The organism is Staphylococcus gallinarum, assembly GCF_000875895.1.
GTDB classification, from domain to species: Bacteria; Bacillota; Bacilli; order Staphylococcales; family Staphylococcaceae; genus Staphylococcus; species Staphylococcus gallinarum.
Genome location: NZ_JXCF01000007.1, coordinates 228,599 through 459,284 on the forward strand (window position 1 = coordinate 228,599; position 230,686 = coordinate 459,284).

Consider the following 230,686-nt stretch of genomic DNA (forward strand, 5'->3'; position numbering starts at 1 on the left):
GTGTAGAAAAAGCAAAACAGATTTCAGAATTACTTAATGCAGGTTCTTTACCTGTTGATTTAAAAGAAATTTATTCTAATTCTGTTGGTGCCCAATTCGGCCAAGATGCACTAGATAAAACTGTACTTGCGGCATTTGTTGGTGTCGGTATTATTTATCTATTTATGTTAGGCTTCTATCGTTTGCCAGGTCTAGTAGCGGTTATCGCATTAACTGCTTATATCTATTTAACGCTTGTTGCGTTTAACTTTATTTCTGGTGTGTTAACACTACCAGGTTTAGCCGCACTAGTATTAGGTGTAGGTATGGCAGTCGATGCTAATATCATTATGTATGAACGGATAAAAGATGAGTTGAAGATAGGAAGGACGCTTAAACAGGCTTATAAACGAGCGAATAAAAGCTCATTCCTTACAATTGTCGATGCTCAGCTAACGACAGTAATTGCAGCGGCAGTGTTATTCTTCTTTGGTGAAAGTTCAGTTAAAGGTTTCGCAACAATGTTGCTATTAGGTATACTAATGATCTTTGTAACAGCTGTGTTCCTTTCTAGAGCACTCTTATCATTATTAGTATCATCTAACTTCTTTAAGAAATCTTATTGGTTATTTGGTGTTAAAAGGAAAGAAAGATATGATATTAACGACAGTAAAGATGTCCATGATTTAAAAACACCTTATGAAAAAATAGACTTTGTTAAATTAGCCAAACCATTAATATCTTTAAGTATATTAATATTAATTGTTGGGGCAATCATTCTATTTATCTTCCGATTAAATCTAGGAATTGATTTCACAAGTGGTACACGTGTTGACTTTGAATCTGATCATAAAGTATCAGACACGAAAATTGAAAAGACACTGGCAGCTAAGGATTTCAAACCTGATCAAGTTTCATTGGGAGAAAATGGTAAAAATGCTACTGTCCAATATAAGAAAGACTTATCTAAGGAAGATGTTTCAAAAATTAAAAACATCATACACAGTAACTATGGTCATGACCCAACTGTAAATACGGTTTCACCGGTTATCGGTCAAGAGTTGGCTAAAAATGCAATGTTAGCATTGCTATACGCTTCTATTGGTATAATTATTTATATTTCATTCCGATTTGAATGGAGAATGGGACTATCTTCAATCTTAGCATTGTTACATGATGCGTTTATGATAGTCGCAGTATTTAGTTTATTCCGTCTCGAAGTTGATATCACATTCATTGCTGCAGTGTTGACAATCGTTGGTTATTCTATAAACGACACTATTGTTACGTTTGACAGGGTACGTGAGAACTTACACAAAATAAAAGTAATCACAAAAACATCGCAGATTGATGATATTGTAAATAGATCGATTAGACAGACGATGACTCGCTCAATCAACACTGTATTAACAGTAGTTATTGTAGTGGTTGCATTATTATTATTTGGAGCACCAAGCATCTTCAACTTCTCATTAGCGTTACTTGTTGGTTTGATTATGGGTGTATTCTCATCTGTATTTATTGCAGTACCGTTATGGGGCATTATGAAGAAACGACAACTTAAGAAAACAGATAATCATAAATTAGTTGTATATAAAGAAAAGAAATCTAATGATGAAAAAATCTTAGTATAAAAGAATAAGTCAAAGTTTTTGAATATAGATTTTTAAGCTTGAAATGAAGAATCTTATTTGAATACGATATACTCCCTTCATAGTTGACACTTACAAATGTTGACTATGAAGGGAGTTTTTTTATCACTAAGTGAAATTGTATGTTACATAAAATGCAGTCGTTGAATTTTACCTAATATTAATATGTGAAATCAGAACTTTTACGAAGTGTGTAAATAAAGTGCATATCTCAATAATGTCATTCAATGGTCTATTGTTGAGCTGGTATTTCTATAGTTTGTCTTCAAAATGAAGTTCTATAAATATAATAAGTGTTAAAAACTGTTAAATATATTAACAAGTGAATTATCTAAGATTTATCTCTTATGGGCTTTTCTTTAATGATTTTATAATTGACAAGCTTCATTAAATGTAAGTACTTTTTATTTTGTTATTTCTTTTGTATAATTGCTTGTGGAAATGAGGGATAATCTTATGATTAAATCGAAGTATGCTTGGGATATTAAACATCCCGAATCAAAGATTACGGATGATATAGCATCAAAATATAAACTAACTCCAATTGTAAAAAAGATATTAGAAAGTAAAGGCCTTACAGATGCTAATACGATAGAATCACTTTTAAGTGATGATGGTGTGCTACATAATCCGATGGCAATGAGTGATATGCAAAAAGCAGTTGAACGTATCAATTTAGCTATCGATCAAAATCAAAAAATACTTGTATATGGGGACTATGATGCGGACGGTGTAACATCGACGACCATTTTAGTTACGGCATTAAGAGAGTTAGGTGCCCATGTAGGTTGGTATATACCTAATCGCTTTACAGAAGGTTACGGTCCTAATGAGATGGCCTTTAAAAATGCATACGACGAAGGTGTATCATTAATTATTACTGTAGATAATGGTATCCAAGGACATAAAGAAATTGAAATGATACAGGAATTAGGTGTTGATGTGATTGTAACAGATCACCATGAAATAGGTGAAACACTACCTAACGCTTTTGCAATTGTACATCCAATGCATCCTGATTTTGACTATCCATTTAAGTATTTATGTGGCGCGGGTGTAGCGTATAAATTAACTCAATCATTACTTGAACAACCTCCAGTGTCATTTTTAGGATTAGTGGCAATTGGTACAATCGCAGATTTAGTTTCATTAACCGATGAAAATAGAACTCTAGTTAAACAAGGTTTAAATGTATTAAATGATCATTGTCCACCTGCTATTAAGGCGCTTTTAAAGCAAGCTGACTATAACGATGAAATTAATGAAGAAACGATTGGATTTATTATTGGGCCTAGGTTGAATGCTGTAGGAAGATTGGAAGATGCAACTTTAGCTGCAGAATTATTAATGTGTGATAATGAAGAAGAAGCTGAATTTTATGCTGATCAGGTTGAATTTTTCAATCAAGAGCGAAAGGATATCGTAGCGCAAATTACAGAAGAAGCATTACAGGTTGCCGAAGAACAAGTGCAAAATGGCAATAAATTCTTAGTATTAGCACAAGCTGATTGGCATGAAGGTGTACTAGGTATTGTTGCTTCAAAAATAGTGGAAACCTATGCATTGCCAACTTTAATTCTAAATATTGATGAGGCACAACAACATGCTAAAGGATCTGCAAGAAGTATTGAACAAGTATCAATGTTTGAAATTTTGACTGAGCATGCATCGTTAATTGATAAATTTGGTGGACACCATATGGCTGCTGGAATGACGTTAGCAATCGAGAATGTAGAACCATTACGTCAAGCTCTTAATGCCTCTATGGCAGAAATTGAGCAAACGACATCATTAGAGCCACGAAAGCATGTAGATACAACTATTGAGGAATCTGAAATTACATTGAAAAACATTCAAGATATACAAAGGTTGAGACCGTTTGGTTCGGATTTTACCAGTCCGTGTTTTGAATTAGAAGATGTAATAGTGCAACAAGCAAAAGCGATTGGGCAAGATAAGAAACATTTGAAATTGACAATGGGTGAAGAGAAATTACAAGCTATATTTTGGCAAAATGGCCATTTAGTTCAAGAGCTTGGTGACGGGCAACCAATTAATGTGATTGGAACATTGCAAATTAATGAATGGAATGGCTTTCAATCACCACAATTTATGATTCAAGATTTGGCTAATAATAGTTTGCAAATTTTAGATTATAGAAGTAAAAGCAAAGTGAATCAATTTCAAGGTGATGAAGCAGATATTGCATATTTAGTCCATCAATCAAGTGACAAAGTTGCTGACAACTATTATGTTTATGGTGAAACGATAGAACAAGATTATAATAAATATGTCTTAAGAGATTTGCCGAAATCAATAAATCATTTAAAAAATACACTAAAAAGTATCAATGTTTCACAAATTTATCTTGTGTTAAATCATGAGCGTTCGGTATACTTTGAAGGTATGCCTAAAATGGAAACTTTTAAAAATTGCTTCAAAGCAATTGCATCGAAAGGGCAAATTAATTTAGCAAAAGATGGCATGCATCTATGTCAGTTTCTAAATGTTGAGCCAACAATGCTCAAGTTTATCTTGAAAGTTTTTATGGACTTGGACTTTATAAAAGATGAAAATGGTATAATATCTATGAATCAAACTTCAACTAAAAGGGAAATTGAATCAAGTAAATATTATCAAGGTAGACTCGATAGAATAGCAGTTGAAAAACTCATGCTTTATGAAGATTTTAGTAATCTTAAACAGTGGATTAAGGCAGAATTGAAAGATAATTAGGAGGAACTATGTATGGATTTAAAACAATATGTCTCTGAGGTTAAGGATTGGCCAAAACCAGGTGTAGACTTTAAAGATATTACAACGATTATGGATAATGGTGAGGCATATGGTTATGCTACCGATCAAATCGTAAACTATGCGAAAGAACGCAATGTTGATGTGGTAGTCGGTCCAGAAGCTCGTGGATTTATTATTGGATGTCCAGTAGCATATTCGATGGGGATTGGATTTGCTCCTGTACGTAAAGAAGGCAAATTACCAAGAGAAGTTATACGTTATGAATACGATTTAGAATATGGTTCGAATATTTTAACGATGCATAAAGATGCGATTAAACCAGGACAGCGTGTCTTAATAACAGATGATTTATTGGCAACTGGCGGCACAATTGAAGCAGCGATTAAACTTGTTGAACAATTAGGTGGTATCGTAGTAGGTATTGCATTTATCATCGAATTAAAATATTTAAATGGTATTGAAAAAATTAAGGATTACGATGTAATGAGCTTAATTTCATACGAAGACTAAATCATTTAAATAAAAGTCAGATGAAGACATTTAAGTATGTAAGTGTAGTCATTTGGCTTTTATTTTATAGCATTAAAACCTAAGTCATTTATTAGAATTTGACAGAATTTTTTGTGTTCTTGTTACACAGTAATTGTAATCGAGTTAAATTTTTAATACATTTTATTATTAGTAGTGGGAACTCATTTATTTATTTTAAAACATGTAGTATCATATAACTATTATTCGAATTTTGTATAAAATGAGTTAAAATACGATTGAATTAAACAGTTGCTATTAATAGCTCACAATGATAAATAAATTGACGTTAATTTAAAAAATAATCAAACGTGTGGGGGTGTCTAATGTGAATAATGAATATCCATATAGTGCTGACGAGGTATTATCCAAAGCAAAATCATATCTTTCAAAGGAAGACTATCAGTATGTATTAAAGAGTTATCATCTTGCTTATGAAGCACATGAAGGTCAATTTCGTAAAAATGGACTACCCTATATTATGCATCCTATTCAAGTGGCTGGTATCTTAACAGAAATGCATTTAGACGGACCTACGATTGTTGCAGGTTTTTTACATGACGTAATTGAAGATACGCCATATACATTTGATGATGTAAAAGGTATGTTTAATGAGGAAATTGCGGTTATCGTTGAGGGTGTAACCAAGTTAAAAAAAGTAAAATATCGTTCAAAAGAAGAACAACAGGCTGAAAACCATAGAAAACTGTTTATCGCTATTGCAAAAGATGTTCGTGTTATTTTAGTAAAATTAGCCGACAGATTACATAATATGAGAACACTTAAGGCAATGAAAAGAGAAAAACAAATCAGAATTTCTAAAGAAACTTTAGAAATTTATGCACCTTTAGCGCATCGTTTAGGTATCAATACGATTAAATGGGAATTAGAAGATACATCTTTAAGATATATTGATAGTGTGCAATATTTTAGAATCGTTAACCTCATGAAAAAGAAACGTAGTGAGCGTGAAGAATACATTCAAAATGCCATTGAAAACATTCAACAAGATATGTCATCTATGAATATACAAGGTGATATCAGTGGTAGACCAAAGCATATTTATAGCATATATCGAAAAATGGTTAAACAGAAAAAGCAATTTGATCAAATCTTTGATTTATTGGCAATAAGAGTGATTGTTAATTCTATCAATGATTGTTATGCCATTTTAGGTTTAGTACATACATTATGGAAACCCATGCCAGGCAGATTCAAGGATTATATTGCCATGCCAAAACAAAATATGTATCAATCATTACATACGACGGTAGTTGGTCCAAATGGAGACCCATTAGAAATTCAAATTCGTACATTTGAAATGCATGAAATTGCAGAACACGGGGTTGCAGCACATTGGGCTTATAAAGAAGGTAAAAAGGTTAATGAAAAGACACAAAGCTTTAATAAAAAATTAAATTGGTTAAAGGAATTAGCCGAGACTGATAATACAACTTCTGATGCTGAAGAGTTTATGGAAACGTTGAAATTTGATTTGCAAAGCGATAAAGTTTATGCCTTTACGCCTGAAAGTGATGTTATTGAGTTGCCATATGGTGCGGTGCCAATTGATTTTGCTTATGCAATTCATAGTGAAGTTGGAAACAAGATGATAGGTGCGAAAGTTAACGGAAAAATTGAACCAATTGATTATGTCTTACAAACCGGTGATATTGTTGAAATACGTACGAGTAAACATTCATATGGTCCAAGTCGTGACTGGTTGAAGATTGTTAAGTCATCTAGTGCCAAAAGTAAAATTCGAAGCTTCTTTAAAAAACAAGACCGTTCATCAAATATTGAAAAAGGTAAATTTATGATTGAGGCTGAAATCAAAGATCATGGATTTAGAGTAGATGATGTGTTGACTGATGACAATATCGAAATTGTTAATGATAAATATAACTTTGCTAATGAAGAGGACTTATTTGCAGCCGTAGGATTCGGAGGCGTAACTGCATTGCAAATTGTCAACAAATTGACAGAAAAGCAAAGAATATTAGAAAAGCAAAAAGCTTTAAATGAAGCACAAGAAATCACAAAGTCAGTTCCAATAAAGGATGATATAACTACTGATAGTGGTGTATATGTTGAAGGTATCGAAAATGTCTTGATCAAACTGTCAAAATGTTGTAATCCAATACCTGGAGATGATATTGTAGGTTATATCACTAAAGGACACGGTATCAAAGTACATAGAACAGATTGCCCGAATATAAAAAATGAACATGATCGTCTTATTCATGTTGAATGGGTACGTTCAAAGGATTCTACACAAAGATATCAAGTAGATTTAGAAGTTTCTGCATATGATCGCAACGGGCTTTTAAACGAAGTATTACAAGCTGTAAATTCAACGCAGAGTAATTTAGTTAAAGTTTCCGGACGTTCAGATGTAGATAAAAATGCCGTAATTAATATTAGTGTTATGGTTAAAAATGTGAACGAAGTATATCAAGTAGTTGAAAAAATAAAACAACTTGGTGATGTTTACACGGTTACAAGAGTTTGGAATTAGAGGTGCAACATACATGAAAATAGTGGTTCAAAGAGTAAAAGAAGCTTCAGTTTCTAATGGAACAATAGATAATCAGATTAAACAAGGTTATTGTTTATTAGTTGGTATTGGTAGCGAATCCACAGAAGCGGATATTGAAGCATTAGCTAAAAAAATCGTTAATGCAAGACTGTTTGAAGATGAGCAAGGTAAGCTGAATCTCAATATTCAGCAAATAGAAGGTGAGATCTTATCTATTTCTCAATTTACATTATATGCAGATGTGAGAAAGGGAAATAGACCAGGATTCTCACGTTCTATGCCACCAGAACAAGCAAATGAATTTTATGAAAAGTTTAATGACGCATTGCGTTCTTATGGAGTCAATGTATTGACGGGAGAATTTGGTACAGACATGCTCGTTAATATTGCCAATGATGGCCCTGTAACAATTATATATGAAAGTCAGGATGGCAAAATCATATGAAAAAATTCAATACTTGGTTAGAAAATAATAATCTCAGAAACATTCCCACACTAATTGTCGTAGTAGCATTTATTATCTTTATTTTTATGATCATTTCTTTCTTAAATCATAATAGTGAAGATGGCAGTACAATTTATGTTACAGAAGATGCGGAATTAAGAACTGGACCGAGCGCAATTTATCCAGTGATTGATCCAATTTACAAAGGACAAAACTTCCATAAAATTAATAAGTCAGGTAAGTGGATTCAGGTAGAATCCAGTAATGGTAAAGAGAAAGGTTGGGTAGCAGGTTGGCATACGAATTTAGATATTCAAGCAGATGCCAATCCGAATGCTAAACCTTTAAAAGATAAAACAATAGTACTTGACCCTGGTCACGGCGGTAGTGATCAGGGAGCTTCAAGTAATACAAAAAAGCATAGTAAGGAAAAAGTGTATACTTTAAAAACTGCAAAGGAATTAAAGGCCTTGTTAGAAAAGGAAGGCGCAGTAGTAAATATGACACGTGAATCCGATGTTTATGTAAGTCTTGACGATAGAAATATTAAAGGTGACGCATATATAAGCATACATAATGATTCTTTAAAATCATCAAAGGCTAATGGTAGTACCGTATATTGGTACAAAGATAACCAAGAAGCTTTAGCAGAAACAATCAGTGCAAGCTTGCAGAAGAGAGCTTTATTAACTAATAAAGGTGCAAGACAAGAGAATTTCCAAGTATTGAGACAAACCAATGTACCTGCCGTATTACTAGAATTAGGCTATATCAGCAACCCAACAGACGAAGATATGATTCAAGATCAACTTCATCGTCATATTGTGGAAAAAGCAGTCGTAGATGGACTGAAATCTTATTTCTCTCAATAAAAAAGGTTGCATATTGATAATAAAGTCGTTATTATTGAATATGAATTCTATATTAAAACCGTTATGATTCTTGAAATTACTAAATGAAAGAGGTAGCATTTTAACAAATGTGTAGAGACATAATTCGTGGCTGAAAGATTATGCTGAGTAACTTAGTAATATAACACAAGAAGAGGTGCTTTATTTTATAAAGTCGTGTAACGAACGTTATTTCGTTTTAAAGTGGGTCATAAGAAATTTATGGCCAATTAGGGTGGCAACACGGAGAACATCGTCCCTTGTATGACTATAATGTCATGCAAGGGACTTTTTTATTGTTAAAAAGGAGAGATTCTATGATAAATATACCTAGAGGTACTCAAGATATACTGCCAGAAGAAACAAAAAAATGGCGTTACATTGAAACTAAATTGGATGAATTGATGGAATTTTACAATTATCAAGAAATTAGAACACCAATTTTTGAAAGTACAGAATTATTTGCACGCGGTGTCGGTGGTTCTACAGATGTCGTTCAAAAGGAAATGTATACCTTTATTGATAAAGGTGATAGAAGTATGACACTTAGACCAGAAGGTACTGCCGCCGTGGTACGTTCATACATTGAAAATAAAATGCAAGGATTGCCAAACCAACCTGTAAAGTTATATTACAATGGGCCAATGTTCCGTTATGAAAGAAAGCAAAAGGGACGTTATCGCCAATTCACACAATTCGGGGTTGAAGCAATTGGTGCTGAAAATCCTGCAATGGATGCTGAAGTGTTGGCAATGGTGATGCACATTTATGAATCATTTGGTTTAAAACATTTAAAATTAGTCATCAATAGTATTGGTGATATCGATTCACGTAAAGAATACAATGAAGCTTTAGTTAAACACTTTGAGCCAGTCATCGACACTTTCTGTAGTGATTGTCAATCTAGATTGCATACAAATCCTATGAGAATTTTGGATTGTAAGGTAGATAGAGATAAAGAAGCGGTCAAATCAGCGCCAAGAATTACTGAATATTTAAATGAAACATCAAAAAATTACTTTGCTGAAGTGAAACAACATTTAGATGACTTAGAAATTCCTTACGTTGAAGATCCAAATCTTGTTAGAGGTCTTGATTATTATACGCACACAGCATTTGAGTTAATGATAGATAATCCAAATTTTGACGGAGCAATAACTACGTTATGTGGTGGTGGACGTTATAATGGATTGCTTGAATTGTTAGATGGTCCGAATCAAACTGGCATTGGATTTGCCTTGAGTATTGAGCGTTTATTAATGGCACTTGAAGAAGAAGGCATTGAATTAGACGTAGACAAAGACTTTGATTTGTTTATTGTAACTATGGGTGAACAAGCTGATCGATATGCGGTTAAATTATTAAATGATTTACGTAAGCAAGGTGTCCGTGCTGATAAAGATTATTTAAGTAGAAAAATTAAAGGTCAAATGAAACAAGCGGATCGTTTGAATGCAAATTATACTATTGTGGTTGGAGACCAAGAATTAGAAAACGACAAAATTAATGTAAAGAATATGCAAACAGGTGAATCTGAAGAAATTACATTATCTGAAATTGTTAATTATTTCAAAAAATAAGGAGAAGATGAAATGACTAAGCGTACAACATATTGCGGACTGATTACTGAAGCGCATTTAGAAGAAGAAGTAGTACTTAAAGGTTGGATACACAACCGTAGAGACTTAGGTGGCTTAATATTCGTAGACTTACGTGATAGAGAAGGATATGTACAAATTGTATTCAATCCGGATTTTTCAGAAGAAGCATTACATGTAGCGGAAACTGTAAGATCTGAGTACATTGTTGAAGTAAGAGGGGTAGTTAAAAAACGTGATCCTGAAACAGTAAACCCTAAAATTGCAACTGGACAAGTTGAGGTACAAGTATCTGATATTCAAATTATAAACAAATCAGAAACACCTCCATTTGCTTTAAATGAGGAAAATCAAAATGTTGATGAAAATATCCGTTTAAAATATAGATATTTAGATTTAAGAAGACAAGAATTAGCTCAAACATTTAAAATGCGTCACCAAACAACACGTTCAATTAGACAATATTTAGATCAGGCAGGATTTTATGATATTGAAACACCAGTCTTAACAAAATCTACGCCAGAAGGTGCGCGTGACTATTTAGTACCTTCACGTGTACACGAAGGTGAATTTTATGCTTTACCGCAATCACCACAAATATTTAAACAATTGTTAATGATTAGTGGATTTGATAAATACTATCAAATCGTTAAATGTTTCCGTGATGAGGATTTACGTGCAGATAGACAACCTGAATTTACACAAGTTGATATTGAAATGAGTTTCGTAGATCAAGAAGACGTAATGGATATGGGCGAAGAAATGTTACAGAATGTCGTAAAGGATGTTAAAAACATTGAAGTTCCACGACCATTCCCTAGAATGACTTATCATGAAGCAATGGAACGTTACGGTTCGGATAAACCAGACACGCGTTTTGATATGGAGTTAATCAATGTATCAGAATTAGGCGAAATCATGGATTTCAAAGTATTTAAAGATACAGTTAACAACAATGGTCAAGTTAAAGCAATAGTGGCTAAAGGTGCCTCTGACCATTATACAAGAAAAGATATTGACGCATTAACTGAATTTGTTGGAATTTATGGTGCTAAAGGATTGGCATGGGTTAAAGTTGTTGAAGACGGCTTGAACGGACCGATTGCTAAATTCTTTGAACAAGATCATGTTGCAAAATTACAAGAATTAACTGAAGCTGAAGCAGGAGATTTAGTATTATTTGTTGCTGATAAACCAAGTGTAGTAGCGCAAAGTTTAGGTGCTTTAAGACTTAAACTAGCAAAAGAATTAGAATTAATCGATGAAACTAAATTAAACTTCTTATGGGTAACAGATTGGCCATTATTAGAATATGATGAAGATACTAAGCGTTATGCAGCAGCACACCATCCATTTACTGCACCGAAACAAGAAGACATTGCAAAATTAGATACTGAACCAGAAAATGCACAAGCCAATGCTTATGACATTGTCTTAAATGGATATGAATTAGGTGGTGGTTCAATCAGAATTCACAATGGTGAATTACAAGAAAAAATGTTTGAAGTACTAGGATTCACACCAGAACAAGCTAGAGAACAATTTGGATTCTTAATTGATGCATTTAATTACGGAGCACCACCACATGGCGGAATCGCGCTTGGTTTAGACCGATTAGTTATGTTATTAACAGGTCGTACAAATTTACGTGACACAATTGCATTCCCTAAAACAGCATCCGCATCATGTTTATTAACAGATGCTCCAAGTGAAGTATCTGATAATCAACTTGAAGAATTATCACTACGTATCCGCCATTAATTAATAAGTTATTTATAAAAGTCTTTATTCTTGCTTATTTCGAATTATGTGGTATGATATGTCCATAAGATAGTCATCTGTAGTGTTCGTATGTTTGCTTTTTATTTGGGCCTAACACTCTTTGATCAGGGAGCCCAATAGGTTTTCTTGCAGCGCACACGCCTCTAAAGGAGGACTTGCAACACAAGAAACAGGGCACCCACCTGTTTAGAACAGGCCGAATGATCAAGCACTTTACAACTACGGCACAGACGGACTCTATCGGTACGCAAGACTTCGGTCTTGCGTATTTTTTTGTATTTTAATATTAATCTAAATTATAAATTGGGATGTTACTATTTTTGTAAATTGAAAAAAGTGGTAGCATGATATAATAAAAGTGAAGTAAAAGTTAAATTTTTAATGAGGAGTATGACAATGAAACATCAATTTTCACGTAATGAATTGGCCTATGGACAAGAAGGCCTAGATTTATTAAAGGATAAAACGGTCGTAGTATTAGGTGTAGGTGGCGTTGGTTCATTTGCAGCTGAAGCCTTAGCAAGAACAAATATAGGTCATATTATATTAATTGATAAAGATGATGTGGATATTACCAATGTAAATCGTCAACTACATGCTTTAACATCTACAATTGGTCAAAGTAAAGTGACGTTAATGGAAGAGCGTATCAAATTAATTAATCCAGAATGTAAAGTCACGCCACTTCACATGTTCTATACTGAGGAAACATATGAAGATTTATTTAATAATTATGATATCGATTATTTTGTTGATGCAAGTGATACAATTATTTATAAAGTTCACTTAATGAAAGAATGTCTAGCAAGAGGCATCAAAGTAATTTCAAGCATGGGAGCTGCCAATAAAACTGATCCGACGCGTTTCCAAATTGCTGACATTTCAAAAACACACATGGATCCAATGGCAAAAATTATCAGACAAAAATTGAAAAAAGCTGGTATTAAAAAGGGGATACCAGTAGTTTTCTCCGATGAAAGTCCTATCGTTATTAGAGAAGACGTCAAGGAAACTGTTGGTGATGCGAATGCCCCTACGAGAAAGGGACAAATGCCACCATCCTCTAACGCCTTCGTCCCTAGTGTCGTAGGGTTGATATGTGCAAGCTACGTTGTCAATGATATTTTAAAAGATATATCAGTTACGCGAATTAAAGATAGAAAGCAATAGTATAATTTATGTACAGTTAAAAAATACAGCAGATTAGAACAAAGTGGATTAGATTGTTCTTGTCTGCTGTTATTTTTATAAATATGTTATTTTAGTTTTTGTTGAGAGTCTAAAATATTGTCGTATATTGTTTTAAATTGTTGCTCGGTTTTAGAAGTAGTTTTAGGTTGATAATAGATACTATGCTTTAATTTGCTTGGCAAATACTGTTGAGGTACAAATCCGTTTTCATAACTATGTGGGTATTTATAGCCAATAGCTCGGCCTAATTCTTTTGCACCTGCGTAGTGACCATCCTTTAAATGGTCAGGTATTTGTCCTATTTTGCCTTTACGAATATCAGATAATGCCGCATCAATGGCTGTTATGCCAGAGTTAGATTTTGGAGAGAGACAGAGTTCAATAACAGCTTGGCTTAAGGGAATGCGTGCTTCTGGAAAGCCTAGCCTTTCTGCTGATTCAATGGCAGCTAAAGTACGTTGACCTGCACTTGGTGATGCCAACCCAATATCTTCATAAGCAATAACGAGTAATCTTCGAACTATTGTTGGTAAGTCTCCAGCTTCAATCAATCTAGCTAAATAATGTAAAGCAGCATTCACATCACTTCCACGAATTGATTTTTGAAAGGCGCTCATCACATCATAGTGCATATCTCCATCTTTATCACTAACAAATGCACCTTTTTGTAAACAATCCTTAGCATCTTGTAATGTAATAATGCGTTGCTTATTTTCGCTAACCTCAGAACTTAATACTGCCAATTCTAGCGCGTTAAGTGCACTTCTTACATCACCTTGACTTTGTGTAGAAAAATAAGTCATTGCCTCTGAATCTACTACTGGATGATATTGTGCTAAACCACGTTCACTATCTTCTAGTGCACGTGTTAATGAAAGTTTAATATCATCGTCATTTAATGGATATAATTCAAAAATTTGTGCTCTCGAACGAATGGCAGGATTGATGGCATGATATGGATTTGAAGTTGTGGCGCCAATGAGCACAATCTTTCCATTTTCTAAATGTGGCAATAAAAAATCTTGTTTCGCTTTGTCTAATCTATGAATTTCGTCTAATAACAGAATCACTTGACCTGACATTTTTGCTTCTTCCACAATAAGTTGCATATCTTTTTTAGTATTTGTAACAGCATTAAGCTGTCTAAATTTAAATTGTGTACTTCCTGAAATGGCTTTAGCGATACTTGTTTTGCCGATTCCAGGTGGACCATAAAATATCATAGAAGATAATCGTTTTGTTTCAACCATCCTTCTAATAATGCCTTTTGGACCAACTAAATGTTGTTGAGAAATTATTTCGTCAATATTATTAGGTCTCATTCTTGAAGCGAGGGGTTCGTTTGTCACAATCTTTCACACCTTTCTAATTCTATATTAACGTAAAAAATGATAGAATGTTAATATATAGTATTCGAATTAAGTGAGGTTATATAATGAAAATTTCAACAAAAGGAAGATATGGATTAACACTAATGATATCCTTAGCTAAAAAGCAAGGCCAAGGGTGTGTTTCTTTAAAATCTATCGCGGAAGAGAATAATTTAAGTGATTTGTATCTTGAACAATTGGTGGGTCCATTGAGAAACGCTGGATTAATTCGAAGTGTTCGTGGTGCTAAGGGTGGTTACCAACTTAGAGTATCAGCCGAAGAAATTACAGCGGGCGATATTATTCGTTTATTAGAAGGGCCAATTACATTTGTAGAAAGTATTGAATCTGAACCACCAGCACAAAAACAACTTTGGATTCGTATGAGAGATGCAGTAAGAGAAGTATTAGATAATACAACACTAAAATATTTAGCTGATTATAAAGAGACAAATAATTTAGATGGATATATGTTCTATATTTAATTAATATAATGATTTGATAACATTGTTGTCTTTTAATCGATTATAAAGTAGATGGTTTCTATAAATTCAGCCTTATAAATTATTTAGCGTCTTTAAAGATTTAATTATTATGTTTAATCAAATTTTAAAAGTGGTATATAACAAACATATACATCGCTAAGGAGGTTTTTTAAATGGCTGATGAAAGCAAAATTGAACAAGCCAAAGGTAATGTAAAAGAAACTGTCGGTAATGTTACTGACAATAAAGATTTAGAAAATGAAGGAAAAGACGACAAAAAATCTGGCAAAGCCAAAGAAGTCGTTGAAAATGCAAAACAAAAAGCAAACGAAGCTATTGATAAATTTAAAAAATAAAATTTATATAACTTTAGTTTAAATCCGAAAGGGGAACATTACCATGGCTGAGAATTTCTTAGATAAAGCGAAAGAAGCTGCAAAAACAGTTTCTGACAAATTAAAGGATTCAGATAATGAAAAGGCGAAACAAGCGTCTGAACAAATTGACAAATTCACTGGTGGCAGTGATGATAATAAAGATAAAGACAACGAAAAATAAAATAGCTATTATATTTTAAAACTGTCGACAATATTGTTTTGTCGACAGTTTTTTTGCCTTATATAGCTTAGTTTATACAAGTTAATAAATAAACCAGCACATTATATTTTTAGCAATGTGATGGTTGGTCATAGTTCTTATTTATTATCAGTGAAATGCGTGTCGATGATATTTTTAAGTTTTTTGTATGACTCTAATTGCGCATTTTGATCGTATACATAACTTATTGCCATTAGTTCATCTATTTCTCCATAAACCTCAATAAATGCTTCTAATTTTTGCTTTACTGTCTCTTCAGAACCAATTAAGGATTGATTTAATCTTTGTTGTGCCATTTCAAATTCTCTTGGTGTTAATAATCCTTTCAAATCATCAGTTGGTGGTTGTACAGGTTGCATTTTACCTCTAGTAATACTAACCATTACTTGTGCTTGAGTGGAAGCAAGGTAGTATGCTTGTTCATCTGTATCTGCAACTATTGCATTTAAACAAACAATCATATAAGGTTCTTGCAATACTTCTGATGGTTCGAATAATTCTTTATAAATTGACATTGCTTCTTTCATTTGTTGAGGGGCAAAATGTCCTGCAAATACATAGGGTAATCCTTTTCTTGCAGCTAAATGTGCAGAATCAGTAGAAGAACCTAAAATATAAAGAGGAACATTTTTATTCACTGCTGGGTATGCACGGACATATGACTGTTGGTTACTTGGTCCGAAATAAGTGGCTAACTGTTCTACCTCATCTGGAAATTCGTAAACGCCATTGTGTTGATCTCTTCTTAATGCACTTGCTGTCATCATATCAGTACCAGGTGCACGTCCCAATCCTAAATCAACACGGTTGGGAAAAACTGTTTCCATAGTACCAAATTGTTCAGCTACGATTAATGGCGCATGGTTTGGTAGCATGATACCTCCAGAACCAACTCTTATCTTAGATGTATGTTCTAAAGTGTGTTGTATTAATAATGCAGTTGCTGAGCTCACTAAATTAGGAGCATTATGGTGCTCAGCTATCCAGTATCGATCATAATCTAATGCTTCAAGGTTTTGCGCTAGTTTAACCATATCTTTAATAGCATCTTTGTCATCTTGACCTTCACGAATAGGCACTAAGTTTAGTGCAGAGAGTCTTACATCTTTCATTTTATTATTTCCTCCTCGGTGTTTCTAATATAAAGAAGTATAACAGTCGTTTTAAAACTTGCGTAAAATATTGCTCACTGTTATACTATATCCAAATTAAAACGTTAGGTGGCTTAAATTAGGACAATGGATAAAACTCATAAGATAAACAAATTAGAAACTAAAGCAAATATAAAATTATGGGATATGTCTATGTCTTAAACAGGCTCGTTATTATTAATAACAGAATAAGTAATGTAATTTTACTGTTGACATGTCATATCCATGAAAGTGGGGAATTGGTATGTCTTTTTATTTTACAGAAAAGCCATTTGAAAGGTTCGGCAAGACATTAATAGAAGAGGTTAATTTAAGTGTTGAACCAGGTGAACATATAGCAATTGTTGGTGATAACGGGGTAGGTAAATCAACATTACTCAATGCAATTTACAATAAATATAATGATTCAACGTATTTGATGGATCAAGAATTATCGAAGTATAAAAATGAAACGGCAATAAATTATATTATGTCGTGGTATCCAGAATTATTAGATATTAAACTTGCTATGCAAACTGATTATGAAAAAATTGGTGACTATATAGAACTTAATGGATATGAAATAGAAGAACAAATCATTTTACAAGCAAAGCAATTAAATTTAGAAGAGTCAGATTTAGATAAACAAATGGGGCAGTTAAGCGGCGGACAACAAACCAAAGTAGCATTAGTTCGAGCAATGATTTCAGAAAAAAATTTAATCTTGTTGGATGAACCAACAAATCACTTAGATAAACAAATGATTCATATTGTCGTGGATTATATAAAGCAAGCAAAGCAAAGTATATTATACGTGTCACATCATAGAGGATTTATCGACGAAACTGCAACGCACATTATTGAAATTACACCACAAGCTACAAGAAAATTTACTGGTAATTATAGTCAATATAAATCCATTATAGATGTTGAAAGAGAAACTCAAAAAAAGGTATACGAGAAAAAGCAAAAAGAAATAAAAGCTTTGGAAGCAACCGTAGATAGAGTTAAAAATTGGCATAAAACTGCGAATCAATCTGCAAGTGTTCGTAATCCGTTAGAGCAAAAGCGTTTGAGTAAATTAGCTCAAAAGGCAAAGGTTAAAGAATCACAAATAAATCAAAAACTTGAAAAGATTAAAGTCCAACAGCCTAAGTCGGATGATCGTCACTTCCATTTTGAGAATCAAGATGCGCTAAATAAAAAATATTTAATGCAATTATATGATTTTAGCATCACTATTGATGGTAAGAATATTTATCAAAATGCAAATTTCGAAATTAAAGATAATGAAAACATTATACTTACTGGCCCGAATGGTAGTGGCAAATCATTATTAATCTCAATTATCAAGCAGTCAATAATACCAGATGAGGGTGATATTTATATAACGCCTTCTCTAAAAATAGCTTATTTTGACCAAAAAAATGACAATTTAAATTATGACAGCACAGCATTAACAATGTTATTAAACATGGAGGGTATGGAACGTAGTCAAGCACAAACGATATTAGCGTCATTTGGATTTGATAACCAAAAAATAAACCTTCCAATTTCTCAATTATCTATGGGAGAGAAAAGTAGATTACAGTTTGTATTATTATATTTCTCAAATCCACATTTATTAATTCTCGACGAACCAACCAATTACTTCGATATTGCTACGCAAGATTTAATATTACAGATGCTAAAGCAATTTGCAGGACAAGTAATGATTGTGACGCATGATGAATACTTGAAATCTCAAATTACAGCGACACATTGGACAATTAAAGATAAAAAGTTAATGAATTTAACATTATCAGAGAAGCATTCACCCAATATGGTGGATGATACATTAAAATTATTAGATGATTATAAGTCGATAGATGAATTCGGACATTTTGAAACAGACAACTAGAAAATTTAATTAGATGGTGCTATCATTGGAACATTGATAAAAATTTAAGGAGTGTCAAACATGGAAGTATATGCAGACTACGCTGCAACAACCCCTGTAAAGCAGGAAGTAATCGATAAAATGATGGATATTTATACAGGTCATTATGGAAATCCTTCATCTATTCATAGTTTGGGACGAGATGCACGAAAGTATTTAGATGAATCACGTAGAAATGTAGCCAAGATACTTGGCGCTAAACCGAGTGAAGTTATATTTACAAGTGGTGCAACAGAATCTAATAATACTGCTATAAAGGGTATTGCATATCAGTTACGTGAGCAAGGGAATCATATTATTACGACAAAAATTGAACACCATTCTGTACTCCATGTATTTGAACAACTTGAGCACGAGGGATTTGATGTAACATATCTAGATGTGAATAAAGAGGGAATAGTACAATTAGATCAATTAAAGGAAGCATTGACGCCATCAACTATTCTCGTTTCTATAATGTTTGTAAATAATGAAGTGGGTACTGTTCAACCAATGTATGATATTGATGCAATTGTTGCAGAGTCTAATGCACTCCTCCATGTTGATACAGTTCAAGCAATTGGTCATCTAGATATCAAGTTTAATGAGTTTGATATTGCGGCTATGAGTATTACAGCACATAAATTCGGTGGTCCAAAGGGTGTGGGTGCATTATTACTAAAAGAAAACACACCAATTCAATATACACAATTAGGCGGTGACCAAGAAGCGAAAAGACGTGCTGGTACAGAAAATTTACCACAGATTGTAGGTTTTTCAGAGGCCTTAACATTAGCTGATACACAACGTGATACAAATAATGTGCATTTGTTGAATTTGAAAAACTTATTTTTAGTATCATTGCAAGAGCGGTCAATACCATTTGAATTTAATGGATCAATGACTGACTCGACAGGTCATATTATTAATTTATACTTCCCTTTTATTGATGTAGAAACATTACTTACATTATTAGATTTATCGAATATATATGTATCTTCTGGTTCCGCATGTACTGCTGGAACTACTACGCCATCGCATGTACTAGTAGCGATGTTTGATACAGATGAACGAGCGAAACATTCAGTGAGATTTAGTTTTAATGAATTGACTACAGAGCAAGAAGTTAAATATATAGCTACAGAAATCCATAAAATATACCATAAATTCAAGGAGGAAATTTAGTTGTCAAATAAAGATACACGAGTTGTAGTCGGCATGTCAGGTGGCGTGGATAGTTCCGTTACTGCTCACATATTAAAAGAACAAGGTTATGATGTCATCGGCATTTTTATGAAGAATTGGGACGATACAGACGAAAATGGTTATTGTACTGCTACAGAAGATTATAATGATGTTATAGCTGTATGTAATCAAATTGGTATACCGTATTACGCGGTGAATTTTGAACAGGAATATTGGGATAAAGTATTCACATACTTTTTAGATGAATATAAAAAAGGACGTACACCCAATCCAGATGTTATGTGTAATAAAGAAATCAAATTCAAAGCATTTTTAGAACATGCATTGAAATTAGGTGCCGATTATGTAGCTACAGGTCATTATGCTAGAATTCGCCGTCACGAAGATGGACATGTAGAAATGCTTCGCGGTGTTGATAACAACAAAGATCAAACTTACTTCTTAAATCAATTATCTCAAGAACAATTGTCTCATGTCATGTTCCCTATTGGAGATATTGATAAAAAAGAAGTACGTAAAATTGCTGAAGAAGCGGGGCTTGCAACAGCTAAGAAAAAAGATTCTACTGGAATTTGTTTTATTGGTGAACGTAATTTCAAAGAATTTTTATCGCAATATTTACCTGCACAAGCTGGCGAAATGCGTACGCTATCAGGTGAAAAGGTTGGTATGCATGCTGGATTAATGTATTATACGATTGGTCAACGTCATGGCTTAGGTATTGGTGGAGATGGAGATCCATGGTTTGTTGTGGGCAAAAATTTAGACGACAATATTTTATATGTTGAACAAGGATTCCATCATGATGCATTATACAGTGATTATCTTATTGCTTCAGATGCATCATTTATCAATGCGGTTGATTTAGAAAAAGGATTTGCTTGTACTGCAAAATTCAGATATCGTCAAAAGGATACACAGGTCTTTGTAAGAAAAGAAAGTGAAAATGCTATTCGTGTGACCTTTGATGAACCAGTAAGAGCCATTACACCTGGACAAGCCGTTGTCTTTTATGATGGTGATGTATGTTTAGGCGGCGCTACTATTGATGATGTATTTAAAGAATCAGGTCAGTTAAGTTATGTAGTTTAATATATCGAATAGATTGGCAATGATTTAATATCGCTAGTATACTATGTAGAAGATAGTTTCTAGCGATTTCTTTTTGGCAATGTAAATATATTTATGATGCCGCAATGTTATAATAAAATCTCAGAAATGAGGGTTACAATGGAGCAAGAACAAATTTATGAATTAATTAAAGAAGGAAAAATTGAAGAGGCCTTAGCTGCGTTATTTAACAATATTGAGCAAGATCCACAACAAGTTGAAAATTATATTAACGCAGGCATATTAATTGCTGAAGCAGGGGAAGTTGAAAAAGCAGAAAAATTCTTCCAAAAGGCGATTACAATTGATCCTGAAAATGGAGCTATCTACTACAATTTAGGTAATGTATACTACAATGAAAGTAGATTTAAAGAAGCAATCAAGCTTTATCAGCAAGCGTTAAAATATAACATCGATAAGGTAGATACAAATTATATGATTGGCATGTCTTTCAATCATTTAGAAGCTTTTAAAGAAGCAATGCCATTCTTAATGACAGCTGCAGAATTAGATGAACGTCAAGATGTTGAGGTTCAATTTCAGTATGGGTTAGTGTTGTGCCATTTAGAAATGTTTGATGCTGCAATCAAACAATTAGAGCATGTTGTTTCTGTAGAACCTACACATACGGATGCGTTATACAATTTAGGTTTGGCGACATATATGCAAACGGAAGATACATCAAAGGCTATTGCTTATTTTGAACAAGCAGTTGCCGTAAATCCAGAACATTTAATGAGTCAACATGCAATAAAGACATTTAAAGCTATTGCAGAGGAGGAGTAATTATGGAGGACCCTACATTATTTAATCAATCAATGATTAAAGGCACAGTAGATGCTATACTTTTTCAAAATAAAGAAAATTTCTACACCGTCTTAAAGGTCGATACGATTGAAACAAATGAAAATTTTGATTCGATGCCTACAATTGTAGGGTTCTTTCCAGATATTGCTGAAGGAGACGTATATACCTTTAAAGGTCAAATAGTGACGCACGCAAAGTATGGTAAGCAATTAAAAGCAGAAACATTTGAAAAGGAATTACCACAAACGAAAGAAGCGATAATTAGTTACTTGTCGAGTGATTTATTTAAAGGTATCGGAAAAAAAACAGCGCAAAGTATTGTTAATAAACTAGGCGAAAATGCAATCAATGATATATTGAATGATCCAACTATTCTAGAAAATGTGCCTGGTTTACCAAAAAAGAAACAAAAGCAAATAGCTGAACAAATTGCAAGTAATCAGGAAACAGAGCAAATCATTATCAGACTACATGATTTAGGCTTTGGTCCCAAATTAGCGATGTCTATTTATCAAGCTTATCTTGGTGAAACATTGACGATAGTTGAGCAAAAACCTTATCAACTCGTTTACGATGTTAAAGGAATAGGTTTTAATAAGGCGGATACTTTAGCAAGAAACGTTGGAATACAATTTAATGATCCTGAACGATTGAAAGCTGGTGTGCTTTATGTTCTAGAGGAAGAATGTATCAAACAAGGACATACATACTTGCCAACACAAACTGTGTTAGATATGACCAGTGACATGTTGTCGAATCAACCACAAGAAATAATTAACCACGAACAATTAGAAGAAGTCATGCAACAACTTGTAGATGCAGATAAGTTAATACGTCAAGACACTGAAGTTGCAATACCAAGTTTGTATTATTCTGAATTAAAAAGTGTCCAAAACTTGTATCGTAATTTTACTTATACTAACAAATTAAAGGAAATTGAACAGTCAGATCTATTGTTAGAGATAGGTGAAATTGAAACGAGAAATGATGTTAATTATGCTGAGTCACAACGAGAAGCGTTACAAACTGCAATTAATTCAAAGGTAATGCTGTTAACAGGTGGTCCAGGTACAGGTAAGACTACAGTAATTAAAGGTATTGTAGAATTATATGCTGAAATACATGGGTTATCTCTAGATTATGACGACTATAAAAATGATGATTATCCAGTTGTATTAGGTGCGCCAACTGGAAGGGCATCGAAACGTCTAGCAGATGCAACAGGACTTGAAGCTATGACGATTCATCGTTTGATAGGTTGGAATCAAGATACCCAACCTGAAGATATCTTGGATAACGAGATATCAGCCAAATTAATCATTATAGATGAAATGTCAATGGTTGATACGTGGCTATTTCACCAATTTATGAATGCTGTACCAATAGATGCACAAATTGTACTCGTAGGCGATGAAGACCAATTGCCATCAGTAGGACCAGGACAAGTATTTAAGGATTTAATTGACTCAAAAGTGGTGCCACGTGTGAATTTAACTGAAGTTTATCGCCAGCAAGATGGTTCAAGTATCATTGAATTAGCACATCGTATGAAATTAAACGAACCTATTGATATAAGCCAACGTTATCACGATCGTAACTTTATTAATTGTAGTACTGAACAAATTCCCACTGTAGTCGAAAAGGTTGTGGGCAGTGCAGTGAAGAAAGGCTATGACATGAGTGATATTCAAGTATTAGCGCCTATGTATAAAGGGTCAGCCGGTATTAAAAAGCTCAATACAGTGTTGCAATCTATACTTAATCCTAAACAAAAAGATTCTAGAGAAATAGAATTTGGTGATGTGATATTTCGTAAAGGAGATAAAGTATTGCAACTTGTGAATAGACCTAGCGATAATATTTTTAATGGTGATATTGGTGTTGTTGTAGGTATATTTTGGGCAAAGGAAAATGCCTTGAATAAAGACGTCTTAGTCGTTGATTTTGAAGGAAATGAAATTACATTTTCAAGACAAGATTTAATGGAGTTAACACATGCTTATTGTACTTCTATTCATAAGTCACAAGGGTCTGAATTTCCAATCGTCATTATGCCTATGGTCAAACAATACTTTAGAATGTTACAAAAGCCTATATTATATACTGGATTAACAAGAGCTAAACAGTCTCTTGTATTTTTAGGAGATCCACAAGCCTTTGAAATAGGATTGAACACACATGGACAAGTGCGTTTGACTCAACTTTGTTCATTTTTAAAGGATTATTTCAATAATGAAGAAGCGGATACAGAAGCACAACAAATAAATGAATATGTAGATGCCGATACGATTTTAACTGAAACAACAATGTTTAAAATTGACCCAATGATTAATATGGGCCAAATTTCGCCTTATGATTTTATAGAAGATTGACAATAAGGCGGAAAATAAATACAATATAACTAACGTTGCATAAAGATGAGTAAATTATGTTAAACCCTATAGAGATGTACTGGTTGCTGAGAAGTACAGTTAACATAATTGAACGCTACTTTATGTCAGTAAACATAAGAACTAATTGAGTGATAAGTGAGAATTGGTGGATTTTGATGATGTGATGCCATGTAGTCCGATTGATAACATGACTAAATATTATTAATTTACTAATTACTTATAACTAGGGTGGTACCGCGAAACGTTCGTCCCTTTTATGAGGATGGGCGTTTTTTATTTGCTGATTTATAGTATTACTGGAATTGTGCAGAACATGAGATGAGATGGAGGATATTTAAGGATGAAAAATCTAAAAGCAAGTGAAATTAGACAAAGTTTTATAGATTATTTTGTTGAAAAAGGACATATGGTTGAACCATCAGCACCTTTAGTACCAATTGATGATGATTCGCTATTATGGATTAATTCAGGAGTAGCGACTTTAAAAAAATATTTCGATGGCCGTGAAACACCTAAAAAACCAAGGATTGTAAATTCTCAAAAAGCAATTCGAACAAATGATATTGAAAATGTAGGTTTCACTGCAAGACACCATACATTCTTTGAAATGCTTGGTAATTTTTCAATTGGGGACTACTTTAAACGTGAAGCAATTACATTTGCTTGGGAATTTTTAACAAGTGATAAATGGATGGCAATGGAGCCAGAAAAACTATATGTCACGATTCATCCTGAAGATACGGAAGCTTATGAAATTTGGAATGAAGAGATTGGTTTAGAGGAAAGTCGAATCATTCGTATTGAAGGAAATTTCTGGGATATTGGTGAAGGTCCTTCAGGTCCTAATACTGAGATTTTTTATGATAGAGGAGAGCAATTTGGTGCTAATGACCCAGCAGAGGAAATGTATCCAGGTGGAGAAAATGAGCGTTATCTTGAAGTATGGAATTTAGTATTTAGTGAGTTCAATCATAACAAAGATCACTCATATACGCCGTTACCAAATAAAAATATTGATACGGGTATGGGATTAGAACGTATGGCATCAATAGCTCAAAATGTTCGCACGAATTATGAAACAGATTTGTTTATGCCAATTATTAATGAAGTTGAACAGATTTCAGGAAAAAAATATTTAGAAGTTGAAGCCAACGATGTAGCATTTAAAGTTATCGCTGACCATATTAGAACGATTGCCTTTGCCATTGCAGATGGTGCTTTGCCAGCAAATGAAGGTCGTGGATATGTATTACGACGTCTATTACGTCGTGCAGTGAGATTCAGTCAAACTTTAGATATCAATGAACCATTCATGTATCGTTTAGTGGATATTGTGGCTGAAATTATGGAACCGTATTATCCAAATGTTCTTGAAAAAGCTGATTTTATTAAACGTGTAATTAAATCTGAGGAAGAGCGTTTCCATGAAACATTAGAAGAAGGTTTAGCAATTTTAAATAATTTAGTTGCAAATGCAAAAGAAGGCAACCATCAGATAAGCGGTAAAGATGCATTTAAATTATATGATACTTATGGTTTCCCTATTGAACTAACTGAAGAAATTGCACTACAAGAACAATTGTCAGTAGATATGGAAACATTTGATGCAGAAATGCAACAACAAAGAGATAGAGCAAGACAAGCACGTCAAAACACGCAATCTATGCAAGTACAAAGTGAAGTATTGAAAAATATTACAACACAAAGTAACTTTGTCGGTTATGATGTAATGGAGCAAGCTACAACAATAACTGATATACTATTTGACGGTGCATTAGTTGAATCTGTAGAAGCAGGTCAAAGCATTCACTTTATTTTAGAGGAAACACCGTTTTATGCGGTAAGTGGTGGTCAAGTTGCTGATAAAGGTACAGTTGGCAACGAACACTTTGAAATAGCTGTAAACGAAGTAACAAAAACGCCAAATGGTCAAAATCTCCACAAAGGTGAAGTTCAATTTGGTCAAGTTACAAAAGGTAGTCCTGTAGAAGCTAAAGTAAATCAAAAAGCACGTTTAGCTATTGAGAAAAACCATAGCGCAACGCATTTATTACATGCTGCCTTGAAAGAAGTATTGGGAGATCATGTTAACCAAGCAGGTTCGTTAGTAGAAAGTGATCGACTACGCTTTGACTTTTCACATTTTGGACCAATGAATGATAATGAAATTGCTGAAGTTGAACGTCGAGTTAACGAAGAAATTTGGAATAGCATCAATGTAAACATTAAAGAAATGTCAATTTCAGATGCAAAAGCAATGGGTGCAATGGCTTTATTCGGAGAAAAATATGGAGACGTTGTTCGTGTAGTCGATATGTCACCGTATTCTATCGAATTATGTGGAGGAACACATGTTAACAATACATCAGAAATTGGGTTGTTTAAAATTGTTAGTGAGTCAGGTACTGGTGCTGGAGTTAGACGTATTGAAGCGTTGACTGGTAAAGGTGCGTTCCAATATTTAGAAGCAGTTCAAGAAAAATTCAATGCTGTTAAAGATCTTGTGAAAGTGAAATCTGACGATCAAGTGGTTGATAAAGTGCAGCAAATGCAAGTAGACGAAAAAGAACTAACGAAGCAATTAGAACAACGTAATAAAGAAATTACGTCACTAAAAATGGGTGATATCACAGATCAAGTTGAAGAAATTAATGGACTTAAGGTATTAGCTACAGAAGTTGAAGTTGCAAATGCAAAAGCTATTCGTGAAACGATGGATGATTTCAAATCGAAGTTACAAGATACGGTAATTATCTTAATTAGTAACGTTGATGGAAAGGTTTCTCTTATCGCCACTGTACCTAAAGAACTTACAGGAAAAATCAAAGCTGGTGATATTATTAAGAATATGGCTCCACAAGTTGGTGGTAAAGGTGGCGGTCGTCCAGATATGGCTCAAGGTGGCGGAACTGAACCTGAAAACATCACAGAATCATTACGTTTCATTAAAAATTATATTAAATCACTATAACTTAAAACCATTGTCATGTAGAATGTAACTAAAGTATAGAAATTATTTGCGCGATTTAAGGAGTGTTTAACAATGGAAAACTTTGATAAAACAATGAAATTCAATTATGATGAAATTCCTAAAGAAGATGTCAAAACAGTATTGCAAAATGTCTACAAAACGTTAGAAGAAAAAAACTATAATCCTGTAAATCAAATTGTAGGTTATCTCTTATCTGGAGATCCTGCCTATATTCCGCGTCACAATGAAGCTAGAAATCAAATCCGTCGTATAGATCGTGATGATATTATGGAAGAATTAGTTTCAAATTATTTAGCTGAGAATGATAAGTAAGCAATGCTAAAGCATAAAATAATAGGATTAGATGTAGGAAGTAAAACTGTTGGTATAGCAATAAGTGATTTAATGGGTTGGACAGCCCAAGGGTTAGATACACTCCAAATAGATGAAGCAAATGGCGATTTAGGTATAGCAGCATTAGTGAAAATAATAGAAAAAGAAAAAGTAGGCTCTGTTGTAATTGGATTGCCAAAGAATATGAATAATTCTATTGGATTTCGAGGTGAGGCTTCGTTACAATACAAGGAGCAACTACAAGAAGCATTGCCATCATTAGAGATTATTATGTGGGATGAACGATTGAGTACGATGGCCGCTGAACGTTCTTTACTAGAGGCAGATGTTTCAAGACAGAAAAGAAAAAAAGTAATAGACAAAATGGCAGCAGTATTCATCTTGCAAGGTTATTTAGATTCTATTCAATAATAAAGGAGCGTTATACAATGACAGAACATAATCATGATGCAGAATTACAAATTAACAACGAAGAGGAATTATTAACTTTATACGATGAAGAAGGTAATGAAGTCTTATACCGTAAAGTTTTAGAATTCTATCATCCAGAATTTAAGAAAGAGTATGTGATTCTTGCAGAAGAAGGCGCAGAATCTGATGACGATGATTTAGTAGAATTAATCCCAATGATTAATGAAGCTGATGAAAATGGTGACGGTGGTAAATTCTTACCAGTAGAAACAGATGAAGAATGGGATATGATTGAAGAAATCGTCAATACAGAAATGGATGATCATGACCACGATCATGAACACTAAATGATAATCTGATTTATTTTAGTCTGAACGATGATAATTAAATTAGTATGAGATTGGAAATCATCTTCCTACTCTCGAAAGCAAGCGAGTCAATCCTTAATTGGGTTGACTCTCTTTTTAATTGTAGAAACATAATGTGTTATACATTTTCCTATAACTGGTTGTTAAGTGTAACATTGGGGGGGAAGCATTTAGATTAAGGCGGTTATGTTATGTCAAAATATAACTAATATAGTTTAATTGTTTATTTTTCAAGAACTTTAAAACGCAAGATGAAAAACAAGGTTTGCATTAACTCAAAGTGGTAACACAAATAATCTATTAAAAGTCAGTTAATCAACATTCATTCAAACAATTTACACTTATAATATTCGTTACTTTATGGTAAAATATATAAAGTTAAATTTAAGTGGGAAATGATATATGCATGATTGTAATTGAATATTAAATGATGAAAATCAGTTTAATTGTTATTAAAAACAAACATGTTAATTTTGATGTCTTAAAGTAATCAATCAGTTTATAGGACTGATTTATTTTATTGAGAATTAAAGGGAATCATTTTGCCATAAAGGAAGTTATTACAATGGATAAAAATCAGTTGTATTTATTAGAATTACACAAACAAACTGATTCAAGAATAGAATCATTAAGATCTTATGCTGAACAGAATAATGTTCCAATCGTTGATCGTTTAACATTAGATATGATCAAACAATTAATTAGAATACATCAACCACAACAGATATTGGAAATTGGCACAGCAATTGGTTATAGCTCAATGCAATTTGCATCAGTCTCATCTGATATTCATGTTACAACAATAGAACGAGATGAAGCTATGTTGACACAAGCAAAGAACAACAGAACGACATTTGGTTTTAATACGCAAATAAGACAAATTGTGGGTAATGCATTGGAACAATTTGAACAGGTAAATGATAGAGTTTACGATATGATTTTTATCGATGCAGCTAAAGCTCAATCACAAAAATTCTTCGAACTTTATACACCATTACTAAAAGAAGGCGGTATGGTGATAACAGATAATGTGTTATATCATGGTTTCGTTGCAGATATTGACATAGTTAGAAATCGCAATGTACGTCAAATGGTTAAGAAAGTCCAGTCTTACAATGAATGGTTGATGAATAATGAAAATTACACTACAAACTTTTTAAATATCGATGATGGTTTAGCAATATCAATTAAAGGAGCTTCAAAATGACTGAATTATTAGTTACTCCAAAATCTGTAACACATATAAGTACGCTAATTGATAAGGGTGCAGATGCCTTTGTTATTGGTGAACAGAAATTTGGATTAAGACTTGCAGGTGAATTTAATAGAGCAGATATGGAAGAAGCTGTAAAGTTAATCCATAAACATGGAAAAAAAGCATATGCCGCAGTAAATGGTATCTTTCACAATTACCACTTAAACGCATTAGAATCATACATAGCATTTTTACATGAAATTCAAGTTGATAGAATTATCTTTGGTGATCCAGCAGTAGTTATGTATGTTAAAGCGCAACAGAATCCGATTCCGCTAAACTGGGACGCAGAAGCACTTGTAACGAACCATTTCCAATGTAATTATTGGGGACAAAAGGGTGCTAAACGTGCACAGCTTGCGAGAGAATTAAGCTTAGAAGAAATTTTAAATATTAAAGCAAATACTAACGTTGAGGTTGAAGTACAAGTTCATGGTATGACGTGTATGTTCCAATCTAAACGTATGTTATTAGGCAATTATTATACATTTCAAGAGCGTCAAATGAAAATTCAGAGAAATAAAGAGGCGAATGAACTCTTATTATATGATGAAGAACGAGATAACAAATATCCTGTATATGAAGATTACAATGGTACACATATTATGTCGCCAAATGATATTTGCTTGATTGAAGAATTAGATTCACTGTTAGCAGCAGGAATAGACTCGTTGAAAATTGATGGTGTTTTACAAACTGAAGCATATATTAACGTGTGTACTGAACAATATAGAGAAGCAATCGATTTATATCATGAAGATCCTGAGGCATATGAAGATGAGAAGTTTATGCTAGTTGATCCTATTGAGGCAATTCAACCGGAACATCGTCCATTTGACGAAGGATTCTTATTTAAACAAACGGTTTACTAAGGAGGGCTTAAGAATGAAAGTTTTAGAAAAAGAAAATGCACAACAACTACCTAAAATAAAAAAGCCTGAACTTCTTGCCCCGGCTGGAAATTTAGAAAAGTTAAAAATTGCGGTTCATTATGGTGCGGATGCGGTGTTTCTTGGTGGACAAGAATATGGCTTGAGATCAAATGCTGATAACTTTACGATGGAAGAAATCAAAGAGGGTGTTGAATTCGCGAATCGTTATGGAGCAAAAATCTATGTTACAACAAATATCATTGCACATGATGAAAATATTGAGGGGTTAGATGAATACCTCAGAGCACTTGAAAAAACAGGTGCAACTGGTATTATCGTGGCAGATCCATTAATTATTGAAACGTGTAAACGCGTTGCTCCAAAATTAGAAATTCATTTATCGACACAACAATCACTTTCGAACTATAAAGCGGTTGAATTTTGGAAAGAAGAAGGATTGGACCGTGTTGTGTTGGCTCGTGAAACAGGTGCCATGGAAATGCAAGAAATGAAAGACAAAGTTGACATTGAAATTGAGTCATTTATACATGGTGCAATGTGTATAGCTTATTCAGGTCGTTGTACATTAAGTAACCATATGACAGCACGTGATTCGAACCGTGGTGGTTGTTGTCAAAGTTGTCGTTGGGATTATGACTTGTTAGAGGTCGATGAAGATGGAGAATTAGATCTTTACTATGACGGTGAGGGTGAAGTTACACCATTTGCTATGAGTCCTAAAGATTTAAAGTTAATTGAATCTATACCTAATATGATGGATATTGGTGTTGACTCTTTAAAAATTGAAGGTAGAATGAAATCAATTCATTATATTGCGACAGTTGTGTCAGTATATAGAAAGGTTATTGACGCATATGCCGCAGATCCACAAAACTTTAAAATTAAACCTGAATGGTTAATTGAATTAGATAAATGTGCAAATAGAGACACTGCTTCAGCCTTTATTGAAGGGACACCTGGCTTTGAAGAACAAATGTTTGGTGAACAAGGTTCAAAGAAATCGCCATTTGATTTTTGTGGTTTAGTATTAGATTATGATGAAACAACACATATTGCTACGGTTCAACAACGCAATAATTTTAAACCGGGCCAAGAAATTGAATTCTTTGGTCCAGAAATCGAAACATTTAGACAAGTTGTTGATAAGATATACGATGAAGAGGGTAATGAACTTGATGCTGCACGTCATCCATTGCAAATCGTGCAAATTAAAGTAGATCATCCAATTTATCCGAACAACATGATGAGAAAGGAAATTGGATAATGAAAAGTACGACAATTATTGGTATTGCTGGTGGCTCAGGTTCAGGTAAAACATCTGTAACAAATGAAATTATGAAAAATTTAGAAGGTCATAGTGTTGCATTATTAGCGCAAGACTATTACTATAAAGACCAATCGCATTTAACATTTGAAGAACGTTTGGAAACAAATTACGACCATCCATTTGCTTTCGATAACGATTTGCTAATAGAAAATTTAAATGACTTGCGTAATGGTAAACAAATTGAAGTACCTACGTATGATTACACAAATCATACGAGAAGTGATGAAACGATTGCATTTGAGCCAAAAGATGTTATTATCGTAGAAGGTATCTTTGCATTGGAAAATAAAACATTAAGAGACTTAATGGATGTTAAGATTTATGTCGATACAGATGCAGACTTACGTATTTTAAGAAGACTTTTACGTGATACAGAAGAAAGAGGTCGTACGATGGAGTCTGTAATTAATCAATATTTAAATGTGGTTCGACCAATGCATAATCAATTTATTGAACCGACAAAGAGATATGCAGATATTATTATTCCAGAAGGTGGAAGTAATAAAGTAGCTATCGATATAATGACAACAAAGATTCAAACATTAGTAAGTAAACAATAGTATGTATATGTAAAGGAAGATGACACTATGGAAAATCAAAAACAATATCCAATGACTCAAGAAGGATTTGAGAAATTAGAACGTGAACTTGAAGAATTAAAAACAGTAAAACGTCCTGAAGTCGTTGAAAAAATTAAAGTAGCGCGTTCTTTCGGTGATTTATCTGAGAACTCTGAGTATGATGCTGCGAAAGACGAGCAAGGATTTATCGAACAAGATATCCAACGTGTTGAACATATGTTAAGAAATGCGTTAATCATCGAAGATACTGGTGACAATAATCAAGTACAACTTGGTAAAACAGTTACATTTATTGAATTACCAGGTGATGAAGAAGAAAGTTATCAAATCGTTGGATCTGCAGAGGCAGATGCATTTAAAGGTAAAATCTCTAATGAATCACCAATGGCTAAAAGTTTAATTGGTAAAAAATTAGAAGACGAAGTACGTGTACCATTACCAAATGGTGGAGAAATTAACGTTAAGATTGTCAATATCAAATAATTATAATCAAAATACTGTCTAAACTATTACTTATGTTGATAAAAGTATGAGCATAACCGGTCACTATTTGATTGTATAACATATAGTTTCAGAACAAGAACGACTCTAACATGTTTATAATGAATCTGGAACTTAAATACGTAGCATTAAGCCCATCAAAGGTCTAAAATCTTTGATGGGCTTATTATTTATTTCAATAATCTGTAATTTTATTGCTCACTTACCAAGGTGCTCGATCGAAATTGGTCTCGACACGTATACTACGCTCACAGTCATTCGCAAACAATATGAAGTTCTAAAATGTTATTACTAAAAAAGTAAGACATATACTTATAATTAAATACATTCCACTAAACTAAATTGACGAGGTGTCTTATGTATAAAAATTAGAATATGTCTCAATTCTCTCACCTATGGAAACAGAAAGGCTTATCATTAAAAACGATAGCGCACACATTGTAAAGAGCATTTAGTAGAAATTATTTCAGACAGTGAAGTCGACGAAGTGAACTATTCCTATGGTGTTTTTTCTTATTATCCTAAAATGATGTTAAAAATCATCTCTTTTACATATATATAAATCCAAGCGATTTTCTCCAGATGCAAAATCGAAAGTGCTTTAACTGATCGCATTCGAATGATAATGGTTAGCACAAAAACAAACTCCTGTTTATAGAACAATTAATCCTTTTAAAGTGAACTCAATTGAGCATGATGACATGACTAAAAAACAATTATATTTTTAGTTACATATTGAAGTATTCTCATATGACTAAAGTGCTATAAATTACAAAATTGAATTTTAGTAAATATGAATAGGTTATTTAAGGTGGGATTTTACACTTTGGCAAGAAATATCTATACGACAGCTGTGCGATTTGGTAAATTATTACTAATAATAAACTTTATTTTCTAAATTTTCTAAAAGTAAAGATTATTACAGGTTTAAGTTATATGATTAGGATAGGTTATTAACAATTATAATTTTTTGTAATTAAACATATAACTTAAATTGATGATATAATTAAAATGTTAAGCGTACAATTAAATATTTTACAAAAACGAATTGTTAATAACATAAAGGGGAGAATGTTTTTGGAATTTAAATTAATTAACGAGCAAACAATTATGATTTACTTTGAAAATCAAATTGATCCTAAAACGTTCGCAAAGGTACAACATGTGTCTCAATATATTAAGGATAAACAACTTCAGTCGATAACTGAGATAATACCTTCTTATAGAGCAATTATGTTATATGTTGATACTAATATTTCAACGTTGAACGAAGTATTAAATGACTTGGATTTGGAACAATTGGATATAAGTTCAATAAATGAGAAACAATTAAGAAATAAGACGATTCATTTACCTGTACTATATGGAGGGGAATATGGTCAGGATATTGAAGAAGTTGCAACTTACAATGATTTAACAACAGAAGAGGTTGTCAAAATACATAGCAGCAATAAATATTTAATTTATATGCTAGGTTTCATGCCAGGGTTCCCATTTTTAGGAGGCTTAGATGCTAAATTGCATACACCTAGACGCAAAGAGCCAAGGACAAAGATAGAAGCTGGTTCGGTAGGTATCGCAAATAATCAGACTGGATTATATCCGAAGCAATCACCTGGAGGTTGGCAAATTATTGGTCGAACACCTATCAATGTATTTGATATTAATCGTGAACCGATGTGTTTGTATGAAGCAGGAGATTCGATTCAATTTTATTCAATTGATAAAGACACTTATCAACAAATTGAACAGGAACAAACACAAGATGATTTTAATATTGAAAAGTGGGTGAAGTTTGATTATGAGCATTAAAATATTAAAACCAGGATTATTTAGTACCGTCCAAGATAAAGGTCGAGTAGGTTATCAGGATCAAGGATTTTCGTCTGCGGGTGCATTAGATGATAATGCACTTCGATTAGGTCAAGCGTTATTGAACCATGAAGGACCAGCAATTGAATATACAGTAATTGGACCTACCATAGAATTTTTAGCAGATAATGCTATTGTTATGACGGGAGCCCGTTTTAACGTTACCTTAAATAGCGACAATATTGATCAGAATACAGTCATTAACGTGAAAAAAGGTGATGTTTTAGAAATCGGTCAAGTAACGAAAGGTGCTCGAGGCTATTTAAATTTTGCTAATCCATTACAATTACCTAAAATCGCAGGTAGCTATTCGACACACACAAGAAGTCAAATTGGTGGTTATCAAGGTAGAACGTTAAAAAAAGATGACGTATTAACAACAGAAAAAGTGAAGAATTATACAACGCGCATTGGTCTAAGTGCAAATTACAATGAAGAGATATTCGACCAACAGATTATCCATATCGTTGAAGGGCCTCAGATCGATGCATTTTCAGAAACATCAATAAATGCGCTTACATCATCTGTATTTAAAATATCAGAGCAATCAGATCGTATGGGTTATAGACTACAAGGTGATAGTATTCCACCAATAGCGTCGGCCGATATTATTTCTGAACCTGTAGCACTGGGAAGTATCCAAGTGCCAAATGATGGTAATCCAATTATTTTACTTAATGATAAACAAACAGTAGGTGGATATACAAAAATTGCAACAGTTTGTGCCATGGATTTACAAGTTCTTGCACAAAAACAACCTGGATCTGAAATTCAATTTGAATGGATATCTGTTGAACAAGCAACTGAACAATTAAAAGAGAAAGAACATAAATTTCTTCAAGAGTTAACAAACATAGAGCAAAAACCAATATATGATTTGAAGCAATTAAGACCTACAGCTTCAAGAATTAAAAATTTATTAAAAGGGGAATAATGATGAATTTTGAAAAAATAGAGCAATTAATAAAACTTGTTAAAGATAATGACATGAAGAAATTTAAATATAAAGATTATGAGCAAGAAATTGAATTTGATTTTACAGACAATCAGATTAATCAAAGTGTGGGAAATGCGGCCACTCAACCGCAGAATTCAGATTCACAACAAAGTACAAATCAACAGCAAGCAGCATCAGATGAAAGCGTTGACTATGTGAAAGCACCGATGGTCGGTACATTTTTCTTACAAGATGAAAAAGAACTTACAAACCCTTTAGTCAATGTAGGAGATAAAATCAAGAAAGGCGATACAATTGGTTATATTGAAGCAATGAAAGTCCTAAATGAAGTGACTAGCGATGTAGAAGGTGTGGTTGATGAAATTCTAGTATCACACGGAACTAATGTCGAATATGATCAAGCCATTATCAAAGTAAAATAAATTTCTGAAAGGGGCGTTTGCATTGTATCGTTGTTTAATTGCAAACAGAGGTGAAATTGCTGTACGCATCATCCGTGCATGTAGAGAATTAGGAATCGAGACAGTTGCTATTTATGCCAAAGGGGATGAATCCAGTCTACATGTCAGCTTAGCTGATCAAGCAATTTGTATTGGAGAAGCAAATCCGTTAGATAGTTATTTAAATCAAGATCGAATTATTAGCGCTGCAGAAATAACCGGCGCAAATGCAATTCATCCAGGTTATGGATTTTTATCAGAAAGTCCGTCTTTCGCTAAAAAAGTTGAAGAAAATGATATCTATTTTATCGGACCAACATATAAAACAATGGAATTAATGGGTGATAAAATCACCGCAAGACAAACCGTTGATCAAGCTGGAGTACCTATCATTCCTGGTTCAACAGATGATGTGAAAACTGTTGAAGAAGTAAAACATATAGCTGAAGAAATTGGTTATCCACTTGTGCTTAAGGCAGCGAGTGGTGGTGGTGGTAAAGGTATTCGCATAGTAAAAGAAGCATCTGAACTACCAAAACTGTTTAAAGAAGCTAAAAGTGAAGGAAAAAAATACTTTGATGACGATCGTATCTATGTAGAGGCATTTATACCTGTTGCGAAACATGTTGAAGTACAAGTGCTAGGTGATGGTCAATTTAACTATATACATCTAGGAGAACGCGATTGTTCTGTTCAGCGAAAAAATCAAAAGTTAATTGAAGAATCGCCTTGTGCAGCATTAACTGAAGAAAAAAGAACTGCAATCTGTAACGATGCAGTAAAAGTTGCCAAAGCATCAAACTATCGTAGTGCGGGAACAATAGAATTTTTAGTGACCGAAGATAGTTATTATTTCATTGAAATGAACGCACGTATTCAAGTAGAACATACCGTTACAGAAATGCGTGCAAATAGAGACTTGTTGCAAGCACAACTTTACCTGATGCAACATAATGAGTTGCCATTTAATCAGTCTGAAGTGCAATTTGATGGGCACGTTATTGAAGCGCGTATTAATGCAGAGAACCCAGAAAAGCAATTCCAACCTTCACCAGGTAAAGTAAATGCATTACATTTACCACAAGGGTTTAACGTAAGAGTAGATAGTCTGTTATACCCAGGCTATACTGTGTCACCAAATTATGATTCATTGGTCGCGAAGGTAATTGTAAAGGCTGACAATCGTGACTTAGCAATTCATAAATTGAAAGTAACATTAGATGAAATGGTTATTGATGGATTTACAACTACAGCTGACTTTTTATATGGAGTTCTTTCATATCCGTTATATGCTGAAGGTGATGCAAGAGATGTTGATATAAAATTCTTAGATAGACATCAAATTATCAAGGGGGAATCATAATGCAAATCGACTTAAATTGTGATTTAGGAGAGGCATTTGGTAATTACTCATTCGGTGGAGATACAGATATTATACCGTTAATTACTTCTGCTAACATCGCTTGTGGATTTCATGCAGGTGATCAACACGTAATGAATGAAACGATTAAACTAGCTAAAGCAAATCATATTGGTATAGGTGCTCATCCAGGTTTACCTGACTTACAAGGCTTTGGCAGAAGAAATATGGATTTAACACCAGATGAAGTTTATGACGTCGTAGTGTATCAACTTGGTGCATTAAATGGGTTCTGTAAAATTCATGATGTGCAATTAAATCATGTTAAACCACATGGCGCATTATATCAAATGGGTGCTAGAAACAAAGAAATTGCTAATGCGATTGCCCAAGCAGTGTATGACTTTGATAAAACATTGATTTATGTAGGTTTGTCCAATACTTTATTGATTTCAGAAGCACAAGCAGTTGGATTGAAAACGGCTTCTGAAGTATTTGCTGACAGACGTTATGAAGATGATGGTCAGTTAGTAAGTAGGAAAGATAATGACGCATTGATAACAGATACTGAAGAGGCTATCAATCAAGTATTGAGAATGGTAACTGAGCAAAAAGTAATTACAAAGAACAAAAATGAAATAGACATACAAGCAGATACAATTTGTGTCCATGGGGATGGCGCACATGCATTGGAATTCGTATCTCAAATCAGAGAGCGTTTAACGAAAGAAGGTATTTCTATTACCAAAATAGGGGGATAAACAAAATGGGAGATAAATTAAAGCCGAAAGCAACAGAGGAAAGTTTCACAAAAAATCATAAAAGGTTACTGTTAGGATCCGTATTTTTAATGGCGACATCTGCAATAGGGCCCGCTTTCTTAACTCAAACTGCAGTTTTTACAGCACAATTCACTGCAAGTTTTGCATTCGCCATTTTATTATCAATACTAATTGATATTGGTGCTCAAATTAATATTTGGAGAATATTAGTTGTTACTGGAAAACGTGGTCAAGAAGTTGCCAACGAAATTTTAGGAGGCCTTGGCACTTTCATTTCAATATTAATTGGTATTGGAGGACTTGCCTTTAATATTGGGAATATTGCTGGAGCTGGTTTAGGATTAAATGCAATTTTTGGAATAGACGTTAAAATTGGTGCGGCAATCACAGCAGTACTATCAATTGCGATTTTCATTAGTAAAAGTGGACAAAAAATAATGGATGTTGTAACAATGTTCTTAGGTGTATTAATGATTGCTGTAGTAGCGTTTGTTATGTTTAAAGCAAACCCACCATATTTAGAAGCAGCAACACATATGGTAATGCCAGAGCAACCACTTGCATTAGTGTTACCAATTATTACCTTAGTTGGTGGTACTGTAGGTGGATACATTACCTTTGCTGGTGCACACAGAATCTTAGATTCAGGTGTAGAAGGAAAATCATTTTTGCCGTTTGTTAATAAAGCTGCAGTAGCAGGGATTTTAACAACTGGTGTATTAAGAACACTATTATTCTTAGCGGTATTAGGTGTTGTGGTAACAGGTGTAACTTTAAACTCTGAGAACCCACCAGCATCAGTATTTGAACATGTGTTAGGTCCGATTGGTAGAAACATATTCGGTATTGTATTATTTGCTGCCGCTATGTCATCAGTGATTGGCTCTGCTTATACAAGTGCAACATTCTTGAAAACTTTACACAAATCTGTAAATAATAAAACAAATATTATTGTTATCACGTTTATAGTTGTATCTACACTCGTATTCTTGTTCTTAGGTAAGCCCGTTACATTATTAATTGTAGCAGGTGCGTTAAATGGTTTAATCTTACCAATAACATTAGGAACAATCCTAATCGCAAGTAAACGTAAATCTATCGTTGGTGACTATAAACACCCAACTTGGATGCTCGTATTTGGTATTATTGCAGTCATTGTTACGATTGTAACAGGGGTGTTCTCACTGCAAGGTTTAACAGAATTATGGGGATCTTAAGATTTCTATAGTGCATTAGTTAATGTTGTTCAAAAATGTCCCCGTGATACACTCGTGATACTATTATTTTGAAATAAGATTTAAATTTAGAACTTATAGACTGTCGACATAAAACCTATGTTGACAGTTTTTTTATTATTGAAAATTTAGATTGTGCAAAAAATCGACTGTTTAATTACATTTATAATTAGCTCAAACATTTAACTATTTTATTTAATGTAGTATATTATAAAATGTATTGCTAAAATAGAATGTATTATATTTTATAGCTATGTTTTCAATAGTAAGGGATGTTTGAGATGGAAAGAATTATAGATTTTGTAATTGTACTTATTATTGGTATTGTACTCATATCATTAGTTTGTATGGCAATGGCAAGTGTGATGCCATTATTACGAATGACATGGCACAGTGTATATGAAACACCGAGAATGTCTTATGAGTTTCCTCGAAGATACTACTAATGTTAGGGAACTTTTAATGTTAAGTAATGTAATTTGAATGAATATTTGACCAGTTTGCAAAGATGGTCTATACTTTTTAAATTAATAAATTTTTCGAGGCAGATAAAAAATTGTTTTTATCTGTTTTTTACTGTAAAAAATAAATTCGATTATATTAATACTGTATGGAGATGAATGTGACTGAAATTGCATGAAATCAGCGGAAATATTGTATCTAAGATCGAGCTATGAATATAAATATGGTAGAATAGCAAAGGCTAGGATTTTAAGATGAGGTGAATTATAATGATAGGTATCATAGGTGCTATGGAAGAGGAAGTAGCAATCTTAAAAAATAAAATTAATGCATTAGAAGAAATAAAAATAGCGCATGTTATTTTTTATAAAGGACAATTAGAAGGTAAAGATATCGTTTTAACGCAAAGTGGAATTGGTAAAGTTAATGTTGCGATTTCTACAACGTTATTAATCGAACAGTTTAAACCCGATTTAATCATTAATACTGGTTCTGCAGGTGCATTAGACAAAGCGTTAAATGTTGGAGATGTCGTTGTAAGTGATCGTGTAATGTATCATGATGCAGATGCTAGAGCATTTGGATATGAATTGGGACAAATTCCACAAATGCCAGCAAGTTTCGATAGTGATAGTAATTTATTACAGAAGGCAACTGAGGCTATTAAAGAACAGCAATTAACTGCCAAGATTGGACTTATTGTCAGTGGTGATAGTTTTATTGGTACATTTGAACAACGTGCGACTATTAAGGAGAACTTTAAAGATGCATTGGCTGCAGAAATGGAAGCGACTGCAATAGCACAAACATGTTACCAGTTTAATTTACCATTTATTATCACGCGAGCGATTTCTGATTTAGCTGATGGAGATGCAGGTATTACTTTTGATGCATTTTTAGAAAAAGCAGCAATTTCATCAAGTGAAATTGTCGAACGTTTAATTAAATCTATATAAAAAGGTGAAAAGAAAATGGGTATGATAAAAAAATATTTTATGCCGAATGAATATGTACAATCAATATTCCAAATAGATATACAAAAACTTGCTGACTCAGGTATGAAAGGTATCATTACTGATTTAGATAACACACTTGTTGGTTGGGATGAAGCTGAACCAACAGATGCAGTTAAAAAATGGTTTAAAGATGTTAATGAAGCTGGTATGACGATTACAATAGTATCAAATAATAACGAACGTAGAGTAGCAAGCTTTTCAAAATCATTAGAAGTTGATTATATCTTTAAAGCTAGAAAACCTAGAGGTCGTGCTTTTAACCAAGCGGCACAATCAATGCAACTTGATCCTGCTGAAATTGTTGTTATTGGAGATCAAATGATGACTGATGTCTTTGGAGGAAATCGTCGAGGATTATTTACTATTATGGTAGTTCCGGTAAAACATACAGATGGTTTTATTACTAAATTCAACAGACTTGTCGAACGTCGTTTATTACAACATTTTAGAAAAAAAGGCTATATCACATGGGAGGAAAATTGATTGACTGAGACTGAATTATTAAAATGTATCGGTTGTGGTGCACCATTACAATCAGAAGATCCTGACGCACCTGGCTATGTACCAGAACATAATCTATTTCGCGAGGATGTTATATGTAAACGTTGCTTTAGATTGAAAAATTACAATGAAGTACAAGACGTGGGTTTAGACAGTGAGGACTTTTTAAATTTATTAAATGGTTTAGCTGATAAAAATGGCATAATTGTCAATGTGGTAGATGTATTTGACTTTGAAGGATCATTTATCAATGCTTTGAAAAGAATCGTAGGCAATAAGAAGATTATTTTAGCAGCTAATAAATTAGATTTATTACCAAAGCAAATTAATAAGCGTCGTGTTAAAGAATGGTTGAAAAAAACCGCAAGAAAATACGGCTTGGAAGCTGATGATGTTGTCCTTATTTCAGCGATGAAGAATGAAGGGATTGAAGAATTGTTAGAATCAATCAATAGTGTTCGTAAAAATGATGACGTTTATATCGTTGGAACGACAAATGTTGGGAAATCAACTTTGATTAATAAATTAATTGAACGTAGTGTAGGAGAAAAAGATGTCGTAACAACATCACGTTTCCCTGGTACAACTTTAGATATGATAGATATTCCATTAGATGAAACATCGTTCATGTTTGATACACCTGGTATTATTCAAGCGCATCAAATGACACACTTTGTGAGTGACAAAGAGCTTAAAACGATTATGCCGAAAAATGAAATTAAGCAGCGTGTTTATCAACTAAATGAAGATCAAACGTTATTCTTTGGTGGTTTAGCACGTATTGACTATGTAAGTGGTGGCAAACGTCCGTTAGTTTGTTATTTTTCAAATGAGTTAAATATACACAGAACCAAGACTGAAAAAGCAAATGAGCTATGGAAAAATCAAATTGGTTCATTATTAGCACCGCCGAATGATCCAAAGCAGTTTGATTTACAAAATATTAAAGCTGTACGTCTCGAAACGGGTAAAGAAAAGCGTGATGTGATGATTTCTGGACTTGGCTTTATCACAATTGATAAAGGTGCAAAGGTTATTGTCCGTGTACCTAAGAATGTTGATGTTATTTTAAGAAATTCAATTATGTAAGGGGGTAAATTATGAAATACGCGGTTATCGGAAATCCAATAGATCATTCATTATCACCTGCTATGCATAATGCGAATTTTGAAGCACTACATGATGAAGATGCATCTTATGAAGCAATTGATATACCCCAAGAAAAATTTCATTTAATTAAAGAAATAATAACTGAAAAGGGTATAGAAGCATTTAATGTTACAATTCCACATAAAGAAAATATCATTCCATATCTTGATGAAATTGATAGTCAATCTGAAACTGTAGGTGCAGTTAATACAGTCAAAATAGTGAATGATAAATGGATTGGTTATAACACTGATGGAATTGGGTATGTAACTGGATTAAAGCAAGTGTATCCCGATTTAGAGCATGCTTATATATTAATGCTTGGTGCTGGTGGTGCGAGTAAAGGAATTGCAAATGAACTAACTAAATATGTTCAACCAAAACTAACGGTTGCTAATAGAACGATGTCTCGATTTGATAATTGGAATTTAGATATAAATAAAATTTCACTGACTGATGCGGAATCTGCATTATCTGAATTTGACATTATTATAAATACGACCCCAGCGGGTATGAAAAGTAACAAAGAAATTCCAATAAATCTTGATAATTTAGCAGAACACACATTAGTAAGTGATATTGTTTATATTCCATTTAAAACACCGATATTAGAAAAAGCAGAAGAAAATGGCAATCCAATCCATAATGGTTTAGATATGTTTGTTTACCAAGGTGCTGAAAGTTTCAAGATTTGGACAGGAAAAATGCCTAATATTAAAGTTATGAAAGAAGCAGTATTAAAAAGGTTATAGAGGAGAATTTACAATGTTAACAGGTAAACAAAAAAGATTTTTAAGAAGTAAAGCTCATAATGTGGATCCAACTTTCCAAATAGGAAAATCTGGAATTAGTGACAATATGGTAACTCAAATAAAGGATACACTTGAAAATAGAGAATTGATTAAAATACATGTGTTACAAAATAATTTTGAAGATAAAAATGATTTGGCGCAGAGTTTAAGTGATGCAACTAAAAGTGAAATTGTACAAGTAATCGGGTCAATGATTGTATTATACAAAGAATCAACGGACAATAAACAAATTCAATTACCATAATGACAAAATCTATTGTAATCTACGGTGGGCAATTTAACCCGATTCATATAGCTCACATGGTTGTAGCTAGCGAAGTTAATCATGCGATAAAGCCAGATAAATTTATATTTTTACCAAGTTATATGTCGCCATTAAAAGTACAAGATGAATATTTAGATGCGAAATTTCGAGTTGAAATGATTAAGCGTACAATCGATGAACTCGGTTTCGGTGAAATATGTTTAGATGAAATAGAACGTAAAGGTCAAAGCTATACATTCGATACGATTTTGCAAATGTTGGAACGATATCCAACAGCAAAATTATATTTTGTAATAGGCACGGATCAGTATGATCAACTTGATAAATGGTATAGGATTGATGAACTAAAAGCCAAAATCACTTTTGTAATTGTTAATAGAGGCCAATCAACACAGGATGTTGAAGATGGTATGGTAGCAATTAATATTCCACGCATAGATATAAGTTCAACATTAATTAGGGAGAATGTGAAACGCAAGTACAATATTCAAGTACTTGTACCCTCAAGTGTAGAACATTATATACGAGAGGAAGGGTTATATGAAAATTGATCAAGCAATAGACATAGTAAAGGAAAAATTGCCGCAAAAGCGATTTGAGCATTCACTGAGAGTTGCAGAAACTGCTGTGAAACTAGCGGATATATATGACGGAGATAAAGATAAAGCAGAATTAGCAGGTATTTTACATGATTATTCAAAATATGATGATTTAGGTGAAATGTATCAAATCGTTACAAAATACAATCTAGATAGTAAATTATTAAGCTACGGTTCGGAAATTTTACACGGACCAGTATGCGCTGTTATTATGAAGGAAAAATATGGTGTATACGATGATGAAGTATTAAGTGCGATTGAATATCATACGACGGGTAGAGCACAAATGACAAAAACGGAAAAGCTTGTTTTTGTTGCTGATTACATTGAACCTGGACGTAAGACCCCAGGCGTTGAAGAAATTCGTGATTTAGCATACAATCAAGGTAGCTTAGATAAAACAATTTATGAAATATCTAAGCGCACTGTTATGTATTTGATTGGTAAAGATATCAATGTATTTGACGCGACGATTGCATGCTTGAATTATTACAATTATAGTGACGAAAGAGTAAAGGATGATTAAATGAATTCAGATCAATTATTAAACATTGCTGTCGAAGCAACTGAGAGTAAAAAAGCAGAAGATATAATTTCGTTGAAAATGCAAGGTATTAGTGATATGACGGATTACTTTGTAATATGCCATGGTAATAATGAACGACAAGTTCAATCAATTGCACGTGCTGTCAAAGAAGCGGCAAACGAGGCAGACATTGAAGTGAAACGTATGGAAGGTTTTAATGAAGCGAGATGGATTCTGATTGATTTAGCTGATGTTGTAATCCATGTATTCCATAAAGATGAAAGAGACTATTACAATATTGAGAAATTATATCAAGATGCACCGTTAGAAACATATGGACAGGCTGTTTATTAATTATGGTTCAATATGAAGAAATGAGTTTGTTCTATGATCAACTTACATTAGATCAACCCTATGATGCATGGTTAGATATTGTTCAAACGTATGCTAAAGATAACGCATCTATATTAGATATTGGTTGTGGAACAGGCAGTTTTACATCACTATTATCAACTTATAATGATGTCACGGGCATGGATTTAAGCGTTGATATGTTAGCGATGGCTTCACAAAAATCAACACATGTGAATTGGCTTGAAGGAGATATGACAGATTTTGATTTCAACAGACAATTTGACGTGATTACTATTTTTTGTGATTCATTAAATTATTTACAAGACCAAGATGATGTTATTGCTACATTTCAACATGTGAATAAGCATTTAATGGCTGATGGCGTGTTAATGTTTGATGTTCATACGACTCACAAAATGGATACACTTTTTAATAATCAGAGTTACATTGATGAGTCAGAAGATATTTATTTAGGATGGGAAGCTGTACAAGGTGAGGAAAAACATAGCGTATGGCATGATATGTCATTCTTTATTAAAAAAGAGAATGGACAATACGAACGCTTTAATGAATCACATTATCAAAGAACCTATTCTAAAAATGAATACATTGATATGCTAAAGCAAACTGGATTTACTAAGATAAAAACATTTGTAGACTTTGATATAAATAATAAAGATGATGAAAATGGGCACCGCTTGTTTTTTATTGTAAAAAAATAAAGTAAAAACACTCCTTGATACGTGTAATGTATTGAGGAGTGATTTTTTATGCTACCAATAATAGAACACATTAAATCGTTTGTATTAAAAAACCGCTATTTCTTAATTTGTATTTGTGTATTGTGCGTAATCATTATATTTTTATTATTGAGTAACTTTAATAATCAACAAGATATTGTTCAACATAAAGGAGATAACATTGAACATTTTGCAACAAATGATCTTCATAGCAATCAAACTAAAAGTTCAAATAAAGACAAATCAACTGATGCTAAACAAACTACGACTGTTTTTGTAGATTTAAAGGGTGCTGTTAAAAGACCGGATTTATATGAAATGAAAAGCACGGATCGGGTTAAGCAACTATTAGAAAAAGCAGGTGTTCAACGTGATGCTGATTTAAGTCAAATTAACCTTTCAGAAAAATTAGTAGATCAAAAGTTGATTTATATTCCCAAAAAAGGTGAAGTCTCACAACCTAATTTATCGAAATCACAAAATGAAAATAAAGTAAATAAGTCAACAAAAACTGACAATACAAAGATAAACTTAAATCTTGCTACGGAATCAGAATTACAAAACGTCCCTGGAATCGGTTCAAGTAAAGCTAAGGCTATTATTGAGTATAGAAATGAAAATGGTGCTTTTACTACAGTTGAAGATTTAAAGAAAGTAAATGGGATTGGCGTAAAAACATTTGAAAAGTTACGAGAATATTTTATCGTATAGATTTTTGTTGAAATCTGTCATAATAGAAATAAATCTATAATAAAATCGACATTGGAGGAAACATCATGGATCGCATAAAATGGGAAGAATATTTTATGGCACAAAGTCATTTATTAGCATTAAGGTCAACATGTGAACGTTTATCGGTTGGGGCAACAATTGTAAAGGATAATCGTATAATAGCAGGTGGGTATAATGGATCAGTGTCAGGAGAAGTACATTGTATAGATGAAGGTTGTCTTATTCAAGACGGACATTGTATTAGAACAATACATGCAGAAATGAACGCTTTACTTCAATGTGCGAAGCAGGGCGTTTCTACTGAAGATGCAACAATATATGTTACCCATTTCCCTTGTTTGAATTGCACAAAATCAATAATCCAAGCAGGAATTAAGACTATTTACTATGCGGAAGACTATCACAACCATGAATATGCATTAAAGCTATTAGATCAATCTGGTATTATTTATAAAAAAATTCCGTTTAATCAGCATCATGTAGCTCAATATTTAGTCAATAAATCATAATTTGATATATTATGCTATAGCGTATTTAGTTGGCGTATTATGGCTACATGTTAAGTTGATCTCGGTATTTCTATTTTTAATTTTATTGTTTATTGCTATTAATAAGAAGTTCAGCATTTTTAAAATAGTTATACTTATATTGATACCATTTGCTAGCTTTATTTTATTTTACAATCATTATGTACATAGCAAAGCCGAACATTACCAAATGTCCAATAAAAAACTAGAACATGACCAAGTCACTTTTCTTGGACATTTGTCACTTGATAATAAAAAAGTGACTGGTAAGTTACGCTATGACAACAAAGAATTTAAATTTTCATATTTTAATAACAGTGAAATAAATCCGATAAAATCAAATAGCATTGTGAACAAGACTTGTCGTATTAATGCAGAAATAAAGCCATTCAAGTATCACTTTTATAATAAAGCGCATATGCTTATTAAAAAAATCGACTTAGCAAGTTGTTATACTTCAAAGAACAATGTTGTGACCAGTTTGCTAGATAACCATAAATTATTTTTAGAACAGAGGTTATCTACATTACACTTTAAAAATACAGATCGTATTTTAGCATTAATTACTGGTGATACTACCATTATTAATGAACATTATTTAGAGAAATTGAAGGAAACTGGTATTTATCATTTATCTGCTGTTAGTGGTACACATATTGCTATTTTGATATTTGTCATAAGTTTTATGTTAAATCGATTGAAAATACCAATAATATTAATTAAAGTTACATTGATTGTTGTCTTGACTGGCTATTTATTTTATACAAATTTTATTCCAAGTGCGACGAGAGCAATACTGACAGCAATCATTGTAATTAGCCTTCCTAAGCGTGTTATTGACAACTCAATGGACATATTAGGGCTTGCTTTTATCGTATTATCAACGGTCAATCCTTCTTATATTTATAATATTGGCTTTCAGTTTTCATTTTTTATCTCATTTTTAATTTTATTTTCACTCCCTCTTTTAAAAAAATTATCTTTTTTAACTTCACTATTCACCTTGACCACCATTGCCCAACTTGGTGGGATGATCATCAGTATATTTAACTTTAACCAAATTCAATGGATTGGTTTAATTTCGAACTTAATTTTTGTTCCTTTCTATAGTTTTATTTTCTTTCCCTTTATAATACTCATATTTATAACACTTCATTTGCCTTTCCAATTTAATTTTATCTCCACTGTATTCAATGCAATAGTTATAGTCCATGATGTTATTTTAGACATATTTTATAAGTTAAATCGATTCAAATGGTATGTAGCTGATTTAAATGAAATTACTAAATTAATAGTTATTATACTAGTTTTGATGACTATAATACTGTTGGTCAATAAACGGTTTAAATATATTATCATTACACTAACTTTACTTTGTTTTATATTATCGACTATTCCATTCCAAAAAACAGACCAATTAACTATGTTAGATGTTGGTCAAGGTGATGCGATCCTTTTTGAAACATCTAAGAATAAAAATATATTAATTGATACAGGGGGGAATATTAATCAAGATCATTCAGAATATAATTATCAAATATCAAAATATAAAGTACTTCCAATATTTAAAAAAAGAGGAATATCCCAATTGGATTATGTTATTATTACACACCCACATTTAGACCATATGGGCGAGTTACCTTATTTGATAGAGACAATTAAAATAAAGCATATAATTATAGATAAAAAAAGTTTTACGCGTCAGCAGCTCTCGAAGTTGGAAATACAATGTCATCAGTATAAAATTCAGCTTTTAGATTTTCGTCAACACCCACAATTATTTTTTGGAGATGTATCTATTAATCTGATAGATACAATTATAGAAAATTCAGTTGATTTAAATGAGCACTCAATTATTACTTACATACGCGTTAATGGACATAGTATATTGCTAATGGGTGATGCAACGTCAAATAACGAAAGTATATTTTTGCAAAACTATAATATTTCAAATGTCGATATTTTGAAGATAGGTCATCATGGAAGTAAGACAAGTTCGACCACTGCTTTTATTGACAAGATACATCCTAAAGTGAGCTTGATTTCAGCAGGTAAAAATAATATGTATCATTTACCTAACAAAGAGGTGGTTGATAGATTGAATGCCATACATACAAATTTATTTCAGACCAGTGAATCAGGTAATGTCACAATAACGTTACATGATGAATTGAAAATTTATACTGATGTAATCAAATAAATATCACTAGTTAGTAGAAAATTGACATGATATAATATTGAAATGTGTAATGGATAAGAAAGGAAGCTATAAATGAGTGAAAATATCGTAACGATATATGGTGAAGTATCAGAATTAATAGAAAAGAAATCTGCCGAGTTAATTGACCAGTATTTACAGCAACCTAAAGATGATTTTAATTTCGTGAAATTCAACTTATATGAGACTGATTTATCAGCCATTATTGAAGAATCATTAACAATGCCTTTCTTTTCAGATAAAAAAGTAGTTCTTGTACAAAATGCTTACGTTTTTACTGGTGAAAAACCACCTAAAGATATGAGTCCGAATATTGAGCAATTAATCGAATTTATTGAAAAATATGACGGTGAAACATTAATCATTTTTGAGGTATATCAAGGGAAATTAGATGAACGAAAAAAATTAGTGAAAACGTTAAAGAAAAGTGCACAAATAAAAAAGATAGAGCAAATGTCAGAAGATGAAATTAAGCAATGGATAAAAAATGAATTGCATGAAAATTATAAAGACATAAAGCAAGATGCTTTAGATTTATTTATCGAGCTAACAGGTATTCAATTTAATATTGTTAAACAAGAAATTGGAAAATTAGTGCTGTTTTTAGAAGATAGGCCGACAATTAATAAACAAGATGTAGATCAAATAGTAAATAGAAGTTTGGAACAAAATGTATTTTTATTAACTGAATATATACAGAAGAATAATAAAGCCAAAGCGATACAATTAGTAAAAGATTTAATCGCTATGAAAGAAGAACCAATAAAGTTGTTAGCATTAATTACTAGCAATTATAGGTTGTTTTACCAAAGTAAGATTTTAAGTCAAAAAGGCTATAGTGGACAGCAAATTGCTAAAACGATATCTGTGCATCCATATAGAGTGAAACTTGCATTGAATCAAGCTAGACATTATCAGCTTGAAAGTTTATTAAATATTATGGATAGTTGTGCTGAAACAGATTACAAATTAAAGTCATCTTATATGGATAAACAACTAATATTAGAATTATTTATCTTATCTTTGTAGTGACGATTAAATCAGTAATCATTTAAATACGAAAATAATCTTGTTTAAAATAGAATATAAAAAAAGTTCAAGCCGAGGCTTGAACTTTTTATTATTTACCAGCTGTCATTAATGATGATTTGATACGAGCAGCTTTGTTTTTGTGGATTAAGTTGCTTTGTGCAGCTTTATCTACTTTTTTCAAAGCGAAACTTACTAAGTCAGCTTTGTTATCAGCGTTAGCTTCTGTAGCTGATTTAGCTCTCTTAACTGCTGTACGCATTTCATTTTTTTGAGAAATGTTACGCTCCTCAGCAGTGTGAGTTGTTTTAACACGTTTAATTGCAGATTTAATGTTTGGCATGTGTGTCACCTCCTAAAAGTGATCTTCGCTATCAAATTTAATTTGATTACAACAAGAAATATTTTATCAAAATGACGCAGTTTCTGCAATCATTTATTTAGCAAAGTGGATAAAATCCCTGTTTATAAATAAGTTAGCTACAAATATATACTTTGTAAGTCATATAATATATGCTATAAGTAAGTGACGCAAGACGTATTACAAATTAAAGAATAAGCTCTATACCTATATGAAGTTTGCAATTGTAAGCTAAAAACGTTATTATATCAAAGAATGTCATACATATTTACGGGCTAGAATTATGAAAGTGAGAAGGATAATACATGGATAAACAAGAACGTTTAGATAGACGTAAAAATATAAGAAACTTTTCTATTATCGCACATATCGACCATGGTAAATCTACGTTAGCTGATAGGATTTTAGAAAATACTAAATCGGTTGAAACAAGAGAAATGCAAGATCAATTGCTTGATTCAATGGATTTAGAAAGAGAACGTGGAATCACAATAAAATTAAATGCAGTTAGGTTAAAGTATGAGGCTAAAGATGGCGAAACTTATACCTTTCATCTGATTGACACACCAGGACACGTCGATTTCACATATGAAGTGTCAAGGTCATTAGCTGCTTGTGAAGGGGCTATTTTAGTAGTTGATTCGGCACAAGGTATCGAAGCTCAAACACTTGCTAACGTGTATTTAGCATTAGATAATGATTTGGAATTACTACCTGTAATCAATAAAATTGATTTGCCTGCAGCTGAGCCTGAAAGAGTTAAACAAGAATTAGAAGATGTCATTGGTATTGATAAAGATGAAGTCGTACTAGCTAGTGCAAAATCAAATATTGGCATTGAGGATATTTTAGAAAAAATTGTCGAGGTCATTCCACCGCCTGAAGGTGACCCTGAAGCGCCGTTGAAAGCATTGATTTTTGATTCGGAATATGACCCATATAGAGGCGTGATATCTTCTATCCGAGTTATGGAGGGTGTTGTAAAAGCTGGTGACCGCATTAAGATGATGGCTACTGGTAAAGAGTTTGAAGTAACAGAAGTAGGTATTAACACACCTAAACAACTGCCGGTTGAAGAATTGACAGTTGGAGATGTTGGTTATATTATTGCAAGCATTAAAAATGTGGACGATTCTCGTGTTGGTGATACGATTACACATGCAGAAAGACCAGCCGCTAATGCCTTACAAGGTTATAAAAAAATGAATCCAATGGTATTCTGCGGACTATTCCCAATCGATAACAAAGATTACAATGATTTACGTGAAGCTTTAGAAAAATTACAGCTTAATGATGCTTCATTAGAATTCGAACCTGAATCTTCACAAGCATTAGGTTTTGGTTATCGAACAGGATTTTTAGGTATGTTACACATGGAAATTATCCAAGAACGAATAGAACGTGAATTTGGAATTGAGTTAATTGCGACAGCACCATCTGTTATTTATCAATGTATAATGAAATCTGGTGAAGAGGTTGCAGTTGATAATCCTGCGCATATGCCTGAAAGAGATAAAATAGATAAAATTTATGAACCATTTGTTAGAGCTACAATGATGGTTCCAAATGATTATGTTGGTGCTGTTATGGAATTATGCCAACGTAAACGAGGACAATTTGTAAATATGGAATATATGGATGATATTCGTGTGAATATTATTTATGAAATCCCATTATCTGAAGTGGTATTTGATTTCTTTGACCAACTTAAATCTAATACAAAAGGGTATGCTTCTTTTGATTATGAATTTATTGATAACAAAGAGAGCAATTTAGTGAAAATGGATATTTTATTAAACGGTGATAAAGTTGATGCTTTAAGCTTTATTGTTCACAAAGACTTTGCCTATGAAAGAGGTAAGGCATTAGTTGAAAAATTAAAAACACTAATTCCACGACAACAGTTTGAAGTTCCTGTTCAAGCTGCAGTAGGTCAAAAAATTGTTGCACGAACTAATATTAAATCAATGGGTAAAAATGTACTCTCAAAATGTTACGGCGGCGACATCAGTCGTAAGAGAAAATTATTAGAAAAGCAAAAAGCCGGTAAAGCAAAAATGAAAGCAGTAGGTAACGTAGAAATACCTCAAGATGCATTTTTAGCTGTTCTTAAGATGGACGAAGATTAATAATAGATAGATTGGGGCCTTAAATCCAAACGATTTATGCCCCAGTTTTTTGTGTTCTTCACATAAGCTTGATAAATGAAAGAAGGTGAGCGCGTTATGGACGTTAAAAGTGCATATATTCACATTCCTTTTTGTGTGAGAATATGTACATATTGTGATTTCAATAAGTATTATATTCAAAATCAACCCGTTGATACGTATATTGATTGTTTAATCAAAGAAATGGAAAACAGTGAAGTGCGGGAATTAGAAACTGTTTTTGTTGGTGGTGGAACGCCAACGGCACTAAATATGCAACAATTAGATAGATTGTTAAAAGCAATAACTTCTATTTTTACAATAAAAGGGGAATTTAGCTTTGAAGCAAATCCGGATGAACTAACATTAGAAAAGGTGCAATTGCTAAAAGATTACGGCGTTAATAGGTTGTCGATGGGGGTTCAAACGTTCAAGCCAGAACTGCTAGACATTTTAGGTCGTACTCATAAGACAGAGGATATCTATCAATCTGTAGAAAATGCAAGGTCAGTTGGTATTGAATCAATAAGTTTAGATTTAATGTATCATCTACCAAAGCAAACTTTAGAAGATTTTAAAGATAGCTTAGAACGTGCACTTGCTATGGATATTGATCATATTTCTAGTTATGGATTGATTTTAGAGCCGAAAACTCAGTTTTATAACATGTATCGAAAAGGTCAATTACAGGTTCCGAATGAAGATATAGGTGAAGAAATGTATGAGTATCTATTAGAAAGAATGTCGAAATCAGAGATGCATCAATATGAGATTTCTAACTTTGGGAAACGTAATCATGAATCTGAACACAATAAAGTTTATTGGAAAAACGAGGGATACTATGGATTTGGTGCAGGGGCAAGTGGTTATGTCAATGGCGAACGCTATAACAATGTGAATCCTGTGAATCATTATATAAAAAAAATAGAAAATAATGAGCGTCCTTTATTAGATTCTACTTTTCCAACTCAAACTGAACAGATGGAAGAGGAAATGTTTTTAGGTTTAAGAATGAATAAAGGTGTTAGCAAACAAAGATTTAATGAAAAATTTGACCAACCTATAGAACAAGTCTATGGTCAAACGATTAAAGATTTAATTTCAAAAGATTTACTTTTTGAAAAGGATGGATATATAGCCATGACAGAGCGAGGTAAGGTCATTGGCAATACCGTTTTTGAGTCTTTTTTATTAAATGTATAAAAAATAATGCTTTAACATTGACTTACTTTGACCAATTTGATAAATTATAATTAGCACTTGAAACAAAAGAGTGCTAATGAGGTGAAAGCATGATTAGTGATAGACAATTAAGCATTCTTAATGCAATTGTTGAAGATTATGTTGATTTAGGACATCCAATTGGTTCAAAGACTTTGATAGAACGACACAAATTAAATGTAAGTCCTGCTACGATTAGAAATGAGATGAAATATCTAGAAGACTTACAGTTAATAGAAAAGACGCACAGTTCGTCTGGTCGTTCACCATCTGAGGTTGGGATAAGGTATTATGTGAATCAATTATTGCAACAAACATCTCATCAACAACAAACAAAAATCCAACGTTTAAACGAATTATTAGTTAGCAATCATTATGATATTTCATCAGCGTTAAGCGCATTTGCAGATGAATTGTCAGTTGCATCACAATATACAACGTTGGTAATGCGTCCAAATCATAAAAAAGATATTATTAATAATATTCACTTGATTCGTGCCAATGACTATTTGATTATTATGGTTGTTGTGTTTACATCAGGCCATGTTGAACATCTACATTTAGCATCTCAAGTTCCATTAACAAATGATGAGTTAACTAAAATTTCTAATTTTGTGAGTGAGAAGTATCAAGAATGGAACAAGACTGAATTTGAAAATGAATTAAATAGTTTTGTTAAGACAACGCTAGAAAAAGAATTTATTAAGGATATGCTAAATACAATAGAAGTTCATTTTGATGATCAAAGTAATGGCATTTTTATGGGTGGAAAGGTTAAACTAATTGATGCATTAAATGAATCAAATGTTTCGTCAATTCAACCTATCTTACAATATATCGAATCAAATAAAATCGCTCAATTACTTGATGATATGACCAATGCTTCAATAAATGTTAGAATCGGTCATGAAATTGAATCATCTTTGAGTGATATATCTATTGTCACAAGTGAATATCACATTGATGATAGATTGAAAGGGAAGATAGCAGTAATTGGACCGACAGCGATGAATTACCAAAATGTTATCAGATTGCTTAACACAATTTGGTGATTTTTTAAATATGTATTGGAGGGCAGACAATGACAGAAAAAAATGAATCAGTCTTTGATCAAACTGAGGAAAAAGACCAAACGACTAATGATGAACAGTCAGTGGAAAATGAATCAGTTAATCAAACTGATGAGTCAACAGAACAGGCACAAGAAAATCTGCAGGATGACAATACAGAAGATACGAATACAGATGTAGATCCTAAAGATGAAGAAATTCAACAATTGAAAAAAGATGTGCAAGAAAATGAAGAAAAATATTTAAGATTATATGCAGAATTCGAAAATTATAAACGTAGAATTCAAAAAGAAAATCAAACAATGAGAACTTATAAATCTCAAGATGTGCTAAACGATATTTTACCTACGTTGGATAATATCGAACGAGCATTACAAATAGATGGTGAAGATGAACAATTCAAAGCGCTGAAAAAAGGTGTAGAAATGGTTCATGAAAGTTTATTAAATGCTTTAAATAATAATGGTTTAGAAAAAATTGAAACAGAAGGTCAAGCATTTGATCCAAATGTACACCAAGCAGTAGTTCAAGATGATAATCCTGATTTTGAATCAGGGCAAATCACTCAAGAATTACAAAGTGGTTATAAATTGAAAGATAGAGTGTTAAGACCTTCAATGGTTAAAGTAAATCAATAATATTTGATGAAAATACCCAATTTTATAAACAAACAGGAGGAAATTTATTATGAGTAAAGTAATAGGTATCGACTTAGGTACAACAAATTCATGTGTTTCTATTTTAGAGGGTGACGAACCTAAAGTAATCCAAAATCCAGAAGGTGCTAGAACAACTCCATCAGTTGTAGCATTTAAAAATGGTGAGACACAAGTAGGTGAAGTTGCTAAGCGTCAAGCAATCACAAACCCTAACACTATTCAATCTATCAAACGTCATATGGGTACTGATTATAAAGTAGACGTAGAAGGTAAATCATATACACCACAAGAAATATCAGCTATGGTATTACAAAACCTTAAAAGTACAGCTGAAGATTATTTAGGTGAAAAAGTTGAAAAAGCAGTAATTACAGTTCCTGCATACTTTAATGATGGTGAACGTCAAGCGACTAAAGACGCTGGTAAAATTGCAGGTCTAGAAGTTGAGCGTATTATCAATGAACCAACAGCTGCAGCATTAGCTTATGGTTTAGATAAAACTGAAACTGATCAAAAAGTATTAGTATTTGACTTAGGTGGCGGTACTTTTGACGTATCTATCCTAGAATTAGGCGATGGCGTATTTGAAGTACTTTCAACTGCTGGTGACAATAAACTAGGTGGAGATGACTTTGACCAAGTTATCATTGATTATTTAGTATCTGAATTCAAAAAAGAAAATGGCGTAGATTTATCACAAGATAAAATGGCGTTACAACGTTTGAAAGACGCAGCTGAAAAAGCTAAAAAAGACTTATCAGGTGTATCTCAAACTCAAATTTCATTACCATTTATTTCAGCTGGTGAAAGTGGTCCATTACACTTAGAAATCAACTTAACTCGTTCTAAATTCGAAGAGTTAGCTGATTCATTAATTAAGCGTACAATGGAACCGACACGTCAAGCAATGAAAGATGCTGGCTTATCAAGCTCAGATATTGATGAAGTAATCTTAGTTGGTGGTTCTACAAGAATCCCAGCAGTACAAGAAGCAGTTAAAAAAGAAGTCGGAAAAGATCCGCACAAAGGTGTTAACCCAGACGAAGTAGTAGCAATGGGTGCTGCAATACAAGGTGGCGTTATCACTGGTGACGTTAAAGATGTTGTATTATTAGACGTTACACCATTATCATTAGGTATTGAAATTATGGGTGGACGTATGAATACACTTATCGAAAGAAATACAACAATACCAACATCTAAATCACAAGTTTACTCAACAGCTGCAGATAACCAACCAGCCGTTGATATCCACGTGCTACAAGGTGAAAGACCGATGGCATCAGATAATAAAACATTAGGTAGATTCCAATTAACGGACATTCCACCAGCTCCACGTGGCGTACCTCAAATCGAAGTTACATTTGATATCGATAAGAACGGTATCGTAAATGTTACTGCAAAAGATTTAGGTACAAATAAAGAACAAAATATTACAATTCAATCAAGTTCTTCACTTTCTGATGATGAAATCGATCGTATGGTTAAAGATGCTGAAGACAATGCAGAAGCAGACAAAAAACGTCGTGAAGAAAGTGATTTAAGAAACGAAGCAGATAGCTTAGTATTCCAAGTTGAAAAAACAATCACTGATTTAGGTGAAAATATCAGCGAAGAAGATAAAACAAATGCTGAAGAGAAAAAAGACGCATTGAAAACTGCTTTAGAAGGCGAAGATATTGAAGATATCAAAGCTAAAAAAGAAGAATTAGAAAAAGTAGTTCAAGAATTATCAGCAAAAGTTTATGAACAAGCTGCTCAAGCACAACAACAAGCTCAAGGTGAAAGCGCAAATGCTTCTAATGACAGTGATGTTGAAGATGCAGAATTCAAAGAAGTTAAAGATGACGAAGATAACAAAAAATAATATTAATCTTTAACACATTCTAGTGCATCATATTAACTAAATATGAGACAATTGCTTAGCCAAAATAAGTCAAAGTCAATTGAACATTGGCTTTGACTTTTTCTTTTTTGCTATAAGTGATTTAACTATAAAGTAAAAGGAGAGAGCATAGTGGCCAAAAGAGATTATTATGAAGTCTTAGGTGTTAGTAAAAGTGCTTCAAAAGATGAAATAAAAAAGGCTTATCGTAAACTATCTAAAAAATATCATCCTGATATTAATAAAGAAGAAGGTTCAGATGAGAAATTCAAAGAAATTTCTGAAGCTTATGAAGTCTTAAGTGATGAAAATAAACGTGCAAATTATGATCAATTTGGTCATGATGGTCCACAAGGTGGCTTTGGTGGCCAAGGATTTGGCGGTCAAGACTTCAGTGGCTTTGGTGGCGGCGGATTCGAAGATATCTTTAGTTCATTCTTCGGAGGCGGACGTCAACGTGATCCAAATGCACCTCGTAAAGGTGATGACCTTCAATATACAATGACTGTTACATTTGATGAAGCTGTCTTTGGTGCTGAAAAGGAAATCTCAATCCGCAAAGATGTAACATGTCACACATGTGACGGTGAAGGTGCGAAACCAGGTACAAATAAAAAAACATGTTCTTACTGTAATGGTGCTGGTCATGTATCAGTTGAACAAAACACAATCCTTGGTAGAGTGAGAACTGAAAAGGTTTGTCCAGTATGTAGTGGTTCAGGTCAAGAATTTGAAGAGCCTTGTCCAACATGTAATGGTAAAGGAACTGAAAATAAAAACGTGAAAATAAGCGTGAAAATTCCTGAAGGTGTAGACAATGAGCAACAAATTAGATTAGCAGGCGAAGGTGCACCGGGAGAAAATGGTGGACCACACGGTGATTTATATGTTGTGTTCAGAGTGAAACCATCAGAAATATTTGAACGTGACGGTGATGATATCTATCACTCTCTAAATGTTAGCTTTGCGCAAGCAGCATTAGGTGATGAAGTAAAAGTACCTACGTTAAATGGTCATGTTATGCTGACAATCCCTGCTGGTACTCAAACTGCAAAACAATTTAGATTAAAAGATAAAGGTGTTAAAAATGTGCACGGATATGGTCACGGGGATCTATTCGTAAATATCAATGTGGTGACACCTACAAAAATTAGTGAAAGACAAAAAGAATTGTTAAGAGAATTTGCAGAAATTAGTGGAGAAGAAATTGAAGAACAACCTTCTAATTTTAGAGATAAAGCTAAGAGATTCTTTAAAGGAGAATAATATATGAATTGGACCGAAATATCAATTACTGCAAATCATGAAGTGTCGCCTATAATAACAAATATTTTAGAAAATGCTGGATCTAACGGGGTAGTGATTGAAGATTCTAAAGATTTAAATCATGATTTTGAAGATAAATTTGGTGAAATCTATAATTTGAAAGCTGACGATTATCCTGAAAAGGGTGTTAGATTAAAAGCTTATTTTAATGATATTAAATTCACTGAAGCATTTAGAGAACAATTAATTGAAAAAATTACAGCGATAGAATCTTTAGATAAAGAACTCTTCAAATTTGAGGAACAATCACTACAAGAACAAGACTGGGAAAATGAATGGAAAAACTACTTCCACCCATTTCGTGCGTCTGAAAAGTTCACGATTGTTCCAAGCTGGGAGCAATATGATAAGGAAGACACTAACGAATTATGTATCGAGCTTGATCCAGGTATGGCGTTCGGTACGGGAGACCACCCAACGACAAGTATGTGTTTGAAAGCAATCGAACAATATGTATCTCCTGCGAATTCAGTAATTGATGTCGGTACTGGTTCTGGTATTCTCAGTATTGCAGCACATTTAATAGGTGCTAAGCGTATTAAGGCACTCGATGTCGATGATTTAGCAGTAAAAGTTGCTAAAGAAAATTTTGCAAAGAACAACTGTGAAAATTATATCGAAGCAATGCCTGGAAATTTATTGCATGATGAAACAGAAAAATTTGATATTGTAATCGCAAATATTTTAGCTCATATTATTGAAGAAATGATTGAAGATGCTTATAATACATTAAATGAAGATGGTTATTTCATTACTTCTGGTATAATTGAAGAAAAACATGAAGCTATCCTTGAACAAATGGAGCGTGTAGGTTTTAAAATTATTTCTATTGATCATGATAACAGTTGGGTATGTATCGTTGGTCAGAAAGTGAGCGAGTAATAATGCAGAGATACTTTATTAACCAAAACGCTGATGAAAATCAGCGTTTTTTTATTGAAGATAAAGGTGATATTCATCATATTGCAAATGTAATGCGTCATCAAGAAGGCAATCATATAATTGTGACATTTAATAATCAAAGTGCATATACTTGTAAGATTATTGCAATTAATATAGATTCTATTGAAGTTGAGAGAGTGGAAAAATTAAATATTGATACTGAGCTACCTCAAAAAATAACTATCTGTAGTGGGCTTATCAAAGCTGATAAATATGAATGGATGTTACAGAAAGCAACTGAATTAGGTGCCAATGACTTTATAGCTGTGGGTATGCAACGGTCAGTTGTCAAATTGACTGATAATAAAGTGGATAAGAAACTTGAACGTTGGCAAAAGATCATTAAAGAAGCAGCAGAGCAAAGCTATCGTCTAGTTATACCAGAAATACAGTATAAGTCGAATTTAAAACTAATATATGATATTATTAATGAATATGATTATGTACTGATTGCCTATGAAGATGCAGCAAAAGATGGGGAAGTTAGCAATTTTAAAAAGCTAGTGCAAAATTTCGAGTCTGGTGATCGTGTATTAGTCATTTTTGGACCAGAGGGCGGCCTTTCTACAGAAGAAGTACAATTGTTTGATACAAATGCTTCACAGATTGGGCTTGGTCCTAGAATTTTAAGAGCTGAAACAGCACCATTATATGTATTAAGTGCTGTAAGCTATCAAAAAGATTTGTTGGGGTGATATTTATGGCAACAGTTGCATTTCACACACTTGGTTGTAAAGTGAATCATTATGAAACTGAAGCGATTTGGCAATTATTTAAAGAAGCAAATTATGATAGAGTTGATTTCGAAACGAATGCGGATGTATTCGTTATCAATACTTGTACGGTTACCAATACAGGAGATAAGAAGAGTAGGCAGGTAATCAGACGTGCAATTAGACAAAATCCGGAAGCAGTGGTTTGTGTAACAGGTTGTTATGCACAAACATCACCTGCAGAAATCATGGATATTCCTGGTGTTGATATTGTTGTGGGGACACAGGATAGAACGAAATTAATCGGCTATATAGATGAATTTAAACAAGAGCGCCAACCAATTAATGGTGTTGGTAATATTATGAAAAATAGAACTTACGAAGAGTTAGAAGTACCATACTTTACTGATCGTACGCGTGCTTCACTTAAAATACAGGAAGGCTGTAATAATTTCTGTACGTTTTGTATTATTCCATGGGCAAGAGGATTAATGCGTTCTCGAGAACCTGAAAAAGTTATTGCTCAAGCAACACAACTTGTTGAATCTGGATATAAAGAAATTGTATTAACAGGTATTCATACTGGTGGATATGGACAAGACTTAAAGAATTATAATTTAGCACAACTATTACGCGATTTAGAAACAGTCGATGGTTTAGAAAGAATTAGAATTTCTTCAATAGAGGCAAGTCAATTGACTGATGAAGTCATTGAAGTTATTGCTAATTCAAATAAAGTGGTTAGACATTTACACATCCCTCTGCAATCTGGATCTGATACTGTTCTTAAACGTATGAGAAGAAAGTATACAATGGCACATTTTTCAGAGCGTTTAACACGCTTGCATGAAGTGTTACCCGGTTTAGCAGTCACTAGTGATGTCATTGTTGGTTTCCCTGGTGAAACAGAAGAAGAATTCCAAGAAACTTATGATTTCATAGTAGATCATCATTTTTCTGAGTTACATGTATTTCCATATTCACCAAGAATCGGAACACCTGCAGCAAGAATGGATGATCAAATTGATGAAGAAGTAAAAAATGAACGTGTACATCGTCTTATCAACTTAAGTGATCAACTTGCTAAAACTTATGCTTCTAAATTCGATCAGGATGTCTTGGAAGTAATACCTGAAGAGGTAGGAGACGAACCAAACACATTGGTAGGTTATGCTGATAATTACATGAAAATTCAATTTGCTGGTGATGAAACATTAATTGGTCAATTGGTTAAAGTAAAAGTAACAAAACCTGATTATCCAATAAATACAGGTGAATTATTACGTGTCGTTGAGCATGCTACAAATAAATCTGATCAAACAGTATTAGTCTAAGGTCTTTGAACAGCTTAAACTAAACAAAATATAGAATATAATTAATAAATGGCCGGCGTATCATTGTATGAAACGTTCGTGCCATTTTTAAAATGTTAAATAAATTTATGCAAGATTGAATGAGAGTGTTAACTATTCATTGAAAATAAATAAGCTTTATTTGATAGAACGCTGTTATAAAAGCCTTTATCATTATATTTTTGCTAATAATAGTTTATTTTTAATATGAAATCACAGATTGTGAAAAGTTGTTAAAAGCTTGATTTGACGCGGTTTTATTGTATATTTAGATTTAAAGTCTATAAAGGAGAAAATTTCCTAATTGACCACATTAATCAGATATATTATACTAACTTATACATGGTTTAATACCATGTAAATGATAATAAAGTTTCGTTGATATTTGGAGGGAGGGAAATACACATGTCTAAAACAGTAGTCAAAAATAACGAATCACTTGAAGATGCTTTACGTCGTTTCAAACGCTCAGTTTCTAAAAGCGGTACGATTCAAGAAGTACGTAAACGTGAATTTTACGAAAAACCAAGCGTAAAACGTAAAAAGAAATCAGAAGCTGCACGTAAACGTAAATTCAAATAATTAATTGTTTCGTTGACTCCCTCAACACCAACATTAATTATAAACAAAGCCTTAGCTGATAATTCAGCTAAGGCTTTTTAATTTGTAGAAATAAATATGCCATGCAATATAAAACGATTGTTTTAATTTGTAAAAAATGATAGAAATACTAGCAATGTAATCAATTTTCAAAATAAATAGGCAATTTTATAATTCTAATATCACTTAAATATTAGAGAAAATAAAATAAAACTAAATATTATGATACTATCCCTATAATCACATAATAATTTCATGTATAATTAAGAGGAGAGCGAGGTGATAGAGTGTTGTCTTCGAGTAGTTTACATACTAACTTTTTAACAGCTTTTGCTGGAAATGGTAATTGGATGAATCATTTGGCAGATTGGATAGTTAATCCAGTGATTGCACTTATTTTGACGTGTATCATTTTTATGGGTTTTCTATATCAACTGTATTCTAAACGGATTAACTTAATAGGTATATTAGCTACTTTAGCTTTACTTATCTTCTTTTTAGGTTTTTTCATAAAAGGAGATGTGAATTTCTATTCCGTTATATTGTTTGGAATTGGCGTACTATTTGTAATCATTGAGTTGTTCGTTGTAGGTGCAATTATAGGTATTATTGGTATAACGCTTATTGTCTTAAGTATTGTCACATTAGGTGATAATTTAATTTTTATGATTGCAAATGTTGTTGTTGCACTTATATTATCAATCATTGAATGGGTGGTACTTGTGAAAATATTCAAACGAAATATTCCATTTTTAGAAAAAGTTGTATTGAAAGATTCTACAAATGCAGAGGCTGGGTACACTTCACACGAAGATCGCTCTTATTTAGTTGGCCAAACTGCGACTACGTCAACTGATTTAAGACCAGCAGGTATTATTACATACAATAATGAACGTATTGATGCAGTTTCTGACGGATCATTTATTTTACGAAATAAGCAGGTCAAGATATTGGAAGTTGAAGGTACGCGTGTTGTTGTAAGAGAAATTGAATCATAAAGGAGAGAAACCATGATCGGATTATTAATTATTGCAGTCATAGTTATAATTGCTTTACTGTTATTATTCTCATTTGTTCCGGTTGGACTATGGATTTCAGCTATAGCCGCAGGAGTTAAAGTAGGAATCGGCACACTTGTCGGTATGAGATTACGAAGAGTATCACCAAGAAAGGTTATTGCACCATTAATTAAGGCGCATAAAGCTGGATTACAATTAACTACGAATCAACTTGAATCACACTATTTAGCTGGTGGTAATGTTGATAGAGTAGTAGATGCAAACATAGCAGCACAAAGAGCAGATATCAATTTACCATTTGAACGTGGTGCGGCAATCGATTTAGCTGGTAGAGATGTGCTTGAAGCAGTACAAATGTCAGTAAATCCAAAGGTAATTGAAACTCCATTTATTGCCGGTGTTGCTATGAATGGTATCGAAGTTAAGGCCAAAGCACGTATTACAGTTCGCGCTAACATTGCACGACTTGTCGGTGGTGCTGGTGAAGAAACAATTATTGCCCGTGTTGGTGAAGGTATAGTGTCGACTATTGGTTCAAGTGAACACCATACACAAGTGCTTGAAAATCCTGATAACATTTCTAAAACTGTATTAAGTAAAGGTTTGGATTCTGGTACAGCATTTGAAATCTTATCTATCGATATTGCAGATGTAGATATCAGTAAGAACATTGGTGCAGATTTACAAACAGAACAAGCATTAGCAGATAAAAATATTGCTCAAGCTAAAGCAGAAGAACGTCGTGCCATGGCGGTTGCACAAGAGCAAGAAATGAAAGCTAAAGTACAAGAAATGCGTTCTAAAGTTGTTGAAGCTGAAGCTGAGGTACCACTAGCAATGGCAGAAGCCTTACGTGAAGGTAATTTAGGTGTCAGAGATTACTATAATCTAAAAAATATTGAAGCAGATACTGGCATGAGAAATTCAATTAATAAACGAACAAATCAAGAAGATGACGAATCACCGGATAAATAATTTAGGGGTGGTTAAATGAGTATAGGTATTATCATTTTTGTTATTTCCGTTATTGTTACGATTATTAGTGCTATTAATGACAATAGTCATAAGGAAAGACAAAAGCAACAAAGACCAACCCATGGCCAACCACAAACCAAAAATGGACAACCGCAAAAGCGTGGTTTCCTTGAAGAGGTTGGAAAGGCCTTTAAAGAAATTGAAAAACAATTGAATGAAGAGCCGACGACAACAGGGCCTAGACCTCAACCTTCAAAACCATCGGAACCAAGTTCGGAAAAAATGGAAACACCACAACCAACAAGACCAACTACAGTATCATCTAATGAACAAAGTGAAACGGAAGCCGAGAAAGAGAAACGTACACAAAATCAAAAAGATGAACAGTTAAGAAAAGAATTAGAACAAACACTAATGGGTGATTTACAAGATGTTAAATCTGAATTAGATCGTGAGAATGAAAAGAAATTGCAGCGAACAGAACGTAAAGCACGCGCTATTATTGCTGATAAAAATTTATCTGAGCGAACAAAACGTTATCGCTTGAAGCAGTTGATTTACTCTCATAAAATGCAAAGTTCTAATGTAAATGGTCAATTTCGATTTGATAACGATGAAGTGGTAAATGGAATTATATGGTCAGAAATATTAGAAAAACCTAAACAATTATAAGTAAGTATAAGCTAGGAAATCAATCTTAAATTATATAGCCCTTAAATGTAGTTTTAGACTTCATTTGAGGGCTTCTTTATCTTTAAATTCAAGGTGAATTAGTATAAAAAATCAATAAATAAACTAACTAACGATAATCAGGCGAGATTTAAGCGAATTATGTTATTAAGAAATTATACTTGTAGTGAAAATATTGGTCTACATTAATACGTTTAAATAGATTAGTAAAAAACAACCTAAAGTACATTTGAAATGGCTAGCTGGTACTTAACAACAAGTGTTATTGACCTATGTTTACAAGTCGTTAAATTAATTATTGTTAAGTGATACAATGCATTTTATTAATGCTAATTATTAAAGCAAAATAAGTTGTTTTATATTTTATGATACCGTTGATACTGTAATATTAAATTAAATTTGTTAATATAACGTAAAGTTTCATACAAAGGTAAGCAATTTAAATCGCTTTGAAATGATATAAAGATAATTCATGATATAATTGAAATGTAATAATTAGGTTGAATAGATAGCTATATTACAATAGTTAAGATGATTTTTTGAAAAATTATTTTTGTATCTTAAAATCTAATAAGATAAAATAAGTGTAAACGACAATGTTTGAAAAGGAGCAACTATATGCCTGGAATTATTCAAATTGATGACATCAATGAAGCACAAGCACTCATTGGTAATAATGATGAACACCTTAAAGCAATTGAGGAAGGATTTGATGTCATTGTACATGCTCGAGGACAAGAAATTGCTGTGAGAGGTACACAAATTGAGCATGTAGAACAAGCTGAATCAGTACTAATTAATTTATTGAAAGTCATACAACAAGGTGTTTCAATTTCTTTGAAAGATGTCGAAGCAGCAATTAAAATGGCTAAAAAGGGTACGATTCAATACTTACTTGATTTATATGATGATGAAATTACTAAAGATGCATTCGGCAAGACAATTAGAGCCAAAACGATGGGGCAACGTCTATATGTTAATGCAATGCATCATAATGATTTAGTATTCGGTGTAGGACCAGCCGGAACAGGTAAAACATTTTTAGCAGTAGTTTATGCTGCTAAACAGTTAAGAAAAGGTAATGTGAAACGTATTGTTTTAACTAGACCTGCAGTTGAAGCAGGTGAATCTCTAGGTTTCTTACCAGGAGATTTAAAGGAGAAAGTCGATCCATACTTAAGACCATTATACGATGGCTTGAATACAGTACTTGGTAGAGAACAAACTGCAAGATTTATTGATAGAGGAATAATTGAAATTGCACCATTAGCATATATGCGAGGTCGTACATTGGATGATGCTTTCGTTATTTTAGATGAAGCACAAAACACGACACACGCACAGATGAAAATGTTTTTAACACGATTAGGATTCGGTTCGAAGATGGTAGTTACGGGAGATCATACACAAATCGACTTACCAAAAGGTGTTAAAAGTGGCTTGAAAGAAGCGATTAATAAGTTAAAAGATGTTAAAGGTTTAAGTATTCATCATTTAGATCAAAGTGATGTTGTACGTCACCCACTTGTCAGTAAAATTATTGATAAATACGAAGGAGATGAATAAATGTTTACGATTGATTTTAATGATCATACAGACTTAGTTAAAGATGAATGGTATGAGCAAATTGATAAATTGCTTACATTTGCAAAAGAGCAGGAACAAATTGAAGGTGAAGCTGAATTATCAGTTACATTTGTAGATAAAGATGAAATACAAGAAATTAATAAAACATATCGAGATAAAGATAAAGTTACAGATGTAATTTCATTTGCTTTAGAAGAAGATGAACCAGAAATAACGGGTCTTGATATGCCACGTGTATTAGGAGATATTATTATCTGTACTGATGTTGCAAATGAACAAGCGGAAAGCTATGGTCACTCATTCGAAAGAGAACTAGGCTTTTTAGCATTACATGGATTCTTACATTTATTAGGATATGATCATATGAATGAAACAGATGAGCAAGAGATGTTCGGAAGACAAGATCAAATACTTAATGCCTATGGATTAACAAGAGATTAATTGTATGAAAAGGTTTAAATACGCTTTTCAAGGTATGATGATACTATTCAAAAAAGATTCCAAGTTCTTAATGCATGTGTTAGTAGGTATTGTCACAATTATTTGTGGATGGTTCTTTCAGATATCTACACTAGATTGGCTGATGATTGTTATTGCAATTGGACTGGTACTTGCTTTTGAAGCAATCAATACAGCAGTTGAATATGTTGTAGATTTAGTAACTACTGAATATGATCCGTTAGCTAAACATGCAAAGGATGTCGCTGCATTTAGTGTGATGTTAGCATCCATTGTAGCATTAGTAATAGGTTTAGTTGTTTTTCTACCTTATTTGTTCTGAAAGTAGTGCAATTCTATAAAAATTGTTTATACTTAGAGAGCATACGTTTTATCTATCAAAACAATTGTAGTTGAATAGGGGAGAACATAAAATGGCATATCAACCACATTATTTTACAGAAGTTAGAGAAGCACAATCGAGAGCTTATGTACCATATAGTAAGTTTAAGGTAGGCGCATTTTTAAAAACCAAAGACGGACAGTCTTTTTACGGAGCCAATGTAGAAAATGCAGCGTATCCTATGACAATTTGTGCAGAAAGATCAAGTTTAGTATCAGCAATTTCACAAGGATATCGACCTGGTGATTTTGAGTCGATAACAATTACAGTAGATGCAGATGAACCATCCTCGCCATGTGGTGCTTGTCGACAAGTGTTGAAGGAACTATGTGATGATGACATGCCAGTGTATATGACGAATCAAACTGGTAAAGTGATAGAATCAACTGTGGAACAATTATTACCCTTAGGGTTTTCTGGAAAGGATTTAAATTAATGGCAGAACATAAATCAGGTTTTATATCAATAATTGGGAGACCAAATGTAGGCAAATCTACCTTTGTAAACCGTGTAATCGGACACAAAATTGCAATTATGTCTGACAAAGCACAAACGACAAGAAATAAAATTCAAGGTGTTATGACTCAAGATGACGCGCAAATCATCTTCTTAGATACGCCAGGGATTCATAAACCAAAGCATAAATTAGGAGATTATATGATGAGTGTAGCCAAAAACACACTATCTGAAATTGATGCAATTATGTTTATGGTTAACGTTAATGAGGATATTGGTCGCGGTGATGAGTATATCATGGATATGCTAAAATCTATCAAAACGCCAGTGTTTTTAGTGTTAAATAAGATTGATTTAGTACATCCAGATCAATTAATGCCAAGAATTGAACAATATAAACAATATATGGATTTTACTGAAATTGTCCCGATTTCAGCTTTAGAAGGTCTAAATGTTGAGCACTTCTTAGACGTATTGAAGTCTTATTTGCCAGCTGGACCAAAATATTATCCAGATGATCAAATTTCGGATCATCCTGAACAATTCGTAGTCGGAGAATTAATTCGTGAGAAGATTTTACATTTAACTAGTGAAGAAATTCCTCATGCAATCGGGGTGAATGTTGATCGAATGATAAAAGAAGATGAGGATCGAGTTAGAATCGAAGCGACTATTTATGTGGAACGTGATTCTCAAAAAGGTATTGTAATTGGTAAAGGCGGTAAGAAATTAAAAGAAGTAGGTAAACGTGCGCGACAAGATATTGAAAGATTACTCGGATCTAAAGTTTATTTAGAATTATGGGTTAAGGTCCAAAAAGATTGGCGCAATAAGGTGAACTTTATACGACAAATGGGCTATCTAGAAGATCAAGATTAAATTTGAGAGTCGGTGAGCTGCGATGTTACTCAAACAAAAAGGCATAATAATAAAGGCAGTGGATTATGGCGAATCCGATAAAATTATAACCATTTTAAATGAGCACGGTGCCAAGGTTCCATTGATGGTTAGAAAAGCAAAAAAGAGTAGAAGTGGACTACAAGCTAATACACAATTATTTGTGTACGGCTTGTTTATTTATTCTAAATGGAAAGGTATGGGTACATTAAGTACGGTTGACGTTATAGAACAAAACTATCATTTGAGGTTAGATATTTATGAAAGTAGCTTTGCTAGTTTATGTACCGAAGTCATCGATCGTTCCTTTGAATATGAAGAAGTTTCACAATATAGTTATGATTTGTTGCACTTTGTTTTAGAAAAGATTAAAGCAGGTGTATCTGCGCAATTAATGTCAGTTATTGTTTTATTAAAATACATGAGAAAGTTTGGATTTAATGCGATTTTTGACCGATGTGTAGTAACGAATGACCCAGACCAATCTAAATTAGTTGCATATAGTTTCAAATTTGATGGCGCGATATCAAATACTGTTATTGATCGTGATCCTCATGCTTTACAGGTATCTAATAAAACATTGTATTTATTGGATATTTTACAGAAATTACCATTTAAACAAATGAGTTCGTTAAGTATTCATGCTGAGGTAGTTGATGAAATGTCGACACTTGTCATACTACTGTATAAAGAATATGCAGGAATGTATTTTAAAAGTCAAAAATTAATCAACCAATTACATAGATTAGATCATCTATCATAATATACGGGTATTAATTACATTTGTAGCTACAGAATATGATTAAACTTTTTAAAATAAATAGTAATATAAAAACCGGTTAGTTACTGATAAGTTCAGCAACCAGCCGGTTATTTATTATATTAAATTAACTAAAATTTTGTTTTTTCAGCTAAGAAAGCTTCTAATTCAGAAATTGGCATACGTACTTGTTCCATTGTATCACGGTCACGTACTGTAACTTGTTGATCTTCTAAAGAATCGAAATCAAATGTTATACAATATGGTGTACCGATTTCATCTTGTCTACGGTAACGTTTACCGATAGATTGAGATTCATCAAAGTCAATTGAGAAAGTAGCACTTAAATTCTCGAATACTTTAATTGCTTCGCCTGATAATTTTTTACTTAATGGTAAAACTGCAGCTTTATAAGGTGCTAAAGCAGGGTGGAAACGTAATACTGTTCTTGCATCTTTACTTCCTTCTACACCTTCTTCTTCATATGCATCACATAAGAAAGCAAGTGTAACACGGTCAGCACCTAATGAAGGCTCGATACAGTATGGAATATATTTTTCGCCAGTTTCTTGATCGTGATATTGGAAATCTTCACCAGAATGTTCGCTATGTTTTTTCAAGTCGAAATCTGTACGGCTAGCGATACCCCATAGTTCACCCCAACCAAATGGGAAGCGATATTCGATATCTGTTGTTGCATTTGAATAGTGTGATAACTCATCTTCATCATGGTCACGTAAACGTGTATTTGCTTCACTTAATTTTAAATCTTTTAACCATTGGCTTGCGAATGTCTTCCAATAATTTTGCCATTCAATTTCTTCACCTGGTTTACAGAAGAATTCTAATTCCATTTGTTCGAATTCACGAGTTCTGAAGATGAAGTTACCTGGAGTGATTTCATTTCTAAATGATTTACCAATTTGTCCGATACCGAATGGTAGTTTTTTACGCATCGTACGTTGCACATTCTTATAGTTAACAAAGATACCTTGTGCTGTTTCAGGACGTAAAAATATTTCATTAGTTGAATCTTCAGTAACACCTTGGAAAGTCTTGAACATTAAATTGAATTGACGGATATCAGTCCAGTTTGCAGTACCACTGACTGGACAAACAATACCTTCTTCATCAATTATACGTTTCATTTCATCGAAGCTTAAACCATCAGCAACAAAGTTTTCGTCACCTTTTTCATTAGCCATATAATCTTCGATGATTTTATCTGCACGGTAACGGATTTTACTGTCTTTGTTATCAATCATTGGGTCATTAAAGTTACCCAAGTGACCTGAAGCTTCCCATGTTTTTGGATTCATAAGAATAGCAGCATCAATACCAACATTATATGGTGATTGAGTAATAAACTTTTGCCACCATGCTTTTTTCACATTATTTTTTAATTCGACACCTAGTGGACCGTAATCCCATGTGTTTGATAATCCACCATAAATGTCACTACCTGGAAAAACGAAACCTCTATGCTTCGCTAGTTGTACAATTGTTTCCATATCTTTTGCCATTTACAAAATACACTCCTTTTTTACATAAAAACGCCCCAAGACAAAGAAATAAGCCTACAGCTTAAATCCTTATCTTGGGACGAGTTAATCACTTTTAATCACATTAAAATAAATGTGTTCTTATACTAGATAATTGTTAACCCGCGGTTCCACCCAAATTAGTGTGTACACTCGCTTTTAACTATAATTTAATTGTAGCCATTAATCATTGTTAAGCTCTCACTATCCTTAACTCGCTTTAAATATAATTTTAATGTATTGCATGTTTATAAGCAAGTAAATAGATGTATTTGTAGCAATTAATAATAGTATGTATAATTAAGGAGAATGAATAAAGGGGTGAAGACCTATAGAACTGAGTAAGAGACAACAACAAATTGTTGAAATAGTGAAAAGTAACGGTCCAATTACAGGGGAGCATATCGCAGAGAGATTAAATTTAACAAGGGCAACTTTAAGACCTGACTTAGCTATATTAACAATGTCAGGAATCTTGGAAGCTAGACCAAGAGTAGGTTATTATTATTCTGGTAAACCAAAAAATAAATTAATTGCTGACGAATTAAAGCAATATATTGTAAAAGATTATGCATCTCATCCAGTAGTAGTGAAAAATGAGATGTCTATATATGATGCCATTTGTACTCTTTTTCTAGAAGATGTGAGTACATTATTTGTTATTAATAAAAATGGAGATTTCATAGGTGTATGTTCAAGAAAGGATCTACTTAGAGCATCTATGATAGGTGAAGATATTCATACTATGCCTGTAGATATTATCATGACACGTATGCCGAACCTTCATTTTGTATTAGAAGATGAACGTGTCATCCATGCAGCTAACTTAATGATTGAGAAGGAAATTGATTCTTTACCAATCGTAATGAAAAAAGATAACGGTAAATATGAAGTAAAAGGTAGAATTTCAAAAACAACTATAAATAAAATATTTGTATCATTATTTAATGAATAGGTGGTAGTAATCATGGAAAATATAAAGATAATTGTTGCATCTGATTCAGTAGGTGAAACAGCTGAACTCGTTGCTAGAGCATGTATTTCGCAATTTAATCCAAATCAATGCGACAGTGAAATACATAGGTATCCATATATAGAAGCATTGGAAAATGTTGATGAAGTTATTCAAGTTGCTCGAGATACAGAAGCAATAGTAGTATATACGTTAGTTAAACCAGAAATTAGAAAGTATATGGAAGCTAAATTAAAAGAATATGCAATTAAATCAGTTGATATTATGGGACCTTTGATGAATATCTTATTGGATAAAATCGATGAACAACCTTATTTTGAACCTGGTTTAGTACACAGATTAGATGAAGCATACTTTAAGAAAATTGATGCGATTGAATTCGCAGTTAAATATGACGATGGCAAGGATCCAAAAGGCTTACCAAAAGCAGATATAGTATTGTTAGGAATTTCGCGTACTTCAAAGACGCCTTTATCACAATATTTAGCACATAAGAGTTATAAAGTAATGAATATACCAATAGTCCCTGAAGTTACGCCACCAGATGACCTATTTCAAATAGATCCAGCTAAATGTATTGCTTTAAAGATAAGTGAAGAAAAGCTCAATAAAATACGTAAAGAGCGATTAAAGCAACTCGGATTAGGAGATAGTGCAAGATACGCAACAGAACAACGTATAGCAGAAGAATTGAATTATTTTCATGAATTAGTTGAGAGGATAGGCTGTCCAGTACTTGATGTTTCAGATAAAGCAATAGAAGAAACAGCAAATAATATAATCAGCATTATTGAGCAAAATAGTTTCAAAAATAATTAAAAACATTTATACTATTATAATTAATGTTTAATAGGTGATATATTTGCGAATTGATCAAGCAACAATAAATGAAATTAAAGATAAAACTGACATACTAGATTTAGTAAGTGAATATGTGAAATTAGAAAAGAGAGGACGCAATTACATTGGTTTGTGTCCTTTTCATGATGAAAAAACACCTTCCTTTACCGTTTCCGAAGATAAACAAATATGCCATTGTTTTGGTTGTAAAAAAGGTGGTAATGTCTTTCAATTCACACAAGAGATTAAAGGTCTTTCTTTTACCGAAGCTGTTAAAGAATTAGGCGAAAGGGTAAATATAAAGGTAGACACAGGTAGTTCAACCTATGAGGCTGCAGAAGGTCATCAAGTTGCGTCAGATGATTTGAAGATGATTGAAATGCACGAATTAATGCAAGAATATTATCATTATGCATTGAAGAAAACAGTCGAAGGTGAAGCGGCGCTTAATTATTTAAAGGAACGCGGGTTTACAGAGGATTTAATAGATAGTAGAAAAATAGGTTATGCACCGAACAATTCTCATTTTTGTCATGACTTTTTACAGAAGAAAGGTTACGATATACAACTTGCATATGAGGCTGGTTTATTATCAAGAAATGAAGAGAACTTCAGTTATTATGATAGATTTAGAGATAGAATTATGTTCCCGCTAACAAATGCTCAAGGGCGTACTGTTGGTTATTCAGGTAGAACATATACAAATCAAGAACCTAAATATTTAAACAGTCCAGAAACACCTATTTTCCAAAAGCGTAAATTGCTATATAACGTGGATAAGGCACGAAGAGCGATCAGAAAGATTGATGAGATTATATTATTAGAAGGATTTATGGATGTTATTAAATCTGATCAAGCTGGATTGAAACACGTTGTGGCAAGTATGGGTACTCAGATTTCTCAAGAGCATATCACATTTATCAAAAAACTAACGTCGAATGTAACTTTAATGTTTGATGGTGACTTTGCTGGTAGTGAAGCAACATTAAAAACAGGTCAAATGCTCTTACAACAAGGATTGAATGTCTTTGTAGTTCAATTACCTAAAGATATGGATCCTGATGAATACATTGGTAAACATGGGGCTGAAGCTTTTAATTATTATGTAGAGCATGAGAAGAAAGCATTTGTTCTGTACAAAGTTAATTTGCATCAAGCAGAAATCAACAATAATGACCTTGCATACGAACGATATTTAAAAGAAGTGACAATGGATATTTCTTATGTTAAATCAGTAATTCAACGTAAAAAGATATTGCAAGAAGTGTCAGAATTGTTTAAAGTTAGCATGGATAGTCTAATTAATGAAGTAGGACATCAACAAGACAATAGTCAGCCCCAATTTCACCAAGTACCGTCATTACCTCAATTTAATAATTTAACTAAACAGGAAAAGGCGGAACGGGCACTATTAAGACATTTTATGAACGATAAAGATGTTTTTCTTAATTATCATCAATCACTTCAAACTGAAGACTTTACAAATCAATTTTTTAAGCGTATATTTAATGTTTTACGTGAGTTTTACTCAGAAAATGATACGTTCAATATTAGTGATGTGTTACAATACGTCGATTCCAATGAAATTAAAGAAGCATTGATATCATTAGATAACTATATGATCAATGAAGAACCGTATGAGCATGAAATTGATGATTATTTAAACACTATAATATCTAATAGAAATGAAGAAACAATTGAATCACTTAATCATAAGCTCCGGGAGGCTTCTAAATTAGGTGATATGGAATTACAAAAATACTATTTAGAAAAGATTGTAAATTTCAATAAAAATAGAATGAGTTAAATCAAAAATGAATATATTTGTATATTAATGCTATTGACAACATGTATATTGAAGTATTATTCTAAATTAGTTTCATTAATTTTTGTCTTTATAATATTTTAATATCTAGTTGATATTATATTCGGGAGGCCATTTCATGTCTGGAAATAGAGTTAAAATAAAAAAACAAACCATTGATCCATCTTTAACAATAGAAGATGTAAAAAAACAATTAATTGAAAAAGGTAAAAAAGAAGGACATTTAAGTCATGAAGAAATTGCTGAAAAAATGCAAAACTTCGAAATGGATTCAGACCAAATGGATGAATTCTTTGATCAATTAACTGACAATGATATTAGTTTAGTTAATGAAAAAGACAGTTCTGATACTGATGAAAAGTTAAATCCAAATGATTTAAGTGCCCCTCCAGGAGTTAAAATAAATGACCCAGTCCGTATGTATTTAAAAGAAATTGGACGTGTGAATCTTTTAAGTGCACAAGAAGAGATTGAATTGGCTAAAAAAATCGAACAAGGCGATGAAATTGCAAAATCTCGTTTAGCAGAAGCTAACTTACGTCTTGTAGTAAGTATTGCTAAAAGATATGTAGGCCGTGGTATGTTATTCCTTGATTTGATTCAAGAAGGAAACATGGGCTTAATTAAAGCAGTAGAAAAGTTCGACTTCAGCAAAGGGTTTAAATTCTCGACATATGCAACTTGGTGGATTCGTCAAGCGATTACACGTGCTATCGCCGACCAGGCAAGAACGATTCGTATTCCTGTGCACATGGTTGAGACAATCAACAAATTAATTCGCGTACAAAGACAATTATTACAAGATTTAGGCCGTGATCCAGCTCCTGAAGAAATTGGTGAAGAAATGGATTTACCACCTGAAAAAGTAAGAGAAATCCTTAAAATTGCTCAAGAACCAGTCTCTTTAGAAACGCCAATAGGTGAAGAAGATGACAGTCATTTAGGTGACTTCATTGAAGACCAAGAGGCGCAAAGTCCTTCTGATCATGCTGCTTATGAATTATTAAAAGAACAATTAGAAGATGTGTTAGATACATTGACTGACCGAGAAGAAAATGTATTACGACTACGTTTTGGTTTAGATGATGGTAGAACGCGTACATTAGAAGAAGTAGGTAAAGTCTTCGGTGTTACTCGAGAACGTATTCGTCAAATCGAGGCTAAAGCGCTTAGAAAATTAAGACATCCAAGTAGAAGTAAACGTTTGAAAGACTTTATGGACTAATTTTTCAGCTCTTTTGTACAAAGTACAAAAGAGCTTTTTACATATTATGTGAGGAGAAACAAGATGATTCCATTAAATCAAAGACTTAAGAATGTAAGTAAGTATATTATTGGAGATTTATTAGCAGATATTGGTTCTGATCATGCATATTTACCAATTTTTGCTATTGAAAATAACTTAACAAAACAGGCTATAGCTGGAGAGGTAATTAAAGGACCGTTTGAAGCTTCTCAAAGAAGTGTTGCTGAGCATCAACTTGGGAAAGTAATTGATATAAGATTAGGTGATGGTTTATCTGTATTAGAGGACTCAAATAACGTCACGACAGTGACAATCTGTGGCATGGGCGGACCTCTAATTGCTAAAATTTTAAATGAAGGTCAGTTCAAACTTAATAATAAACCACGTTTGGTGTTACAGAGTAATGTGCAATCTAGTGCAATCAGAAAGTTATTACCTAATTTAGGATATACAATTACCAATGAAGAAATTTTTGAAGAAAAAGGACATATATATGAAATAATTGTTGCAGATTTTAGTGAGCATCCAGGTACAATGACTGAGCAAGCATTAAAATTTGGCCCGGTATTATTGTTGAATAAAAATGAATACTTTTATAAAAAATGGCAACACGAAAAGGATGCATTATTAAAAATTAAAAGTAATTTGAATGAGCAACAACATGCAACTCGATTGGATGAGATTAATAAAGAAATTAATTTGATTAATGAGGTGTTATAAATGAAAATAAGTGATTTATTAAAGGTAATTAATAATCATGTACCATTTACAACAGCAGAGTCGTGGGACAATGTTGGTTTACTTATTGGTGATGAAAACGCTGAAATAACAAGTATTCTCACTGGACTGGATTGTACTGTTGATGTAGTTAATGAGGCTATTGAATTAGGCGCAAATACAATTATTTGTCATCATCCATTAATATTCAAAGGTTTAAAACAAATCAATGAACAAGATGGTTATGGAGCAATTATTCGTAAAATCATTCAAAATAACATTAATTTAATTGCTATGCATACAAATTTAGATGTTTATCCAAAAGGCGTAAATGCTATGTTAGGAGAAAAGTTAGGTTTACAAAATATGCGAATTTTAAACCCTGAAGTGATAACCTATTATAAGGTACAAGTTTTTATTCCTGAAGCAAATCTAACAGATTTTAAAAGTAAATTGAGTAAGTATGGTCTTGCTCAAGAAGGTGACTATGAATATTGTTTCTTTCAAAGTCAAGGAACTGGACAATTCAAACCAGTTAATGGTGCGAATCCTTATTTAGGTACGATGAATGAAATTGAATCAGTTAATGAAATGAAATTAGAATTTATGATTACAGAGCAGCAGCAACAGTTAGCAATAGATTTAATTAACCAATATCATCCATATGAAACCCCAGTATATGACTTAATTCAACTTACAAGAGAAGCTGATTATGGATTGGGCATGATTGGTAAACTTACTCAATCTTACAACGTGCCAGACTTTGTACAATATGTAAAAGAACAATTAAATATGCCGAGTGTACGCTTTATAGGCAATAACCACTCACATATTGAAACTGTAGCAATTATTGGTGGTTCAGGTATTGGATATGAATATTTAGCTGCTAGTAAAGGGGCAGATCTATTTATTACAGGAGATATTAAACATCACGATGCATTAGATGCGAAAATTGATGGCGTGAATTTACTTGATATTAACCATTATAGTGAATATGTTATGAAAGAGGGATTAAAAGCATTACTAATAAATTGGCTTGCAGAACAAGATCAAACAGTGAAAGTAAATGTATCCCAAATTAATACAGATCCGTTTACTTATTATTAAATAATGTCGATTTAATAAATAAGTTTAACTATAATTAGCTTGACGGTTATGGTATTTTCAATATTTATTTAATTTTGTTCAAAATTACTAACGAATGCTTTATAATAGAAAAGATGAAGATTTAAGGAGGCCAAGACATGGCGAATCACCCATTTGAAAATTTTAAGTTAGAACCAAGTCTGATTGATGCTGTGAAGGATTTGAATTTTGATCAACCAACTGAAATTCAAACAAGAGTAATTCCGAAGATAATAAAACAATCAAACTTGATAGGTCAATCGCAGACAGGTACTGGTAAATCACATGCCTTTTTACTACCTCTGTTGAATAATATAGACATTAATATAAATGAACCACAAGCGATTGTAGTAGCACCTACAAGAGAATTAGCTCAGCAACTATTTGACGTAGCGAGTCACTTAGCAAAGTTTAAAGATCAAGTGTCTGTTAAATTGTTTATTGGTGGTACTGATATCGAGAAAGATAAACAACGTGCTAAGAATCAACCACAATTAGTTATTGGGACACCTACACGTATTAATGATTTAGCAAAGCATGGTGACTTACATGTACATTTAGCGTCATATTTAGTTATCGATGAAGCAGATTTAATGATAGATTTAGGATTAATTGAAGAAGTAGATCATATTGCTACAAGATTAGACGAATCTGCACATATTGCAGTGTTTAGTGCGACGATTCCTAAATCATTACATCCATTTTTAAATAAATATTTAGAAAATCCTGAATTTGTTGAGATTGAACATACACAGAAAAATAAAAAGAATATTGAATTTTATCTAATTCCAACAAAAGGTGAAGATAAGGTAGAAAAAACATTACGTTTAATTGATATACTTAATCCATATTTAAGTATCGTCTTTTGTAATAGTAGAGAAAGTGCGGATGAGTTAGCTGCACAGTTAAATGCTTCTGGAATAAAAGTGGGTATGATTCACGGTGGTTTGACACCGAGAGAACGTAAACAACAAATGAAACGTATTCGTAATTTAGAATTTCAATATGTTATCGCGAGTGATTTGGCTTCGAGAGGTATTGATATTGAAGGCGTAAGCCATGTTATTAACTTCGATGTTCCAAATGATATTGATTTCTTTACACATAGAGTGGGTAGAACGGGTCGAGGTAATTATAAAGGTGTTGCCATAACACTATATAGTCCAAATGAAGAAGATAATATTAGTTTAATTGAACAGCAAGGTTATCATTTTGAAAATGTAGACATTAAAGATGGCGAACTTAAACCAATTAAGGCACATAATACACGTCAAACACGTAAGAATAAAGATGATCATTTAACAAATGAATTAAAGCATAAAGTTAAAAGAAATAAGAAAAAGGTTAAACCTGGTTATAAAAAGAAATTCAAACGTGATTTAGATCAATTAAAACAAAAAGAACGTAGACAACACAGTAAACAACAAAGAAGACAAGAAAGAAAAAATAGAAAGGGGTAATTCAACTTATGTTATTAGGCTCACATGTTTCTATGAATGGTAAAAAAATGTTACAAGGTTCAGCAGAAGAAGCGACTAAATTAGGTGAATCTACTTTCATGATTTATACAGGGGCTCCTCAGAATACACGTAGAAAGCCGATTGAAGAATTAAATATCGAAAAAGGCCATGAAGTGATGCGTGAAAATGGGTTGTCAAATATTGTAGTGCACGCACCTTATATAATCAACATTGCAAATACATTAAAACCTCATGTATTTGAGCTTGGAGTAGAGTTTTTACAAAGCGAGATCGAACGTACACAAGCTTTAGGTGCTAAGGATATTGTATTGCATCCAGGATCACATGTTGGCGAGGGAGCAGATGTTGGTATTAAGAAGATTATCGAAGGGTTAAATGAAGTACTTACCAATGATAATGATGTTCGAATCGCATTAGAAACGATGGCTGGGAAAGGTTCGGAAATTGGTCGTAGTTTTGAAGAAATCGCACGAATTATTGATGGTGTAAACCATAATGAAAGACTATCTGTATGCTTTGATACTTGTCATACCCATGATGCTGGCTATAATGTCAGAGAAGATTTCGATGGCGTTTTAAATGAATTTGATAAGATTATTGGTGTTGACCGCATTAAAGTTGTCCATGTGAATGACAGTAAAAATGATATTGGCGCACATAAAGATAGACATGAAAATATCGGTTTTGGTTATATTGGTTTCGATGCATTAAATTATGTAGTACATCATGAAACATTTAAAGATATTCCAAAAATTTTAGAAACACCATTTGTCGGTGAAGATAAAAAGAATAAACGACCACCATACAAACATGAAATTGAAATGTTGAAAAAACAACAATTTGATGCTGATTTAAAAAATAAAATAATGAGCGAATAAACAGATGAACTACTTTTAATTCTATTGTGTAGCGATTAGAAATATATATTTTTGACGCAATTACAACTGATTAAAGGTAGTTTATTTTAATTCGTAAACATTACTATTTACATAATGTTTTTCACGTTGTATAGTATAGAACGAGGTGAAAACATGTCTACTCCTGTATTTGAATTGAATAATATTGATTACTATTTTGACAATAAACATGTATTAGAAAACATTAATATAAAAATAAATCGCGGTGAATTTTTAGCCATTGTAGGTCCAAATGGTGCAGGAAAGTCAACTTTATTAAAGATTATCCTAGGCCTTTTACCTATTCAAAAAGGTAAAATTTATGTTGATGGTATAGATTATAATGGTAAACAATCTATGTTAAAAATTAGTTATGTATCGCAGAAAGCACAAGCATTTAAGTCTGGCTTTCCAGCAAGTGTTAAAGAGGTGGTCCTAAGCGGATTAACCAAAAGAAAAAAATTATTTCAGCGCTTTAACAAAGAAGATGAAAAAAAGGTTGCAACTGTATTACAGCGTTTGAATATATCAAACTTAATTGATAAAAATATTGCTGAATTATCTGGTGGACAACAACAGCGTGTATTAATTGCTCGTGCATTAATCAGTGAGCCATCAGTACTAATATTAGACGAACCAACAAATGGTATCGATGCTAAACATGTAAGTGAATTTTATGAAACATTACAACGATTAAAGCAAGAAGGCGTTACAATTATCTTGGTAACACATGATATTGGTGTTGTTGCTGATACCGCAACTGAGGTTGCTTGTTTAAACAAACACCTTCACTTCCATGGTTCAACTGAAGAGTTTAAATCTTTAGATGAGGTAGAAATTTCAAAAATTTATGGTCATCCTATACAATTCGTAGATCACCAACATAATAGGGAGTGTTGTTCATCATGATAGAAGCGTTATTAAACTTCGATTTTATGCGCTATTCACTATTAAGCGGATTGCTAATAGGGTTTATTGCACCATTAATCGGTGCATTCATTGTTGTGAAGCGTTTATCACTTATTGCAGACGCATTGAGTCATGTGACTTTAGGTGGTATATCCTTTGGTATGTTTATCATTACAATCGCTCCGGTGTTAACGTTTATAAATCCAATTTGGTTTGGTATATTATTTGCTGTTATTGGCGCTATACTAATCGAGAAACTTCGTACGTCTTATAGTAATTATCAGGAAATTGCTATTCCTATTATTATGAGTACTGGTATTGCCTTAAGTGCGATTTTTATATCTTTAGCAGACGGGTTTAATCAAGAGGTCGTTGGACTATTATTTGGTTCTATAAGTGCCGTTACGAAAAGCGATGTACTTACGATTGTTGCAATTGTAGTCATTGTACTAGTGTTCATCATCTCTTTTTATAAGGAAATGTTTATACTCGTTTTCGATGAAGAATATAGTAAAGTGATAGGGATTCCAAAATGGATACAGTTGATGTTTATTGTCATTGTAGCAATGGTTATCTCTGCATCGATGCGTGTCGTAGGTATATTATTAGTTAGTGCATTAATAACATTACCTGTAGCTATCTCTATACGCATCACAAAAGGATTTAAACAATTAATTATACTAAGTATTATCATTGGTGAATTATCAGTTGTAGGTGGGTTAATACTTGCATTTTATATTAATATCTCGCCGGGTGGAGTCATTGTTGTCTTACTTGTATTAATGCTTGCTTTAACAATGCTTATTCAAAAATTAAGAATAAATTCTATGAAAGGATCTGTTGAAAATGAAAACTGATGACGCAATTAGTATTTTAAAAAAGAATGGACATAAATATACAGATAAAAGAAGAGAAATGTTAGATATTTTTGTCAAAGAAGATAAATATATAAATGCTAAGCATATTCAACAAAAAATGGATTACACATATCCAGGTATTTCTTTTGATACAGTGTATAGAAACCTGCATTTATTTAAAGAATTAGGCATCGTTGAAAACACAGAATTAGACGGAGAAATGAAATTTAGAATTGCCTGTACAAATCATCATCACCATCATTTTATTTGTGAAGTATGTGGGGACACTAAAGTAATAGATTTTTGTCCAATAGATGAAGTTAAATCATTCTTACCAAACGTAGAAATTCATACACATAAATTGGAAGTGTATGGAATTTGTGAAGCTTGTAAGCAAGCGTAATAATTATAATTGGTGTAATTTGACATTTATTTCTTAGATATACAATCAAATGAACAATAAAACATAGGTCATTAGTATGAATTAGTTTGAATTTTGAAAATAGTTGGTTTATGATGTTTAAATATTCTCATTTTGAGATATACTTATATTGTAACTAAAGATGACAAACATCATGCTATGACATTTATATTTTACTTTTAAAAGCAAATTAATTGTTGTCATTTGTATAAGTTGTTATGCTTTATTTAAAGATTAATTAGGAGGATGATTATTTATGGCTTTTGAATTACCAAATTTACCTTATGGTTTCGACGCGTTGGAACCTAATATTGACAAAGAAACTATGGAAATCCACCATGGTAAACACCACAACACTTATGTAACTAAATTAAATGCTGCAGTTGAAGGTACTGATTTAGAATCTAAATCAATCGAAGAAATTGTTGCAAACTTAGACAGTGTACCAGAAAATATTCAAACAGCTGTTAGAAATAATGGTGGTGGACACTTAAACCACTCATTATTCTGGGAATTATTAACTCCTAACTCTGAAGAAAAAGGTACTGTAGTTGATAAAATTAAAGAACAATGGGGTTCTTTAGATGCATTTAAAGAAGAATTTGCAGATAAAGCTGCAGCACGCTTTGGTTCAGGTTGGGCATGGCTAGTTGTAAATAACGGTAACTTAGAAATCGTTACTACACCTAACCAAGACAACCCTATTACTGAAGGTAAAACACCTATCTTAGGTTTAGATGTATGGGAACATGCATATTACCTTAAATATCAAAACAAACGTCCAGATTATATCAGTGCTTTCTGGAATGTTGTTAACTGGGAAAAAGTTGACGAGTTATATAACGCTGCAAAATAATTTATGTATGCGCTAATGACGGCCTTTATAAAGGTCGTCATTTTTTTTAGTAAAATAATAGAAATAATCTTAAATTTCATATATCATTTATTATGAGAACTTTTGAATAGAGGTATGTTATTGTGTTAAAAAGATTAAAAGAAAAATCGAACGATGAAAAGATCATGAATGTCATGAACAAAAGAATTGGCTTTATATTTGGAGTTATTGTATTCATCTTCGCAATAATCGTATTAAGGTTGGGTTACTTGCAAATAGCACAAGGTTCTCATTATAAGCAACTCATTAAAAATAGTGAAAATTTAACTATTAATGAGGCTGTACCCAGAGGACGCATATTAGACAGAAACGGTAAAGTACTAGTAGATAATGCGTCGAAAAAAGCTATTACATATACGCGTGGCAGAAAGACTACACAAGCTGAGGTGTTAAAAACTGCTAAGTCTTTATCCGACTTAATCAAGATGGATACGGATAAGATTACCGACCGCGATAAGCAAGACTATTGGATACAAATCCATCCGAACAAAGCTAAGGATTTAATGAAGAACGAACAGCAAATGCTTGATGATGGTAGTATTTCTCAAGATGATTATGATGAAACTTTGTATAAAAAGATAGGAAAAAAACAAATGGATTCATTATCTAAAAAGGATTTACAAGTATTAGCAATTTATCGTCAAATGATGTCAGGGTCTGCACTTGATCCACAAACAATTAAAAATGATGATGTATCAAACAAAGAATACGCAGCAGTTTCACAAAAATTATCTGATTTACCTGGTGTGAATACTACGACTGATTGGGATCGTACATATCCATATAAAAACACGTTAAGAGGTGTGTTTGGAGATGTTTCTACAACTGAAGAAGGGATTCCTAAAGAATTAACCGAAAAATATTTAGCTAAAGGTTACTCTCGTAATGATCGCGTCGGAAAATCATACCTAGAATATCAATATGATGATATTTTAAGAGGCAAAAAGAAAGAAATGAAGTACACTACTGATAAGTCAGGGGATGTCATTGATTCTAAAGTGGTTAATCCTGGGTCACGTGGTGACGATTTAGTATTAAGTATCGATATTGATTTACAACGTAAAACTGAAAAGTATTTGGAGGAACAAATCCAAAAATTACGTAGTGAAGGTGCCAAAGATATGGACAATGCACTAATGGTTGTTCAAAATCCTAATAATGGTGATATCTTAGCTATGGCAGGTAAGCAAATTGATAAAAATGGTGATTTGACAGATTATGACATAGGAACATTTACATCACAATATGCTGTTGGTTCATCCGTTAAAGGTGGAACATTATTAGCAGGTTATCAGAATAATGCAATCAATGTTGGTGAAGAAATGGTCGATGAACCATTAAAATTTGCTGGCGGTCTATCTAAACATTCTTACTTCAACCAAGATGGTAAGGTAACGATTAATGATAAAGAAGCACTGATGCATTCATCTAACGTATACATGTTTAAAACAGCATTGAAGATGGCTGGTGCCCCTTATACACCTAATATGACACTACCTTCAGATATAACAACTGCAGGACAAAAATTACGTAAAGGTCTTAATCAGGTTGGACTAGGAGTTAAAACCGGAATTGATTTGCCAAATGAGACGAGTGGTCAAACCGAGCCTTTAACAAATAATCCTGGTAACTATCTTGATTTAGCAATTGGACAATATGATACGTACACACCATTACAGTTATCACAATACGTTTCTACAATTGGTAATAATGGCTATCGTATACAACCGCATATTGGTTTAGAAGTTAGAAAGGCAACAAACAAAGATTCATTAGGTCCAGTTAAATCTAAAATAAAAGGTACTGTGTTAAATAAAGTGAATAATAGCCAGAATGAACTTGACGAAGTAAAAGATGGTTTTTATATGGCATTTAACAAGCAAGAGGGTACTGGTTATCAAAGTTTCAAAAATACTGACGTACCATCAGCTGGTAAAACAGGTACTGCTGAAGTATTCCAAGACGGCAAACCTAGAGTAAATTCAACATATATTGGATACGCACCAGCTAATAACCCTAAACTTGCATTTTCTATCGTCTATACAAATCAACCTGTACCAGAGCCTTGGTTAAACGGTGGTGATTTAGGTAGAGATGTTATAAACTATTACTTCAAGAATAAGGATAAAGATTAAATTTATTACGATAAAATATATCTTAGACACTGTTATAATCGTCTTTAATAAAAAATAATACTTTTCAATTTTATAACTAAATGGTATGATAAATAGGTCGTATTTTGAAAAGGTAAGGAGGAATTAGCATGCGCGTAAACGTAACACTTGCTTGCACAGAATGTGGAGAAAGAAACTACATTACTAAAAAAAATAAACGTACTAATCCTGAACGTATTGAAATGAAAAAACACTGTGCTCGTGATAACAAACATACATTGCACCGTGAAACAAAATAATAATTATTTTAGACCAGATTCTATCTTTAGAATCTGGTATTTTTTTGTAAAATATGAATTTTATTCTTTTTAATAATTCACTTTAATGACATTATAATTCATTAACGTTATAATATTAACAGTATGTATTAGGGGAAGGTGTTCTAGTGAGTAAGAAAATATTACGCCATAGCAAATTAAGTACAATGAATGATTTCAAAACTAATGAAAACAAACCATCAATTGATAAAGAATTAGCCAAACGTTTATATGATACTGAGGAATATAAACAGGCCAAACGAGTTGGTATTGTTTTATCTATGGAACATGAAGTTGATACATATAATATAATTACAGATATGTTAAGAGATAATAAACACGTATTCGTACCCGAAACAGATTATATAAATAAAACAATGCATTTTAAGGCGCTATTAAATCTAGATAATATTGGTCCAGATGATAAAGGGATAAATCATGTCAAAGATGACACTGAAATTACTGATAATTTAGATTTACTTATCGTTCCAGGCGTAGTATTCAATCAGATGGGGTACCGAATCGGTTATGGCGGCGGTTATTTCGATAAATTTTTAAGTCGCAATAAGCAACAGACTATAAGTTTAATATATGATTTTCAACTGAGTAACTTTGAACCTGAAAACCATGACCAACCAGTTGAGAAATTAATAATTGCTACAACTAAATAACGGAGGCAAAAATGATTACTGAAAAGTATTTTTGGAAATGTATATATACTTGGGTGAAATATCTCGACTATCAAGTGATACATCAAAATACTGATGATAGCGAAATTTGGTTAGTCAATGAGAAAAAGTCATCAATTGTCGTTTTTAAATATGGAGCGAATTCTGCTCAAGAAGTACGATTCGATAAAAGTAGAATCCAAGATCATAAAGCAGATATTACTTCATTTTTAGGCTTTACACCAAATAAATATGAATTATATATTTTTACAGAAAAAACCTTTACCGATGAAAATCTAGATGAATATGAAGATACAAAATTTAGAGTTAAAATCATCAGAGATAATAAAGAAATTGATAAATTATTGCCAAATATAGCAATAAAAACAGTTTTTAATAGACAGAATAAACAAACTAAAACATTTTATAAAAATAGAGCTTTAAATACCAATCCAGTCGAAAAGCACATGGTTAAATTTTCACCTGTCACATACGCATTAATAGCGATTAATGTCATTATTTGGTTATTGATGTTTTTAATATTAAATCGATTTTCAGATTTTAAATTACTTGATGTTGGTGGATTAGTACACTTTAATGTGGTACATGGTGAATGGTATAGGTTGATTACCTCGATATTTTTACATTTTAATTTTGAACATATATTAATGAACATGTTGAGCTTATTTATATTTGGGAAAATTGTTGAGTCAATCGTCGGTCATTGGCGCATGCTTGCTATTTATATCATATCAGGTTTGTTTGGTAACTTTGCTTCTTTATCCTTTAATACAGATACTGTGTCCGTAGGTGCCAGTGGTGCAATTTTCGGTTTGATTGGTGCAATTTTCGCATTTATGTATATTAGCCAACGATTCGATCGTAAGGTAATAGGACAACTTCTGATAGTCCTAGTTATTTTAATTGGCTTGTCACTATTTATGCATAACGTCAATATTGTTGCACATATTGGAGGTTTTGTTGGGGGCGTATTAATCACATTAATAGGTTATTATTTCAAGGAAAATAGAACCCGTTTCTGGATATTATTAATTATAATATTAATTTTATTTATAGCTGCACAAATCAGAATATTTACTATAAAAGAAGATAATATTTATAACACAATTATCAAAAATGAAATGAAAGATAATAATTATAAAGAGGCAAAAGAAATGGTTCAACAAACAATCGAAAAGAAATATGCTGACGATGAAACATATTATTTAAAGGGACTCATTATTGCAACAATTGATTCTAAAGCAGAGGGTGTGGCAACATGGGAAAGAGGATTGAGTTATTTCCCTAACTCAGGTATTTTAAATTATGAATTAGCTATTGCTAATAGATCACTCGACGATAATGAAAAAGCATTGAAATACATTAAAAAAGCGCTTAAAATTGACCCATCAAATGATGATTACGTCAACTTACATAAAGAATTGAGTGATCAAGATGATGAATCATAATTTATCAACTTTTTATGATGTACAACAGCTATTGAAAAAATTTGGCTTCATTATTTACTTTAAAGATAAAAATGATATGTATGAAATGATGGAGCAGGAAATTCACTCTCTATTTCAATATAAATTAATATCTAAGGATGAATATTTGAAGTCTAGATTAATTATAAATCAGAGAAGGAATGAATAAATAGATGAAGAAGATTATATTAGCAGCAGATATTGGTGGAACTACTTGTAAACTAGGTATTTTTGACGAAAATTTAGATCGTATTTCTAAATGGTCAATTGATACGGATACAACTGATACTACAGGATATTTATTGTTGAAAAACATTTATGATTCATTCGTAGATGCAGTTGCAAAAACTGAATACAATTTTTCAGATGTGTTAGGTGTAGGAATAGGTGTCCCAGGACCTGTTAATTTTGAAACTGGAATTGTACATGGGGCAGTTAATCTCTATTGGCACGGTGATGTTAATGTGAGAGAAATTTTCCAACAATTTGTTGATTGTCCAGTGTATGTAGATAATGATGCAAATGTGGCTGCACTTGGTGAGAAACATAAAGGGGCTGGCCAGGGCGCCGACGATGTTGTGGCAATTACTTTAGGAACTGGATTAGGTGGAGGTATTATTTCAAATGGTGAAATCGTACATGGTCATAATGGTTCAGGTGCTGAAATTGGTCACTTTAGAGTAGATCATGATCAACGTTTCAAGTGTAATTGTGGCAAATCGGGTTGTATAGAAACTGTAGCATCTGCTACTGGTGTTGTTAATTTAGTTAACTTTTATTATCCTAAACTCACTTTCAAATCCTCAATCTTACAATTGATTAAAGACAATAAAGTTACAGCTAAAGCTGTGTTTGATGCTGCAAAAGCAGGTGACCAATTCTGTATATTCATTACTGAACGTGTTGCGAATTATATTGCTTATTTATGCAGTATTGTAAGTGTTACGAGTAATCCTAAATATATTGTTTTAGGTGGCGGTATGTCTACAGCCGGCTTGATATTGATTGAAAATATTAAGACTGAATATCATAATTTAACATTTTCTCCAGCTCAAGAAGGTACTGAAATTGTTCAAGCACAATTAGGAAATGATGCAGGCATCACAGGCGCTGCTGGATTGATTTATACTTATATTATTGAAAAGGAAGGTGTTAAATAATGGCTATTGTTGATGTTGTAGTAATCCCAGTAGGAACAGAAGGTCCAAGTGTAAGTAAATATATAGCTGAGATTCAATCTAAATTAAAAGAATATAAAGCAGCAGGTAAAATTGACTATCAATTAACACCAATGAATACTTTAATAGAGGGAGATTTAAAGGATTTATTAGAAGTTGTACAAGTCATCCATGAACTACCTTTTAACAAAGGCTTAGACCGAGTATGTACGAATATTAGAATTGATGACCGTCGTGATAAATCTAGAAAAATGGGTGACAAGGTAACCGCTGTTCAAAAGCATTTAAATGATGGAGGCAAATAAAATGAGAATTTCAAGTTTGACTTTAGGTCAAGTATCAACAAATTGTTATTTTATCGAAAGTGACCAACATACATTAATTGTTGATCCAGCAAGTGACAGTGATTTAATTTTTAAAAAACTTAATCAAATTAACAAACCTGTTAAAGCAATTTTATTAACACATGCACACTTTGATCATATAGCAGCATTAGACGATGTCCTTGCTAAATATGATGTTCCTGTATACATGCATAAGTCAGAATTTGATTTTCTAACAGATGTTAATAAAAATGGATCTGCAGCATTTAAACAATACGGTTTACCTTCAATAACAAGCAATGCACAACCCAAGTCACTTGAGGAAGGTGAATTCAATATTGATGATTTTAAATTTAATATATTGCATACACCTGGTCATTCTCCTGGTAGTTTGACATATGTTTTCGATGAGTTTGCAGTCGTAGGTGATACTTTATTTAATCAAGGTATTGGACGTACCGACTTATACAAAGGAGATTACGAAACACTCGTTGACTCTATTTTAGATAAGATTTTTGAATTAGATGATGACTTACCATTATTCCCAGGACATGGCGAATATACTACAGTTGCAGATGAACAATTAAACCCGTTTTTACACGGCTAAAAAATTAAATTAAATAAAGTAAAAAAGACACCTTCTACGTGTATATATGTAGGAGGTGTCTTTTTAATTGCAATTATTATTTAATAATATTTTAGGTAAAGCCCTAACAAGAAAAGCTTCAGATATTCATTTTATTCCTAGTGACAAAGAGGTGATATTGAAGTTCAGAATTAATGACCAATTTATATTTATTGAAACGATACATCAGACGTTATATCAAAAGTTACTGACTTTCATGAAATATCAAGCTGGTCTTGATGTAGCAAACCATAATACAGCTCAAAGTGGTAGATATCTATATAAATTTAAACAATTATATTATTTGAGGATTTCTACGCTCCCATTATCTTTAGGAAATGAAAGTTGTGTTATTCGTATTATTCCACAATTTTTTAGTGAACCTAAACGATCAAGTGAATTATTAGATTTATATGCTTCGGTAAAGAAAGGTTTTGGTTGTTCCGAAATCTTTGCAATTTTAAAATTTCCCAAATCTATTATAATGCTTGTTTATTTTTCGGAAATTTTTGGAGATTTAACACTCTATTTAAATAATGTTGAAGATTTTCTATTACGAAATTATAAAATCAAACTAAATTTCTATAAGACGGTACAATATCCATTAGTACTTTTAAGTTTTTTTATTATCATGATTATGATTTTAAATTACACGATAATTCCAGAATTTAAATCACTATATTTAAATATGGGTGTCGAACTTTCTGTCTTACAAATCATACTTACTTCAATTATCTTTAATTTACCTTTAATTTTATTGTTAATTGTAATAATAATTTCTCTGATTGTAATATTGTCTATTTGTTATTATCGATCGTGTTCAGTTGCGAAGAAAATACAATTTATAAGGAAACTACCAATTCTGAGAAAACTATTTATCAGGTATAAAACATATAGATTAGCTACAGAGTTTTCGTTGTTTTATAAAAATGGTATTTCTTTACAAAGTATTGTCGAAATTTATGCTAATCAAGAGAGTGATCCGTACCTTAATTACCTGTCAAATATCATTAATTTAGGTTTGCAAAAGGGGTTAAATTTGAGTGATGTTTTAAAAGAGACCGGCTGCTTCGAACCTGGATTAATTAAGTTTATAAAAGCTGGGGAAAAGGAGGGGAAATTAGAAATAGAATTAAAACTATACAGTGAAATCATTATTTCGAAAATAGAAAAGCAATTACAAACAATTATTAAGTTTATCCAGCCAATAATATTTATTATTCTAGCAGGATTGATTGTCATACTGTACTTGGTAATTATGTTACCTATGTTTGAACTAATGCAAACTATAAAATAGTTTAGGAGAGCGATAACCAATGTATAAACAACCGAAATTTAACTATAAAGATGCTTTCACTTTAATTGAAATGCTTTTAGTTTTATTAATCATAAGTTTATTACTTATATTAATCATTCCAAATATATCAAAACAATCTAAATCCATACAGGAAACAGGATGTGAAGCGCAATTAAAAATGGTAGATAGTCAAATTGAAGCTTTCGCATTAAAATATAATAAAAATCCAGACTCTATTGACGATTTAATTCAAAAAGGATATTTAAAAGAAAATCAAAAATATTGTAAATCTGGTGCAACAATTACTATAAATAATGGTGAAGCTATTGCCAACTAGCAGAGCTTTCACATTGTTAGAAATGCTACTTGTACTAAGTATTATAACTACTTTAATTATGATTCAATTTAAATTTATACCAATGGAACGATTAGATAGCATTAATGACGAAAACAAAATCAAAAACTTTATTATGAACTTAAATTATATTAAATCCATAGCAATTAAAGATAATCAACCCATAACTCTTCTTATAACACCAAACTCAACAGATATTGTTATTTTAGAGCAATATCATGAGACACGAAAACTTCAATTACCTCAAAATGGCTATATATATTATAGAACCAACCTCAAAACAATTACTTTTGAAAAAAACGGAAACACCAATAAGTTTGGAAGTATATTTATCAATTTAAATGAAACGGTTTATAGAATTATATTTCATTTAGAAAAGGGTAGAATTCGTTATGAAAAAGTATAATCTTCATTCATCACTCTTAATTGATGCACTTCTTTCATTATCAATAATCACTAGCTTATGTTTGTTTTATTTCCCGATGTTAAATCATATGTTACATCAACTAAATCACCAACAAAATCGAATCGAAATGAAGCGCATCCTTATGTCAACTTTAGTAAAGAATCCCAAAACGAATGGAAACAGTACATTTAATATTTATCGATATCAAATCACAGGCCTAAATGGTAAATATTGCATTATTGACAAGGAGAGTCATGATGAAATCTGTATATCTCAAAAAAATAAATAGTTTTACATATCTTGAGTTACTCTTTGTATTACTTGTTATTAGTATCATATGTGCACTGATACCTATTTTAATTAAATCCGTTTCAACATTTAATAAAATTGCTGATTTTGATGATGCGGAATTAATTTATCTAGCGAAGGATCTTACAGATGATCAAGTCGTACATAATGCAAAATATGTTTCAATAAATGATGTAGGAAATACTTTGACTTTAAAGCAAGGAAATCAGATTATTACGTATCGTTTTAGAAATAACAAATTAATTAAGACCGTTAACCATTCAGGTAATATAACGATGATAAACAATATTCGCAGTGTATATTTTCAAAAAGTTAACAACGATTTTATCAAGTTAAAACTTAAACTTTATATTAAGGGGGAATTGATTGAAAGACAAATTTATTTTTAGATTAAATGGTTATTTGTATCCTTTTGTAATGTGGATTTTTGTGCTATATTTAACTCTAATTAGCGCGTATTCAGCGCGGTTTATCATTCAGCTGAAAACGTTAAATAATATAGAAAGCTATTATGATAGACAATTAAATAGTTTTGACAAAAAGGGCGATACAATTGAAAACAAATAAAAAAGCACCACTTATCTTTATTGGCTTTATGGGTACAGGTAAAACTACATTAGGGGAGTATATCGCTTCAAACGATGGCTTGAATTATATTGACTTAGATGAGTATATTGTAAGCCAAGAGCAACGTTCTATCCCAGAAATTTTTGATAAAATAGGAGAAACAGGTTTTAGGAATTTGGAGTTTCTTTATTTACAACAATGTATAGAACAATATGATGTAATTTCAACTGGTGGGGGTATAGTCGAAGGACCTGATGCATTTAATCTATTGAAATCAAGACATAATGTAATTTGGCTAGATTGCGACTTAAATATTGTTTATGAAAGAATCAAAAATGATAGTAATCGGCCTAATGCAAATAATAAAAGTTTTTTTGAATTAAAAAGCTTGTATTCCTCAAGGGTTTCAAGATATAATGAAATCGCATTCACCAAATTGAATAGTAATCAGCCACTTCGAGAGTTATATCATATAATTCAAGAAATGGTTTTATGCGAATGACCAGTATTAGAGAGAATGAATTGTGAAAAATACAATTCATCGCCGAAGGTGCAAGTTTAACGAAACTCTCAGGCAAAAGGATAATATTGTGACGCATTCCTGGAGTGTTTTAACAGGGTAGACTTAATGTCTATCCTGTTTTTTTAATATAAAATTAGGGGGTTTCTTCATGTCAAACGAATTAAAGCAGACACCGTTATATCAGACTTTTGTAGATAGTGGTGCAAAAATTGTAGAATTTGGCGGATGGGCTATGCCTGTACAATTCTCAAGTATCAAAGAAGAACATAATGCAGTAAGGCATTCAGTAGGTTTATTTGATGTAAGTCATATGGGAGAAATTTTAATAAAAGGTTCTGATTCAAAGCAATTTGTACAATACCTACTTTCTAATGATATGGATACGTTAACTTCATCTAAAGCTTTGTACACAGCGTTGTGCAATGAAAATGGTGGAATTATTGACGATCTTATTATTTATCAACTTGCAGATCAAACTTATTTATTAGTCGTAAATGCAGGTAATACTGATAAAGATTTTGACTGGATTAATGCTCAAGCAACAGAATTTGATGTTTATGTAGAAAATGTTTCAAGTGAATATAGTCAGTTGGCTGTTCAAGGGCCTAAAGCACGTGAAATAGTTCAAGCTAACACAAATGTCGACATTTCTGAGATGAAGCCATTTGAATTTAAACAAAATGTAGAATTTTTCGAAAAATCAGTCATTCTTTCACAATCAGGATATACAGGTGAAGATGGTTTCGAAATATATTGTAAAGCAGAAGATGCCAAATATTTATGGGATAAACTTATCGGTTTAGATGTTGTTCCATGTGGTTTAGGAGCTCGTGATACATTAAGACTGGAAGCTGGATTACCGTTACATGGACAGGATTTAAGTGAGACTATTTCACCTTATGAAGCTGGAATCGCATTTGCTGCAAAACCGTTAATAGAGGCTGACTTTATTGGTAAATCAGTATTGAAAGATCAAAAAGAAAATGGTTCTGAACGTCGTGCAATTGGTTTGGAAATGATTGATAAAGGAATTCCAAGAACAGGTTATGTCATTTTTGATTTAGACGATAATGAAATTGGGGAAGTCACTTCTGGAACGCAATCACCTTCATCAGGTAAGTCTATAGGCTTAGGCTTAATTAAAAGAGAGCAATTTGAAATGGGTAAAGAAATACAAATTCAAGTACGAAAACGCAAAGTGAAAGCTAAAATTGTGAAAAAGAATCATATAACAAAATAATAAAGAGGTGTTAACGTGAGTCATCGATATATTCCTTTAACTGAACAAGACAAAAATGAAATGCTAAAAACGATTGGAGCAAGCTCAATTAAAGAATTATTTGGAGATGTTCCAGAAGATATTTTATTAAATAGAGAATTAGATATTGCTGACGGTGAAGATGAAACGATACTGTCAAAGCGTTTGAATCGAATTGCTAAGAAAAATATCACCAAAGAAACACATACATCATTCCTTGGCGCAGGTGTATACGATCATTATGCACCATCTGTAGTTGATGCGATGATATCAAGATCAGAATTTTATACTGCGTATACGCCTTATCAACCAGAAATTTCTCAAGGCGAATTACAAGCTATTTTTGAATTTCAAACACTTATCTGTGAATTGACAGATATGGATATTGCTAATTCATCTATGTATGATGGAATAACAAGTTTTGCTGAAGCATGCATTCTTGCTTTCAACCAAACAAAAAAGAATAAAATTGTTGTATCTAAAGGGATGCATTATCAAGCGTTACAAGTGTTAAAAACTTATGTAAAAACGCGTGAATCATTCGAAATAATAGAAGTTGATTTAGATGGTACGATTACCGACTTAACTAAATTAGAACAAGCAATTGATGATGATACAGCTGCCGTTGCAGTACAATATCCTAATTTTTATGGTTCAATCGAGGATTTAGAGCAAATTAAATCATTTATTAGTGATAAAAAAGCTTTATTTATAGTGTATGCGAATCCATTAGCATTAGGATTACTGACACCTCCAGGTACATTCGGTGCCGATATCGTAGTAGGTGATACACAGCCATTCGGAATCCCTGCACAATTTGGTGGACCTCATTGTGGTTTCTTTGCTACAACTAAAAAGTTAATGCGTAAAGTTCCTGGAAGATTAGTAGGTCAAACCGAAGATGCCAATGGTAATCGCGGATTTGTGTTAACGTTACAAGCACGAGAGCAACATATTCGACGTGATAAAGCGACTTCAAATATTTGTTCAAACCAAGCGCTTAATGCGTTAGCATCATCTATAAGTATGTCAGCATTAGGAAAGCAAGGTATATATGATATAGCAGTGCAAAATTTTGAAAATGCCAACTATGCCAAAGAACAATTTAAACAAGCTGGTTTTGAAGTATCTGAAGACACTTCATTTAATGAATTTACTGTGACCTTTGATAAACCAGTTAAAGATATTAATGATGCATTAGTTCAAGAAGGTATTATTGGTGGGTTTGATATGAGCGAAGTATCAAAAACATTAAGCAATGTAATGTTAGTTGCAGTTACAGAGCTTAGAACTAAAGCAGAAATCGATTTATTTGTTGAGAAAGCAGGTGAAATAAATGGTAGTAAGTAAATCAAGTCCATTAATTTTTGAACGTTCTAAAAAGGGACGTTATGCGTATTCATTACCTAAAAAAGAAATAAATACGGATGCAGTCAATCAATTATTAGATGATAAATTCATTCGTAAGAATAAAGCCGAGTTACCTGAAGTTTCTGAGCTTGATTTGGTAAGACATTATACTGAGCTTTCTAATAAAAATTTTGGTGTAGATTCAGGTTTCTATCCACTAGGATCATGTACAATGAAATATAATCCTAAAATTAATGAAAAGATTGCTAGAATTCCTGGTTTCGCTGAATCTCATCCATTACAAGATGAGTCACAAATTCAAGGTTCTTTGGAAATAATTCATAGTTTACAAGAAGAGCTTAAAGAAATTACTGGAATGGATGAAGTTACTTTACAACCTGCTGCAGGCGCACATGGTGAGTGGACAGCATTGATGATATTTAAAGCATATCATCAAAAAAATGGAGAATCTCATCGTGATGAAGTAATTGTTCCTGATTCTGCACATGGTACAAATCCTGCATCTGCTGCATTCGCAGGTTTTAAATCGGTAACGGTTAAATCAAATGAACGTGGCGAAGTTGATATTGAGGACTTGAAGCGAGTTGTAAATGAAAATACTGCAGCGATTATGCTGACTAACCCTAACACGTTAGGTATATTTGAAAAAAATATTATGGAAATTAGAAATATTGTACACGAAGCAGGCGGCTTATTATATTATGATGGTGCAAATTTAAATGCCATAATGGATAAAGTACGTCCAGGTGATATGGGCTTTGATGCAGTACACTTAAATTTACACAAAACCTTTACTGGTCCACACGGTGGTGGCGGTCCAGGATCTGGCCCTGTTGGTGTAAAAAAAGAATTGGCAAACTTTTTACCAAAGCCTATGGTGGTTAAGGAAAATGGCGTATATAAATATGATAATGATATTGAAGATTCAATTGGTAGAGTAAAACCATTTTACGGAAACTTTGGTATTTATTTACGTGCTTATACGTACATTCGATCTATGGGTAATAAAGGCTTAGAAGAGGTATCAGAAGCAGCAGTATTAAATGCCAACTATATTAAAGCTAGATTAAAAGAGCATTTTGAAATTCCATATCCACAATATTGTAAACATGAATTTGTGTTAAGTGGTTCAAAACAAAAAGAATTTGGTGTACGTACCTTAGATATGGCTAAAAGACTGTTAGACTTTGGTGTGCATCCTCCTACTATTTATTTCCCACTTAACGTAGATGAAGGTATGATGATTGAACCTACTGAAACAGAATCTAAAGAAACGTTAGATTATTTCTGTGATACGATGATTAAAATTGCTACAGAAGCAAAAGAAGATCCAGACAAAGTATTAGAAGCACCACATACAACAATTATAGATCGATTAGATGAAACAAAGGCAGCACGACAACCAATTTTAAAGTTCGAAGGATTACGAGCTGAGAAAGAATAAATATAGCCTAATTAAATATTAAGTCAAAAATTTATTATTAAATATGAGGACTAATTCATCACAGTGACTTGTTCTCATCAAGTATACATCTGACCAATGTCAACTTGATGGTGCATAGTTTAGCTGATGGATTAGTCTTTTTGGTTGTCCTGTGTAAAATTAGATAAATTATGTTTCTTTAGTTAATCTTATATTTTTATAGCGCACCGTCTATTTGCAACGTCTGGCAACACAAGTATATAAACATATGAGGTAAAATAAAAGGTTTGAAAAATTTTACAGTGATAAAAATATATAAATAAAAAACTGTCGACAAAACCAATGATTTCGTCGACAGTTTATAAAGCAACACTGTTATTTGTTAGCTATTTGATTATTTCTTAGATTTGATTTTTCCAGTCCATTTTTTGTAACCGCCTTTTAGCATATAAATGTCTTTATAACCATTTTTCTTTAAAGTTCTAGCGGCACGGTAACTCGAAATACCATTTGCATCACAAAGATAAATTGGTTGATCTACTCTTAAACCTTGATATCTCTGTTTAAACATAGTAATTGGTATGTTTCTCGCTCCGTTGATATGGCCATAATCATAATCTACTTTTTCCCTTACATCAATAACTTGAGCTTTGCGTAAACCTTTATGGAATTCATTTTGGTTTAATTCTGTGACTGCTCTTTTATTAAGAAGATAATTAATTAGCATATATGCTATTATAATAATTAAAACTGCTAACGCTATAAACCAAAAACTACTCATCTTGCATCCTCCCTAATTAACCGATATTATATATTATAAGACTGTTAGCACAATTTATCAAAATATTTTTACTAAGTTTTAGAAGGTGTTGCAAACATACTTATAAAATCATTGAAAACGATACCATACATGTATAATAATAACAATTTTTGATAGGAGTTTTTTAGAGTGACTGAAACATGGAATTTTATCAATACGGGAAGTAATGATCCATTTTATAATATGGCTTTAGATGAGGCGTTACTTAATTTTGTTTCAAGAGGAGAAATTGATCCAGTAATTCGTTTTTATACTTGGAATCCTGCAACGTTATCGGTGGGTTATTTTCAACGATTAACTAAAGAAATAGACATAGACAAAGTAAAAGAAAAAGGTTACGGCATGGTTCGCCGTCAAACTGGTGGTAGAGGTGTATTACATGATAAAGAGTTAACTTATAGTGTAATAGTTCCTGAATCGCATCCTGAAATGCCTTCAACAATAACTGAAGCTTACCGAGTTATTTCTGAAGGTTTATTACAAGGGTATAAAGAATTAGGTTTAGATGCTTATTTTGCTATCCCTCGTTCAAAAGAAGAGCGAGATAAATTAAAGCAACCTAGAAGTGCAGTTTGCTTTGATGCACCGAGTTGGTATGAACTTGTAGTAGAAGGACGGAAAATTGCTGGAAGCGCACAAGTTAGACAAAAAGGGGTTATTCTCCAACACGGTTCATTGCTTCAAGATGTTGATGTGGATGACTTGTTTGATATGTTTATATTTAAAAACGAGCGTTTAAAAGAAAAAATGAAGAAAGCTTTTCTAGATAAAGCTGTTGCTCTAAATGATATTTCTGATAAGAAAATCACTATAGCAGAAATGGAAGTAGCCTTTGAAAAAGGATTTAAAAAAGGTTTAAATGTTGATTTCAAACCTTTAACACTAACTGAAGCTCAACAAGCAGAAGTGAATGAATTAATAGAAAAATATAAATCAGACGATTGGAATTATCGAAAATAATAAAAGTAGTTAATACAAACTGCTTATGAAAATAGGGCTAATCTACTTTTGTAGATTAGCCCTGATTCTATTTGTAGAATTTAATTCGTTTAGAACAACAATTAATGATTATCCTATTTCTCAGTAAGTATTGTCTATTGTTATATTCTATATAGTTATGTTTCGTATACATACAAATAAATCGTTTACTTAGAAATTGCCATTGTTATAAAAATAAGGTGCCTCGTATAAAATAATTGTTACATCACTTTACACGGGGCACCTTTTAATTAATGTTACATGATATTATCAAATAAACCTTTAATTTTAATATACTATATTTCTAGTTTAGGAATTAACTCGATTATTTCTTTCTATTACGCTTTTTATATTTTCTTTGCGCTCGTTTATATTTCCTTTGATCCTCTGTTAAGAAAAAGAAATAATAAATAAGATATGCTATTCCAGCAAAAATTGCAATGCTAACCAACATTTTAACAAAGCTGAATATAAATGCGTCTAAATTCAGTACTAAACCAATGATTGCAATTGCAATTACTATATAAAATAATGCTTGTTTCAAATTGAACACTCCCAATAAATTCACTGCTTAACTACTTGTAATAGAAACAGAAGAAAGTAAATTTTGGCCTTTTACAATTTTCTTCTTGTCTTTAGTAGTATAACCTTCTCTAATTTCTGTCATCGCCTTACTTAAATCTTTATTTAAACGTTTAATATCTTTGTCTTTTGATTTATCTGAATCGCTCATGCTTTCCTTATCAATCTGTGTTGTATAATCACTATACGCACTATCAATTTGGTTATTTATATCCGTTAATTTAGATTCAATGTTCTTATTGCCTTTATTCTTTGTAACATCATCGTCAATTTGATTGTAATCATCGATACGTTTGGCAACATTTTTATAATATGTAGATGAGGCCTTTAAATTTGTTGCTTTTTTCTTATTTTCTTTAGCTTGTTTCATATTTTTCTTGTCTTTATTTAATGAAGCAATTTTTTGATTTTCTTTACTTATATTTTGCTTTAGCTCTTGAATATTGCTCTTCAATTTATGGTTATCATCTCTTAGTTTGGTTGTTTTTTCTTCTAACGGTCCTAAGTTTTGACTGCCACAACCAGCCAATAAACATGTTGCACTTATGATTGCCACAATTTTTTTCTTCATTCGTCTACTCCTAATTTAAAAACTATAAATTTGTATATTAATTATGCTATCATTTTAATGTATATAACGAAAATGTACAAATCAATTGATGAGGGGGATTTTAAATGTCAAGATTAACAAAACTTAATCAGTCACTTAAAGAAAAACATTTAGAAGCCGTAGTGATACTATCAGATTACAATAGACGCTATTTATCAGGCTTTACAGGGACAAGTGGTGCATTAATCATAACTGAATCCAAACAATTACTAATAACAGATTTTAGATATATTGAACAAGCTACTTCACAAGCACCTGATTTCACAATCATTAAGCAACAAGGTGCATTAATTGACGAAGTGAAGCAACAATTAGAACAATTAAATGTTCAAAACGTTGGATTCGAAGGGGATTTAGTAAGCTATGATACATATTTACAATTAAGTAAATCATATATCAGCTTAATAAGTATTTCAGGATTAGTTGAGCAAATTCGTGAAGTTAAAGACGAATCAGAAATTGCTATTATTCAAAAAGCTGCTGAAATAGTAGACCAGACATATGAATATGTTCTAGAAATAGCAAAAGCAGGTATGACCGAGCAAGAACTTAAAGCTAAGTTAGAAAGTAAAATGTTATCATTGGGAGCAGAAGGTCCTTCCTTCGATACAATCGTAGCTTCTGGTTATAGAGGCGCATTACCTCATGGTGTAGCAAGTGAAAAAGTCATTGAACAAGGAGAATTAATCACTTTAGATTTTGGTGCATATTATCAAGGATATGCTTCTGATATTACTCGTACATTTGCGATTGGTGAACCTGATCCAAAATTAAAGGAAATATATCAAATCGTGCTAGACGCTAACTTAAAAGCAGTAGCAGCAGCGAAACCTGGAATGAGTGGTAAAGCACTTGATGCGATTGCACGTGACTATATTACTGAACACGGTTATGGTGATGCCTTCGGTCATTCATTAGGTCATGGTATTGGTTTAGATGTTCATGAAGGCCCTAATTTATCAAGAAAATCTGAAAATGAATTAGTGCCTAATAACTGTGTTACAATAGAGCCAGGTATTTATATCGATGGATTAGGTGGCGTACGTATTGAAGATGACATTTTAATTACAGAAAATGGCTGTGAATACTTTACTAAATCCACAAAAAACCTTATTATTTTATAGAAGACCTTATAATTTAGGAGGAAACTGAATGATTTCGGTGAATGATTTTAAAACAGGCTTAACAATTTCAGTAGATAATGGTATTTGGAAAGTTATTGACTTCCAACATGTAAAACCAGGAAAAGGATCAGCATTCGTACGTTCTAAATTAAGAAATTTAAGAACTGGCGCAATTCAAGAGAAAACATTCAGAGCTGGTGAAAAAGTTGAACAAGCTATGATTGAAAACCGCCGCATGCAATACTTGTATGCTGATGGAGATTCACATGTATTTATGGATAACCAAACATTTGATCAAACTGAATTATCAGCAGATTACTTAGAATATGAATTGAAATTCTTAAAAGCTAACATGGAAGTTCAAATTCAAAGTTATGAAGGCGAAACAATTGGTGTTGAATTACCAAAAACTGTTGAGCTGTTAGTAACAGAAACTGAACCAGGTATTAAAGGTGATACTGCAACAGGTGCTACTAAATCTGCTACTGTTGAAACAGGTTATACTTTAAACGTTCCTTTATTCGTTAATGAAGGAGATACACTTGTGATTAATACAGGTGATGGTAGTTATATCTCAAGAGCGTAATACGCCTTGCTAAATAGTTACACATTTGATTTCATAACGAATGTATTCAAACCTTTCCAATACATAATGTTTTGGAAAGGTTTTTGATGTTTAGATTAAATTAAAATCATCACTTCTATTCTTTTAAATTAGCTAGGCTATAATTTTATTTTTTAACCATCATACATAATTAACGTTAACGCTTACTTAATATAAACCCATAATGTTATAAATAGTGCGCTATGAATAATATTCTGTTTATTATAGAAAGTATGTATATGCTTGAATTGAAGAAATCACTAAAGTAAAATAAAATAGGTAAATGATAACAATCTAAAGGAGTCAGTATTTATGAATTTTAAAGAAATAAAAGAATTGATTGAAATACTTGATCAATCAAGTTTGACTGAAATTAATATCGAAGACAAAGGTAATGTCGTAAATTTAAAAAAAGAAAAAGAAACTGAAATTATAACTCCTCAAATAGGTCAACAACCTGTACAACAAGTGGCACCTCAACAAAGTGTGGCTGCTGCACCGACAGCAAATACTAATACTGAAGATGCAAGTGCAACATCATCAGATGACAATTTAAAAACAATTAATGCACCAATGGTTGGTACATTCTATAAATCTCCTTCACCAGAAGAAAGTGCATATGTCCAAGTAGGTGATTCAGTTTCAAACGAAACTACTGTATGCATATTAGAAGCTATGAAATTATTCAATGAAATTCAAGCGGAAGTTTCTGGAGAAATTGCTGAAATACTAGTCGAAGACGGTCAAATGGTAGAGTATGGCCAACCGTTATTTAAGGTGAAATAATGAATAAGATTTTAATAGCAAATAGAGGAGAAATTGCAGTAAGAATCATTCGTGCTTGTCATGACTTAGGATTACAAACTGTGGCTATATATTCTGAAGGAGATAAAGACGCATTACATACTCAAATTGCTGATGAAGCATATTGCGTTGGGCCAACACAATCTAAAGATTCTTATTTAAATATTCCTAACATACTATCAATTGCAACATCTACAGGTTGTGATGCAATACATCCTGGTTATGGCTTTTTAGCTGAAAATGGTGACTTTGCTGAATTATGTGAAGCTTGTCAATTGAAATTTATTGGACCAAGCTATGAGTCTATTCAAAAAATGGGTATAAAAGACGTGGCGAAAGAAGAAATGAAACGTGCTGATGTACCGGTTGTTCCTGGTAGTGAAGGTTTAGTAGAAAATATTAAAGACGCTAAATCAATTGCAAACAAAATTGGATACCCTGTAATCATTAAAGCGACTGCCGGTGGTGGCGGTAAAGGCATTCGAGTTGCTCGTGATGAAAAAGAGTTAGAAACTGGCTTCAAAATGACTCAACAAGAGGCAGAGACTGCATTTGGTAACGGCGGACTATATTTAGAAAAGTTCATTGAAAACTTTAGACATATTGAGATTCAAGTCGTAGGTGATAGCTTTGGTAATGTCGTTCATCTTGGTGAAAGAGACTGTACAATCCAACGTAGAATGCAAAAATTAGTAGAAGAAGCACCATCTCCAATCTTATCCGATGAACAGAGAAAAGAAATGGGTAACGCAGCTGTAAGAGCTGCTAAGGCAGTTAAATATGAAAATGCCGGTACAATAGAATTTATCTATGATTTAAATACAAATGATTTCTATTTTATGGAAATGAACACACGTATTCAAGTTGAACACCCTGTTACTGAGATGGTTACAGGTGTAGATTTAGTTAAACTCCAACTTAAAATAGCGATGGGCGAACCATTACCGTTTAAACAAAAAGATATTAAGATAAATGGGCACGCTATAGAATTTAGAATCAATGCAGAAAACCCTTATAAAAACTTTATGCCATCACCAGGGAAAATCACTCAATATTTAGCACCAGGTGGATTCGGAGTAAGAATTGAATCTGCATGTTATACTAATTATACAATTCCTCCATATTATGATTCGATGGTCGCTAAGCTTATTGTGCACGAACCCACTAGAGATGAAGCAATTATGGCAGGTTTACGTTCATTAGGAGAATTCCTAGTATTAGGGATAGATACAACAATTCCATTCCATATACGCCTATTAAATAATGATATCTTTAGAAGTGGAGAATTTAATACTAAGTTTTTAGAAACTTATAATATTATGGATGAAGAAATTGAATAATTAGGAGGTATGTGACATGGTAAAGGTAACAGAAACATCACATTCCAACTTGGGTAGAATAGAAATTGCGCCAGAAGTATTAACTGTTATAGCAAGTATCGCTACATCCGAAGTGAAAGGGATTCGTGGACACTTTAAAGAATTGAAACAAACTAATATTGAACAAGTGAGTAAAAAGCAACTGCATAAAGGGATAAAAGTAGATGCTAGAGAAGACGGTATATTTATTGATGTATACTGTGCCTTAAGTTATGGAGTGAATATTTCAGAAACAGCTCGCCATATCCAACAAGCGATCTTCAACTCATTAACAACGATGACAACGATTGAACCAAGTCAAATCAATGTTCATATTACAAATATCGAACCCGAAAATTAAAATTTAATAAAACAAGAGCACAGTTAATCTCAATAGTTAAATTAGCGGAATGTATGATGTTCAAATTAGTATACATACTTTCTGCTAATTTATATTAAGAAAATGATGCTTGAAGGAGTTTAAAATGAGTCGAAAAGAATCAAGAACACAAGCCTTTCAAACTCTATTTCAACTTGAAATGATGAATACTGATTTATCTATTGATGAGGCAATCAGTTTTATCAAAGATGATAATCCCGATTTAGAATTTGAATTTATAAATTGGTTAGTTTCAGGTGTGAAAGATCACGAAAGTGTATTGGACCAACAGATACAACCGCATTTAAAAGATTGGAAATTAGAAAGATTACTTAAAACAGACAGAATTATTTTAAGAATGGCTACATTTGAACTATCTAACAGTTCAACACCAAAGAAAGTTATCATCAATGAAGCGGTCGAACTAGCGAAACAATTTAGTGATGATGAACATTATAAATTTATTAATGGTGTATTGAGCAATATTGAATAAAATGAGTGATATAAATGGCTGAATATTTAAGTATTACTGCGTTGACTAAGTATATCAAGTATAAATTTGATCAAGATCCTCACCTACAATCTGTGTTAATTAAAGGAGAGTTATCAAACTTTAAAAAACATAGTAGTGGGCACCTTTACTTTAATGTTAAAGATAACAATAGTTTAATTAATGCAATGATGTTTAAAGGGAATGCATCAAAGCTCGATTTTGAACCGAAAGAGGGCGACGAAGTATTAATAGAAGCTAGGGTTTCCGTTTTTGAAAAGCGAGGAAATTATCAAATTTATGTAAATAAAATGCAATTAGATGGTGTAGGTAACCTATATCAAAAATTAGAACAATTAAAGGAAAAACTTACTAAAGAAGGCTTTTTTAATCAAGAATATAAAAAGCCCATTCCAAAATATCCTAAGAAAATTGCAGTTCTGACTGCTGGTACAGGCGCTGCAATCAGAGATATTCACAGTACGATCAATAGTCGCTATCCGTTAGTTGAACAGATACAATTAAATACATTAGTTCAAGGTGCACAAGCAGAAAAGGACATCATAGATAAAATTCAACAAGCGGACCAATTGGGTGTGGATACGATTATCATTGGCCGTGGTGGAGGATCAATCGAAGACTTATGGAATTTTAATGAAGAAACGGTAGTTAAAGCAATTTTTGATTGTCAGACACCAATTATTTCAGCTGTTGGTCATGAAACTGATTTTACACTGAGTGATTTTGTAGCGGATGTTAGAGCTGCTACACCTACACAAGCGGCAGTGATTGCTACACCTGATCAATTTGAATTACGTCAGTACTTAACACAAACAAAGCTTTCACTCACACGATATATTAAACAACATATTCAACAACAGCAAAAATATTTGGATCATGTTTCATCTTATTATAAATTTAAAACACCAACATTATTGTATGATCAACAAATCCAAAAACGTGATGAGCTTGAAAGACAACTGAATTTAATTATTGATTTAAAACTAAAGCGTGAATCTCAATCACTACAGTTATTAGCTAATCGACTTAATTTAAAAAATTTCAAACAACATATTACAAGTGAGCAACAAAAGCTGAGTCAACAACATGATAAATTAAATAAACAAATTAATGCGCTACTTACGACATTCAAGAATGATTTAGGTAGAAAGTTAGAAAGCTTAAACAATTTAAGTCCGACAAACACGATGTTACGCGGTTATACAATTGTTAATAAAGATGATAGTGTTATCACCAGCACACAAGATTTATCTGCTGGTGATAATATTGAATTAACTATGAAAGATGGCGTAGTGGACGCACAAGTTAAGAAAGTTAGGTGTAAAGATGAGTAATGAAAATAATCAAAGTTTTGAAGATATGATGACTGAATTAGAAGGCATCGTGCAAAAGCTTGATAATGAAAATGTTTCTTTGGAAGATTCTTTAAGTTTATATCAAAGAGGTATGACATTATCTGCTAAATGTGATGAAACATTGAAAAATGCTGAACAAAAAGTAAATGATTTAATGTCTAACGAAAAGGATGTCGCTGAAAATGAATCCAAAGATGAATAATTTACAACTTGAAATCAATCAATTACTCTCAGAATCAATTCCAAATTCTGCTCTTAACACTAACTTGGAAGAAAGTATGCTATATTCATTAAATGCTGGTGGCAAACGCATAAGACCGGTAGTGTTGTTATTAACTTTAGAAATGCTTAGTGGCGATTACGAGAAGGGTATATCATCAGCAATTGGTCTGGAAATGATTCATACATATTCTTTAATTCACGATGATCTTCCACCAATGGATAATGATGATTATCGTAGAGGAAAGCCTACAAATCATAAAGTATATGGTGAGTGGAAAGCAATATTATCTGGTGATGCGCTGTTAACCAAGGCTTTCGAGCTTATTTCAAATGATCAAGCTTTAACAGACTTAACAAAGATTAAATTAATTCAACGTCTTTCTAATGCTAGTGGTCATCTTGGAATGGTTGGTGGCCAAACTTTGGATATGCAAAGCGAAGGTACACCAGTTGATTTAGAAACCTTGGAACAGATTCATAATGCTAAAACGGGTGCATTACTTAAATTTGCAGTCATGGCAGCAGTCGATATCGCGAATCCAAGTTCGGATGTAGCTAATAATTTAGAACTTTATAGTGAACACTTAGGTTTAATGTTCCAAATTAAAGATGATTTGCTCGATATTTATGGTGATGAAACTAAATTAGGTAAAAAAGTAGGCAGTGATCTTGCTAACGATAAGAGTACATATGTATCATTGTTAGGTAAAGAGGGTGCCGAAGAAAAATTAGCGTATCATACGCAAGCTGCTTATGATTGTTTAGCAAATTTACCCGATAATTATGATACAACACAACTAGATGCCATAATAAAATTATTTAACGACAGAGAATCATAATTATAAGCAATCACTCAAATTTACAATTGAAACAGTACCGCTTTGTGAATACATTAGATTTATTAGGACATACAAAAATATTATCTTTCGTTATTATATTTGTATGTTATAACTGGAGCAAATTTAAAAATGGTATTGTCTAAATTCCAACAAGTCATTAACAATCAATTGAATTCGGTATGAGCGGGAACATATATTTATAAAGCATAAACGTCAACTTCTATTATCTCATAATTGAAGTTGACGTTTTCTTTATTTAATTCATTGACGCATATATTCTGATTTTGCATAAATAACTTATAAACAATTTTATAATTATTCATTATGAAAGTTTATTTCATTCTATCCAATTACAATTAAATCAATCAAATTCATTTAATTACAATGATTATCTCGTCCAAATTTAGCGTGGTTATGGTGTTTAATTGGGTAAAATTACTAAATAACTTTAGTAGTCGTATTTCTATGCATGTGTTAAACTTGTTGTATAAATATTCGTTTACAGAGGTGTAAGTTATGGCTAAAAAATCAGTAAGACATATTAAAATACGTGAAATCATATCTAATGAAAAAATAGAAACTCAAGATGAATTAGTAAGACGCTTGAATGAATACGAACTCAACGTTACTCAAGCGACAGTATCTAGAGATATCAAAGAACTTCAACTTATTAAAGTCCCCACGCCAACAGGTCAATATGTTTATAGTTTGCCAAATGACAGAAAATATCACCCGTTAGAAAAGCTTGGCAGATATTTAATGGATTCATTTGTGAATATTGACGGAACAGGTAATTTATTAGTGTTAAAAACATTACCGGGTAACGCCCAATCAATTGGTGCCATATTAGATCAAATTGACTGGGATGAAGTGTTAGGTACAATTTGTGGTGACGATACATGTTTAATTATATGTAGAGATGAAGAAGCTGGTGAAACAATCAAGACACGTATCTTTAATTTACTATAATTTTAAGGAAGTGAGTAAACATGCTACAAACTTTATCAATAAAACAATTTGCAATTATTGATGAATTAGAGGTTCATTTTGGTGATGGGCTAACTGTTCTCAGTGGAGAAACAGGTTCAGGTAAATCAATTATAATTGATGCAATTGGACAACTTATTGGTATGCGTGCTTCTTCAGATTATGTAAGACATGGTGAAAAGAAAGCCATTATTGAAGGTATCTTTGACATAGACGATAGTAAAGAAGCATTGACTCTATTAAGTGAGTTGTCAATCGACAGTGATGAGGACTTTTTGTTAGTTAAAAGAGAAATATTTAGCTCAGGCAAAAGTATTTGTAGAATAAATAATCAAACAGTAACATTACAAGATTTGAGAAAAGTAATGCAAGAATTGCTTGATATCCATGGACAACATGAAACACAAGCATTATTGAAACAAAAATATCACTTACAACTTTTAGATAATTATGCTGAAGATACTTATGCGAAGTTGTTACAACAATATATTGATACGTTTGATCGATATCAAGCAAAGAAAAAGGAACTTGAAGAATTAGAAACAGCTGATCAAGCATTACTACAAAGGTTAGATTTGTTAAAATTTCAGCTAGATGAAATTAAAGAGGCACATTTGAAAGACGGCGAAGTAGAACAACTTGAAACAGACATTAAACGTATCCAAAACTCTGAAAATTTGAGTCTTGCTTTAAATAATGCTCATCTAACACTAACTGATGAACACGCAATAACTGATCGATTATATGAATTAAGTACACAATTAGAATCGATTGGGGAAATTTTACCGGATAAATATGATAAATTAAAGGATGAAGTAGATCAATTTTACTATACGCTTGAAGATGCTAAACACCAAATTTATGATGAATTAACAAACACAGAATTTGATGAACAATACTTAAACGAATTAGAATCTAGAATGAATTTATTAAACAGTTTAAAGCGCAAATACGGTAAAGATATTACTGAATTAATCATTTATCAAGAGAAATTAGAATTAGAAATTAATAAAATAGAAAACTACGAAGAAAGCACTTCACAATTACGTGAACAGATTAATGAATTATATCAACGTGTATTGGATTTAGGAGGCCAATTATCTAAAGAAAGACGTAAAGTGGCTCAACAACTAAGAAACCATATCGTTGATGAAATTCAAAATTTACAAATGAAAGATGCTAACTTAGAAATTTCCTTTAAGCCATTAGATAAACCTAATCGTGAAGGTATTGAATTTGTTGAATTTTTAATTAGTCCTAATAAGGGAGAACCTCTTAAAAGTTTAAATAAAATTGCTTCGGGTGGAGAACTATCAAGAATCATGCTGGCACTTAAGACAATATTTGTTAAGAGTAGAGGTCAAACAGCAATATTATTTGATGAAGTTGATTCAGGGGTTTCTGGCCAAGCAGCTCAAAAAATGGCAGAAAAGATGAGAGATTTAGCTCAACATATTCAAGTTATTTGTATCTCTCATTTACCACAAGTTGCAACAATGAGTGACTATCACTTATTAATAAGTAAAGCTTCAAACGACGATAGGACGACTACTCAGGTCAAAGAACTAACCGGTGATGAAAGAGTAGATGAAGTTGCACGTATGATTTCAGGTGCTAGTGTTACAGAACTTACACGTCAAAATGCTAAGGAAATGATTGAACAAAATCATGCTACAAAGCAATAATTTATTATTGTTAAAAATTGTATTAAATCGTGCGATTAATAATAGAAGGGCGTTGATGTAATGCAATACAAACATTTAGTTGAGCCGAACCAAACATTAAACGGCAAGGTAGCAGTTTTATTTGCTAATGATGAAAAAATAATCTCTGTATTATTAACAGTGTTAGAACAAACAGATATAGAACTTTATTTATATGATATTGAAGATCCTACAGAGTTAATTCGGTCATACAACATTGATAGTACACTGATCAATAGAGTTCATATTTATCAATTCGATTCAGAACAAGCATTGTACAACACTTGTTCGAATGATTTGGCCCAAGGCAAAGTTACAGTGTTAATGAAAGGCAATATTGAAGATAGCAAGATGTTTTCATTTATTTTAAGCAATCGACAATTTATGGAAAACTATGGTTATTTAAGTCATGTAGTATGTTTAGATTTGCCACATTATCATAAACATCTAATGATGAGCGATGTGTATTTTAATGTTGCGCCTACGGTTGAAGAAAAGAAGCAAATAATTAAAAACTTGCAAAATTTTGCACAGGCAATTGGTTATAAACAACTAAAACTAGCATTATTATCTTCTGTTAATAATCCGAATAAAAAAATTTTTTCTGCTACCGAAGCCGAAAAAATAAAACTCACCTTTGAACGCATTGGCAACAATGATTTATTAATTGAAGGACCACTAACATTTGAAAATGCTACAGATATGGAAAGTGTTATAAAAAATAATCTTAAATCTGAAATTGCTGGTGATGTGGATGCTATTGTAGTCGCTAATAAGGATGTTGGAGATCCTTTATATAAAGCGCTCAAATTATTTGGTCAAGCACGAATTGCAAGTCTAATTATTGGTGCGAAGTTTCCAATTGTTTTTAGTGAAAGATCCGCATCCAAACAAAGTAAAATAGACTCACTGATATTAGCATTAAAAATTAATTCATAGACGAACTATTATCTCTTTGTAAATTTAATTAAAAGATATCAGAATAGGTTTTTAATTTTATAAACAGTTTATTTGATGTAAACTGTAATAGGAAGCAAATACAATGTTTGCTAAAATGGTCAATTATTGACCCGAAATTTTGTTATGTAACATGTTGACTATTCATGTTTTGGGACATTCTATGGTAAAGTATTAAGTGGCCATAAAATAAGTATCTTATAGATGCAATTCAAAATGCGGTTTTTTATAATATAAATTAGTAGCAGGTTATAAAAATCAGCGATTGGCATTAACCTTCTTAATATAAAGGAAACAATTTTATGTTCGTGATGAGAAATTATATATCGTTTATATGTTCTTTTTAAAATAACTTTCATACTTCAAAATTCATTTGAACTATGAAAGTTATATTAATTGGCACATCAAAATATATGACCACATAAACTCACACAGAAAGATAGAAAATTCGCTAAATATATTAGAGGTTTAATGTCGTATAATGATTCGCTAAATGGTATGTCATTATTTTAATGCACATATTAACGGCGAAAACATATAGTTAGGAGTTAAAATATGTCAGAACAACAATATGATGTAGTTATACTAGGCGGAGGTACAGCTGGTTATGTATCTGCAATTAGAGCTTCACAATTAGGTAAGAAAGTTGCACTTGTTGAACAGGCACTTTTGGGTGGTACATGCTTACACAAGGGGTGTATACCTACTAAAGCATTATTAAAATCAGCCGAAGTGATGCACACTATTACACATGCAAGTGAATATGGTGTTGATGTTGATGATTTTAAGTTGAATTTTTCACGCATTCAAGAGCGTAAAGCTGAGGTAGTAAATCAAATGTTTAACGGTGTAAATCATTTGATGAAGTATAATAACATCGATGTATTTAATGGTATAGGACGCATCTTAGGCCCATCTATCTTTTCACCACAAAGTGGTACGATTTCAGTAGAATTTGAAGATGGAGAATCAGAGCTAATTCCTAATAAAAATGTATTAATCTGTACTGGGTCAACACCAGTCTCATTACCATTCCTACCATTTGATCATGAAGTAGTACTTTCAAGTGATGATATATTAAAACTTGAACAATTACCTAATAAGTTAGCAATCATTGGTGGTGGCGTGATTGGATTGGAGTTTGCATCGATGATGACTGATTTCAATGTAGAAGTAACTGTAATTGAAGCAGGTGAGCGTATCCTTCCAACGGAGTCTAAGCATATCGCTAAATCATTGAAAAAGGAACTAACAGCTAGAGGTGTTCAGTTCTTTGAAAATACACATTTAACAGAGAATGATGTTAAGGTCATGGATAATCATATAGATATTACTATTAATGACAAGACATATACATATGATAAGTTATTGGTATCTATAGGTCGAAAACCGAATACAGATGATATTGGATTAAATAATACTAAAATCAAGCTATCTGAAAGTAACCATATTTTAGTAAATGACTTCCAACAAACTGAAGATAGCCATATCTATGCGGCTGGTGATTGTATCGGCAAACTACAATTGGCACACGTTGGGTCCAAAGAAGGTATAACAGCTATTGATCATATGTTTGAACAACAACCACTTCCCGTTGATTATATGACTATGCCAAAATGCGTTTACACCCAACCAGAAATAGCAAGTATAGGCATGCATTTAGATGAAGCAAAAGCGCAAAATATTAAGGCCCGTACTTATAAAGTGCCATTTAAAGCAATTGGAAAAGCCGTAATTGAGGACACAAACAATCAAAATGGCTTTTGCGAAGTAGTAATCGATCAAGATAATGATACCGTAATAGGTTTAAATATGATTGGACCACATGTTACTGAATTAATAAATGAAGTATCATTGTTCCAGTTTATGAATGGATCAACATTAGAACTAGGTTTAACAACACATGCACATCCGTCACTTTCAGAAGTGTTAATGGAACTAGGCTTGAAGGTTGAAAACAGATCGATTCACGTTTAATTAAGGAGGAAATAGCATGTTTGACTATAAATCAGTAGGTTTAGATAAAACAGACCTACAAACGATGTACAAATGGATGGATTTAGGACGTAAAATAGATGAACGTATGTGGCTATTAAATCGTGCTGGTAAGATACCATTCGTTATTAGTTGCCAAGGACAAGAAGCAGCTCAAATAGGGATGGCATATGCCATGCAAGAAGGGGATATTTCTTCACCTTACTATAGGGATTTAGCATTAGTAACATATTTAGGAATGACACCTTTAGAGTCTATGTTAGCTGCTTTTGGTAAAAAGGATGATATCAGTTCTGGTGGTAAACAAATGCCTTCTCATTTTAGTAAAAGAGAAAAAGGTATTCTATCACAAAGTTCACCTGTTGGTACGCAGATTATCCATGCTGTTGGGGCGGCATTATCCCTAAAAATGGATGGCAAATCAAATATTGCAATGACAACTGTAGGCGAAGGTAGTTCTAACCAAGGTGATTTCCACGAAGGCTTAAACTTTGCTGGTGTTCACAAATTACCTTTTATTTGTGTTATTGAAAATAATAAATATGCTATTTCTGTACCAGATTCATTACAATATGGTGCCGAAAAATTATCAGATCGTGCAATTGGGTATGGTATGCATGGTGAAACAGTAGATGGCAATGATCCTATTGCAATGTATAAAGCAATGAAAGAAGCACGTGAACGTGGTTTAAACGGTGGTGGTTCAACATTAATTGAAGCCATGTGTACACGTCTAACAGCACATTCTTCTGATGATGATGATAAATACCGTTCAAAAGAGGAAAGAGATGAACTTAAATCTTTAGATTGTAATATCAAATTTAAGGAATTCTTACTCGAAGAAGGCGTTATCGACAACAACTGGTTAGATGAAATCGAAAAAGAACATAAAGAAATTGTAAATAAAGCAACAAAAGAAGCTGAAAAAGCACCTTATCCATCGCCAGAAGAGACATATACACATGTTTATGAAGAAGGGAGCTTAAATAATGGCTAAATTATCATATCTAGAAGCGATTCATCAAGGTTTAGATCAAGCGATGGAAAGAGATAAAGATGTATTTGTATTAGGAGAAGATGTCGGTAAAAAAGGTGGCGTTTTCGGAGTCACTTTAGGCTTACAAGCAAAGTATGGCGAAGCACGTGTGCTTGATACACCTTTAGCTGAATCAAATATAGTAGGTACAAGTATTGGTGCATCAATGCTTGGAAAACGACCAGTTGCTGAAATTCAATTTGCCGAATATATTTTACCAGCAACGAATCAAATTATGAGTGAAGCCGCTAAAATGCGTTATCGCTCAAATAACGACTTCCATTGTCCTATCACGATACGTTCACCATTTGGCGGTGGAATTCACGGTGCATTATATCACTCTCAAAGTGTTGAATCTATATTTGCTTCTACACCAGGTTTAACAGTTGTTATACCTTCAACACCATATGATGCAAAAGGATTATTATTAGCTTCTATTGAAAGCAATGATCCAGTACTTTACTTTGAACATAAAAAAGCTTATCGACTATTAAAAGAAGAAGTACCAGAATCATATTACACTGTGCCTATCGGTAAGGCAGATGTTAAACGTCATGGTGACGATATTACAGTGTTCACTTACGGTTTATGTGTAAACTATTGTATCCAAGCAGCTGATATGTTAGAAGAAGAAGGCATTAATGTAGAAGTTGTCGATTTGCGTACAGTTTACCCATTAGATAAAAAAACAATTATTGAACGTGCAAAACTAACTGGTAAAATTTTATTAGTTACAGAGGATAATTTAGAAGGTAGTGTAATTTCAGAAGTTGCTGCGATTATTTCAGAAAATTGCTTATTTGATTTAGACGCACCGATTATGCGACTTGCTGGTCCAGATGTACCTTCAATGCCATTCGCACCAACACTCGAAGATGAGTTTATGATTAATCCAGATAAAATAAAAACAAAAATGCGTGAACTTGCAGAATTTTAAGGAGGCACAATCATGGAAATAAAAATGCCTAAACTGGGTGAAAGTGTACATGAAGGAACAATTGAACAATGGCTTGTTTCTGTAGGTGATACTGTAGAAGAATATGATCCACTTTGTGAAGTCATAACTGATAAAGTTACAGCAGAGGTACCATCTTCTTATTCCGGAACAATTAAAGAAATCTTAGTAGAAGAAGGCACGACAGTTCAAGTAGATGAAACAATTTGTATATTAACAACTGATGATGACTCCGAAGATACATCAGTAGACACGACAGCTACAGAAACTGTCCCTGACTCTAGTTCATCTACAGAATCAGAAACACCCGTTAATAGACAAGAACATCAAGAAAGAGATACTTCGAATGAAGAACAACCGAAAAATAACGGGCGTTATTCACCAGTTGTCTTTAAACTTGCTTCGGAAAATCAAATCGATTTATCACAAGTTGTCGGTACAGGTTTCGAAGGTCGAGTGACTAAAAAGGATATTCAAAAAGCAATTAAAGAAGGTGTAGGTAATAAACAAGAAACAGTAATTGCACCTAAAGATTCGCCAAAAGTCATTCAACAGGCAAAATACAATGAACCTTCACCAGGTTCTTCAATTCCTGTGAACGGCGTAAGGAAACAAATTGCTCAAAATATGGTCAACAGTGTCAATGAAATTCCTCATGCATGGATGATGGTTGAAGCAGACGCTACCAATTTAGTGAAAACTAGAAACTATCATAAGAACAGTTTTAAAGAGAGTGAAGGATACAACCTGACATTCTTTGCATTTTTTGTGAAAGCTGTTGCCGAAGGGCTTAAAGCTTATCCGTTATTAAATAGTAGCTGGCAAGATTCTGAAATTATAATGCATAAAGATATTAATATTTCAATTGCTGTGGCAGATGAAGATAAATTATATGTTCCAGTAATTAAAAATGCAGATGAAAAATCAATCAAAGGTATAGCCAGAGAAATAAACGACTTAGCTCAAAGAGCCAGAAATAAAAAATTACGTTCTGAAGATATGCAAGGTGGCACATTTACAGTAAACAATACAGGTACATTTGGTTCAGTTTCATCTATGGGTATTATTAATCATCCTCAAGCTGCAATTTTACAAATCGAATCTGTTATTAAAAAGCCTCTTGTTATTGATGATATGATTGCAATACGAAATATGGTTAACCTTTGTATCTCAATAGACCACCGTATTTTAGACGGATTACAAGCTGGTAGATTTATGAACTTTGTTAAATCACGTATAGAGCAATATTCTATTGAGCATACTAGTATTTACTAGAGTGTATGTAATATGAGTGTTATACATTTAAAGTAGTGAAGTATATTCATGATTAATAAATACACATTAAACAAAAACACTTTCGATAAATTTTCGAAAGTGTTTTTGTTATTTATAAAATTGAGTCCATTAAATATTTAATTGCAATATTTAGTGATGTGAAATTAAGTAACACAAAATTTTCGATATCAAGTTATTTCAATTGCGAAGATTATAGCAAAATTCACTAAAGTTATAAAATATTCAATTTTTAAAATACTATAAACACAGCTGTTGAACTATAATAGATATATATGTAGAATATAAGTACTTAATTTGAAATGAAAGGTGACGTTAAAAATGGATTTAAATTTTGATTTATATATGACAGATGTTGTTAATCAAGCAAGAAATGAAATTGAGGCAGCAGGTTATGAACAATTAACAACTGCTGAAGAGGTAGATAGTGTACTACAACAAGATGGTACAACATTAGTAATGGTGAACTCAGTGTGTGGATGTGCAGGTGGCATTGCTAGACCAGCAGCAGCACATGCACTACATTATGATAATTTACCTGATCGCTTGGTTACAGTATTTGCAGGTCAAGATAAAGAAGCTACACAACAAGCGAGAGATTATTTTGAAGGTTATGCTCCATCAAGTCCTTCATTCGCACTTATTAAAGATGGCAAAATCACTAAAATGGTAGAACGTCATCAAATTGAAGGTCATGAAGTAATGGACGTAATCAACCAATTACAATCTTTATTCGATACTTATTGCGAAGAGAAATAGAGGAATATTCATGTCACGTTTAAATCCATATCGAATCGGATTTAGAACGATTAAGACAGCGATTGGGATGGCACTTGGTATAATAATTGCTAAACTAATTGGGCTTGATAATTTTGCTTCAAGTGCTATATTAGTAGTCTTATGTATTAAACATACGAAGGTTCATTCGCTTCAAGCAATCGTGTCCCGTTTTGTATCTTGTTTTATGATTCTAATTCTTGGTTCAGTCATATTTAGTTTGTTAGGACAAAATGCAGTAGTATTAGGTTTAATTGTATTATTATTTATTCCTTTGACTGTGGTATTTAAAGTCCAAGAGGGTGTTGTGACAAGTTGTGTCATTTTATTACATGTTTTTAATGCCAAAACAATTGATGTGCATTTATTTGTTAACGAAATTCTGTTACTTATTGTAGGTTTAGGAATTGCCTTCTTAATGAATTTAATCATGCCAAGTCTGGATGGTACGTTAAAGCATTTCAAAAAGCAAATCGAAGATCAATACACTCAAATTTTTGAAACATTTAGTGAAAAGTGTAAAGTACCTAATCAAACATTAAATATCCCGTTTGATGATTTACAATTAACGATACAAAAAGCAAAATCAATCGCCTTTAGAGACGTCAAAAATCATTTTGTCAGAAATGAAAATTCTTACTATCACTATTTCGATATGCGAGAAGAACAATTAGATTTAATGCGTAGAATTGCATTAATGATTGAAAGTATTGAAATGAAAGATTGCTTACTGGATCAATTATCACAACTCTTAGCTGAAGTTGCGCACAATGTGAATAGTAATGATTATACGGCATTACGTTTACATTCACTTTATGAGATTAGGATAGAGTTAAATCAGTTGGATTTACCTACATCTAGAGAAATGTTTAGAACGCGCGCTAGTTTATTACAATTATTAAATGAATTAGAGGAATACTTAGTTGTAAAATCGCAGTTTGGTTCGTTAAAATACCACAATGGTACGAACACTGTCACTAACTAAATAATTAAATTTCATAACTATAAATAAATTACAAATTATTATTGTTACATTAAAAAGCCTCCACAACAGCGATCTCTATGAATAAATACGCTTATGGAGGCTTTTTATCGTGCTGATTTTTGTATAACTGCGAACTTGCTATCTTTAAAATTTATGATTTGATATATTACTTTATGATTTATTATCAAAAATGAAGAAAACAAAAACCATAAATAGCACAGTTTATAAAGGCTGTATTATTTATGGCTTTAATAATAAAAAATATATAAAACAGATAACGCTAATGATTAATTTACTAATGGTACGACACTAGTTAATATTAATGCAAGCACAACAGCAATTAGCATCACAATAATAATAACTCTTAACACTTTATTGTTACTCACTATAATTCCTCCAAATATATTGTATTAACTCATATTTTATCCAAATATACGAAATTCTACAATACTTAACAACTATATTATATGTACTTTTCAAAACCGAAAATGATACAAACAATCATATTTGTTTTGCAAACCGAAATAATTCGTTACACTTAACTATATAAATTATTAACATACATAAAAAATGTATTAAATGACAGGTAGGGGATATTTATGGTTAACGAACAAAGATTATTAGATACATTTTTAGAACTTGTTCAGACTAATTCTGAAAGTGGTAATGAAGGGCATATTCAAGCTCAATTAAAAGGTAAGTTTGAAGCACTAGGTTTATCAGTCGTTGAAGATCAAGCGAGTCAAAATCAAAACTTAGGCGCAAATAATCTGATTTGTACACTACCAAGCACAATCGACAATAAAGAAATTGATAAGGTGTACTTTACAAGTCATATGGATACTGTAGTCCCAGGTATAGACATTAAACCTCAAATAAAAGATGATGGCTATATCTATTCAGATGGTACTACCATTCTTGGAGCAGATGATAAAGCAGGATTAGCTGCAATTTTAGAAGCACTAGCTGTTATTCATGAAAATAAGCTACCTCATGGACAACTTCAATTTGTAATCACTGTGGGAGAGGAAATTGGATTAGAAGGAGCTAAAGCATTGCCTGCAGATTTATTAGATTCAAATTTTGGATACGCAGTGGATGCCAGTGCACCTGTTGGAACTACAGTTGTAGGTGCTCCAACACAAATGAAATTTGATGCGACGATTTATGGAAAAACTGCGCATGCTAGTGTACCTGACAAAGGAATAAGTGCAATTAACATTGCTGCTAAGGCAGTAAGTGACATGAAATTAGGTAGAATAGATGAAGTAACAACAGCTAATATTGGTCGATTTGAAGGTGGCTCTGCTACAAATATTGTTGCCGATAAAGTTACATTAAAAGCAGAGGCACGTTCTCATTCAGATGAACGCATTGCACAACAAATTGAGCATATGAAATCAGTAGTTGAAAATACCGTTAAACGTTATGGTACAAATGCTGATATAGAGATTACAAAAAGTTATCCAGGATTTAAAGTAGCTGAAGATGCTAAAGTAACAGAGATTGCTAAAGAAAGTGCAATTCAATTAGGATTAGCTGCAGATACAATCATTGCAGGCGGTGGCTCTGACGGGAATATTATTAATGGTTTAGGTATACCTACTGTGATATTAGGCGTTGGATATGAAAATATACACACAACATCAGAACGTATGCCAATAACTTCATTAAATCAATTGAGCCAGCAAATATTAAAAATTATAGAAATAGTTACAAATAACAAATAAATCTGAAAACTGATTTAGTGATTATTATATATGCTTTATGATACAATGAACTAGAAAACTTTGTAAAAGAGAGGTAAGTAAAATGGCACAACAAATTGGTGTAGTAGGTTTAGCAGTAATGGGTAAGAACCTTGCTTGGAATATTGAATCTCGTGGTTATAATGTTGCAGTATATAACCGTTCTTCTGAAAAGACAGACGAGATGGTTAAAGAATCTGAAGGCAAGAACATTCACCCAACATATTCAATTGAAGAATTTGTAAATTCATTAGAAAAACCCCGTAAAATTTTATTAATGGTTAAAGCTGGTCCTGCAACTGACAAGACAATCGACAGTTTATTACCATTATTAGATAATGATGATATCTTAATCGATGGTGGTAACACAAATTATCAAGATACTATCCGTCGTAATACAGCACTTGCAGAAAGTGGCGTAAACTTTATCGGAATGGGCGTATCTGGTGGAGAAGTCGGTGCCTTAACTGGACCTTCATTAATGCCAGGCGGTCAAAAGGAAGCATTTGATAAGGTTAGCGATATTTTAGAAGCAATTTCAGCAAAAGCCAAAGATGGCGCTTCATGTGTTGCATACATTGGACCAAACGGTGCAGGTCATTATGTGAAAATGGTACATAATGGTATCGAATATGCAGATATGCAATTAATCGCTGAAAGTTATGCTATGATGAAAGATTTACTTGGTATGTCACACGAAGAAATCGCTAAAACATTTAAAGATTGGAATGCTGGAGAACTTTCTAGTTATTTAATAGAAATTACTGGTGACATCTTTGGTAAATTAGATGATAAAGGTGACGGTCCTCTTGTTGAAAAGATTTTAGATACTGCTGGCCAAAAAGGTACAGGTAAATGGACTTCAATTAACGCTTTAGAATTAGGTATTCCATTAACAATTATTACGGAATCTGTATTTGCTCGCTTCATTTCTTCAATTAAAGAAGAACGAGTTAATGCATCTAAACAATTAAATGGTCCAGCTTCTCAATTTGATGGTGACAAAGAAGAATTCTTAGAAAAAATCCGTAAAGCTTTATATATGAGTAAGATTTGTTCATATGCACAAGGATTTGCACAAATGAGAAAAGCAAGTGATGATAATGAATGGAACCTTAAATTAGGCGACTTAGCTATGATTTGGAGAGAAGGTTGTATCATCCGTGCACAATTCTTACAAAAAATTAAAGATGCCTATGATAATGATGAATCATTACGTAACTTATTATTAGATCCATACTTCAAGGATATTGTTACAAATTATCAATCAGCATTACGTGACGTAGTTGCTACAGGTGTACAAAATGGTGTACCAACACCTGGTTTCTCAGCTAGTATTAACTATTATGATAGTTACCGCTCTGAAGATTTACCAGCAAATTTAATCCAAGCACAACGTGACTACTTCGGTGCGCACACTTACGAACGTAAAGACATTGAAGGTGTGTTCCATACACAATGGATTGAAGAATAAGCACTTTATTAATTTAATATACTGCGATGTTATTATAGAACATAATAAAGTAATTGAATAATTGTATTCATTAATAACTTTGCGGTATGAATAAATAAACGCCAATTCCTATTTAAAGCTAATAGGGATTGGCGTTTTAATTATTTTAAATGGAAATAATCAATTAATAATATACAAAATCAGTTATAAAATTTCATGTCATTGCGCAAACGTTTGCACAAATCTTTTGACATTGTTCACATAAATACAATAAAATAAGATTATACATGTAAGCGTTTTAATTGGGGATAGGAGTGTTGTGATGGCAACAATCAAAGATGTGGCTATAATGGCTAATGTTTCACCTTCAACAGTGTCTAGGGTTATCAAAGGTAATACTCGTATAAGTAAGGAAACTACTCAAAAAGTGCATGATTGTATGAGAGCATTAAATTATGTTCCTAATCAAATGGCACGCTCTTTAGTTACAAAGCGTTCTAAAACCATTGGTATTATACAAAAAAGTGGTGGTGATTCAATTAAACAGAACCCATTTTTACTCGATGTACTAACCGGTATACATCGTTATAGTGATAATCACGCTTATTTAACAATAGTGACTACAAGTACAACTGAGCAGGAATTAATGATAGAAGTCCAGCGTTTAATACAGTCACAATATATTGAAGGCTTTATCTTATTATATTCAAGAAAAAATGATGTAATTGAACAATTATTAATTGATAAACAATGTCCTTATGTAATAATAGGAAAGCCATTATCAAGTGAAAAAACTTTATATGTCGATAATGATAATATTGCTGCAGCTGAAGATTTAACACAGTATTTGGTTAATAAAGGACATGACAAGATTTTACTTTTAACTGAACAAAGTGATTATGAGGTCTTTAAGGATCGTATAAAAGGATATCGTCAAGTTATGTTTCATGAACATTTAACACCTCATGTTCATATAATAGACTTGGATCGAACTGCAATTAAATTAAGTTTAATCGAACTTTTTAAAATGCATGAATTCACTGCAATCATTACTACTGATACTATGCTCAATATGATGATTATTAGTGTTTTATATGAATTAAATATACGTATACCAGAAGATATTAAAACAGCAACATTTAATGATTCATTTCTAAATGCCTATGCATCTCCGCCACAAACAGCTGTTGACGTCCTCCCAGAACAATTAGGGCAAACAGCGGTACGGCTGTTAACGAACAAGCTAGAAAACGTTAATCGTTATCAATGTCAAAATATAATACCTACACGAATTGTACAACGTTATTCAACAAACTAATAAAAGGAGAATGTAAATGATGAAAAATTGGTGGAAAGAAGCAGTAGCTTATCAAGTATATCCAAGAAGCTTTAACGATTCAAATAATGATGGGATTGGTGATTTACAAGGTTTAATTGCCAAGTTAGATTATTTACAAGATTTAGGCATCGATGTTATTTGGCTAAGTCCAATGTATAAATCTCCAAATGATGATAATGGTTATGATATCAGTGATTATCATGAAATTATGGACGAATTTGGAACAATGGCAGATTTTGATGAATTACTCGCAGCCATACATCAACGTGGTATGAAATTAATCTTAGATTTGGTTGTAAATCACACTTCTGATGAGCATCCGTGGTTTATTGAATCTAAATCTAGCATAGATAATCCTAAAAGGGATTGGTATATATGGAAAGATGGTAAACCAGATGGTACAGAACCAAATAACTGGGAAAGTATCTTTAATGGTTCAACTTGGGAATATGATGACTCAACACAGCAATACTATTTTCACCTGTTTAGTAAAAAGCAACCTGATTTAAATTGGGAAAATAAAGAAGTACGCGATGCAGTATTTAAAATGATGAACTGGTGGTTTGATAAAGGCATAGATGGATTTAGAGTAGATGCCATTACACACATCAAGAAATCATTTGAAGCAGGTGATTTAACAGTGCCTGCTGGTAAAACGTATGCACCAGCTTTTGACGTTGATATGAATCAACCAGGTATACAATCGTGGTTACAAGAAATGAAAGAACAGTCTTTAGATAAATACGATATCATGACTGTTGGAGAAGCAAATGGTGTAGATCCAGATAATGCTGAACAATGGGTTGGAGAATCAGAAGGTAAATTTAATATGATTTTTCAATTTGAGCATTTAGGATTATGGAATACTGGCGATGTACAGTTTGATGTTTCTTCCTATAAGCAAGTACTATCGAATTGGCAGTACAAATTAGAAAATGTAGGTTGGAATGCTTTATTTATTGAAAATCACGATCAACCTCGACGTGTTTCCACTTGGGGAGATGATCAACAATATTGGTATGAATCGGCAACAAGTCATGCTGTTGTATATTTTTTACAGCAAGGGACGCCTTTTATTTACCAAGGACAAGAAATCGGTATGACCAATTATCCTTTTGAATCAATAGAAACATTTAACGATGTAGCTGTAGTAAATGAATATAATATTGTTAAATCACAAGGTGGTAACGTAGAAGAGCTACTACATAAACATAAAATGGAAAACAGAGACAACTCTAGAACACCAATGCAATGGGATGATTCTACCAATGCAGGCTTTTCTGAACATAAACCATGGTTTCCAGTCAATCCAAACTATACAACTATAAATGTTGAACAACAACAGCAAGATAAAGATTCCATATTAAATTTTTATAAGCAACTCATTCAATTAAAAAAATCTGATGAATTATTCACATATGGCCAGTTTAAACTGGTTGATGTAGATAACCCTGATGTTTTTGCTTATTCAAGAATTTATAATAATAAAAAAGTTATTGTCATTGGTAACTTAACTGATCAAACAACTTCTGTGACTTTAACGACTGATGTTACTGAATGGGAAGTGTTATTACATAATTATAAAGAACACAGCCTTAATTTTGCTCAGTTAAGACCTTACGAAGCATGTGTAATTGAAGTAAATTAATAAAGAAACATTTGCAGTTGAAACACAATACTAAAAATGCAGGCTAGACACAATAAATATGTCTTTGCCTGCATTTTATTTACGTATTCATACACATCACTAACCAAGGGCATAAATTTATCAGTTTGTTTAGGCTAACAGTTTAGAGTATTGTAAAGCAGCGGAAATAAATTAACAAATGATATAGCTATAATTTTGATTTGATTTTTAGTTTTAACAATTAGAATGTTTTAACACGCTACAACAAAGTTAATAAAATTCATTATCTTGATCTACTGGCATCCACAATTGAACCTTCGTAAATGGGTCATCAAAAGAAATATCAAAAGGATACACTTCAACATACAAACTATTAAATTCATAGGGTAGTGACATTTGCATTGTTGTTTCAATATAATGCCATGCCTCATTTACCACGTAGTCAATTTCACCTTGTAAGTTAAAGGTCGCATATTGACGAGATGGCAAAAACCGACTTTCCAAATGCGCTGGATATCGTTCACTAGGAACGCCTACAAAAATTTCCATACCATAATCTAATGGACAGTTCACGACATATAGTTCATGTGGCCCAACATCATTATATCTTTGTAATTCTTTAATGTGGCCTTCTACTAGTAAATCTTCTAAAAAATCAGGTACTTTATATGGATTTTCAAGCTCATTTGCCGGTATAAATTTAGCATAACCCACCAAGGATAGTTCTGGTGTATTCTCTAATCTATACGGATATGGCGCTTTATCAGTCGTTGTTAATTTAATATACAATCTCGGAACTAATTTTAATTCCTCACGCTTCGTATTCACTTGAATAGGGGATATACCGTGAAAGTCACTAAAATCATTAGCAAAAGCATTTGTATCGGTATAATGATATTTTTTAGCAATATCGACTAACCGAGCAGAACCATTTAGTAACTCTTTGGCTGCTACGGTCATTTTTCTCGCTTTTGAATATTCACTTGGCGACTGTCCTACAATCATCTTAAATGATTGATCTAGATGATATGGTGAAAGACCAACGTAATCACTAAGTTCTTGCAAATGAAAAGGCTCTAGCAAATGATCTTCAATATAAACAATTGCCTGTTGTATTTGCTTGATAACGTCCAAAAACTTTCACTCCTAATTCCCAATTAACTATTTGCACTTTCTTAAATCATTTGTTTATTCTTTTTAAATAAAACACATGTACTTTAATACTTATATTTTACATCATTATTTGTATACTTACATCTTAAAAATTTTAAATAGGGTAAAATGTAATTTAAAAGGACAGTTTATATAAACTTTCTCAATAGACTAAATCATAACACATTATATATTGAATAAAAAAGTAACAACCTATATGAAATTTTACATTAACATAATAGCTCCTAAAGCATATCCATGAATTTATGTAATATAAAAAAGCAGTTCAAACTTAAATAAATTTGAACTGCTTTTATTAACTCTATATCAATCCATTAATGGATATCGTCCCACCAATGGAAACCGTCTCTGCTTAACAATAAATCGCTTTCTAAAGGACCATTTGAACCAGATTTATAGTTAGGGAATTCCGGTTCATTTTGATTCCATTCTTCCTGAATTGCATCAACAAATTTCCATGTTGATTTTAATTCTTCCCAATGTGTGAAGTTTGTCGCATCACCATTTAAACAGTCAAACAATAAGTTTTCATAAGCATCAACTGTATTCATTTTATCTTGTGCACTCATTGCATATGATAATTGTACTGGTTCTGTTTCAATGCCTTGAACGTTTTTCTTAGCATTAAGATGTAGTGATACGCCTTCATTTGGTTGAATATTAATCACAAGTAAATTTGAGTCTAATTTTTTCTCAGTTTCATAATAAAGATTCATTGGTACTTCTTTAAATTCTACTACGACTTGAATTGTTTTACTCTTCATACGTTTACCTGTTCTAATATAGAATGGAACTCCTGCCCATCTGAAATTATCAATTGTTAATTTACCAGATACGAAAGTAGGTGTTGTAGAATCACTAGCAACGCGATCTTCGTCACGATAACGTTTAACATTTTGACCTTCAATTACACCTTCATCATATTGTCCACGGACAAAGTTATGGCGCACTTCTTCAGCTTCTAATTTACGTAATGATTTAAGTGCTTTGACTTTCTCTGCTCTAATATCAGCACTATTTAAACTGATCGGTGCCTCCATTGCAAGTAGCGCTACCATTTGTAGCATATGGTTTTGTACCATATCTTTGAGTGCACCACTAGATTCATAGTAGCCACCTCTATCTTCTACACCTAATACTTCAGAAGAAGTAACCTGTATATTTGAAATATACTTATTATTCCATAATGGCTCAAACATAGCGTTAGCAAATCTTAATACTTCTATATTTTGCACCATATCTTTACCTAAATAGTGGTCAATTCGATAAATCTCTTCTTCTTTAAATGAACGTCGTAATTGTTCATTTAGTTTTTCAGCTGACTCTAAGTCTGTACCAAATGGCTTTTCAATTACTAAGCGTTTAAAGCCTGAAGTGTCAGTCAAGCCTGAAGATTTTAAGTAATCAGAAATTACACCAAAGAAATTTGGTGCCATTGCAAGATAGAAGAGTCTGTTACCTTGTAAATTAAACTCATTATCCAAGTTATTACTTACTTCTAATAATGATTGGTAACTCGCTTCGTCACTTACATCGTGTTTATGATAAAAAACATGTTCCATAAACTTATCAAGATGTTTTGTATCTTTAACGTGTTCTTGAATTGACGATTTCACTTGACTACGGAAATCATCATTCGTTAATTCTCTTCTTCCAATTCCAATTATAGCAATTTGTTCATTTAAGTTATCTTGTTGGTACAAATGGAATAATGATGGAAATAATTTTCTGTGACTAAGATCACCAGTTGCTCCAAAGATAGTTATTAAGCATGGAATGTCTTTATTTCTAGTATTCAAGTTCAAAACCTCAATTCTTTTTATAAATCTGATTTCATTATAGAACAATAATTAACAATGTTCATACATTTTTGCTTAAAAGCATTCAAAAATTATTATATTTTTTTATCTTTTCTATGATAAAATGTGAACAAGAAGAGGAGGCATATGCATGGAAATAACATTTTTCGGCACAAGTGCAGGTCTACCAACGAAAGAAAGAAATACTCAAGCCATTGCACTAAATCTAGAACCATATTCAAATAATATTTGGCTATTTGATGTAGGTGAAGCTACACAACATCAAATACTTCACCATTCAATTAAATTAGGTAAGGTAGATCATATCTTTATAACGCATATGCATGGTGACCATATTTTCGGATTGCCTGGATTGCTATCCAGTCGTTCATTCCAAGGCGGAGAAGGACTACCACTTACTGTCGTAGGTCCAAAAGGAATTAAAGAATTTGTAGAGACGACATTACGATTATCAGAATCCAGATTAAACTATCCGATCACTTACATAGAAATTGAAAATCATCTTTCATACCAGCATAATGGATTCAATGTTGAAGCACATTTATTAAATCATGGTATTACTTCTTTTGGCTATAGAGTAGAAGCACCATCTACACAAGGGAAAATTGACGTTCAAGCCTTGAAATCAATTGGATTAGAACCAGGTCCAAAATATCAAGAAGTAAAAAATAATGAGACGTTTGAATATAATGGAAAGATTTATGATTCTAGTCAATTTAAAGGTGATGAAAAACAAGGACCTGTAGCTGCCATATTTGGAGATACAATGCCATGTAACAACGAGTTACTTATAGCACGTAATGCAAATGTTATGGTTCACGAAAGTACTTATATAGAAGGGGATAAAAATTTAGCCAATAATTATCATCATAGCCATATTGATGATGTCTTTGATTTAATTAAAGAGGCAAATGTGGAGTATAGTTTAATCACGCATATAAGTAATAGATACACACAAGAAGAAGTTGAATCAATTAGTGAATTATTAAAGACTAAAAGTGATACACCACCATTTAAATTTGTTAAAGACTTCGATACTTGGTCATTCTAATTCACAATAAGAATAATTGATTCAATCGTTATAGCATATTTAGCAAAACAAATATAATGCTTTACAATAAGATTAACTCAAGTAAAACAGACCCTAACTAGTAAAAAGCAATAGTTAAGGTCTGTTTTCTACTATAGGGAATTAAATGTCTTAGCGATCTTTAGCGATCTGTTCTTTAACTATCTATAATACATTTCTGAAATGATTCAATATGTACAGAATTGCTTTACAAAGATAATTTACTCGTCCAATTAACATTGATACATATGATGTGTCATTACTCAATATGTATTATTTATTATCGGCGAAGCACTGGACAGGGTAGTATAAGAGACAAAGTAACGATTCATCGCATTACATTAGGTAAACAAACTATAAATATATGGCTTCAATAGTGCAATTGATTACAATTGTAACAAGTTTTAAATACGGCATCAAAAGCTTTATTTTTATAATGATCATCACATATCAATACAAAATTATTGAATAAAAACAACCAACCAAAAAGTTTTCACTTTCGAGTTGGCTGCTATTAAGGAATATATCCCGATAGAATTATTTTTATTAAATCAATATTAAAATCGATTACTTAAAGATAAAGCAAATAAATAATAACTTGCTAACTTATCGATAGAATTGATGTAAGGATTAATCATCATCTTGATTTGATAGTTCTACACTTCTATCAACGGCAGCTCTTAAACAATCCTCAAATACACTTTCTAAGTCGTATTTAGATAACGCATTTAAACCTGCCTGTGTTGTACCACCTTTTGAAGTTATATTTTTTCGTAATTGTTCCATACTTAAATCAGAACGTTCAATCATTTTACTTGTCCCAATAATTAAGTTTCGAATAGATTCTTCGACTTGTGATTTCTCTAATCCAAGTCTAGTACCAGCTGTCACATATTGTTCAAATACATGGTATAAAAAGGCCGGTCCACTACCAGTAATCGCTGTTACTTGATGTAGATTATCTTCAGAAACTTCAATTGCTGAACCAAATGAGTTAATTAAATCATCAACTTCAGTTTTAGATTTTGGATCAAAATTATTTGAAAAACTGATACCTGTCACAGAATGACCAACATGTGCGTTCGTGTTTGGCATGATTCGAGCAACAGGGTTTTCTGTATTCAGTTGTTCTCTAATATAACTAATTGGTAAACCTGCCATAATTGAAATAAATTTATTACTATCAGTAACATATGGTTTAATTCGTTCTGCTAAATTATCAAAATCATATGGCTTTGTTCCTAAGAAAACATAATCCGCTTCCTTTAACAATGCTGCGTCATCATAACTATAATTGACACCTAATTCATCAGCATATGATTTCAGAGCATCCTCATTTGATCGATTTGTTAAATAAATATCGTTTGAGTCTATTACTTTTGAGTTAACGATTCCTGTAAAAATTGCATGAGCCATATTACCGGCACCATAAAATACAAGTTTCATGTAAAATTCCCACTTCCTCTTTGTTTTATGTAATCATATTAACATAGTTTAGAATTATGGCTAATCATTTAATTATAATAATGACAGAAAATATTATAATCATTTATACTATTTATAAAGACAAAAACAGGTAGGGATAAACGATGCAAGGGAAACATTTTATATTAACAGGAAGTACAAGCGGCTTAGGTAAAGCATTATTAAAAAAGTTATTAGCTAATGATATCAATGTAACTGTACTGGTTAGAAATCCCCAAAAATTAAATCAGTTTATCGCTCAATATCATACAGATCGATTATCAATCATACAATGTGATTTACAGTCTGAGAAAGAAATTTATCATATTACGCAAAGTCTTCAACAACAAAAAATTGATGGTTTAATTTATTGTTCTGGACTAGGTTATTTCAAATCAATTGAAGCACATCGAACTGAAGAAATGCTTGAGACATATCAGCTTAATATTATAAGTTTCAACATTTTGTTAGAAGTAATTAGACCATTTTTCAATAAATATCCAATCATCGTAGGCATAGGTAGTCAAGCTGCTTTTGTTACACAAGCTAATGCAGCACATTATGGTGCATCAAAAGCAGCATTTTATCAAACATTAAATGCCATTCGATTAGAACATCCCAATTACCATGTTTTAACGGTAAATACTGGACCAATCAATACACCATTTCACCAAAAAGCGGATCCTTCACTAAATTATGCGAAACGTTACAACAAAATCATGATAAATCCCGATAAACTAGCTGATCGCATATTTAAAGCTATGAAGTCAAAACGACAAGAAATCAATCAACCGCTGTGGATGTCATTTATGCTTAAACTGTACCAGCTTACACCAAGATTCATAGAAAAGCATTTCTCAAGTTTTTTTAAAAATAAAATATAACAATAATGTGTATTAAACATAACAAAAAAAGAGTTTATGCGTAGAAACTTATGCTGGATCGAACACAGTTATAAGTACATGACATAAACTCTTTTTTCTGTTTAATTAAGGTGTTGCGTGTATTCTAAATTTTTCACTCTACCTCGTGCAGCTTTTAAAGTTTCAAAGCCAATATCTTTCGCTAAATTATAATTTTTAATATTTTCGTCTAATTGTTCTATACTACTTGCACCAACAATAATTGAACCAAGTGACTGTTGTGAGGTCAAGTAATTAAAGGTTAAGGCAGTTAAATTACTTTCAATTTCTTTAATTGATGCAATTGTTTCGCCTAACTCTTGATAATTGTAATCAAAAATACCTTCAGCAAATTTCTTGTCTAATGCATTGTTACTATTAGCAGTCAATAGACCTTTGAAAACAGGGCCTCTAGCAAGTATCTTTACATTTTTGGCATGTATTGCATCAAGCAAAGATTCAACTCTATTATCAATTAAATTAAATTGATTCATAATCGTTTCTATATTACTGTGTTCCAAATAATAATTAATTACATTAGGTCTAATAGAAGAAATACCATAAGCACGAACTAGACCTTCTGATTTTAATTCTTCGAATGCACTAATCGTTTCATCTAGTGGATCATCAATAGTACCTCCATGCAATTGATAAAGATCTAGGTGGTCTAAACCTAATGATTTTAAAGATGATTTAATAGCATACTTAATGTGTTTTTTAGATGGATCCCAAAATGTTGAACCATCCTCTTTTAAATGATTACCTACTTTTGTTCCGATAACAATATCATCACGTTGTTGGTATTTTTTTAATGCTTTGCCAACGATTTGTTCATTTATACCTTTGTCATACATATCCGCAGTATCAAAATATGTAATACCATGTTCAATAGCTCTATCGATTATAGGTTCTGCCGTTTTATAATCTGTACCTAAACTCATACATCCTAGTCCTACTTCTGAAATTTCTAAACCACTTTTCAAGACATTTTTTTGCATGTTATTGCTCCTTTCGATACACTAAATCATAGAATATGGCGTGTTTATCAATTATATGCAAGTAGATTGATATCACTATTTATTGCTTTAGCTTGTTTGTTAATGCAATTGTATAGTGGTTATTCACAATTCAAATACAATTAACCGTACGAGCTACCGACTATATCTTAACAGGTAGATACTTAAAATAAAAGGAACGTGATTATAATGGAATTTTACGAGAGAACTATAGCGAAGGAACATATATATAACGGAAAAATTATTGATTTGGAAGTACATGATGTAGAACTCCCAGATGGTCAAACATCAAAAAGAGAATTAGTTTTTCATAATGGTGCAGTTGCTGTTTGTGCATTAACACCGGACAATGAAATTATATTAGTAAGGCAATTTCGTAAACCTGCTGAAAAAACAATGTTAGAAATCCCCGCCGGAAAACTTGAAAGTGGAGAAGATCGCATTGAAGCAGCTAAAAGAGAATTAGAAGAAGAAACAGGCTATATCGCTGATCATTTGCAACTCATATATGAAATGTATGGTTCACCTGGTTTTTCTAATGAGAAGTTATCTATTTACTTTGCTAAAGATTTGAAAAAAGGGCACATGAACCTTGATGATGATGAATTTATTGAATTAGATCGTGTTCACATTAATGAAATTTCTGACTTACTAAAAAGTGGATCTTTAGAGGATGCAAAAACAATTATTGCTTTACAACATATCTTGCTTAATTATAATGATTATAAATAAGGAATGAACAAACTTGCTAATTTTATCAATTACTGGTATTTTATATATGTATCATATTGTAAATTAAAATGATTATAATTATTAGTAGGGGAGTGAGGCTTCCGTGGAAGAACGATTAAATCGCGTGAAGCAACAATTACAACAATCATCATATAAATTAACTCCACAGCGAGAAGCAACATTAAGAGTGTTAATTGAAAACGAGAAAGATCATTTAAGCGCTGAAGATGTATACTTAAAAGTGAAAGACAAAGCACCTGAAATAGGTTTAGCTACTGTGTACAGAACATTAGAATTATTAGCAGAGCTAAAGGTTGTAGACAAAATTAATTTCGGGGATGGCGTTGCACGCTTTGATTTACGTAAAGAAGGTGCGAAACATTTTCATCATCATCTTGTATGTATGGAATGTGGGAAAGTTGAAGAAATAGAGGAAGATTTATTACCTGCAGTAGAAGAAAAAGTTGAAAGTGATTTTAACTTTAGAATTTTAGATCATCGTTTAACATTTCATGGCGTTTGTTCAGAATGCCAAGCTAAAGGTAAATAATGAATTTTCATCCTGTTTAATTTTAATGATAGGGGTGAGTCAATGAATACCATAATCGAAGAATATTTAAGGTTCATCCAATTAGAAAAAGGGCTTAGTACAAATACAATAGGCGCTTATAAACGTGACTTAACAAAATATGCAAATTATTTAGATGAAAACAAAATTACTCACATTGACTTTGTTGATAGACAGACCATCCAGCAATGTTTAGGTTCATTGCATGATGAAGGTGCATCTTCAAAGTCTTTAGCACGTTTTGTTTCAACTGTTCGCAGTTTTCACCAATTTGCACTGAGAGAAAAATATGCTGCTAAAGACCCTACAGTTTTAATTGAAACACCGAAATATGATAAAAAGTTACCTGACGTGTTGGAAATCAATGAAGTGATAGCTTTATTAGAGACACCTGATTTATCAAAAAATAATGGTTACCGTGATAGAACAATGTTGGAATTGTTATATGCAACGGGGATGAGGGTATCAGAATTAATTCATATAGAGTTAGATGATGTTAACTTAATTATGGGGTTTGTTAAGGTGTTCGGCAAAGGAAATAAAGAGCGTATTGTGCCGTTGGGTGAAGCGGTTATTGAATACTTAACTCATTATATTGAAAACATACGTCCACAACTATTAAAAAGAACAGTCACACCAGTATTGTTTTTAAATATGCATGGAAAACCATTATCAAGGCAAGCCATTTGGAAGATGATAAAGCAAAATGGTATTAAAGCCAATATTAATAAGACATTAACACCGCACACGCTGAGACATTCGTTTGCTACACACTTGCTTGAAAACGGTGCAGATTTACGAGCTGTACAAGAAATGTTAGGACACTCTGATATTTCTACAACGCAACTTTATACACATGTATCTAAATCACAAATCCGTAAAATGTATAACGAATTTCATCCACGTGCATAAACACAGATTAGTTTATCATTTAATGAACTAATCTGTGTTTTATTGTTTATAAGGTTATGTCATGTTGTGTATTTGATTAAAATATATTATGATTCTCGGTTAAAACGTCGTTCAATAAGTGCTTTATTTCGTGCATCAGTCACTTCTGTCCGATCTCTTTCTAAATGGTGATTTACGATATAACTATCATCAATGAGCGTTTCTCGAAAGTAAAAGTCTGTAAAAGTGGTTTGTATTGAATGGAGCATTTCATCTTGTAATGGTAAGTGTACCGGAAGAAATGGTTGATGTGTTTTTGCTGCTTGCTTTAAATGTTTTAATAATATGATGTATTGCTCAATATTCAAACCTAGCATTTGCCAGTCATGACTAGATTGTATAACATTCAATGCTCTGTCAAACGATGTTTTAGCTCCTTGAAAGTTGTTACGACGAAAATGATAACAACCTGTAGTTAATAAAATTAAACTGACGACCGCATCTTTTTTTGAAAAATGTGGGTTTTCTTTCCAAGCATCCTCTAGAATATCATGACATAGAAAATAATGTTGCTTGGTATGAAATTGATAATAAAATTGTTGTAGTGCTTTTTCCATATAAGAACCGCTCCAAATTTAAATGTTTGTTATAAACATGCTATAATATTTTAGTGAAATACGCACTTAACTTGCTATATGAGGTAGATAAAATGTATGAAGTAAAATTAGATGCTTTCAATGGACCATTGGATTTATTATTGCATCTTATTCAAAAATTCGAAATAGATATTTATGATATTCCAATGAAAGCATTAACAGAACAATACATGCAATATATTCACGCCATGAATTCATTAGAAATTAATGTTGCTAGTGAATATTTAGTGATGGCCTCTGAATTATTAATGATAAAAAGTAAAATGCTTTTACCACAGCCTGAAGCAGATGAATCATTAGAAGACGATCCGCGTGATGATTTAGTAGGTCGTTTAATTGAGTACCAAAATTATAAAGAATACACTGAATTGCTCAATGATAAAAAGGTAAATCGGGCTGCATTCTACTCTAAACACCCTACAGACTTATCACATTTAGAAACAAATGAATTAATGAGTTCGGATAACACCATTGATTTAACCGAACTGATAATTGCTTATCAAAAGGTCAAAAACCGTGTCGAATTTAACACACCAAAAACAGTCGAAATAAAGAAAGAAACCTTTACGATTCAACAAGCAACCACACAGGTTCATGAAAGACTGCAACAACAACAATCATTCAACTTCTTCAGTCTATTTAATTTCTCAGAACCAATTGAAATGGTAGTAACCCATTTCTTAGCAATATTGGAAATGTCTAAATCTGGTATAGTCAATATTGAACAACAAAAAAGTTTTGAAGATATCAACATATTAAGAGGAGTCAACTATGGCATTGGATAATCAAGGTATATTAGAAGCATTACTCTACACTGCTGGAGATGAAGGATTAGAAGAGAAGCAACTGCTTGAAATATTAGACATTTCACTAAGTGAGTTACAAACTTTAATTAATAACTACCACTCAGAAGGTCTTGTCATTCAACATTTCGGACAAACTTATGTATTAACAACGAAAAAAGAAGCAGCTGAATATATTGAAGCACTTGTAGAACATAAGTCTAATATGAAACTATCTCAAGCCGCAATGGAAGCACTATCCATAATCGCCTATAACCAACCACTCTCAAGAAGTGATATTGAAATGATTAGAGGTATTAATTCCGATGGTGCAGTTAAAACATTGATCGCAAGAGGTTTAATCGAAGCAAAAGACGAAAAAGATTCAAGAAGTCAGCAACTATATACAACCGAACTATTTTTAAATGTATTTGGAATTGAACATTTAGATGATTTACCGACTACTGATGAAGAGGACGAAGAAATCGAAGCATTTTTCAGTAATTTGGTAAATCAAAAAGGAGAAAATAATGAGTAAAGAATTAGAGAGATTACAAAAACGTATAGCTAACAGTGGTTATACATCAAGAAGAAAAGCTGAAACACTTATCAGTGAAGGTAAAGTTAAAGTAAATGGTGAAGTCGTAACGGAATTAGGTACGAAAGTGAAAAATTCAGATACAATTGAAGTAGAAGGTATTAAATTAGAGCAAGAAGACAAACTGTATATTTTATTCTACAAACCATCGCAAGTGATTACGAGTGTATCTGATGATAGAGGAAGAAAGGTAGTAACCGATTACTTCAAACAAATTGAAACAAGAATATATCCTGTTGGCAGATTAGATTATGATACATCAGGTTTACTGCTATTAACGAATGATGGTGAGTTTACAAATTTAATGACACACCCTAGATACAAGATCAAGAAAAAGTATGTTGCAAAATTAAAAGGTTACTTAATGCGAGAAGAGGTAAAAGCATTAGAGCAAGGTATTGAATTAGAGGATGGTAAAACACAACCTGCAATTGTAAAAGTAAAAAACCAAGATAAAGAAAAGAACTCAACTTTAGTTGAAATAACGATTACTGAAGGTAGAAATAGACAAGTTCGTCGTATGTTCGAACATTTTGGACATCAAGTTAGTAAATTACAACGAATTGAATTTGGTCCATTAAATTTGAAAGGGCTTAATGCAGGTGAAGGTCGTGTTTTAACTCCGCACGAAGTAAAAGTCATTCGTCAAATTGCTGAACACGGTAAATAAACTTTGAAATATTTTTGACAAAATAATTCGAATGAGAAAAAATTCACAAACTTTTCGTTCATTTGTACTTTTCAAAGTTAACCTATGCTATAATTGTGAATGTATTGGAAAGTAAGCAGTGTGGGAGGTACATACGTATGTCAAATGAAATTTTAATCGTAGATGATGAGGATCGAATTAGAAGATTACTTAAATTATATTTAGAAAGAGAATCTTTTGAAATACATGAAGCTAAAGACGGTAGTGAAGCGTATCATATGGCAATGGAACATGATTATGCATGTATATTACTAGATTTAATGTTGCCTGAAATGGATGGTATTGTTGTTGCTTCTAAACTAAGAGAGCATAAAGATACACCAATTATTATGTTAACAGCCAAAGGCGAAGAAACAAATCGTGTTGAAGGTTTTGAATCAGGTGCAGACGATTACATTGTTAAACCTTTTTCACCAAGAGAAGTTGTGTTACGTGTAAAAGCATTACTAAGAAGAACACAGGTCGCACATACAGAACAGAGCGAACCACATGCGCGTGATTTGATAGAATTTGATCATTTAGTTATCGACAATGATGCTCATAGAGTGCTTGCAGATGAGAGCCAAGTAAACTTAACACCTAAAGAGTATGAATTATTAATATTTTTAGCGAAAACACCTAATAAAGTATTTGATAGAGAACAACTGTTAAAAGAAGTGTGGCATTATGAGTTTTATGGAGACTTACGTACCGTAGATACTCATGTTAAACGCTTAAGAGAAAAGTTAAATCGCGTTTCTGAAGAGGCTGCTCAGATGATTCAAACTGTTTGGGGAGTAGGTTATAAGTTTGAAGTTAAATCAAATGATGAACCGACTCAATAATGTAGTCATAAAACTGTGGTTAACTATAATATTTATAGTAACGACAGTTTTAATTTTACTTAGCGCAGCCTTAATCACATTTATCCAATCATACTTCACACAGGAAACAGAAGATTCTTTACTCAAAGATGCTAAACGTATTAGTGAATTAGTAGCAAGCTCTGATAATAAAGCAACCGCGATTGAACACAGTCGTAAGTTGATTGAAGGCCCTGTTGGTCTCATTATAATGAATGATAAAAACAGTCAAAATAGTAAATATGGCAATACTAAACAAAAGATGTTAAATGAAATCAAACAAAATAAAGACTATGATGACGTATTTAATAAAGGAAAGAAAATTTCGGAACACGTTAATGTAAAAATTAATGATCAACAACATACTTATGTATTAATTGGATATCCTTCAAAGAATTTAAGCGATGTTAAACAAGATGAATACGGTGGTGTCTTTATTTATCAAGATTTAAAAACCATCGAAGATACTAATAATTTAATCACGGTTATTATTTTAATTATTGCCATTATTTTCTTAGCAATTACAACGATATTTGCTTTTTTCCTTTCTTCTCGTATTACGAAACCTCTAAGAAATCTACGGTCTCAAGCATTGAGAGTTTCAAAAGGACAATATGCGCAAGTTGAACCCGTAAATTCAAAGGATGAAATTGGAGAATTATCTCGTGCCTTTAATACGATGAGTTCTGAAATCCAACAACATATCGATGCACTGTCATCTTCTAAGAACATTAGGGATAGTTTAATCAACTCCATGGTTGAAGGTGTATTAGGATACAACGATAAGAAGGAAGTTATTTTATCTAACCAAATGGCTCAAAATACATTACAACTTTTAGATGAGTATTCATTAGAAAAGCTTGATGAACAAACAGAATTAACTTTTAAGAACAAACATACACAGTTTGAAGAATATGAAATTAATACTAGATATTTTGTAATCATTACTAGTTATATAGAGCAAATTCAACCAGATGGACGAAGTGGTATCGTGGCCATCATAAGAGATATGACCAATGAACATAATATTGATCAAATGAAGAAAGATTTTATAGCAAATGTTTCACATGAATTACGTACACCCATTTCTTTATTGCAAGGCTATACAGAATCAATCGTTGATGGGATTGTTACTGAACCTGAAGAGATCCATGAATCCTTGAGCATCGTCTTAGATGAGACGAAACGTTTAAACAGACTGGTTAATGAACTCTTAAATGTTGCTAGAATGGATGCAGAAGGGTTAAGTGTTGAACGAGAAATCCAACCTATTGATCCGTTGTTAAATAAGATGCAATTGAAATATCAACAACAAGCTGCAGACTTAGAACTAACCATGAAATTAAATCCAATTTCTAATGGAGCGCTCTGGTATTATGATTCTGATAGAATTGAACAAGTGCTTACGAATCTGATTGATAATGCATGTCGATATACAGAACCAGGAGATACAATAACCGTCGATATTGCGGAAAATGATCATGACAACTTGTTATATATTACCGATACAGGAACGGGTATTGCTCCCGAACATTTAGAGCAAGTCTTTGATCGTTTTTACAAAGTAGATGCAGCACGTAAAAGAGGTAAGCAAGGTACCGGACTTGGACTATTTATATGTCGAATGATTATCGATGAACATGAAGGTAAGATACTCGTAAAAAGTGAACTCGGTCAAGGTACAACATTTATTATTCGCTTACCGAAACCACCAACTAGAGATTAAAGGAATAAGTCATTGATGATTTTATGTGTAACGTCAAAAATGATTATAATAATCATCTAACTAAATAAGGTGAAGCGCCTCCGATTTATACAATTTAATGTGTAAGGCGGAGGTGTTTTTTGTGATTATAGCTTTAAAATAAAAATTGAAATCATTTTACATCGCTATTTAGTACTGTGTGTAAAATTTAATTTTATATTGCTGGTAAATTAGCACTAAATACTGTAAACAATATCATTGTCTTTATCTGAGTTATACGCTATGATATATTTATAAAATTTAAATGTTCATCTTCGGGGTAGGGTGTAATTCCCAACCGGCAGTAATATAAGCCTGCGACCTATTTATTGTTCAATAAATAGCTGATCTAGTGTGAATCTAGAGCCGACAGTATAGTCTGGATGGGAGAAGATGGAGGGTTAATTTGTTGTGCAATTAAATCCTCCTATTCTGAGTAAGATGAATGGAAGGAGATAATTGAATATGCAACAACAAACCAAACGTCTAATAACGATTAGTATGTTAAGTGCGGTAGCTTTTATATTAATGTTTATCAAGTTCCCGTTACCATTTTTACCACCATATCTAACATTAGACTTTAGTGATGTACCGGCACTTCTTGCAACATTTACATTAGGACCCATTGCTGGCATCATCGTTGAATTTATTAAAAATTTATTGAATTTTTTATTCAATGTAGGGGATCCAATAGGACCGTTGGCCAATTTTTTAGCAGCCACAAGTTTTATACTTACTGCGTTTTATGTTGCTAAAAATAAAAATAACGCTAAATCATTAGTTACTGGTTTAGCTGTAGCAACCTTAATAATGACATTAGTATTAAGCATTTTGAATTATTTTGTGTTGTTACCACTCTATGGCATGATTATGAATTTATCAGATGTTTTTGGTAATTTGAAAATAATTATAGTATCAGGTGTTATACCTTTCAATATTATTAAAGGTATTGTTATTTCAATTATATTTATCTTATTATACAAACGCTTGAATAGTGTTTTACCGAGATAACAAATTGCGCTAACATACACTAACGTATCAATAAATAGTGACAAATAAAATTTTGTTTTCATATAACAAAAGCGCATGTTTAAATTAACTTAAACATGCGCTTTTCCTATAATAAGGTTAAAATATAGTTCGTCACTTAAAATCTATTCAAATTTCAGTGCGTCCCCATCAAAAGATTCTTCTTCAATTTTAATTGAATCAGTAGGACATCCCTCTAATGCATCTTCCATATCTTCATATAATTCTTCAGGCACTTCAGCAGTACCTTGGTTGTCATCAAGTATTACAAAAGCAATACCTTCATCATCATAGTCATATATATCAGGGGCAGCAGCACCACAAGCACCACATGCAATGCAAGTATCCATATCGACAATAGTATATTTAGCCATTTTCTTCGCCTCCTTTGACAAAAATGCTACAATAAAATCACAATTAATATTGTAAGCACTGTACTTATTTTTTTCAATGTTTTCGTTTTAATTAATTAGGGGAGTAAACATGCAAAATTTATTTCATTTCATCCAACAAAATACACACCATTATAAAACCGAAAAAAGCATATATAATATTATCATAGGCAAAAAATCACATCAAACCTTTTTTGATGCATGTAGCCAACAATTACTATCATTATATCATAGCTTACCTAATATCCAGTATCCGTCATTCGAGCGATATTATAATCTGAGCCAATCAGAAATAGAAACAACATTAAACGTACGCGTACATCCAAGATATACATTTGATAGTCTCGTTAATACGTTTCAAGCAATACAATTATTAACACAAACGATTTCACAATTACAGCATAAGGATAGTCAATTTATCCCTCTCACTCAACAGCAAACTATACATAAACGTGTTAAATATGTATATAAATATCTTAAAGAGGCAAACCTCGAACAAGATTTTATTGCAGAACTTCATATGTTATTCGAAGCTATTCATAAAGAAAACCAAGGGACTTACATTCATTACTACTTACAAGGGTTTGAAGATAGCATGTACACTAGACAGCAAGTTAGTTTAATAGAAGGTTTGCCACAAGAATTATTATTTGAATTAGAATTAAACGATTTAGTTGTAATGATGTTTCAAATTGAAGATAATCAACGTTACCCTATTTTGCATCAGTTAATTGTGTTACCTACGCTATTACATAAAACAGATTTATCTTTTGAAGGCTTAAAAAAAGGACTAACTATGGATGATTTGGCACAACATCAACAAGTTAAAATTAATACAATTGAAGACCATGTCTTAGAATTGTTTATAAAGGGATATTTATCAAATTATAAAGCGTTTCTAAAGGATGATTTAAATTCTGATTTTCTAAATTATTATATACAGCATAAGGATGAAAGATTGCGGAACTATAAAGAACGATTCCCGTCATTAAGTTACTTTACAATCAAGCTTATCATTGTAGGCATAGAAAGAGGTGAGCTACATGCTGATTGACGAACTGAAACATTGGTTTGGATTTGAAACATTTAAGCCTGGACAAGAAGCAATTATTAAAAGCGTACTAAACCAACAAGATACATTAGGTATATTACCAACTGGTAGTGGTAAAAGTCTGTGTTATCAATTACCTACATATATTAAACAACAACCTACATTAATTATTTCACCACTTATTTCGTTAATGGATGACCAAGTTATGCAACTTAAAGCACATGGTGAACATAAAGTGAGTTGTATTCATTCTGGTATGGATGAAGATGAACGTTCAGCAAATATCAAAAATCTAAAGCAAAGTCGTTTTATCTTCTTAAGCCCTGAATTTATACTCCAACCCCATAATTTCAAACTCATTAAACATATTAACTTTGGTCTTATTGTTTTAGATGAAGCCCACTGTTTGTCAGAATGGGGCTATGATTTCAGACCACATTATGCACTTATAGGAAAAATCATTCAACAATTTACTAACGTTTCTATATTAGGATTAACAGCGACAGCACCACCACATCTATTATCTGATTTGAACCAAATGTTACGTACTCAATTCAATGTAGTTAAAACAAGTATGAATAGAGACAATATTTCACTACACCATCAAAATTTTGCAGATGATGAAGAAAAACTCAAATGGTTGCTGCCAACATTAGAACAATCTGGACCGACAATTATCTATGTTTCATCAAAAAAAGTCTGTTTATCATTAGCTCAAGAAATTTATCAACAAGGCTTTTTAACAGGTATTTATCACGGTGATCTATCCTATCAGGAACGGCAAACGGTTCAACATCAATTTCTTAATAACGATATTCCTATCATTGTTGCTACAAGTGCATTTGGAATGGGAATAAACAAAAAAGATATTCGTACAATCATTCACTTTCATCTTTCAACTAGTCCGTCGAATTATTTACAAGAGATTGGTCGTGCTGGGAGAGATGGCAAACAAAGTCAAGCCATCAGTTTATATCAACCAGATGATAGTTTCTTACTTGAAACACTGTTATTTACTGATATTATAACTAATGAAGATGTTAATGCATTTGAATTAGGTATGGATTTAATACCTTATAAAAAAGAAATTATTGAAATTTTAAGTAGTTATTATACATTTAATGAATTACGACATATATTTGAAAATACTTACCAACGTAAAAGAAATGGTTATATCAGAATGTTGGGTTATAAGAATTTAGATCAGTGTAGACGCGCATATCTTATGGAATTTTTTGGTGAATTTGTGAATAAACGACCTGAAAAATGTTGTGATAATGATGCTGATATTGAATTAATAAAAATATTTAATCGCAAAAAAGTAAAACGTAAAATTGATTATAATGAAAAATTAAAAAATTTGTTCAAATAGATAGACAATTACTTTACTTAACATTTTCAAACAAGCTATAATACAACTTATAATGACATAAATATTGTAGTTTTCTTAAAATAGGTATACATATTTACGTTTGATTAGGGTAAAACAGTATATACTTAATATATAAATAAAGGAAGGATGATGAATTTGTCTAACAACAACTTTAAAGATGATTTTGAGAAAAATCGTCAATCAATTGATCCAAATGAACACCTAGACAAAACAAATGAATCTGTTGACGCTTCTGTTGACAATGCAAAAGAAGAAGTATCCGACAAAAACAATGAGCAATTCCCTCCAAGAAATGCTCAAAGAAGACAACGTAGACGAGATACAGCAACAAATCAAAATAAAGGGGAACAATCTGATCAACAACAAGAGCAACAACTTGATCAAGAACAACACCTTAATGACCAAAACAAATCATCATCAGACTTTAACCAGTCACAAGATCATGATGATCATTCACGAGACAATAATATCTATCAAGAAACTTCTGATGAACAACATCGTAACAATCAATATGACAAATCAAATAACGACTTAAAGCAACAAGAAAATCATGACAGAAGTGACGTAAACACTCGTAAAGATGATACTGATTTATCACATCAAGATAAAGATGCAGCTGACAAGCGAACTGCAGATGATAAACATAATGGTAAAGGGTCTGCCATTGCTGGTGGCGCAGCAGCTGGTGCAGGTGCAGGTGCTTATGCTGCAAATAAACACAACAACGACAAGCATTCTTCGAAAGAACAGCATGTTGATGATCAAAATGATACTACAAATCGTGAGCAAGACGCTACACAGACAGGTGGTACTACTGCTGGTGCTGGCACAGGCTCATATGCTGCAAATAAGGATGATGCTGATAATAGAGTCAATGATCCAGAGCATAATAAAAATAACAAGGAACAACATGAGCAAAATGAATCAACCGATTCAAAAGATGGTTCCAAGAAAAAAGGCGCTGCTATTGCTGGTGGTGCTGCTGCAGCGGGCGCAGGTGCAGGTGCTTATGCTGCTAGCAAATCAAACAAAGATAAAAACGCAGAAAGTAACACTGCAGACAATAAATCAAACGAATCACAATCAAAAGAACAACATAATGAAGAAAAGAACAACGGTAAATCCAAGAAAAAAGGTGCCGCAGTTGCTGGTGGTGCTGCTGCAGCGGGTGCTGGTGGCGCCGCAGCAGCTTCAAAAGCAAGTGGTTCCGGTTCTAATGGAAATGGCGGAAACAATCATCAAAATAATAGTAATAATAACGATGATTACAAACGTAAAAAGAAAAAAGGCGGCTTATTAGGTAAATTATTACCAATTTTAGCAGCAATCTTAATTTTGGCGGCAATTGGTATTTTCGGTGGCATGGCCTTAACTGGAAATAATGATGATAAGAGTGCTAACGATGATAAAAAAGTAGCTGATAATAAAGACAAAGACGGAGATAAAGATAAAAAAGCTGATTCTGATAAAGATAAAGATAAGTCTAGCGATGACAAGTCTAAAAGTTCAGATGACAGTGAAAAATCATCTGGTGCGTCTGACGGCAGCGACTCTGACTCTGATCAAGCTACAAGTGATGCAGATTCATCTGACAACAGTAGTCAAAGCAGTAGTTCTGATCAAGCTACAAATGGTTCTGATTCTAGTGATCAAAGTGCTAGTGATAGTAACTCAAGTGGTGCAGCTACTGACCAAGGTCAATCTAGCTCTTCTAACAGCGATGATCAGTCAACAAGTGGCCAAAATAGTTCCCAAGATTCACAACAATCAACAAACACTTCAGGACAACGTACTCATGTTGTAAATGGTCAAAACTTATATAGAATTGCTATTCAATATTATGGTGAAGGAACACCTGAAAATGTCGAAAAAATAAGACAAGCTAACAACCTTTCAGGCAATGATATACACAATGGTCAACGTTTAGTAATTCCACAATAATAAAATTTTAAAGTGATACTAGCATTAATACACACGCTTTAAATAGGCGAGCTAATCTTATTCTTTGGATTAGCTCGCCTTAATTTATACATTGAAAATTTCCTGCTGCAATTAGTGACATTGGTATATGATTAACTACTTTAAGTTATTGTTTAAAAATATGTTTATCTTACAATTATATATTCTAAATTTAAATAGTTGATATATAGAAGTTTCAGTTTCTTTCATTTGGTTTTTTTATAACTACTGGTATAATATATGAGTGGTTAAAGGAGGACAATTACGTATGCAAACAGTCGAAAGTATCATCATAGGCGGAGGTCCTTGTGGACTAAGTGCCGCTATCGAACAAAAAAGAAAAGGTATCGAAACATTAGTTATTGAAAAAGGTAACGTCGTAAATGCAATTTACAATTATCCAACGCATCAAACATTCTTTTCATCAAGTGATAAATTAAGTATCGGAGACATTCCTTTTATTGTAGAAGACAGTAAACCTCATCGAAACCAAGCATTAGTATACTATAGAGAAGTTGTTAAACATCATCAATTGCGTATTAATGCTTTTGAAGAAGTCCTTACCGTTAAAAAGATTAATAATCGATTTACAATTACAACGACTAAAGATGTGTATCAATGTAGATTCTTAACAGTTGCTACAGGTTATTATGGACATCATAATACACTTGAAGTTGAAGGTGCAGAACTTTCAAAAGTTAAACATTATTTTAAAGAAGCGCACCCTTATTTTGATCAAAATGTGGTTATAATAGGAGGCAAAAACTCTGCAGTTGATGCGGCATTAGAACTTGAAAAAGCTGGTGCTAATGTTACAGTACTATATCGTGGTGAAGCTTATCCACAAGCAATAAAACCATGGATATTACCAAATTTTGAATCTTTAGTAAGAAATGAAAAAATCAATATGCACTTTAACGCTGAAGTTATAAAAATTAATGAAAACTCAATAGAATATAAGCAAGATGATCAAATATTCGAAATCCCTAATGATTATGTATTTGCGATGATTGGTTATCATCCAGATTATGACTTCTTAGAATCAATAGGGATTGAAATAAACACAAATGAATTTGGTACAGCACCCGTACACAATAAAGAAACCTACGAAACTAATGTAGAAAACTGCTATATTGCAGGTGTAATCGCTGCTGGTAATGATGCAAATACCATCTTTATTGAAAATGGAAAATACCACGGTGGCATAATTACACAAAGTATTTTAACTAAAAAGCAAACACCGCTTGAATCATAATAGATAGGACAATAAATATAAATAGATTCTGAGATGTAAAATCTTCGAACAAGTTTAAGAAGACAATTTCTATTGAAATAATATAGAAATTGTCTTTTTTATAATTATTAGAAGTAGTAGCACGATGATGTTGGTATTCATCAATATTCAGTTCCAAGGTTTGATAAAACAATTTCAATAATATATCATCAACTAACAATTAAGGGGATTCGTATTGTAGTTACCTTTGACAGTAAAGTTGAGTTGCAGTCTTTATACTTAAAATAGCTCATTTGTTTAGTTTAATTATAGTTAGTAAATGAACAAAAGGATCATTTTTGCCCATAGTATTTTAATATGAATTTATACACAGATACAAAGTATGTTAGCGTGACTCCTGAGGGAACAGGACAAGTTGAAGACTACAGGCTAAAGCTGTCCCCTAGGAAAGCGATTTAACAATATATAATATGAATGAAAATCTAGTAAATAAAATATTATAAATTTAATGATTGATATACCAACAAATACAAGACGAATTGAATAGAAGAATTTAAATGTATGATAATTTAATAGGCACAAATAATTTCAACGTATTTTGGCGAGATTCCTGAGGGAACAGGACAAGCTGAAGACTACAGGCTGAAGCTGTCCCCTAGGAAAGCGAGCCAATAATATATATAATCAAAAAAGCACTCAGATAAATTGAATTCAATCATCTGAGTGTTATTTTACCGAAATTCATATACAAGACTTTATTATTTATAAAACCTATTGATGAAATGCAATTTAAAGTCATACTTTTAATAGACTTATAAATTTGGACTATCAATCTATCAATCAAATCCACAAATTATAATTGAGATTCAAAATAATGATTTAATTCGTCACTATTTAAATTGTTGCTGAGTCCAACTAATAATTTTAATCTGGCTTTTGGTCCATTTAATCCATTAGAAAATATAACACCTTGACGTTCTAACGTTGCGCCACCACCTTCATATGCATAAATAGGGCCAACAATCCCATTAAATGAACGTGAAACAAGTACAATAGGAATACGTTGATTTAAACAAGCAGCTAAACCTTTTAAACAAGTAGGTGGTAAATTACCTTGACCTAAGGCTTCTATAATAATCCCATCAACCTTTTGTTTACTATAAAATTCTAAAACATCATTATTCATACCCATGTATGCTTTTACCAAAGGAATATTTAAATTTTGATCGATTTTATCTAATATCTGATGTTCGAAAGGTTTGTGATGAAATTGGACACTATTTTTAGTCACTACACCTAACGGTCCATGGTTTGGACTTTGGAAGGTATTCGTATTTGATGTATGTGTTTTAGTAACATTTCTAGCTGTGTGTATTTCATCATTAAATACCACCATAACTCCCATATTTGTGGATTCATCACTCGTCGCAACACGAATTGCCGATATAAAATTATACAAACCATCTGCACCAATTTCATTTGAGGAACGCATTGCACCTGTAATTGCAATCGGTTGGGAAATTTCTACTGTTAAATCTAATAAATAAGCAGTTTCTTCGAGTGTATCGGTACCATGAGTAATTACAAAACCATCATATTGATTTTCTTTAGCTGCTGATTCAATAATGTCCTTTAATTGCTCAACATAATGAATATCCATATGTGGTGATGGTACGTTAAATGGTGTAATTTCTGTTACGTCAGCATATGCTTTAATAATTTCTTGATGTGTTGAAATTGGATTCTTCTCATTAGTAACAACTTGATTTGATTCATCTTGCGACATGCTGATTGTGCCACCTGTATGTATGACAAGAAGTTTTTTCATGCGTGCATTCCTCCTATTAATATAATACATATTTATGATAAAATATTATTCATAAAACAACAAGGAAGGTTTTCTGAAATGAAACGAATAAATATCGCATTAGATGGTCCTGCAGCCGCAGGTAAAAGTACAATTGCAAAAATAGTTGCTGCAAAATTATCAATGATATATGTCGATACGGGAGCAATGTATCGTGCAATTACATATAAATATTTACAACAAAATAAAACAGAAGATTTTGAGACATTAATTGCAGGTTCTGAATTAGCTTTAACATACGACGAAGTGAAAGGACAACGTGTCATCTTAGATAATCAAGATGTTACAGACTACTTAAGAGAAAATGACGTTACGAATCATGTTTCATATGTAGCTTCAAAGGAACCGGTAAGAACGTTTGCAGTAAATAAACAACAAGAATTGGCAGCTAAAAAAGGTATCGTCATGGATGGAAGAGATATTGGTACTGTTGTATTACCTGATGCTGATTTAAAGGTATACATGATCGCTTCAGTTGAAGAACGTGCTATTCGTAGACAAAAAGATAATGAGGAAAGAGGCATTGAATCAACTGTCGAGCAACTTAGACAAGAAATTGCAGACCGAGATCATTATGATATGAATCGTGAAATCTCTCCACTTAAAAAAGCAGATGATGCGGTAACTTTAGATACTACTGGAAAGGATATTGAAACTGTAACTAATGAGATACTCGATATGGTTTCATCGTTGGCATAAAACTATTTCAGCTCATCTTATTAAAAGCAACGTAAAAATTGACTAAAAAAGTTATATATTATTTCGAATAGGGTATAACAAGGATGTACAATTTTTTATGATTTTATTACTACATATATTGGCATAAATGTAAAATAAAAGTAAAATTCATTAAATTTCAGTGAGTTTAAATCAAAATATTTTTACATTTATATAACAAAATGTATGGCATTCCTCTAAAAGAGTAGAATTTCTTGACAATTTTGACAGTTTATAAGATGTTATAAATATGTAGTGTAATAAGGAGGCAGACAAGATGACTGAAGAATTCAACGAATCAATGATCCACGATATTAAAGAAGGGGACAAGGTTACTGGCGAAGTTCTAGAAATAGAAGAAAAGCAAGTAATTGTTCATGTAAACGGTAGTAAGTTTAATGGCATTATCCCTATTAGTCAACTTTCTACTCATCACATTGATACACCTAGTGATGCTGTGAAAGTCGGTGACGAAATTGGTGCATACGTTACAAAAGTTGAGTATGACGAAGAGAATGAAACAGGTGCATATATACTATCAAAACGTCAACTTGAAACAGAGAAATCATATGAATTCCTGCAAGAACAGCTTGATAACAATGAGACAATTGAAGCCAAAGTAACAGAAGTAGTTAAAGGCGGATTAGTTGTGGATGTAGGACAACGAGGTTTCGTACCTGCTTCATTAATTTCAACTGATTTCATTGAAGATTTCTCTGATTTTGAAGGTCAAGTCTTAAAATTAAAGGTCGAGGAATTAGATCCTGCTAATAATCGCGTCATCCTTAGTAGAAAAGCTGTAGAAGAATTAGAAAATGCAGAGAAAAAGGACGCTTTATTATCTTCATTAAATGAAGGCGATGTTATCGATGGTAAAGTTGCTCGTTTAACTAACTTTGGTGCGTTTATCGACATTGGTGGCGTAGATGGTTTAGTACATGTTTCTGAGTTATCTCACGAACATGTTAAATCTCCTGAAGATGTCGTTTCAATTGGTGATGATGTTAAAGTAAAAGTAAAATCAATCGATAAAGATTCTGAAAGAATCTCATTATCAATTAAGGATACTTTACCTAGTCCGTTTGAATCTATCCAAGGAGAGTTTAGCGAAGGCGATGTTATCGATGGCAAAGTTATCAGATTAGCTGAATTTGGTGCTTTTGTTGAAATTAAACCAGGTGTACAAGGATTAGTACACATTTCTGAAATTAGCCACAAACACATCGGTACTCCGAGCGAAGTACTAGAACCTGGTCAAGAAGTTAAAGTGAAAGTACTTGGTGTGGATATAGATAACGAACGTATTTCATTATCTATCAAAGCAACATTGCCAAATGAAGAGTCTGATGATCACTCTCAAGAAAGCAGTAATGAAGAGACACAATCATACTTAGATAGTTCATCAGATGAGGATGATAATCCTACACTCGGTGATGTCTTTGGAGATAAATTGAAAGACTTTAAATTTTAATTTGACCCATATATACCAATTTAAATCTTGTCCTTATGATTTCATAGGACAAGATTATTTTTTATGTGCTTATATATACTGAAATGAAGCAACATATTCCGATTATCATTCAAGAGAGGCGATTGATTTAATATTTCTTTTGAATTAATTAAACCATGTGATAAAATTATAGAGATTATAAAAGAGAGGAAGTAAGTTATGACTAAACCTATAGTAGCGATTGTAGGAAGGCCCAATGTTGGTAAATCTACAATCTTTAATAGAGTTGTCGGTGAACGTGTATCTATTGTTGAGGATACACCCGGAGTAACTCGTGATAGAATTTATTCATCAGGCGAATGGTTAACACATGATTTCAATATTATTGATACTGGAGGTATTGAAATTGGTGATGCACCATTCCAAACACAAATAAAAGCACAAGCAGAAATAGCTATAGATGAAGCAGATGTCATCATCTTTATGGTAAATGTACGTGAAGGGTTAACTCAAAGTGATGAAATGGTTGCCCAAATGCTATATAAATCGAAAAAACCAGTCGTACTTGCGGTTAATAAAGTAGACAATCCTGAAATGCGTAATGAAATTTATGATTTTTATTCATTAGGATTCGGAGAACCATACCCTATTTCAGGTTCGCATGGCCTTGGCCTTGGGGATTTGTTAGATGAAGTTGTTAAGCATTTTAAAGACGAAGAACCTGAACCTTACGATGATGATACTATCCGTTTATCTATTATTGGTAGACCAAACGTTGGTAAATCTAGTTTAGTTAATGCCATTTTGGGTGAAGAACGCGTTATTGTATCTAACGTAGCTGGTACTACAAGAGATGCGGTTGATACAGAGTATAGTTATGATGGGCAAGATTATGTATTAATTGATACTGCTGGAATGCGTAAAAAGGGTAAAGTCTATGAAAATACTGAAAAATATTCTGTATTACGCGCATTAAAAGCGATCGAACGTTCAAATGTCATTTTAATCGTTATAGATGCTGAACAAGGTATTATCGAACAGGATAAACGTGTTGCGGGCTATGCTCATGAAGAAGGTAAAGCAATTGTTATCGTAGTCAATAAATGGGATACAGTTGATAAAGAAACGAATACAATGAAAGAATTTAAAGATGAAGTTCGTAAAGAATTCCAATTTTTAGATTATGCAGAAGTTGCATTTATTTCTGCAAAGGAAAAACTTAGATTAAAAACACTTTTCCCATACATTAGAGAAGCTAGTGAAAATCATAAAAAGCGTGTTCAAAGTTCAACTCTAAACGAAGTAATTACAGATGCCATTTCTATGAACCCAACACCTACAGATAAAGGGCGTCGATTAAATGTGTTCTATGCGACTCAAGTGGCAATTGAACCACCTACATTTGTAGTATTCGTTAATGATGTAGAATTAATGCACTTTTCTTATAAACGTTATTTAGAGAATCAAATCAGATCAGCATTTGGTTTTGAAGGAACACCTGTGCATATTATACCAAGAAAACGAAATTAATTAGACCGGAGGGGATACCATGTCAAACGTTACCGTATTTGGCACTGGAAGTTTTGGAACCGCACTTGCGAATGTCTTAGCAGAAAATGGACATCAAGTATTAATGTGGGGAAAAAATGAACAAACAATTAACGATATCAATGAACAACATAAAAATACAAAGTATTTAAATGATGCAATTTTAGATTCATCGATTAAAGCAACATTAGATATTGAAGAAGCAACACAATTTGCGGATATTTATTTAATGGCACTGCCTACAAAAGCAATGCGTGAAATTGCTAAAAAAATCGATAGCTTGCTAACAACTAAAAAAACATTTATACATGTGGCGAAAGGTATTGAAAATGACACCTTCAAACGTGTTTCAGAGATGTTAGAGGATTCAATTTCTCCTGAACACAATGCTGGCATCGGTGTACTATCTGGACCAAGTCACGCTGAAGAAGTTGTTATAAAACAACCAACAACTGTTGCCGCATCATCAAAGTCAAAAGAAGTTAGTTTGTTGACACAAGATTTATTCATGAATGAATATTTGCGTGTATATACAAACGACGATTTAGTTGGTGTTGAATTAGGTGGCGCATTAAAGAATATTATCGCTGTTGCTAGTGGTGTGATTACAGGCATGGGCTTTGGCGACAATGCTAAAGCAGCACTAATGACAAGAGGGCTGGCAGAAATAAGTCGTCTTGGTGAAAAGCTAGGTGCAGATCCACTTACTTTCTTAGGTCTTGGTGGCATTGGAGATTTAATCGTTACATGTACATCGACACATTCTCGTAACTTTACTTTAGGATACAAATTAGGTGAAGGTAAATCACTAGAAACAGCTTTAGATGAAATGAACATGGTTGTCGAAGGCGTTTATACGACGAAATCAGTTCATCATTTAGCTAAAAAGCATAATGTTGAAATGCCAATCACTGAAGCTTTATATCGTGTTTTATTTGAAAATACACCTGTATCAGAAAGTGTCAAAGACCTCATGGGACGCGGCAAAAAGTCCGAATAATAAAGTATTTTTACACTTTTAATTAAATTTATAACAATTTGTCATCAAAATCCCATTATTTCAACGTTTTTTGCGCATAAATCGTTGCAGTAGTGATTATCGTTGTGTTAAAGTCAAAGCATAATGATACAAAGTTATCATTATAGACCCTAGGGGAGGTGAATTCATAATGAACAAAACAGATTTAATCAATGCTGTAGCTGAACAAGCTGAATTAACTAAAAAAGAAGCAGGTTTAGCTGTTGATGCAGTATTCGAATCAATTCAATCATCACTTTCTAAAGGTGAAAAAGTACAATTAATTGGATTCGGTAACTTTGAGGTACGTGAACGTGCTGCACGTAAAGGCCGTAACCCTCAAACTGGTAAAGAAATTGATATCCCTGCAAGCAAAGTTCCAGCATTCAAAGCTGGTAAAGCTTTAAAAGACGCAGTTAAATAATTCTTTACTTTTACTTAAAGCCCTTTTAAAGGGGCTTTTTCTTTTTGTAATTTTTTCGATGACGCAATACATAAAAATTAAACAATAACTCTCATTTAAGTGATTTACATAAAATTAGGGATTTAAAAATTCCATAATCTTCAACAAACTGTCATTAACTGGTATATTTAACATTAAATATTAATAACTTTAATTATCGTTGATTTTATTTTTCATTATATAATGTTAATATGTATATTGATAATAACGTGAGGTGTGAACATGGAAACGACATTAAGCATATTAGAAAAACAAATTAGCAGCAGACTTAAAGGTGTAGACCATTATGAATCTATATATTTCAACCAAATATTAGGTCAAATACTTGATACATACGATATTCCTGAAGAAGCGAAATTAGCTTGCCTCACTATAGATACTGCAATGCGCCACTTAGATGAAGCCTATATAAAAGATACTTCAAAGAAATCTATTTTAATCGGTGATTTAATAAGTGCCCATTTTTATACATTATTAGCAAGTTTAAATAATCCAAGTTATCAAAAGGATATCAGTCGATCAATTGTGGAGGTAAATGAAATTAAATCATCTGTACACCAAGATGATTTAGATAAATCAGAAATGGGTTCTCACATACTAAAAGTAGAGAACATTTTTTTAATGATTACGTTGAAGCATTATGCCAATGAAGCAATTGATATACAAAGCATTAATGACAAACTATTAAGTCAACTCATTGAACAGAAACCTGCTTATTTAAAAAAATATACAGATAACGAAATTAAATTATTCATTCAAAATATTTAACAAAACTGAAATCAAATTTAAAAGAGGTAATAACTATGGCAGATAATAAAGTAAACAAGGAAAAAGTGCATAACGTTTTTCAAAATATATCAGGAAAATATGATCGATTAAATAACATCATCAGCTTTGAACAACATAAGACTTGGAGAAAGCATGTTATGAAAGAGATGAAAGTTAAACCGGGTTCAAAGGCCTTAGATGTTTGTTGTGGAACAGCTGATTGGACAATTTCACTTAGTAAGGCAGTAGGCCCAACAGGTGAAGTAACAGGTGTTGATTTCAGTGAAAATATGCTTGAAGTAGGGAAGACAAAAACGCAAGATATGGACAATATTAATTTAGTCCATGGTGACGCAATGAACTTGCCTTTCGAAGATAATGAATTCGATTACGTTACAATTGGGTTTGGTCTTAGAAATGTTCCCGATTATTTGGCAACGCTAAAGGAATTAAACCGCGTATTAAAACCAGGGGGAATGGTAGTGTGTCTCGAGACAAGCCAACCTACAACACCTGGATTCACACAGTTATATAAATTTTACTTTAAATTTATCATGCCTATTTTTGGTAAAATTTTTGCTAAATCCAAAGAGGAATATGAATGGCTTCAACAATCAACATTTGATTTCCCAGATAAAGAGAAATTAAAAAGACTATTTTCACAAGCTGGATTCAGTAACATAAAAGTACGTAGCTTTACAGGTGGCGTTGCAGCAATGCACCTTGGCTATAAATAAAATCGAATTAACCAAAGGTGATTAGCGTGTCAAAGTTAAACATGAACAACGAAATTAAAAAAGTAGAAAAAAGAATCGAACAAGCAATTATCAGCAAAGATCCGACACTAGAAGCTGCTGCCAAGCATTTATTCACATCAGGTGGAAAACGTGTTAGACCCGCATTCGCTATTTTAAGCGGACAATTTGGTGAAACAGAAAGCGAAGATGTGTATAGAGTAGCTGTCGCATTAGAATTAATTCACATGGCCACACTGGTTCATGACGATGTGATAGACAAGAGCGATCGTCGCCGTGGCCGTTTAACTATTTCTAAAAAATGGGATCAGAGTACTGCAATATTAACTGGCAATTTCTTACTTGCATTAGGCTTAGAATATATTTCGTATATAGAAGATAATCGGGTTCACAAAGTTATTTCACACTCTATTGTCGATGTTTGCAAAGGAGAATTATTCCAATTTCAAGACCAGTTTAACAGCAATCAAACTATTACTAATTATTTAAGACGTATCAATAGAAAAACTGCATTGCTTATCCAATTATCTACAGAAGTTGGCGCTATTGCTGCAGGTGCAGATATTAAAACAATCCACAATTTAAAAATGATTGGTCATTATATAGGTATGAGCTTTCAAATTGTAGATGATATTCTTGACTTTACTAGTACGGAGAAGCAATTAGGCAAACCTGTAGGAAGTGATTTAATGAATGGTCATCTTACATTGCCAGTACTGCTTGAAATGAAAGTTAACACTGAATTTAAAACACAAATTGCAGCGCTTAGCCCTGAGAGTAATAAAGCAGAATTTGAGGCATGTATCAATACAATACGTCAATCAAATGTGATACAAACTGCCCAAGAAATTAGTGATAAGTATCTCGATAAAGCTTTGAGTCTGATTGATGAACTTGAAAATGACAGTGCAAAACCATTATTTAAAAAGATTATTAAAAAAGTTGGAAAAAGAAATGTGTAAGTTATGTGAAAAACGTTGAAAGCGCTTTAATTACCTGTTAATATAGGAATGTATCAGATAAGTATATTTATTTGGATATATCTTATTGTGTATAACGAATTTTACACTTAAACAACAATACAGGGGGATTTACACAAGATGGAAAGAACTTTTTTAATGATTAAACCGGACGCGGTACAACGTAATTTAATTGGAGAAATTATTTCTCGTATAGAACAAAAGGGGTTAAAGATTGTGGGGGGTAAATTAATGACAGTGCCACAATCACTTGCTGAAGAACATTACTCTGAACATAAGAGCAAGCCTTTCTATAACAATTTAATTGAATTCATTACTTCTGCACCAGTATTTGCAATGGTTGTTGAAGCTGAAGATGCTGTACATATCTCGCGTCATATTATTGGCAAGACAAATCCATCTGAGGCAACTCCTGGTACGATTAGAGGAGATTTAGGTTTAACAGTTGGAAGAAACATTATTCATGGATCTGATTCTGTAGAATCTGCAAAGAAAGAGATTGCTTTGTGGTTCAAACCTGAAGAACTTAGCGATTATACTGAGACTCGCGAAACTTGGTTATATGAATAATACCATTTTACATATATTATAAAATTGAGACCCTTGAGATGAATTTCTTGAGGGTTTTATTTTTTATGCGCTTTTAACATTACGTTATATCACCTTTTTACACACACTATTACATTCTACGTATTTTCCGTTTAAATAATGACATAAATGCATGCTAAACACTTTATGCTATTTATAACTCTCTTTACAAGTGGTACACTAATTCAAATAGAAATGATAGAATTTTCTTAAGATTTAAGATTTGTAAATTTTTCTATTAATTTGCTTAAATGAATATGATAAGATATAGAACATATAACAATTTAAAGTACTAAAGAACGGAGTGGGTAAATAATGAGATATTTAACTTCTGGGGAATCGCATGGTCCACAGTTAACTGTAATAATTGAAGGTGTACCAGCGAATTTAGAAATTAATGTAGAAGATATAAATGAAGAGATGTTCAAGCGTCAAGGTGGCTATGGTAGAGGTCGACGTATGCAAATTGAAAAGGACACAATTGAAATCGTTTCAGGTGTCAGAAACGGCTATACATTAGGCAGCCCAATTACGCTTGTTGTTACTAACGATGATTTTACTCACTGGAAAAACATTATGGGTGCAGCACCAATAAGTGAAGAAGAACAAGATAACATGAAACGTGTTATTACAAAACCACGTCCAGGACATGCTGACCTTATTGGTGGTATGAAATATAATCATAGAGATCTAAGAAATGTATTAGAACGTTCATCTGCACGTGAAACAGCTGCACGTGTTGCTGTAGGTGCAGTAGCTAAAATTCTACTTAAACAATTAGACATAAACTTTTATAGTCGTGTAGTTGAAATTGGCGGTGTTAAAGATGATGCTGAATATGACATCCAAACAATTAAAGACAATATAGATAAAAATGATGTACGTGTTATCGATGATAGCGTAGCACAACAAATGAGAGATAAAATCGATGCAGCTAAAAAAGCCGGCGATACAATAGGTGGTATTGTTCAAACAGTAGTAGAAGGTGTACCAGTAGGCATTGGAAGTTATGTACATTATGATAGAAAGCTTGACGGAAGAATTGCACAAGGTGTAGTTAGTATTAATGCCTTTAAAGGTGTAAGCTTTGGTGAAGGTTTTAAATGTGCTGAGTTACCTGGTAGTGAAGTACAAGACGAAATTTTATATGACGCAGAACAAGGTTATTACAGAGGTTCTAACCATTTAGGTGGTTTCGAGGGCGGTATGTCCAATGGTATGCCAATTGTAGTGAGTGGCGTGATGAAGCCGATTCCTACTTTATATAAACCATTGAATTCTGTTGATATCAATACCAAAGAGCCATTTAAAGCGTCAATCGAACGTTCTGATAGTTGTGCAGTGCCTGCAGCAAGTGTCGTAATGGAAAATGTCGTAGCATTTGAATTGGCAAAGGCTGTATTAGAAGAGTTCCATTCAAATCATATCGACCAATTAAAGGAACAAATTGAAGCACAACGTCAAATTAATATTGAATATTAAGCAATATTAAAATATTAAATGTAATTAGGTGAAATCATGATATTAGAAACGACTTATAATTCTAACAACTATCCAATCATTGTAGAACATAACGCATTAGAACAATTACATCAATTTATACAAGGCTATAAAGATATCGTCTTAGTTGTTGATGCCACAGTAAATAATACATGGTCTTCTGCATTAGCATTTTTAACTTCTGAATATGATGCACATAAAGTGATAATACCTTCAGGAGAGTCAACTAAGTCATTAACCTTCTATGCAGAGACAATTGAGGCATTACTGAGCAGACAATTAACTCGTGATACATGTTTAATCGCTATAGGTGGTGGTGCTACTGGCGATTTTACTGGCTTTTTAGCAGCAACACTTTTACGTGGTGTAGATTTCATTCAAGTTCCAACGACTATTCTAGCTCATGATTCTAGTGTTGGTGGAAAGGTTGGTATTAATTCACAACATGGCAAAAATCTTATTGGTGCATTTTATAGACCGAAAGCTGTTATCTATGATCTGAATTTCTTATCAACATTACCATTTTCAGAAGTGCTAAGCGGCTATGCGGAAGTTTATAAACATGCCTTATTAAACAATGAGGCTGCAGTGCGCGAAATCGAACAGCAATATAGTGATGCCACTGAACTTAAGGCATTAGATGAAATTGAATACTACCTTTATAAAGGAATTGAAACTAAACTGAATATTATTTTACAGGATGAAAAGGAATCAAATGTACGAAAATATTTAAATTTAGGTCATACATTTGGTCATGCTGTTGAATATACCTTTAAAATACCTCATGGACATGCAGTGATGATAGGAATCATTTATCAATTTATTGTTAGTAATCAAGTTCTAAATCAAGATTTTGATATCGAACATTATATTCAATATTTACAAGACTTAAACTATCCTTTAGACATTATAAGTCAATTTGAATTTGATGCACTATACGCATTGATGTTAAAAGATAAAAAAAATAATCAACAAGGTGTACAAATGGTTCTGTTGGACGGTATTGGCAATCCAATCGTAAAGCATGTAGATAAGTCAATACTGCTTCAGTCTTTCGAATTATTAGTTGCGCACTTTAAAAAGTAGGAGGGCCACAGATGACAAACAATGAGACAATAGCAATTAATGGACCTTTAACTGGTGAAATAGAGGTCCCAGGCGATAAATCAATGACACATAGAGCGATAATGTTAGCTTCATTAGCTACTGGCAAATCAACAATTAACAAACCTTTGCTCGGAGAAGATTGTTTACGTACAGTTGAAATTTTCAAAAAACTAGGCGTTGATATCTCTGTATCCGATAATAAAATCGAAATCGATTCACCAGGCTATAAACATTTTAAAACACCGCACCAAGTGTTATATACAGGAAATTCAGGAACGACAACACGATTAGTTGCTGGACTATTATGTGGTTTAGGAATTGAAAGTGTGCTATCCGGTGATGAATCTATAGGCAAAAGACCTATGGATAGAATTCTCAAGCCATTAACTGCTATGGATGCCAACATAACTGCTATTGATAATAACTACACTCCATTAATCATCAAACCTGCACAAATTAAAGGAATCAATTACGAAATGGAAGTTGCCAGTGCCCAAGTCAAAAGTGCAATTTTGTTTGCAAGTTTATTCGCAGATGAACAGACAACTATTAAAGAATTAGGTACTACAAGAAATCATAGTGAAACAATGTTCGAACACTTTAATATTCCTGTTCAAACAAAGGACGACTATATCGAAATACCACCTAAAGGTATAGAGCATATTCAAGCAGCAGACTTTAATGTACCAGGTGATATATCATCTGCAGCTTACTTTATTGTTGCTGGGTTAATCACTCCTGATAGCGATATTACAATTCATAATGTTGGCATAAACTCGACCCGTTCAGGTATTATAGATATCGTGACTCAAATGGAAGGGAACATTACATTATTTAATCAAACAAATGGTGCTGAACCTACTGCTTCTATACGCGTGCAATATTCTCCCAATATGAAACCAATACATATAGAAGGGGACTTGGTACCTAGAGCAATTGATGAAATACCAATTATTGCACTTTTATGTACACAAGCGAATGGAACGAGTATCATTAAAGATGCAGAAGAATTAAAAGTGAAAGAAACTAACCGTATTGACACTACAGCAAACATGCTCAATTTATTAGGTTTTACATTGCAACCTACAAACGATGGAATGATTATTCATCCATCAGCATTAGAGCAAACTGCCACGGTAGATAGTTATACAGACCATAGAATCGGTATGATGTTAGCTATCGCTTCCCTTTTAACTTCAGAGTCATTAACGATTAACCAATTTGATGCAGTCAATGTATCTTTCCCAGGGTTTATGGACAAGTTAAAACAATTAGAAAATGAGGGATAAAAAGTATGGAAGACATCTATAAACTAATAGATGATATCAACTTACAAAAATTAGATAACTTAGACACTCGTGTAAATGAGGCATTGAGTTCACCGAATGATGACGCCTTATTTGTACTGGGAGAAACGTTATATAATTATGGACTAATGCCTCAAGGATTAGAAGTTTTTAGAACTTTATATCACAAGTATCCAGATGAAAGTGAACTTTTAATTTATTTTATTGAAGGATTAATGTCAGAAAATCAAACTGACGAAGCTTTAGAATATCTTAACGAAGTAGAATTATCTACTGAAAGGCTAATGCTAGAAGCAGATCTGTATCAACAATTAAATATGATTGAAGTAGCAATTGACAAATTAGTAGAAGCAATTGAGCTTGAACCAAATGATCCAATTATTCATTTTGCTTTAGCTGAGTTATTATATTTTGATGGCCAATATCTAAGAGCTGCATCGGAATATGAAACAGTATTAGAGACTGGCGAGTATGAAGTGAATACGATTAATTTATTCGCACGATTGGCAGATTGTAGTTTACAAAGTGGTAATTATAGCGATGCCATAAAAATGTTTGACGAAATGAACGAAGATGAAATGAATTCTGAAGATTATTTGAAAAAAGCAATCGCCTATGAAAAGAATGACTTAACACAAGAAGCCATTAAACTTGTAACAACTTTACTATCAAAAGACCCAGACTTTTTACAAGGTTATTTCTATTTACAGCAATTATATGAAAATGAACATAATCATGCTGACGCAATCGAAATTGGTAAAGAGGGATTGAGACTAAGTCAATTCTATAAAGAGTTAATGGTGTCAACTGGTAGCATTCAAATTGAACACGGTGATGCAAATGAAGGCGTTCAATTATTGATTCAAGCATTGGAAGTAGACAATGCTTATCAAGAACCATTGTTAATTCTTAGTGATTTGTACCGTTCAGAAGAAGATTACGAAAGTTTAATTGGACTTTTACAATATGTGGATGAAGAGGATTTAGATCCAGTATTTATGTGGCATCTCGCATTTGCGCTTGGACAGGAAGAACGTGATAAAGAGGCTCAACATTTCTTTGAATTAGCATATCCAACATTACAAAGTCAATCGGCATTCTTAAGTGATTATTACTACTATTTAATTGAAATTGGTAAAGTAGAACAGGCTAAATCAATATTAAATCAATTATTAGAGTTAGAGCCGAGTAATGAAACATGGCATGATGAGGCCGAAAGATTAACATCTTACTAGTCGAGGAAGGTGAGCTGTTTGGCTGACACATTGCAACAGATGAAATCATCTTTTATAGAATATATATTATTTCAATATCGCTTTAAGTCACGTATCAGCGTATGGGTGCTGAATTATTTAAAATCAGCACCAGATGTTTTGCAAAACATACATTTTGTAGATGAAATTATACCTACACATAATACATTAGAGATGTCGGTAGTTAATGCGAATAAAATTGCGATTCGTTTGATACTGAGTGACAAACAATTGATTAATAATGACGAAATATTTAATTATGTCGTGAAGTCGAAATTTGCATTCGATGTCAAATTACATTTTGAGGAAGAGGATGTTAGAGAACCTCGTTTAGACGAGCTGTTGCTTAATCAACTACTCAATTCACCATATTATGCATTATATATGCAAGATATCTATAGCATACCTCTAACCAAAAAAAGTGAACGCTCAATTATTCAGCATTTACAATCCAATATAGATTTGAGTTTGCAATTGCATGATCGACCGTTGTTCTATCAATTATCACAAATATTAAATACTTTTAAATCAAGAAATGTTAATTCAGGTTTGAGGGAATAAATCTATGAACATAACAACAATTTGGCAGCTATGTATCTACAATAAAATAATACTTTCTTTTTTATTAATCTGTAATGTCTTAGGCACAATATATGGTTATATTTGGTATGGTACACAATTACAAGCAACGAGTTGGCAATTCAAACCGTTTGTGCCTGATAGTCCAACCGCTTCGTTGTTTCTATGTATTGCGATTATAGGCTTTATGCTAGGTAAGCAATTACCTATCGTAGAAGCGCTCGCTTTTACAACATTAATAAAGTATGGCGTTTGGGCAGTAATCATGAATGTGATTATGTTTATACAGTATGATCATGTAACTGTAATTGGATGTATGTTGATACTCTCTCATGGCATTATGGCAATCCAAGCCTTACTATTTTATCCGAGAATGAAAGTAACTCTACTTGGCTTCTTAATCAGTATGATTTGGGTGTTTAATAACGATATAATTGATTATGTCTTTATGCAGTATCCTTTTTATGACTTTATTGCTAGACATATTGAAGGCGTGGCCTACTTAGCATTTACATTAAGTGTAATTCCACTCGTACTTTATTTATATTTAACCCGATTTAAAAAGACTAAATTATTTGACCTTCCTTAACGTTCACAGTAAAATATAACTAAAGGAGTGAGGATTTTTGTCTTTTATCTATATGATAGTTTACTTTGTTATCTTAATGGTACTCCCTCTATGGGCACAGCACAAAGTTAAATCGAATTATGAGAAATATTCACAAGTTAGATCAACAAGTGGCAAGACCGGACAAGAAGTTGCATTAGAAATACTACATGCGAATGGCATTTATGATGTAGATGTCGTCGAAGGGAATGGTTTCTTAACTGATCATTACGATCCTAGAAAGAAAGTTGTAGTATTATCACCTGCAAACTTTAGCCGTCCTTCGGTAGCGGGAACTGCGATTGCAGCACACGAAGTTGGTCATGCAATACAACATGCACAAGGCTATTTCTTCTTGAAATTCAGAACATCACTGGTACCTTTGGCAAATATTGGTAGTTCAATTGGATATTTAGCTGTTTTTGCTGGTATTATTTTAACTACTTTACACAGTACTTTAGGTTCCACAGCGTTATGGATTGGAATTGCGTTTATGTCATTTGCAGTGCTCTTCTCTATCGTAACACTACCGGTTGAATTCAATGCGAGTAGTCGAGCTATGAAACAAATACAGAGTTTAGATATTGTAAATGAAAAAGAATATAAACACGCTAAGAAAGTATTATCAGCGGCAGCTATGACTTATGTAGCTTCAACTGCAGTAGCGTTAGCAGAACTTGCACGTTTCATTCTAATCGCACGTTCAAGTGAATAATAAATAGTCGAGTTTGGAGCTTAAATGCCCATTCTCAAAAAAAAAGAGCTATTCCGTTATGGATTAGCTCTTTTTTTATGTTAAGACATCATATTTTCGAAATACCCTGTTGATATGGCTAAGGAAACTATGCCAGTGGAAAACTAACTTGTGTGCGAATTTCAGTAAATAGATCCTAATCATACAAACTATTGTACTTTAAATGATTAGTCCTTGAATATCCACGCATTTAGTGGTGAATATTCGCTGAATGATGTACCAGCTCCAATCTTTTCATGACCAGTTCTTACTAAACAAACATAAACAATTATTTAATATTATTAACTGATAAAATCATTCTCATACACGCTATAAATATGCTACAGAAAATGTCTAGATTGCAGGAATAATGCATGAATCATCATTTTAAGCTATACTATATTAGAAAACGTAAGATTGAGAGGGATCCTTTGATGAAAACAATGAATGAGATGCAAAATGAGGTTGATGAATATATTGGCCAATTCAAAACAGGATATTTTTCACCATTAGCAAATCTTGCACGCTTAACAGAAGAAGTAGGGGAGTTAGCTAGAGAAATTAATCATTATTATGGCGAAAAAAAGAAAAAAGATTCAGAAGCTGAAAATACAATTAAAGCAGAACTAGGCGACAATTTATTTGTCTTACTCTGTATTGCTAACTCTTTAGACATCGATATGTCAGAAAGCTTCGATGAAACGATGACAAAATTTAATACACGAGATAAAGATAGATTTGAACGTAAATAATATAGAGATTGTGGGGTGTAGCACACTATGAAAATAGGTATAACATGTTATCCATCTATGGGTGGATCAGGCATTATTGCTACAGAATTAGGTATTAAATTAGCGGAACGTGGTCATGAAATTCATTTTATAACATCAAATATTCCATTTAGAATACGCAAGCCTTTACCTAACATCACGTTCCATCAAGTAGAAGTCAACCAATACCCCGTCTTTCAGTATCCTCCTTATGATATAACGCTAAGTACAAAAATTGCAGAAGTTATCAACGAATACGATTTAGACTTATTACATATGCATTATGCAGTACCTCATGCCGTATGCGGTATATTGGCGAAACATATGTCGCATAAAAATATTAAAATTATGACGACATTACATGGGACAGATATTACAGTATTGGGTTACGATCATTCATTAAAAAATGCCATAAAATTTGGTATTGAAGAAAGTGATATTGTAACAAGTGTCAGTGAATCATTAGCACAACAAACACAGGATATTATTGAAACTGATAAAGATATCGTTCCGATTTATAATTTTGTTCGTGAAAATGAATTTCCAACTAAATCTGATGAACTATCAGAAAAAAGTAAGCACTTAAAAGCATGTTATGGTATAAAAGATAACGAAAAGGTATTCATCCATGTGTCTAACTTTAGAGCAGTCAAGCGTATCGATACAATTATTGAAACATTTGCAAAGGTACAACAAGAAATACCTTCTAAGTTATTATTATTGGGTGATGGCCCAGAATTAATGGACATGAAGCAAAAAGCTAAAGACTTAGCTGTTGAAGAACATGTATTATTCCTTGGTAAACAAGACTGGGTGAGTGAATTTTATCAGATAGCTGATTTAGTTTTATTACTGAGTGAAAAGGAAAGTTTTGGACTTACATTACTGGAAGCTATGAAATCTGGTGTGGTGCCAATTGGTTCTACAGCAGGAGGCATAAAGGAAGTCATTAAACATGAATCAACAGGTTATTTAGTTGATGTAGGAGATAGTGACTCAGCTAGTAAATATGCTAAAAAACTACTACTTGATGACAATTTATATAAAGAAATGCAAACGAAAATGTTAGCAGATGTGGAACAACGTTTTGCATCAGATTTAATTGCAGATCAATATGAGTATTATTATAGAAAAATGTTAGAGGGAAACAATGAATAAATCTATTTTTGAAGCAGCTCAACCTATATTAAATAACTTGATCACACATGATTATCAAGCATATTTCGTCGGTGGCTCTGTTCGAGATTATTTAATGCATAAAGAAATTCATGACATTGATATCACAACAAGTGCAACACCAGATGAAATTGAAGCAATTTTTGACAAAACAATTCCAATTGGTAGGGAACATGGCACTATTAATGTAGTTTATAAACATGAACAATATGAAATCACAACATTTAGAGCTGAAGGGGAATACGATGACCATCGTCGACCTAATGCAGTCTATTTCGTCCGAGATTTATATGAAGATGTAAAGCGACGTGATTTTACGATGAATGCAATCGCCATGGATACGCACTATCATATACTTGATTACTTTAATGGACAACAGGACATTGAAAATAAAATCATTCGTACAGTAGGTGATGCTGCCGAAAGATTTAACGAAGATGCATTGCGTATTATTAGAGGACTCAGATTTCAAGCACAACTTGGATTTATGCTGGAAGAATCAACTTATTTAGGAATGAAATCACACATTGCTAGTATTGAGCATCTTTCAATTGAGCGAATAATTGTTGAATTAAAAAAATTATTTACTGGAAAGTATATCACTCAAAGTTATAATAATTTAAAATCCTTAAATGCATTCAACTATATAACTTACTTTAATCAATTTGATTTTACAAAATTCCAAGTCAACCTACCTGTCGAGTTCACTTTACTAATTGCTGCTTTGAAAGTTCAACAACCTATGGTAGAGGCTTCTTTATCAATGTTAAAAATAAGTAATCAGGAAAAGAAAGCAATAACAAAATATGAACGGTTGATCCAAACTATTCCTAATATTTCAAGTAAAAATGATTTAAAATATTTTGTTTATGATTACGGCAAAGTAGATATTATTAATGTATTAAACCACTCTGAATTATTACACGATAATCAAATTATTGACCTGCAACCATTAATTGTTAATAGAGACACAATTAATGAAACTTATGCTCAACTACCGATAACTTCAAGAAAACAGATTGCAATTAATGGTAATGACATATTGACCACTTTAAATCAGCCTGGTGGCGCATGGTTAAAACCATTATTACGCGATATCGAATGCGCCATTATTCGTGGAGAAATAAACAATCAGAAGAATGAAATTTTAGAATGGGTGAAAACACATGTCAAAATATAGTAAAGATGTAATACAAATTTTATATCAACATCAGCCAGATTATATTTCTGGGCAGTTTATTGCCGAACAATTAGCGATTTCGCGTACGGCTGTCAAAAAAATTATTGATCAATTAAAATTAGAAGGCTGTGAAATTGAGTCCATAAATCATAGAGGTCATCGCTTAATACAACTCCCAGAAAAATGGTATAGTGGCATTGTACAACCAATTATTAAAGCACAAAATCTTTTTAATCATATTGAAGTAATAGAATCGACACCATCTACTCAGATATTAGCCAAACAAAAGCTTGTGGGTAACAGCGATACTTATTTAATCCTTAGCGATGAGCAAACAGAAGGAAAAGGTCGCTTTAACCGACCATGGGCGTCATCAAAAGGTAAAGGCCTATGGATGTCCATTGTTTTGCGTCCTAATGTACCATTTGATACTATAACTAAATTCAATTTGTTTATGGCTTTAGGTATTAGAGATGCAATTCAACAATTTTCTGAAAAAAGAGTAACTGTCAAATGGCCAAACGACATCTATATTGATGGTAAAAAGGTTTGTGGCTTTTTAACTGAAATGGTAGCTAATAGTGATGGCATAGAAGCAGTCATTTGTGGCATTGGAATCAACATGAATCAATCTCAAGCTGATTTCACTGGTGAATTAATTGAAAAGGCCACTAGTATTAGAATAAATTCAAATGATATAATCAATCGTTACTATTTTTTACAAGCATTAGTTAAGCATATAGAATACCGTTATAACCAATTTATTTCAGAACCATTTTCTACAATACGTGAGGAATATATTGATGCTTCTAATATTTGGAATAAGGAATTAAAATTCACGGAAAATGGTAATCAATTTTTAGGTAAAGCACTAGACATTGATAATGATGGCGTGCTAATCGTAATAGATAATGAAAATCAACAACATAAATTAATCAGTGCTGACATAGAGTTTTAAAGTCATAATTAAGCGAAAGGAGGAATACAGATGAATACACCTTGTTATGCAGTCGTTGATTTAGAAACGACAGGTAATCAATTAGACTATGATGAAATTATACAAATTGGCATTACGTTCGTTCGTGAGAATAAAATCATTGGCACCTATCATTCATTAATTAAAACTGATTTAGATATTCCTCCTTTTATTCAGGCATTGACCTCAATTGAAGACAAAATGCTAAATCAAGCTCCTTATTTTCATCAAATTGCCGAAGACATCTATAAACAATTAGATGGTTGTATATTTGTGGCACACAATGTCGCTTTTGATTTAAATTTCATTAAGAAGTCTTTTAAATCTTGTAATATAAAATATCGTCCTAAAAAAGTGCTGGATACATTAGAGTTGTTTAAAGTAGCATTTCCAACAGATAAGAGTTACCAACTTAGTGAATTAGCAGAAGCGCATGGTATTGCATTGGATAATGCACATAGAGCGGATGAAGATGCAGAAACAACGGCACAATTAATGATACTTGCCTTTGAAAAGTTCGAATCATTACCACTCGATACTTTAAAGCAACTATATTATTTAAGTAAAAACTTAAAGTATGACTTATATGACATTATCTTTGAAATGGTGCGCAATCATAACCAAGAGACATTAGATCAACATTATGAGCAATTCGAACAAATAATATATAAGAAGCAAACGGACTTTAAAGCACCTAAAGTTAATTTTGAAGGTACATTAAAAGATTTATATACAATGGTGACTGAGGAGTTAAACCTCACTTATAGACCGCAGCAATTATATCTAGCTGAAATTATCCTAGAACAATTAATGCATAGTGAAAAAGCAATGATCGAAGCTCCTTTAGGAAGCGGAAAGTCAATTGCCTACTTACTTGCAGCGATAATGTATAATATTGAGACTGGTAAACATGTAATGATTTCTACAAATACGAAATTATTACAAAATCAATTACTTATTAAAGATATCCCTGCTTTAAAAAAGGCATTGAATTTCAAAATAAATGCGTCATTAATTAAAAGTAAACGTGATTATATTGCTTTAGGATTGATAAGCCAAATACTTAAAGACGAATCGACAAATTACGAAGTAAATATATTGAAAATGCAGTTACTTATTTGGATAACAGAAACTGAAACTGGTGATATTCAAGAGCTTGATTTAAAAGGCGGACAGAAAATGTACTTCGAACAAAAGCTCGAAACCTATGTACCGGTGCGCAATGACATTCATTACTTTAATTTTATAAAGCGTAATGCCCAAAATATACAAATTGGTATTACTAATCATGCGCACTTAATAAATGCTTCGCATGATAATACAATTTATCAATTATTCGATGATTGTATTATAGATGAAGCACATCGTTTACCTGATTATGCTTTGAATCAAGTCACAAATGAGCTGAGTTACTCAGATATAAAATATCAACTAGGTCTAATCGGTAAAACAGAAAATGAAAAATTACTAAAAGCAATTGATACATTAGAACAACAGCGCATCTTAGAAAAACTTGATATTCCACCAATTGATGTATTTGGACTAAAAACAAATATAAATGAAATTCATGATTTAAATGAGCAACTTTTTAATACTATGTATGAATTGATCAAGCAAACTGATGTACACGATGACGAAATTCACAAAGTGCATTTTGTTTATCACTTTGATGTGTCTCCAATTTTGCAAGATTTACATGCCATTATTCATAAATTAAATATGACACTTGAGTTTTTCAATGGTATGAGCCACAAAACGATAAAATCTGTACGGAAGCAAATTCTATATATTAATGACCGCTTCAAAGATATTGAACATAGTTTAAAAAATAACCATACAAGTTATTTATCAATTAAAAATTTAAATCAAAAATCAACCATTCGCTTAAATGTAAAGGATTATGAAGTAAAGGATATATTAACAAAGCAAGTGTTGGATAAGTTCAATTCACTTACATTTATCTCAGGTACATTAACCTTTAATCATTCGTTTGAAAGCTTTAAACAATGGTTTAATAAAGATGCCAAATTCAATACTTTTGAAATTGATTCTACTATATCAAATCGTAAACAAACTACGGTATTTATACCAAACGATGTTTCATCTTATAACTATAAAAATATCAATGATTACGTTACATCTATTGTTAACTACGTTGTCGAATATACAACTAACGTTGAGTCCAAATGTTTAATCTTATTTACGAGTTATAAAATGATGCATATGGTACAAGAATTACTCAATGAGTTACCTGAATTTGAAGATTATGTTATTCTCACGCAACAACAAAATCAGAATTATAAAATTGTGCAACAATTTAATAGCTTTGATAAATCCATTTTGCTAGGGACAGGCACTTTTTTCGAAGGTTTCGATTTTCAATCAAACGGTATTAAATGTGTAATGATAGCAAAATTGCCATTTATGAATCAAAATAATACTAAGTATTGGTTAATGGATACTGAATTTGCATCGACCTTTAAAGATTATGTTTTACCAGATGCAGTAACTCGATTTCGTCAAGGGTTAGGTCGATTAATTCGTGGTGAACAAGATAAAGGTATTATCGTTTCATTCGATGATCGACTCGTGCGTAGTAATTATAAGCAATTTTTTGAGCAAGCATTAGAAAACTATAAACAAAACAAAGGCGACATAAAACAATTTTCAAGTTTATTGAAAAAAATAAAAAAAGATGAACATAACAAACCATAAAGTTAACACACGCAACTAGAACTGAGTTACGTATTTTGTTAAAATATATTAGGATAAATAAAAGTAGATTATGAATATTAGGAGACTGGTTATGAAAACAACGATTAAGCAAGCTAAACAATACCTTAACCAAGAAGTAACAATAGGCGCATGGTTAACAAATAAACGTTCAAGTGGGAAGATTGCTTTCTTACAATTAAGAGACGGCACTGGTTTTATGCAAGGTGTTGTAGTAAAAGCGGATGTTTCAGAAGATATATTCAAACTGGCTAAAGAGGTTACACAAGAATCTTCTTTATATGTTACAGGTACGATTACAGAAGATACACGCTCTGATTTGGGTTATGAAATGCAAGTGAAATCAATAGAAGTCATTGCAGAAGCACATGATTACCCAATTACACCGAAAAATCACGGTACTGAATTTTTAATGGACCATCGTCATTTATGGCTACGCTCTAAAAAGCAACATGCTGTTATGAAAATCAGAAACGAAATCATTCGTGCGACATATGAATTCTTCAATGATAATGGTTTCACAAAAATCGACCCACCAATTTTAACTGCAAGCGCACCAGAAGGAACAAGCGAATTGTTCCATACGAAATACTTTGATCAAGATGCATTTTTATCACAAAGTGGTCAATTATATATGGAAGCAGCAGCTATGGCACATGGTCGTGTATTCTCATTCGGTCCAACATTCAGAGCCGAAAAGTCTAAAACACGACGCCATTTAATTGAATTTTGGATGATTGAACCAGAGATGGCGTTTTGTGATCATATACAAAGTTTAGAAGTGCAAGAGCAATATGTTACACATGTCGTGAAATCTGTATTAAACAACTGTAAATTAGAATTAAATGCATTAGAAAGAGATACTTCAAAGCTTGAAAAGGTAACTACACCATTCCCACGTATCACATATGATGATGCTGTTGTTTTCTTAAAAGAACAAGGCTTTGATGATATTGAATGGGGCGAAGACTTTGGTGCACCTCATGAAACAGCTATTGCAAATCACTATGATTTACCAGTATTTATTACAAATTATCCGACTAAGATAAAGCCATTTTATATGCAGCCAAATCCTGACAATGAAGATACAGTATTATGCGCTGATTTAATTGCACCTGAGGGTTATGGTGAAATTATCGGTGGTTCTGAACGTATTAATGATTTAGCCTTATTAGAACAACGTATCAACGAATACGAATTAGACCCTGAAAGTTATAGTTACTACCTAGATTTACGTCGTTACGGTAGTGTACCTCATAGTGGTTTTGGATTAGGATTAGAAAGAACAGTTGCATGGTTATCAGGCGTTGAACATGTCCGTGAAACTTCGCCGTTCCCACGTTTATTAAATCGTTTATATCCATAAATAATGTGTTATTAATTTTCATTTTGCGTCCAGTCTCAAATTTTTGACTGGGCGCTTTTATAACAATTCTGGTTGATTGGAGTGATATATATGAACATTGAACAATTAAAATCAAGACCTGTTATAATACGAAAGGAATTATTAGACCATTATTCTGACATGGGGTTAAACGAGACTGAGCTAATTATTCTAATTAAACTTTTGCATAGTGCAGAAATTTCAAATAAACAACCGTCAATTGAAACTTTACAACAAGGTAGCACATTAGACTCAAGGGAGATTACTGCTATCATTCAACGTTTAATCCAATATGATTTACTAGAATTAAACGTTAGTAAAGATGAAGAAGGTAAATTTACCGAGTATATGAATCTTGATAAATTTTATACAAGGTTAAGTGAAATTATTGATTCAATAGAGGAAGAAGAGATAGCTGAAGATAATACTTTAGCATTTGAAAATGTCTTTAAAAATATAGAACAAACCTTTGGTAGGGCTTTGTCACCTTATGAAATAGAAACAATTAATCAATGGTTAGATGTTGACCATCATGAACTGTCGGTCATTCAAGCAGCATTAGACGAGGCCACAAGTCAAAATAAACTCAGCTTTAAATACATTGACCGTATCCTACTTAATTGGAAGAAAAACAATGTTAAAACCATTGAAGATTCTAAAAAAATAAGCCGTCAATTTAATCAACCTCAAATGAAACATACAGTACAAAAAGTACCTAAGTTTGACTGGCTAAATGGGGAGAATCCAGATGATCAGCAATAAAAAAGCACTAGAAATGGTAGATGTCATAGCAAACATGTTTCCAAATGCAGAATGCGAATTGGTTCATGACAATCCATTTGAACTTACAATCGCAGTCTTATTATCTGCTCAGACTACAGATATTTCTGTTAATAAATTAACTAAAAATTTATTTCAAAAATATAAGACACCAGAAGATTATTTAAATGTAGAACTAACAGAATTAGAAAATGATATAAAAACAATAGGCTTATATAGAAATAAAGCTAAAAACATTCAAAAGTTATGTCAATCACTGCTCGTTAAATTTGATGGTAAAATTCCTGAAACACACCAAGAACTAGAAAGTCTTGCCGGCGTCGGCAGAAAAACCGCAAATGTTGTAATGAGTGTTGCATTTGGAGAACCTTCATTAGCTGTAGATACACATGTTGAAAGGGTTTCTAAGCGTTTAGGGATTTGTCGCTGGAAAGATAATGTACGTCAAGTAGAAGATAAACTGTGCAAAGTTGTACCTCGTGAGCGTTGGAATAAAACGCATCACCAACTTATATTTTTCGGACGTTACCATTGCTTAGCTAGAAGTCCAAAATGTGATATTTGTCCATTATTTGAAGAATGCAGAGAAGGACAGAAACGATTTAAAGCAAGTTTGAAAGAAGCGTGATATTTATGATAGTAAAAGAGGATTTTATTGAACTGGAAAAGCAATTAGATATGTTTGCCAAAAATAAGCAATTAAAGAAACCTGAGGCCATTACTGCATTAGATAGCTATTTCGATTTACTTGTTGCGTATTTCAAACAAATTAATCAAATTGATCAAATTGAACTAAACCTATTGTCTTCGTATCCAGTTGTACCTATGAACTTTGAAGAGCGCTATACTTACATGATAGAGCGTAAGCATCATTTCATGGGTTATAGACAAATGAAAACACTAAAAACCGAACTTATTAAAATGAATGCCGCATATCAACTTAAGCTTAAAAGGGAACAGCAATAACAAAAATGACAGTGTTTTTAATGGCTATTACTTTTACAAATGAACCATATGCTAAGCATATGGTTTTTTTCTACAAGAAAAAACCCCCGAGTTCCTAAAATAGGAACTCGGGGGTTAAATTCATCTTATGATGATTTTCTAATATCAAATATTGCGTTCAAGTTGAATAGCTTAGTCAATGCATTACCACTAGAAGAATTGCTTCCAGAGCTTTGACTTGATTGAGAACTACTTGTTGAACCACTATTTGAAGTACTGCTATCAGAACTACTGCTTGATTCACTGCTACTAGAGCTTGATGAAGAACTACTACCTTGACCATTTGGTTTTTGGCTCGTTGTGTTATCATCTGGGTGTCCAGCTACAGATAAATCATCTTTATCACTGCCATTAACTGAATCTGGTTTAGTAAAGTCCTTACCATCTTTAGGCGAGATATCAGACATAACATCTTCTAATAGATATTGTGGGTATTCTTGTTCATCGTGACCGACGAATGAATTTACGCCACCTTGTTTAACTGATTTGAAGCCCATCCATACAGACATACTGTATTTAGGCGTGAAACCGTTAATCCAAACATCTTTCGCAGCATCATCTGGTAAGCCGTATTGTTGATAAGTTTGTTCACCATACGTACCTGTACCAGTTTTAGCGGCTAAGTTAACACCTGATACTCCATGACCATAAGCAGAACCATATGCTTCGAATGTACCTTTTAATACTTCCGCTAACATATACGCTGTATAGTCTTTCATCGCTTTATGACTCGTGTGTTCATATTTAATTGTTTCACCGTCTTGCTTAACGACTTTCTTAATAGAGTGTGCATTGTTATATTCTCCACCGTTAGCAACTGCAGCATATGCTGAAGCTAATTGAGTAGGTGAGAATTCTGATGCTGATCCACCTAATACTTCAGAAGGTCCGATATCACTTTGATAATCAAGTCCTACTTTTTTAGCAAATTTCTTAGGTGCATCATTGCCGGCATTTTCTTTAGTAGATTGCCAAGCTTTAAGTGCTGGAATGTTGAAACTTTCACGTAATGCATCATAAAGTTTCACTGTACCATGACTCTTTGTATCATAGTTTTTAAACGTTACACCATCGACTTGATATGAAGATTCATCTTGGATAGCGTGATTTGTTGTCCATTGCATATTTTCTATTGCAGGACCATATGCTAAGAATGGTTTCAGTGATGAACCAGTAGGGTGAGCATCTGTTGCTTGGTTACGATCTTGGATATCTCGATAATTTCTACCGCCAGAAATCGCAACTAAACCACCAGTTTCACTGTCAACAATTGAAGAACCAACTTGTTGGTCTTCGTTCTTATAATAACTACCATTATCTACACGGTCTTGTAAAGTTTGTTGAACGTTTTTATCCATGTTTGTATAAATCTTAATACCACTATTTAAAACAGACGCTAAATCTTTGTCTTTAAATTCTTTGTTGTTCATTAATTCTGATTTAACAAACGTTAAGTAAGAATCATATTCTTTGTTTGAATCATTTTCACTTACTTGTCGTTCTTTATTTGTTCGTTTTACTAAGTTATCTTGAAGAGAAGTTTTTTGTGCTTCTTCTTTTTGCTTCTTAGTAATTCTATGGTGGTATTCCATTAGATAAAGTACTGTATCTTTACGTGATTCCGCTTGTTTAGGATTGTCATAGATATTATAAGTGTTTGGCACCTGAGGTAGACCTGCTAAGTATGCTTCTTCTGCTAAATTTAAATCTTTCAAGTCTTTGTTGAAGTAATATTTAGCAGCAGCTTTCACACCGTAGACACCATCTGAATAATAAATCTTATTCAAGTACATTTGGAATATTTCATCTTTACTGTACTCTTGTTCTAAACGATATGATAAGTATGCCTCTTGAGCTTTACGAGCAATAGATTTTTGGTCAGTTAAGAATGAACGCTTAACAACTTGTTGTGTTAAAGTCGAAGCACCTTGTGATCCAAATCCACCTGTAAAGTTCTTCGCAACAGCACCAAATAGACGTTTATAGTCTAGTGCACCATGATCATAGAATCGATTATCCTCTGTAGCTAAAACAGCTTCTTTCATTTTGGTTGGTACTTTGTCTAAATCGACATGTTCTCTACGTTGACCATTGTCCAACGTTTTTACGAGATCACCATTTTTATCGTAAATTTTTGCTGGTATCGGATCTTGTAATTTAGATTCCGTAAATGCTGGTGCTTTCCAAGCATAATACGCAAATAGTAAAATACCGATTAATGCTAAAACGATAAAGGCAATGATAAGAAAGCCGAATATCTTAATAATCGTTCTCTTAATATTCCTATTCTTTTTTTGTTCGGACTCTCCATTACTATTGGATTGGGAAGTCCTTTTCTTCTCCGTCATACGCGGTCCTCACTTTCATCTAATATCAACTTATCAACTGCTTTGATGTAATTCAATCGTGGTTGATACTGATAAGGAATATAGTAACCATTTTTTCTAATTTCTTCAACCGTAATTGACTTTTTCACCTCACTCATATGTCTTTCCCAAAAATATTTGAATTTAACATAGGGAAGCAAATAAACTTCATCTAATGTTTTGAAGCGGATTAATAAAAAAACGATTCCATTTTGCTTATAACATGCATCCATATGTACAACTTGATGCTCATGCATATTATTTAAAGGAAACGACGTTTTATTTTTAGTTTCTTTTGCTTCAAAATCTAGATAACGGCCATTGTAAATGCCATTATAGTCAGTGGTTGAAGGTGTTCGGAAATAAGCTTCATTGATTACGGCTTTACTTCTCATGGGGTAGTGAACATTTACTATTTGTACGGGGGTAGGCTTTTTATGTATAACAGCCATGCCATGGTTTAAATAATAAGTGTTCGACAGTTCGATATCCTTTTCCAAGGACATACCTCTGCCACCATAGTCTATATTACTTGATTTGTTAGAAAAAGCGCGTCCGACTTGAGGCTTATTTCTATTAAATGGCTTTCCATTAGGATAATTCATTTTTTTCACCACTCTAATTTGGTTATGAAAAACCTTTTCCATTATAACTGACTTTGCTTTATTTTTCCAAACTATACTATAAGAAAGGATGTAAATTTAATTACAAAAATACATCATATATATTTTAACGTGCTTCTTTTAAATATACAATATTAGAAAATAGAGATTAATTTTAAGTATTTAAACTTTGACATCGCTTTAGAAATGACGCATCACGGCATTTGTGGTAAATTTGTTGTGTAGGAGGAAACCTCATGCAACAATTAATTACTCAGCTTTTAAATGAAGTGCAATACATGCAAGATAAATATGAGTTAGTAAAAGAAAGTAATACGGATTATGATTTTTATACAGAGGTCATACCATTCACAGAGAAAATTGATAAATCACTTTCTAAATTGCGTTCATTTGAGACTCAAATTCTATCATTACAATATATGAATAAAAGAAAGTTCGACCTACTTATTTCAAATATCGAGGCATTGTCTGTCGAGTGTCATTTTAAGCGTACAAGTAGGAAACTTTTCACTGAAAAAATTAAAGCAGTACAATATGATTTAGCTTATATACTGAGAAATGAGTGGAAATATGATTAAGACCATTTATGTAACAGGATATAAATCTTATGAATTGAATATATTCAAAGACGATGCGCCAGAAATCAATTATTTAAAGCAATTTATCAAACATAAATTAATTCAGTTGATTGAAGAAGGATTAGAGTGGGTATTAATACAAGGACAGATGGGTATAGAATTATGGACAGCAGAGGTAGTACTTGAATTAAAAACTACATTCCCGGAGTTAAAACTTGGTATTATAACTCCATTTTATGGGCATAGCGATAGATGGAATGAGCAAAATCAATTAAAGTATAATACAATCCAGCAACAAGCTGATTATGTAGATAGTGTGTTTCATTCATCATATGAAGGGCCTCATCAATTTAAACAAACAGATCGATTTATGCTAGATCATACCGATTTGACGCTGTTAATTTATGATGAGGAACAAGAAGCAAGCCCAAAATTCTTTAAGCAGATGTTAGTTGATTTTATGGAAGAAACAAACTATACTTGTGACATTGTTACGTTCGATGAATTAACTGAATTTATCAACGATTTACAGTGGTCTCAAGAACAAAGTTTTGAATGAGGTGGAAAAATAATGTCAGATGTTTCATTAAAATTATCAGCAAAAGATATTTATGAAAAGGATTTTGAAAAAACTATGACTCGTGGTTATAGAAGAGAAGAAGTAGATGCCTTCTTAGACGATATCATAGCAGATTATCAAAAAATGGCAGACTTAGATAGTGAAGTCGTTAAACTTTCAGAAGAAAATAATAAACTTAAAAAAGAACTTGAAGAGTTGAGATTACGTGTAGCAACATCGAGACCACAAGAAAATAAAAATTTCTCTTCAAACAATAGTAATGCAAGTAAGAGTGCCAACAATAGCGGTAATAATGTAGATATTTTAAAACGTATTTCTAATTTAGAAAAAGCTGTGTTTGGTAAATAAGGCAAAGCATAATTGTTAGAAATATATGCCCAAAGGTGGATAAGGTACTATCTACATAAAGACAAGTTTTAAATAAATTTAAAACTTGTCTTATTTTTATTTGTTTCAAAAGTTAAATAATGATATACTTTTAAAGATGGTGTTTCGGGTAATCGCTATAGCAATATAGAGGAAAGTCCATGCTCACACAATCTGAGATGATTGTAGTGTTCGTGCTTGACGAAACAATAAGTCAAGGCATTAAATTGACGGCAACGAAATAGCCTAAGTCTTCAAAGATATGGCTAGAATAGTTTGAAAGTGCCACAGTGACGTAGCTTTTATAGAAATATAAAGGGTGGAACGCGGTAAACCCCTCGAGTGAGCAATCCAAATTAGGTAGGAGCACTTTTTTAGCGGAATTCAACGTATAATTAAGGCATACCTTTTAAATTAAAGGTATGTAGACAGATGGTTACCACCTGCGTACGAGTGTTACTAGTACACGTTGGCAGTACAAAGGTACAAAACATGGCTTATAGAAATATCATCACTAGACCCAAGCTCTCCCATTTCGGAGAGCTTTTTTCATTGTTAAATGTAAAACTATCCATATTAATATTAGATATTTACAAAGTTCATAAACTTACAGCATATCTATTTAAATAAAGTTTTGATAAAATACTTACATAATCATAAAAGCGAAGGAGACAAACTATGTACCAATTATTAGCCGTATGTCCAATGGGATTGGAAGCAGTTGTTGCAAAAGAAATACAAGAACTCGGTTACGACACAACTGTAGAAAATGGCAGAATATATTTCGAAGGTGATGAAACTGCAATTGTTAAATGTAACCTATGGTTAAGAACTGCAGATAGAATCAAAATTGTAGTTGGTCAATTTAAAGCGACTACATTCGACGAACTATTTGAAAAAACAAAATCTTTACCATGGGAAGCCATTATTGAGCAAAATGGTAATTTCCCAGTGCAAGGCCGTAGTGTTAAGTCAACACTTTATAGTGTGCCAGATTGTCAAGCTATAGTTAAAAAAGCAATTGTAGAACGCTTAAAGCGAGCTTACGAGGAAAGAGGTTGGTTAAATGAAACAGGTGCAAAATATCCAGTTGAAGTTGCTATCCTTAAAGACGAAGCTTTATTAACGATTGATACTTCAGGTTCAGGTTTAAATAAACGTGGTTACCGTTTAGCACAAGGTGAAGCACCAATTAAAGAAACATTAGCTGCAAGCTTAATCCGTTTAGCAAACTGGACTGGTGATACACCATTAATCGATCCTTTCTGTGGTTCAGGTACAATTGCAATTGAAGCAAGTCTAATTGCTCAGAATATCGCTCCAGGATTCAACAGAGATTTTGTTTCTGAAACCTGGGATATCATGCCAGATAATTTATATAACGAAATGCGAGACGAAGCAGATCAACAAGCAAATTATGATAGAGAAATTGAAATTTATGCTTCAGATATTGATCCTGAAATGATTGAAATCGCAAAACGTAATGCTGAAGAAGTTGGTCTTGCTGACATTATCAATTTCAGCGTAAAAGATGTTAATACATTAACGATTGATACAAATGAACCTGTTGCGTTAATTGGTAACCCACCATATGGTGAACGTATCGGTGATCGTGATGAGGTAGAAAAAATGTATCGTTATATCGGTAAATTGTTACATCAACATGCACGTTTATCTGCGTACGTACTTACTAGTAATTCTGAATTTGAGCACTTAACTAATAGAAAAGCTACAAAACGTAGAAAGTTATTTAATGGTTATATCGAATGTACTTATTATCAATATTGGGGCCAACGCTAAATATAGAACAAACGTTCGATAACCGAAAAATGAGCACTTCATATTATAAAACACTTTAAAGGAGGTGCACGATTTGAATAGTGAATTTAAAAAAGGAGTCATTTTTGCATTCGGTGCCTATATCTTATGGGGAATATTGCCAATATATTGGGAATTAATTCAAAATATAGGTGCTTTTGAAATACTAGCCTTTAGAATCATCTTTTCAATGATATTTATGGTTTTTATCGTAATCATCAGTAACAAGACAGGGCCATTTATCAAAGACGTGCAACAATTAATAAAACAACCCATTCAACTGATCGCAATTATTGCTGCCGGATATGTCATAACTATCAATTGGGGTACATTTATCTGGGCAGTGACCAATGGACATGTACTACAATCTAGTTTAGGTTATTATATCAATCCTTTAGTCAGCATATTATTAGCTCTAATCTTTTTAAAGGAACGGTTTAATAAAGCTGAATGGTTGGCCATTGCATTAGCGGTCATAGGCGTATTATATATGACATTAAAAATGGGTGTTTTTCCTGGTATTTCATTATTACTAGCAGGTTCATTTGGCATCTATGGCTTGATTAAAAAACTCGTTCCACTTGATGCGATAAGTAGTATCACTATTGAATGTATTGTAACTGCGCCTGCAGGACTGATATATATTTGGTATGTTTGGCAACAAGGAGACTTGACTTTCGGTTACAATGTATCTTCATTCTGGTTACTATTATCTGGTGCAGTCACTGCAGTGCCACTTATTCTATTTTCAGCAGGAGCTAGACGTATTCCATTATCATTAACTGGATTTATACAATATATTGGACCTACGATCATGTTTGTACTCGGCGTCTTTTTATTTAATGAACCGTTCAATATTGATCAACTCATCACTTTCATTTTTATATGGATTGGCATTATCGTATATAGCATCTCACAATATTTCAAAATCAAAAAAGATAAAAATCCAATTATAAATTAACTTCATTTATGATTTATTAAATCTCTAATCACACTGACACCATATATTTTATGTTGCGGTATTGTGTTAGAGATTTTTTTATTTTATAGTCAAATTCATCAATTAGTGCAATAATAATCTATAATATAAAGATTTTTTTAAATTCTTATAATGTTTAAGTAAACATTGAGTTTATTGTTAGAATAAACGGGATAACTGTAGTATTGTGAGACATAAGCGAGGCAAAGTTAAATTAAACGTTAACCGTGATACAGCCTAAAACAAAGTATAAAAGTATACATCTATATATTAATTAATAACGATTTATAGGAGTGATTACATGACAAGAGTATTAATATTAGGTGCAAATGGTGCAGTTTCTAAAGCAGCTATTAATTCATTTTTAGAAAATACATCATATACCTTACGATTATTTTTAAGAGATGCTAACAGATTACCTGATTTTGCATCAGACCGTATTAGAGTTAGGGAAGGTGACGCGACGAACCTAGATGATGTGAGTCGTGCATTAGAAGATGTAGATATCGTATTCGCAAGTTTATCAGGAGAATTAGATAAAGAAGCGGAAACCATTGTAAAGGCAATGGAAGATAAAGAAGTCAAACGTTTGATATTTGTCACTGCGCTTGGTATTTATGATGAAGTGCCAGGAGAATTTGGTCAATGGATTAAAACACAAATTGGTGACCAATTGAGTACCTACAGAAAGGCAGCAGATATTATTGAAGCTTCTAATTTGGATTATACGATATTCCGACCTGCATGGTTAACTGAAAAAAATGAGATTGATTATGAAATCTCAACAAGGGCAGAACCATTTAAAGGTACAGAAGTGTCTAGAAAAAGTGTTGCTGCAGTTGCCGTTAATATCGCCAAAAATCCTGAACTATATTTTAAAGAAAACATTGGAATAAGCAAACCAAATACTGATAATCAAATCCCTAACATTTAGGATTCAACAATTAAGCTATATGTCTATTAGGGTAATCCAAATAATGTTATTTTATAAACCATCCGCTTCAAGGGTGGTTTTTTTATGATGCATTAGCACAATTTAATTCAGTAGCACCAATACACACTTAACAATGTAGAATTTAGAATACTTTCATCTTTGATTTTAGTCAGGTATTTTAATTAACTTACTTTTGACAATTGTTATTTTGTTATACAATAAGAATAATTACATATATGTAACAAAGGGGATAATATGATGTCTAACACTGAGCAACTAGATATTTTATATAAATTAAAAAAAGAAGTTGAAAAATCAAACAATGCACGACTCGTACATATCATTAATCAAGTAATTAAAAAAGTATACTTAGAACAATATACTGCTACTTTTGTTGGCCATTTCTCAGCAGGTAAGTCAACGTTAATTAATTTATTGTTTGAAGAAAATATATTACCGAGTTCACCTGTACCAACTACAAGTAATACCGCGATTGTTACTGTTACAGATGAAAATGGTATTATTGCCAATTTAAGTAATAAACAATATACGCAATTAGATAATTATGATGAAGTAAAGCAAATGAACCGTGAAAATTTCGATGTAGAATCTGTAGAGATAAAATATAATTCTCCTAAATTCAATAATGGATTTACCTTGCAAGATACACCAGGTGTTGATTCTAATGTCGCAACTCATCAATCAAGTACAGAAGAATTTATGTATACCAGCAATGTATTATTTTATACAGTAGACTATAATCACGTTCAATCCGCATTAAACTTCCAATTTATGAAACGACTAAACCAAGCCAATGTACCAGTTGTTTTTGTAATTAATCAAATTGATAAACATAACGAAGATGAAATATCATTTGATACCTTTAAATCTCGCGTAGAAAATTCCATTGCTGAATGGGAAATTAATTTGGATCGTATCTTCTATGTTTCAAAGTTCGAACACGAACACAATGAAATTGAAGCTTTATCAAGTTATCTTGTAGAAAAAGATAATCATAGAGAAACAATCAATGACTATGTGGAACGTATCGTCAAATTTATTACCGATGAGCAATTATCATATATACAATATGAAATAAATGATTTATTAGATAAATTGGATATTTATGAAGCGGATTTCGACCATGCTTATTTGAAATTTCAACAACATCGTGAGGTAAGCGAAGAAGCAAAGTTATTAAATAATCCCGATCGTTTATTTAATTATTTAGAACAAAAACGTAAAGATATATTAGAAAATGCTTATGTCATGACACACGACACACGTGAAACAATTCGACACTATTTAGAAAGTCGTACTAAGGATTTTAAAGTTGGAGGTATCTTCAACCGAAAAAATAAAACACTTGCCGAACAGAATGAAAGGCTCAATCTTGTGGTGCAACAACTACAAGAAAAAGTGAATCAAGAAATTCGTCAACCGCTTCGAAGCGATATGTCATTCTTAACTAGATTTATTAACTCTGCCGAAATTAATAATGATATTTTAAATCAACATTATGAAATCAAACCTGAACTGATTACTGATTTATATCAACAGCAAATTAGTATTAGCAATCAATATGTACTAACATTTTCAGATGATTTAATGAAAGCAATTAAAAAATATATAGTGAATGCTTCAAATCCATTATTTAAAAAGGCTATCCAACATTCTAAAGCGAATGATATAGGCATTGAAGAGGAAGATGATTATAACGATTACCAACGCTTTATGGACTTCAGAAATCTTAGAGAGTCATTGCAAACTGAAAATTATATGCACTATTACATCCATATCGACGATTCACTTGATAAACTGATCGATCGTACAGAAATAGATTATAGTCCTAAACATAACCAGGAAACGACTAAAACAACGTTAACACAACATCAAAATACTGAGATAGTCACAAATGATTATACTGAACAAATCCAAAAAGGGTTAAATTTAATTAATGATATTCCATTATTTGAACAAACTAAGAAAGATATTAATGAGACATTAAGACGCCTTGATAATAAAATAATAAAAATAGGTGTATTCGGAACGTTTAGTGCAGGTAAAAGTAGTTTGATTAACGCTTTACTTGGTGATCAATATTTAGTCAGTTCACCAAATCCAACTACTGCGGCAATGACTGAATTGTCATATGGTACTGAAAGTCAGATAACATTAAAGGAACCCGAACAGCTACTCAACGAATTAAATCAAGTGTTTGAAATAGAAAATAAATCTTTCGAGAGTATTACGGCATTTTTATCACAAAATATTTCAAAATTAACAGCTCATCTTGAAAAAAATAAATTAGCCTTTGTAAAAGCAGTTGAAAAACACTATACAATGTATCAAGATATGATTGATTCAGGCTTAGTTCACACGGTTGAACCTGAAGATATTAAAAAATGGAGTGCTGAAGATGAATATGCCACATTCGTTAATACTGTCCATCTTAAATTGCCTTTAGAATGGCTTAAAGATAAGATTATCGTCGATTCATTAGGTTTACATTCTAATAATCAACGACACACGAATGAAACTGAAAAAATACTTACATCATCTGATTTAATATTATATGTCAGCTATTTCAACCATTCCTTTACTGATAATGACAAACGTTTCATTGAACATATGAAAGACATGAATCAATTAAATGAAAACCAAGCATTTAAAATGATTATTAACGCAACTGATTTAGCAGAATCTGAAGAAGATTTGAATGCTGTAATTGAATATGTTGGCGATGCATTAGAACAAGTGAATATGAAATCGGATATATTTGCCGTTTCAAGCCGCGCAGCACTAAAATCAGGAGATACAGGAATTGATAAATTACGTGATAGCATTGTCCATTTTGCTCAGGTAGAATCAAAAGGCATATTACAAAAGCAAATGCTTGGTCAACTTGAACATATTTCAAACGCCTTCGACGATATGATTGAAGAATCCAAACATAATCAATCACAAATCGCTCAACGTAAAAAGAAATTAACTCAATATGATCAAACTCAAATCATTTCACAATCTTTACTACAACCAGCAGAACAACGAACTGCTAATGAGGTAGAGGACCAAATTTATCACTTGAGTGAACGTTTAAAAATTCAATTGCTTGATGAAGTCAAATCAGTTTATAATGGTCAAATGACTAAAAACAGTGATTTTTCAGCAGAAAAACGTATTTCAACAAAAACCTATTTAGATCAGATACATCAACGTTTATATTTAGAACAATCATTGCTAGTCGAAAGAATCAAAAAGTATTTTGTAGAACAATTATTAATGGAAATCGCACCATTAAAGCAGAAACTTGAACAAATCCACGTGTTTTTTGAACCAGACTTTAAAGATATTGATGAATCATTAAACGAACCATTACTTAAAATTGATTTAGATTCATTAGTTAAGGCATTACCAAAGTCACTGACGAAAAAGAATATTCTACAGCCGAAAACACAAAGCGAAATTCAAGAACAGATCAATACTACTACTATGGAATTCCTAAGTTCTGGTATTGCTGATTTAAGAAAAGCATTAAACGACATCGTTAGTTCACTACAATCACAAGTTGATCAACATTGTTATGCGATAGAAGCAGATTTACATCAGCAAATTAAATCGTTACTTGCTTTCGATTTAGATAATCAATTAATTCAGCAACTTGAAGAGACAAATAAAACATTACGAGAAATATTGAAAGTATAGAAAGGATTTATTTAATGACAAACAAAATATTACTCATTGATGGAATGGCGCTTTTATTCCGTCACTTTTATGCGACAAGTTTACACAATCAATTTATGCGTACTTCAACAGGTATGCCTACAAATGGTGTTCAAGGTTTTGTTAGACACGTGTTTACAGCGATTAACGAAATTGATCCATCTCATGTAGCAGTGTGTTGGGATATGGGGAAGGCAACGTTTCGAAATGAAATGTACGATGGATATAAACAAAATAGACCTGCGCCACCTGAAGAACTTATTCCACAATTTGATTTTGTTAAAGAAGTTTCAAACCAATTTGGTTTTGTAAATATAGGTGTCCAAAATTATGAAGCCGACGATGTAATCGGTACATTAGCACAAGCATATTCTGACGAACATCAAATTTATGTAATTACAGGCGATAGAGATATTTTACAGTGTATTAATCCTAACGTTGAAATATGGTTAACTAAAAAGGGCTTTAATATATATAATCGATACACACTAGATCGCTTCCAATCAGAATATGGTTTAGATCCAAAGCAATTGATCGATGTTAAAGCCTTTATGGGTGATACAGCAGATGGTTATCCTGGAGTTAAAGGTATCGGAGAAAAGACTGCCATTAAACTCATACAAAATCATGGTTCAGTAGAGTCCGTTATCCATGCATTAGATGAACTGACTCCTGGCCAACGTAAAAAAATAGAAACTGATATGGATAATTTAAAACTTTCAAAATCCCTTGCAGAAATTCATACTCAGGTACCTTTAAATGCTTCAAGCTTATTAAATGATATGAAATTTGCAACAGATATCACTAAAATTTTAAACATTTGTAATGAACACGAATTGTTCGTTTCAAGAAAATATTTAACAACTCACTTTAATTAACAATAAAATTAAAACACGTATCGTTCAGGTTTTTAATATTTACGATACGTGTTTTATTATGTTTATCAATATTGTAAATTAATGATTACTTCTTATTACCTTTAGTAAGTTTATACAAGGCATTTTGCGCATGATGGTTTGCTTCCTTATTTTGCACTCTTGGTATCCATTTGACAAATAATAAATCAAATTCATGTTCCATTTTAAGCACTTGTTTCAAATAAGGTTTAAATTTTTCATTTTTTACTTGTCCCTTATTTAAAGTATCTTCTATTAATTTAGAATCTGTATAAACCAAAGCAGTCTTTATATCTATTGCTTGCGCTTGTTCTAATGCAAATACTAATCCTGCCCATTCTGCAGTATGGTTATCCATTAACCCTAAATCAATGGTATAGTGATATCTTTGTTCTTCAGTAATGATGACCACAGCGCCTACACTTTGCCCTGGATTACCGGCTGTAGCTGCATCGAAAAATATTTTTGCCATAACTTCACCTACAAATTATATTTATTCTATCTTACCAAACGCTATGTTGTTATACTATATTTTTGAAACAAATTACTTGTTAATATACAACATGTTTCGTATTATAAATTACAAATAATAAACTTTACTAAAACACTCGGGATTAAGGAGAGGTTGTTTATGAAACAACTATATATAATTCACGGTTACCAAGCAAGCACAAATAGTCATTGGTTCCAATGGTTAGCAGACAAAATGGCAAAGTATGGCTATAAGACACAAATCGTCTATTTACCTAATAGTAAAAATCCAGATTTTAAACAATGGGAACAAGCATTAAAAGATAATTTAGGTAATAAACTTAATAGTCAAACTATAATTGTTGCTCATAGTCTAGGTGTTATTACTACCTTGAATTATTTATCAAAGCTAAATCAAATGCCAAAAATAAAAGGATTATTTTTAGTTTCAGGATTTATACAGACATTAAATAATATTCCAGAACTTGATAACTATATTCAACAATGTAAAGTGACGCCTGAAAATATACAAGTAAGCCATATTTATTCTATAGCTGCAAATCAAGATCCAGTTGTAAATATAAAATCATCTGAACAATTATCAAATGCATTCAACATAGATACTTATACAATTCAACATAACGGACACTTTTTAGGAAATGAAGGTTACGAAACATTTAGTGAATTATATGATTTGATATCTAAAACGCTGTGAAATGTCTAAATACTAATAAAGTGGTTAGGTTATATTAGAACTTCTTTATAAATGACTATGGAGCTTCAATTGATAAGTGACTAGTTGGTATAGAAAGGTCTGCTCACAGAATAAACTTAAGCATGTATATTATATTTTCGAAATCTTGGGCGGATTTTTACGGGATTATCACTTACTGAAGTCTACATGTTGATGTGGGGACCTTGGAAACCATGCCCAAATCATTTGAAAATTTTTACAAATAAAAAAGTGAACCTAAAGTCATTTTAGGCTCACTCAAAAATATACATTTCATTTATTAATTCAAAACATATTTAATATCCTTCATCTAATTTTTGTATCTTACCTTTACGATACATAGATTTCGCCCAGTATCCAAAAGGAACATTAAAGATTGTTGAAATTACCTTTAATAAATACGTTGTAATAAAGATTTCAAAGACAGCACCATTCGGCATTGAACCGATAAATGCAATCGTTACAAATAATGCAGTATCAATAATATTACTAATAATTGTACTACCATATGCCCTTACAATAAACGTTTTATCCGAACTAAAAACTTTTTTAATCATTGAAAAAATAAATACATCTAAATGTTGACCAATAATATAAGCAATGACTGATCCAAGTGCAATACGTGGCACGACATTAAAGATTGTAGCTAGTGCATGTTGAGACGTATCAATAGTAGACGGAATAAAATGAAGCGACATTTGCATCACAATAATCATCACTAAAGTAGAACTAAACCCAATCCATACAGCACGTTTTGCTACTTTCCGACCATAAATATCATTTAAAATATCCGTGGCCAAATAAATAGAAGCAAACATTACATTACCTAAAGTTGCTGAAATTGAAAATAAGTCAACTGTTTTAAGCACTTGAATATTAGCAATAATTGTACCAATTGCAATCCATGCAATTAAGCCTTGTTTGCCAAACATTCTATACATAATCACTAATAATAAAAACGTTACAACAAAGGTGAAAACACCAAATAATTCATTAAACAATTTAAAATCCTCCTAAATTTTGATGATGCGGGTGTTTAGAAACCGCTATTAAACAACTGATTTATTTTACCAAAATATTATAAAATTGCAACCCCCTGAAAATAATAAAAATATCTAATTTTTTCAACTTTAGCCAATACAGTTTTTATATTAAACAATTGTAGTTACAAATGATATAATACGAACAAGTGACCTATACTTAATAAAGATAATTACACATAACATATATCTTTGTTAATTTTCAAAAATAGGAGCGTGACAAATATTTTAACTTATTCAGAAAAAGAAGCGATTGATGCAATCGATTACCTCATGAACACTTATTGTAATCAATGCTTATTAAAGAGTCATAAGAGAAAAACAGAAGGTAAAACACAAGCACATCATTTTTGTATAAATGAATGTTCGATAGGCAAACAAATTAAACAATTAGGAAACGAATTACAATAAGGAGGCAGTTATATTGGATATCAAAGGAATAGAACAAACACCAAGCCCTAATACAATTAAGGTTGTTTTAAATGAAGCTAGAGAAGGTAATCAATCAAATACTTATAATGCTGTGAAAGAAGATCAACCAGCATTTATTAACGCACTGTTAGCAATTGAAGAGGTTACTTCAATTTTTTATGTCATGGATTTCTTAGCTATTAATAAAAGTGACGTATCTGACTGGGATACGATTATTCCTAAAATCACAGAAACTTTAGAAGAAGCGTAAAAAGGAGGTACCTTTATGGAAATAGTTCGCGTAGAACCTACACCAAGTCCTAATACCATGAAAATTGTGTTAAATGAAAAAAGGCAAGATAATAAATCTAATACGTATACTTCTATACAGGATGGACAACCTCATTTCATCAATGACATTTTAGCAATTGAAGGTGTCAAATCTATCTTCCATGTAATGGACTTTTTAGCTGTAGACAAGAAGCCAAAATTTGATTGGGAAGAAGTGTTACCTCAAGTTACAGCAACACTGAAAGAAGATGAAGCAGCAACTGCAAACGAAGCTGTTCCTGACGAACATTTCGGTGAAGTGAAAACAGAAGTATTAAAATTTAAAGGCATACCATATCAAATTAAGTTGACGACCAATACAGAAGAAAAAAGAAAGCAACTACCTGAAATCTTTGTTGACAGTATGTTAGCTGCTCAAAAAGATGAAGATAACATTGTCTTTTTAAGAAAATGGGAAGACTTAGGTGTCAGATATGGCGAATTAGATGAGGTTATGGCAGAGGTTTTTGAAGAAATTACTGCAGTTTACCCAGAATCGACCTTAAAACAACTAGTCGAGGAAGCACTAGCAACAGATGTGGTTATACCAGAAAAGTCATATCAGCATGTGACATTAGAAACTTATCAATCTGCAAAAGATTGGAAAGATAAGTTAAGAATGTTAAAATCATTTCCTACACCAACGAAAACAGATTTCCCATTATTAGGGGAAGCATTAAATGAGACTAAAATTCCATTGCGTCGTGAAGCAGTAGTACTTCTTGGTATGATTGAGGATGAAGCAGTATTACCTTATTTATATAAAGGATTAAATGATAAGAGTCCAGCTGTAAGGCGTACTGCGGGTGATTGCCTTAGTGATTTAGGATTTAAAAAGGCCTTGCCAGAAATGGAAAATGCACTTGATGATCCTCAAAAAATTGTCCGTTGGCGTGCTGCAATGTTTATATTTGACGAAGGAAATCAGGAGCAATTACCTGCTTTGAAGGCACATGCAAATGATCCAGCTTATGAGGTTAAATTACAAATAGAAATGGCAATATCTCGTATTGAAAATGGAGACGAAGCACTGGGTTCAGTGTGGAAACAAATCGCTAATCGAAATAAAAACAGTTAATTATAGGAGTTGTTATACATGAATGCATACGAAGCATATATGAATGAGCTAGCTACGCAAATGCGTACAGAATTGACGGGTAGAGATTTCAAAAGTTTAGAAAGTGCAGAAGCCGTTAAAGACTTTATGGGTAAAGTTAAAGAAGATGAAACAACATTTGTTGTTATTAATTCAACATGTGGCTGTGCTGCAGGTTTAGCTAGACCAGCAGCGGTAACTGTAGCTGAACAAAATGATAAAAAACCTACGCATAAAGTTACAGTATTTGCTGGACAAGATAAAGAGGCTACTGCCGAAATGAGAGATTATATTCAACAAGTACCTTCTAGTCCATCTTATGCATTATTTAAAGGGACAGAATTGAAGCATTTTATACCACGTGAACATATAGAAGGTAGAGATATCCAAGATATCTGTATGGATATTAAGGATGCTTTTGACGATTATTGTTAATTGTCGATCACATTATATTTTCTAGATTTATATTTTTAAAATAGACTAATTCGAACCAGTGCTTACAATTCAAATTTTCTATAATATGGATTGTGAACACTGGTTTTTAATATGTTAAGTCATAGTTCAAACCGTTTAGCAGTCAGTGTAAAATATATCAATTATTTTCTACACACGGCTTTAAAATATAATCATTTTCCAATATGATAAAGTTAACTAATATTAAAAGGAGAAGGAGTGCATTATTATGCAAAATACCTTTGATCAATCTTATCACGAATTATGCGAAGCGATATTAGAGATAGGTAAAGAAAAAGAAGACCGCACAAACACAGGAACAATTTCAAAATTTGGCCATCAGCTACGTTTTGATTTAACACAAGGGTTTCCACTATTAACTACAAAAAAAGTGTCGTTTAAATTAATTGCAACTGAACTGTTATGGTTTATTAAAGGCGATACAAATATTAAATACTTGTTACAATACAATAATAATATTTGGAATGAATGGGCTTTTGAAAATTATATCCAATCAAGTGATTACAATGGTCCGGATATGACTGATTTTGGTCATAGATCACAAACTGATTCAGAATTTAACGAACTTTATAAGGCTGAAATGCAAAAATTTAAGCAAGCCATTTTGACAGACGACGTATTTGCAGAAAAATATGGAAATCTTGGAAATGTATACGGAAAACAGTGGCGTGATTGGATAGATAAAGATGGTAATCATTTTGATCAATTAAAAACAGTGATTGATCAAATTAAACATAATCCTAACTCTAGAAGACACATTGTTTCAGCATGGAATCCAACAGAAATTGATACTATGGCTTTACCACCATGTCATACAATGTTTCAATTCTATGTACAAGACGGTAAATTAAGTTGTCAACTCTATCAACGAAGCGCAGATATATTCCTTGGTGTTCCATTTAACATAGCAAGCTATAGTTTATTAACACATTTAATTGCTAAAGAGTGTAATTTAGAAGTTGGAGAATTTATTCATACATTTGGTGATGCTCATATTTATTCAAATCATATCGACGCAATTGAGACACAGTTAGCTAGAGACAGCTATGCTCCACCACAATTAAAAATTAATAGCAATGCCTCTATTTTTGATATTGAATACGAAGACTTAGAAATTATAGATTATGAGTCTCATCCAGCAATTAAAGCACCAATTGCAGTATAAAACCGCTTTTTATTTAATAAATTGCACACTTTACTATATAATAATTGAGAGTTCATACAATTTTGAAAAATAGCTCACACAAAGGGAGGACCATCATGACACTTTCAATATTAGTGGCACATGATCAACAGAGGGTAATTGGCATTGACAATAAACTTCCTTGGCATTTGCCAAATGATTTAAAACACGTAAAATCTTTAACGACTCATAACACTTTAGTTATGGGTAGAGCAACGTTCGACTCGATTGGAAAGCCATTACCAAATAGACGTAACGTGGTATTAACTAGGAATAAAGCTTTCCATCATGAAGGTGTCGATGTGATACATTCTATTGATGAAATATTCGAATTACCAGGTCATGTATTTATCTTTGGTGGCCAAACATTATTTGAAGCATTAATTGATCAAGTTGACGATATGTATATCACAGTGATTGAAGATAAATTTAATGGCGATACCTTTTTCCCACCTTATACATTTAAAGAATGGGAAGTAGAATCAGCAGTAACAGGTGAATTAGATGAAAAGAACACTATTCCTCATACATTTTTACATTTAATTCGTAAGCAACATTAACAGGAGGAAATATATGAGTAAAAAGAAAATAGTGACGGACTCAACATCGGATCTTTCTCAAAAATATTTAACTGATAACGATATTAATGTTATTCCATTAAATCTAACGATAGATGGTGAATCATTTGCTGACCAAATTGATATTTCATCAGAAGCATTTATCGAAAAAATTGAAAATGATGCAGATGTTAAAACAAGTCAACCTGCAATTGGCAAATTTATCGATTTATATGATGAATTAGGTGCAGATGGTTCAGAAATCATTAGTATTCATATGACTTCTGGATTAAGTGGTACGTATCAAACTGCTTTGCAAGCAAGTCAAATGACTAAAAGTAATGTCACAGTTATCGATTCAAAATCCATATCCTATGGTTTAGGCTATCAAGTGCAACATGTAGTCAAATGGAATAATGAGGGACTTTCAACTACAGACATCGTTAACCAAATTAATGAATTACAAAAAGATATCAAGCTCTACGTTGTTATCGGTCAATTAAACCAATTAATTAAAGGTGGTCGCATCAGTAAGACAAAAGGTTTAATCGGTAATATGATGAAAATTAAACCCATAGGCACATTAGTTGATGGTAAAATAGAACTTATCCATAATTCACGTACACAAAATGCAAGCATTCAGTATTTGAAAAAGGAAATCACACAATTTATTGGAGATAAAAAAATTAAATCCATTGGAATTGCACATGCAAATATAATTGAATTCGTTGATAAAATCAAAAAACATTTCACTGAAGAATTTAATTTCACTCAATATGATACTAATGTTACAACGCCTGTGATTTCAACGCATACAGGACAAGGTGCAATCGGACTTGTCGTGCTTAGATCCTAAAAGCGAACTGTCGTAAATATTACAATTAAATCTTGTCTTAAATTAATATTCAATCAATTTTATAGCAAATTCCTTAAAATAGTGGTAATTTTATGACAAAATAGTATTAGGAGGGGTTTCATGGCTTATGCGACATTAGCAGGCGGTTGTTTTTGGTGTTTAGTAAAACCCTTCACCACATATCCAGGTATTGAAACAGTAGTTTCAGGGTATAGTGGTGGACATGTGGATCATCCTACTTACGAAAGTGTAAGTACAAATCAAACTGGACATGTAGAAACAGTTCAAATTACTTATGATCCAGAAGTAACTACATTCGAGAATATTCTTGATGTATATTTCAAAACATTTGATCCAACTGATAATGGCGGACAATTCTTTGACCGTGGCGAACATTATCAACCAGTCATCTTTTATCACGATGAACACCAAAAGCAAGCAGCAGAAGCAAAAATACAAGAATTGAACGAACAAGCAATCTTTGATAAACCAGTAATAACACCCATTAAACCGTATAAAAATTTCTATCCTGCCGAATCTTATCATCAAGATTATTATAAAAAGAACCCGCTACATTATGAGCAATATCAACGTGGTTCAGGAAGAAAAGCTTTTATAGAAAAACATTGGGGGAAACAAAATGATTAAAAAGTCAAAAAATGATTTAACTGAAATGGAATATCTTGTAACACAAGAAAATGGAACTGAACCACCTTTTCAAAATGAATATTGGAATCATTTTGAAAAAGGTATTTATGTTGATAAAATTTCAGGTAAGCCATTATTTACATCTGAAGAAAAATTTGAATCAGATTGTGGTTGGCCTAGTTTTTCTAAAGCATTGGATGACGATGAAATCATTGAATTAGTCGATAAATCCTTTGGCATGGTTCGAACTGAAGTGCGTTCAGAAGATGCAAATAGTCACCTTGGACATGTATTTAATGACGGTCCAACTGAAAGTGGTGGATTACGTTACTGCATTAATTCAGCAGCAGTACAATTTATTCCATTCGATAAATTAGAAGAATTAGGTTATGGAGATTTAATACCACATTTTGAAAAATAAGGAGCGAACAAGTTATGTTTAAAAAGTTATTTGGTAAAAACAAAGAAGTAAATAAAGATAGTGAAATTTTTGCACCACTTACTGGAGAATATGTAAAAATAGAAGACATTCCAGACCCTGTCTTCGCACAAAAAATGATGGGTGAAGGCTTTGGAATTAACCCAACTGAAGGTGAAGTTGTATCACCAATTGAGGGTAAAATTGATAACGTCTTCCCAACTAAACATGCTATCGGATTAAAAGCAGACAATGGTCTAGAATTATTAGTTCATATTGGTTTAGATACCGTACAATTAGACGGAGAAGGATTTGAAATTTTAGTTGAAAGTGGCGACACTGTAAATGTTGGTGACCCAATTCTTCGCTTCGACTTAAATTATATTAAAGAAAATGCAAAATCTGTTATTTCACCTATTATTATCACTAACTCTGATAATACTACATCTGTTTCAATTGCTGATGTGGCATCAGTTACTAAAGGTGAAACTAAAATTATTGATGTGACAATGAATTAATGAAAGACCATTCATTTTATCAATTTGTATTAACCGTACGTGGTCGTAATGATGAGAAAGGTAGATTAGCTGAAGAAATTTTTGATGATTTATCCTTTCCAAAGCACGAAAAAGACTTCCATTCTTTATCAGATTATATAGAAACACAAAGTACGTTCACTATTTCTATGTCTGTGTTTGATGATTTATATGAAGAATATACGGAATGGTTAAAATTTTAAATCACTTAATATTTGTCGATATATATATATATAAGTATATTAAAATATTAATGTGTCATATAAGATGCTGGGATTAATCGAATATGGTTCAATCCCAGCTATTTTTATTTTCATAAAAAATCTAATTGATAAATTGTACATAAGTATTAGGAAGTGATGAAATGTCGGATAATAAAGAAATTCAAGAGCAAGATCAACCAGTAGAACAACAACAAAAACGCGTAAGTTTCAAAAAAAGTAACCTGATTTTATTATTACTGACAACAATTATTTTGACGGTATTAATTACAGTATTTGCTACGATTGCAATTAGCCATTGGACGAGCGGACTAAATGGGCAACAACGTGCTGAAATGAAAAAAGTTCAACAAGTATATAAAATTTTAAATGACGAATATTATAAGAAAACAAATTCTGAAAAATTATCCGAAGCTGCAATAGATGGCATGGTTAAAGACCTAGACGACCCATATTCTGAATATATGACTAAAAAGGAAACAACATCATTTAATGAAGATGTTTCAGGTGATTTTGTCGGAATAGGTGCTGAAATGCAGAAGAAAAATAATAAAATTGAAATTACCAGTCCTATGAAAAGTTCTCCAGCTGAAAAAGCTGGTATTCGACCAAAAGATGTTGTGACAAAAGTTAATGGCAAGTCAGTAAAAGGCAAGCCTTTAGAAAGTATTGTAAAACAAGTAAGAGGAAAACAGGGAACAAAGGTCACTTTAACTATTGAAAGGGCCAATCAAGAACATGAAATTACGATAAAGAGAGATAAAATCCACGTTAAAAGTGTAGAATATAAAAAGCATAAAAACATCGGTGTGTTTACGATTAATAAATTCCAAAATAGTACATCTGGCGAACTCAAGTCGGCAATCATAAAAGCGCATAAAGATGGTGTGAGAAATATTGTGATTGATTTAAGAAATAATCCAGGTGGTTTATTAGACGAAGCTGTTAAAATGGCCAATATCTTTATTGATAAAGGGGATACTGTGGTCCAATTACAAAAAGGAAATCATAAAGAAAAAGTAACAGCACCTAATGATTCATTAAAAGAAGCTAAAGATATGCATGTCTCTATATTGGTAAATAAAGGTTCTGCAAGTGCTTCTGAAGTGTTTACTGGTGCTATGAAAGACTATAATAAGGCAAAGGTTTATGGTACAAAAACATTTGGTAAAGGTATTGTACAAACAACACACGAATTTAGTGATGGTTCATTATTAAAATTTACTAATATGAAATGGTTAACGCCTAAAGCGCACTACATTCATGGTAAAGGTATTAAACCCGATGTAAAAATTTCTGAACCAGCCTACCAATCTTTAAATGTAATTCCTAATAAAAAGGTTTATAAACTAAATGATACGGATAAAAATGTTAAGACCATGAAAATTGGTTTAACAGCATTAAGCTTTAAAGTTGATAATGAATCCGAAAAATTTGATAGTTCTTTAGCAACTGCAATTAAAGCATTCCAAAGTAAGAATGATTTAACTGTCACTGGAGAATTTGATAAAAAAACAAATGAAAAATTCACTCAAGAACTAGTTAATAAAGCTAATGGTGAAGATACTGTATTACAGAATTTATTGCAAAAATTAAATTAAATGTAAGAGGTGTTTTTAATGATTAGAGTTGCAACACTAAGAGACTTAAACAGTATTTTAACAATTGTTGAAGAAGCTAAAGCTGTTATGCAGCAAGATAACAATAATCAGTGGGATGAACACTATCCAGTCGAAAGTCATTTTGAAGAAGATATCAATAAAGAAACCTTATATGTATTAGAAGAAAATGATGAAATTTATGCATTTATTGTGGTCGACCAAAGTCAATCTGAGTGGTATGATAATTTAAAATGGCCTGTTAATAGAGAAGGTGCGTATGTTATCCATAGACTTGCAGCATCAGCAGAATATAAAGGTGCTGCAACTAAATTATTTGATTTTGCAGTCAACCTAGCTTTAGATCATGATATTCATGTCATGATTACCGATACCTTTGCACTTAATAAACGTGCACAAGGATTATTCGAAAAGTTCGGTTTCAATAAAGTTGGTGAAGCAAAAATTGATTACCATCCGTATAACAAAGGCGAACCATTTTATGCATATTATAAAAATTTAGAAGAATAGAGGTTTTATTATGTCGAAAATCGCTTTTACAGGAGGCGGCACAGTTGGGCATGTATCAGTAAATTTAAGCTTGATTCCAACTGCAATAGAAGAAGGCCATGAAGCATTTTATATTGGCTCTAAAACTGGTATTGAACGAGAAATGATCGAATCTCAATTACCTGAAGTACAATATCATGCGATTTCTAGTGGTAAATTACGTAGATATATATCTTGGGAGAATATTAAAGATGTGTTTAAAGTACTCAAGGGTATCATCGATGCACGTAAAGTGTTAAAGAAAGAACAACCTGATTTACTTTTTTCAAAAGGTGGATTTGTATCAGTACCAGTTGTCATTGCAGCTAAAAGCTTAAAAATTCCAACAATTATTCATGAATCTGATTTAACACCTGGCTTAGCCAACAAAATTTCGTTAAAATTTGCCAAAAAAATCTATACTACCTTTGAGGATACACTTCAGTACTTACCTCAAGACAAGGCAGATTTTGTTGGAGCTACTGTACGCGAAGACCTAAAATCTGGAGACAAAAAACGAGGTTATCAATTAACCCACTTTAATGAAAATAAAAAGGTCTTACTTGTAATGGGTGGTAGCTTAGGCAGTAAGAAATTAAATGAAATCATACGTCAAAATTTATCTGCTCTGCAAGAAACATATCAAATCATCCATTTGACTGGTAAAGGATTGCTAGATTCTTCATATAACGATAAAGATGGTTATGTACAATTTGAGTTCGTTAAAGATGATTTAACAGACTTACTGGCGATTACTGATACTGTAATCAGTCGAGCGGGTTCAAATGCAATTTATGAATTTTTAACGTTAAAAATTCCTATGTTACTCATTCCACTTGGTTTAGATCAATCGCGTGGAGATCAAATTGATAATGCAAAGAATTTTGAATCTAAGGGCTTTGGTAGAACAATTCCAGAAGATACATTAACTGAAGAAGACTTAATTAAACAACTGCAAGAAATTGAAGCAGATAGAACAACTATCATTGAGCAAATGAGCGTTTATAAAGAGAGCTTCACACGTTATGATTTATTCCACAAAATTTTACAAGATGCAAAATAAGAACTGGAGGTGTGTGCAATGAGTCGTTGGAAAAGAATATCCTTACTAATTATATTCACATTGATCTTTGGCATCATTGCATTCTTTCATGAATCCAGATTAGGCAAGTGGATTGATAATGAAGTTTATGAATTTATATATTCATCTGAAAGCTTTATTAGTACATCAATCTTCTTAGGATTTACCAAAGTTGGAGAAGTTTGGGCAATGGTCACATTATCCTTATTACTCGTGGCATATTTAATGCTAAAACGATTAAATATCGAAGCGCTATTCTTTGCAATTGCAATGAGTTTATCAAGTACTTTAAATCCATTGCTCAAAAATATATTCGATAGAGAGAGACCAACGCTATTAAGATTGATTGATATCTCAGGATTTAGCTTTCCAAGTGGTCATGCAATGGGAGCAACAGCATTTTTTGGAAGCTCGATTTATATTGTTAACAGAGTATTAAAAGGTAATTCCAAGGCATTTATGATAGGATTATGTGCTTTATTTATAATTATGATCTCATCGTCTCGTGTATATCTCGGTGTACATTATCCGACTGATATTATAGCTGGAATTATCGGTGGTGCATTTTGTGTAGTATTATCAACATTAATCCTAAGACATAAACTACAAATATAATAAGTTATAATTTTAAAAAGCAGTTAGATGAAAAAATCATCTAACTGCCTTTTTTGTGTCAAAATTTATTATAAAAGCCGATTTTACAAAGTAAAACCGGCTTTTATATTTCACGTCGTCTCGCAACGTTAGTCTTTTACGGGCATATAAAAGGGGATATTTATGAAAATGATTAATCCAACTAAGAACAAATATGTGTGGGGGGAATGTCTTATGTTTGGAATTGATAATCATTTTCAATTACATTATACAACACTGAGAATAATTGTCAATTAGAAATCGTAATTTTTTTAAATTCATTTAAAAACGCTTTCTGTAACACTAATTCAGTGATAAAAATGATTATAAATGATATTCATTCTCAATACAAATAATAAAGATTAAAATAACAAATTATCAACAATTTAAGATAATAACTTTCTACATGAATTATTTTCCTTTAATATATAGGTGAGGTGCGGAACTAATGACAAAAATTTTAATTGTAGAAGATGAACAAAATCTTGCTCGATTTATAGAACTTGAACTGGAGCATGAAAATTATACTGTAGATATTGAAAACGATGGAAAATTAGGTCTAGAAAAGGGATTAACAAACAATTATGACTTAATTCTATTAGATTTAATGTTACCTAATATCAACGGACTTGAAATATGTCGCCAAATCAGACAAAGCCAAACAACACCTATTATAATTATCACTGCAAAGAGTGATACATATGATAAAGTGGCAGGCCTCGATTATGGCGCTGATGATTATATCGTAAAGCCATTTGATATAGAGGAACTACTAGCAAGAATTAGAGCCATGTTGCGAAGACAACCTAAGAAAAACATCATTGACATAAAAGGGCTTATTATAGATAAAGATGCCTTTAAAGTTACTGTTGATGGTATGCCTTTAGACTTAACAAAAACTGAATATGATTTACTTTATTTGCTCGCTGAAAATAAGAACCATGTAATGCAACGCGAACAAATAATAACAGATGTGTGGGGATATGATAGTGAAGTCGAAACGAATGTAGTTGACGTTTATATTAGATATCTTAGAAATAAATTAAAACCATTTGGCAAAGATAAATATATTGAGACAGTACGTGGTGTCGGGTATGTGATAAGGCAATGAAACAACGTAAATTACGCACAAAGTGGATGATTATTACAACGACTATCACTTTTCTAACTATATTCTTTTTCAGCATCATAATCATATTTTTCTTAAGCAGTTCATTAAGACATAACGAACTTGATGAGGCAGAAAGAAGTTCTGAAGATATTCAAAAGCTATTTGATACTAAAAAGTTATCCGAAATCACACCATTAGATTTAAATGCAGCGCTAGGGAATTTTCAAAAAGTAATGTTATTTAACGAAGATGGCAAGAAAATAATAGAAACTTCTAACAGTCATTCCATCGATATTTCACCGAGATTGCAAAAAACGGATATTAATCATGTTATCGTAAAAAATGAACATAACAACGATTATCTTGTTATCACACGTCATATTGATATGCCAAATTTTAAAGGCTATAGTGTCGTCGTACACTCATTGGAAGACTATAATGCACTCGTAAGTTCACTGTACTTTTTAGCACTCATCTTTGGAGTGATTGCAACCTTTATCACTGCAATTATTAGTTACTTCTTTTCATCACAAATAACGAAACCACTCATATTAATGTCGAATAAGATGCAACAAATTCGACGAGACGGCTTCCAAGAGAAAGTAGAACTCACAACGAACTATGAAGAAACAGATAATTTAATAGTCACTTTTAATGCAATGATGTACCAATTAGAAGAATCATTTAATCAACAGCGTCAATTTGTAGAAGATGCTTCACACGAATTACGAACTCCTTTACAAATTATTCAAGGCCATTTGAATTTGATACAACGCTGGGGTAAGAAAGATGCAGCAATCTTAGAAGAATCACTTGATATTTCTTTAGAAGAAATGAACCGTATCACTAAATTAGTAGAAGAATTGTTATTACTTACTAAAGATAATACGAATACTAAATTCAAAGAATTAGAAAACGTGGAAATTAATCATGAAATATCATCCCGTATTAAATCATTAGAACAATTACACCAAGACTATACCTTTGAATTTGAACCATATGCGAAACCGATAAATATTAAAATTGATCGTTATCAATTGGAACAAGTATTAATTATATTTATCGATAACGCTATGAAATATGATCAAATTAATAAATATATTCATATTCAAACCAACCTTAAGAACAAACAAATTTCAATAGAAATTACTGACCATGGTGTCGGTATACCTAAGGAAGATATAGAATTTATATTTGATCGCTTTTATAGAGTAGATAAATCTCGTTCACGAAAATTAGGCGGTAATGGATTAGGATTATCCATTGCAAAAAAAATCATCGAACTAAATAATGGAACAATACAAGTTGAAAGTGAACTAGGGAAATATACCACTTTTAGAATAGTATTTTAACGTTTAGACAGACTACAACTATTAAATGTTCAAATTTTATATGTTACACTATTAAATATAAAATACAAAAAGCAGAACCATTTTAAATGAGGTTCTGCTTTTTTCATAGAACTAGGTTATTGGCACTTTAATTTGAATAAATTTAATGCTATTATTGTTGTGTAAGCGTTTCAACTATTTTGTGGAGGGTGTAAAATGAGCAACGAAAAACAGGTTTCCGAGGCACCTGTAAATTTCGGGGCAAATCTTGGATATGTTTTGGATTTATATGATATATATCTAAACGATCCTGCTTCAGTCCCTGAAGATTTGCAAGTCCTATTTAGTACAATTAAAGACGGTGAAGCAAACATCGCAACAAATACAACAAATCAATCACAATCGACTAAAGGCGACAGTACTATTAAACGTGTGATGCGCCTAATCGATAATATTCGCCAATATGGGCATTTATTGGCAGATATTTATCCAGTCAACAGACCAGCGAGAGAACATGTTCCAAAATTAAGTATAGAAGATTTTAATTTAGATCGTGAAACGCTTGAATCTATCTCAGCTGGTATCGTTTCTGAGCATTTTAAAGATATTTATGATAATGCTTATGAAGCAATCGTACGTATGGAAAAGCGATATAAAGGACCAATCGCTTTCGAATATACTCATATTAACAATAATAAAGAGCGCGTATGGTTGAAGAGACGAATCGAAACACCATACAAAGCCTTATTAAATGAAAATCAAAAAATTGAACTTTTTAAAAAATTAGCACATGTTGAAGGCTTTGAGAAATATCTACACAAGAACTTTGTTGGAGCAAAACGCTTTTCAATTGAAGGTGTAGACTCACTCGTTCCAATGCTTCAACAAACATTAAAGTTAGCCAGTGATGAAGGTATACAAAATATTCAAATCGGTATGGCACACCGAGGCAGACTAAATGTACTGACTCACGTACTTGAGAAACCATATGAAATGATGATTTCTGAATTTATGCATACTGACCCTATGAAGTTCCTACCTGAGGATGGAAGCCTTCAGCTTACTTCTGGTTGGTCAGGAGATGTGAAATACCATTTAGGTGGCGTAAAAACTACTCAATCTTATGGAATTGAACAACGTATTTCATTAGCAAATAACCCTAGTCACTTAGAAATCGTTTCACCAGTAGTGTTAGGTAAGACTAGAGCAGCACAAGATGATACGCATAAATCAGGTGCAGTTTCAACAGAGTTTAAAAAATCAATGCCAATTATCATTCATGGTGATGCAGCTTATCCTGGACAAGGCATAAACTTTGAAGCGATGAACTTAGGTAATTTAGATGGTTATTCTACGGGTGGTTCATTACACATCATCACAAATAACCGTATTGGCTTTACTACTGAACCACATGATGGTCGTTCAACAACATATTCTTCAGATGTTGCTAAAGGATATGATGTGCCAATCATGCATGTAAATGCAGATGATGTTGAAGCTACTATTGAAGCAATTGAAATTGCAATGGCATTCAGAAAGGAATTCCATAAAGACGTTGTTATTGACCTTGTTGGTTATCGTCGTTACGGGCATAACGAAATGGATGAACCATCTATAACAAACCCACTACAATACCATGAAATTCGTAAACATGATTCAGTAGATGTTCTTTACGGTAAACAACTCGTAAATGAAGGTATTATCACTGAAGATCAAATGAATCAAATTATCGACGATGTACAAAAAACATTACGTGCAGCACATGATAAAATTGATAAAAACGATAAAATGGACAATCCAGATATGCAAAAACCTGAAAGTCTAGCTGAACCTATCCAAACTAAGGATGAAGATGTCAGCTTAGAACGTTTGAAAGAAATCAATGATGCGATGTTAACTTATCCATCAGGTTTCAATGTTCTTAAAAAATTAAATAAAGTACTTGAAAAACGACAAGAACCATTTGAAAGTGAAGAAGGATTAGTTGATTGGGCACATGCTGAGCAATTAGCATTTGCAACAATTACGCAAAACGGAAATCCAATTCGTTTGACTGGTCAAGACAGTGAACGTGGTACATTTAGCCATCGTCATGCAGTTCTACACGATCCTGATACTGGGGAAGAATATGTGCCATTACACCATGTTCCTAACCAAAAAGCGACTTTCGAAGTACGAAATTCACCACTTTCAGAAGCAGCAGTCGTTGGTTTCGAATATGGATATAACGTGCAAAACAAAGCATGTATGACGATTTGGGAAGCTCAGTACGGAGATTTCTCTAATATGGCTCAAATGATATTCGATAACTTCTTATTCAGTGCTCGCGCTAAATGGGGAGAACGTTCAGGCTTAACATTGTTATTACCACATTCATTTGAAGGTCAAGGACCTGAACACTCATCTGCTCGTTTAGAGAGATTCTTACAACTTGCAGGCGAAAACAACACAACAGTTGTTAATTTATCTAGTTCTAGTAACTATTTCCATTTATTACGTGCACAAGCTGCTAATTTAGATTCTCAATCTATGAGACCTTTAGTAGTTATGTCACCTAAGAGCTTATTACGTAACAAGACGGTAGCGGATCCAATTAGCAAATTTACTACAGGAAAATTCGAACCAATTTTACCTGAGGAACATGATAAAAATACCGTGAAAAAAGTAATACTAGCTTCAGGAAAAATGTTTATCGATTTAAAAGAATACTTAGCAAAAAATCCAGATGAGTCTATTCTTTTAATCGCTGTAGAAAGATTGTATCCATTCCCAGTTTCAGAAATTGAAGCATTGTTGAATGAGTTACCAAATCTAGAAAATGTAGCCTGGGTACAAGAAGAACCTAAAAACCAAGGCGCTTGGTCATTTGTTTATCCATATTTAAAAGAACTTACAACAGACAAGTATGATTTAAGTTATCATGGTCGTATTCAACGTTCAGCTCCAGCTGAAGGTGACGGTGAAATACACAAACTCGTTCAAAATATGATACTAGAACAAAGTACAAAAATTAACTAGGGGGAAGTTAAGCATGCCAGAGGTAAAAGTTCCAGAATTAGCAGAATCAATCACAGAAGGTACCATTGCAGAATGGTTAAAACAAGTAGGCGATAGCGTTGAAAAAGGAGAAGCTATTGTCGAATTAGAAACAGATAAAGTGAACGTTGAAGTTGTTTCTGAAGAGGCAGGCGTAATCCAAGAACAATTAGCTAACGAAGGTGATACAGTTGAGGTAGGTCAAGCAATTGCTGTCGTTGGTGAAGGAAGTGGCAATGCAGATGGCGGCTCAACAAATGATGCGCCTAAACAAGAAGAAGCTAAACAAGAAACAAGTAATGAGAATGATAAATCAGATGATGAATCATCTAAACAAGATGCATCTTCATCTTCAGATAAAGACTCACACCAACGTGTCAATGCTACACCATCTGCGCGTAAATATGCCCGTGAAAAAGGCATTGATTTATCAGAAGTAGCACCACAATCAAATGATATTGTCCGTAAATCTCATGTAGACCAAAGTCAGTCAAATAATCAACAGGCATCACAACCTGCTGCAAAAGAAGAACCTAAAAAAGCACAACCACAAAATCCATCTAAACCTGTAATTAGAGAAAAAATGTCACGTCGTAAAAAAACTGCTGCTAAAAAATTATTAGAGGTTTCTAATAATACAGCTATGTTAACGACTTTCAATGAAATTGATATGACAAACGTAATGAATTTACGTAAACGTAAAAAAGAGCAATTCATTAAAGATCATGATGGAACAAAATTAGGTTTCATGTCATTCTTTACTAAAGCAGCTGTCGCAGCATTGAAAAAATACCCTGAAGTAAATGCTGAAATCGATGGAGACGATATGATTACTAAACAATTTTACGATATCGGTGTTGCTGTATCTACTGATGATGGCTTACTTGTACCATTTGTAAGAGATTGCGATAAGAAAAACTTCGCTGAAATTGAAAATGAAATTGCAAACCTAGCGAAAAAAGCACGTGATAAAAAATTAGGTTTAGATGATATGGTAAACGGATCATTTACAATTACTAACGGTGGTATCTTCGGTTCAATGATGTCAACACCAATCATCAATGGTAACCAAGCTGCAATTTTAGGTATGCATTCAATTATAACTCGCCCAATTGCAATAGATGCTGATACTATCGAAAATCGTCCAATGATGTACATTGCATTAAGTTACGATCACAGAATAATCGATGGTAAAGAGGCAGTAGGATTCTTAAAAACAATCAAAGATTTAATTGAAAATCCTGAAGATTTACTATTAGAATCTTAATCCACAACACAAAATAGTTTATAAACCCTAATACAACGGCGTTCAGCGTCGTTGTATTTTTTTACTTTTAAAGATTTAGGGTAATATGCCTTTAAACGTACCTCGATTAATTTAAGTAAACATAAAAATATTGAAATATAAAAAACACCTCCGTATGATTCATTTTAAATGTAGTCAACGAAAGTGTTTTATATATAATTCTAACAAATGTTTGAGATCAACTCACAGCTCATATAATCACTATATGAGCTTGTATAAAGTAAAGGGATATCTCCCCTCAATTAATCAATAATGTACCATCATATTAAACCTACATAGGCTTTCTGAATGATTTTCAAATATATGGAAGACATTGCCATTAAACTTTATTGAATCAAAGCTGTTAACGTTATAGCGTTCTCCATCTATCGTTAATGATAAATAACCATCATAGACTGTTATATAAACAGTACTGCTAGCGCCATATGGTGTTCCGTTCATAAATCCGTTACGCTCTAAACTAATCATTTTAGATTCGAATTTCTTGTGTATATCAAATGTAAAATATGGATATATTATATAGCCATCATCTGATGATTGTATGGTCTCCAATCGTTCAGCTGATATTTTCTTCACATGGTTTACATGTATTTCAGTTGTTAGATCTGCAAGTGACAACTTTAAACCGTGTGCTATCTTCCATAAAACTGTAAGAGAAGGAGTGGAATCATATCTTTCAATTTGTCCTAACATTGCTTTACTCACTCCAGAAATGGTTGACAAATATTCTAAAGAGTAACCATTTTGTTTTCGATAAAATTTTAAATTCTCTGCAACGATTTTATTGATATCCTCCATTAAACCCACACCTTTATATTCATTTTTCTGTATAAAATAATTAAATCTTTACATATGTTATAACATATTTTTAGACGTTATAACATTAATTGGTATAGGGGAGGGGTCAAGTTATTGTAATAACAGTACATTGTATCATATACTCGAAAACTAAACTTTGTGATAGTTATTGATATTTTTGATAAAAATACACTGTCATACATATAAGACGAATCGCATTTTTAATTTAACTTGCATTAAAATGTTTATAATAATCTCTTGGGCTACATCCATAAGCTGATTTGAATCTTCTATAAAAATTAGAATAATCTGTGAAACCACATAGATTTGCAACTTGTTGAGGACTTTCTCCTTTTTTTAACATATATTGCGCATTTTGCAGTCTTTTATGTAGCAAATACTTATAGGGTGGATATCCAACTAATTTTGTAAATTGTTCAGTTATTTTATATCTACTTACATAAAATTGTTGCTCTAAATCTTCTAAAGAAATAGGATGGGCAAAATTCACTTCCATATAATCTAATATTTGTCTAACAAGTTCTGAACTGTTCGTTTGGTATGGTTCCAACGTTCTATTATCTTCTGCAACTCTATTTAGAATAATAAAGAATTGTGTTAATAATGCATGTTCATTTAGCTTTTTCCCACTATAATTATGGTCCTGTTCCTTTAATAAACCTTGCCAGATATAATACAATTCTCTTTTTTGTATTTCTGTTAATTGTAAAAGACTTTTGAAATGTACTGAAGAAATATCAAAGCATTGTCCTAAGTCAAAATCTTCAGTAGATAATTTTTTTATCAAATCACGATTAAACCTTAAACCAATTCTCTCAGCATGACCGTCTAATTGCTCATTTAGTTTATGAAATTCATAGGGTGTGATAATTAATAAAGAACCAACATCTAATTGATATGTACGATCCTCTATTGTATAGATCATGTTGCCTGATAATGAAAAGAATATTTCGTAATGGTCATGATAATGTAGTTCATTACCAAAATGTCCATCACTTATTTTATGCCATGCCGCGTAAGAGCCATGACGATTTAAGGAAATGGTATCTAAGTTGAACATTATTTCATCTTTATATGACATTTAGAATTCCTCCTCAAATAACAATCTTTTCCTCTTTATTTACAATGTTCATAATTTTCTAAAAATATATACTTATATTATAACATTTTTATTGAAAGGATGAGTGACATGGTTAAACCACGTATAGGAGTACAAATGATGATGCTAAAAGAAAAGGTTAATGAAGAAGGTATATATAATGTCTTAAAAAAAGTACACGATCTTGGTTATAACAGTTTTGAAGTATCACAAATTGAAATGTCAGAACATAATGTTTCAGAAATGCAACGGGCAATCAATGATTTAGGTATTGAAATTTCAGCAATGTCTTGTGGTGTTGAAGATATTTCTGAAACAGAAAAATTCCCTGGAGATACATTACAAAACAATATAGAGAAAATCATTGCAGATTGTAAGGCAGTGAATTGCAATATTTTAAGAATAGGCATGTTACCAATAAATTATATGGGGTCTAAAGCAAAGGCACTTACATTTGCAAATAAATGTGAGTTTTATGCCAAACAACTAAAAGCTGAAGGTATTGATTTGTATTACCACGCTCATAATTTAGAATTCGTTAAATACGATGGCCATTATATGTTGGATTTAATGCGAGATAATACGACACTTCTTGGCTTCGAATTAGATATTCATTGGATATGGAGAGCTGGACTAGATCCTATTGCAGTACTGAAAAACTATAAAAATAGAATTCGTGCGATTCATTTAAAAGATTACAGAATTGGTGAAATTGATATGGATCAATATCCAGGAGAAGGTCATGAAAAGATTTATTTCATGCTTCATATGATTACTCAGTTTGCGGAACTTGGTGAAGGTAATCTACCATTACTGCAGATTATTCAAGCAGGTTTTGACAGTGGTAGCGAATATTTCTTCGTAGAACAAGATGCACTTTATGGTAAAGATGCTTATGATTGTTTAGTTACAAGCCGTGATTATTTATTGGCTAATGGCTACCGAGATTGGTTCTAAACCTCAAATTAACGACAATTTTGTAAGCGCTAACAATAGAAAGGTGAATAAAATGAATAAAATTAAAATATCAGGATTTTCTGATGAAATTGCTTCGGATTTTACAACACAATTGAAAACTGTTAAAGAGCTAGGAATGAATTATATTTCTTTGCGAGCAATTGATGGGCACAATATTAGTCAATTTACTGTCAATACGATTCAAGACCAAGTCATCCCAAAACTGGAACAATGGGGCATAGCAGTATCTTCCATTGGTTCACCAATTGGAAAGATCTATATTGATGATGAAGTATCTTTTCAACAACAATTAATAGAATTAGAGGAACTATGTAAAATCGCTAAATTATTAAATTGCGATTACATTAGAATATTCAGTTTTTATATACCAAAAGATAAAAATTTTGATAATTACAAAGTACAAGTAGTAGAAAAATTACAGCAATTTGCAGAAATTGCAGAATCGCATCATGTTACTTTATTACATGAAAATGAAAAAGATATTTTCGGTGATATTGGTCGTCGTTGTAAAACTATTTTAGACGAAGTAGCTTCGGATCATTTTAAAGCAATTTTTGATTTTGCTAACTTTGTGCAATGTGGTGAAGATCCGCAAAATTGCTATGATTTACTCTCTCAATATGTAGACTATATTCATATTAAAGATGCAGTATATAAAGACAATGTCAATGTCGTATGTGGTACTGGTGATGGTCAAATTGCAGCAATCTTAAAGCAGTTTTTCAATAATGGTTATTGTGGATTTTTAACATTAGAACCACATTTAGTTCTTTTCGATTCTATAAAAGATTTAGAGATTGAACATTCTACAGAAACTATTGAAAATGCTGCTGCACAAACTGGCGCAGAGGCATATCAAATACAATACAACGCATTATTAGAAATATTAAAAGAATTAGAAGAGGAGCATGCTTAATGGAAAAAGTACGTTTAGGAATCATAGGCTTTGGTGCACAGGGAAGTACTTATGCAGAATTTATCAATAGTGGCAAAGTTGAAAATCTCGTTATTGGTGGCATTTGTGATATTGATCCAGCAAAAAAAGTACAAGTTCAACAACTTTATCCAAATGTGCCATATTTTGATAGTTATCAATCATTAATCAAAAGTGGTGAAGTGGATGCAATAGTTACAACAGTACCACATTATCTACACACTGAAATTGGAAAATATGCCTTAACACATGAAGTTCATGCATTGTTAGAAAAGCCTGCTGATATTTACGCTTCTAAAGTACAAGAAATTACTGAGTTAGCACAAACTAAACCTCATTTAACATTTGGTATATTTTTCAATCAACGTACTAATCCGCTATATCAAAAGGTAAAATCACTTATCGATACTGGTGTAATTGGCAATATCCGTCGTACAAATTGGATCATTACTACTTGGTGGCGACCACAAGCGTATTACGATCAAAGCGCGTGGCGTGCAACATGGTCACAAGAAGGTGGCGGTGTATTAGTCAACCAAGCGCCGCACCAAATCGATTTATTACAATGGCTATGTGGTTTACCGAAAAAAGTATATTCAAACATTAAATATGGCTACCAAAGAAAACTCAACGTCGATGATGATGTTACAACGGTTCTAGATTATGGTAATGGAGCGACTGGTGTTTTTATGACTTGTACTCACGATGTGATAGGCACAGATCGTTTAGAAATAACTGGCGATAAAGGGAAGATACTTGTTGAAGATAGTTCTAAATTAACCTTGACACGTTTAAACGAATCAGAAACATCTATGAACAATAAAATGAATTGGTCTGAAGCACAAGAAATATTTAAAGGCAAAGCATTAGATGACATTTATAGTAGAGAAACATTTGAATTTAACAGTATTTGGGGAGAGCAACATATTAATGTACTTAACAACTTTGCAGCTAATATAATTGACGGAACACCTCTCATTGCTCCTGGAAGTGATGGTATTAATGGTGTAAATTTAGTTAATGCATTTTATTTATCCAGTTGGCTAGGTAGAGAAGTTACACTTCCAGTTGATTCACAACAGTTTGAACTCGAATTAAACAAACAAATCACAACTGAGAAAAACGAATAATAAATCTATTATAAACAAAGTCAAATGGAGTGAATGCTATGCTAAATATCGGTATTGTTGGCCTTGGCGATGTATCAAATATCCATATACAAGCCATTAATAATAATCCACATGCGCAAGTTATCGCTGTATGTGATAGTGATCAATCACTTAAACACAAAGTTCCGGAAGTTCCTTTTTATGAAAAGCTTCAAGATATGTTAAATTACGAAGATCTTGATTGTGTCCATATTTGTTTACCGCATTATTTGCATTTATTTGCTACAAGACAATGTGTGGAACAGGGGGTCCACGTACTTCAAGAGAAGCCCTTAGCACTTAATGCAAGGGAAGGCTCTGAATTATTAGAACTAGAAAAAGCATATCCACATATTAAAATTGGAATCTGCTTTCAAAATAGATACAATAAAACATTTCAAACATTACAAAAAATTGTAGAAAGCAATATATACGGTCCAATAAAAGGAATCAAAGCACTTGTCACATGGTCACGTCCAAATAGCTATTACACTGATAAACCGTGGCGTGGCCAGTTAAAACATTCTGGTGGAGGCGTATTAATTAATCAAGCAATTCATACATTAGATTTAATGCAACTTCTAGGTGGTTCAATGAATTCAATTCGCGGTAATACCACACAACTTTTAGATTACAATATTGAGGTTGAAGATACTGCTTCAGCAAATATTATTTTTAACAACAAGGCGCATGGTCTATTTTTCGCAACAAATGCTAGTATTTCGAATAGTAGTATTGAATTACAAGTTATCTTTGAAAATGAAAAGCTTACCATAAAAGATAATATACTGACACGAGTTAATTCAGACAATATTAAAGAACAAATCGCAGCAGATGATATCATGCCAGGTACAAAATCATATTATGGCCCCAGTCACGGAAAACTAATAGACCATTTTTATAACTGTATAGATTATAATTTAAATAATTATATTCATGTTGAGGATGCAATTACAGCCAATGTGATGATTGACGCCATAGTAAAATCATCACACACAAATCAAACTGTTATGTTAAATGAATAAATAAATTAAATATAAAATAAGTGAAATGAATTCATAAAAAAAGAGACAAATCCTATGTCGTTCTAATGCATTAGGGTTTGTCTTTTTAATTTAACTTCAAAATATAAAGCAATTATTTACATTACGTATATATCTTTTACTAAAAATAATTAACATAAAGCCTAATAGCTATCATTTATATTGATATTACACTCTAAATGATTGATTTTACTATTTAACTTTCATACAATTATTTTATGAAAAGAACTTTACAACATATTAGTTAATTTATTTATTTTATGCAATAACAAAGGTGGAATAATATGGACTATGCCATCAAGGCAACAAATATATCTAAATATTATAATAAAAAGAGAATTATTGAAAATTTATCCTTTAATATCCCTAAGAATGCAATAACTTTAATAAAAGGGCAAAATGGGGTTGGTAAAAGTATTACGCTAAAATTATTAACCCAATTAATTACACCAACATATGGAGATATTGACTGTTCGTACACGATAAGCTATGCACCAGATACCTTACCAAAAAACATTAAATTAACAGTAGCGTCATATCTAAACTACATTAGGAAACTACACGTCAATAAAAGAAACTATATCGACAATGAAGGTTTAAATCACTTAATGGAACGCTTTAATTTAACTGCGTTTCGCAATACACCTTTAACCGAATTATCAAAAGGTACATTGCAGAAAGTCAATATTATTCAGTGCTTACTGAACAATACTGATATATTAATCTTCGATGAACCATTCTCTGGATTAGATGAAGCAACCGAACAAACATTTATAAATTATTTATCTGAACTTGCGCATGATAAAACGATTATCCTAACTGCCCACAACCATATTATAGAAAATACTATAGTTACTCATGTACTTAATTTAAATACTAAACAATTCTATCAGGTACACGATAAGAAAAACATTGAGTTAAAACAAATATTAATTCCAAATCAGAAAACGACATTGCCGAATGAAATTCAGCAATATATCGCTGATCAAAAACAGAAAGAACACAACATTATTGCGCTTACAGCATTAAAAACGAATAGCAACCTTTTAATAAAGTCATTAATTGATCATAACTATGAAATCATAGAAGTAAAGGACCTATAACTATGCTCACAACTTTTATTAAATATGAACATTCAAAATTTATAAAATCTTATCTATACATAGCACCTGTATTCCTGTTCTTATTAAGCGTAGTAGGCATATACATTTATCGAAATATACCGATTTTATCCAGTTTCGCTTCGACAGCGATCATATTATTTATTATTTTAACTTGGATTACCATTATTAATTTCAATCATGATGGTACGAACGAACGTCATATTCTATATTGCCAATTACAAAGTCGAATAAGATATCTCAATAATAAGATATTGTATTTATTTATATTCAGTTGTCCATTAATTGTGTTATCACTGGTCTATCCAATAATAATTGGGGCATTTGATAAAGCACTGACTCTCAATTTGCTCATCATTGGACTTATTGTTCATTGTCTAATGAGTGTCTTTGGAATCTTACTAGGTACTTTTGTTACCAATACTATAATTAAGAGTAAGAAATATACCTGGCTGCTGACAACCTTAATTGTGGTTATCATCTTAACAAAGACTATGCTTATAGAAAGTTTACCATTATTAAAATGGATCTTATGGGTGTTCCCACCAATCAATCGTTTTATTAATTTATTAACATCTGATAATTTACAATTGACAAATTTTCAATTTCTAAGTGCTATATTATTAGCAATTGTCTATTGCATTTGTGCATATCTCATAATTAAATTACTTTTTCACAGAACATCTGACTTATAAATATAATAGCTATCTACATAAGTTGTCGGTAAAATAATCACTACATTAAAAAAGCGAGTTAACGTTGATGCATATACATCAACGTTAACTCGCTTTTTTATAATAATTAATCATTATATTTATATTGCTTTAAACTTATTTAAGCAATAAACAAAAACAATTCAATTAGTGCAATAATCAAAAATACTAGAAAGATTATTCCATAGATATTATTATTAGATTTTGCAGAACCTTTGGCTTTCTGTTTACTATTTAAGTTAGTTACGAAAGTGATTCCTGAGTAAACTGCAATTAACACTGTGATTGCAAAGATAATCCAAATTCCAGACATAAAATAACGCCCCTTCACTTTACTTTTACTTAAATTGAAGTTTTACCTAAAATTTATATTTTATGATATATACATTTTAATACATTTCAAGTCTATATCCAATGCCATTTAATTATAATTTTGTGAACGGTTGAGTAGAACGACAGTTCGTCATACAAATATACTGAAAAATGCGTTATAATAAGTTGAAAAGACAAAAATAGAGGGGTACATTAAATGAATGGTCTTAGAAGTGTTACAACAGGTACAAGCGATTTAGCGAAAACTAAAACATTATTTAAAGATATACTCGGACTGAATGTTGCAGAAAAAGGTCAGGCCCTTCGCTTTGGAGATGCTGAATTAAATTCTGGGACACGACTGCATTTTGTCGAAATACCAAACTATGATAACCGTAATAACCATATTGAAAATATTGGTCTTCGTATACCCAGTGATGAAGGACTGAATGAGTATCAAGAAATATTAACGAAACATCAAATTGCATACGAAGAAATTACAGATTTGAATGGTCATAAATACTTTAATTTTAAAGACGATAATCTTCAACCTTTTAATATATATTCAAATGAACATAACACTGGAGCACCACTCGGTATGCCTACATTTGAAAGTACAGTAAATCCGTTACATCAAATACAAGGGTTGGGTCCAGTTATAATCAGAGTTAATGAATTATTACTTACTCAATCGGTATTAACTGAGGTGTTCGGATTAATACATTTTGCTGAATATAAACCTTCAGCAACTGCAGATTATAAGGTTCAAGTATTTCAAATTGGTGATGGTGGACTAGGTGGCGAGTTACATGTTCATGCCTCTGATATCCCACTAGAATTACCTGAACACGGTATTGTAGAGCAAATAGAATTTGCTACAGAATCTAAATCACAATTTCAACATGCAATTGACCAATTAGAATCAATTGGTATCAAATATCAAAGTCTTGATCAAAATGGCGAAAGATCCATTAGAATTTCTGAGAATAGCGGTATCACATTTATCTTAACATTAGAAGGACAATAGAAAGGATTTTTAAAATGCTACACGAAACTTGGAAAGAACGTACACCAATTAAAAAGGTCGAAGTTACACATACAGATGCTCAAAAGTTTAAAGTATCGGATATGTTAACTGTTGGCAAAGTATATGATGTAATTAACGAAACAGAAGAATATTATCAAATTATTGATAATTCTGGGCTTGTTGGTGGCTATTACAAGACTTATTTTAAGGAAGTTTAAACAATATACACCGAAATCATATAATGTATTAATTAAACACTTATTCATTTATTTTCATCAAATTTAGACTAGAATTTGGAATGGCAAGCGTAATATTTAAAAGAAAATATTATGATTCACTTATTTTTAAGTAATGTGGGTTATAATATTTTTATTTGATATTACTTTCGGACACTTTTAATAGCAACCGAAACGATGCTTACTCATTTCAAATTCCGGTCTATTTTTAATGTGTCGATATAATAGAAAAGGTTAGATAAGAGGAGAATGACAATGGCAAATGCACAATATATAAACAAAGATGAAACTGTATTTAATGATGCAATCTCACTAATGGAATTAAACAAAAACTTATTATTAAAAGGACCAACAGGTTCAGGTAAAACGAAATTAGCTGAATCATTAAGTGAACATCTAAATAGACCAATGCATCAAATAAACTGTTCTGTAGATTTAGATGCCGAAAGTTTGTTAGGATTTAAAACAATACAAACAACGGATAACGGTTCGCAAGAAATTGTTTTTATAGATGGACCAGTGATTAAAGCTATGAAAGAAGGGCACTTACTCTATATTGATGAAATCAATATGGCCAAACCTGAAACATTACCTATATTAAATGGTGTACTAGATTATCGTAGAAAGTTGACGAACCCCTTCACAGGAGAAGTCGTAAACGCTGCTCCAGGTTTCAATGTAATTGCTGCTATTAATGAAGGATACATCGGTACGTTACCAATGAATGAAGCATTGAAGAACCGTTTTGTAGTAATTCAAGTAGATTATATTGACGGAGACATCTTAAGTGATGTTATTAAAAAACAAAGTCAATTACAAGATGAGATACTCATTCAAAGTATTATTAAATTCAATGAAGACTTACGTACAATGTCAAAACAAGGACAAATTTCAGAAGAAGCAGCAAGTATACGTGCATTATTAGACTTAAGTGATTTAGCTACAATCATGCCAATAAAAAGAGCAATTAAGAGAACGATAATTGATAAACTTGAAGATGAAAGAGAACAACAGGCGATAATCAATGCAGTAGAATTAAACTTTTAGTGAGGGATAATCATGAGTGATCGTTTTATTAAATTTAACGACGAGCAATTAGATGCGAAGCAAGTGATGATGCTTCAAGATTTAGCTCGATTACTTCTAAAAAATGAACAAACACAAGTAAAAATACAGAAATTCCCTTATTATGACCCGATTCAGAATATATTAATTACCAGTTCGTTTTGGTCACATAGAGAATCAGATATAGAAACAATGGGCTTAAAAACAGACGTACTACTTGCTGCATATGGATATAAATTAATGGATGAAACTGTTGTCCATGAGGTTATCCATAACGATGAGTTTGAGCATCCTAACTTTTTCCAACAACTTTTTAAGTTATTAGAGGATATGCGAGTATTAAATTTTATTATGTCAGAAAGACCTTCGACAACAAATGCCATACGAAAACGTAAAGCAATTCGTCTGAATTTTACACAAACACAAATCAATGTTTATAAGACTAAAACAACATTTACAGATTTATTATTTTTAAGTTTGGAAAAGTCATTTTTACAAGAGAACTTTTATGATTTACCGGATATTAATTCACAGATTGATGATGCAGTATTCGTAATGTATCAATATTTACCTAACTTTTTCCATAATTCAACATCTGAAGACAATATGTATTTAGCTGAGCGAATCATGTATCAAATCGATCACTTATTAAATGAAGATATGTTAAATGAATATTATCATTTACCTAAAAAGGTGTATGAAACAATGCATGAATTAAAATTTGAAGATTTAACACGTACAGACGCGAGCAATGTTGACGGTCAAAATCAAGAAAATGACAAAGATGCAGACATTGTAGCAGAAGAAATGGAATCTAATAACCAAGATAGCGCTTCAGAAGGTGGGGCATATCTAGAAATGGAATTACATGAAGGTGAAAATAGTGATGTCATGAGTGACAATGATACTGCTAGAGAAGGCGATCCATCAGATGATATGACAGATATGCAATCTAAAAAAGGTAAAGGTACTACTACTGAACGTGAAGATGAAGGCGGAGAAAACGTAGGAGTTAATCCAGCCTTTGCCTTAACAGGTATCAATGAAAATGTTGAAATTAAATGGAATAAACCTGATATCTTACCGGAATACCTAACGCAATATCAAACTGTTGAGTCACAAGTTCAATTTGAAACTAAGGACTTAATTCAAATCATAAAAAAGGCAATTGATCGTGAATCACAAGATGCAAGACATAATTTAACTAAAGGTAGATTACAAAAGAATTTACTTAATTGGTTTATCGATGATCAATATAAATTATTCTACAAAAAGCAAGATTTGAGTCAATCTTTCGATGCTACTTTCACATTATTAATAGATGCTTCTGCTAGCATGCAAGATAAAATGGAAGAAACGATAAAAGGTGTGGTGCTCTTTCATGAAACATTAAAATCTTTAAATGTGAAACATGAAATTCTGGCATTTAACGAAGATGCATTTGATGCTGATAACTTAAATCAACCTAATATTATTGATGAAATAATTAGCTATGATTACTCTACAAATCCTAAAGATGGACCAAGGATTATGGCACTTACGCCTCAAGATGATAACCGTGACGGCGTAGCTATCAGAATAGCGAGTGATCGTTTGTTACGTCGTTCGCATAATCAACGTTTCCTTATTGTTTTCTCTGATGGTGAACCATCTGCTTATAATTACAGTCAAGATGGTATTTTAGATACTTATGAAGCTGTGGAAACTGCGAGGAAAATGGGGTTAGAAGTCTTTAATGTATTTTTAAGTCAAGACACGATAACAGAGGACATTGAGCAGACGATTCACAATATTTATGGTCAATATGCTTTATTCGTTGAAGGCGTAGAAAATTTACCTAGTCATTTATCACCTTTACTAAAAAAACTACTCTTAAAATCCTTTTAAATGTTTAATAAATATTCGTCTATCTATTTAAATATTCAGAAATTTATATAGATAAATATTTTTAGACATGATAGAATAGGTAAGATTATTTTTAAATTTAGAAGGAGCAACAAAAATGAATAAAAATACTTGGATTATCGGTTTCACATTATTTGCCATGTTTTTTGGGGCAGGAAACCTAATCTTTCCACCTAGTTTAGGTCTAGATAGTGGGGAATACTTTTGGCCAGCTATCTTAGCATTTGCTTTAACAGGAATCGGTTTACCATTACTCGGTGTAATCGTAGGTGCATTAGATAAACAAGGCTATATTGGATCTTTAAATAAGATTTCTCCTAAGTTTTCTATTGTATTCTTAATTATTATTTATTTAACAATTGGACCGCTATTTGCAATACCACGTACAGCATCAACATCATTTGAAATGACAGTGACGCCAATTGCACACACAAATAGTAGTCTTGCATTATTTATATTTACAGTTATATATTTCTTAATTGTGTTATATCTATGTATTAATCCTAATAAAATGGTCGACAGAATCGGTTCTATTCTTACACCATTATTATTAATTACTATTTTAGCAATGATTGTAAAAGGATTTATGGATTATCACGGAAATCCTAGTAGCCAAGCAGCAGAAGGTTTCACATCAAACTTTACTGGTTTCTCACAAGGTTTTACAAATGGGTATTTAACAATGGATGCAATTGCGGCTATTGCATTCTCAATGATTGTAGTGAACGCAGTTAAAGCAACAGGCATTACTCATGCAAACAAAATCTTCAAACAAACTTTAATTGCAGGTTTAATTGCGGCTATTGCCTTATTATTTATATATGTTTCACTAGGCTTTATCGGTAACCATATGAATTTATCTTCAGGAAAAATTGCTAGCTTGAAAGCAAACGATCAAAATATCGGTACATACTTGCTAACAACAGTAGCTAGTATTGGATTTGGAACATTTGGTAAATATCTATTAGGTATTATTGTTGCACTTGCTTGTTTAACAACAGCTTGTGGGTTAGTAGTGGCAGTTGCAGAATACTTCCACAGAATTTTTCCTAAACTTTCATACAAAGCTTATGTTATCATCTTTACGATAATTAGTTTTATATTAGCAAACCAAGGATTAAATTCAGTAATTACAATGTCTGTACCAGTTCTAAGCATTGTATATCCGGTAGCAATTACTATAATTTTATTAATCTTATTGGCAAGATTAATACCTACAAAACCAATTGCACAACAAATACCAATTGCTATCGTTTCAATCATCTCAGTTTTAAGTGTTATCCATACACAGGGATGGTTAAAGCTTAATTTTATCGATAGTCTACCATTAAAACAGTACTCGTTAGAATGGTTCCCTATAGCAGTTATCTTCACTATTATCGGGTATATCGTAGCAGCATTTGTAAAAAAACAATCACCCATAGTGTATGAAAAAGAATAGAGATAGTATATACTAAAATTTTGATTTAAACATAGAAATAACAGTTAAATAAATAATTGTTATCATCATAATTAAATACAGTTATTTATGATTCTACTTCCTTTAAAGTGATGACATTTACAGTGCGTCTTTTAAAGGAAGTTTTTTTACTTATTAAACTAATGATACGTTCCTATTAGATATTTAAAAAGTATATGTGAATGTTAAACCATAATTCTTCGGAGAAGCATGTTGGCGAGATTTTAAAGGTAATAGGGGGATGTGAAGACTACAGGCTAAAGCTGCCCTCTAGAAAAGTATGCCAATAATACGAATAATATGAATAATAAGCCAACAGCTCAATTATTATTTATTTAATGATTTATTTGCCAACACTAACAAGACAAATTGAATACAAGAATTTAAGTGGATAGTAATTTAAAAGTCACAAATGTTTTTCTACGTATATTGGCGAGACTCCTGAGGGAACAGGACGGGCTGAAGACTACAGGCTGAGGCTGTCCCCTGGGAAAGCGAGCCAATAATACGAATAGTATGAAAAAAAGCACTCAGATAAATTCATTCATCTGAGTGCTTTTTTTCTGTAATATTTGTCCAAAGTACGATACTCTAATTATTATTTACCAAAACTAATTATGCTTTTGTCTCTTTAAATCAAGCAATTGGTGTTGTAATTCATTTTCTAAGTCAATAAGTTCAGTTTCAGCTTGTTGACGTTTTGTCCTACCTTGCTCTTGAATTTGCAACGTTTGCTCAATCGTTTCAATAATATCCTTTTGTGTGGTCTTCAATGTATCAATATCTACGACACCACGTTCATTTTCCGTCGCAGTATCAATCGCATTCCGTTTCAACAATTCAGAGTTTTTTAGCAATAAATCATTCGTCGTATCCGTTACCGCTTTCTGTGCTGAAACAGCATTACGTTGTCTCATTAATGTAAGCGCAATAGACATTTGATTCTTCCATAAGGGAATACTCGTCAATATAGAACTTTGTATTTTTTCAGCCAAAGCTTGATTGACATTTTGGATCATTCTAATTTGTGGTGCCGTTTGAATGGCAATTTGTCGAGAAAGTTGTAAGTCATATATACGCTTGTCCAATCTATCAACAAATTGTTCCATATCTGATGCCGCTTGAACATCCATTTGATTTCCGGTTGCTTTAGCTTTAGAAACCAATTGTGGAATCTCTTCCTGTTGAATTTGCTCTCTTCTCTGCTTTGCTGCTTCAATAAATAAAGACAATTCGTCGAAATAATCCTTGTTCATATCATATAATTCATCTAGCATGCCAACGTCTTGCTTTAAATTATTTTTATGTTTATCTAACTCAATTGAGATGCGATCAATCTGTGATCCTACTGATTGCATTTTAGAAAATATTTCGTTGACGGATGCCTTAGTACGTTTAAACAGTCTTTTAAACTTGGATTGATTTTCTGGATTTAATTCATCAGCATTTACAGATTTCAGTTTACTCATTAATCCATTTAATGATTCACCTACAGGGCCCACATCAGTTGTTCTCACTTCATTTAGAATTCGGTGTGAGAATTGTGACATTTTTTGTTGCGCTTCTGTACCATAATTTAATAAATCATCGTTATCCATCGGCTTTATTTTTTGACTTAAATCATTTATTTTTTGTTGTTCTTCTGGTGAATATTGCTTAGCGTTATTAATTTTTTCAGATTGATCTTCCGTGCGTTCATCAATATATTTATCTAATGGATGTGAATTAATAAAATCATGTTCTCTATCCATCAATGTTCACTCCAGTCATCTATTTTGCTTCTTTCTATTTTGTTCCATTCTGTTCAATTCCATCTCTATATCTAACATATTATAATCTTCTTCATTTATCCGTTTTAAATCAGCTATTAATGTTCTTTTAACCTCGTCTAAAGTGATGCGTGTTTGTTCAAGTTTTTGCTTTTCAGCCTTAGATTTTTTGGGTGACTTTGCCAATCTAGTATAAGACTCAATTAAATTCAATGCATTATCGATATGTGAATAGAAGAAACTTTCTACTTTGAAAAATGATGCAGGTCGCTGCTTTACAGCAAAAAATATAGCACGAGAAATACGATATATATCATTTACCTGCCTAAAATCTTTAATACTTCTCACATTTACAAATGACTTTAATATTCTTCTATTTTTATCTTGAGCATTATTTAATTGGCTATTAACAAAATGATAGTCTCTGCGAGATAAGCCAATTTCATTTAAATATCTACGAGAAGTTAGACGTTGAGTAGGGAAATAAACTACAAAGAATGTTGCCGCTGAAATAAGTAAATCAAAGAACATATAGATGTCAAAAGCAAAAATACTAATGAACCATGCGATAACAGCAATCGGAAATGCAATAATTGTCCCTATAATTCGAGAAATATTATATCTCAATTGTCATCTTCCTTTATATTGTTCTGAATTTATTCCAAGAATGATTTATATCTGATTCTTCAATTATATAATCTTCAACATGCGAAGCAGGCGATGCACCTTGTGTTACAGCATCAATGAATTGTGCTAATGATTCTGCTTCGCCTTGAGCAAATATTTCAACATAATCACTTACATTTTCAACAGTACCGGCAATTCCATATTTGCGTGCTAATCTTTCTGTATAATAACGAAAGCCTACACCTTGAACTATGCCAAATACTTTAACATGCTTGCATTGCATATAATCACCTCTTAAACTTATTATACGCAATTTCACTCTACAAAACTAATAATTGAGTTTATTGTTGACTTGTCTATAGGCCAAAAGTATGAGACAGATAACTTGATTTTGTATATCAACTCGTTAGAATATTACACATAGGTATTTTTCTAAAACATATACTAGATATTTTGAAAACAAATCACATTGTTCGATACATAACTAGTGTGGGGAACTATCAAAGAACTATTAAAATAACGATAGAGCAAAGAGTATCATGTAAGTATTATAGTTGAATGTTTTACATATAAATTCAAATTGCTTTAACATGCTATGCGACATTGAAAGGGGAAAGCATTATGTGGACAGTTGCAAAAATTCGTGCTGATTACGAAGGCTGGTGGTTATTTAGTGACTGGACAGATCACATTATTGAGCAACATGACTTTAACACGTATGAAGAAATGATGACTTGTTATAAATCATTACTTAACAAAAGTAAAATTGATTACGATAATTATTTAGTAGGAAAGCACAATATTCATGCATTTTATAATAATTGTGAATTAGGATTTTGTAAGGATTGTGATGAAGATTTACAAATTTTTTATAGCTATATTGTATTAAACAATAATGAAGTATATTTTAATTTACCAAATATTTAATAAATTGTTTTTTCACATTTGTATTGCAATTATGTATACAATGCATTATACTCTTATTTAAGCAATAGTTTTATTCCATATTGCAAAGAATATTGTGTCAACAGAAGATAACTGTGAAATTGTATTTTTTGTAATATGCGAATAACGCATATTGAATGAATTTTAGTCTTGGAGGTTTCACAGTTATGAAACAAGGTACAGTAAAATGGTTTAACGCTGAAAAAGGTTTTGGTTTTATCGAAGTTGAAGGAGAAAACGACGTATTCGTACACTTCTCAGCTATTAACCAAGAAGGTTACAAATCATTAGAAGAAGGTCAATCAGTTGAATTTGAAGTAGTTGAAGGCGATCGCGGTCCTCAAGCTGCAAACGTTGCTAAACTATAATTATAAATTGAAATATTGACTATTTGTAAAGAACCTTGTTAAAGGTTCTTTTTTTGCATTATAATAAAACTTTTTAACAAGTAGCGTATAGATAAGTTAATAGACAATAATAAACATGTAACGTAAGTATCGTATGTATTTAATACTATCGTTACATGTTTTTCAGTATATCTTGTAGATTAATAGCTCTTATATATTCAACTTAAAGCACTAATTATCAAATAAAGATGTAATAGCAAATTTTATTATTCCGTAAAGATGCTACTTTAGATATTATGCTACTAATTATAAAGATATATTTCTTTCACTCATCTTAATTATCATTCTTAGCTATTTTACTTACGATTTATACTATCTTCACTATATTTTTCCCCAAATGCCTCCATCATGTCAATCACTGGTATTAAATCTCTTCCTTTATCTGTTAGACCATAAACAACTTTTGGGGGAACTTCGGGATATACAGTTCTTGATATAACCTTGTCATGTTCTAATTCTTTTAATTGCTTTGTTAATGATCCTTGAGAGATACTCACAAGCAATTTTTTAATTTCATTAAATCTTTTATCGCCTTCTTTCAAATACCAAAGAATGATATTTTTATATCTTCCTGACAACACATTTTGAGTATATGCTATCCCATGAATATCTCTATGTTCATCTATGAATGATTCGTCAAAACCATAATTACAAATTTTCACCATTTTAATACCTCCATACCGCAATAGTACAAATTTTAGTACTAAGTTAAAAATTATTGCCTTCTTTCAATATTGAATTTTGAATACTAATATACTATATATAATAAATTTAAAAAAGAGGGTTACTTATGAAATCACGTATTACAAACATATTGAATATAGAAAAACCTATTATACAAGGTCCTATGTCATGGCTAACTGATGCACAATTTGTAGCAGCAGTAAGCGAAGCAGGTGGATTAGGCTTTTTAGGACCCAATGGCGGATCGGCATTAATTACACGTTCTGTTACCGATACAATAGAGCGTTTTCGACAAGAAATTAAAAAAATTAAGCAACTCACAGATAAGCCATTTGGCGTACCATTAGTCATAAGTAGGGATATGGCTTATACAGAACAATTGGTTGAAGTAATTATTGAAGAGGGTGTTACTGTAGTACTTGCCAACGAGTATATAAAGGATAAATCACTATACCAAAAATTGAAATCACATCAAATTAAAATAATATATAGACCCTTAACACCAACAATTGAAAATGCTAAAGAGGCTGAGTCTTTTGGAGCAGATATTTACGTAGCAACAGGTTTTGATGAGGGTGGTACAGTTCCAGAACGCGTGATTGGTACTTTTTCAATTGTACCTATGATTGCCGATGCAATTGATATTCCTGTCGTTGCCGCTGGCGGTATTGGAGACTACAGAACAGTAAATGCTGCTTTTGCGTTAGGTGCAGAAGGCGTGTTTGCAGGTAGCTTGTTTATTGCTACATCAGAAAACCCAGCTGCTGAAAATGTTAAGCAAAAAATTGTCGATTCAAATGCTACAGATTTATTATTATTTAGAACTTTACCAGCATACTACAGATCGTTACCCGGAAAATTGGCAGAAGAATTAGTAGAAATGGATCGCCAAGGCTATTCAAATAGCGAATTGTCTCAGTATATGGGTGGGGGCGCTAACATGAAATTAGGTATGTTAGATGGTGATACTGAAAATGGATTTGTCTCAGTTGGCACAGGCATTTCTACTATTTCTGAAATCAAACCGGTAAAAAATATTATTAAAGATGTCATGAAGGATATTCAATAAGTTTATGCTGCTTAATAACATATAAAAACAAAACCACAATCTGATGTGTTGTAAGTTCTGTGAATATCATTCTATAGTTCAACATTCACTAACAAACAGCACTAACTTGATTGTGGTTTTGTTTATTTATCTTCTGAAATTTGTTTATTTGGTATCATTAATTATGAGTTGTCTTAATGATTGTCTTTTTATAACTTCTCTTGCTTTACCATCTTTCAAGAAGAATACAGATGGTTTTTGCATTTGGTTATAATTTGAAGCCATGGAATAATGATAGGCACCCGTTGATAAAATAGCGAGATAATCTCCACGTTTTACTGTATTTGGAAGTTGAGCATTTTTAATAATAATATCACCTGATTCACAAAGCTTACCGGCTAATGTGACTGTTTCATTCGCTTCATCATTGCGATTTACTAGCAACGCTTCATAACTCGCATCATAGAGTGCAGTACGGATATGATCACTCATGCCACCATCAATTGACACATATTTATTAACGCCTGGAATTTCTTTGATTGTTCCTACTTCGTATAAAGTAATTCCAGCTTCACCAACGATCGAACGACCGGGTTCAATACCAATCTCTGGAAGTGGATAATTGGTTTCTTCAGCTATCGTCTTAATAGCTTCTGTGATTTCTTTAATACCATCTTCAATAGGGAAACTCACATCGCCTTCAACATATCGAATACTGAAACCACCACCAAGATTAATTAGCTCTACATTAATATCATTGTCTTTCAACCAAGAAATCACTATTTTAGCTGTTTCAATCATCGCTTCTGTGCCTTCGATTTGTGAACCAACATGGAAGTGGACCCCTTTAAGGTTTAAGCGCTTTGATGCAAACACTTTTTTGACACCTTCTATAGCTAAACCATGTTTAATCGACAATCCAAATTTACTATCTTCTTGACCTGTTTGTATAAATTCATGTGTATGTGCTTCAACACCAGGATTCAAACGCAATACAACATTGACTGTTTCACTTGCATAACGATCAATCAAGTCAATTTCTTCTAATGAATCTATAACAATATAGCCAACTTTGCTTTCTAAGGCATATTGGATTTCATGCTTTGTTTTATTGTTACCATGAAAATGAATATGTTGTGGATCAAAACCAGCTTCCAACGCAGTATAGAGTTCACCTTCAGATACTACATCTAATTCTAAACCTTCCTCTTGCACAAGTTTAACCATTTGAATACAAGTAAACGCCTTTGAAGCATAAGAGATATTATATGTTAAACCACTTGCCTTAAATGCTTCATGATAGCGTCTCATTTGGTTTCTAATTTGTACTTCATCATATACTATAGTAGGGGTACCAAAGCTTTGTGCAATCGTCTTTAGACTTGTACCACCCATCGTTAATTCGCCGTTATTGTTGTATTCTACTACCATCTTTATCTATACTCCTTTATTAGTGAGTCATGATTCATTGCGCTGAGTTGCTCTGAATTAGCTCCCACACCTTTAAATGTATACTCATCTACGCGCATATCATTATTATATAGTATTACCTCATCTTGTGCATTTACTTCTGAATCCACTTCTACAAACATATGACTCATCATCAAAGCTCTAATTGGATATCTTTTACCGTTGATCATAGCTTCATGTTTCGCACGTGCCTTTAATATGCCATCACCATATCCCACATCAACGACTGCCAGTTTTGTATTGTTCTCAGTCGCTTCGTAGGCAAAGCTATACCCACAATAATCTCCTTGTTGTACTTCGCGAACTTGAATTACATTTCCTTTAACAGTTAATGACTGTTTAATCAATGATTCATCTAATGAACCATAAGGTCTTGAACCATATAAAGCAATACCAACACGTGCATGTGTATGATTTGGAAGCACACAACCTTCTCTATAATAGCTCGCACTATTTTGTGCATGTATCATTTCAAATTGATAGCCATCCTTTAATAGCGTTTCAACAACATTCAGCCATGCTGTTTTTTCAATATCATAGTCAGGAACATCAAATTCATCAGCATATCCAAAATGTGTCCATAATCCTGAAATATGCATTTTCAATGTATTTTCATTCTGTTCATGATGCTGCAAGACTTCCTTTATTTCATCAATTGTTTTCAAACCTGAACGATGCAATAAATTTTCGAATTCTAAATGTACATGAATATCATATAAATCTTCCACATGTTCATAATAATATTGAAGGGAAGGCAATGTCATATGAATTTGATGTTCTCTTAAAACATCAAACTCATATACTGCATTCATCAAGAATATGGTTGCTTCCGGTGCTATCTTTCTAATTCGTACAGCTTCCTTTAAAGAGGTCGTACTGAATGTGTTAATCCCAATTTGTAAAAATTGTTCTACCGCAAAGTTCAAGCCATAATGATAAGCATTATTTTTTACAACAGCCATAATATTATTGTTATTAACAACATTTGCGGCATTCTTTTTAAATTCTGCTGTTTCCACTGACCAAGTAGCAGTCATTTACGTCACACCTCACTGTAAGTTTTTAATAACTGTTCATAGTAATCTGCAACACGTATCAACATATATTCGTTAAAGTTTAATGTTGCTGTATGCAAACCTGTAATATAACCTTTAGATTCATCTCGTACACCGACAAATACAAAATAACTCGGTGCAAATTGACTATAAAAACTAAAGTCTTCACCAAATAAATAAGGCGTAGGTTTATCAATAATCTCAAAGTTTGCACTAGTTAGACCCTGTGTTACTTTGTGCTTTAATGTTGGATCATTATAAGTAGGGGGATATCCTTCTTCAAATTTAACCTCACAATCTACATCAAACAACAATTTAACACTTTCTGCGATTTTCTGCATTTGTTGTTTCACAATTTCTAAATCGTTTACATCATATGTTCTTATCGTACCTTCTAAATATCCATTACTAGGCACTGTGTTGATTGCTTCACCAGCTTCAAAGTGTCCCATATGTACAATATTACGTTTCAGACCATTTAAATGATATTGTTGAATTTGACCAACTTGAGTTAACACATGTTGCAAAGCTTCTCCACAAGAATGGCCTTGTTCTTTATCTGCTACATGACTTGATAATCCATTTAAGAAGAATCTGTACTCCGTAGCACTTGCAGTAATTTCTTCATCTCTAATAACAACTTTACCTTCATCTTCAAAAGGCATAACATGAATTCCAAATACTGCTTCTATATTATATGCTTCAAATGCACCCGCCTTGATAAGTCGATTCGCACCACCACCTGTTTCTTCAGCTGGCTGGAAAATAAATACGACATTATGTGGTAATTCACCATTTTCAGCTAATGCTTTGCAACGTTTTACAAACAGCATTAGCGCTGTAGTATGTCCATCATGGCCACATGCGTGCATAACATTATCTGTTGAACTTCTATAGTCAACGTCATTTTCCTCAAATATTGGTAGGGCGTCTATATCTGCACGATAAGCGATTGTACGATCACTGTTTCCCTCAAGAAACGCTATTATACCAGTTTCTAATGGACGTTTGTAAGTTATTCCCAGTTCATCTAAAAATGCAGCTATATACGTCGTTGTCTCATATTCATGAAGGCTTAATTCTGGATGTTGATGTAAATGTCTTCTATGTTTAGTAACGAATTCTAATTCATTCATTTAAGATCAGATCCTTTATTTATTATTATCAATTAAATTCTCATATTTAAGCAGTTTAAATATAACTATAAGTTGCAAATACATTATGTATATAAATTTTTAAAAAATGGAGGAAAAGAAATTGTAAGTTAAATTCGACAAGTGCATCGTCATTAACCAAAAGTATCTTTATCCTCCGATAATAATGGATAAAAACAACGTAAATCTCAGTTATTTTTCATCCAATTCAATTAGTAAATATTTTAATTATATTAGTCATTTAACTTTCTTAACGCTGATACGATTTCACGTTTAGAATCTTCAACTTCACTCGTTTGCTTAATAACTTTAGCTGGTGTACCCGCAACTACTGCTCCTGCTGGTACGTCTTGAGTAACGATAGCGCCAGCTGCTACAACTGCTCCTTCACCAACGCGTACGCCTTCGAGAATTACAGCATTAGCACCAATTAATACATTATCTTCAATTACAACAGGAGAGGCACTAGGTGGTTCGATGACACCTGCAAGAACTGAACCTGCGCCGACATGTACGTTTTTACCAGTCGTTGCTCGTCCTCCAAGCGTAGCATTCATATCAACCATTGTACCTTCACCAACAACTGCTCCGATGTTGATTGTTGCACCCATCATTACAACCGCTCCGTCTTCAATAATTGCTTGTTCTCTAATAAATGCTCCTGGTTCAATACGTGCATTTGTATTAGTTAAATCTTTCAATGGAATTGCAGAGTTACGACGATCCATTTCAATTTCTAATTCTGTAAATGCAGCTTGATGCTGCTCGTAAAATGATTTCCAATCATCCGCTTCACAGAAAATTACTTTTGAAT

Annotated in this window: 227 protein-coding genes, 2 other RNA genes and 2 riboswitches (2 of these 231 cut by a window edge); of the genes, 199 read left to right on the forward strand and 30 right to left on the reverse strand. The window is 32.4% G+C overall.

The annotated features are described in order from the left end of the window. The 10 genes from secDF to SH09_RS04920 all read left to right on the forward strand — a co-directional run. On the forward strand, positions 1-1,613 hold the 3' portion of the coding sequence (gene secDF, locus SH09_RS04880) for a protein translocase subunit SecDF (protein WP_042738504.1). Its footprint begins 664 nt before the window's first position; only the last 1,613 of its 2,277 coding nucleotides appear in the window; the start codon falls outside the window, past its left edge; its stop codon occupies positions 1,611-1,613. Positions 1,614-2,087: 474 nt separating this feature from the next. After that, on the forward strand, positions 2,088-4,367 hold the full coding sequence (recJ, locus tag SH09_RS04885; RefSeq protein ID WP_042738505.1) for a single-stranded-DNA-specific exonuclease RecJ: 2,280 nt from the start codon (positions 2,088-2,090) through the stop codon (positions 4,365-4,367). Positions 4,368-4,379: 12 nt separating this feature from the next. After that, positions 4,380-4,898 carry an adenine phosphoribosyltransferase gene (locus SH09_RS04890; protein ID WP_042738506.1) on the forward strand — a complete coding sequence of 173 codons (519 nt, stop codon included), beginning with the start codon at positions 4,380-4,382 and terminating at the stop codon, positions 4,896-4,898. 346 nt (positions 4,899-5,244) lie between these two features. Then, positions 5,245-7,434 (forward strand): RelA/SpoT family protein, encoded by a 2,190-nt coding sequence (locus SH09_RS04895; protein ID WP_042738507.1) that lies wholly within the window; start codon positions 5,245-5,247, stop codon positions 7,432-7,434. Positions 7,435-7,447: 13 nt separating this feature from the next. Further along, positions 7,448-7,900 (forward strand): D-aminoacyl-tRNA deacylase, encoded by a 453-nt coding sequence (dtd, locus tag SH09_RS04900; protein ID WP_042738508.1) that lies wholly within the window; start codon positions 7,448-7,450, stop codon positions 7,898-7,900. After that, entirely contained in the window at positions 7,897-8,772 is an 876-nt protein-coding gene (locus SH09_RS04905) for an N-acetylmuramoyl-L-alanine amidase (protein ID WP_042738509.1), read from the forward strand. The genes dtd and SH09_RS04905 overlap by 4 nt, the downstream gene beginning before the upstream one ends. A 335-nt stretch (positions 8,773-9,107) precedes the next feature. Next, positions 9,108-10,370: a histidine--tRNA ligase gene (gene hisS / locus SH09_RS04910; protein WP_042738510.1), complete on the forward strand. Its 1,263-nt coding sequence runs from the start codon at positions 9,108-9,110 to the stop codon at positions 10,368-10,370. 12 nt (positions 10,371-10,382) lie between these two features. Beyond that, entirely contained in the window at positions 10,383-12,149 is a 1,767-nt protein-coding gene (gene aspS, locus SH09_RS04915) for an aspartate--tRNA ligase (protein ID WP_042738511.1), read from the forward strand. A gap of 71 nt (positions 12,150-12,220) precedes the next feature. After that, positions 12,221-12,411: non-coding RNA, 6S RNA (ssrS, locus tag SH09_RS15890), on the forward strand. A 155-nt stretch (positions 12,412-12,566) separates the two neighbouring features. Then, positions 12,567-13,340 (forward strand): tRNA threonylcarbamoyladenosine dehydratase, encoded by a 774-nt coding sequence (locus SH09_RS04920; RefSeq protein WP_042738512.1) that lies wholly within the window; start codon positions 12,567-12,569, stop codon positions 13,338-13,340. 86 nt (positions 13,341-13,426) lie between these two features. Here the strand turns inward: SH09_RS04920 and SH09_RS04925 are convergent, their stop codons facing one another. Beyond that, complete coding sequence (locus SH09_RS04925) at positions 13,427-14,710, reverse strand: replication-associated recombination protein A (RefSeq protein WP_042738513.1); 1,284 nt, start codon at positions 14,708-14,710, stop codon at positions 13,427-13,429. A gap of 86 nt (positions 14,711-14,796) precedes the next feature. On the opposite strand from SH09_RS04925, the gene cymR reads away from it, so the two are divergent. From cymR to SH09_RS16860, 3 genes are all read left to right on the forward strand, one after another. Continuing rightward, positions 14,797-15,216, forward strand: coding sequence for a cysteine metabolism transcriptional regulator CymR (gene cymR, locus SH09_RS04930; RefSeq protein ID WP_042738514.1), 420 nt, complete (start codon positions 14,797-14,799; stop codon positions 15,214-15,216). A gap of 173 nt (positions 15,217-15,389) precedes the next feature. Then, positions 15,390-15,572 (forward strand): CsbD family protein, encoded by a 183-nt coding sequence (locus SH09_RS04935; protein ID WP_042738515.1) that lies wholly within the window; start codon positions 15,390-15,392, stop codon positions 15,570-15,572. A 43-nt stretch (positions 15,573-15,615) separates the two neighbouring features. Then, a complete protein-coding gene (locus tag SH09_RS16860; RefSeq protein WP_162846333.1) occupies positions 15,616-15,774 on the forward strand; it encodes a hypothetical protein in 159 nt (52 codons plus the stop codon). Positions 15,775-15,911: 137 nt separating this feature from the next. Here SH09_RS16860 and SH09_RS04940 read toward each other — a convergent pair whose 3' ends face one another. Beyond that, the gene (locus tag SH09_RS04940; RefSeq protein ID WP_042738516.1) at positions 15,912-16,925 is read right to left on the reverse strand and encodes an LLM class flavin-dependent oxidoreductase; all 1,014 of its coding nucleotides are present in this window, start codon (positions 16,923-16,925) and stop codon (positions 15,912-15,914) included. A gap of 283 nt (positions 16,926-17,208) precedes the next feature. Here SH09_RS04940 and sal(D) point away from each other — a divergent pair, with 283 nt between their 5' ends. From sal(D) to holA, 34 genes are all read left to right on the forward strand, one after another. Next, positions 17,209-18,843, forward strand: a complete 1,635-nt coding sequence (gene sal(D) / locus SH09_RS04945) for an ABC-F type ribosomal protection protein Sal(D) (protein WP_082039181.1) — start codon at positions 17,209-17,211, stop codon at positions 18,841-18,843. 60 nt (positions 18,844-18,903) lie between these two features. After that, positions 18,904-20,046, forward strand: coding sequence for a cysteine desulfurase family protein (locus tag SH09_RS04950; RefSeq protein WP_042738517.1), 1,143 nt, complete (start codon positions 18,904-18,906; stop codon positions 20,044-20,046). Then, on the forward strand, positions 20,047-21,159 hold the full coding sequence (mnmA, locus tag SH09_RS04955) for a tRNA 2-thiouridine(34) synthase MnmA (protein ID WP_042738518.1): 1,113 nt from the start codon (positions 20,047-20,049) through the stop codon (positions 21,157-21,159). It begins immediately after the preceding gene. A gap of 138 nt (positions 21,160-21,297) precedes the next feature. Further along, on the forward strand, positions 21,298-21,963 hold the full coding sequence (locus tag SH09_RS04960) for a tetratricopeptide repeat protein (protein ID WP_042738519.1): 666 nt from the start codon (positions 21,298-21,300) through the stop codon (positions 21,961-21,963). Between the two features lie 2 nt (positions 21,964-21,965). Further along, positions 21,966-24,356, forward strand: coding sequence for an SF1B family DNA helicase RecD2 (gene recD2 / locus SH09_RS04965; RefSeq protein ID WP_042738520.1), 2,391 nt, complete (start codon positions 21,966-21,968; stop codon positions 24,354-24,356). Between the two features lie 361 nt (positions 24,357-24,717). Next, positions 24,718-27,348: an alanine--tRNA ligase gene (gene alaS / locus SH09_RS04970; protein ID WP_042738521.1), complete on the forward strand. Its 2,631-nt coding sequence runs from the start codon at positions 24,718-24,720 to the stop codon at positions 27,346-27,348. A 72-nt stretch (positions 27,349-27,420) separates the two neighbouring features. Then, positions 27,421-27,681, forward strand: a complete 261-nt coding sequence (locus SH09_RS04975; protein WP_042738522.1) for an IreB family regulatory phosphoprotein — start codon at positions 27,421-27,423, stop codon at positions 27,679-27,681. Positions 27,682-27,684: 3 nt separating this feature from the next. Beyond that, positions 27,685-28,113, forward strand: a complete 429-nt coding sequence (ruvX, locus tag SH09_RS04980) for a Holliday junction resolvase RuvX (RefSeq protein WP_042738523.1) — start codon at positions 27,685-27,687, stop codon at positions 28,111-28,113. A 17-nt stretch (positions 28,114-28,130) separates the two neighbouring features. After that, positions 28,131-28,460: a DUF1292 domain-containing protein gene (locus SH09_RS04985; RefSeq protein WP_042738524.1), complete on the forward strand. Its 330-nt coding sequence runs from the start codon at positions 28,131-28,133 to the stop codon at positions 28,458-28,460. Between the two features lie 586 nt (positions 28,461-29,046). After that, the gene (locus tag SH09_RS04990) at positions 29,047-29,688 is read left to right on the forward strand and encodes an O-methyltransferase (protein WP_042738525.1); all 642 of its coding nucleotides are present in this window, start codon (positions 29,047-29,049) and stop codon (positions 29,686-29,688) included. Beyond that, positions 29,685-30,608, forward strand: coding sequence for a peptidase U32 family protein (locus SH09_RS04995; protein WP_042738526.1), 924 nt, complete (start codon positions 29,685-29,687; stop codon positions 30,606-30,608). The genes SH09_RS04990 and SH09_RS04995 overlap by 4 nt, the downstream gene beginning before the upstream one ends. 13 nt (positions 30,609-30,621) lie before the next feature. Continuing rightward, positions 30,622-31,893: a peptidase U32 family protein gene (locus SH09_RS05000; protein WP_042738527.1), complete on the forward strand. Its 1,272-nt coding sequence runs from the start codon at positions 30,622-30,624 to the stop codon at positions 31,891-31,893. Then, entirely contained in the window at positions 31,893-32,516 is a 624-nt protein-coding gene (gene udk / locus SH09_RS05005; RefSeq protein ID WP_042738528.1) for a uridine kinase, read from the forward strand. Before SH09_RS05000 ends, udk begins: the two co-directional genes overlap by 1 nt. A gap of 27 nt (positions 32,517-32,543) precedes the next feature. Then, positions 32,544-33,020: a transcription elongation factor GreA gene (gene greA / locus SH09_RS05010; protein ID WP_042738529.1), complete on the forward strand. Its 477-nt coding sequence runs from the start codon at positions 32,544-32,546 to the stop codon at positions 33,018-33,020. Between the two features lie 1,095 nt (positions 33,021-34,115). Beyond that, entirely contained in the window at positions 34,116-34,850 is a 735-nt protein-coding gene (gene pxpB / locus SH09_RS05015; RefSeq protein ID WP_082039182.1) for a 5-oxoprolinase subunit PxpB, read from the forward strand. After that, entirely contained in the window at positions 34,840-35,844 is a 1,005-nt protein-coding gene (locus SH09_RS05020; protein ID WP_042738530.1) for a 5-oxoprolinase subunit C family protein, read from the forward strand. Before pxpB ends, SH09_RS05020 begins: the two co-directional genes overlap by 11 nt. A 2-nt stretch (positions 35,845-35,846) precedes the next feature. Next, positions 35,847-36,290 (forward strand): acetyl-CoA carboxylase biotin carboxyl carrier protein, encoded by a 444-nt coding sequence (locus tag SH09_RS05025; protein WP_042738531.1) that lies wholly within the window; start codon positions 35,847-35,849, stop codon positions 36,288-36,290. 22 nt (positions 36,291-36,312) lie between these two features. Next, positions 36,313-37,671, forward strand: coding sequence for an acetyl-CoA carboxylase biotin carboxylase subunit (locus SH09_RS05030; protein ID WP_042738532.1), 1,359 nt, complete (start codon positions 36,313-36,315; stop codon positions 37,669-37,671). Next, the gene (pxpA, locus tag SH09_RS05035; RefSeq protein WP_042738533.1) at positions 37,671-38,429 is read left to right on the forward strand and encodes a 5-oxoprolinase subunit PxpA; all 759 of its coding nucleotides are present in this window, start codon (positions 37,671-37,673) and stop codon (positions 38,427-38,429) included. Before SH09_RS05030 ends, pxpA begins: the two co-directional genes overlap by 1 nt. Positions 38,430-38,434: 5 nt before the next feature. After that, a complete protein-coding gene (locus SH09_RS05040; protein ID WP_042738534.1) occupies positions 38,435-39,667 on the forward strand; it encodes an NRAMP family divalent metal transporter in 1,233 nt (410 codons plus the stop codon). A gap of 299 nt (positions 39,668-39,966) precedes the next feature. Beyond that, positions 39,967-40,131 (forward strand): hypothetical protein, encoded by a 165-nt coding sequence (locus SH09_RS16565; RefSeq protein ID WP_157946391.1) that lies wholly within the window; start codon positions 39,967-39,969, stop codon positions 40,129-40,131. 285 nt (positions 40,132-40,416) lie between these two features. Continuing rightward, the gene (mtnN, locus tag SH09_RS05045; RefSeq protein WP_042738535.1) at positions 40,417-41,103 is read left to right on the forward strand and encodes a 5'-methylthioadenosine/S-adenosylhomocysteine nucleosidase; all 687 of its coding nucleotides are present in this window, start codon (positions 40,417-40,419) and stop codon (positions 41,101-41,103) included. A 15-nt stretch (positions 41,104-41,118) separates the two neighbouring features. After that, complete coding sequence (locus tag SH09_RS05050; RefSeq protein ID WP_042738536.1) at positions 41,119-41,646, forward strand: YqeG family HAD IIIA-type phosphatase; 528 nt, start codon at positions 41,119-41,121, stop codon at positions 41,644-41,646. After that, positions 41,647-42,753 (forward strand): ribosome biogenesis GTPase YqeH, encoded by a 1,107-nt coding sequence (gene yqeH, locus SH09_RS05055; RefSeq protein WP_042738537.1) that lies wholly within the window; start codon positions 41,647-41,649, stop codon positions 42,751-42,753. Positions 42,754-42,764: 11 nt separating this feature from the next. Continuing rightward, the gene (aroE, locus tag SH09_RS05060; RefSeq protein ID WP_042738538.1) at positions 42,765-43,565 is read left to right on the forward strand and encodes a shikimate dehydrogenase; all 801 of its coding nucleotides are present in this window, start codon (positions 42,765-42,767) and stop codon (positions 43,563-43,565) included. 13 nt (positions 43,566-43,578) lie between these two features. Next, the gene (yhbY, locus tag SH09_RS05065; RefSeq protein ID WP_042738539.1) at positions 43,579-43,869 is read left to right on the forward strand and encodes a ribosome assembly RNA-binding protein YhbY; all 291 of its coding nucleotides are present in this window, start codon (positions 43,579-43,581) and stop codon (positions 43,867-43,869) included. Beyond that, entirely contained in the window at positions 43,869-44,441 is a 573-nt protein-coding gene (gene nadD, locus SH09_RS05070) for a nicotinate (nicotinamide) nucleotide adenylyltransferase (RefSeq protein WP_042738540.1), read from the forward strand. The genes yhbY and nadD overlap by 1 nt, the downstream gene beginning before the upstream one ends. After that, entirely contained in the window at positions 44,431-45,015 is a 585-nt protein-coding gene (gene yqeK, locus SH09_RS05075; RefSeq protein WP_042738541.1) for a bis(5'-nucleosyl)-tetraphosphatase (symmetrical) YqeK, read from the forward strand. Before nadD ends, yqeK begins: the two co-directional genes overlap by 11 nt. Then, positions 45,016-45,369: a ribosome silencing factor gene (rsfS, locus tag SH09_RS05080; RefSeq protein WP_042738542.1), complete on the forward strand. Its 354-nt coding sequence runs from the start codon at positions 45,016-45,018 to the stop codon at positions 45,367-45,369. Positions 45,370-45,371: 2 nt separating this feature from the next. Next, on the forward strand, positions 45,372-46,091 hold the full coding sequence (locus SH09_RS05085) for a class I SAM-dependent DNA methyltransferase (protein WP_042738543.1): 720 nt from the start codon (positions 45,372-45,374) through the stop codon (positions 46,089-46,091). Positions 46,092-46,139: 48 nt separating this feature from the next. Next, positions 46,140-46,820: a helix-hairpin-helix domain-containing protein gene (locus SH09_RS05090; RefSeq protein ID WP_042738544.1), complete on the forward strand. Its 681-nt coding sequence runs from the start codon at positions 46,140-46,142 to the stop codon at positions 46,818-46,820. A 65-nt stretch (positions 46,821-46,885) separates the two neighbouring features. Next, positions 46,886-47,350, forward strand: coding sequence for a ComE operon protein 2 (locus SH09_RS05095; protein ID WP_042738545.1), 465 nt, complete (start codon positions 46,886-46,888; stop codon positions 47,348-47,350). A 208-nt stretch (positions 47,351-47,558) separates the two neighbouring features. Next, positions 47,559-49,568: a DNA internalization-related competence protein ComEC/Rec2 gene (locus SH09_RS05100; RefSeq protein ID WP_141639729.1), complete on the forward strand. Its 2,010-nt coding sequence runs from the start codon at positions 47,559-47,561 to the stop codon at positions 49,566-49,568. Between the two features lie 72 nt (positions 49,569-49,640). Next, positions 49,641-50,615 carry a DNA polymerase III subunit delta gene (gene holA, locus SH09_RS05105; protein WP_042738547.1) on the forward strand — a complete coding sequence of 325 codons (975 nt, stop codon included), beginning with the start codon at positions 49,641-49,643 and terminating at the stop codon, positions 50,613-50,615. A 91-nt stretch (positions 50,616-50,706) separates the two neighbouring features. On the opposite strand, the gene rpsT is transcribed toward holA, so the two are convergent. Beyond that, positions 50,707-50,958: a 30S ribosomal protein S20 gene (rpsT, locus tag SH09_RS05110; RefSeq protein WP_042738548.1), complete on the reverse strand. Its 252-nt coding sequence runs from the start codon at positions 50,956-50,958 to the stop codon at positions 50,707-50,709. 323 nt (positions 50,959-51,281) lie between these two features. On the opposite strand from rpsT, the gene lepA reads away from it, so the two are divergent. From lepA to recO, 19 genes are all read left to right on the forward strand, one after another. After that, positions 51,282-53,105, forward strand: coding sequence for a translation elongation factor 4 (lepA, locus tag SH09_RS05115; protein WP_042738549.1), 1,824 nt, complete (start codon positions 51,282-51,284; stop codon positions 53,103-53,105). Between the two features lie 96 nt (positions 53,106-53,201). After that, complete coding sequence (gene hemW, locus SH09_RS05120; protein ID WP_042738550.1) at positions 53,202-54,326, forward strand: radical SAM family heme chaperone HemW; 1,125 nt, start codon at positions 53,202-53,204, stop codon at positions 54,324-54,326. Between the two features lie 89 nt (positions 54,327-54,415). Next, a complete protein-coding gene (gene hrcA, locus SH09_RS05125) occupies positions 54,416-55,396 on the forward strand; it encodes a heat-inducible transcriptional repressor HrcA (RefSeq protein WP_042738551.1) in 981 nt (326 codons plus the stop codon). 29 nt (positions 55,397-55,425) lie between these two features. Further along, positions 55,426-56,052 carry a nucleotide exchange factor GrpE gene (gene grpE, locus SH09_RS05130; RefSeq protein WP_042738552.1) on the forward strand — a complete coding sequence of 209 codons (627 nt, stop codon included), beginning with the start codon at positions 55,426-55,428 and terminating at the stop codon, positions 56,050-56,052. Positions 56,053-56,101: 49 nt separating this feature from the next. After that, a complete protein-coding gene (gene dnaK / locus SH09_RS05135) occupies positions 56,102-57,940 on the forward strand; it encodes a molecular chaperone DnaK (protein ID WP_042738553.1) in 1,839 nt (612 codons plus the stop codon). A 150-nt stretch (positions 57,941-58,090) separates the two neighbouring features. Next, positions 58,091-59,224 (forward strand): molecular chaperone DnaJ, encoded by a 1,134-nt coding sequence (gene dnaJ, locus SH09_RS05140; RefSeq protein WP_042738554.1) that lies wholly within the window; start codon positions 58,091-58,093, stop codon positions 59,222-59,224. 3 nt (positions 59,225-59,227) lie between these two features. Further along, positions 59,228-60,166, forward strand: coding sequence for a 50S ribosomal protein L11 methyltransferase (gene prmA / locus SH09_RS05145; protein WP_042738555.1), 939 nt, complete (start codon positions 59,228-59,230; stop codon positions 60,164-60,166). Positions 60,167-60,168: 2 nt separating this feature from the next. Then, the gene (locus SH09_RS05150) at positions 60,169-60,921 is read left to right on the forward strand and encodes a 16S rRNA (uracil(1498)-N(3))-methyltransferase (RefSeq protein WP_042738556.1); all 753 of its coding nucleotides are present in this window, start codon (positions 60,169-60,171) and stop codon (positions 60,919-60,921) included. A 5-nt stretch (positions 60,922-60,926) separates the two neighbouring features. After that, positions 60,927-62,273: a tRNA (N(6)-L-threonylcarbamoyladenosine(37)-C(2))-methylthiotransferase MtaB gene (mtaB, locus tag SH09_RS05155; RefSeq protein WP_042738557.1), complete on the forward strand. Its 1,347-nt coding sequence runs from the start codon at positions 60,927-60,929 to the stop codon at positions 62,271-62,273. 423 nt (positions 62,274-62,696) lie between these two features. After that, the gene (rpsU, locus tag SH09_RS05160; protein ID WP_042738558.1) at positions 62,697-62,873 is read left to right on the forward strand and encodes a 30S ribosomal protein S21; all 177 of its coding nucleotides are present in this window, start codon (positions 62,697-62,699) and stop codon (positions 62,871-62,873) included. Between the two features lie 305 nt (positions 62,874-63,178). Then, positions 63,179-63,889 (forward strand): NfeD family protein, encoded by a 711-nt coding sequence (locus tag SH09_RS05165; RefSeq protein ID WP_042738559.1) that lies wholly within the window; start codon positions 63,179-63,181, stop codon positions 63,887-63,889. Between the two features lie 12 nt (positions 63,890-63,901). Then, complete coding sequence (floA, locus tag SH09_RS05170) at positions 63,902-64,885, forward strand: flotillin-like protein FloA (protein ID WP_042738560.1); 984 nt, start codon at positions 63,902-63,904, stop codon at positions 64,883-64,885. A 15-nt stretch (positions 64,886-64,900) separates the two neighbouring features. Next, positions 64,901-65,557, forward strand: a complete 657-nt coding sequence (locus SH09_RS05175) for a hypothetical protein (protein ID WP_042738561.1) — start codon at positions 64,901-64,903, stop codon at positions 65,555-65,557. A gap of 636 nt (positions 65,558-66,193) precedes the next feature. Beyond that, on the forward strand, positions 66,194-67,141 hold the full coding sequence (locus tag SH09_RS05180) for a PhoH family protein (RefSeq protein WP_042738562.1): 948 nt from the start codon (positions 66,194-66,196) through the stop codon (positions 67,139-67,141). After that, a complete protein-coding gene (gene ybeY, locus SH09_RS05185) occupies positions 67,142-67,603 on the forward strand; it encodes an rRNA maturation RNase YbeY (RefSeq protein ID WP_042738563.1) in 462 nt (153 codons plus the stop codon). A gap of 4 nt (positions 67,604-67,607) precedes the next feature. Next, positions 67,608-67,943, forward strand: coding sequence for a diacylglycerol kinase family protein (locus SH09_RS05190; RefSeq protein WP_042738564.1), 336 nt, complete (start codon positions 67,608-67,610; stop codon positions 67,941-67,943). A gap of 91 nt (positions 67,944-68,034) precedes the next feature. Continuing rightward, entirely contained in the window at positions 68,035-68,439 is a 405-nt protein-coding gene (gene cdd, locus SH09_RS05195; protein ID WP_042738565.1) for a cytidine deaminase, read from the forward strand. Beyond that, a complete protein-coding gene (era, locus tag SH09_RS05200; protein ID WP_042738566.1) occupies positions 68,439-69,338 on the forward strand; it encodes a GTPase Era in 900 nt (299 codons plus the stop codon). The genes cdd and era overlap by 1 nt, the downstream gene beginning before the upstream one ends. 22 nt (positions 69,339-69,360) lie before the next feature. Continuing rightward, positions 69,361-70,119 carry a DNA repair protein RecO gene (recO, locus tag SH09_RS05205; RefSeq protein WP_042738567.1) on the forward strand — a complete coding sequence of 253 codons (759 nt, stop codon included), beginning with the start codon at positions 69,361-69,363 and terminating at the stop codon, positions 70,117-70,119. A 128-nt stretch (positions 70,120-70,247) separates the two neighbouring features. Here recO and SH09_RS05210 read toward each other — a convergent pair whose 3' ends face one another. Beyond that, complete coding sequence (locus SH09_RS05210) at positions 70,248-71,639, reverse strand: glycine--tRNA ligase (protein WP_042738568.1); 1,392 nt, start codon at positions 71,637-71,639, stop codon at positions 70,248-70,250. Positions 71,640-71,988: 349 nt separating this feature from the next. Between SH09_RS05210 and SH09_RS05215 the strand changes: the two genes are divergently transcribed. The 28 genes from SH09_RS05215 to gcvPB all read left to right on the forward strand — a co-directional run bounded on the left by SH09_RS05215 (position 71,989) and on the right by gcvPB (position 98,084). Beyond that, positions 71,989-72,612 carry a helix-turn-helix transcriptional regulator gene (locus SH09_RS05215; RefSeq protein WP_082039184.1) on the forward strand — a complete coding sequence of 208 codons (624 nt, stop codon included), beginning with the start codon at positions 71,989-71,991 and terminating at the stop codon, positions 72,610-72,612. Between the two features lie 12 nt (positions 72,613-72,624). Next, positions 72,625-73,449, forward strand: coding sequence for a pyruvate, water dikinase regulatory protein (locus SH09_RS05220; RefSeq protein WP_042738569.1), 825 nt, complete (start codon positions 72,625-72,627; stop codon positions 73,447-73,449). Between the two features lie 43 nt (positions 73,450-73,492). Continuing rightward, entirely contained in the window at positions 73,493-75,277 is a 1,785-nt protein-coding gene (dnaG, locus tag SH09_RS05225) for a DNA primase (RefSeq protein WP_042738570.1), read from the forward strand. 136 nt (positions 75,278-75,413) lie between these two features. Next, on the forward strand, positions 75,414-76,520 hold the full coding sequence (rpoD, locus tag SH09_RS05230; protein WP_042738571.1) for an RNA polymerase sigma factor RpoD: 1,107 nt from the start codon (positions 75,414-75,416) through the stop codon (positions 76,518-76,520). 63 nt (positions 76,521-76,583) lie between these two features. Beyond that, the gene (locus SH09_RS05235; RefSeq protein WP_042738572.1) at positions 76,584-77,261 is read left to right on the forward strand and encodes a tRNA (adenine(22)-N(1))-methyltransferase; all 678 of its coding nucleotides are present in this window, start codon (positions 76,584-76,586) and stop codon (positions 77,259-77,261) included. Continuing rightward, positions 77,262-78,365, forward strand: a complete 1,104-nt coding sequence (locus tag SH09_RS05240) for a Nif3-like dinuclear metal center hexameric protein (RefSeq protein WP_042738573.1) — start codon at positions 77,262-77,264, stop codon at positions 78,363-78,365. 137 nt (positions 78,366-78,502) lie between these two features. Beyond that, entirely contained in the window at positions 78,503-79,843 is a 1,341-nt protein-coding gene (locus SH09_RS05245; protein ID WP_042738574.1) for a DEAD/DEAH box helicase, read from the forward strand. Positions 79,844-79,851: 8 nt separating this feature from the next. Further along, entirely contained in the window at positions 79,852-80,742 is an 891-nt protein-coding gene (locus tag SH09_RS05250) for a deoxyribonuclease IV (RefSeq protein ID WP_042738575.1), read from the forward strand. Positions 80,743-80,895: 153 nt separating this feature from the next. After that, positions 80,896-81,669, forward strand: coding sequence for a metal ABC transporter ATP-binding protein (locus SH09_RS05255; protein ID WP_042738576.1), 774 nt, complete (start codon positions 80,896-80,898; stop codon positions 81,667-81,669). After that, positions 81,666-82,526 (forward strand): metal ABC transporter permease, encoded by an 861-nt coding sequence (locus SH09_RS05260; protein ID WP_042738577.1) that lies wholly within the window; start codon positions 81,666-81,668, stop codon positions 82,524-82,526. Before SH09_RS05255 ends, SH09_RS05260 begins: the two co-directional genes overlap by 4 nt. Beyond that, positions 82,516-82,929, forward strand: a complete 414-nt coding sequence (locus SH09_RS05265) for a Fur family transcriptional regulator (protein WP_042738578.1) — start codon at positions 82,516-82,518, stop codon at positions 82,927-82,929. Before SH09_RS05260 ends, SH09_RS05265 begins: the two co-directional genes overlap by 11 nt. Positions 82,930-83,203: 274 nt before the next feature. After that, positions 83,204-83,803 (forward strand): superoxide dismutase, encoded by a 600-nt coding sequence (locus SH09_RS05270; RefSeq protein ID WP_042738579.1) that lies wholly within the window; start codon positions 83,204-83,206, stop codon positions 83,801-83,803. A 122-nt stretch (positions 83,804-83,925) separates the two neighbouring features. Continuing rightward, complete coding sequence (locus SH09_RS05275; RefSeq protein WP_042738580.1) at positions 83,926-85,977, forward strand: peptidoglycan D,D-transpeptidase FtsI family protein; 2,052 nt, start codon at positions 83,926-83,928, stop codon at positions 85,975-85,977. A gap of 128 nt (positions 85,978-86,105) precedes the next feature. After that, the gene (gene rpmG / locus SH09_RS05280; protein WP_042738581.1) at positions 86,106-86,255 is read left to right on the forward strand and encodes a 50S ribosomal protein L33; all 150 of its coding nucleotides are present in this window, start codon (positions 86,106-86,108) and stop codon (positions 86,253-86,255) included. 146 nt (positions 86,256-86,401) lie between these two features. After that, positions 86,402-86,944: a 5-formyltetrahydrofolate cyclo-ligase gene (locus SH09_RS05285; RefSeq protein ID WP_042738582.1), complete on the forward strand. Its 543-nt coding sequence runs from the start codon at positions 86,402-86,404 to the stop codon at positions 86,942-86,944. A gap of 11 nt (positions 86,945-86,955) precedes the next feature. Then, positions 86,956-88,410, forward strand: coding sequence for a rhomboid family intramembrane serine protease (locus tag SH09_RS05290; protein ID WP_042738583.1), 1,455 nt, complete (start codon positions 86,956-86,958; stop codon positions 88,408-88,410). Further along, positions 88,400-88,597, forward strand: a complete 198-nt coding sequence (locus SH09_RS05295) for a YqgQ family protein (RefSeq protein WP_042739023.1) — start codon at positions 88,400-88,402, stop codon at positions 88,595-88,597. Before SH09_RS05290 ends, SH09_RS05295 begins: the two co-directional genes overlap by 11 nt. 4 nt (positions 88,598-88,601) lie before the next feature. Further along, the gene (locus SH09_RS05300; RefSeq protein ID WP_042738584.1) at positions 88,602-89,588 is read left to right on the forward strand and encodes a glucokinase; all 987 of its coding nucleotides are present in this window, start codon (positions 88,602-88,604) and stop codon (positions 89,586-89,588) included. Continuing rightward, a complete protein-coding gene (locus tag SH09_RS05305) occupies positions 89,588-89,911 on the forward strand; it encodes an MTH1187 family thiamine-binding protein (RefSeq protein WP_042738585.1) in 324 nt (107 codons plus the stop codon). The genes SH09_RS05300 and SH09_RS05305 overlap by 1 nt, the downstream gene beginning before the upstream one ends. Before the next feature lies 1 nt (position 89,912). Further along, positions 89,913-90,536, forward strand: a complete 624-nt coding sequence (locus SH09_RS05310; protein ID WP_042738586.1) for an MBL fold metallo-hydrolase — start codon at positions 89,913-89,915, stop codon at positions 90,534-90,536. A gap of 67 nt (positions 90,537-90,603) precedes the next feature. Continuing rightward, entirely contained in the window at positions 90,604-91,851 is a 1,248-nt protein-coding gene (comGB, locus tag SH09_RS05315) for a competence type IV pilus assembly protein ComGB (RefSeq protein ID WP_052495419.1), read from the forward strand. Positions 91,852-91,870: 19 nt separating this feature from the next. Then, positions 91,871-92,188 (forward strand): competence type IV pilus major pilin ComGC, encoded by a 318-nt coding sequence (gene comGC / locus SH09_RS05320; RefSeq protein ID WP_042738587.1) that lies wholly within the window; start codon positions 91,871-91,873, stop codon positions 92,186-92,188. Continuing rightward, complete coding sequence (comGD, locus tag SH09_RS05325; RefSeq protein WP_042738588.1) at positions 92,166-92,612, forward strand: competence type IV pilus minor pilin ComGD; 447 nt, start codon at positions 92,166-92,168, stop codon at positions 92,610-92,612. The genes comGC and comGD overlap by 23 nt, the downstream gene beginning before the upstream one ends. A 257-nt stretch (positions 92,613-92,869) precedes the next feature. After that, positions 92,870-93,310 (forward strand): competence type IV pilus minor pilin ComGF, encoded by a 441-nt coding sequence (locus SH09_RS05335; RefSeq protein WP_042738589.1) that lies wholly within the window; start codon positions 92,870-92,872, stop codon positions 93,308-93,310. Positions 93,311-93,516: 206 nt separating this feature from the next. Then, a complete protein-coding gene (locus SH09_RS05345) occupies positions 93,517-93,990 on the forward strand; it encodes a shikimate kinase (protein WP_042739026.1) in 474 nt (157 codons plus the stop codon). After that, positions 93,987-94,084: riboswitch (glycine riboswitch) on the forward strand. (Overlaps the previous gene by 4 nt.) Positions 94,085-94,159: 75 nt before the next feature. Then, on the forward strand, positions 94,160-95,251 hold the full coding sequence (gene gcvT / locus SH09_RS05350) for a glycine cleavage system aminomethyltransferase GcvT (RefSeq protein WP_042738591.1): 1,092 nt from the start codon (positions 94,160-94,162) through the stop codon (positions 95,249-95,251). A 15-nt stretch (positions 95,252-95,266) separates the two neighbouring features. Then, entirely contained in the window at positions 95,267-96,619 is a 1,353-nt protein-coding gene (gene gcvPA, locus SH09_RS05355) for an aminomethyl-transferring glycine dehydrogenase subunit GcvPA (protein ID WP_042738592.1), read from the forward strand. After that, positions 96,606-98,084: an aminomethyl-transferring glycine dehydrogenase subunit GcvPB gene (gene gcvPB, locus SH09_RS05360; RefSeq protein ID WP_042738593.1), complete on the forward strand. Its 1,479-nt coding sequence runs from the start codon at positions 96,606-96,608 to the stop codon at positions 98,082-98,084. The genes gcvPA and gcvPB overlap by 14 nt, the downstream gene beginning before the upstream one ends. 373 nt (positions 98,085-98,457) lie before the next feature. Here the strand turns inward: gcvPB and SH09_RS05365 are convergent, their stop codons facing one another. Beyond that, positions 98,458-98,844, reverse strand: coding sequence for a rhodanese-like domain-containing protein (locus tag SH09_RS05365; protein ID WP_042738594.1), 387 nt, complete (start codon positions 98,842-98,844; stop codon positions 98,458-98,460). 168 nt (positions 98,845-99,012) lie between these two features. On the opposite strand from SH09_RS05365, the gene SH09_RS05370 reads away from it, so the two are divergent. Then, entirely contained in the window at positions 99,013-99,843 is an 831-nt protein-coding gene (locus SH09_RS05370; protein ID WP_042738595.1) for a lipoate--protein ligase family protein, read from the forward strand. 343 nt (positions 99,844-100,186) lie between these two features. Here the strand turns inward: SH09_RS05370 and SH09_RS05375 are convergent, their stop codons facing one another. Then, the gene (locus SH09_RS05375) at positions 100,187-100,405 is read right to left on the reverse strand and encodes an SA1362 family protein (protein ID WP_042738596.1); all 219 of its coding nucleotides are present in this window, start codon (positions 100,403-100,405) and stop codon (positions 100,187-100,189) included. Between the two features lie 27 nt (positions 100,406-100,432). After that, the gene (locus SH09_RS05380) at positions 100,433-101,014 is read right to left on the reverse strand and encodes a hypothetical protein (RefSeq protein WP_042738597.1); all 582 of its coding nucleotides are present in this window, start codon (positions 101,012-101,014) and stop codon (positions 100,433-100,435) included. Positions 101,015-101,118: 104 nt separating this feature from the next. Here SH09_RS05380 and SH09_RS05385 point away from each other — a divergent pair, with 104 nt between their 5' ends. The 18 genes from SH09_RS05385 (at position 101,119) to SH09_RS05470 (ending at position 118,937) form a co-directional block, all read left to right on the forward strand. Continuing rightward, on the forward strand, positions 101,119-102,177 hold the full coding sequence (locus SH09_RS05385) for a M24 family metallopeptidase (protein ID WP_042738598.1): 1,059 nt from the start codon (positions 101,119-101,121) through the stop codon (positions 102,175-102,177). A gap of 28 nt (positions 102,178-102,205) precedes the next feature. Further along, on the forward strand, positions 102,206-102,763 hold the full coding sequence (gene efp, locus SH09_RS05390) for an elongation factor P (RefSeq protein WP_042738599.1): 558 nt from the start codon (positions 102,206-102,208) through the stop codon (positions 102,761-102,763). Positions 102,764-103,093: 330 nt separating this feature from the next. After that, positions 103,094-103,567, forward strand: coding sequence for an acetyl-CoA carboxylase biotin carboxyl carrier protein (gene accB / locus SH09_RS05395; protein WP_042738600.1), 474 nt, complete (start codon positions 103,094-103,096; stop codon positions 103,565-103,567). Beyond that, positions 103,567-104,925 carry an acetyl-CoA carboxylase biotin carboxylase subunit gene (gene accC, locus SH09_RS05400; protein ID WP_042738601.1) on the forward strand — a complete coding sequence of 453 codons (1,359 nt, stop codon included), beginning with the start codon at positions 103,567-103,569 and terminating at the stop codon, positions 104,923-104,925. Before accB ends, accC begins: the two co-directional genes overlap by 1 nt. A gap of 16 nt (positions 104,926-104,941) precedes the next feature. Next, positions 104,942-105,304: an Asp23/Gls24 family envelope stress response protein gene (locus tag SH09_RS05405; protein WP_042738602.1), complete on the forward strand. Its 363-nt coding sequence runs from the start codon at positions 104,942-104,944 to the stop codon at positions 105,302-105,304. A gap of 124 nt (positions 105,305-105,428) precedes the next feature. Further along, positions 105,429-105,815 (forward strand): transcription antitermination factor NusB, encoded by a 387-nt coding sequence (gene nusB / locus SH09_RS05410; protein ID WP_042738603.1) that lies wholly within the window; start codon positions 105,429-105,431, stop codon positions 105,813-105,815. Between the two features lie 14 nt (positions 105,816-105,829). Beyond that, positions 105,830-107,167 (forward strand): exodeoxyribonuclease VII large subunit, encoded by a 1,338-nt coding sequence (xseA, locus tag SH09_RS05415; protein WP_042738604.1) that lies wholly within the window; start codon positions 105,830-105,832, stop codon positions 107,165-107,167. Then, positions 107,160-107,390 (forward strand): exodeoxyribonuclease VII small subunit, encoded by a 231-nt coding sequence (locus tag SH09_RS05420; RefSeq protein ID WP_042738605.1) that lies wholly within the window; start codon positions 107,160-107,162, stop codon positions 107,388-107,390. The genes xseA and SH09_RS05420 overlap by 8 nt, the downstream gene beginning before the upstream one ends. Then, complete coding sequence (locus tag SH09_RS05425; protein ID WP_042738606.1) at positions 107,371-108,249, forward strand: polyprenyl synthetase family protein; 879 nt, start codon at positions 107,371-107,373, stop codon at positions 108,247-108,249. The genes SH09_RS05420 and SH09_RS05425 overlap by 20 nt, the downstream gene beginning before the upstream one ends. A gap of 516 nt (positions 108,250-108,765) precedes the next feature. Then, positions 108,766-109,218, forward strand: a complete 453-nt coding sequence (ahrC, locus tag SH09_RS05430) for a transcriptional regulator AhrC/ArgR (protein WP_042738607.1) — start codon at positions 108,766-108,768, stop codon at positions 109,216-109,218. A 20-nt stretch (positions 109,219-109,238) separates the two neighbouring features. Further along, positions 109,239-110,921, forward strand: coding sequence for a DNA repair protein RecN (gene recN / locus SH09_RS05435; protein ID WP_042738608.1), 1,683 nt, complete (start codon positions 109,239-109,241; stop codon positions 110,919-110,921). Between the two features lie 60 nt (positions 110,922-110,981). After that, positions 110,982-111,878 carry a phosphate acyltransferase gene (locus SH09_RS05440; protein WP_042738609.1) on the forward strand — a complete coding sequence of 299 codons (897 nt, stop codon included), beginning with the start codon at positions 110,982-110,984 and terminating at the stop codon, positions 111,876-111,878. A 573-nt stretch (positions 111,879-112,451) separates the two neighbouring features. After that, the gene (gene lpdA / locus SH09_RS05445) at positions 112,452-113,873 is read left to right on the forward strand and encodes a dihydrolipoyl dehydrogenase (protein WP_042738610.1); all 1,422 of its coding nucleotides are present in this window, start codon (positions 112,452-112,454) and stop codon (positions 113,871-113,873) included. Positions 113,874-113,889: 16 nt separating this feature from the next. Next, the gene (locus tag SH09_RS05450; RefSeq protein ID WP_042738611.1) at positions 113,890-114,888 is read left to right on the forward strand and encodes a thiamine pyrophosphate-dependent dehydrogenase E1 component subunit alpha; all 999 of its coding nucleotides are present in this window, start codon (positions 113,890-113,892) and stop codon (positions 114,886-114,888) included. Further along, positions 114,881-115,864, forward strand: coding sequence for an alpha-ketoacid dehydrogenase subunit beta (locus SH09_RS05455; protein WP_042738612.1), 984 nt, complete (start codon positions 114,881-114,883; stop codon positions 115,862-115,864). The genes SH09_RS05450 and SH09_RS05455 overlap by 8 nt, the downstream gene beginning before the upstream one ends. A 12-nt stretch (positions 115,865-115,876) precedes the next feature. Continuing rightward, positions 115,877-117,157 (forward strand): dihydrolipoamide acetyltransferase family protein, encoded by a 1,281-nt coding sequence (locus tag SH09_RS05460; RefSeq protein ID WP_042738613.1) that lies wholly within the window; start codon positions 115,877-115,879, stop codon positions 117,155-117,157. Positions 117,158-117,496: 339 nt separating this feature from the next. After that, the gene (gene brxB / locus SH09_RS05465) at positions 117,497-117,934 is read left to right on the forward strand and encodes a bacilliredoxin BrxB (RefSeq protein ID WP_042738614.1); all 438 of its coding nucleotides are present in this window, start codon (positions 117,497-117,499) and stop codon (positions 117,932-117,934) included. Positions 117,935-117,944: 10 nt separating this feature from the next. Then, positions 117,945-118,937, forward strand: coding sequence for an aromatic acid exporter family protein (locus SH09_RS05470; protein WP_042738615.1), 993 nt, complete (start codon positions 117,945-117,947; stop codon positions 118,935-118,937). Positions 118,938-119,224: 287 nt separating this feature from the next. Here SH09_RS05470 and prli42 read toward each other — a convergent pair whose 3' ends face one another. Further along, positions 119,225-119,323 carry a stressosome-associated protein Prli42 gene (gene prli42, locus SH09_RS16570; RefSeq protein WP_157946403.1) on the reverse strand — a complete coding sequence of 33 codons (99 nt, stop codon included), beginning with the start codon at positions 119,321-119,323 and terminating at the stop codon, positions 119,225-119,227. Between the two features lie 213 nt (positions 119,324-119,536). Between prli42 and SH09_RS05475 the strand changes: the two genes are divergently transcribed. The 4 genes from SH09_RS05475 (at position 119,537) to SH09_RS05490 (ending at position 125,125) form a co-directional block, all read left to right on the forward strand. Beyond that, positions 119,537-120,667 (forward strand): M20/M25/M40 family metallo-hydrolase, encoded by a 1,131-nt coding sequence (locus SH09_RS05475; RefSeq protein WP_042738616.1) that lies wholly within the window; start codon positions 119,537-119,539, stop codon positions 120,665-120,667. Positions 120,668-120,749: 82 nt separating this feature from the next. Then, positions 120,750-122,159: an NADP-dependent phosphogluconate dehydrogenase gene (gndA, locus tag SH09_RS05480; protein WP_042738617.1), complete on the forward strand. Its 1,410-nt coding sequence runs from the start codon at positions 120,750-120,752 to the stop codon at positions 122,157-122,159. A gap of 301 nt (positions 122,160-122,460) precedes the next feature. Beyond that, on the forward strand, positions 122,461-123,456 hold the full coding sequence (locus SH09_RS05485) for a LacI family DNA-binding transcriptional regulator (RefSeq protein WP_042738618.1): 996 nt from the start codon (positions 122,461-122,463) through the stop codon (positions 123,454-123,456). 16 nt (positions 123,457-123,472) lie between these two features. Next, entirely contained in the window at positions 123,473-125,125 is a 1,653-nt protein-coding gene (locus SH09_RS05490; protein ID WP_042738619.1) for a glycoside hydrolase family 13 protein, read from the forward strand. 249 nt (positions 125,126-125,374) lie between these two features. Here SH09_RS05490 and SH09_RS05495 read toward each other — a convergent pair whose 3' ends face one another. Together SH09_RS05495 and zwf are read right to left on the reverse strand one after the other, a co-directional pair. Continuing rightward, positions 125,375-126,238: an AraC family transcriptional regulator gene (locus SH09_RS05495; RefSeq protein ID WP_042738620.1), complete on the reverse strand. Its 864-nt coding sequence runs from the start codon at positions 126,236-126,238 to the stop codon at positions 125,375-125,377. A gap of 353 nt (positions 126,239-126,591) precedes the next feature. Next, positions 126,592-128,076, reverse strand: coding sequence for a glucose-6-phosphate dehydrogenase (zwf, locus tag SH09_RS05500; RefSeq protein ID WP_042738621.1), 1,485 nt, complete (start codon positions 128,074-128,076; stop codon positions 126,592-126,594). Between the two features lie 151 nt (positions 128,077-128,227). Here zwf and rnz point away from each other — a divergent pair, with 151 nt between their 5' ends. Beyond that, on the forward strand, positions 128,228-129,148 hold the full coding sequence (rnz, locus tag SH09_RS05505) for a ribonuclease Z (protein ID WP_042738622.1): 921 nt from the start codon (positions 128,228-128,230) through the stop codon (positions 129,146-129,148). Between the two features lie 648 nt (positions 129,149-129,796). On the opposite strand, the gene proC is transcribed toward rnz, so the two are convergent. Beyond that, on the reverse strand, positions 129,797-130,612 hold the full coding sequence (proC, locus tag SH09_RS05510; protein WP_042738623.1) for a pyrroline-5-carboxylate reductase: 816 nt from the start codon (positions 130,610-130,612) through the stop codon (positions 129,797-129,799). A gap of 143 nt (positions 130,613-130,755) precedes the next feature. On the opposite strand from proC, the gene SH09_RS05515 reads away from it, so the two are divergent. Continuing rightward, complete coding sequence (locus SH09_RS05515) at positions 130,756-131,514, forward strand: SDR family NAD(P)-dependent oxidoreductase (protein WP_042738624.1); 759 nt, start codon at positions 130,756-130,758, stop codon at positions 131,512-131,514. Positions 131,515-131,615: 101 nt separating this feature from the next. On the opposite strand, the gene SH09_RS05520 is transcribed toward SH09_RS05515, so the two are convergent. Continuing rightward, on the reverse strand, positions 131,616-132,530 hold the full coding sequence (locus SH09_RS05520) for an aldo/keto reductase (protein ID WP_042738625.1): 915 nt from the start codon (positions 132,528-132,530) through the stop codon (positions 131,616-131,618). Positions 132,531-132,737: 207 nt separating this feature from the next. Here SH09_RS05520 and SH09_RS05525 point away from each other — a divergent pair, with 207 nt between their 5' ends. From SH09_RS05525 to xerD, 3 genes are all read left to right on the forward strand, one after another. Continuing rightward, on the forward strand, positions 132,738-133,280 hold the full coding sequence (locus SH09_RS05525; protein WP_042738626.1) for an NUDIX hydrolase: 543 nt from the start codon (positions 132,738-132,740) through the stop codon (positions 133,278-133,280). Positions 133,281-133,383: 103 nt separating this feature from the next. Continuing rightward, positions 133,384-133,830 (forward strand): ferric iron uptake transcriptional regulator, encoded by a 447-nt coding sequence (gene fur / locus SH09_RS05530; RefSeq protein ID WP_042738627.1) that lies wholly within the window; start codon positions 133,384-133,386, stop codon positions 133,828-133,830. A 42-nt stretch (positions 133,831-133,872) separates the two neighbouring features. After that, positions 133,873-134,760 carry a site-specific tyrosine recombinase XerD gene (gene xerD, locus SH09_RS05535; protein ID WP_042738628.1) on the forward strand — a complete coding sequence of 296 codons (888 nt, stop codon included), beginning with the start codon at positions 133,873-133,875 and terminating at the stop codon, positions 134,758-134,760. Positions 134,761-134,846: 86 nt separating this feature from the next. On the opposite strand, the gene SH09_RS05540 is transcribed toward xerD, so the two are convergent. Beyond that, positions 134,847-135,356 carry a DUF309 domain-containing protein gene (locus SH09_RS05540; RefSeq protein ID WP_042738629.1) on the reverse strand — a complete coding sequence of 170 codons (510 nt, stop codon included), beginning with the start codon at positions 135,354-135,356 and terminating at the stop codon, positions 134,847-134,849. Positions 135,357-135,448: 92 nt separating this feature from the next. On the opposite strand from SH09_RS05540, the gene SH09_RS05545 reads away from it, so the two are divergent. The 6 genes from SH09_RS05545 (at position 135,449) to SH09_RS05570 (ending at position 141,081) form a co-directional block, all read left to right on the forward strand. Further along, a complete protein-coding gene (locus SH09_RS05545) occupies positions 135,449-136,180 on the forward strand; it encodes a segregation and condensation protein A (protein ID WP_042738630.1) in 732 nt (243 codons plus the stop codon). Next, positions 136,173-136,715 (forward strand): SMC-Scp complex subunit ScpB, encoded by a 543-nt coding sequence (gene scpB, locus SH09_RS05550; RefSeq protein WP_042739027.1) that lies wholly within the window; start codon positions 136,173-136,175, stop codon positions 136,713-136,715. The genes SH09_RS05545 and scpB overlap by 8 nt, the downstream gene beginning before the upstream one ends. Next, complete coding sequence (locus tag SH09_RS05555) at positions 136,708-137,445, forward strand: pseudouridine synthase (protein WP_042738631.1); 738 nt, start codon at positions 136,708-136,710, stop codon at positions 137,443-137,445. Before scpB ends, SH09_RS05555 begins: the two co-directional genes overlap by 8 nt. A 137-nt stretch (positions 137,446-137,582) precedes the next feature. Next, positions 137,583-138,308, forward strand: a complete 726-nt coding sequence (locus SH09_RS05560) for a response regulator transcription factor (protein ID WP_042738632.1) — start codon at positions 137,583-137,585, stop codon at positions 138,306-138,308. Beyond that, on the forward strand, positions 138,292-140,052 hold the full coding sequence (locus tag SH09_RS05565) for an ATP-binding protein (RefSeq protein ID WP_042739028.1): 1,761 nt from the start codon (positions 138,292-138,294) through the stop codon (positions 140,050-140,052). The genes SH09_RS05560 and SH09_RS05565 overlap by 17 nt, the downstream gene beginning before the upstream one ends. A 285-nt stretch (positions 140,053-140,337) precedes the next feature. Further along, positions 140,338-140,469, forward strand: a riboswitch (FMN riboswitch). Between the two features lie 66 nt (positions 140,470-140,535). Next, positions 140,536-141,081 (forward strand): ECF transporter S component, encoded by a 546-nt coding sequence (locus tag SH09_RS05570; RefSeq protein WP_042738633.1) that lies wholly within the window; start codon positions 140,536-140,538, stop codon positions 141,079-141,081. A gap of 143 nt (positions 141,082-141,224) precedes the next feature. Here the strand turns inward: SH09_RS05570 and SH09_RS05575 are convergent, their stop codons facing one another. Further along, positions 141,225-141,473 carry a ferredoxin gene (locus tag SH09_RS05575; protein ID WP_042738634.1) on the reverse strand — a complete coding sequence of 83 codons (249 nt, stop codon included), beginning with the start codon at positions 141,471-141,473 and terminating at the stop codon, positions 141,225-141,227. Positions 141,474-141,582: 109 nt separating this feature from the next. Here SH09_RS05575 and SH09_RS05580 point away from each other — a divergent pair, with 109 nt between their 5' ends. The 4 genes from SH09_RS05580 (at position 141,583) to ypdA (ending at position 147,149) form a co-directional block, all read left to right on the forward strand. After that, entirely contained in the window at positions 141,583-142,545 is a 963-nt protein-coding gene (locus SH09_RS05580; RefSeq protein ID WP_042738635.1) for a helix-turn-helix domain-containing protein, read from the forward strand. Next, a complete protein-coding gene (locus SH09_RS05585; protein WP_042738636.1) occupies positions 142,535-143,914 on the forward strand; it encodes a RecQ family ATP-dependent DNA helicase in 1,380 nt (459 codons plus the stop codon). The genes SH09_RS05580 and SH09_RS05585 overlap by 11 nt, the downstream gene beginning before the upstream one ends. Positions 143,915-144,064: 150 nt before the next feature. Next, on the forward strand, positions 144,065-145,876 hold the full coding sequence (locus SH09_RS05590; protein ID WP_042738637.1) for a LysM peptidoglycan-binding domain-containing protein: 1,812 nt from the start codon (positions 144,065-144,067) through the stop codon (positions 145,874-145,876). 286 nt (positions 145,877-146,162) lie between these two features. After that, positions 146,163-147,149 (forward strand): bacillithiol disulfide reductase YpdA, encoded by a 987-nt coding sequence (gene ypdA, locus SH09_RS05595; protein ID WP_042738638.1) that lies wholly within the window; start codon positions 146,163-146,165, stop codon positions 147,147-147,149. An 832-nt stretch (positions 147,150-147,981) separates the two neighbouring features. Here ypdA and SH09_RS05600 read toward each other — a convergent pair. Further along, a complete protein-coding gene (locus tag SH09_RS05600; RefSeq protein ID WP_042738639.1) occupies positions 147,982-148,956 on the reverse strand; it encodes an asparaginase in 975 nt (324 codons plus the stop codon). A gap of 78 nt (positions 148,957-149,034) precedes the next feature. On the opposite strand from SH09_RS05600, the gene cmk reads away from it, so the two are divergent. The 25 genes from cmk (at position 149,035) to SH09_RS05725 (ending at position 174,333) form a co-directional block, all read left to right on the forward strand. Further along, positions 149,035-149,694 carry a (d)CMP kinase gene (cmk, locus tag SH09_RS05605; protein WP_042738640.1) on the forward strand — a complete coding sequence of 220 codons (660 nt, stop codon included), beginning with the start codon at positions 149,035-149,037 and terminating at the stop codon, positions 149,692-149,694. 295 nt (positions 149,695-149,989) lie between these two features. Next, a complete protein-coding gene (gene rpsA / locus SH09_RS05610; protein WP_042738641.1) occupies positions 149,990-151,183 on the forward strand; it encodes a 30S ribosomal protein S1 in 1,194 nt (397 codons plus the stop codon). Between the two features lie 198 nt (positions 151,184-151,381). Then, positions 151,382-152,692, forward strand: coding sequence for a ribosome biogenesis GTPase Der (gene der / locus SH09_RS05615; protein WP_042738642.1), 1,311 nt, complete (start codon positions 151,382-151,384; stop codon positions 152,690-152,692). Positions 152,693-152,711: 19 nt separating this feature from the next. Then, the gene (locus tag SH09_RS05620; RefSeq protein ID WP_042738643.1) at positions 152,712-153,710 is read left to right on the forward strand and encodes an NAD(P)H-dependent glycerol-3-phosphate dehydrogenase; all 999 of its coding nucleotides are present in this window, start codon (positions 152,712-152,714) and stop codon (positions 153,708-153,710) included. A gap of 169 nt (positions 153,711-153,879) precedes the next feature. Then, entirely contained in the window at positions 153,880-154,152 is a 273-nt protein-coding gene (locus SH09_RS05625) for an HU family DNA-binding protein (protein ID WP_015900354.1), read from the forward strand. 261 nt (positions 154,153-154,413) lie between these two features. Then, a complete protein-coding gene (locus tag SH09_RS05630; RefSeq protein ID WP_042738644.1) occupies positions 154,414-154,959 on the forward strand; it encodes a hypothetical protein in 546 nt (181 codons plus the stop codon). A 35-nt stretch (positions 154,960-154,994) separates the two neighbouring features. Beyond that, positions 154,995-155,696 carry a demethylmenaquinone methyltransferase gene (locus SH09_RS05635; protein ID WP_042738645.1) on the forward strand — a complete coding sequence of 234 codons (702 nt, stop codon included), beginning with the start codon at positions 154,995-154,997 and terminating at the stop codon, positions 155,694-155,696. A 26-nt stretch (positions 155,697-155,722) separates the two neighbouring features. Further along, positions 155,723-156,676 carry a polyprenyl synthetase family protein gene (locus tag SH09_RS05640; protein ID WP_042738646.1) on the forward strand — a complete coding sequence of 318 codons (954 nt, stop codon included), beginning with the start codon at positions 155,723-155,725 and terminating at the stop codon, positions 156,674-156,676. 138 nt (positions 156,677-156,814) lie between these two features. Then, the gene (gene ndk / locus SH09_RS05645) at positions 156,815-157,264 is read left to right on the forward strand and encodes a nucleoside-diphosphate kinase (RefSeq protein WP_042738647.1); all 450 of its coding nucleotides are present in this window, start codon (positions 156,815-156,817) and stop codon (positions 157,262-157,264) included. Positions 157,265-157,597: 333 nt separating this feature from the next. Next, on the forward strand, positions 157,598-158,764 hold the full coding sequence (gene aroC, locus SH09_RS05650) for a chorismate synthase (RefSeq protein ID WP_042738648.1): 1,167 nt from the start codon (positions 157,598-157,600) through the stop codon (positions 158,762-158,764). 36 nt (positions 158,765-158,800) lie between these two features. Beyond that, positions 158,801-159,868: a 3-dehydroquinate synthase gene (aroB, locus tag SH09_RS05655; RefSeq protein WP_042738649.1), complete on the forward strand. Its 1,068-nt coding sequence runs from the start codon at positions 158,801-158,803 to the stop codon at positions 159,866-159,868. Between the two features lie 11 nt (positions 159,869-159,879). Next, complete coding sequence (gene aroA / locus SH09_RS05660) at positions 159,880-161,178, forward strand: 3-phosphoshikimate 1-carboxyvinyltransferase (RefSeq protein WP_042738650.1); 1,299 nt, start codon at positions 159,880-159,882, stop codon at positions 161,176-161,178. Positions 161,179-161,183: 5 nt separating this feature from the next. Next, entirely contained in the window at positions 161,184-162,431 is a 1,248-nt protein-coding gene (locus SH09_RS05665) for a tetratricopeptide repeat protein (protein ID WP_042738651.1), read from the forward strand. A gap of 18 nt (positions 162,432-162,449) precedes the next feature. Next, positions 162,450-163,010, forward strand: coding sequence for a YpiB family protein (locus SH09_RS05670; RefSeq protein ID WP_042738652.1), 561 nt, complete (start codon positions 162,450-162,452; stop codon positions 163,008-163,010). Positions 163,011-163,014: 4 nt separating this feature from the next. Continuing rightward, entirely contained in the window at positions 163,015-163,617 is a 603-nt protein-coding gene (locus SH09_RS05675; RefSeq protein ID WP_042738653.1) for a DUF1405 domain-containing protein, read from the forward strand. 37 nt (positions 163,618-163,654) lie between these two features. Then, positions 163,655-164,350 (forward strand): zinc metallopeptidase, encoded by a 696-nt coding sequence (locus tag SH09_RS05680; RefSeq protein ID WP_042738654.1) that lies wholly within the window; start codon positions 163,655-163,657, stop codon positions 164,348-164,350. 452 nt (positions 164,351-164,802) lie between these two features. Then, entirely contained in the window at positions 164,803-165,120 is a 318-nt protein-coding gene (locus SH09_RS05685) for a nucleotide pyrophosphohydrolase (protein WP_042738655.1), read from the forward strand. A 27-nt stretch (positions 165,121-165,147) separates the two neighbouring features. Continuing rightward, entirely contained in the window at positions 165,148-166,296 is a 1,149-nt protein-coding gene (gene bshA, locus SH09_RS05690; RefSeq protein ID WP_042738656.1) for an N-acetyl-alpha-D-glucosaminyl L-malate synthase BshA, read from the forward strand. Next, a complete protein-coding gene (locus SH09_RS05695; RefSeq protein ID WP_042738657.1) occupies positions 166,289-167,494 on the forward strand; it encodes a CCA tRNA nucleotidyltransferase in 1,206 nt (401 codons plus the stop codon). Before bshA ends, SH09_RS05695 begins: the two co-directional genes overlap by 8 nt. Beyond that, entirely contained in the window at positions 167,481-168,452 is a 972-nt protein-coding gene (locus SH09_RS05700) for a biotin--[acetyl-CoA-carboxylase] ligase (RefSeq protein WP_042738658.1), read from the forward strand. Before SH09_RS05695 ends, SH09_RS05700 begins: the two co-directional genes overlap by 14 nt. A 30-nt stretch (positions 168,453-168,482) precedes the next feature. Beyond that, entirely contained in the window at positions 168,483-171,185 is a 2,703-nt protein-coding gene (locus SH09_RS05705) for a helicase C-terminal domain-containing protein (RefSeq protein WP_042738659.1), read from the forward strand. 91 nt (positions 171,186-171,276) lie between these two features. Next, the gene (gene asnS / locus SH09_RS05710; RefSeq protein WP_042738660.1) at positions 171,277-172,569 is read left to right on the forward strand and encodes an asparagine--tRNA ligase; all 1,293 of its coding nucleotides are present in this window, start codon (positions 171,277-171,279) and stop codon (positions 172,567-172,569) included. A gap of 90 nt (positions 172,570-172,659) precedes the next feature. After that, on the forward strand, positions 172,660-173,349 hold the full coding sequence (locus tag SH09_RS05715; RefSeq protein ID WP_042738661.1) for a DnaD domain-containing protein: 690 nt from the start codon (positions 172,660-172,662) through the stop codon (positions 173,347-173,349). Then, positions 173,336-173,995 carry an endonuclease III gene (nth, locus tag SH09_RS05720; RefSeq protein WP_042738662.1) on the forward strand — a complete coding sequence of 220 codons (660 nt, stop codon included), beginning with the start codon at positions 173,336-173,338 and terminating at the stop codon, positions 173,993-173,995. Before SH09_RS05715 ends, nth begins: the two co-directional genes overlap by 14 nt. A gap of 5 nt (positions 173,996-174,000) precedes the next feature. After that, positions 174,001-174,333, forward strand: coding sequence for a YpoC family protein (locus tag SH09_RS05725; RefSeq protein WP_042738663.1), 333 nt, complete (start codon positions 174,001-174,003; stop codon positions 174,331-174,333). 125 nt (positions 174,334-174,458) lie between these two features. On the opposite strand, the gene SH09_RS05730 is transcribed toward SH09_RS05725, so the two are convergent. Both SH09_RS05730 and recU read right to left on the reverse strand, forming a co-directional pair. Then, positions 174,459-176,720 carry a transglycosylase domain-containing protein gene (locus SH09_RS05730; RefSeq protein WP_042738664.1) on the reverse strand — a complete coding sequence of 754 codons (2,262 nt, stop codon included), beginning with the start codon at positions 176,718-176,720 and terminating at the stop codon, positions 174,459-174,461. After that, positions 176,717-177,343 carry a Holliday junction resolvase RecU gene (gene recU / locus SH09_RS05735; RefSeq protein WP_042738665.1) on the reverse strand — a complete coding sequence of 209 codons (627 nt, stop codon included), beginning with the start codon at positions 177,341-177,343 and terminating at the stop codon, positions 176,717-176,719. Before recU ends, SH09_RS05730 begins: the two co-directional genes overlap by 4 nt. Before the next feature lie 254 nt (positions 177,344-177,597). Between recU and SH09_RS05740 the strand changes: the two genes are divergently transcribed. The 9 genes from SH09_RS05740 to SH09_RS05775 all read left to right on the forward strand — a co-directional run bounded on the left by SH09_RS05740 (position 177,598) and on the right by SH09_RS05775 (position 187,217). Beyond that, entirely contained in the window at positions 177,598-177,939 is a 342-nt protein-coding gene (locus SH09_RS05740; RefSeq protein ID WP_042738666.1) for a DUF1798 family protein, read from the forward strand. Continuing rightward, the gene (locus SH09_RS05745) at positions 177,932-178,498 is read left to right on the forward strand and encodes an SLOG family protein (RefSeq protein ID WP_042738667.1); all 567 of its coding nucleotides are present in this window, start codon (positions 177,932-177,934) and stop codon (positions 178,496-178,498) included. Before SH09_RS05740 ends, SH09_RS05745 begins: the two co-directional genes overlap by 8 nt. A gap of 12 nt (positions 178,499-178,510) precedes the next feature. After that, entirely contained in the window at positions 178,511-178,867 is a 357-nt protein-coding gene (gene gpsB, locus SH09_RS05750) for a cell division regulator GpsB (RefSeq protein WP_042738668.1), read from the forward strand. A gap of 140 nt (positions 178,868-179,007) precedes the next feature. After that, an RNA gene (gene rnpB, locus SH09_RS15895) (RNase P RNA component class B) lies at positions 179,008-179,390 on the forward strand. 173 nt (positions 179,391-179,563) lie between these two features. Next, on the forward strand, positions 179,564-180,685 hold the full coding sequence (locus SH09_RS05755; protein WP_042738669.1) for a THUMP domain-containing class I SAM-dependent RNA methyltransferase: 1,122 nt from the start codon (positions 179,564-179,566) through the stop codon (positions 180,683-180,685). 73 nt (positions 180,686-180,758) lie between these two features. Continuing rightward, positions 180,759-181,664 carry an EamA family transporter RarD gene (rarD, locus tag SH09_RS05760; RefSeq protein ID WP_042738670.1) on the forward strand — a complete coding sequence of 302 codons (906 nt, stop codon included), beginning with the start codon at positions 180,759-180,761 and terminating at the stop codon, positions 181,662-181,664. Positions 181,665-181,983: 319 nt separating this feature from the next. After that, positions 181,984-182,616, forward strand: coding sequence for an SDR family oxidoreductase (locus tag SH09_RS05765; RefSeq protein WP_042738671.1), 633 nt, complete (start codon positions 181,984-181,986; stop codon positions 182,614-182,616). A 258-nt stretch (positions 182,617-182,874) separates the two neighbouring features. After that, positions 182,875-186,321, forward strand: a complete 3,447-nt coding sequence (locus SH09_RS05770) for a dynamin family protein (protein WP_042738672.1) — start codon at positions 182,875-182,877, stop codon at positions 186,319-186,321. 14 nt (positions 186,322-186,335) lie between these two features. Continuing rightward, positions 186,336-187,217 (forward strand): 5'-3' exonuclease, encoded by an 882-nt coding sequence (locus SH09_RS05775; RefSeq protein ID WP_042738673.1) that lies wholly within the window; start codon positions 186,336-186,338, stop codon positions 187,215-187,217. 85 nt (positions 187,218-187,302) lie between these two features. On the opposite strand, the gene SH09_RS05780 is transcribed toward SH09_RS05775, so the two are convergent. Further along, positions 187,303-187,707, reverse strand: a complete 405-nt coding sequence (locus SH09_RS05780; RefSeq protein WP_042738674.1) for a ribonuclease HI family protein — start codon at positions 187,705-187,707, stop codon at positions 187,303-187,305. 159 nt (positions 187,708-187,866) lie between these two features. On the opposite strand from SH09_RS05780, the gene SH09_RS05785 reads away from it, so the two are divergent. Beyond that, a complete protein-coding gene (locus SH09_RS05785; protein WP_042738675.1) occupies positions 187,867-188,421 on the forward strand; it encodes an RBBP9/YdeN family alpha/beta hydrolase in 555 nt (184 codons plus the stop codon). 314 nt (positions 188,422-188,735) lie between these two features. Here the strand turns inward: SH09_RS05785 and SH09_RS05790 are convergent, their stop codons facing one another. Further along, complete coding sequence (locus SH09_RS05790; RefSeq protein WP_042738676.1) at positions 188,736-189,440, reverse strand: queuosine precursor transporter; 705 nt, start codon at positions 189,438-189,440, stop codon at positions 188,736-188,738. A gap of 255 nt (positions 189,441-189,695) precedes the next feature. Between SH09_RS05790 and SH09_RS05795 the strand changes: the two genes are divergently transcribed. From SH09_RS05795 to sucB, 19 genes are all read left to right on the forward strand, one after another. Next, on the forward strand, positions 189,696-189,890 hold the full coding sequence (locus tag SH09_RS05795) for a zinc-finger domain-containing protein (protein ID WP_042738677.1): 195 nt from the start codon (positions 189,696-189,698) through the stop codon (positions 189,888-189,890). Positions 189,891-189,903: 13 nt separating this feature from the next. Further along, the gene (locus tag SH09_RS05800; RefSeq protein ID WP_042738678.1) at positions 189,904-190,161 is read left to right on the forward strand and encodes a NifU N-terminal domain-containing protein; all 258 of its coding nucleotides are present in this window, start codon (positions 189,904-189,906) and stop codon (positions 190,159-190,161) included. A 15-nt stretch (positions 190,162-190,176) separates the two neighbouring features. Further along, positions 190,177-191,298 carry a conserved virulence factor C family protein gene (locus SH09_RS05805; protein ID WP_042738679.1) on the forward strand — a complete coding sequence of 374 codons (1,122 nt, stop codon included), beginning with the start codon at positions 190,177-190,179 and terminating at the stop codon, positions 191,296-191,298. 18 nt (positions 191,299-191,316) lie between these two features. Next, complete coding sequence (gene brxA / locus SH09_RS05810) at positions 191,317-191,751, forward strand: bacilliredoxin BrxA (RefSeq protein WP_042738680.1); 435 nt, start codon at positions 191,317-191,319, stop codon at positions 191,749-191,751. A gap of 247 nt (positions 191,752-191,998) precedes the next feature. After that, positions 191,999-192,955 carry a thymidylate synthase gene (locus SH09_RS05815; protein ID WP_042738681.1) on the forward strand — a complete coding sequence of 319 codons (957 nt, stop codon included), beginning with the start codon at positions 191,999-192,001 and terminating at the stop codon, positions 192,953-192,955. A 95-nt stretch (positions 192,956-193,050) separates the two neighbouring features. Then, entirely contained in the window at positions 193,051-193,533 is a 483-nt protein-coding gene (locus tag SH09_RS05820) for a dihydrofolate reductase (RefSeq protein ID WP_042738682.1), read from the forward strand. Positions 193,534-193,546: 13 nt separating this feature from the next. Beyond that, positions 193,547-194,386, forward strand: coding sequence for a DegV family protein (locus SH09_RS05825; protein WP_042738683.1), 840 nt, complete (start codon positions 193,547-193,549; stop codon positions 194,384-194,386). Positions 194,387-194,506: 120 nt separating this feature from the next. Beyond that, positions 194,507-195,034, forward strand: a complete 528-nt coding sequence (gene msrA / locus SH09_RS05830; RefSeq protein WP_042738684.1) for a peptide-methionine (S)-S-oxide reductase MsrA — start codon at positions 194,507-194,509, stop codon at positions 195,032-195,034. Beyond that, positions 195,027-195,455, forward strand: a complete 429-nt coding sequence (gene msrB, locus SH09_RS05835; protein ID WP_042738685.1) for a peptide-methionine (R)-S-oxide reductase MsrB — start codon at positions 195,027-195,029, stop codon at positions 195,453-195,455. Before msrA ends, msrB begins: the two co-directional genes overlap by 8 nt. Positions 195,456-195,469: 14 nt before the next feature. Beyond that, on the forward strand, positions 195,470-195,970 hold the full coding sequence (locus tag SH09_RS05840; protein ID WP_042738686.1) for a PTS sugar transporter subunit IIA: 501 nt from the start codon (positions 195,470-195,472) through the stop codon (positions 195,968-195,970). After that, on the forward strand, positions 195,970-196,191 hold the full coding sequence (locus SH09_RS05845; RefSeq protein WP_042738687.1) for a YozE family protein: 222 nt from the start codon (positions 195,970-195,972) through the stop codon (positions 196,189-196,191). Before SH09_RS05840 ends, SH09_RS05845 begins: the two co-directional genes overlap by 1 nt. A 161-nt stretch (positions 196,192-196,352) precedes the next feature. Next, positions 196,353-197,810 carry a S41 family peptidase gene (locus SH09_RS05850; RefSeq protein ID WP_042738688.1) on the forward strand — a complete coding sequence of 486 codons (1,458 nt, stop codon included), beginning with the start codon at positions 196,353-196,355 and terminating at the stop codon, positions 197,808-197,810. A gap of 18 nt (positions 197,811-197,828) precedes the next feature. Then, on the forward strand, positions 197,829-198,338 hold the full coding sequence (locus tag SH09_RS05855) for a GNAT family N-acetyltransferase (protein WP_042738689.1): 510 nt from the start codon (positions 197,829-197,831) through the stop codon (positions 198,336-198,338). A 10-nt stretch (positions 198,339-198,348) separates the two neighbouring features. Beyond that, positions 198,349-199,419 carry an undecaprenyldiphospho-muramoylpentapeptide beta-N-acetylglucosaminyltransferase gene (locus SH09_RS05860; RefSeq protein ID WP_042738690.1) on the forward strand — a complete coding sequence of 357 codons (1,071 nt, stop codon included), beginning with the start codon at positions 198,349-198,351 and terminating at the stop codon, positions 199,417-199,419. A gap of 18 nt (positions 199,420-199,437) precedes the next feature. Next, positions 199,438-200,052: a phosphatase PAP2 family protein gene (locus SH09_RS05865; RefSeq protein ID WP_042738691.1), complete on the forward strand. Its 615-nt coding sequence runs from the start codon at positions 199,438-199,440 to the stop codon at positions 200,050-200,052. A 466-nt stretch (positions 200,053-200,518) separates the two neighbouring features. After that, entirely contained in the window at positions 200,519-201,181 is a 663-nt protein-coding gene (locus SH09_RS05870; protein ID WP_042738692.1) for a response regulator transcription factor, read from the forward strand. Further along, positions 201,178-202,533, forward strand: coding sequence for a HAMP domain-containing sensor histidine kinase (locus SH09_RS05875; protein WP_042738693.1), 1,356 nt, complete (start codon positions 201,178-201,180; stop codon positions 202,531-202,533). Before SH09_RS05870 ends, SH09_RS05875 begins: the two co-directional genes overlap by 4 nt. 195 nt (positions 202,534-202,728) lie before the next feature. After that, positions 202,729-205,530 carry a 2-oxoglutarate dehydrogenase E1 component gene (locus SH09_RS05880; RefSeq protein ID WP_042738694.1) on the forward strand — a complete coding sequence of 934 codons (2,802 nt, stop codon included), beginning with the start codon at positions 202,729-202,731 and terminating at the stop codon, positions 205,528-205,530. A gap of 13 nt (positions 205,531-205,543) precedes the next feature. Continuing rightward, positions 205,544-206,815 carry a dihydrolipoyllysine-residue succinyltransferase gene (gene sucB / locus SH09_RS05885; protein ID WP_042738695.1) on the forward strand — a complete coding sequence of 424 codons (1,272 nt, stop codon included), beginning with the start codon at positions 205,544-205,546 and terminating at the stop codon, positions 206,813-206,815. A gap of 285 nt (positions 206,816-207,100) precedes the next feature. Here sucB and SH09_RS05890 read toward each other — a convergent pair whose 3' ends face one another. After that, entirely contained in the window at positions 207,101-207,652 is a 552-nt protein-coding gene (locus tag SH09_RS05890; protein ID WP_042738696.1) for an XRE family transcriptional regulator, read from the reverse strand. 226 nt (positions 207,653-207,878) lie between these two features. Then, the gene (locus tag SH09_RS05895; protein WP_042738697.1) at positions 207,879-208,754 is read right to left on the reverse strand and encodes a helix-turn-helix transcriptional regulator; all 876 of its coding nucleotides are present in this window, start codon (positions 208,752-208,754) and stop codon (positions 207,879-207,881) included. Positions 208,755-208,862: 108 nt separating this feature from the next. Here SH09_RS05895 and SH09_RS05900 point away from each other — a divergent pair, with 108 nt between their 5' ends. The 5 genes from SH09_RS05900 (at position 208,863) to SH09_RS05920 (ending at position 213,978) form a co-directional block, all read left to right on the forward strand. After that, complete coding sequence (locus SH09_RS05900; RefSeq protein WP_042738698.1) at positions 208,863-209,729, forward strand: sugar phosphate isomerase/epimerase family protein; 867 nt, start codon at positions 208,863-208,865, stop codon at positions 209,727-209,729. A gap of 52 nt (positions 209,730-209,781) precedes the next feature. After that, complete coding sequence (locus SH09_RS05905) at positions 209,782-210,666, forward strand: sugar phosphate isomerase/epimerase family protein (protein WP_042738699.1); 885 nt, start codon at positions 209,782-209,784, stop codon at positions 210,664-210,666. Then, positions 210,666-211,814: a Gfo/Idh/MocA family protein gene (locus SH09_RS05910; protein ID WP_042738700.1), complete on the forward strand. Its 1,149-nt coding sequence runs from the start codon at positions 210,666-210,668 to the stop codon at positions 211,812-211,814. Before SH09_RS05905 ends, SH09_RS05910 begins: the two co-directional genes overlap by 1 nt. Positions 211,815-211,852: 38 nt before the next feature. Continuing rightward, positions 211,853-212,857 (forward strand): Gfo/Idh/MocA family protein, encoded by a 1,005-nt coding sequence (locus SH09_RS05915; protein ID WP_042738701.1) that lies wholly within the window; start codon positions 211,853-211,855, stop codon positions 212,855-212,857. Between the two features lie 302 nt (positions 212,858-213,159). Continuing rightward, positions 213,160-213,978, forward strand: a complete 819-nt coding sequence (locus SH09_RS05920) for an ATP-binding cassette domain-containing protein (protein ID WP_042738702.1) — start codon at positions 213,160-213,162, stop codon at positions 213,976-213,978. Between the two features lie 852 nt (positions 213,979-214,830). Here SH09_RS05920 and SH09_RS05930 read toward each other — a convergent pair. Further along, positions 214,831-215,022 carry a hypothetical protein gene (locus SH09_RS05930; protein ID WP_042738704.1) on the reverse strand — a complete coding sequence of 64 codons (192 nt, stop codon included), beginning with the start codon at positions 215,020-215,022 and terminating at the stop codon, positions 214,831-214,833. 216 nt (positions 215,023-215,238) lie between these two features. Between SH09_RS05930 and SH09_RS05935 the strand changes: the two genes are divergently transcribed. From SH09_RS05935 to brnQ3, 5 genes are all read left to right on the forward strand, one after another. Then, positions 215,239-216,048: a VOC family protein gene (locus SH09_RS05935; protein ID WP_042738705.1), complete on the forward strand. Its 810-nt coding sequence runs from the start codon at positions 215,239-215,241 to the stop codon at positions 216,046-216,048. Positions 216,049-216,062: 14 nt separating this feature from the next. Beyond that, a complete protein-coding gene (locus SH09_RS05940; RefSeq protein WP_042738706.1) occupies positions 216,063-216,266 on the forward strand; it encodes a DUF6501 family protein in 204 nt (67 codons plus the stop codon). A gap of 273 nt (positions 216,267-216,539) precedes the next feature. After that, entirely contained in the window at positions 216,540-217,331 is a 792-nt protein-coding gene (locus tag SH09_RS05945; RefSeq protein WP_042738707.1) for an ATP-binding protein, read from the forward strand. 12 nt (positions 217,332-217,343) lie between these two features. Beyond that, positions 217,344-219,236 (forward strand): vWA domain-containing protein, encoded by a 1,893-nt coding sequence (locus SH09_RS05950; RefSeq protein ID WP_042738708.1) that lies wholly within the window; start codon positions 217,344-217,346, stop codon positions 219,234-219,236. A 115-nt stretch (positions 219,237-219,351) separates the two neighbouring features. Then, a complete protein-coding gene (gene brnQ3 / locus SH09_RS05955) occupies positions 219,352-220,695 on the forward strand; it encodes a branched-chain amino acid-like transporter carrier protein BrnQ3 (RefSeq protein ID WP_042738709.1) in 1,344 nt (447 codons plus the stop codon). A 629-nt stretch (positions 220,696-221,324) separates the two neighbouring features. Here the strand turns inward: brnQ3 and SH09_RS05960 are convergent. The 3 genes from SH09_RS05960 to SH09_RS05970 are packed head-to-tail and all read right to left on the reverse strand — an operon-like array spanning position 221,325 to position 223,392. Beyond that, positions 221,325-222,464: a toxic anion resistance protein gene (locus tag SH09_RS05960; protein ID WP_042738710.1), complete on the reverse strand. Its 1,140-nt coding sequence runs from the start codon at positions 222,462-222,464 to the stop codon at positions 221,325-221,327. Between the two features lie 15 nt (positions 222,465-222,479). Beyond that, positions 222,480-223,109 carry a 5-bromo-4-chloroindolyl phosphate hydrolysis family protein gene (locus SH09_RS05965; protein ID WP_042738711.1) on the reverse strand — a complete coding sequence of 210 codons (630 nt, stop codon included), beginning with the start codon at positions 223,107-223,109 and terminating at the stop codon, positions 222,480-222,482. A 13-nt stretch (positions 223,110-223,122) separates the two neighbouring features. Continuing rightward, positions 223,123-223,392 carry an acylphosphatase gene (locus tag SH09_RS05970; protein ID WP_042738712.1) on the reverse strand — a complete coding sequence of 90 codons (270 nt, stop codon included), beginning with the start codon at positions 223,390-223,392 and terminating at the stop codon, positions 223,123-223,125. A gap of 338 nt (positions 223,393-223,730) precedes the next feature. Here SH09_RS05970 and msaA point away from each other — a divergent pair, with 338 nt between their 5' ends. Both msaA and cspA read left to right on the forward strand, forming a co-directional pair. After that, on the forward strand, positions 223,731-224,036 hold the full coding sequence (gene msaA, locus SH09_RS05975) for a regulatory protein MsaA (protein ID WP_042738713.1): 306 nt from the start codon (positions 223,731-223,733) through the stop codon (positions 224,034-224,036). Positions 224,037-224,221: 185 nt separating this feature from the next. Further along, positions 224,222-224,422 (forward strand): cold shock protein CspA, encoded by a 201-nt coding sequence (gene cspA / locus SH09_RS05980; protein WP_002507639.1) that lies wholly within the window; start codon positions 224,222-224,224, stop codon positions 224,420-224,422. Positions 224,423-224,757: 335 nt separating this feature from the next. Here cspA and SH09_RS05985 read toward each other — a convergent pair whose 3' ends face one another. Further along, a complete protein-coding gene (locus tag SH09_RS05985; RefSeq protein WP_042738714.1) occupies positions 224,758-225,126 on the reverse strand; it encodes a winged helix-turn-helix transcriptional regulator in 369 nt (122 codons plus the stop codon). Positions 225,127-225,251: 125 nt separating this feature from the next. On the opposite strand from SH09_RS05985, the gene SH09_RS05990 reads away from it, so the two are divergent. Then, the gene (locus SH09_RS05990; protein ID WP_042738715.1) at positions 225,252-226,214 is read left to right on the forward strand and encodes an NAD(P)H-dependent flavin oxidoreductase; all 963 of its coding nucleotides are present in this window, start codon (positions 225,252-225,254) and stop codon (positions 226,212-226,214) included. Between the two features lie 144 nt (positions 226,215-226,358). Here the strand turns inward: SH09_RS05990 and lysA are convergent, their stop codons facing one another. The 4 genes from lysA to dapD all read right to left on the reverse strand — a co-directional run. After that, positions 226,359-227,624 carry a diaminopimelate decarboxylase gene (lysA, locus tag SH09_RS05995; protein ID WP_042738716.1) on the reverse strand — a complete coding sequence of 422 codons (1,266 nt, stop codon included), beginning with the start codon at positions 227,622-227,624 and terminating at the stop codon, positions 226,359-226,361. Positions 227,625-227,626: 2 nt separating this feature from the next. Further along, the gene (locus SH09_RS06000) at positions 227,627-228,700 is read right to left on the reverse strand and encodes an alanine racemase (protein ID WP_042738717.1); all 1,074 of its coding nucleotides are present in this window, start codon (positions 228,698-228,700) and stop codon (positions 227,627-227,629) included. Between the two features lie 5 nt (positions 228,701-228,705). Beyond that, positions 228,706-229,854, reverse strand: a complete 1,149-nt coding sequence (locus tag SH09_RS06005) for an amidohydrolase (protein ID WP_042738718.1) — start codon at positions 229,852-229,854, stop codon at positions 228,706-228,708. 251 nt (positions 229,855-230,105) lie between these two features. Then, positions 230,106-230,686, reverse strand: the 3' portion of a protein-coding gene (gene dapD, locus SH09_RS06010; RefSeq protein ID WP_042738719.1) for a 2,3,4,5-tetrahydropyridine-2,6-dicarboxylate N-acetyltransferase. Its footprint extends 139 nt past the window's final position; only the last 581 of its 720 coding nucleotides appear in the window; its start codon lies off the right edge, out of view; it ends in the stop codon at positions 230,106-230,108.

Excerpts from the sequence above, each read along its gene's own strand:
- recJ (WP_042738505.1), top strand. The coding sequence starts at position 2,088 with ATGATTAAATCGAAGTATGCTTGGGATATTAAACATCCCGAATCAAAG.
- SH09_RS04890 (WP_042738506.1), top strand. The coding sequence starts at position 4,380 with ATGGATTTAAAACAATATGTCTCTGAGGTTAAGGATTGGCCAAAACCA.
- dtd (WP_042738508.1), top strand. The coding sequence starts at position 7,448 with ATGAAAATAGTGGTTCAAAGAGTAAAAGAAGCTTCAGTTTCTAATGGA.
- SH09_RS04905 (WP_042738509.1), top strand. The coding sequence starts at position 7,897 with ATGAAAAAATTCAATACTTGGTTAGAAAATAATAATCTCAGAAACATT.
- hisS (WP_042738510.1), top strand. The coding sequence starts at position 9,108 with ATGATAAATATACCTAGAGGTACTCAAGATATACTGCCAGAAGAAACA.
- aspS (WP_042738511.1), top strand. The coding sequence starts at position 10,383 with ATGACTAAGCGTACAACATATTGCGGACTGATTACTGAAGCGCATTTA.
- SH09_RS04920 (WP_042738512.1), top strand. The coding sequence starts at position 12,567 with ATGAAACATCAATTTTCACGTAATGAATTGGCCTATGGACAAGAAGGC.
- cymR (WP_042738514.1), top strand. The coding sequence starts at position 14,797 with ATGAAAATTTCAACAAAAGGAAGATATGGATTAACACTAATGATATCC.
- SH09_RS04935 (WP_042738515.1), top strand. The coding sequence starts at position 15,390 with ATGGCTGATGAAAGCAAAATTGAACAAGCCAAAGGTAATGTAAAAGAA.
- SH09_RS16860 (WP_162846333.1), top strand. The coding sequence starts at position 15,616 with ATGGCTGAGAATTTCTTAGATAAAGCGAAAGAAGCTGCAAAAACAGTT.
- SH09_RS04940 (WP_042738516.1), bottom strand. The coding sequence starts at position 16,925 with ATGAAAGATGTAAGACTCTCTGCACTAAACTTAGTGCCTATTCGTGAA.
- SH09_RS04950 (WP_042738517.1), top strand. The coding sequence starts at position 18,904 with ATGGAAGTATATGCAGACTACGCTGCAACAACCCCTGTAAAGCAGGAA.
- SH09_RS04960 (WP_042738519.1), top strand. The coding sequence starts at position 21,298 with ATGGAGCAAGAACAAATTTATGAATTAATTAAAGAAGGAAAAATTGAA.
- recD2 (WP_042738520.1), top strand. The coding sequence starts at position 21,966 with ATGGAGGACCCTACATTATTTAATCAATCAATGATTAAAGGCACAGTA.
- alaS (WP_042738521.1), top strand. The coding sequence starts at position 24,718 with ATGAAAAATCTAAAAGCAAGTGAAATTAGACAAAGTTTTATAGATTAT.
- SH09_RS04975 (WP_042738522.1), top strand. The coding sequence starts at position 27,421 with ATGGAAAACTTTGATAAAACAATGAAATTCAATTATGATGAAATTCCT.
- ruvX (WP_042738523.1), top strand. The coding sequence starts at position 27,685 with ATGCTAAAGCATAAAATAATAGGATTAGATGTAGGAAGTAAAACTGTT.
- SH09_RS04985 (WP_042738524.1), top strand. The coding sequence starts at position 28,131 with ATGACAGAACATAATCATGATGCAGAATTACAAATTAACAACGAAGAG.
- SH09_RS04990 (WP_042738525.1), top strand. The coding sequence starts at position 29,047 with ATGGATAAAAATCAGTTGTATTTATTAGAATTACACAAACAAACTGAT.
- SH09_RS04995 (WP_042738526.1), top strand. The coding sequence starts at position 29,685 with ATGACTGAATTATTAGTTACTCCAAAATCTGTAACACATATAAGTACG.
- SH09_RS05000 (WP_042738527.1), top strand. The coding sequence starts at position 30,622 with ATGAAAGTTTTAGAAAAAGAAAATGCACAACAACTACCTAAAATAAAA.
- udk (WP_042738528.1), top strand. The coding sequence starts at position 31,893 with ATGAAAAGTACGACAATTATTGGTATTGCTGGTGGCTCAGGTTCAGGT.
- greA (WP_042738529.1), top strand. The coding sequence starts at position 32,544 with ATGGAAAATCAAAAACAATATCCAATGACTCAAGAAGGATTTGAGAAA.
- SH09_RS05020 (WP_042738530.1), top strand. The coding sequence starts at position 34,840 with ATGAGCATTAAAATATTAAAACCAGGATTATTTAGTACCGTCCAAGAT.
- SH09_RS05025 (WP_042738531.1), top strand. The coding sequence starts at position 35,847 with ATGAATTTTGAAAAAATAGAGCAATTAATAAAACTTGTTAAAGATAAT.
- pxpA (WP_042738533.1), top strand. The coding sequence starts at position 37,671 with ATGCAAATCGACTTAAATTGTGATTTAGGAGAGGCATTTGGTAATTAC.
- SH09_RS05040 (WP_042738534.1), top strand. The coding sequence starts at position 38,435 with ATGGGAGATAAATTAAAGCCGAAAGCAACAGAGGAAAGTTTCACAAAA.
- SH09_RS16565 (WP_157946391.1), top strand. The coding sequence starts at position 39,967 with ATGGAAAGAATTATAGATTTTGTAATTGTACTTATTATTGGTATTGTA.
- mtnN (WP_042738535.1), top strand. The coding sequence starts at position 40,417 with ATGATAGGTATCATAGGTGCTATGGAAGAGGAAGTAGCAATCTTAAAA.
- SH09_RS05050 (WP_042738536.1), top strand. The coding sequence starts at position 41,119 with ATGGGTATGATAAAAAAATATTTTATGCCGAATGAATATGTACAATCA.
- aroE (WP_042738538.1), top strand. The coding sequence starts at position 42,765 with ATGAAATACGCGGTTATCGGAAATCCAATAGATCATTCATTATCACCT.
- yhbY (WP_042738539.1), top strand. The coding sequence starts at position 43,579 with ATGTTAACAGGTAAACAAAAAAGATTTTTAAGAAGTAAAGCTCATAAT.
- nadD (WP_042738540.1), top strand. The coding sequence starts at position 43,869 with ATGACAAAATCTATTGTAATCTACGGTGGGCAATTTAACCCGATTCAT.
- yqeK (WP_042738541.1), top strand. The coding sequence starts at position 44,431 with ATGAAAATTGATCAAGCAATAGACATAGTAAAGGAAAAATTGCCGCAA.
- rsfS (WP_042738542.1), top strand. The coding sequence starts at position 45,016 with ATGAATTCAGATCAATTATTAAACATTGCTGTCGAAGCAACTGAGAGT.
- SH09_RS05085 (WP_042738543.1), top strand. The coding sequence starts at position 45,372 with ATGGTTCAATATGAAGAAATGAGTTTGTTCTATGATCAACTTACATTA.
- SH09_RS05090 (WP_042738544.1), top strand. The coding sequence starts at position 46,140 with ATGCTACCAATAATAGAACACATTAAATCGTTTGTATTAAAAAACCGC.
- SH09_RS05095 (WP_042738545.1), top strand. The coding sequence starts at position 46,886 with ATGGATCGCATAAAATGGGAAGAATATTTTATGGCACAAAGTCATTTA.
- SH09_RS05100 (WP_141639729.1), top strand. The coding sequence starts at position 47,559 with ATGTCCAATAAAAAACTAGAACATGACCAAGTCACTTTTCTTGGACAT.
- holA (WP_042738547.1), top strand. The coding sequence starts at position 49,641 with ATGAGTGAAAATATCGTAACGATATATGGTGAAGTATCAGAATTAATA.
- rpsT (WP_042738548.1), bottom strand. The coding sequence starts at position 50,958 with ATGCCAAACATTAAATCTGCAATTAAACGTGTTAAAACAACTCACACT.
- lepA (WP_042738549.1), top strand. The coding sequence starts at position 51,282 with ATGGATAAACAAGAACGTTTAGATAGACGTAAAAATATAAGAAACTTT.
- hemW (WP_042738550.1), top strand. The coding sequence starts at position 53,202 with ATGGACGTTAAAAGTGCATATATTCACATTCCTTTTTGTGTGAGAATA.
- hrcA (WP_042738551.1), top strand. The coding sequence starts at position 54,416 with ATGATTAGTGATAGACAATTAAGCATTCTTAATGCAATTGTTGAAGAT.
- grpE (WP_042738552.1), top strand. The coding sequence starts at position 55,426 with ATGACAGAAAAAAATGAATCAGTCTTTGATCAAACTGAGGAAAAAGAC.
- dnaK (WP_042738553.1), top strand. The coding sequence starts at position 56,102 with ATGAGTAAAGTAATAGGTATCGACTTAGGTACAACAAATTCATGTGTT.
- prmA (WP_042738555.1), top strand. The coding sequence starts at position 59,228 with ATGAATTGGACCGAAATATCAATTACTGCAAATCATGAAGTGTCGCCT.
- SH09_RS05150 (WP_042738556.1), top strand. The coding sequence starts at position 60,169 with ATGCAGAGATACTTTATTAACCAAAACGCTGATGAAAATCAGCGTTTT.
- mtaB (WP_042738557.1), top strand. The coding sequence starts at position 60,927 with ATGGCAACAGTTGCATTTCACACACTTGGTTGTAAAGTGAATCATTAT.
- rpsU (WP_042738558.1), top strand. The coding sequence starts at position 62,697 with ATGTCTAAAACAGTAGTCAAAAATAACGAATCACTTGAAGATGCTTTA.
- floA (WP_042738560.1), top strand. The coding sequence starts at position 63,902 with ATGATCGGATTATTAATTATTGCAGTCATAGTTATAATTGCTTTACTG.
- SH09_RS05175 (WP_042738561.1), top strand. The coding sequence starts at position 64,901 with ATGAGTATAGGTATTATCATTTTTGTTATTTCCGTTATTGTTACGATT.
- SH09_RS05180 (WP_042738562.1), top strand. The coding sequence starts at position 66,194 with ATGCCTGGAATTATTCAAATTGATGACATCAATGAAGCACAAGCACTC.
- ybeY (WP_042738563.1), top strand. The coding sequence starts at position 67,142 with ATGTTTACGATTGATTTTAATGATCATACAGACTTAGTTAAAGATGAA.
- SH09_RS05190 (WP_042738564.1), top strand. The coding sequence starts at position 67,608 with ATGAAAAGGTTTAAATACGCTTTTCAAGGTATGATGATACTATTCAAA.
- cdd (WP_042738565.1), top strand. The coding sequence starts at position 68,035 with ATGGCATATCAACCACATTATTTTACAGAAGTTAGAGAAGCACAATCG.
- era (WP_042738566.1), top strand. The coding sequence starts at position 68,439 with ATGGCAGAACATAAATCAGGTTTTATATCAATAATTGGGAGACCAAAT.
- recO (WP_042738567.1), top strand. The coding sequence starts at position 69,361 with ATGTTACTCAAACAAAAAGGCATAATAATAAAGGCAGTGGATTATGGC.
- SH09_RS05210 (WP_042738568.1), bottom strand. The coding sequence starts at position 71,639 with ATGGCAAAAGATATGGAAACAATTGTACAACTAGCGAAGCATAGAGGT.
- SH09_RS05220 (WP_042738569.1), top strand. The coding sequence starts at position 72,625 with ATGGAAAATATAAAGATAATTGTTGCATCTGATTCAGTAGGTGAAACA.
- rpoD (WP_042738571.1), top strand. The coding sequence starts at position 75,414 with ATGTCTGGAAATAGAGTTAAAATAAAAAAACAAACCATTGATCCATCT.
- SH09_RS05235 (WP_042738572.1), top strand. The coding sequence starts at position 76,584 with ATGATTCCATTAAATCAAAGACTTAAGAATGTAAGTAAGTATATTATT.
- SH09_RS05240 (WP_042738573.1), top strand. The coding sequence starts at position 77,262 with ATGAAAATAAGTGATTTATTAAAGGTAATTAATAATCATGTACCATTT.
- SH09_RS05245 (WP_042738574.1), top strand. The coding sequence starts at position 78,503 with ATGGCGAATCACCCATTTGAAAATTTTAAGTTAGAACCAAGTCTGATT.
- SH09_RS05250 (WP_042738575.1), top strand. The coding sequence starts at position 79,852 with ATGTTATTAGGCTCACATGTTTCTATGAATGGTAAAAAAATGTTACAA.
- SH09_RS05255 (WP_042738576.1), top strand. The coding sequence starts at position 80,896 with ATGTCTACTCCTGTATTTGAATTGAATAATATTGATTACTATTTTGAC.
- SH09_RS05260 (WP_042738577.1), top strand. The coding sequence starts at position 81,666 with ATGATAGAAGCGTTATTAAACTTCGATTTTATGCGCTATTCACTATTA.
- SH09_RS05265 (WP_042738578.1), top strand. The coding sequence starts at position 82,516 with ATGAAAACTGATGACGCAATTAGTATTTTAAAAAAGAATGGACATAAA.
- SH09_RS05270 (WP_042738579.1), top strand. The coding sequence starts at position 83,204 with ATGGCTTTTGAATTACCAAATTTACCTTATGGTTTCGACGCGTTGGAA.
- rpmG (WP_042738581.1), top strand. The coding sequence starts at position 86,106 with ATGCGCGTAAACGTAACACTTGCTTGCACAGAATGTGGAGAAAGAAAC.
- SH09_RS05290 (WP_042738583.1), top strand. The coding sequence starts at position 86,956 with ATGATTACTGAAAAGTATTTTTGGAAATGTATATATACTTGGGTGAAA.
- SH09_RS05295 (WP_042739023.1), top strand. The coding sequence starts at position 88,400 with ATGAATCATAATTTATCAACTTTTTATGATGTACAACAGCTATTGAAA.
- SH09_RS05300 (WP_042738584.1), top strand. The coding sequence starts at position 88,602 with ATGAAGAAGATTATATTAGCAGCAGATATTGGTGGAACTACTTGTAAA.
- SH09_RS05305 (WP_042738585.1), top strand. The coding sequence starts at position 89,588 with ATGGCTATTGTTGATGTTGTAGTAATCCCAGTAGGAACAGAAGGTCCA.
- SH09_RS05310 (WP_042738586.1), top strand. The coding sequence starts at position 89,913 with ATGAGAATTTCAAGTTTGACTTTAGGTCAAGTATCAACAAATTGTTAT.
- comGC (WP_042738587.1), top strand. The coding sequence starts at position 91,871 with ATGTATAAACAACCGAAATTTAACTATAAAGATGCTTTCACTTTAATT.
- comGD (WP_042738588.1), top strand. The coding sequence starts at position 92,166 with ATGGTGAAGCTATTGCCAACTAGCAGAGCTTTCACATTGTTAGAAATG.
- SH09_RS05335 (WP_042738589.1), top strand. The coding sequence starts at position 92,870 with ATGAAATCTGTATATCTCAAAAAAATAAATAGTTTTACATATCTTGAG.
- SH09_RS05345 (WP_042739026.1), top strand. The coding sequence starts at position 93,517 with ATGGGTACAGGTAAAACTACATTAGGGGAGTATATCGCTTCAAACGAT.
- gcvT (WP_042738591.1), top strand. The coding sequence starts at position 94,160 with ATGTCAAACGAATTAAAGCAGACACCGTTATATCAGACTTTTGTAGAT.
- gcvPB (WP_042738593.1), top strand. The coding sequence starts at position 96,606 with ATGGTAGTAAGTAAATCAAGTCCATTAATTTTTGAACGTTCTAAAAAG.
- SH09_RS05365 (WP_042738594.1), bottom strand. The coding sequence starts at position 98,844 with ATGAGTAGTTTTTGGTTTATAGCGTTAGCAGTTTTAATTATTATAATA.
- SH09_RS05380 (WP_042738597.1), bottom strand. The coding sequence starts at position 101,014 with ATGAAGAAAAAAATTGTGGCAATCATAAGTGCAACATGTTTATTGGCT.
- SH09_RS05385 (WP_042738598.1), top strand. The coding sequence starts at position 101,119 with ATGTCAAGATTAACAAAACTTAATCAGTCACTTAAAGAAAAACATTTA.
- efp (WP_042738599.1), top strand. The coding sequence starts at position 102,206 with ATGATTTCGGTGAATGATTTTAAAACAGGCTTAACAATTTCAGTAGAT.
- accB (WP_042738600.1), top strand. The coding sequence starts at position 103,094 with ATGAATTTTAAAGAAATAAAAGAATTGATTGAAATACTTGATCAATCA.
- accC (WP_042738601.1), top strand. The coding sequence starts at position 103,567 with ATGAATAAGATTTTAATAGCAAATAGAGGAGAAATTGCAGTAAGAATC.
- SH09_RS05405 (WP_042738602.1), top strand. The coding sequence starts at position 104,942 with ATGGTAAAGGTAACAGAAACATCACATTCCAACTTGGGTAGAATAGAA.
- nusB (WP_042738603.1), top strand. The coding sequence starts at position 105,429 with ATGAGTCGAAAAGAATCAAGAACACAAGCCTTTCAAACTCTATTTCAA.
- xseA (WP_042738604.1), top strand. The coding sequence starts at position 105,830 with ATGGCTGAATATTTAAGTATTACTGCGTTGACTAAGTATATCAAGTAT.
- SH09_RS05420 (WP_042738605.1), top strand. The coding sequence starts at position 107,160 with ATGAGTAATGAAAATAATCAAAGTTTTGAAGATATGATGACTGAATTA.
- SH09_RS05425 (WP_042738606.1), top strand. The coding sequence starts at position 107,371 with ATGAATCCAAAGATGAATAATTTACAACTTGAAATCAATCAATTACTC.
- ahrC (WP_042738607.1), top strand. The coding sequence starts at position 108,766 with ATGGCTAAAAAATCAGTAAGACATATTAAAATACGTGAAATCATATCT.
- recN (WP_042738608.1), top strand. The coding sequence starts at position 109,239 with ATGCTACAAACTTTATCAATAAAACAATTTGCAATTATTGATGAATTA.
- SH09_RS05440 (WP_042738609.1), top strand. The coding sequence starts at position 110,982 with ATGCAATACAAACATTTAGTTGAGCCGAACCAAACATTAAACGGCAAG.
- lpdA (WP_042738610.1), top strand. The coding sequence starts at position 112,452 with ATGTCAGAACAACAATATGATGTAGTTATACTAGGCGGAGGTACAGCT.
- SH09_RS05450 (WP_042738611.1), top strand. The coding sequence starts at position 113,890 with ATGTTTGACTATAAATCAGTAGGTTTAGATAAAACAGACCTACAAACG.
- SH09_RS05455 (WP_042738612.1), top strand. The coding sequence starts at position 114,881 with ATGGCTAAATTATCATATCTAGAAGCGATTCATCAAGGTTTAGATCAA.
- SH09_RS05460 (WP_042738613.1), top strand. The coding sequence starts at position 115,877 with ATGGAAATAAAAATGCCTAAACTGGGTGAAAGTGTACATGAAGGAACA.
- brxB (WP_042738614.1), top strand. The coding sequence starts at position 117,497 with ATGGATTTAAATTTTGATTTATATATGACAGATGTTGTTAATCAAGCA.
- SH09_RS05470 (WP_042738615.1), top strand. The coding sequence starts at position 117,945 with ATGTCACGTTTAAATCCATATCGAATCGGATTTAGAACGATTAAGACA.
- SH09_RS05475 (WP_042738616.1), top strand. The coding sequence starts at position 119,537 with ATGGTTAACGAACAAAGATTATTAGATACATTTTTAGAACTTGTTCAG.
- gndA (WP_042738617.1), top strand. The coding sequence starts at position 120,750 with ATGGCACAACAAATTGGTGTAGTAGGTTTAGCAGTAATGGGTAAGAAC.
- SH09_RS05485 (WP_042738618.1), top strand. The coding sequence starts at position 122,461 with ATGGCAACAATCAAAGATGTGGCTATAATGGCTAATGTTTCACCTTCA.
- SH09_RS05490 (WP_042738619.1), top strand. The coding sequence starts at position 123,473 with ATGATGAAAAATTGGTGGAAAGAAGCAGTAGCTTATCAAGTATATCCA.
- rnz (WP_042738622.1), top strand. The coding sequence starts at position 128,228 with ATGGAAATAACATTTTTCGGCACAAGTGCAGGTCTACCAACGAAAGAA.
- proC (WP_042738623.1), bottom strand. The coding sequence starts at position 130,612 with ATGAAACTTGTATTTTATGGTGCCGGTAATATGGCTCATGCAATTTTT.
- SH09_RS05515 (WP_042738624.1), top strand. The coding sequence starts at position 130,756 with ATGCAAGGGAAACATTTTATATTAACAGGAAGTACAAGCGGCTTAGGT.
- SH09_RS05520 (WP_042738625.1), bottom strand. The coding sequence starts at position 132,530 with ATGCAAAAAAATGTCTTGAAAAGTGGTTTAGAAATTTCAGAAGTAGGA.
- SH09_RS05525 (WP_042738626.1), top strand. The coding sequence starts at position 132,738 with ATGGAATTTTACGAGAGAACTATAGCGAAGGAACATATATATAACGGA.
- xerD (WP_042738628.1), top strand. The coding sequence starts at position 133,873 with ATGAATACCATAATCGAAGAATATTTAAGGTTCATCCAATTAGAAAAA.
- SH09_RS05540 (WP_042738629.1), bottom strand. The coding sequence starts at position 135,356 with ATGGAAAAAGCACTACAACAATTTTATTATCAATTTCATACCAAGCAA.
- SH09_RS05545 (WP_042738630.1), top strand. The coding sequence starts at position 135,449 with ATGTATGAAGTAAAATTAGATGCTTTCAATGGACCATTGGATTTATTA.
- SH09_RS05555 (WP_042738631.1), top strand. The coding sequence starts at position 136,708 with ATGAGTAAAGAATTAGAGAGATTACAAAAACGTATAGCTAACAGTGGT.
- SH09_RS05560 (WP_042738632.1), top strand. The coding sequence starts at position 137,583 with ATGTCAAATGAAATTTTAATCGTAGATGATGAGGATCGAATTAGAAGA.
- SH09_RS05565 (WP_042739028.1), top strand. The coding sequence starts at position 138,292 with ATGAACCGACTCAATAATGTAGTCATAAAACTGTGGTTAACTATAATA.
- SH09_RS05570 (WP_042738633.1), top strand. The coding sequence starts at position 140,536 with ATGCAACAACAAACCAAACGTCTAATAACGATTAGTATGTTAAGTGCG.
- SH09_RS05575 (WP_042738634.1), bottom strand. The coding sequence starts at position 141,473 with ATGGCTAAATATACTATTGTCGATATGGATACTTGCATTGCATGTGGT.
- SH09_RS05580 (WP_042738635.1), top strand. The coding sequence starts at position 141,583 with ATGCAAAATTTATTTCATTTCATCCAACAAAATACACACCATTATAAA.
- SH09_RS05585 (WP_042738636.1), top strand. The coding sequence starts at position 142,535 with ATGCTGATTGACGAACTGAAACATTGGTTTGGATTTGAAACATTTAAG.
- SH09_RS05590 (WP_042738637.1), top strand. The coding sequence starts at position 144,065 with ATGAATTTGTCTAACAACAACTTTAAAGATGATTTTGAGAAAAATCGT.
- ypdA (WP_042738638.1), top strand. The coding sequence starts at position 146,163 with ATGCAAACAGTCGAAAGTATCATCATAGGCGGAGGTCCTTGTGGACTA.
- SH09_RS05600 (WP_042738639.1), bottom strand. The coding sequence starts at position 148,956 with ATGAAAAAACTTCTTGTCATACATACAGGTGGCACAATCAGCATGTCG.
- cmk (WP_042738640.1), top strand. The coding sequence starts at position 149,035 with ATGAAACGAATAAATATCGCATTAGATGGTCCTGCAGCCGCAGGTAAA.
- rpsA (WP_042738641.1), top strand. The coding sequence starts at position 149,990 with ATGACTGAAGAATTCAACGAATCAATGATCCACGATATTAAAGAAGGG.
- der (WP_042738642.1), top strand. The coding sequence starts at position 151,382 with ATGACTAAACCTATAGTAGCGATTGTAGGAAGGCCCAATGTTGGTAAA.
- SH09_RS05620 (WP_042738643.1), top strand. The coding sequence starts at position 152,712 with ATGTCAAACGTTACCGTATTTGGCACTGGAAGTTTTGGAACCGCACTT.
- SH09_RS05625 (WP_015900354.1), top strand. The coding sequence starts at position 153,880 with ATGAACAAAACAGATTTAATCAATGCTGTAGCTGAACAAGCTGAATTA.
- SH09_RS05630 (WP_042738644.1), top strand. The coding sequence starts at position 154,414 with ATGGAAACGACATTAAGCATATTAGAAAAACAAATTAGCAGCAGACTT.
- SH09_RS05635 (WP_042738645.1), top strand. The coding sequence starts at position 154,995 with ATGGCAGATAATAAAGTAAACAAGGAAAAAGTGCATAACGTTTTTCAA.
- ndk (WP_042738647.1), top strand. The coding sequence starts at position 156,815 with ATGGAAAGAACTTTTTTAATGATTAAACCGGACGCGGTACAACGTAAT.
- aroC (WP_042738648.1), top strand. The coding sequence starts at position 157,598 with ATGAGATATTTAACTTCTGGGGAATCGCATGGTCCACAGTTAACTGTA.
- aroB (WP_042738649.1), top strand. The coding sequence starts at position 158,801 with ATGATATTAGAAACGACTTATAATTCTAACAACTATCCAATCATTGTA.
- aroA (WP_042738650.1), top strand. The coding sequence starts at position 159,880 with ATGACAAACAATGAGACAATAGCAATTAATGGACCTTTAACTGGTGAA.
- SH09_RS05665 (WP_042738651.1), top strand. The coding sequence starts at position 161,184 with ATGGAAGACATCTATAAACTAATAGATGATATCAACTTACAAAAATTA.
- SH09_RS05675 (WP_042738653.1), top strand. The coding sequence starts at position 163,015 with ATGAACATAACAACAATTTGGCAGCTATGTATCTACAATAAAATAATA.
- SH09_RS05685 (WP_042738655.1), top strand. The coding sequence starts at position 164,803 with ATGAAAACAATGAATGAGATGCAAAATGAGGTTGATGAATATATTGGC.
- bshA (WP_042738656.1), top strand. The coding sequence starts at position 165,148 with ATGAAAATAGGTATAACATGTTATCCATCTATGGGTGGATCAGGCATT.
- SH09_RS05695 (WP_042738657.1), top strand. The coding sequence starts at position 166,289 with ATGAATAAATCTATTTTTGAAGCAGCTCAACCTATATTAAATAACTTG.
- SH09_RS05700 (WP_042738658.1), top strand. The coding sequence starts at position 167,481 with ATGTCAAAATATAGTAAAGATGTAATACAAATTTTATATCAACATCAG.
- SH09_RS05705 (WP_042738659.1), top strand. The coding sequence starts at position 168,483 with ATGAATACACCTTGTTATGCAGTCGTTGATTTAGAAACGACAGGTAAT.
- asnS (WP_042738660.1), top strand. The coding sequence starts at position 171,277 with ATGAAAACAACGATTAAGCAAGCTAAACAATACCTTAACCAAGAAGTA.
- SH09_RS05715 (WP_042738661.1), top strand. The coding sequence starts at position 172,660 with ATGAACATTGAACAATTAAAATCAAGACCTGTTATAATACGAAAGGAA.
- nth (WP_042738662.1), top strand. The coding sequence starts at position 173,336 with ATGATCAGCAATAAAAAAGCACTAGAAATGGTAGATGTCATAGCAAAC.
- SH09_RS05725 (WP_042738663.1), top strand. The coding sequence starts at position 174,001 with ATGATAGTAAAAGAGGATTTTATTGAACTGGAAAAGCAATTAGATATG.
- SH09_RS05730 (WP_042738664.1), bottom strand. The coding sequence starts at position 176,720 with ATGACGGAGAAGAAAAGGACTTCCCAATCCAATAGTAATGGAGAGTCC.
- recU (WP_042738665.1), bottom strand. The coding sequence starts at position 177,343 with ATGAATTATCCTAATGGAAAGCCATTTAATAGAAATAAGCCTCAAGTC.
- SH09_RS05740 (WP_042738666.1), top strand. The coding sequence starts at position 177,598 with ATGCAACAATTAATTACTCAGCTTTTAAATGAAGTGCAATACATGCAA.
- SH09_RS05745 (WP_042738667.1), top strand. The coding sequence starts at position 177,932 with ATGATTAAGACCATTTATGTAACAGGATATAAATCTTATGAATTGAAT.
- gpsB (WP_042738668.1), top strand. The coding sequence starts at position 178,511 with ATGTCAGATGTTTCATTAAAATTATCAGCAAAAGATATTTATGAAAAG.
- SH09_RS05755 (WP_042738669.1), top strand. The coding sequence starts at position 179,564 with ATGTACCAATTATTAGCCGTATGTCCAATGGGATTGGAAGCAGTTGTT.
- SH09_RS05765 (WP_042738671.1), top strand. The coding sequence starts at position 181,984 with ATGACAAGAGTATTAATATTAGGTGCAAATGGTGCAGTTTCTAAAGCA.
- SH09_RS05770 (WP_042738672.1), top strand. The coding sequence starts at position 182,875 with ATGTCTAACACTGAGCAACTAGATATTTTATATAAATTAAAAAAAGAA.
- SH09_RS05775 (WP_042738673.1), top strand. The coding sequence starts at position 186,336 with ATGACAAACAAAATATTACTCATTGATGGAATGGCGCTTTTATTCCGT.
- SH09_RS05780 (WP_042738674.1), bottom strand. The coding sequence starts at position 187,707 with ATGGCAAAAATATTTTTCGATGCAGCTACAGCCGGTAATCCAGGGCAA.
- SH09_RS05785 (WP_042738675.1), top strand. The coding sequence starts at position 187,867 with ATGAAACAACTATATATAATTCACGGTTACCAAGCAAGCACAAATAGT.
- SH09_RS05805 (WP_042738679.1), top strand. The coding sequence starts at position 190,177 with ATGGAAATAGTTCGCGTAGAACCTACACCAAGTCCTAATACCATGAAA.
- brxA (WP_042738680.1), top strand. The coding sequence starts at position 191,317 with ATGAATGCATACGAAGCATATATGAATGAGCTAGCTACGCAAATGCGT.
- SH09_RS05815 (WP_042738681.1), top strand. The coding sequence starts at position 191,999 with ATGCAAAATACCTTTGATCAATCTTATCACGAATTATGCGAAGCGATA.
- SH09_RS05820 (WP_042738682.1), top strand. The coding sequence starts at position 193,051 with ATGACACTTTCAATATTAGTGGCACATGATCAACAGAGGGTAATTGGC.
- SH09_RS05825 (WP_042738683.1), top strand. The coding sequence starts at position 193,547 with ATGAGTAAAAAGAAAATAGTGACGGACTCAACATCGGATCTTTCTCAA.
- msrA (WP_042738684.1), top strand. The coding sequence starts at position 194,507 with ATGGCTTATGCGACATTAGCAGGCGGTTGTTTTTGGTGTTTAGTAAAA.
- msrB (WP_042738685.1), top strand. The coding sequence starts at position 195,027 with ATGATTAAAAAGTCAAAAAATGATTTAACTGAAATGGAATATCTTGTA.
- SH09_RS05840 (WP_042738686.1), top strand. The coding sequence starts at position 195,470 with ATGTTTAAAAAGTTATTTGGTAAAAACAAAGAAGTAAATAAAGATAGT.
- SH09_RS05845 (WP_042738687.1), top strand. The coding sequence starts at position 195,970 with ATGAAAGACCATTCATTTTATCAATTTGTATTAACCGTACGTGGTCGT.
- SH09_RS05850 (WP_042738688.1), top strand. The coding sequence starts at position 196,353 with ATGTCGGATAATAAAGAAATTCAAGAGCAAGATCAACCAGTAGAACAA.
- SH09_RS05855 (WP_042738689.1), top strand. The coding sequence starts at position 197,829 with ATGATTAGAGTTGCAACACTAAGAGACTTAAACAGTATTTTAACAATT.
- SH09_RS05860 (WP_042738690.1), top strand. The coding sequence starts at position 198,349 with ATGTCGAAAATCGCTTTTACAGGAGGCGGCACAGTTGGGCATGTATCA.
- SH09_RS05865 (WP_042738691.1), top strand. The coding sequence starts at position 199,438 with ATGAGTCGTTGGAAAAGAATATCCTTACTAATTATATTCACATTGATC.
- SH09_RS05870 (WP_042738692.1), top strand. The coding sequence starts at position 200,519 with ATGACAAAAATTTTAATTGTAGAAGATGAACAAAATCTTGCTCGATTT.
- SH09_RS05875 (WP_042738693.1), top strand. The coding sequence starts at position 201,178 with ATGAAACAACGTAAATTACGCACAAAGTGGATGATTATTACAACGACT.
- SH09_RS05880 (WP_042738694.1), top strand. The coding sequence starts at position 202,729 with ATGAGCAACGAAAAACAGGTTTCCGAGGCACCTGTAAATTTCGGGGCA.
- sucB (WP_042738695.1), top strand. The coding sequence starts at position 205,544 with ATGCCAGAGGTAAAAGTTCCAGAATTAGCAGAATCAATCACAGAAGGT.
- SH09_RS05890 (WP_042738696.1), bottom strand. The coding sequence starts at position 207,652 with ATGGAGGATATCAATAAAATCGTTGCAGAGAATTTAAAATTTTATCGA.
- SH09_RS05895 (WP_042738697.1), bottom strand. The coding sequence starts at position 208,754 with ATGTCATATAAAGATGAAATAATGTTCAACTTAGATACCATTTCCTTA.
- SH09_RS05900 (WP_042738698.1), top strand. The coding sequence starts at position 208,863 with ATGGTTAAACCACGTATAGGAGTACAAATGATGATGCTAAAAGAAAAG.
- SH09_RS05905 (WP_042738699.1), top strand. The coding sequence starts at position 209,782 with ATGAATAAAATTAAAATATCAGGATTTTCTGATGAAATTGCTTCGGAT.
- SH09_RS05910 (WP_042738700.1), top strand. The coding sequence starts at position 210,666 with ATGGAAAAAGTACGTTTAGGAATCATAGGCTTTGGTGCACAGGGAAGT.
- SH09_RS05915 (WP_042738701.1), top strand. The coding sequence starts at position 211,853 with ATGCTAAATATCGGTATTGTTGGCCTTGGCGATGTATCAAATATCCAT.
- SH09_RS05920 (WP_042738702.1), top strand. The coding sequence starts at position 213,160 with ATGGACTATGCCATCAAGGCAACAAATATATCTAAATATTATAATAAA.
- SH09_RS05930 (WP_042738704.1), bottom strand. The coding sequence starts at position 215,022 with ATGTCTGGAATTTGGATTATCTTTGCAATCACAGTGTTAATTGCAGTT.
- SH09_RS05935 (WP_042738705.1), top strand. The coding sequence starts at position 215,239 with ATGAATGGTCTTAGAAGTGTTACAACAGGTACAAGCGATTTAGCGAAA.
- SH09_RS05940 (WP_042738706.1), top strand. The coding sequence starts at position 216,063 with ATGCTACACGAAACTTGGAAAGAACGTACACCAATTAAAAAGGTCGAA.
- SH09_RS05945 (WP_042738707.1), top strand. The coding sequence starts at position 216,540 with ATGGCAAATGCACAATATATAAACAAAGATGAAACTGTATTTAATGAT.
- SH09_RS05950 (WP_042738708.1), top strand. The coding sequence starts at position 217,344 with ATGAGTGATCGTTTTATTAAATTTAACGACGAGCAATTAGATGCGAAG.
- brnQ3 (WP_042738709.1), top strand. The coding sequence starts at position 219,352 with ATGAATAAAAATACTTGGATTATCGGTTTCACATTATTTGCCATGTTT.
- SH09_RS05960 (WP_042738710.1), bottom strand. The coding sequence starts at position 222,464 with ATGGATAGAGAACATGATTTTATTAATTCACATCCATTAGATAAATAT.
- SH09_RS05970 (WP_042738712.1), bottom strand. The coding sequence starts at position 223,392 with ATGCAATGCAAGCATGTTAAAGTATTTGGCATAGTTCAAGGTGTAGGC.
- msaA (WP_042738713.1), top strand. The coding sequence starts at position 223,731 with ATGTGGACAGTTGCAAAAATTCGTGCTGATTACGAAGGCTGGTGGTTA.
- cspA (WP_002507639.1), top strand. The coding sequence starts at position 224,222 with ATGAAACAAGGTACAGTAAAATGGTTTAACGCTGAAAAAGGTTTTGGT.
- SH09_RS05985 (WP_042738714.1), bottom strand. The coding sequence starts at position 225,126 with ATGGTGAAAATTTGTAATTATGGTTTTGACGAATCATTCATAGATGAA.
- SH09_RS05990 (WP_042738715.1), top strand. The coding sequence starts at position 225,252 with ATGAAATCACGTATTACAAACATATTGAATATAGAAAAACCTATTATA.
- lysA (WP_042738716.1), bottom strand. The coding sequence starts at position 227,624 with ATGGTAGTAGAATACAACAATAACGGCGAATTAACGATGGGTGGTACA.
- SH09_RS06000 (WP_042738717.1), bottom strand. The coding sequence starts at position 228,700 with ATGACTGCTACTTGGTCAGTGGAAACAGCAGAATTTAAAAAGAATGCC.
- SH09_RS06005 (WP_042738718.1), bottom strand. The coding sequence starts at position 229,854 with ATGAATGAATTAGAATTCGTTACTAAACATAGAAGACATTTACATCAA.